This window comes from Rhizorhabdus dicambivorans (genome assembly GCF_002355275.1).
In the GTDB taxonomy this organism is placed as follows: Bacteria; Pseudomonadota; Alphaproteobacteria; order Sphingomonadales; family Sphingomonadaceae; genus Rhizorhabdus; species Rhizorhabdus dicambivorans.
In genome coordinates, this window is record NZ_CP023449.1 from 3,062,640 (window position 1) to 3,289,411 (window position 226,772).

Below are 226,772 nucleotides of genomic sequence, written 5' to 3' on the forward strand. Positions count from 1 at the left end.
CCGCTCTAGCAGAGTAGCTATATGAGCGCGATATTCAATATTCAGACTATCGATAACTGCAGAGAATAGATCTCCTTTTGAAGAAAAATAAGTCCAAAGAGTTGCTTTCGATCCACCGATTTCGGTAGCAATACTGGACATGGTTGTGGCAAAATATCCCTTCGCCAAAAACGACGAGGTAGCGATCGCCAATATCATATCGCGGCGGCCTTGCCGCCGGCTCTCCCGACGGCTTAGTGATTTGGATTCTAATATAATCACGGATTTTCTAACCAAGCGGGATAAATAAACTCCGTAGCTCGTAAACTTGCAATGGGTGGCTCCGAAGGGGATCGGATATGCATGTCGCGCCTATGCGCTTGCTGAGGGAACAATGCTGTCGGCAATCGCATTCGCGAGATCCTCCGCCACGGGCTTGAGCATCGGCGCGATCAGCAGGTTGAGCACGCCGCCCGCCATGCCGGTCGCTTGGACGGTCAGCCGAAAGGCCAGTTGTGTCTCACCCGCTGCGCCGCTCTGCGGCGCAGCGGGTGACGAGGACCGCGTGCCCGTCAGCAGGCCAAGGATATACCGCGGCATCCATGCGAGCAGCCGCGACAGCCCGAGAGCTTCCGGCTGAGGGGGAAGAGCGGGGTGCTCTGACGTCAATTCCCGCGCGATGAAATTGCCGTTGCCGACGACCGGCTCGTTGACGCCCTCGAGCGTGAAACTCACCCGCCCGCTTTCGTCCCATTCGGTGACCAGCGCCTTGAACTCGGCCACGCGGGTCAGGCCGCCCAGTTCGCCCTTCAAATGCCAGATCGATTCCGTATCGCTCAGCTTCTCGTGCCGCTGATAACCGGTCACCAGCGGCGCCCAATTGTCCATGTCGCGCACGAACGGCCAGACTTCGGAAAACGGCGCCGCGACGATCCGCTCATGTTCTACCGACGGCATCGATCAGAACCTGTTGCCGACGGCCGCCGCATTGCGGCCTGCGATATGTCCGAATACCAGCCCTGGCCCCAGATTTCCGCCGGCGCCCGGATAGGCCATGCCGGTGAAACCGCCGCTGACATTGCCGGCGGCGTAGAGACCGTCGATCGCGCCTCCCCGCACGTTCATCACCTCGGACTTCGCGTTGATCTTGGGCCCGCCCTTCGTGCTGAGCACACCCGAATAGACCCGGCAGGCATGGAACGGGCCTCGCTCGATCGGCCCCAGCGTCTGCAGCGCGCCCTCGCGCGACTGGTCGCCATAGGCCAGATCATAGCGACTGCTGCCGCGTCCGAAATCAGGATCACAGCGCTGCTCGACATGCGCATTATACCGCTCCACCGCGGCCTCCAGGCCGTCAGGATCGACGCCGATCTTGCCTGCAAGCTCGCGCAAGCTGTCTGCCGTTTCAATCCAGCTAGGGATCGGATCGCCGGGAAAGCGCGTGGCAAAAGGATAGCTATCCATGTAGCTCTGATCAACGATGATCCACGCTGGCAGATTCGGATAATCGAATGTCATCGCATCGAAATTGTGCATGACCCGGCCGACATCATTGTAATTATGCGCCTCGTTGACGAAGCGTTGGCCCGCGCGGTTCACCATAATCGACCGCGGATTGGAACGTTCGCTCCCTGTCAGCCGATAAAGCTGTCGACCTTCATATTCCTCGCCTGGAATACAGATTGACGGCATCCAAACGGCCTCGTTCGTGTTCGCAATCGCCGCATGCACCTCCATTGCCATGATCAGGCCGTCCCCCTCGTTGAACGGCGGGCTCAGCGGAGCCTCTATCGGGCCTGCAACATGGTCCTTCACCAGCCCCTCGCTCCACTCGAACCCACCGCTCGCCAGGATTACGCCGCGCCGCGCGCCGATTCTGTGCGTCTGCCCTTCGCTTTCATATTCGAGGCCTACCACCGCATCGTTCTCGATCATCAACCGGCGCGCACGCGCGTTCCGCCGAAACACCACCCCTTTGTCCAGCGCGCCCTTGATCAGACCCGCCATCAGCGCCATCCCGAGACCGACAAGACCCTTCGCCATCCGATCCCCGATCACCACAGGGTCCAGCATATCCAGACCACGCTCGATGTCCTCCCAGCACACCGGAATCGGAATGCAAGGGGCTTGTCGAAGATGGGGGCGCAGATCGCCCAGCCCCGCCGTCGGAAACAATTCCGCCGTGACCGACCGGCCGAAGGTGCCGCCGGGCTTTTCCGGCTGATAATCCGGCCTGCGGATGGCGGAGAAGGAAAGCGAAGTCTCATCTTCGACGAAGCGAAGCACGCCAGGGGCTTCGTCGACGAATACCTCGGCCAGCTCCATGTCCATTCCGCCCAGCGAAAGGCTGTGCAGATAGGTCAGCGCCTGCTCACGGGAATCGCTCGAGCCGATCTCGCCCATATGATGATTGTTGGGAATCCAGACGCCGCCGCCCGAAACGGCACTTGTCCCTCCCAGTTTGGCGCTGCGCTCCAGCACGAGCACCTTTGCGCCATGATGTTGCGCGCTGAGCGCAGCGCAAACGCCTGCGGCGCCCGCGCCCACCACAACCACGTCCACGATCTCGTCCCAACTCTGCATCTGCCCTCGCCGTTATGTTTATCCAAGCAGTTTGATCTGTGGTCACGCTTTTGGTGAGAATGAGACGCGACAGGATTTGGGAGTGATGAGTGTTCCGAGCTGGACGATGTAGTCCGGCCTGGGCTCGACGAGTTGGATGTCGGGGAGGCGGTCGAGGAGCCGCCTGAAGGCAGTCTTGATCTCGAGGCGGGCGAGCGGCGCGCCGAGGCAGACATGGCGTCCGAAGCCGAAGCCGAGATGGGTGTTGAAGGGGCGATCGGGATTGAACGCCTCCGGCTTGTCGAATATCTCGGGATCGCGGTTGGCGGAGCCGTAGCAGAGCCGGACGGTCTGGTCGGCGGCGATGGTGACGTCGCCGAAGTCGACCGGCTCGACGGTGGTGCGATGGAAGGCCTGGAAGGGCGAGGAGAGGCGCACGGCCTCCTCGATCGCCGCGGTCATGACCTTGTCGTCAGCCAGCATGCGCGCCCTGAGATCGGCCGAGGGCAGCGCATGGAGCAGCAGGGTCCCCAGGGCCGAGGTGGTCGTCTCGTGACCGGCGACGAAGAAGCCGGTCATGAAGGTCGCGATGTCGCCGTCGCTCATCGGCCGCCCCTCGATCTCGACATGCGCGATCCGGGTCAGATAGTCGTCAAGCGGCTGCGCCCGCCGCGCATTGATCTCGTCGATGACGGTCGCGCCGATCTGCTGCATGACCGCGCCCTGATCGGCGCCCGAGGTTGTGGTGAAGCGATCGGCCAGCTCGTGGATGCGCTCGACCGACACGCCGGTCATGCCGATCGTCTCGCACAGGCCCAGCACGGGCAGCGGCCTGGCGAACTCCTTGACCAGATCGCATTCGCCCTTGGCAGCGAAACGATCGATCACGCTGTCGGCAATCGCCTCCAGCCGGGGCGCCACCGCCTTGAGCCGGGCCGGGGTTATCGCCTCCATGTACAGGCTGCGCCAGAAGCCATGCTCGGGCGGGTCCATCTCGATGGCCGGAAGCCGGCCCGTGTCGAGATGCGCCGGCAACCGCACACCCTTGAGCGCCGAAGAGAAATGCCGGAAGTCCAGCGCCGCGTCGCGGACATCCTTGTAGCGCGTCAGCCAGTGGAAACCGCCCTGCGCGTTGCTATGCCGAATCGGGCAGCCCCGAAGCTGGCCGTACAGATCGTAGATGCCCTGCAGGTCCTGCATGGCCAGCGGATCCTCGCCTCGGCTTTCCGGCGTCGCCATCGCGTCGTCATCTGGTCGCTGCGCCATCTGATCCTCATCCTCTGCTGATCCGGCGCAGCGCCTCGCGGCCCGCTGCCGTCCTTGTCCTTCGAAACAACCAGCGATCTGCCATCCCCACATATCGTTGTCAAGACAACGATATGTGGGGATGGCAGTGCAGATATCTGAAAAGATTACCGCTTATCCGACGAAGACTGTCGGCGTATTCAATCCTCGGGCGCTATCACGACACGCAGCATGTCCATCTCCGCCGTGAGGTTCAATTGGCATGAAAGGCGCGATCGGGCGGTCCTGTGATCCGAACTGTCCAGAAGATCGCTCTCGTCTTCGCTGACGGGCGGAAGCAGAGACGCGGATTCCTCGTCCACATAGACATGACACGTCGCGCATGAGCAGCAGCCGCCGCAGAGTGCGAGAAGTTCGTCGATGCCGGCGTCCCGGATGATCTCCATTACGGACAGGCCGGGATCGGCGGAAATCTCGTGCTCGGTTCCATCGCGTGTCACGATTTGGATTTTGGGCATGATTCTGGCCTTTGTTGTGGGTAACGACCTGCCGACAAGGGCAGCTGTCAAATAGGATGATCGGTGGGTGCGCCTTCGATCGGCGCTAGAATTGGACCTGATCGCCGCCCTTCAGGCCTAGCATCGCGCGCGTTTCCTGGGGCGTTGCAGGCTCCAATCCCATTTCACCGAGAATGCGCCTGACCTTCTGAACCTGCTCCGCATTCGATGCAGCCAGGCGTCCGCGCTCGATGAACAGACTGTCCTCCAGCCCGACGCGGACATTGCCGCCCAGCTGTGCGGCCATCGTGCAGACCGGCATCTGGAACTTGCCGGCCCCCAGCACCGACCAGATATAATCGTTTCCGAACAGTCGATCGGCTGTCCGCTTCATGAACATCACATTGTCCAGATCGCCGCCGATTCCGCCAAGGATACCAAAGATCGTCTGGACGAAGAACGGCGGCTTGGCGATGCCTTTGTCGACGAAATAGGCCAAATTATAGAGATGACCGACGTCATAGCACTCATGCTCGAAGCGTGTGCCGTGATCGGCCAGAAGTTCATAATTATTTCGGATATCGGCGAAGGTATTCCGGAAGATGAACTTCTCGCTGTCCAGAATATACTGATCTTCCCAGGGAAATTTCCACTGCGTGACCTTCCGTCCCATATCGTGGAACGAGAAGTTCATCGAACCCATGTTCAGCGAGCACATTTCAGGCGAGAATGTCAGAGCCGCGGCCAATCGATCCTGGGGCGACATATCGGGACTGCCGCCGGTGGTGAGATTGATGACGGCGTCGGTCCCCTGTTTGATGATCGGCAGGAACTCCCGGTAGACATCGGGGCTTCCCGTCGGCGCGCCAGTCTCCGGATCCCGGGCGTGGATATGGAGTATGGCGGCCCCGGCTTCAGCGGCCTCGATCGCCTGAGCGGCCAGATCGGCGGGCTTGTAGGGAAGCGCGTCCGACAATGTCGGCGTATGGATACCGCCGGTTATGGCGCAGGTTATGATGACCTTTCTGGTCATGCCATTTCCTTCTTTCGGGGATGGGTTTCGATCAGGAACAGCGAGAGCACGAAGCCCAGCGCGATGGCGCCCAGCGGCAGCCACAGGATATGAGCGATGCCGAAGCGATCCGCGAACTGGCCGGCCGCCATCGGAGCAAGCCCCCCGCCGAGCAGCTCGCCGACGGCGATGACCATGCCCGACGCGGTGGCCATTAACGAAACCGGCACCGTCTCGGCGCAGATCGGTCCGACGGTCAGGGTGATCGCCGCATTGTTGAAAAAGTGGACCGCGAAGAGGGTGAGAAACAGTCCGGTCACGCCGGCGGACAACAAGGACAGGTTCCACAGCGCGGCAAAAGCCCCCAACGTGCAAAGCACCATGACGGGCTTTCTGCCGACCTTGTCCGACAACCACGACAAAATCAGGGCGCCCGCCGCAGACCCGAAACCGATCGCGGACATCACCCCACCCATCTGCGGCTCGGAAAGACCCAGATGGTCGATCAGATAGCTCGGCATGAAGGCGCTGGTCGTGATCAGGCAGGTCAGCCAGCATAGCATCAGCACCATCAGCAATTTGATGTTGCGATAGCCCAACAACTGACGCCAATTGGCGAACGTGCCGTGACCATAAACATGGTGATGAAGATGGCTTCCATCATCGGCCGTGGAATCCGGGATCCACCGCCAGGTTGCCCAGGCGACCACCAGGCCGGGAAGCGTGAAAACCAGGAAAATCCAGCGCCAGTTTATGAACTCGATCAGATAGGCGACCAGCAGGGGCGCTAGACCCAGCCCGAACAGCGCCAGGCTCATCTGCTGGATGCCGATGTTGCGGCCGTGCCGATCGGGCGCCGAACAGGCGATTGTCGCTGATATGCTGGCCGGCGTGAACGCGCCGTCCGCAAATCCCATCACGACGCGGACGGCGATAAGGCCGAGCAACCCGGCGGCCAGACCGCTGGCGCCGATCAGCAGCGAGAAGACGATGAGCGAGCCGACCAGCACCTTGCGTCGTCCGATCCGATCCGCGGCATTGCCCATGACCAGCGCGGCAACGCCCCAGGCGAATGCCAGAACGCCGGCGATCGTCCCGATGTCGCCATAGTCGAGGCTCAGATCGCGGGCGATCGCGGGAAACATGGTCGAGATCAGGAATCGATCGATTCCGACCAACCCGAAGCCGAGGGAAAGAATGACGACGGCGCGCAGCTCGTTCGAAGCGGGCTGATTATCGGCCACCCCCTGCCCTCCTCTCCTTGTCCGCCTTGACGAGATACGCGACGAGATCGTCGCGGAGACGCGTCTTCTGCTCGTCGGTCCACGGACGAAATCCTTCGCCCGATTTGAAGCCCAGATCGCCGGCCTCGACCTTCGCCTTCAGAAGGGCGTGGGGTTCGGCATGCCGGTCCAGTTCCGGCATCATCGTGCGGTGGATGTCGAGCGTCAGATCGAGACCAACGAGATCCGCATTCTCCAGGGGGCCGAGCACCGGAAGACGCAGGCCGAAGCTGTTCTTCACGCACGCGTCGAGCGTGGCGGCGTCGCACACGCCCTCCGCCACCATGGCGATCGCCTCGCGCCATAGCGCATGCTGGAGGCGATTGGCGACGAACCCGGCGATGTCTTTTTTCACATGCGCGGGCTTCTTGCCGACGCTGGTGAGAAGATTCATCGTCGCCCTGATCGTGGCGTCGGATGTCTCGACGCCTTGGATCACCTCGACGAGGGGAATTAGCGTCGCCGGGTTCCACCAGTGCGTGCCGACCATCCGCTCGGCCGTCGGCAGTCCCTCGGTTATGCTCCCGATCGGCATGACCGAGCTGTTGCTGGCAAGAATCGCATCGCGCGGGGCCAGCTCGATGAGCTGGGTAAAGATCGACCGCTTGAGAAGCAGCTTTTCCGGAGCGGCCTCGGTCACGAAAGCGGCATGCCGCACGGCCTCTGCCATGTCGGATGTGACGACGACATTGGTAGCGAGGTTCGGATCGTCTCCAACCTGCGCCAGCCCCGCACCTATCCGCTCGATCAGGGTCGTTCGAACCGCCTCGAACGGCTCGTGAACGAACACCTCATGCCCGGCGGCGGCAAAGACTTGCGCGATCCCCGCGCCCATCATTCCGCCGCCAATGATCGCGATACGCGCCTTGGTCATCGCTCAGCCCGCCGTATAGCCGCCGTCGGCATAGATGATATGCCCGGTATGGAAGTCGGAAGCGCGACTGCAGAGAAACAGCAGAGGGCCGGCTAGGTCCTCCGGCTCGCCAAGGCGGCCGACGGGCACCCGGGCCAGAAAACCGTTACGCACATTCGTCGCATGCTCGTTGTCCTCGAACATCCAGGCGGTGAGCGGTGAGCGGAAAACGGTTGGCGCGATCGCGTTGACCGTGATCCCGTGCTTGCCCCATTCGCAGCCCAAAGCCTTGGTCAAACCATCCACCGCGGACTTCGAGGTGCAATAAGCGGAGTAGCCCGCCGGATGGCCGAGCTTGCCACGCGCCGATGAGGTGAAGACCACCTTGCCGCCGCGTCCCTGCGCGATCATGCGCTGGCCTGCCGCGCGGGCCATCGACCAGGCGCCCTCGACATTCGCCTGCATCACCTTCTGGAATCGTCCGGACGTAAGATCGCCGATCATGCCGACGTCGTTCACGCCGGAGGCGATCACCAGGATGTCGACCCCGCCATAAGCTTCAATGGCGGCATCGACGATCGCGTCGCAATCGGCTTCGCCGTTCGGACGACGATTGACCGCAACCGCCGCCACGCCCGCTTCAGCCAGTTCGGCGCCCAGCGCGGCGAGCTCATCCTTGTTGCCCGCCGTTATCACCAGACGCGCACCGGCCCTCCCAAGCGTCGCGCATACGACCTTGCCGAAGGACCCGGTGGCCCCGACGACGATCGCAGATTTTCCGGCGACGTCGAACAGGCCGGCGGTGTCGATCGCGGGCAGGCTCATGCCGTCTTCTCCGGATAGGGCATCACGACAAGCATGGCCGCGACGCTATTTGCGTCGTTGCGCACGGCGCGCGCTTCGCCGGCGGGAATGAAGCAGCTGTCGAGCTTGCCGAGAATATGGGTTTCGCCCGAACCCAGCTCGATCGTTACTTCACCTTCGATCACGACATAGATTTTGCCGAGCGCTCCGGCGTCCATCTCGGCCCCGCCGCCCGGTAGGAAGTAAGACAGCCCGGTCCAGCCGAAATCAGCGCTGCTGGCCTCCAGTCCCTGCAGGCGCAGCGACCGCATGTCGTAATGTTTTGGGGCGATATAGGCCTTGGCATCGGCCAGCCGGGTAATGTCCATTTCGAAGCACTCTCCAGTCGCAAGGCCCAGCCTGGCGGGAAAAAAGGCGTGACGGAGCCGAGCCCCGTCACGCCGCCGACCATCAGTCGTTGTCCTTGCCGGTCTCGATCCGGAAGTTTCCGGTCGGGTCTACGATGGCGACGAGGCGCACGATGCAGCCGTCGCCTTTTTTCCAGCGCCACGGGAACGCCGCAAAGGTCACGCGCTTTCCGGTCACCTTGTCGATATCGCCGCCGACATTCTCGAAGCCGCAGATCCCGGCCGACAAGATCGCCTTGTGACAGGGCTCCCATTCGGGGAAATCCTCGATCACCTTGCGGCCGGTGAGATCCTCATATTCGCGGTTGATGTGCGGGATGAGGCCATTGGGCGCGCCCGGGCCGTGCGGTCCGATCGCGGTGCCCAGTGGATGGTCCAGCGCCTGGGTGTCGGACCCGCACATCTTCACCTTGCGCTTGACGAACCACTCGCCAGCATCCTTGTAGAAGCCGGGCGAATAGCCGTAATAATGCATGTTATCGCCATAATATTTATGCCAGCCGGTGTTGACGATGACGATGTCACCTTCCCGGATTTGCGGCCGCGCGTTTTCCAGATCTTCGGCGGTGATTACCTCCCACTTCTTCTTAGGAATGGACACGATCACGCCCGATCCGAAGAAATAGGGCAGCGGCACTTCATCCATGAACGGCGTGCCCTCGACCACATGGGCCGGCGCGTCGATATGCGTGCCCGAATGCATGACCGTGGTGATCCGCTGGGTCAGGACGCCCGACTTGGACATGCCGTGCAGCCGCTCGATCTTCACATCCTCGAAATAGGGCCAGCACGGCTGGCCGAGGCCCCATGGATGGCTCAGATCGTAGAATTCCAGGCCCATCGCGTTCGACAGATTGCTCTGCTTGAACACCGACAGACTATCGTCGCGCCAATCGCCTTCTTCCCAACCGGGCATGACTTTCTCCTTTGAAAATTGCTTCTTGAGGTCTCCGGCAAATGCCGAAGATCAGTGAACGGTGACGTCGAGCCGGCGGAAGCCGCGCAGCACATTGTTGATATGTCGTTCGCTGTCGTGCAGTTCGATCCGCTTCACCCTCCGGGCGAGCGCCGTAAGAAGAGCCGTGATCTCCATCCGGGCAAGATTGTTGCCGATGCACTGGTGCACGCCATGGCCGAAGCCGAGATGGTCCATCGCCCGGCGCCGGACGTCGAAGCGGTTGGGATCGTCCCATTTTCGCGGATCACGGTTCGCCGCCCCATAGGACATGATGATCCGCGACCCTGCCGGGATGGTGACTCCGTCGATCACGACGTCGCGGGTCGCGACGCGCGAGAAATTCTGGATGGGTGACTCGATGCGAACCACCTCGTTCACCGCATTGGGAATGATCGAGGGATTTTCCCGCAATATGTCCCACTGGTCCGGGTTCGTGGCCAGGAGCATGATCGCCGCGCTGGTGGCGAAGATGGTCGTGTCGAGGCTCGGCCCCATATAGTCGTTCATCATCACCGGCGCCTGCTCGCGCCTGATCTCGCCGCGATCCGCCGCCTCCCATATCTTGGCGGCCCATCCCCCGGGCTTGAGCTTTCCGGGAACACATTCCGTGAAGGCATATTTCACCATCTCTTCCACGGTCGGGAAAGCGTCGAGCGTCCGCTGGTTCATCGGGCCGAAGCAGTCGAAATTCGCAGCAGCCCAATCGAGCATCCGCTCGCGACCTTCCTCGGGGAGCCCGACGAGCTCGGACACCAGCGTTACCGGCAGATATTGGGCGAACTCCGTCGCGGCGTTGAAGCTGCCCTTCGCGACGAGACGATCGACCAGCGACTCCGCCTCGTTCGTGATCTTGTCGGTAAGCGCCTTGAGTTCACGGGGCAGCAGAGGTGCGATAAGCACCTTTCGCATCGCGGCGTGCTCCGGATCGTCGCTGCACAACACGATGCCCTGCAGCGTGTCGTTCATGCGGTCGTTCATCATCACGCCTTTGGCGGACGTGAAGGCCTGCCAGTCGGCCAAGGCACCCTGCACATCGGTGAAGCGCGTCAATATGAACATATCGATCTGGCTCAGCCAGACGGCACCACCCTGTTCGCGCAGACCTTCATAGACGGGATAAGGGTTCAGCAGATTCTGCGCGCTGAAAATATCTACGTCCGAGACGGGTGTGACGCGGCTGCTCACCACCACTTCATCCGGCCCAGCCATCTTGCCCCTCTCCTATCCGATTGTCTTGATGCCGGCTCAAAGGCCTGCCGACTGATTGCCACCGGTCTTTATTGTTGTCAAGACAACGATATTCTCTTACGACCATTTGAGTGGATCCCGCCGACCAGGCGGATCGAGACAGTGAAGATCGGCAAGGCCGGTCGGAACAGGCAAGGACGAGGATGATGGGAATGATCGTTTACGAGCACGCTGAATCGGTGTGCTGCCACAAGGTAAGGATCGTACTGGCGGAAAAGGCGATCCCTCATCAGGTCCGGAACATAGCCCTCGAGGCCGGCGAACAGCTCACCCCCGCCTTCCTTGCCGTCAATCCGAAGGGCGTTGTTCCGGTCATCGTGGATGAAGGCCGCACGATCACCGAGTCCTCGATCATCACCGAATATCTCGATGATGCCTATCCCCAGCCGCCGTTGATGCCGAAGGATGCCTATTGGCGTTCACGGCGCAGGAACTGGGCTCGCTGGATCGATGACGAAATGCATATCCCGCATATCGCGACGATCAGCTTCATCATCGCTTTCAACCAGGCCTTTCGAAAGCAACTGGACACAAAGGAAAAGCTTGAAGCCTATCTCGAATCCATCCCGGGAGCGGCCCATAAGGATACGATGCGGGCAAGCTTCGAATCCGGACCGGATTCCGAGCGCATGAGGACATCGATCGGCGCCTATCAGAAATTCATCGCGGCCATGGACGAGGCGCTTTCGGAAAATGACTGGCTCGCCGGACCCGAATACTCGCTCGCCGATATCGACGTCGTTCCCTACATCTGGCGCCTGCGTAACCTGCAGCTCTCGGGGATGTGGGCGGATCGCCCGCGTATCCAGGATTGGCTCGATCGCGTGACAAGCCGGCCCGCCTTCAAGACCGCGGTCATCGACACCGCGCTGCCCTCCTGGATCGAGCTCATGGAATCCACCGGGCGCGAGGCGTGGCCCACGATCAAGTCACTGCTCCGCTAGCTCGGAACGACAGATCGGAAATCGCAGATCGATCGAATGGGGAATGGCTGCCAACATGCGACGCATTGCTATCGAAGAAGCCTTCGTGACGTCCGAGATCGTCGCCGAATGGAAGAAAATACTGAAAAGTGGGAAATGCGAACCGGGTTTCCGCAAGATGGGAGAGACCATCTTCGCCGAAAATCCCGGTAACAGCGTACTTCACGCACGCCTGCTCGACATTGGGCCTTCCCGAATAGCGCATATGGATAGTGTCGGCATCGCCATGCAGGTGCTGTCGATGACATCCCCCGGCGTCCAGGTTTTCGACCCCGCCCTTGCCAGCCGGCTGGCTTCCGATGCCAATGATGCACTGGCGCAGGCCATATGCAGCCATCCGGACCGCTTCGCGGGGCTGGGTGCGGTAGCTCCTCAGGATCCTGCCGCCGCAGCTCGTGAGATAGAGCGGGTACGATCGCTGGGGCTCCACGGCCTCATCATAAATTCGCACACATTTGGCGAATATCTCGATCTGCCCAAATATCGGCCCATCTTCGAAGCCGCCCAGGCGGCGGATCTGCCCATCTACCTGCACCCACGTGAGCCGGGACCAAGCCTCGTCGCTCCGTTTCTCGATTATGGCCTCTATTTCGCAGGCTGGGGCTTTGCGGTCGAAACCGGGCTGCATGCGATGCGGCTGATCATGTCGGGAACGTTCGAACGCTTCCCGAAGCTGAAGATCATTCTCGGCCATATGGGGGAAGGCATCCCTTTCTGGCTTCAGCGCATCGACAATCGCTACCTGTTGCAGGTGAAGATCGGCGCCGTCGAAAAGCTGCCCCGGCTTCCCAGCGAATATTTCCTCGATAACTTCGTCATCACCACGGCCGGGGTCACATCGATGCCGGCGTTGAGGCTGAGCCTCGACGTTCTCGGCGTCGACCGGATATTGTTCGCCGCCGACTATCCCTATGAAGACGATGCGGAGGCGGTCGGCTTCCTCGATAAAGCAGACATATCTACCGAGGAGCGGGAACGGATCGCCTGGCGGAACGCCGCCGGGCTGTTCAAGCTCGATATAGGCCCATGCTGATGTTCCGCCCGAGCGCGGCGTCGCAGATGCGCTTCCAAAACAGCCCTGGCGGAAAGGCGTAGCGCGCAATGATCGAACAATCTCCTGCGGCCGGGCTTGCCCCTGAGGGGGCGGGCCGATCTTCGGATCGCGATCGTCCGTCTGGCCTCATTGACTTCCATCATCATTTCCGGCCGCCCGGCGCGCCGGAGGCGATCATGCAGCTCATGTCCCGATGGAGCCCCGAAGGCGCCGTCGCGGAGATGGACGGAGCCGGAGTGCGCTCAGGCATGGCCTTCGCGGTGCCGGTCCTCGGCGCCGATGCCGCCGTCAGACAAACCGCAGCGCGCCGCTGGAATGATTTCGGGGCTGATCTCGGCGCGCGCTTCCCCGGCCGGTTCGGGCATTTCGCCTCGCTCCCCCTTCCCGACACCGATGCTTGCCTCGCAGAGATAGACTATGCGGTCGGCAGCCTTCACGCGGACGGCTTCGGCATCGCCACCAATTACGATGACATATGGCTCGGAGACGAGCGTCTATGGCCTGTCTATCAAGTTCTCGACGCTCTGGATGCCATCGTCTTCGTGCATCCGCGAGACGCACCTTGCTGCGCACCGGACAAATTGAGCTACCACCGTGACGTCATGGACGGGTCCTGGCTGGAATGGCCGATGAACACGGCGCGTACGATTTTCAGCCTCCTCGTGTCGGGCACGCTTCGCCGCTTCCCGCGCATCCGGTTCATCTTCTCCCATGCCGGAGGGGTTATGCCCCTGCTGGTAAGCCGCATCGAAGGATTCAGCGGCTGGCCTCATGTGGGCGAGGCCGGGTTGGCCAGGCTGTTTCCCAACGGCCTGCGATCGGAATTGGGCCGCCTTCATTTCGAATGCGCTCAGGCCTATTCCCTCACGAACATCGCAGCGCTTCGATCGATCGTCCCAGATACGCAGCTCCTGTTCGGCAGCGACTATCCGATCTTTCCGCTCGCGCACGCCGCGACGCAATTCGGAAATCTGGCACTGCCCGTGGAGTTGGAGACGCGGATCGCGCACGGCAACGCGGCAAGCGTGCTAACGGCCCGGCATCACGCCCGATAGCTCTCCCGAAAGGGGCGCCTCGGGAATGCGTCAAACCCTGTCCACGTCGCGTGCCGACCATGCCAGGATCAACCAGCCGATGGCGAACACCCCCATCCCCGTCCTTGCGATCACGGCATTGACGGAAAGCCATCCGATCGCCTGCGCGTAGTTTGGCAGGCAATAGAGGGCGATGCCTCCCAAGAAGAAGGCGGGAGCTAGCCTCGCGGATTTGGCGCCTATGTTCATGAATGTGGCGCAAGCCAACGTGGCCATTCCGTGCATGAACTGGATCTGCGCCGTTGCTCGAACCAGGGCTTCCTGCGCGGGCTGGAATAATGGACCGGCAGACGACAGGAGCACAGCCAGCGCGAAAAGCCCGTTGAGCGCGCCCAACCTCATCCAAACCGCCCGCCGCCAAACAGAATATCCCGAGGAATAAGCAGCAAGAGGCCGTCGAAGCGCGCCGATCGGATCGATCATCCCGCCGCCGTCATTCCGCAGACCTGGGTAATGCTGTGGCCTTCCTTGGTCAGGCGTTGCTGATGACGCTCGATTACCGCCGCGAGCGGCGGGGGCATCGTGATCTCCGTCGCCCAGCCGGGGCGGTTGCTGAGCCGCTTGTACCAGGCGCCCATGGCCGGGTGCTGCGCCGCCAATGGATAGCCAGCGAGCACCATCCGGTGGGCATAGATGAACCACGCAATGTCGATGATCGTGAGTTCAGCACCGAAGAGATAGTCCGAATCCGCGAGCCGCGCCTCTACGCCGGCAAATGCGCGGCCCAGCGCCGCAACGGACTTGCGCGCATCGGCTTGCGATACCCGCTGTTCACCATAGGTCCGCCAATAGCGGATTTCCTTCTCCTTCTGCGCATCCGGCTCGCCGGCCACGGTAGAAGCGCCGAAGCGGCGATAATTCTCAAGGTCCTTTGCCGATTTCGGCGGCGCGGGTGTCTCGAACAAGAAGTGGAAGGTGACGTTGCGAATATCGAGATGGAGGTCGTCCTCCGCGCGCAATATCGCTTCCGCCTCGCCGCGATTGGCTGCCGGGATGAGCACCGGCTGGGGGAATTTGTCTTCCAGATGGAAGATGATGTCGTTGCTCTCGATATGCACGTCGCCGTCATCCACCAGCGCGGGAACCAGACCGCGCGGATTGATGCCGAGATAACGTTCCGAAATATTTTCGTTGGCCCCTAGATCGATCGGATGCGACTGCCATGCGATCCCCTTCTCGGCAAGAACCAGCCTGACCTTCTGGGAACAGGATGAAAAATGCGCATGGAAGAGGTGCAGGCCCTTCCACTCCGTGACTTCGCGGGTGAGGATTTCCCTATCCAGCAACTTGACCATTTCACTCTCCTTTCGCGACATATTCGCATCCATCAGGCATGGCGCATTTTTCCAGCACCCGGCCCTGGCTGGCCTTGCGCCGCGAATGGGTTGAAAGGGGCCTTGCCGCACAGAAGCCGCCCATATTCCTCCGCGCAGCTTTCATAGTTGAACTGCGCGTGGATGGTCGCGACACGGACGTCACGCGCGTAGCGCTGCATGGGATTGGCGGCCTGGATCGTCGAAGCGCCACTAGCACGATGCAAAATCTCGACCGCTTCGGCACAACCGCGGACCGACGCGGCGACATCGAACTTTATCTTAGCAAGGAACATCGGATCGAACGCTTCGCGAGCCTCGGCCCGGCGGTCCATCTCCTTTGCGTCCTCGGTCAAGACACGCTCAGCCGCATCGATACGCAACCTGACTTCGGCGAGTTGCAGATGCGTCACGGCCGCATCCGCCTGAACGGCGTACATCGTGGCCGTAATGGCCCGCTTCCCCACCCGCGCCATGAAATAATCGAGCGCGCCCTTTGCCATGCCCAGCGGCGCCGCGCCGGACAGCAGGGAGGTGAAGGCGACGAAATTATTATGATAGACGGCGTCAGGCGGCGGCGCGGCATCGGCACGCGCGCCGAGAGTCGGCAGAGCGCGATGCTCCGGCACGAAAACCGGCGTGCGGATGCGCACGGTGTTGCTGCCGGTCGCCTTGAGGCCGCTGACGTTCCAGTCGTTGAGTATCTCGAGATCCCCTGCCGGGATCAGCATCATCCGGTGATCGGGCGCGGCGCTGCCATCTTGCACGATCGCGCCGAGAAACGACCACGCCGTATTGGGTGAGCCGCTGCAGAACGGCCAGACCCCTTCGACCATATAGCCGCCTTCGGTGGGGGTTGCCTTTCCGGGGCCCGACGCGGTGAGCACGCCGGATACGCGCGGCCCTACCCATTCCATGCCGAAGACATCCTCCTGCGCCTTTTCAGGCAGCATCGCGACCCACCGGTCATGCGTCGTCGTGACCCAGCTCACCCATCCGGTGGACCCGGCGATCTTCCCGATCGCCGTGTAGACGCGCAGCTGTTCCGCGACCGGAAGCGCAAGGCCGCCATAGGCGCGCGGAATGCTCATCTGAAACGCGCGGGTTGCATCGAGCGCTGCGATGGTCCGGCCGCTGAGCTGACGAGCCTCTTCTTCGGCAAGCGCCAGTTCCTGTAGCTCCGGAGTGATCCTGGTTATCGCCGCGACGATCTGATCGGCACTCTCGATGGTCGCGACATTTTCATTCTCATCGGCGAGCGTCGCCATATTTCACTCTCCTTTCGGGATGGTTCGGAAAAGATTGGAGTTCCGCCGATCGAACGACGGCCAATTGCACGATGATCAGCGCGGCCCCGGCGATGACGCCCAGAAAGGATGCGCCGATGAAAAGCAGGGAAGGATGCCATTTCAGGGCGATTAGAAAGCCTATGAGGAGAGGCGCTCCCGCCGCGCCGAAGCGCCCAACCCCGATCGCCCACCCCAATGCCGTGGCTTTGACGGCCTCGGGAAATGTTTCCAGGACGAGATTGGTCAACCCGGTGTGAAAGGCGCACATCGTCGCCGCGATGATGAACGTCATCGCATCGACCATGTCCGGTTCGTGAACCACCATCGACAATGCCAGCATCGCCGCGATCGACACCAGTATCTCGACATACATGACCCGATAGATATCGAAACGCGAAGCCAGCCAGGCTTGGCCTACGGTTCCGATCGCCCCACCCAGGCCGAACATCGCCGCGGCGTTCACCGCCTCCACCGAAGATAGCCCGGATTTGATCAGCAAGGTCGGAGTCCAGCTGAGGAAGAGATGGAGAACCGCCGAATCGATCAGGAACGCTATCCAGAATAATGCCGTCAGCTTGCGAAACCGCGCGGAAAGCAACTGCGCGAGCGGCTGCTTGTCAGGGCGATCGCCGCCGGCCCGGTCCTCATCGACCAGGACCGCATCGATCCTGGATGGCCCGAACAGCCTGTGAACCGACGATATCGCTCGGGCGTGATCGCGGCGGCGCACCAGGAAGGTGACGGATTCGGGGATCAACAGCGCCGCCCCCGCCGTGAGCACCAATGTGCTGATCCCGGCGATGACGAGCAGCAGGCTCCACGGCCCATGGCCCGCGACGAGCTTTGCCAGGATGCTTGCCAGGGCGGAACCGAGCGGCACGAAGGCCAGCATCAGCGATACGATCAGCCGCGAATGTCGTAGCGGCGAAAATTCCGACGCGAGCGATATGAGGATAGGCAAGGCCGCGCCAAGCCCGAAGCCTGTCAGAAATCTGATCGACAGCAGCTGGACCAGCGTTTCCGCATAGGCAGTGGCGATCGTGCATGCGCCGGCGAGCACCATCCCCAGCATCGCGACACGTTTCCGCCCAAGATGATGGTCGGCCAGCGGGCTCAGCAGCAAGGCGCCCGTGATCGCGCCGAAGAACGCCGATGAGAATATCATGCCGAACGAAGAAATGGGGATGTCGAGATCCCTGCCCATATCGTGTGCGATCAATCCGAGAAGCTGGTTGTCCATGCCGTCGAAGATCACCAATAGGCCAAGCATCACCAGAACGAGGGCCTGCCGGGCGACCAGCCCGCCCTCACGGATGCGCCCTGAATAATCGAACGCAGTGCTTGCCGAAGTCATCGCTGGTTCCATTCGACACCATCTCGCCGCCCGATCGACCCCACCGGTCGCATATGGCCGACGCCTCTCCTGTTTCCTGTGCTGAGGTGTTTCCGCTGGTCAGTCGGTCCGCAGCCAAAGCGCTTCCTGCTCGCGCAACGCGGCCACCGTCTCGGGCCTGTCAGCGCCCGGAAGATCGTCCCTCGGCGACAGCCCGTCACGCTTCAACAGGTAAGAAAGATACCGATAGGACTGGCGATGGGAATCGAGCTGGGCCTGATCGAGAACAAGCCGGCTGGACGGATTGCACGCCATGATCAAATCACGAATATAGACGACGCGCAGTCCGGCTATCAGCCAGTCTTCGCCGGATCGAACACTGCGCCAGAACAGGCGGGTATGCCCTTCGAAACTTGCCTCGACGCCATCAACTCTTAGAAAATTTCTGAGCGTACACGGCATCTCGGCTATAGCCCGGTCGCCCCTCACCTTCACGTTGACCGGCTGAAGGATATGGAAATTCAGGTCATCCTTGTCGCCGGATGCCTTCATCCTTTCGAAGAATTCCTTCGTCCTGGCGACGAACGCATGCCCGCCTCCCTGAAACCAGGATATGTCGATCGAGGAGTCCCGGTGATAGCAGGCCGCCATCGCCTCCCAATCGCCGTCATCGCGAGCCATGCGTTCGCGGGTGACGACATCGGCGATGGCCAGCCTGTCGAGCAGCGTGCCGTTCTGTACCATATCCTCTCCCAGCTCGAACGTCGCCTGGCGGCGCATGTTGAAAACAGTCGGATCCACCGGTCAGAGCCGTGTCACCGTCATCGGCAATCGCTGAAACCCGAACTCGTTGAAGGTCCCGCCTACGAAGGGTGTCGGAGGATCCTCGGAGGAGAGCCTGAGTGCTGCGGTCCGGGCCGCGACCACTTCCAGCGCGATGCGGCTCTCGAGCCGGGCGAGCCAGCTGCCCAGGCATGTATGTATGCCCTGACCGAAGGCCAGATGCGCGCGACCTTTGGCGTCGGGCTCGAACGCATCGCCGCTTTCCGAAGTGGCGCTATCCAGATTGGCCGCCGCGAGCATGAGCATGATCAGCGATCCGGCGGGAATGGAGACGCCGTGCAATTCGATGTCGCGAGTGGTGATGCGCAGAACGCGGTGGAATGACGGACGTGTGCGAAGCACTTCCTCGATATAGGATTCTATCCAGCCCGCCTCGGCGCGCATCCGCTCCAGATCGGTCGGGCGTTGGGCGATGGAATAGAGCGTGTTGCCGATCAGGTTGGTGGTCGTCGAATGGCCTGCCACGAACAACAATGTGGCGAATTCGATCAGCTGGCCCGAGGTCAATTCGCCTGCTCGGTATCGATCCGCCAGCGGAGCGATCACGCCGTCGGGCGCATAGCTTCTGTTCGACACGATCCCAAGGATCAGGTCCGCTATCGTCGCGCTGGCGTTCGCCACTTCGGGCGACGGCGACACGCCGATGCGCCTCGCCTGGGCCGCCTCGGCAAGAAGCACCGAAAGCTCTCGCACATCGCCGGCCTGCCCCTCGGTGATGCCGAGCAACAGGCTCATCATGCGGATCGTCAGAGGGCTCGCGAAGTCGTCGATCCCGTCGCAGTCGCCCTTTTCCAGGCAGCGCTCGTAAAGCTCGGTCGCCGCGCGGCCGATCTGCTCCGATCGAACGGCGACAGCGCTGCGCGTAAAATGGTCCGCGACCATCTTGCGCAGCCGGCCGTGCTCGGGCGGGTCGGAGAACAGCAGGATGTCGATCGGCGTCGTCCGGCTGGAGAAGCCCCTCGTGTCCATCAACACCGCGCTGACATCCTTGCGGCGGCTCAGAACCCAGCAAGGCCGGCCGAAAAATGCCGTTTTCAGGACGGGGTGGTTTTCCCGGAGAAGCGGATAGAAGGGAAAAGGGTTCGCCTGCAGATCGGGATCCGCCAGATCGAAGCGCTCGATGAGGAGGGACGCGGACATCTCAATCTTCCCTGTCGGCGAATATGTCTTCGAGAAGATCGGTCGTCGAGCGCCAGGCACGCGCCGCCGCCACCCGGTCATATCGATTGAGATCAGGCCTCCCGAAGGCGGCTGCGTCGGGAATGCTGAAGCTGTGCGTGACGCCGCCATAGACGTGCATCTGCCAATCGGCCTTGGCGTCGCCCATTTCCTTCTCGAAACCCGCCCGCTGCGCCTCGGAGACAAGGTGATCCTCCGCCCCGTTGATCACCAGTATCTTGGCTTTGATATTGGCCGCGTCGGCCGGACTTGCGGTGATGACCGGTGTGTGGATACCGATGGCCGCCCGAATGTCGCCCCCGCTACGGGCCAGTTCGAGCGCGAACACCCCGCCGAGGCAGTAACCGACAGCCGCCACACGCTCAGCATTGACCTGCGGAACCGCGCGGACGGCGTCGAGAGAGGCGCGAGCGCGTATGCGGATGAGCGCGGGATCGGACGTAAGGCGATTTATGATCGGCATGACCTTCGAAAGGTCTTTGTCCATCGTCTGGCCATTGCCGTAGAGATCGCATGCCAGGGCCGCGTAACCGAGGCTGGTCAGTTTTCTCGCCAGATCGAAATAATGCTCTCCGAGCCCCGATCCACCCGGGAATATGAGAACCGCCGGATACAGCGATGGGCCATCGGGCATGAACAGCTGGCTCGCTAACTCGATATTGCCCGCTTTATATTTCAGGATTTGGGAAGCCATGGATGTCACCTCTATTCCGATCGACCGTGGGCGCGGGACATTCGCCTGCCATCCGCGCATCTCCGGGATTTCGCGCCACTCTCGCGGAAATGCGGATCGGCGCTCATGCGCCGGTCGCGGGAACGATGCTGTCGGCGATACCGTTGGCGAGATCCTCCGCCACGGGCTGGAGCATGGGCGTGATCAGCAGGTTGAGCACGCCGCCCGCCATGCCGGTCGCCTGGATGGTCAGCCGAAACGTCAGTTGCGTTTCGCCAACCGCGCCGCTCTGCGGCGAAACGGAGGACGAAGATCGCTTGCCCGTCAGCAGACCGAGTGCGTGCCGCGCCATCCATGCAAGCAGCCGCGAGAGCCCTCGCGTTTGCGGCTGGCGTGAAAGTGCGGGCTGCCCTGCCGTCAGTTCCCGCGCGATGAAATTGCCGTTGCCGACGACCGGCTCGTTGACGCCCTCTAGCGTGAAACTCACCCGCCCGCTTTCGTCCCATTCGGTGACCAGCGCCTTGAACTCGGCCACGCGGGTCAGCCCGCCCAGCTCGCCCTTCAGATACCAGATCGATTCCGTATCGCTCAGCTTCTCGTGCCGCTGATAGCCGGTCACCCGCGGCGCCCAATTGTCCATGTCGCGCACGAACGGCCAGACTTCGGAAAACGGCGCCGCGACGATCCGCTCATGTTCTACAGAAGGCATGGCTAGAACCTGTTCCCGTTGGCCGCCGCGTTACGACCGGCGATATGGCCGAATACGAGCCCCGGGCCGATGTTGCCGCCCCCGCCAGGATAGGCCATGCCAGTGAAGCCTCCGCTGACATTGCCGGCGGCGTAGAGACCGTCGATCGCGCCGCCGCGCACGTTCATCACTTCGGACTTCGCGTTGATCTTGGGCCCGCCCTTCGTGCTGAGCACGCCCGAATAGACCCGGCAGGCATGGAACGGCCCGCGCTCGATCGGGCCCAGCGTCTGCAACGTGCCTTCGCGCGACTGATCGCCATAGGCCAGGTCATAGCTGCTGCTGCCCCGCCCAAAATCGGGGTCGTGGCCCTGCGCGACATGCGCGTTATACCGCTCCACCGTCGCTTCCAGCCCGTCCGGATCCACCCCAATCTTCCCGGCAAGCTCGCGCAGGCTGTCCGCCGTCTCCATCCATCTGGGAACCGGATCGCCGGGAAAGCGGGTGGCGAAGGGATAGCGCTCCATATAGCCGCTATCGACGATGATCCAAGCCGGCAGGTTCGGATAGTCGAACGTCATCGCATCGAAATTGTGCATGGCGCGCCCGACATCGCTGTAATTATGCGCCTCGTTGACGAAGCGCCGGCCTTCCCGGTTCACCATGATCGACCGCGGATTGGCGCGCTCGCTTCCGGTCAGCCGGTAAAGCTGTCGTCCTTCATATTCCTCGCCCGGAATGCACAGCGATGGCATCCATGCCGCTTCCTTCGTGTTCGCGACCGCCGCCTGTGCCTCCATCGCCATGATCAGCCCATCGCCCTCGTTGAAGGGCGGGCTCAGCGGCGCCTCGATCGGGCCTGCGACATGGTCCTTGACCAGCCCCTCGCTCCACTCGAACCCGCCGCTCGCCAGTATCACCCCGCGCCGCGCGCCGATCCGGTGCGTCTGGCCTTCGCTTTCATATTCGAGGCCGACGACCGCGCCGTCGTCGATCACCAGCCGGCGCGCCCGCGCGTTCCGCCGGAACGCCACCCCCTTGTCCAGCGCGCCCTTGATCAGACCCGCCATCAGCGCCATCCCGAGACCCACCAGTCCCTTCGCTATCCGATTCCCGATTACCGCGGGGTCCAGCAGATCGAGGCCATCGGTCACATCCTGCGCCGATACCGGGATCAGGAACATTGGCGACTGGCGCAGATGCGGGCGCATCTCGCCCAGTGTTCCAGCAGGAAACAGTTGCGGCGAAAGCGTCCGGCCGAATGTGCCTCCGGGCTTTTCGGGTTGATAATCCGGCCTGCGGATGGCGATGAACGAAAGCGGCGTTTCGCCTTCGATGAAGCGGATGACGTCAGGCGCCGCATCGACAAAAATCTCGGCCAGCTTCATGTCCATGCCGCCCAGCGAAAGGCTGCGCAGATAGGTCAGCGCCTGCTCGCGGGAATCGCTCGACCCTACCTCGCCCATATGATCGTTGTTCGGGATCCACGAGCCGCCGCCGGAGATGGCGCTGGTCCCGCCGAACTTGTCGCTGCGCTCCAGCACGAGCACATTTGCGCCATGGTGCTGCGCGCTGAGCGCCGCCGATACTCCGGCCGCGCCGGAACCGACCACCACAACGTCGAGGATCTCGTCCCAGCCTCGCATCTGCCGTCATCTCCTATGCAATGGCCCGGTCCGATGCCGGGCTCGATCTTCAAAAACATCATAACGTCATTTATGTCAAGATGACAAAATTGATAATAATTTTGCAGTGCCGATTTTCGTCCACTATACGATTCAAATTATTGATATTATTCGATTTTATTATTTCAGAATTTCACGCGCTTTGGATGTAGCCTAATCGCAATCAGCGAGACCCTTATGGGTCGCCGATCCTCGGAACGCGCGCGGCAGCGCAGCCGCATCGCCATGCGGCATCACGCCTTTCATCGAAGGCGAAGCAGACCGGCTTCAGCCTTTGGCCGGCGCGTCCCCGCCTGGGCCGTCGATCGGCTGCCACCAGCCAAGCTTTGCCGGCGCTTCTCTGCAGAGCAGCGCATAGGCTTCCGCAACGATCTTGTCCGCTTTCCACGATGAAAGCCCGAAGGCGCGCAGCACCATCGATGTCATGCTGTGAATAAATGCCGGGTCGTGCTGGCCGGCGATAATTCGCCGGATAGCCTCATGCTTGGCGCCCATCAGAAGATCAGCGGCGGTATCCACCGATTCCACATTGAACTCGCCGGCTTCGATGCCCCGTCTTATGTTTCCCCTCACCCCGGTTGCGACCAGGGCATTTTCATCGAGCAGATCCAGGTGGATGATGAACGCGCCCCAATTTGCATCCATCAACGCGCGCATCAGGAAGGTCTGAAATCCAACCGCGGTACGCAGCACGGGATCGTTGATCACATCGTCCAGCGCGCCGATGCCCGCCGTCATTTCCTCCGCCAGCTCGAAGGCCAGTTGAATCACGGCTTCGTCGAGCGAGTCGAAATAGGTGTAGAAGGTGCCGCGCGAGACGCCCGCATGCCGGACAACCTCCTCGATCACGGTCGAGCCGGTGAGCTTCCTGCCGGAGCATACGCTGAGGATGGATTGCATCAGGTGCGCCCGCATACGCTGGCGCCTCTCCCGCGCTACGCGCGTCCGGTGATTTTCGCGCGGCAGTGGGGGCGTATCGCTGTCGGGCTGCGCCGCGACAGCCTTGTCTGCTCCATTCCCCACTCGCTTCCCTCTCGAAAGAAATCGCATGTCACTTTTGTCATGATGACATGCGCTCAATTCGAAGAAAAGCGACGATCGCCGGAACACGCGCGTCATGCCATGCCGCGATGGCCGAAAGAGCACATCGCTCCGGCGCGCGCGGCGCGCCTGAGCAGCACGCGATAGGATCGGAAGGGATTTTATGGCTCGTCCCTCCGCCGAAGCAGGTCCCTGGCGGCTTTCTCGCCCTCTGCCTGCATCAGGGCCAGCGCGTCGGGATTCAGAAATTCGACGATCCCTTGCTGATATCCCGCCGTGTCCTTCATATGGGCAAGCCAGGGACGTCCAAGGGAAAGATCATCCCAGAGCTGGAGCATTTGCAGATCCTCCAGCCGGCGGACGTAAGGCAGGATGGCGAAGTCCGCCAGAGTAGGGCTGTCCCCAACGAGAAATGCTGAACCGGACAGAGCCGCCTCCACCGCTTCCATCGCTTTGCGCCAGGCATCGAGCGACGCGCGGAAGGCTGGGGCCCTGACGCCCAGCGGCACCACCTCCTGATAGATGGCACGCAGTTTCGGATCCGGGATGGCCGCGTAATAAGCGTCAAGCGCTTCCGGCGTGCCGTGCACCGCCATGAGTTGCGAGCGGATGACGACAGCGATGCTGAGTACCGCGATGTCGAAATGCAGACCGGCATCCAGCCGCTGCATCCACGCGCGCACCCTGGCCCGGGATAGCGGATTCGCTGGCATCAGCGACACGCCCTGCGGGAACGCATCCTCGATATACTCCATGATGATATTGGATTCGGTTACGACGACGCCATCATGCACCAGAACAGGAATTACCGCTTTGGGATTGAGCGCAAGGAACTCCGGCGTGTGCTGATCCCCTGCCCTCAGATTCAGCATACGCCCTTCCCAAGCCAGTCCCTTTTCGGCGAGCAGGCAGCGGACCTTGGCCGCGCAGGTTGACATGTCGGCATGGTATAATTCGAGCATGCAGACTCCTATTGGTCGGCTAACGCCGAAGCGGGCGCTGATCTGGATCGTCGTTCAATCATATTTGGGAAGTGCGGACAGGCTGGCGCCCATATCCCGCAACTCTTCCTGCTCGAAGGAGAGCACCCGCGCCAGCGCCGCTTGCGCCTGGGTGTCGTCACAGTGCCGCCGCAGCGCAGAATATGGGCTCAGATCGAGGCCGCCCAGCTCGGCGGTCGTATAATTCCAGTTGAGATAGGCATCGATGATCGACCATTGGTCGCCATACCACCATCGCCCCGCTTCGAACCGTTCGGAGAGCCGCTTCAATACCGGTTGATAATATTCGATTCCCAACGCCCGGATACCGTCGACATCGCCTGTCCTGGTGAAGCGTGCCGGATTACGGACCATCCTCGTCATGGGGTGCAGTGTGGCCGAACACCAGATCAGGTCCTCCACCGCCTCGTTTTCCCCGAGTCGCCCCGGATCAAAAGGAAGCAGCCCGGCATCCGGAAAATACCGGTGCAGGTGAAGCAGGATCGCCGAATTTTCCGAAAGCAGCTTGTCGCCGATGCGTAGCGCGGGAACTTTGCCCTTAGGATTGATCGCCAGATAGTCGGCCCTGCTATCCGGCTCCATGAGCCTCACGATATATGTCTCATAATTGAGGCCGGCCTGCTCCAGCGCCGCCCTGGTCACGCGCGAGCAAGCGCCAGGGAAATGGTAGAGCGTGAACCGGGCTGTCATGATCATGACCCCGCGTCTTCCGCCGTGCCGCTATCCTTGATCTCCACGCTGGGCTCCCAGCTGTCCATGTGGTCCTTCAGCAGCGCGAGCGAAAATGGTCGCACTTCATCGAAGCGACCCTGCTGAAGCTTGGTCACGAAGTCTGGGTCGGCGATGCTGCTTCGCCCGATCGCCAGCAGATCGAACTCCCCGGCCAGGAAGCGCCGCTGCGCCTCCTTGAGACTGGCCATAAGCTGCGGAGCGGATTCGCGATGCATCAGCATGTCGGTGATATCGCCTTTGATCCCCACGCTGCCGACGGCCAGGATCGTGGCGTCCGTCAATTTCTTGGCCCATCCGGCGAGGCTCAGTTCGCTGCCCGGCCATTCCGGGCGATCGAAACGCCGCGTTGAGATATTGAACATGTCGGCGCCGGCCTGCCTGAGCGTCCCGAGCAGAATCTCGAATTCCTGCGGATCGTTGACCACGGTCGCGTCGAAGCTGGTGGTTTTCCACTGCGAAAGCCTGACGCTTATGATGAAATCCTGTCCCACCGCCGCCCTGACCGCCGCAACCACTTCGGCCGGAAACCGGACCCTGTTGCGAAGATCCCCGCCGCCATATTCATCGTCACGGAGATTGGTCTCCGCCCACAGAAACTGGTCGAGCAGATATCCGTGCGCAGCATGTATCTCGACGCCGCTGAAGCCAATCTCCTGCGCCAGCAACGCTGACCGGACATAGGCTTCGCGAAGCGAGGCAAGATCCTCGATCGTGGCGGCCCGTCCGCTGGCTTCCCCCTTCCGGACCAGCCCGGAGGGGCTGATGGTCGGATAATCGGACCAGGCATCATTGCCCTCTGCCGCACGCATGGCTCCTTCGTGCCAGAGCTGGAGCAGCATATGGCCGCCGGCGCTTTTGACCTCCTCGACGCACTGTCGCCAACGCTCGGCGGTGTCGGGGCGGATCCACATCGCCGTTGGCTGCCGCGTGGCCGATCCATGGTCGATCGCGGTCGACTCGCTTATCACCAGGCCGAAGCCGCCCTCCGCCCGTTTCCTGTAATATTGGGCAAGCGATGGAAGAGGCGCACCGTCCTTACTCATGGCGCGCTGCATGGCCGGAACCGCGAAACGATTGCCGAGAAGCAGCGATTTGACGCTGTGTGGTGTGAAAAGCGGAGAAAGATCGACCTTGGACATTGCGATTCTTGCCATCTCGATAGGGCCGGCAGCTAGAGAGATCACTCGGCCCGCGAAGTGGCCGGGCGCTTTTGGAGGCGTCCCGGCCTATCGCTGCCGTATTCGGCTTGATCAGAACGAGTATCTTGCGGCCACGCCGAAGGTCCTCGGCGGCGAACCATAGTTGGCGAGCGCCGCGTCCGCCCTGGCATAAGCACGATTGAGGATGGCCTCATCCAGCAAATTCTTGACGAACACCGTAAGGCTGATCTTATCGCCGGGCAGTAACACGCGTACCGAACCGTTGACCATGAAATAGGGCTTCTGGCGCACCACATTGTCCGGCTCGAAGAAGAACTCGCTGCTGTAGTTCACGGTCCCGCTGTAGCTGACCTTCGCGCCCATCATTTCATGTTCATATGTCAACGTGCCGTTGGCAACGAACTCCTGTGAAAGCGGCAGGCGCTTCCCCTTGGCGTTGAAGGTCGTGTCGATCGTCGCACCGCCCGGCGGGAACGGATTGAAGGTCGCACGTCCCGCATTGGGATAGTTGCTGTATTTCGCGCTGAGCCACTCCAGGCCGCCCGAGAAGGTCAGCCCTTCGGCGAGTTTGGCATCAAGGTCGATATCGACACCGTAAAGCTCAGCGCCGCCCCCATTCTGCAGGATCGGGAAACCAGAAACATAGCGGTTCACCTGCACATTGGCGAAATCATAGTAGAAGCCGGCAATGTTGAAACGCGCGCTGCGGTCTAATAGTTCGGTCTTCAACCCGGCCTCATAGGCATGCAGGCTTTCGGGCGCGAAGGCCGGATTGGTCTGGACGATGGCATTGAAGCCGCCGCTCTTGAAACCCCTGCTGTGCGATGCATAGGCCAGGACATTGTCGTTGATCTGATGATCCAGCGCAATTCTGTAGGTGATTTCCTTGAAGGTCTTGGAACCGAAGTCGGTTTCGACACCCGCAAGGTCCTTGGAGGTCAGGTCGCGCTTCTCATAGGTGTAGCGGATACCGCCGGTAAGCTTGGTGCCGGGAAGCACTTCCAGGGTAGCCTGCGCAAAGGGAGCGATCGATTCCGCGACTTCCTTGTTGCGGGCGTAGAGCGCGAAAGGACCGACGACGATGGTCCGTTCGACGACATTGGTATTGTTGATGTAGAAAGCGCCAGCCATCCAGTTGAACGACGAGCTGTCGTTTGAAACAAGCTGGATTTCCTGGGTGTAGACATCCGACGGGGTATCCGGGAAACGGAGTTCCGAAAGCGTTCCGGGTAGGCCGTCCGTGTCGCCGATCAACTTGGTGTTGCCGGCGCGATAGGCGGAGATCGAAACCAGCCGGGCAAAGCCGAGATCATGATCGATGTTGAGGCTGGCGCCGCCCGTCTTGATCTTGATGAAGCTATCGCGGCCCGCCCGCGTGTCATACCGGCTGTCGACGGGGACATAGCCGCCGGGGCCGGTCCATGCGATGGTCGGGACCGTTCCAGGATAAGGCTGATAGGCCTCGGCCAGATCGTGGCTGTCGCGATAGTCGCCGATTAGGGTGATCGTCGTGTTGTCGCCGGGCTCGAACATCAATTTGCCGCGGATCGAGAAATTATGCTTCGTCTTGAAGGTGTCGTTCCCGGTCGTGAGGTTGTCGCCCCATCCCTTGCCCTGGGTCCGATATTGGGTCGATATGCTGGCCGCCACCTTATCGGACAGACCGCCGGTCAGATACAGGTCGCTGGTGAGGGTCTGGTATTCGTCATATGACAGCCCGGCTTCACCCCCGGCATCATAGCTGGGCCCGCGCGTCGTGATCTGGATTACGCCGCCGGTGGTGTTGCGACCGAACAGGGTGCCCTGGGGACCCTTGAGAACCGCGACCTGGGCAATATCGTTCATATTCTGGATGCCGTCACGCTGCTGCGCGATATAGACGCCATCGATATAGATGCCCACCGGGTTCTCGGTGAAGCCGCTTTCCGTGCCCACGCCACGGATATACGGATTGAAGTTGTTGAAGGATGTCCGCATGTTGAGGCCCGGCGCCACTGCACGCAGTTCGGTCAGATTTTCGATGCGCGCGTTGGCGAGCCGCTCTGCGTTCACGGCGGTCACCGCGATCGGAACGTCCTGAAGATTCTCGGATCGCTTCTGCGCCGTGACCACGATCTCGGCCAAAGCGCCATCATCGTTCGATGCTCCAGGCGCCGAAGTGTCACCTGCGGTCTGCGCGATCACCGGATGAGAAAGGGCGATCAGTAAAGCGGCGGAGCCAAGCAACGTCGCGCGTCGAGCGAAAGAAAAATCATTCTTGTTCATGTTATCCTCCCTATTTCATATTTACATGGCTATATGGATGACTTGCTGACCGAATAGCCGGCCAAGTCATGATCTTATTATTATAGCGCACCGGATATTCCGGATCTGGATGATCCGGCGCGTGTTGGTTTCGGTTCTAACCGGACTAAAGCCTGCCCTCGCTCGCAGCAGCGTTCCGACCGGCTATATGTCCGAAAACAAGGCCCGGCCCCACAGATCCACCGCCGCCGGGATAGGCCATTCCCGTAAAACCCGCGCTGACATTGCCCGCGGCATAGAGCCCGGCGATCGGTTCACCGCGCACGTTGAGCACCTCGGACTTCGCGTTGATCTTGGGCCCACCCTTCGTACCGAGCACGCCGGAATAGATGCGGCAGGCGTAGAAGGGGGCCTGATCGATGGCACCGAGGGTCTGGAGCGTGCCTTCGCGCGACGCATCTCCGAACGCCAAGTCGTAACTGCTGCTGCCGCGCCCGAAGTCGGGATCCGCGCCCTCCGCCACATGAGCATTGTAGCGCTTCACCGTGGATTCCAGACCTTGGGGATCGACCCCAATCTTCTCGGCAAGCTCGCTCAGGCTCGCCGCCGATTCCATCCACTCAGGGATCGCAGTCCCGGGAAGGCGGCCGGCGAAAGGATAGCGTTCCATATATTCCCGATCGACGATGATCCACGCGGGCAGGTTTGGATAATCGAATGCCATCTCGTCGAAATTGTGCATCACCCGGCCGATGTCGTTGTAATTGTGCGCCTCGTTCACGAAGCGCCGGCCGGCCCGGTTCACCATGATCGACCGGGGATTGGCGCGCTCGCCGCCGGTCAGCCGTGTATATTGCCGTCCGTCATATTGCTCGCCGGGGATGCTGATCGCGGGCATCCAGGCTGCTTCCTTCATATTGGCGATGGCCGCTTGCGCTTCCATCGCCATGATCAGGCCATCGCCGTCACAGGATGGCGGGCTCAGCGGCGCTTCGATCGGGCCCGCGAGATGATCCTTTACCAGGACTTCGTTCCATTCGAACCCGCCGCTTGCAAGGATCACGCCCCGTGCCGCACCGATCCTGCGGGTTTGCCCGTCGCTTTCATATTCGAGCCCGATGACCGCGCCGTCCTCGATCACAAGCCGACGCGCCCGCGCATTCAGCCGGAACTCGACACCCTTGTCGACCGCCCCCTTGATCAGCGCCGCCATTAGCGCTTCTCCACCGCCGACCATGCCCTTGGCGATACGATCGCGGATAACCTCGGGATCTAGGAGATTGATGCCGTTCTGGATGTCTTCCCAGCACAAGGGCACGGGATGGCCCGGCACCGAACGGAGATGGGGACGAAGGTCGCCAAGATCACCTCCGCGGAACAATTGCGGCGTCAGCGTCCGTCCAAATGTGCCCCCCGGCTTCTCCGGCTGATAATCCGGCAATCTGGTCGCGTTGAGCTCAAGCGGGCTTTCGGCCTCGATGAAGCGGATCACGTCGGGGGCCTCGTCGACGAAGACCTCCGCCAAATCCATGTCCATCCCACCGAGGGACAGATGGCGCAGATAGGTGAGCGCCTGCTCACGGGAATCGGTCGATCCGACTTCATGCATGTGGTGATTGTTCGGAATCCAAGCGCCCCCGGCCGAAACGGCGCTGGTTCCCCCGAACTTGTCGCTGCGCTCAAGCACCACCGCCGTCGCACCATGGTGCTGGGCGCTCAGCGCGGCAGCCACACCCGCGGCGCCAGAGCCGACCACCACGACGTCAACGGTTTCGTCCCAACTTGGCATTCTTCAAAGTCCTCGTGCTGAGCTGATGCGCGAGCGTGCGGCGGATTCGCGGCGCGCCTCGTGAAACTGGCATGATTTGAGCGTTCGGCGCGGGTACATCGAATGCGACATCGGACCCTATTTCCCCTCCGTTGGCCTTGCAAATCCCTGCCGCGCGAAAATATTCTTTTTTGGCACGGCCGGCGGGTATCTGACCTCTGACATAGTGATACAGAAGTTTGTTGTCAAGACAACGGTTATTTCGATCGATCCTCGTTGAGGTGATATTTTTATGATGAGCCGTCAGGCCGGATGCTCGTCATGGATATGGTAGCTGGTCGCGTTTTCCGTGTTCTATGTCTCTTGGAATAGAGATCAGAAGGAGAGCGACGACCGCTGACAATGGAATGAGCATATGGAACAGAATATCGTAAGACCCTGTATTATCGAAGATAAGACCCGCAACTAGCGGCCCTGTCCCCGATCCGAGTCCGACTATTCCTGCGATCGTTCCCCACAGGAGACCATAATTGCGTAGCCCGAAATATCGCGCCGACAGAATGGCGAGGGCATCGATTTCCGCCCCCACGCCGACACCGATGATCGCAGCCGCAATCACCGCCCACAGGAACGAGCCATCGTAGTTCAGGAATATGATCGGCGCCAACACCGGGATGCCAAGCGCGAACGCACCGATCCACCGGCCATCCATTCGATCGAGCAGGAACCCACTGCCTATCCGGGAAGCTATGGCCGCCATGCCGAAAACTCCAGCGGCATAAGCAGCCGAAGACCGATCCAGGCCGCCGCCTGAGACGATCGGCACGAAATGCACCAACAGCGATGTCACGGCGGCCGTGCCCAGATAGCCCGCGAGCGCCAGTTGGACGAAAGCACGCGAACGGAAACCCTCGGCGGCCGACAGGCCATCGGATGTCCGGCTCGATGTTGCGGGCCGGCCGCTCAGCCGCTCCAGATCGCGCGCATCGAAGAACACCCGCCAGATCAGGGGAAGCACGAACAACAGGCCGACCAGGCCCAGCGTGAGATAGCCGATTCGCCACCCATATTGTCGAGCCAACGCGTCGACGAGGGCCGGACCAAAGAAGGACGCGATCCCGCTTCCGGACAATGTGAATGCCAGAGCGATGCCGCGATGCCTGTCGAACCGGCTGACCACGGCGGCCGACCAGATGGTGGGCTGAATCAGCATGGCGCCGGCCGCGACGAAAGCCCATCCCAGCCACCAGCTCTCGATGGAAGGCCCGGCAAGCGGCAAAGCCAGCAACGCCGCGGAATATAGCGAGACGCCTGCGAGGGCGATGCGTCGCGCGCCGATGCGGTCGATCAATCGACCCACGAAAGGCGAGCATAGCACGGTGGCGACGCTGACGATGGTCAGGCCCGCCGAGATTCCTGCGCGGGACCACGCGAATTCGCGCTGAAGCGGCTCGATGAGAACACCCAGCGTGTACAGGTACAGGGTATAGAACGCGATTCCCGCGCAGGCAGCGGCAACGAGAGAAATGCCGGACCTCTGCAAATTCAGCCTCCCCGGATATCGGCGGAGCGGTCGAAATCCAGACCACCCATCGCTGTTGCCCAACGTTTCGTTCACGAAAATTCTGTTCGCATTGCGCAGCGGCTATGAAGGTCACGATAGTGCGGTATCTTTTCGTTGTCAAAACAACGATATTTTCCGGTGAGATTCCCTGCGCTTTCGTATCGGCTCCCGCCTACGGTGGGAAATGCCTTCCCGGGCCGGAGGATGCCTTCCGGGTGCCTACCCTTCGTTAGCAGGTTAGGCGGGCGAGAGATTCTGGCTGGATCGCAGCTGGGAGAGGATGTCGTGGAGATTTGTCTCCAATCTCGTGATGAGCGCGTCGGCGACTGCCAGGTCGACGCCGTCCACGATGATGCCATAGGTTTGCCGCACCACGTCCATCGAGCGTTCCGCCTCCGTCCTGCCCTTCCCCGTCAGCGATACGAGGATCACCCTCGAATCCGAGCCATCTCGGCTCTTCGTGAGGAGCTTCCTCGTGGCCAGCGCCTGCAATCTCCGGCTGATCCACGCCTTGTCCACGCCCAGGTCACGGCTGATGTCTATCACCGACGCCGATTTGTGCTCCGAGAGATAGGCCAGGATTCGGGCCTCGGTGAAGCCCAGTCCATAGGCATCGCCTAGCATCAGGCGAGCGACGTCTTCCAATGTGTCCGAAACTTTGTGAATACGCGCTGGGATCAGTCGTTCGAACGGTAACAAGCCCTGCCCCTGCTCTTTGCCGCCGGCTGCACCGCTCTTCTTCGCTGACACTTTTGATCTTTCTGCAGAAAAAACCCGCCGCCGTCTTCGCATGGTTCCGCGACCGCCGCCAGTTTGTTCTCCGTTTCACGATATCGTTGTCTTGACAACGATATGTGGGGATGGCAGATCGCTGGTTGTTTCGAAGGACAAGGACGGCAGCGGGCCGCGAGGCGCTGCGCCGGATCAGCAGAGGATGAGGATCAGATGGCGCAGCGACCAGATGACGACGCGATGGCGACGCCGGAAAGCCGAGGCGAGGATCCGCTGGCCATGCAGGACCTGCAGGGCATCTACGATCTGTACGGCCAGCTTCGGGGCTGCCCGATTCGGCATAGCAACGCGCAGGGCGGTTTCCACTGGCTGACGCGCTACAAGGATGTCCGCGACGCGGCGCTGGACTTCCGGCATTTCTCTTCGGCGCTCAAGGGTGTGCGGTTGCCGGCGCATCTCGACACGGGCCGGCTTCCGGCCATCGAGATGGACCCGCCCGAGCATGGCTTCTGGCGCAGCCTGTACATGGAGGCGATAACCCCGGCCCGGCTCAAGGCGGTGGCGCCCCGGCTGGAGGCGATTGCCGACAGCGTGATCGATCGTTTCGCTGCCAAGGGCGAATGCGATCTGGTCAAGGAGTTCGCCAGGCCGCTGCCCGTGCTGGGCCTGTGCGAGACGATCGGCATGACCGGCGTGTCGGTCGAGCGCATCCACGAGCTGGCCGATCGCTTCACCACAACCTCGGGCGCCGATCAGGGCGCGGTCATGCAGCAGATCGGCGCGACCGTCATCGACGAGATCAATGCGCGGCGGGCGCAGCCGCTTGACGACTATCTGACCCGGATCGCGCATGTCGAGATCGAGGGGCGGCCGATGAGCGACGGCGACATCGCGACCTTCATGACCGGCTTCTTCGTCGCCGGTCACGAGACGACCACCTCGGCCCTGGGGACCCTGCTGCTCCATGCGCTGCCCTCGGCCGATCTCAGGGCGCGCATGCTGGCTGACGACAAGGTCATGACCGCGGCGATCGAGGAGGCCGTGCGCCTCTCCTCGCCCTTCCAGGCCTTCCATCGCACCACCGTCGAGCCGGTCGACTTCGGCGACGTCACCATCGCCGCCGACCAGACCGTCCGGCTCTGCTACGGCTCCGCCAACCGCGATCCCGAGATATTCGACAAGCCGGAGGCGTTCAATCCCGATCGCCCCTTCAACACCCATCTCGGCTTCGGCTTCGGACGCCATGTCTGCCTCGGCGCGCCGCTCGCCCGCCTCGAGATCAAGACTGCCTTCAGGCGGCTCCTCGACCGCCTCCCCGACATCCAACTCGTCGAGCCCAGGCCGGACTACATCGTCCAGCTCGGAACACTCATCACTCCCAAATCCTGTCGCGTCTCATTCTCACCAAAAGCGTGACCACAGATCCAAACACATAAACTGTCCGCGCCATCCAATGCATATCGCGGACTGAGGAGAATAATATGGTAAAGTCCTGGGCCTTCGAGTTCATCCCCGCACGTGAGGGATTCACGAAAAGCTATGACGTCGATGATACCGCACTTCGCAATGAAAAAGGAATGGCGCCCGACGAAGGCGCGGCCTATTTCGAATTTTATCTGAACCTCTGGTCGCGCGCCGAAGAACTCGGTTTCTACGGTATCTTCCAGAGCGAGCATCATTTTGGCCGTGGCTACAGCCCGTCGCCCAATCTCCTGATCGCCGCAATGTCGCAGCGCACAAAGAATCTCCGGATCGGTGCCATGGGCATGGTCGTTCCCTTCAACAACCCATGGCGCATCGTCGAAGAGATCGGCATGCTCGACAACCTCACCGGTGGCCGTCTTGAGATCGGCACGTCGGCGGGCATTCCCCACGAACTGGAAAGTGCGGGAATGTCTCCGGCCGAGGGACGCGAGCGGTATGAGGAAGCCCTACAGATCATCGATGCAGGCATCCGCCAGCCGATCATCTCGCACAGCGGTAAATATTGGAACTTCCATGATCTGCGGCTGGTGCCGCGCCCTGTGCAGCAGCCGCATCCGCCGATGTGGACGACCGTCATCAGCATCGAGTCTGCCAGAAAGGCCGCGCGTCGCGGATCGAAGATCACCACGGCGTTCGCGCAGAACGAGCAGATTCGCGAACTTTTCGACGCCTATAACGAGGAAGCGGCCAAGCACGGTCATCCCACGGGGCCCGAGCAGGTTGGGCTGCGGCGACAGATCATCATCGACGAAAGCGAACTGGTGTCGACGTCCCGGTCGGAGAAGCTACAGGACGAACTGCACAAGATGGTCGCGAAAACCGACAAGCGATATGTCGCCCCCGGCCAGAAGGCTTTCGACGCGCCGTCCGGCGGCCATGGTTTCACCATAGGCGAGGATGAATATATCAGCGGCACGCCGGCACAGGTTCGGGAGCAGGTTCTCGAACAGTGCGAACGCACCGGCGCTGGACATTTTCTCTCCATTTTTGGCGGCTGCGACGATCTCGATCAGTTGACCCGCAGCTGGGAGCTGTACGCAGTGGAAGTGAACCCCGCTCTCGCCCGCGCGTGACGAGCGGCCACGTGACGAACCCGAAATCCTGAACAAACAAAAGATAGCGGAGGGTATGACGATGCAGACAGGCACAGTGATCAGCGATAATGCCGAACTGGTTTTCGATTATGAAGGCTCGGGCCCCCTGCTGTTGACAATCTCTGGCGGAGGGGGGACCGCACCCCGCTTCGCGCCGATCTCGTCACTGCTGAAGGACGACTATACCGTCGTCCGCTATGATCGGCGGGGCAATTCCCGGAGCACCGGCGACAAGACAAAACCCCTCGACATGGCCCAGCAGGCCCGCGACGCGGCCGCCATCATCAACGCGCTTGGCAAGGATGGTGCCTATGTCCTGGGCGAAAGCGCCGGGGCGAACATCGCCCTCGCGCTCGTGGCCGATCACCCCAATGTGGTCCGTGGCGCGGTTTTCCACGAGCCGCCGATCATTTCCCTGCTTCCGGATGCGGCTGAGCAGTTCGCTTTTCTGGACGAGGTGGCGGACCTGTACGAGCGCGAGGGAGCCCCTGCCGCCATGCATCTTTTTGCCAAGAGCATCATCGGGTTCGCACCAACCGTGGAAGCCGATGAACGTCGAATGGGCGATGCGGACGCCACCTCCAATCTCGATTTCTTCTTCGCTAAGGAGTTTCATAATATCAGCCACTTCAAGCCTAACCTTGAACGGCTCAAGCACAGCAAGGTCCCGATGGTCGCCGTCGCGGGTAAGAAGAGCGGGACGGCCTATTATGCCCGGTCCACAAAACTGCTGAGCGAGGCCATCGGCTGTCGCTTCAGCCTGATGTCGGAGCATCATCTCGGTTTCATCGCCGAGCCCGCGACCTTTGCAGCGGAGATCCGTCCCCTCCTCAACGACTTGCGCCAGAGTTAGAAACCACAACGACACAGCTTGATGATGCAGGCTTCGGCTTCCGAACCACGGTGGACAGAAGGATCGGCCTGCAAAAGGGAAGGCTTAACTGATGAAGCTGGTACGGTACACGCAAGGCGGCAGCATCCATCTCGGTGCGGTGAAAGGCGACGGCATCGTCGCGCTCGACGGGCTCGGCTATCCGACCATCCAGAGCATCGTCGAGGCCGGCCAGGCCGCGCTCGACAGGATTGCCGCGCATCTCGCCTCGGCCGAACCCGCCCTATCCTTGGCCGATGCGAAACTGATCGCCCCCATCGAAAAGCCGGGCAAATATCTCGCCATCGGCATGAACTACGGCAAGCATCTGGAAGAGGCCGACCGTCTCGGCGTCGCGCGCTCCAAGCATCAGGTGTGGTTCAACAAGCAGACCACCTGCCTGTCAGGTCCTTATGACGATATCGATCCCGGCGTCACCGAGAAGCTCGACTATGAGGTCGAACTCGGCCTGGTGATCGGCAAGCCCGCCAAGAAGGTGAGCGAGGCCGACGCGAAGAACCACATCTTCGGCTATTTTGTCGCCAACGACGTCTCGGCGCGCGACTGGCAGTTCCATTCGTCGACCTTCACCATGGGCAAGTCGTTCGACACCCATGGGCCCATCGGCCCCTGGATCGTCACCGCCGACGAGGTCGCCGATCCTCACGCGCTCGATCTGCGCTGCTACGTCAATGGCGAGCTGCGCCAGTCGAACAACACCGGCGGCATGATCGCGAACATCTGGAAGCAGATCAGCTATCTCTCGACCGCCTTCACTCTGGAGACCGGCGATCTGATCGCCACCGGCACCCCCGAGGGCGTCGGCGTCGGCATGGAGCCGCCGGTGTTCCTGCAGCCGGGCGATGTCGTCCGCTGCGAGATCGACGGCATCGGCACGATCGAGAACAAGGTCGTCATCCCCGCTTGACACCACTCTTCCTCACCAGAAGAAGGATATACTGATGCCCGTGCTCGGCGCGCTTTCCGTCACGCTCGAAGTCCCCGATGTGGGGCCGGGCATCACCTTCTACACCGATGCCGGCCTGGAAGCGGCGGTCGACGGGCAGATCGCCCGCTTCCGCTGCGCCGGGCAGGATCGGGATTCGGTCATCCTGATCGGCGGCGCCGGGAAGAAGCGCCTCCACCACATCGCCCTGCGCGCAGACGGCCTCGACAAGATCGCCGCCGACGCGCCAGCGGCGGGCGGCACGGTGGTCGATGCGCCCGAAGGCTTCACCGACGGGGGCCTGTGGGTCCGCGATCCGCACGGCATGCTGATCCATCTGGTGGAGCGCCCGGCCGATCCCGAGCTGGCCGAAGGGCCGGGCTTCGAGATCAACCGGCCCGGCCGGGTGATCCGCAAGCGCCGCTCGGCGGTGCTTCCGCGCACCGCCTATCCGGCCGCGAAGCCGCTGCGCCTCGGCCATATCCTCGTCTTCTCGCCCGATGTCCCGGCCAGCGTGAAGTTCGTCACCGAGGGGCTGGGCATGGGCCTCGCCGATCGTGCGCAGGACATCATCGCCTTCACCTGTGCCAGGAAGGACAGCGACCATCATGTCGTCGCCTTCGCCAAGTCGCCCGATATCGGCTTCCACCATGCCAGCTTCCAAGTGAACGATCCCGACGAGGTCGGTCGCGGCGGCCGCGCGCTGCTGGCGAAGGCTGGAAAAGGCGATTGGGGCTTCGGCCGCCACACGATCGGCTCGAACTTCTTCCACTATATCCAGGATCCCTGGGGTTCATGGTTCGAATATTATTCGGACATGGATCACATCGACGATTACGCGCTGTGGACGCCCACCAACTATGCGATGGAAGACAGCCTCGCGAGCTGGGGCCCACCCGTCCCCAACGACTTCGTGCACAATTACGAGCTCAAATATATGTAATGAAATTATATTTTCTGTTTTAATTTAAATAGCGTCAATGCTTTATATTAAAAATTCTTTATTATCTATGATATGAAACATTATAACTTAACTCTTATTTATGATTAATTCACTATGGATTCGCTCCATAAGTACGACACTAACACGCTGGGGTGCCTGGTTTTATTTTGGGAAATGCCCTCACTGTTATGGGAGTGATGCCTGGTGGACCGAGAAGCAATATTCTGAATCGAAGTCATCATCCGAATCTAAAATTGCCATAAAGCTTATAAAATGCTCCTCATGCCGACGAGCTTGGAAAAAAACTGATCTGGAAATATCGATATCAACGACTGACTGAAGACATTTGATCCGATTATGCCACAGTCGGACATAACTGCTCTTATCGCCAACGTCATGCAGCGTTGACCGAATGGGCGTTATGTTAATTGACTTTCCTAAACCTCTGCAATAATTGGCTTATCTCGATTGAACCTTAGCTCCGAGCCTATGATAAATTTTGATTGAGACTATATGGGCAAAAGCTGGCAACTTCGCGTCCCGTGCTGGAAGTTCAGCTGAAATCTGGCCGATTAAAAATCGGGCGCCAGGTTAATCCGCTGACCGGCACTCAAGCGATGCACTTCGAACGGCAAATCCCGGGAGCGCATTGTGAAAAGCATCAATATTGCCGCACCCAAAACTCCCATCGCTGAAAGCGAAATTACTACAGGGTCGACCGATGACAGGAGGGCGGCACCGATCGCCGCCGGACCGATCGCGGCCCCCACGCTGACCGCGGCCGTCACCAGGCCGTAGACCGCTCCAAACGCACGGATGCCGAACGCCCTGGAGACGATATAGGCTGTCACCGCATATTCGGACCCCAGCCCGAAGCCGAGCAGGGCCGCGGCCACTAGAAGTGCCGCCTTGCTCGTCCCGATAAGCATCACCATGAAGGCGAGAAACGCGATTGCCGTGATCGCAACCGTCACATACGGCGCGAAATACCGGTCGAGGACCAGGCTCAGCGAGAGGCGGCCGGTGAACATCGCCAAGCCGATGACGGTCATGGCTAATGCCCCAAGCTGGGGATCGGCACCATGCGTCCGGAGGATCACCGGGAAAGTCACTGCCGTCCCGCCCAGTACTGCCGTCACTGCAAGGAAGATCACCGATATCTTCCAGAAGCGCCCCGTTCGCACCGCTTCGCGGACGGAGAGGCCCGGTAGGGTTCGGGCATCGGTGCCGCCGGCCATCGCCGCCTTGGGCTTGCGAAGCAGCAATATGCCCGACAAAAGGATCAACGTCGCGGCACATAGGCCGATGGTGGCGTAGGCATGCCGCCATCCCATCCGCGTGATGAGAAACGCCGCAAAGGGCGGCCAAACAGCGATACCGATTGAACCGGCCGAAAACATGACGCTGAGCGCCATGCCGCGCCGCCGATCGAACCATCCCGACAGCATCTGCGCGTAAGGCACGGGCGAGCCGGCTGCGATCAGGCCCCACATCACGATCATCGCCACCGCAAAACCAGCGGGACTACGCGGCAACAAACCCAACACGGCGAAGCCGAGCGCGAAGGCCGGGGCGCCGGCCAGCGCCACCATTCGGGCACCATATCTGTCGCCCAATAGGCCGACCAGCGGCGCCATAATGGCCGCGACCAGCGCCCCCGGTCCGATCGCCGCCGCGACCGTTGCGGCCGGCCAGCCGGTATCCGCGATGATGTCCGGCAGGAAGACGCCGAACGTGTAGTAGGCGACCGAGGCCTGACCGCAGAAGATGCACAGGCTCGCGCCGAGCAGCACGCCCCAGGCACGTTCGTGCTGCTGCGCCTGCCCATTGCCCCCAGCCCCCTGCCCTGCTTCGCCGGCCCGCATCCTCTGAATCTCCTCAAATGCCCGCCGGAGCGCTGAGCAGGGCCCACGCAGGGTGTCGGCGGCCAACCGTCGGCGCCACCCGCCCAACCCGGCTTCGGCGCCGGATCGGCTCGGGCGGCGGGCTTTCGTCTAGAACTTGTAGGACAAGGTCGCACCGAGCGTCCGTCCGGGCGCGGGAACGATGATGTCGGTGGTATTCTGAGTCTGCAGCGTAGCCGCATAAACCTCGTTGGTTAGGTTCTTGGCCCAGGCGGTGACAGCGATGCCTTTAGCATGGTCTAAGCTCCAGCTCAGCGACGCATTCAACAGATCGTAGGGCTTCTGCTTCAACCGGTTGTCAGGCTCGGCCATCCAGCCGTCGCTATGGAAATATTGGCTGGAAAAAGTCAGATTTCCTTGGCCCAGCGGAACGACATAATCGATCCCCAAGCTGAAAGTCCAATCAGGCGCGAAGGGCAGCTCATTTCCCTTGGCGTCGCCGGCCACGATCGCATTGCCACCGGCTGGAAGCGGCGTGCTGATCTGGGCGTTGGGATAGCTGGCGAACTGGCTGTTGATATAGGACAGGCCGATACTGAGGGTCAGCTGATCAACTGGCTTGGCAGTGATGTCCGCATCGAAGCCATACACCTTGGAACGCGCGGCATTGGTGATGCGGAGCAAGCCGTTCACGATGCTCGCCAGCTGGATGTTGCTGTAGTTATAGTAATAGCCCGAAGCATTGAAGCGCAGCCGGCGGTCGAGCAGGTCCGATTTGATACCCACTTCATAAGCATCTAGCTTTTCCGGCGCGAAGAACTCTGAAGCCGGGGTGAAGGTGGTGGTGTTGAAACCGCCGCTCTTGAAGCCCCGATTATAGGAGGCATAGACCAGCACGTCGGGGCTGAGGCGGTGATCGAGCGCCACGCGCCAAGTCGGCCGCTTCGCGGTCAGCTTGTCGGTCAAGGGCGGCGTGGTGACAGTGGTGCCAGTCGCTCGGGTGAAGATCATACCGCTGGCGTCGAGATGCCGGGTCTCGGCGGAATAGCGCAGCCCCAACGTCAGCGACGTGGCGTCGGTGAATTTGTAGCTGGCCTGACCATAGGCCGCGGGCGACGTCGTCCGCTGATAGCCCTGGAAGGTCCGAACGGCGGGCGGCAGGCTCAGAACGGCGCGATCATAACCGCCCTTGGCCGAGAAATAATAGAGGCCCAAGGTCCAGCTGAATGGTCCGCCACCCGTGGAAACCGCCTGGAATTCCTGGCTGAACTGGCGATCCTTGAACCGAATATTCGCCTGGACGAGCGCAACGGGCAGGCCGTCCGCGTCGAAGGTGACGTCGGTGGTGGATCGCCGATAGGCGGTCAGGCTGACGAGATCGAACATGTCGAAATGATGGGTGAGATCGACGCTGCCGCCGCCCTGCTCGTTCCTATAGGCGGGCTGGAAGTTCGAATTGACGTCGAAGGCGCCGCCGTTGAACGGTACGCCGGTAACCGACTTGGATCCGATCACCGGGCGGCGTGCCGGCCCCGCATCCTTGAGCGTGCCATAATCGCCGCTCAATTTCACCGTTGTCGCATCGCCGATATCCAGCTTCCATTTGGACCTGACGCTCAGATTCTCGGTCTTGTTGACCTCTTGGCCGTTGAACAGATTATGTCCGAAGCCGTCGCGCTGATCATCGTAGGAGATGGCGAGGTCAGCCGCGAGTTGGTCGGACAATCCGCCCGTCACGTAAAGCGACGCGCCGATCCTGTCCTTTGACCCGTAAGTCGCCGTCGCCCGACCGCTGAAATCCTGCTTCGGATCGAGCGTGGTGACCTGGATCAGGCCGCCGGTCGCGTTGCGGCCGAACAGCGTTCCCTGCGGCCCCTTGAGCACCGCGACCTGCTCGATATTGTTGAGCGACAGGATCGAGGAATTGGAGGAAGCGTAATAGACGCCGTCGACATAGATCGCGACCGAGTTCTCATTGCCGCCCCGCGCCTCGCTGGTGCCGATGCCGCGGATGCGGGGCGAGATCGCGCCGGTCACCTGGGTGTAGGTGAGACCGGGGGTCGCGACCGCGATATCGAGCGTGCTCGCCATGCCTTTCGAGGCCAGCGCCTCGCCGCTCAGCGCGGTGACCGCGATCGGAACATCCTGAAGCCGCTCCGAGCGCTTCTGCGCGGTCACGACGATGTCCACGATACCCTGGTCCGCATCATCTCCCGCGCCATCGGCAGCCGCTACCCCCGCCTGGGCGAACGCGACGCCCGGCACGGCAAGGGCCGAAGCCAGCATGGTTGCTGCCAGCCAGACATGGCGATTTCCTGGACGCATCTCTTGTCCTCCCCCTGATGATGATCGATGCGGGGCTCGTCTGGCCCCCCTGTCTGAAGGCTATCCTAGACGGACAACGCCGTCTGAATAGAGGTGTATAGTTCGTATTTAGGCACATATCGTTCGAGATGCCGACACTATGCGGCGCCAATTCGTTTCAATGGAATAGGGCGCCGCCATCGGCCGCCAGGATCTGCCCGGTGACGAACCCGCCATCGTCGCTCGCGAAGAAATAAATGGCGTTCGCGACATCGTCCGCCGCCGCCGGCCGCTTGAGAATCCGGCTACCGACGGCGAATTGCTCGAGCGCGCCGGAAAAATGTCCGGCCGCAACCACGCTCTCGGTCATGGTCATGCCGGGAGAAACGGCGTTCACGGTCACATTGTCGGGGCCGAATTCGGTAGCGAGCGAGCGGGTCATGGAGATGATCGCGCCCTTGCTCGCGATATAGTGCAGCATGCCCGGCGCGCCCTTGAACGCCGTGCCCGATGTGAGGTTGATGATGCGGCCCGATCGCGCGGCCCGCATATGCGGAGAGACCGCCCGACACATCCTGAACATGCCGAGGACATTGACCTCGTAGACGCGCCGCCAATCGTCGATCGACTGCTGTTCGAACGGTTCGGGTGTGAGTTCGGCCGATATCGCCGCATTGTTGACGAGGATGTCGATCCGGCCGAACCGCGTGACGATCTCGTCGACAGTCTCGGTCACGCTCCGATCATCGGTCACGTCGAGGGTCATCGCATGAACGTACAATCCCCGTTCGGCCAGCGTCCGGGCCGAGATGTCATGGCCCTTGATATCGGCGAGTACGACGGTGGCCCCCTCAAGCGCGAACCGCTCCGCCGCCGCGAAGCCGATGCCGTAGGTCGCTCCGGTCACCAAAGCAATCCGGCCATCCAGCCGGCGCGATCCCATTCCACCCATCTTCCAACCTTCCATCCGGACCGGCCAACGGCGGGCCGATCACGCTAGCGCAGAACGTCCGCCCCCGGGAGCGCCAGCGCCTGGCCCCCATCGGCGTTCAGCAAGACGCCGGTGACATAGCCGGCAAGGTCCGAAACGAGGAACAGGATCGCCCTGGCGATATCGTCGGGCACGGCGACCCGGCGCAGCGGATTTCCCCCGGCGATCCGGGCCCAGGCTTCGGCGGGCAGCAGATCCAGCAAGCGGGGGGTCGCGACGAAGCCCGGCACGACCGCATTGACCCGCACGCCGGAGGGCCCCAGTTCCTGCGCCGCGCAGCGGACGTATTGATGGAGCGCCGCCTTGGCTATCCCATAGACCGTCTGGTTGGGACTGGCCGTCATGCCGGCGAGCGAGCCGATGAAGGTCAGGCTGCCGCCGCCCCGCTCGGCCAGCATCGGTCCCGCGATCTCGGTGGCGAGCATCGCGTGGCGCAAGACGATATCGATCTGCCGGCCGACGGCCATATCGTCGAGTGCGCCGATCCGCGCTTTCATGGCCATGCCGACGATGTCGACCACACCGGCGAAGCGGTTCCCGAAACGGTCGGCGGCCTCGGCGAACAACGCGACCATATCGTCGCGATCGATCGCATCGGCGACATGCGGCACGCCGCCCACCGCGGCGGCGATCGCCTGCGCCCGTTCGGCGGATCGATCGACACACATCAGGTCGGCCCCCGCGCCCGCGAGCGCTCGACAGGCTGCGTCGCCGAGACCGCCGCCGCCCGCTCCCAGCACCACATAGGCGCGCCCGTCGAGCCGCGCGGCGCGGAAAGGATCCTCAAGCGCCATGAAGAAACTCGACGGCCAGCCGCTGAAGCCTAGGCGACGCCAGCACATCGGTATGCTCGGTATCGGGGATGACCACCGCCCGGCCATTGGGAAGGGCAGCGGCGACGACATGGGGATCGCCCACGATCGGATCGAGCGCGCCGGTGGCCAGCAGCACCGGCCCGTCGATAGCGGCAAGATCGGACGGCACCGGCACCGCGCGCGGCGACGACAGGCATGCGACCAGCGGCGCCAGTTCGTTGCCGAGCGCGAGCAACATGGCGGCGAAACCGGCCAGACCCGGCGGCACATTCTCCGGGTCGCTCCCGTCCAGCGCCTTGATGAACAGGCTGGACTGGACATGCGCGAACAGGTTCGCACCGACGCTGACCGTCACGAGCGAGGCCATCCGGCCGGGGTGCTTCCGCGCGATGTCGAAGGCGGTGCGCGCGCCCATCGAATGGCCGATGAAATGGGCGCGCCCGATATCGAGATGGTCGAGCAGGTTGAGCACGTCCGCGGTCATCTGCTCGGCGGCATAGGCCGAAGGCTCCAGAGGCTTGTCGCTCAGGCCATGGCCACGGCTGTCGAGCGCCACCGCCCGCAAGCCCCGCGCCTCGAACAGATCGAACCAGCCCTTTTCGATCCAGCAGGTCCGGGCGCTCATTCCGAAGCCGTGCAGCATGACGACCGGCGTGCCCTTGCCGCCGGCTTCATAGTTCAGCTTCAACGCACCACTGTCGAATGTCGGCATGATATCGTCACCTCTCTCGGATCTGGGAGCATGTCGCGCTTGCCGAAGCGTCGCGCATTATCGGTGCGAGACGCTCCCGCAGCTCGGTTTTCGAGATCTTCTCCAGGAGGCCGCGCGGCAGACGGTCGACCATATAAACCGCGCTCACGACCTTGAAATCCGCGAGATTTGCGCCGCAATAATCGATGATCCGCCGGGCAAGATGGTCGGTGGGGCCTTCTTTGGGGACCACGAAGGCGACCGGCACCTCATCGAGCATATAATGCGGCTGCCCCACGACCGCGCAGTCCTCGACCAGCCCCGATTGGAGGATAACGGCTTCGATTTCCGAGGCGGCGACATTCTCGCCGCCGACCTTGAGCATATCCTTGTCGCGGTCGCCGAACAGCAGATAGCCGTCGTCCGTGACCAGGATGACATCGCCGGTGTCGAACCAGCCATCGGCGTCGAAGGCCTTTTCGGTGGCCTCCGGCGCGCCATAATATTCCTTGAACAGCGAGACGCCGCGCACCCCGCGGACGTACAGCCGGCCGCGCTCGCCCGGCCCGGCGATCGCGCCATCGGGCTTGCGGATCGCGATGGCATATTCGGGCGCCGCCCGCCCTATCGAAAGCGCAGGGCCCAGATGATGGGCATCGCAGGTAATGCCCTGGCTGAGGGTCTCGGTCATGCCCCACCAACCCAGCGTCGGGATACCGAATTGCCGCGACGCATCGGGCATGTGCACCGAGGTTCCCCAGAACCTGTAATGATGGCGCGGTACCGCGATCCCCTCCAGCGCCTTGACCGTGAAGGGAATGGTCGAGAGCCAGGTCGTCTTGTGCTTGAGCGAAACCTCCCAGAAGCGCGACGCCGAAAAACGGGGCTGGAGCACCAGCGTGGCGCCGCACCACAAGGTCGAGAGCATCGAATAGGATTGGGCGTTGGTATGGAACATGGGCAGGAAGACGAGGGCGACATCGTCATGCTGCAGATGCATGTGGCCGGACGATATCATCCCGCCCCACAGGCCGTTGGCATGCGTCCATAGCACCGCCTTGGGCCGCGACGTCGTACCCGAGGTGAATTGCACGCCGAGATCGGCGAAAGGATCCACTATCCTTTCAGGACAACCTGCGATATCGCTAAACAGATCGGCGAACCGAACCATGGGGGCCTCAGGCACGGGATCAGCAGGCTTTCCGGCGTCATTGTCGGTCACCGCGACGAAGCCGAGCGCGGGGCAGGCATCACGGACCATGCAGGCGAAAGCGGGCTGGGTTATCGCGCACACCGCGCCGGTATGTTGGGCGAAATAGCTGAGATCCCGCGCGACCGATCGAGTGTTGGTCGAGACGACGATCGCGCCCAGGATCGCACAGGCGAACCAGCTGATCAGGAATTCCGGCGAATTGTCGAGGTGGAGCAGGACGAAATCGCCCTGCCGAATGCCGCGCCCAGCAAGACCGGCGGCGAGTGATCGCGCGCGGCTGCGGAACCGGTCATAGCTCCAAGTCTTGGTCTCGCCGTCAAAGGGCTCCCAGATCAGAAAGGGCTTGTCCGGCACCCGATCGGCCCAGCTGTCGAGCAGCCAGGGGATATCCATCCCGCGCATCGCATCGCGCAGCGACTGATCGCGCTTGTCATCAAGGATGTTGCTCATGCCCTCTGCCGCCATCGGCTCGCCGGACAGCTGCTCAGACCGGCTCGGCGCAGCGGAGCGCCTCGACGACATGAGCGATTATGGCATCGATCTCGGAAGCGCTGTCCGCCACGCCCACCAGATAGCGGTCCGGCCGGACCAGCATCGCAGCCCCGCCCAGCGGCGTCAGTGCATCACGCACCGTGTCGGTCGCATCGGCAAGGATGACCGCATCCAACGCCTCAAGCGAAGCCCTGGTAAGGGGCGACAGCTCCTCGATCAGCGCGGGATCGCCCACGAGCGCGAACCGATAGCCAACATGATCGTCGAGCAGCCTGCCGTCGGCGAGGCGCGGCTGCGGCGAAAGCCTTCCCCCCGCCCTGGCGAAAGGGGGATGCAGTCCAGGCCCCATCAGCGGCCGTGCCTGGGCATGCTCGTAATCCTGCCGCTTCATCGCGGCCAGCTCCTCCTCGGTCGCGGTCGCCATCCACTGCAATTTCTCGCCGACATCCCCGGCGATCCTGACCAGCATATGGGCGTGCGGCCAGCGCTCGGACTGATAGCTGTCGAGGATCGCGTCCGGGGAGGTACCCTTGACGACGCGCGCCAGCTTCCATGCGAGGTTCGTGGCATCGCGAATAGCCGAACAGACACCCTGGCCAAGGAAGGGCGGCGCAAGATGGACGGCGTCACCGGCAAGAAGAATCCGTCCTTTGCGCCAGTTCTCCGCCACCCGGGAATGGAAATGATAAACATGCGCGCGCAATACTTCATAGTCGCCCGGCTTGAACCACTTGCCTACAAAGTCGGCGATCGCCGTGTCGCTCTTCACCTCGGTATCGCTGCGATCCTCGCTCATCGAAAATTCGAAGCGCTGCATATTCTTGGGCATCGGAACATAGGTGATCGTTTCCTCGGCGGTCACCTTGGTCCAGGCTTCGCGTGACAGATCGAGTTCGACCCCGTCATGGACGTGGATGTCGACGATCATCCAACGCTGGCTGGGGGCCAGCTGCTCCCACGCGCTGCCGATGTGCTGGCGTGCGAAGGAGTTCGCTCCATCCGCGCCGACGACATAGCCGACGGTGACCTGCTCGACGGGGGCATCCCCGCCCGACTCGGCATCGCGGAAGTCGATCACGACGCCATCCCGGCCTTCCTCTAGGCCGACCACCTCACAGCCGAGTTTCAAGGTCGCGCCGTTGCGACGTGCCTTAGCCCGAAGATAATGCTCGATCTCCGGCTGAACGAAGAAATAGTCGCTCAGCCAGCCCTGGTCGGTCGGCTCGGGATCGATCGCGGCGAAGCCCGTGACGCGCTGGTCGAGCGCGTTATAGATCGAATAGTCGCTGGACGGTATGACCGTCCCCGGCAGATCGTCGACGATGCCGAGATCCCGGAACGTCCGCATGATCTCATCATCGATGTGCGCGGCCCGCGGAATCTCCAGCACATCAGGCCATTTGTCGAACACGATCACGCTCAACCCGCTGCGCAGCAGCAAGTCGACCAGCACACCTCCGCACGCGCCATAACCGATAACGCCGACATCGAACTTCTGAGACATTCAGGCTGCCCTTGATTGGAGATTTGGGAGGAAAGCCCCGGTGGCCACGGCTTATTCGGGCTCGACGGGCTGCTGTAAGGCGGTGATCTCGCCGAATGTCGGCGAGATGGGCGGCGACCAGATCGACAGGATATCGTCTTCGATCGAGACATTGCTCGCGACATGGTCGTCATTGACCATGTCGCCATCGACGCAGTGCTCCAGCTTGTGGCCGAACGGGTCGCGCCAATAGTCGAACACCTCACTGCCCAGGATATGCCGGCCGACCCCCCATTCGTGGAAATGGCCGGCGGCCTTCAAATGCTGGTGGCCGAGCATGAGATCGTCCCAATCGAGCGCGACGAAGGCGCAATGGTCGATCGCTGCACGGTCGGATTGCATCAGCGCCACCGTGTGATGATCCGTATAGCGCTCGCCCAGGCCGCAATGGAGGAAGGCCACCACGGTCGCGTCCGGGGCGCCCGCGTAGAGCCGGTCCGAAATCTTCATTCCCAGCAGGCCCTCATAGAAGGCCCGGGCCGCGCCGAAATCGGGACAGGCCAGCACGGCATGCTCCAGCCGGCTTACATGGGTGGGACCACGGAGCGGCCGCTGAAAGGTGCCGAGCCGCGGGTTCACGCCCGCATGGTTGAGCACCAGCGGCGCTCGGACAGCGACCGGCGGCGCCACCTCAAGGCCATGCAGGATATCGACCCGGAAACCGTTGGGATCGGACAGCACCGCCCGCACGCCACCGCCGGGTTCGTTCGATTCTTCCACATCACGGCCGGCCTGGGCGGCGATGGTCTCCAGCTCCGCCCGGCTATCGACCGTGAGGCCGATCCCCACCCCGCGCGCCTGCGGGCCACGCTCGGTGATGTGGATATGATGGCTGTCGCCCGTGCCGCGCATGTAAAGCGCCGAGGTGCTGCGGCTGGCACGCCGCAGCCCGAAATCGAGCAGGAAGCGCTCCATCAGATCCAGGTCGGGCGCCTGATAGCGCACATAGGCGATGCCGGTGACGCGGGCCATGGCGTCAGGCGTCCGTCGCGGTCGGCGCCGATCGGGCCCCCGGCTTCCGTCCATAGGACGCGACGATCGCCGCCTCGACGTCGGTCCGGCTTTCGGGCGCGCGATGGTGCCCCTCGGCATCGGCGACGGGGTTGCTGAGCGTGCCGACGCCGGTCACCGAAATTTCACAGACATCGCCATGCTGCAGCAACAGCGGCGGCTGGCGCAATATGCCGACGCCTTCGCCCGATCCCGTCACGATGACGTCGCCGGGCAGCAATTCGGTGAACTGCGAGATATAGCTGATCAACTGCGGGAAGGTGAACAACAGGTCGCCATAGGGCATGTCCTGGACGATCCTGCCATTGACGCGGGTGGTCAGATGCAGCGCTTCGGGGGGGCCGGCTTCGTCCGGCGTCACCAGCCATGGCCCGAAGGCGCCCGACCGGGGGAAATTCTTGCCAGCGGTGAACAGAGGCGAATGCATCTGGAAATCGCGCAGCGACCCGTCGTTGAAGCAGGCATAGCCTGCGACATGGCCAAGCGCCTGGTCTTCGGGCACGAACCGGCCATAGCTGCCGATGACGATGGCGATTTCGCCCTCATAGTCGAAGAGCGGCGTGCCGTTGGGCTTTTCAAGAGGCACGCCATGGCCGACCTGGGCGCGCGCCGTCCGCATGAACAACCATGGCCGCTGCGGCTTGACGGGGAAAAGCCCCAGCGTCTCGCCGACCTCGTCGAAATGCGACTGGGTGTTGAGCCCCACACAATAGATGGCGCCGGGATTGGGGATGACGGGCAGGAAAATGACGTCGTCGGGACGATGATCGGCGGGCGCCTCCAGCAGGCCACGATCGAGCGTGTCGAGGCCCCGTTCGAGTAGCGCTTTCAGATCGGCGATCCCGTCCAGGCGCGAACCGAGATCGACGATGCCGTCGTCGCGGACCAGCCCGAAGCTGTCGCGGCCGCCGGCCCGGTAACTGGCGAGTTTCATGATGTGCTTCCCTATAAGGGCCTGGATGTCAGGCGAGGCGATAGAGGGTGACGACGGCCGCGCCCGGCACGCCGATATTGTGCTGGAGCGCGATGCGGGCATCTTCCACCTGCCTCGGCCCGGCCCTGTGCCGCAGCTGGTTGCAGAGCTCGTAGCATTGGGCGAGGCCGGTCGCGCCGATCGGGTGTCCCTTCGACATGAGCCCGCCCGACGGATTGACGACGAACTTGCCACCATAGCTATTGTCCCCGTCCTCGACGAGGCGAAGCGCACCGCCGGCTTCGCACAGACCGAGCGCCTCGTAGGTCAGCACCTCATTGGGCGTGAAACAGTCGTGCAGCTCGACGAGCTGGACGTCGTCCGGCCCGACCCCGGCCTGCTCATAGGCTTGCGCGGCAGCACGGCGGCTCGCATCCGCGCCGACCAGCGCGATCGGGTCTTCCCAGGCGATCGGCCGATCCGTCGCCATCGCCTGGCCGATGATCTCGACCGACCCGCTGATGCCATGGCGGCTGGCGAAATCCTTGCTGCAGATGACGGCCGCCGCCGCGCCGCAGGAGGGCGGACAGCACATCAGCCGGGTAAGATAGTCGAGATAGAAGATCTTGGATTCCAGAACCTCATCGACCGTCAGCGGCGCGTTGAGCAGGGCAAGCGGATTGCGCTCGGCGTGGCGCCTGGTCTTCACCGCGACCTTGGCGAAGATGTCGGAAGAAACGCCGTAGCGGCGCATATAATGATCGCCAGCGGCGCCGAACATCCGCAGGCCCACCGGCGCTTCGGGATAGCCCATGGCGCCGAGCGCATCGGCATAGACGCCGGATGGATATTCGCGCTCCGGCCAGCGCGTTCCCAGCGCCCCGGGCTCCATCTCCTCGAAACCGAAGGCCAGCGCGCAATCGACCGCACCGGATTCGACCGCCTGCCGCGCGAGGAACAACGCGGTCGAACCCGACGAGCAATTGTTGCTGACGTTGACGATCGGGATGCCGGTCATGAAATTGTCGTAAAGCGCGATCTGCGCGCCGCCCGAATCCCCGTAGATGTAACTGCCATAGGCCTGCTGGATCAGGGTGGGATCGATCCCGGCTTCCTCGATCGCGCCCTTGATCGCGCGGGACGCCATCACCCGATAGGGCTCCTGCATCCCGGGCTTGACGAACTTGGTCATATCGACGCCGGCGACGACTGCGTTGGGCATGGGGAATGATCCTGGCAAAGGGTTGGGAAGAAGGGATCGCGAACGGGTCAGCAGGCGATGCGCTCGGCATCGGCCTCTTCCAGCTCCGGGCGCTGATCGGACCGTCTCACGGCGCGTGCGCGAACGAAGCCAACGCTCATGTCTCTCTCCTCGCTCGGTCTTTCGCCCGGTCCGCCAGGGTCTGGCGGTGGCCGCATTTCATCGGCCCGTTGTGGAAGAGAGTTTGCATTGAGGCGGTTAGGACGTATAGCTTATTATCGTTCGTTTTTAGACACTGTAAGTCCGAGGCCTCGATATGGATGTGTTGAGTGAGATCTTCTCGTCGATCCGGATCGATGGTTCCGCGCTGGCGGAGATGCGCTGCGGCGGAGACTGGGGCGTGGATATGGGTGCCGGCGACGGCATCATTTTCCACTATATCACCGAGGGCGAGTGCTGGCTGCTCGGCGGGACAACGCCGACCCGGTTGTCGGCCGGTGACCTCGTGGTCGCGATGCATTGGCCGGCCCATGCCCTGGCCTCGTCACCCGAGAGTCCTCTCCAGACCGCGCTGGATCTCGTCACCGAGAATCACTCGGAGTTCTGGACGGGGGGCACGCTCGATCGCCCCAACATCCTGACCGCCGGGACGGACACGCCCGATGTGCGGCTCCTATGCAGCCTGTTCACCCTCAAAGGGCGTGGTGCTTCCATCCTCATCGACAGGTTGCCCGCCCTGATGCATCTGAGCGCCAAGGATCAAAGCCTCGCACCGCCGCTCCGGATGGCGCTGGATTTCATCCATTATGAAAGCCAGACGACGCGGCCCGGCTATGTCGCGGTGGCAAGCCGGCTCGTCGATCTGTTGTTCATCCAGGTGCTGCGCGCGGTCATCGAGCAGCCGACCATCCAGATCGGCCTGCTTGCGGGCCTCGCCGATCCGAACGTCAGCCGCGCGCTCGCCGCCATCCACTCGTCTCCGTCCAGCAACTGGACCGTCGCGACGCTGGCGCGCGAGGCGTGCCTGTCGCGCACGACGTTCGCCGAACGGTTCCGACAGATGGTGGGATTGACCCCGATTCAATATGTCGGGCGATGGCGCATGACGATCGCCGAAGACCTGCTGAGCCAGTCGAACCAGACGATCGAACAGATCCGGACGCAACTGGGCTATGGCAGCAGCTTCGTGTTCGCCCGCGCCTTCCGCGCACACAGCGGCCAGTCGCCACGCGAATATCGCCGCAAGGCGCAGACCGAAACACCCGAGACCTGACGGCAGGGCGGCGCCCGGCCGCGCGCCGCCCTATCAGGCCGGCTCGAGCAGCCCGAGCGCGGTGGCACCCGCGATCTTCGCCTTATCCTCGTCGCTCGCACGGATCTCGTCGACGAAATCGATCGGATCGAACATGGCGGCCGGATAGTCTCCCCCCATGACCACCCGATCGAGGCCGACGCGCTCGATGAGCAATTCGAGGGTGCGGGCATCATATGTGCAGCTATCATAGTAGAAATCGCGCAGATATTCGCTCGGCATCTTGGTCAGGTTCTTCGCGGTGAACGGCTTGTCCGTCACGTTGCGGTCGAGCCGGCCCATATAATGGGGCATATAGCCCCCTCCATGCGCCATGACGATGCGGAGCCCCGGAAAGCGGTCCAGCACGCCTTCGTACATGAGCGAGGTCATGACCCGGACTTCCTCGATTGACTGGCCGATCGAATTCCACATCGCATAGTCCTGGAACCACATGTCCCGCACACCATCGGGGTGGATGAAGACGACCAGCCGGTTCTCGGCGATATAGCTCCACAGATCGCCGTAGCGCTCATGGCCGAGATAGAAGCCGCGATAGTTGGCGGGCAACTGGATCACGCGGAAGCCCATCGGCCGGCAGCGTTCCAGTTCCGCCAAGCACATGGCCATATCCCCGAGCGGCGGCGATATGGTGCCGGCGAAACGGTCGGGATGGCGCTCCACCCAGCGCAGGCACTCGTCGTTCACCAAGGCACTCAGGCGCGCCTCCTCATCCGGCGATGCCCAGCTCCGGCTCTGAACGGCATCCGCGGAGGTGAGCACGTTCATGTCGATGCCGCGCGCATCCATATCCTCGAGCTGAAGCGCCGGATCGAACATCTTGTGGACCCATCCCAGATCGCCCGGAACCGGATTCTTGCCGAAGCAGGTCGCGACGCTGTGCGACTGCGACGCATCGAACGCATCTCGCTGCAGGAAATGGGTGTGCATATCGACGCATTTGTCGCAGTGGCAGCGAAAGCGGTTGGCAACCGAAACAGACATTCCCCATCCTTGCTATTTATTTCTCGTCGGCGCGCAAATCCGAATTGCGGTTCTGAGGCCGAGCGCGACCGGTGTATCAGCTGTCCGTCAAAGATGTAGCCGCAAGCCGTTCGGCATTGCGCACAATTCGTCCGTGACCAGCACCGCTCGAGATATATTCAATGGTCGGATTGAGGTGGTGCCGGAATATTGGACAGGGTGTTAAGCTAATCCCGACCTGAGGAATGGACGGGAATGAAGACGACGAGAAAGCGGTATTCACCGGAGTTCAAGGTGAAGGTGGCGCTGGAAGCGATCCGTGGAGATCTGACGCTGGCGGAGCTGGCGGCCAAGCATGGCATCCACCACACGATGATCGCGACGTGGAAGCGCCAGGCGATCGGGGGATGTCGGCGACATTCTCCGGGGCGGGTGAGGCAGCCAAAGCTTCCAGTGAGGCCGATCTGGACCGGCTGCACGCGAAGATCGGGCAGTTGGTGGTGGAACGGGATTTTTTAGCGAAGGCCTTCGGTCGATGAGCGTGGACCGGAGACGGTCGATGGTCGAACCTGCTCACCAGCGTCTGTCGATCTCGACGCAATGCCGGCTTCTGTCGATCAGCCGGTCGTCCTATTACTATGCGCCGGTCCCCGAGACGGAAGAGACGCTGGCGCTGATGCGGGTGATCGACGCGGCGTTTCTCGACATGCCCTGGTATGGCAGCCGCCAGATGGTCCGCCATTTGCGGCGCGACGGTCATGATGTCGGTCGTCGGCGTGTACGGCGGCTGATGGCGAAGATGGGCCTGGCGCCGATTTACCAGCGCCCTCGGACCAGCGATCCGCATCCTTCGCACAGGATTTACCCCTATCTGCTGCGCAAGCTGGCGATCGAGCGGCCCAACCATGTCTGGTGCGCCGACATCACCTATCTCCCGATGCGGCGAGGCTTCCTGTACCTGGTGGCGATCATGGACTGGGCGACCCGCAAGGTGCTGGCGTGGAAGCTGTCCAATACGATGGATGCCGGCTTCTGCGTCGATGCCTTGAAGGAAGCGCTGGCGCGCTTCGGGAAGCCTGGGATCTTCAACACGGATCAAGGCAGCCAATTCACGAGCTTCGACTTCACCGCCGTCCTGCGGGATGCCGAAATCCGCATCAGCATGGATGGCCGGGGCCGCTGGATGGACGATGTCTTCATCGAGCGGCTGTGGCGGTCGTTGAAATATGAATGCGTCTATCTCAACGCCTTTGAAACCCGCTCGGAGCTGAGGACTGGTCTCGGCAGGTGGATCACCTATTACAACACCCAGCGACCGCACTCGGGCCTGGCCGGGAGAACCCCGGCTGAGGCCTATGGGCGGATCGACGCTTCGTCACATGGGGGGCATGCCCCCCATGTGACGATGACCAAAATGGCGGCATAATGAACCGCGCCGGGTTTGTCGGAGGCTCCAACTCTTGAGTAGATGGAGCCGATATGAGCAAGACAACGAACAGATTTGCGCCGGAAGTACGCGAGCGAGCGATCCGGATGGTGCTGGATCACGAGCGGGATTACCCATCGCGCTGGGCCGCGGTGGTATCGATTGCCGAGAAGATCGGCTGCTCACCGCCGACGCTGCATGAGTGGGTAAAGAAGGCTGAGGTCGACAGCGGTAAGCGGGCGGGTGTCCCAACCGAAGTTGCCGACAGGGTGAAGGCACTGGAACGCGAGGTTCGCGAACTGCGGCAGGCCAATGAGATTCTCCGCAAGGCATCGGCATATTTTGCTCAGGCGGAGCTCGACCGCCCGTTCCGGCGATGATCGCGTTCATTGACGATCACCGCGATGCCTATGGGGTCGAGCCGATCTGCCGCGTCCTGCCGATCGCCCCATCCACCTATCATGAGCGCGTCGCGCAGCGACAGGATCCGACACGCCTGTCGGCGCGGGCGCAGCGGGATGTGGCTCTCAAGCCGGAGATCGCGCGCGTGTTCGCCGAGAACTTCGCGGTCTACGGCGTGCGCAAGGTCTGGCGGCAGATGATGCGGGAGGGCTTTCCAGTCGCCCGCTGTACGGTCGCTCGGCTTATGCGCGAGATGGGCCTGGCAGGGGTGATCCGGGGCAAGCCCGTGCGCACCACGATCAGCGACAAGGCTGCACCGTGCCCGCTCGATCACGTCAACCGCCGCTTCTACGCGCCAGCGCCGAACATGCTGTGGGTGTTGGACTTTACCTACGTCGCGACGTGGGCGGGATTCGTCTACGTCGCCTTCGTCATTGATACCTATGCTCGGCGGATTGTCGGCTGGCGGGCCAGCAGGACGGCGCATGCCAGCTTCGTCCTCGATGCCCTGGAACAGGCGCTTCACGATCGACGGCCGATTCATCGGGGCGGCCTCATCCATCATAGCGATCGAGGCTCGCAATACGTCTCCATTAAATACACCGAGCGCCTCGCCGAAGCCGGGATTGAGCCATCGGTCGGCAGCGTCGGCGACAGCTATGACAACGCTTTGGCCGAGACGATCAACGGCCTCTACAAAGCCGAGGTGATCCACAGGCGCGGACCATGGCGCAGCTTCGAAGCAGTGGAGTACGCTACCCTCGAATGGGTCGACTGGTTCAACCATCGCCGGCTGCTGGAGCCCATCGGCAACATCCCGCCTGCCGAAGCCGAAGATCAATATTATGCTGCCGCAGACAACATCGATATGGCAGCGTGACTCACAACCCAACGCCTCCGGCAGACCCGGCGCGGTTCAATCAGCATATCCCGAGCATCAGTAGATTGACGTCCCAACAGAACTGACCTGCTCGCTTCGCCCGAACGCACGGGCAAGACTGGTCGTCGCCTTTGCGAGAAGACCCACGTCCGAACCTACACTGACAAAACGACAGCCGGCATTCAGCGCGCGCCTCGCGATCACCTCATTCGCCGCCAAAGTTCCTACCGGCTTTCCGACTTCGTTCGCCGCAGCGACTACCGTTTCAAACGCCGATTGAACGGTTGGGTGATCGGGCTTTCCGAGATGACCTAGACTGGCAGCGAGATCGGAGAGACCTACAAAAAGCGCATCGATCCCATCCGTTGCTGCGATTTCCTGCACGTTCTGCACGGCCGCAGCTGTCTCGATCTGAGCAATGATACAGAGCCCGTGCATAGCCGTTTCCAGATACGCGGGCTGTCGATTCCAGCCGGACGCTCTGGCTAGAGCGCTGCCGACGCCGCGGATGCCAGCGGGCGGATAGCGGGTAGCAGCGACGACTTGCCTTGCATGGTCTTCCGTTTCTACCATCGGAATGAGCAATGTCTGCGTACCGATATCAAGCAGTTGCTTGATCAAATTGGCGTCGCCGGACAGCGGACGGACCACAGGCTCAGCGGATGTCCCTGCTATTGCTTGCAATTGCGCCAAGATACTTCGTAGGTCGTTGGGCGCGTGCTCGCCGTCAACCACTACCCAATCGAAGCCGGCGCTCGCGCACAGCTCGGCCGTATAGGGATTGGCCAACCCCAACCATAATCCGATCTGCGCGTCGGCAGAACCCAATCGGTCCTTGAAGCGGTTGGTCACGATGCGTTTCCCGCGAAGCGGCAACTCATCGCGCCGAGTGGGCCATAATCGACATGGAAACTATCGCCGGGGCGGGCTTGGACAGGGCGTGTGAACGATCCGCCGAGGATGACCTGACCAGGCTCCAATGCGACGCCGAACGGCGCGAGCTTATTGGCGAGCCACGCCACACCGTTCGCCGGATGGTTGAGCACCGCCGCGGCGACGCCCGATTCCTCAATGACCCCGTTCCGATAGCAGATCGCCGAAACCCAACGCAGGTCAAGCGCATCCGGTCTGATCGGGCGCCCACCCATCACCACGCCGGCATTAGCGGCATTGTCGGAAATCGTGTCGACGACTTTCCGGGTCGTCCCTTTTTCCCGGTCGATCTGCTCGATGCGAGCATCGATGATCTCCAGCGCGGGAATGACATAGGCCGTGGCGTCGAGCACATCAAAAATCGTGCAGGACGGTCCCGCCAGCCGCTTTTCTAGGATGAAGGCCAGCTCAACTTCGAGCCTCGGCACGATAAAGCGGGCAAAGGGAATCTCGGCCCCATCATCGAAGAACATGTCGTCGAGAAGGACACCATAATCGGGCTCGCTGATGTTCGACGAATATTGCATCGCCTTGGACGTCAGGCCGATCTTGTGGCCGCGAATGGAACGGCCCGCGGCAAGCTTCAGATCCACCCAGGCCTGCTGGATCGCATAGGCATCGGTGATCTCGATGCCGGGATATAGGCGAGAGAATTGTTCAATCTGCCGGCCGCTGCGTTCCGCCTCGTCGAGCCTGAAGGCCGCCGCCCGAATGAGATCCGAGTTCAGCACGATGCCATCTCCCTGATATGTGCGACGGTGGTTGGCCCAAGCGAGATGAGCTTGAGGTTCTGATAATCGTCGAGCCCGTAGCGCGACCCTTCCCGGCCATAGCCAGACTGCTTGATCCCGCCGAAAGGCGCCTCCTCGGTCGATATCGCGACCTGATTGATCCCGACCATTCCGGCTTCGAGCGTCTCTCCCAACCGCCATATCCGATCGGCATCGCGGGTGAAGGCATAGGCGGCGAGCCCGAAGCAACTATCGTTCGCGATGCGGATCGCCTCGACCTCGTCGGCGAAGCGCTGCAATGCGACCACCGGCCCGAACGTCTCTTCCCGTGCGATCATCATTTCGGGGGTGACATCCGCCACCAGGGTCGGCTGGTAGAAGCAACCCCGCGCCTGTCCGCCACACAGCAACCGCGCTCCCCGCGCCAAGGCATCCGAGAGCTGACGATCGATCTTCTCCACGGCGGCGGCGCTGATGAGCGGCCCTATGTCGCTCATCGGATCGTTGGCCGGCCCCGCCACCAGCCGCCGGATCCGCTCAGCCAGGCGCGCCACGAATCCGTCGTAGATCGAGGCCTGGACCAGAACCCGGTTTGGCGACACGCAGGTCTGCCCAGCATTGCGGAATTTGGCGGCGATCAGTCCGTCCAGAGCATGGTCCAAGTCCGCATCCTCGAAGATCAGGAAAGGCGCATTGCCGCCAAGCTCCAGCGAGAGTCGCTTGAGGTCCGCGCTCGCGAGTTCCGCCAGATGCCGTCCGGTAGCCGAGGAGCCGGTGAAGCTCAATTTGCGTACGCGCGTATCGACGATCCAGGCGCCCACGATCGCCGCAGATGCTTCCCGGTCGCCGGTCACCACAGTCAGAAGTCCGCTACCGAGCCCGGTCCTTTCAGCGATCACCGCAATGGCCAAGGCCGATAGCGGCGTTTCCGGAGCTGGCTTCAGCAACACCGGGCAGCCTGCGGCCAGCGCGGGTGCGATTTTTCGCAGCGGCATGGAAAATGGGAAGTTCCAGGGGGTGACGGCGGCGACGATGCCCACCGGCTCGCGGCAGATATGCATCCGGCCGCCTGCGAACCGATCGGGAATAAGATCGCCATAGGCCCGGCGCGCCTCCTCGGCGAACCAATGCAGATAGGCGATACCTTGATCGACCTCCGCGCGGCTCTCTCGCCAGGGCTTGCCCTGTTCGAGCGAGATTAGGCGGGAAAGGTGCTCCGCCTCATTCTGCAGCCCGGCCGCGAAGCTCCGCAGGGCGCTGGCGCGCGCCGCCGGCCCGATTTCGCGCCACGCGTCGAAAGCCTGTGCCGCCGCGTCGATGGCACGCCGCGCTTCCAGTTCGCCTTGTGCGGGAGCGTGGCCAACGCAATTCCCGGAGGCGGGATCGTAGACCGGAAAGGAGGAAACAGGATCTGCCAATGTCACTTCCATTTGATTCGTTATACATATTATTAGAGTATCTAATTATCTGAACCAGATCATATATTCCGATTGACTTATTATCTGATAAGCGAAGATATCTGGCTCATGGCAAAGAAGACCCTTCCCGGCGCCAGGCGCCATCGCGACCTTGAAATCCACTCCCCACAGCGCAGCGCCGACCAGGCAATGAGCCCGGTCCTGCGGCTGCTGGGGGAACGTGCCGAAGACGGCGCTGATCTGGAGGCTAGCCGGCTCGGGCTGTTGATGCTCTGGCTTGCCGACGACATCATCCGCGCGGTGAACAAGCAGCTCGAAGCGTTCGACATCTCGGAAAAGAAGCTCGACGTGCTGATGATCTTCGCCGCACAGGTAGGGCTTGATGCAGACAGCATGGAACGGCGTCCGGAAGCCATGCTGCAAACTCCAACCGGGATCGCCGAATATTTCGGTATTACCCGGGCGACCGCGACGGGCCTGCTAGATTGGTTGGAAAAACGCAATCTGGTCGAACGGACCCGGCACCCCACCGACCGACGCAGCACCCCCATCGAAATAACGCCGGCAGGACGGCATCTCGTCGACGAGGCGGTGCCGACCTTTCTCCAGGCCTGCACCGGCTTGGCGGCTAACCTGACGGAGCGCGATCGCAAGGATTTGAGCCGCGTGCTGGACAAGGTCTGGTCCCAATTGAAAGCGCAAGCCGAAGATTGAGGCGCCGGCCCGGCCGGCGCCTCGCCCTCATCCGATCAGAAGTTGAGCCGGACCGTCGCGCCATAGGTGCGCGGCGGCGCGTAGCGCGGCATGTTGGCGGTGGCCGCCGCCACATTATAGCGCGGGCTGTCAGGATTATAGGCTTCATCGAAGCTGTAGGCCAGGAAACGGAAATCCTGTCCGTAGGTAACGATGTTCTCGTCGGTCAGGTTTTTCCCCCAGATCGTGAACTGCCATTTTTCATTGGCGGTCCGATAAGAGATCGAGCCGTTGACGAGGCCCTTGACCCGCGATGTGAAGGCGGGGTCGGGGTTGATCTCGAGCTGATATTTGCTCTTGTACTGGAAATCCCCGGCCAGACTGAGTTCGCCGCCGCCCGGCAATTCATGGGCATAGCTGGCGCTCAGGTTGAGGCTATGCCGTGGGGTCTGTCCGGGGGCCTGGCCGTCGGGGATCTCGGCCTGCACCGGGAACCCGCGCACATGGCCGACCTGATAGCTGTAGTTGGCCGAAAGCGTCAGACCATCCGCCACGATCAGCACCGCTTCGGCCTCGACGCCGCGGACACGGGCCTTGCCCGCGTTGCTGACGACCAGATCACCTGTGGTCCCATCGGTGAAGCTGAACTGGAGGTTCCGGTAATTGGCCTGGAAGAAAGCCAGATTCAGCTGGGCGCGATTGTCGAGGAAGCGGCTTTTGAGGCCGGCTTCATAGTTCCAGACATATTCGGGCTCGATCGGAACAGCGGCGGTCGTCGCATCAGCCTCAAGCTGAAAGGCGCCGCTGCGATACCCCTTCGAAACCGTCGCATAGACCAGCCACTCCTCTCGCGGCTTCCAGTCGATCGTTATTTTCGGGGTGAAAGCCGTCCAGCTCTTGCTCAGTCGGCCAACTCGGTAGCCGCCCGCGGTACCTTCGAACCCACCGGGCACGGCGACGGGGTTGAAGATGAAATCCAGATCCCCGCGCGTGAAGCCGCGTGCGGTCTTTCGATCGCGCGTCACGCGCGCGCCGGCCGTCAGCCGCACCGTATCGATCAGTTCGTAGGTTCCCTGCAGATAAGCCGCATAGCTGTAGACCTTCGAGCTCTGGAAAGTGTTGACGGAATTGGGGTCGAACAGGTCCGGCCGCGATGCCACGCAACCCGGTACGGCGAAGTTGAGCTCATCGCCTTGCAGAGGGCAGAATGTCGCGGCCTGCAGGGCACCGGCGAAGGTCGTCGGATCGTATCGCGTCCGAAATTGCTCGTCCCGCCGATCCTTCTGATACAGGAAGTAGAGCCCCCCGACATAGGTCAGCCGTTCCCCGCTGGGTGAAATCCAGCGCAGCTCCTGGGTGAACTGGTCCAGCTTGCGGGGTTCACCCACGCTCACCGTCAAGACCGGCAGGCCCAGCAAGTCCGTCGGCGTCTGATTGATCCTGGCACGGCGATAACCGCTGATGGAGCTCAGCGTCCCCGCGCCCACTTCAGCCTCGACCTTGACGCTGCCCCCCCAACTGGTGCTGTCGAAGGAGCCGTTGTCGAACTGGTCGACCAAGCGACGCTGACGATCCGGCACATATCCGACTGCCCGTAAGCCTGCGGCGCTCGGCGGGGCACCAAGGAAGTCGCGCGCTTCGTTCGTCTCGCTTTTACGGCTGTAGTCGCCGGAGATGAGGACTGTGAGATCGTCCCGTCCCACCCACTTGATCTTGCCGCGCAGCGACATGCGGTTGGTGGTGTCGACAGCCCGGCCTACCGTACGGTTGAATGAGGTGCCGGCCTGGTTTGTCCCCGTAAAGGCGAGCGACCCCAGCCAATGCTCGCTATCGTCGAGCGCGCTGGTGACGAAACCCCGCGCCTGGATCAGATCATAATTGCCGGCGCTGACTTCCACCGACCCCTCGGGCGCGGCCTTCGGATCACGGGTCACAACGGCTATGCTCCCGCCGGTCGAGTTGCGACCGAACAACGTCCCCTGTGGCCCACGGAGAACCTCGACCCGCTCGATGTCGAACAGGTCGACCTCGAAATCTCCGGCCGAACCATAATAAATGTCGTCAACAAACAAGGCCACGGCATTGTCCGCGCCCGGCGCCGACAGCGAACTAGAACCGCCGCGCAAGGCCGGATTGGTGCGCGAGCGCGACAAGCTGTTAATACTGAAACCCGGAATCTTGGTGACCAGATCGCCGAAGTTCTGAACCCGGGCCCGCTCCATCGTCGCTCCCGTAAGAGCGGTGACCGCAATAGGCGTATCCTGCAATTTGCCTGCACGGCGTTGCGCCGTGACGACGATTTCTTCCAGCCCCACCGCGCGGTCGGCTCCCGCGGAGCCCTCCTGCGGATTGGCGGTTTCCTGAGCCTGGGCTGCAGCCAGCGGCAGCGCAAGGCTCCATGCCAGGGCGCCCATGCCGGCCAGCGCGGCGACAGATCGATAGCTTCTCATGACCCTCTCCTGAAAGGACGGAGCCGCACAGCCCTTATCGGCTTTAACGGCTTCTTTTGATACGTTAAACATATACTACGCTACTCGTATTATCAGTCAAACAAAGACCTTCGTCGACATCGTCAAGGTCGATAATCAGATTCTGATGGGACTTACGCCACGTTCCCACTCGGCAAGCGTCACCTGCGGCACGCGAAAGCCGTCGGAGGTCCTGGAATACCATCCGCCACCCTGCATCCGCCCGATAAGCCCAAGCCGCCCGGTATCGAGGTGGCCCCGGTCGACATCGAGCACGACATCATCGGCGATATGCACAACCAGCAGTTCGGCAATCAGGATCGACCGGGCATGGCCGATCGCGATCGTCTGGATCAGCCGGCATTCGAAAGCGACCGGGCTCATCGCGATTCTCGGTACCTCGATCGATCGTGATGGCAGCGTCTCCAGGCCGAAGACGGCCAGTTCGTCGACATCTTCCGGAAAATCTATCGCGGTCCCGGTCATCGCCACCGCGCAGTCTTCGTTGACCAGATTGACCACGAACTCACCCGTCGCGGCGATATTGCGCGCAGTGTCTTTCGGCGCCCCTCCTCGCTCGCCGATGCCGAGGCAAAGGATCGGGGGCGTGCCGCTCATCAGATTGAAGAAGGAAAACGGCGCCGCATTGAGCCGCCCATCTTCGTTCCGCGACGTCACCCATGCGATCGGCCGCGGGACGACGAGACCGGTAAGGAGATTGTAGCGCGCCTTGGGTGCCATTGCGGACAGATCGATTTCCATCGTCACCCTCCTGCCATTGCCGACAGGCCCGTGCCCCGGTCATCAGCGCGGTGCGACGAGGCCTTTACGGGCGGGCGCCGCAATTCCGGTTCGATACGTGACAGGAAGGCAAGATCGAGCGTCATGCCCGGATATCCATCGACGTGCCCCCGCGCCTCGCACCGCCGCGCTCCATCGCCCGTTTCCAGCCGACAGGAGGCATTGCGCCAGCCAAGGCCATCTGGACTGATCGCGACCAAATAGTCGCCCGGTGGCGGCAACAGCCGCTCGTCGCCGAGAAGCTCCAGCGACAGATCGGCTGCGCCGATCCGGTCGATGCGGGCGGGAAGCTGCCAGGGGCGTCCCAGCGCCGCAGAGACCCGGCCAACCCGCCCATCGGCGAGATAGCGGCGGGCCCGGCTCGATGAATATTGCTCACCGCCATCGCACAATTTCGGCACGATTTCGGCGCTGAAACCGAACCGCGGCCCCAACCGGCGCAGGATAGGCGCCGTGCCCCTCCGTTCCTTTCCGAAAGAGAAATCCTTTCCGACGACGACGTGGCGAGCGCGCAGTTCCCGGCCGAGCGTGTCGCGCAGAAATGAAACAGCCGACTGACCCGCCCGCGCCTCGTCGAAGCGCAGGACGACTACGAAATCGCATCCGGCCGCGACGAGCCGTGCCAGCTTCTCTTCCGGGGAGCATAGATGGAACGCCGGCTGGTCGGGCTCGAAGAACTGGCGAGGGTGCGGTTCGAACGTCACCGCGCCGACAGGGCCGCCATGGCACTTCGCTGCTTCGATCAATGCGCGATGCCCCAGATGCACACCGTCAAAATTGCCCAGGACCAGTGTTGCCCCGCCGATATCCGATGAGCCTATCTTGCTATGGTGGACGATCTTCATGGTCATCCCCTTCAGCTCAACGCTCGATAGCCGCCGGTGAAATGCAGCAGCGGCGCGCTATCTTCCCAGGCCAGCCGACGCACGCGCCCGAGAAACAGGCTGTGATCGCCGCAAGGATATTGGGCCGACACGTCGGCCACGATCCAGGCGACCGCATCCGGAAGTACCGGGACAGCGTCATGGATGGCGAATTCCGGTTCGTAGCCAGCCTGTGGCTGGCCGCCGAAATGTCGGCTCCGCTTTTCATGCTCAAGGCCTAGGATACTGACACCGAACCGGCCACCCGCCTCGATGAGATCGTGGATCCGGGCCGATCGCGCGATCGAGATGACAATAAGCGGCGGTTCAAGCGAACCCGACATGAAGGCGCTGGCAGTCATCCCATGGATGCGATCGCCGTCCAGCGTCGAAATCACCGTCACCCCGCTTGCAAAGCGCGAAAGCACCTGCCGGAACCGTGCTGGGCCCGCCTCCCCACCGGCGGGTGGGGAGGCGGTAAGCGCTGTCCGGGAGGACTGCTCAGCGCTTCGGGAAGACATGGAAGTCGTCATTATTGACCAGGTCGGGGGCGACCCAGCCCCGCTCGTCATATTCCGCCATGCAACGGTCAGCGAAGGCCTTGAGTTCAGCGGCACGACCGGTGGCATTGGCAACCAGTAATGGGTCCACTTTTTGCTGCTCGTAGCTCCCCGAATAGTTGAGCTCGTACAACTCGTGACGCGTTCCGAATTCGCTGCCGATCGCATCCCACAGGAGCTTCAGCGTCTTGACCCGCTCCAGCGAACCGATGCCGTTGGAGCCACGAACATATTTATCGAGATAAGGCCGCAGTTCGGGGTTCAGGAAATCCTGCGATGTGGATGGGAGATAGACCAGGCCGCTGGCGACGATCTTCCCGATCAGGCTCTTTATCCGCGAATAGGAGTCGGCGGCGACCGTTCGATAGGCAAGCGCCGATTCCACGTTGGGCAACACGTATCCGCCCACCCAGGGCTCGGCCGATCGCGCCATGGCGTCGGACAGGCCCCACATCACGTGACGCAGGCCCAGCGCTTCGCCGACCGCGGCCTGGACGCCGCGAAAATCCTTCGTGCCGGTGATCTCCACCGCCTTAAGGAAGAGACCGCATATGAAGTCCAGCTTCACCGCCAACCGTGTGCAGCCATGCAGCAGCGTACGGCCCAGAAAGCCGGACTGCGAGATGAACTTGTTCGACATCTCGGCACCGTACATGAGCACATCCTCCCAAGGGATGAGCACCTTGTCGAAGATGAGGATGGAGTCGTTTTCATCCATCCGACTGGACAGAGGGTGGTCGAATGGGCTCCCGGTCGCACCGGAGACATATTCATAAGAGCCCCGGCAGATGATCTTCACCCCGGGCGCATTGGTGCGCACCATGAAGATCGGCGAGAACTTCTTGAGGTTGTGGACGACATTATAGTGGGCGACGAAGGTATAGTGGGTGAGCGCAGCCCCCGTCGCCACAACCTTGGCGCCGCTGACGATCAGGCCGGCGTCGGTTTCCCGCTCCACGCGGACGAAGACGTCGGAATCCTCATTGGCGATATTGCGATCGACCGGAGGATGAACGATCGCGTGATTGATATAGGGCACCCGCTGGCGCGCATAATCATACCAGCGGTCGGCGTTGGCCTGATATTCGCCATATAGACCACTGTTGCAGGCGAGGGTCCCGACCCACGCAGCCTTATAGTCGGGCGTACGGCCCATCCAGCCATAGGTCATCCGCGCCCATTCCGCGATCGCATCGCGCGAAGCGACCTGCTCCTCGACCGAGCGCGGCGCCTGAAAAAAACGATGCGTTCGGATTTCGGGATTGTTGTCGATCGGGATCGTCATCAAATCCCGCTTCGAGGGATCGTGCAGTGCGTCGTAGATCCGCGCGGTCATCCGGGCCGCGTTGCGGAAGGCGGGGTGCTCCGCGACATTCCCGACCCGCTCGCCATAGATCCACACCTCGCGTCCATCGTCGAGGCTCTCGAGATATTCCTTGCCGGTATAAGGGCCGACGCCAGACGGGGCGGACATGGCCGGCCGTGGCGCATCGATGCGCATATCAGACATGCTATTCTCCTGGTCGAAAGATTGCCGGTCACTCGACCGGCGAACGTCCTAGTTGCCGGCAGGTGCGGCGCGCTGCGACTTCCTGCAGCGGCAAAGCCCGACCTGATGAAGCTCGATCAGGTTGCCCGCGGGATCACGAATGAAGAGCTGCTTGAGATTGGGCGATGCGACATTGTCCAATGTGAAATAGTCCACGCGCAGCCGCTGGAGCTCCTCCTCCGCGGCAAGAATATCGGAAACCGCCAGAGCGATATGATTTTCGACCGGATCCTTGCCGGGTCCCTTGCTGTAAGGCGAAGGGCCGTCACTACCCAGCAGATGGATCTGATTGTCGCTAGGAACATCCAGGAAATAGCCATGGATGCCGGGGATATGCCAGCGACCGGCATCCTGTGTCAGGGCCAGAACGTCGCGGTAAAAGTCTCGCGCCTCATCCGCCTTATCATTCCCCATGCCCAAGCCGATGTGGTGAAGCTCGACAACGTCAACTGCCATGACTTACTCTCCTATTCGATACACAGATATTACGATATACGTATTATATGTCAATCGGATCTTTTGTGCCCATATTCTGGGGCGTTATCGTGCCGTCCTGGCGTTAAAATGCTGCGGACCTGCGTCGAGGCGGGAACTTTGATAGCGCTCCCACATCTGCGGTCATCATTGCGCGATTCTCTCAGCGAGAGCGGCAATCCCATTCACCATAACTGACCAATTTTATTGGGCCCATCCTTGATCACCATCTCGGCCGACGGAGGAAACCGGTTAACCGGCAGGAGCAGATGGGTCTGTACGGCCTTGCCATCGGCGCGCATGAGCCCCGCGAAAACATAGTCTAGCGAATAGGAGCGGTTGATCCGCACCGCCCAGAACTGCCCCCGCTTTTCGGATTGATGCCGAACGAGCGTCGTGGCAAATGCAATCGAGTGGTTCACCCTAAACAGCCCCGGTACGGTGTCGGTGCTCACTGAGAGGCCCTGACGCCTGAGACCGTTGGCGACCTTGCGGGCGAAAGCTCGCGCCTCTTCAAAGAGAGAAGGGCTTTCCGGCGCCGGCCCGAGATGCCGCTGAAAATATCCTACCTTGTGATAGGCGGCATCGAGGCTGCCGAACCTCTTCTGATAGGTCTGGGTATCCGGCCCGGTCGTCGCCATGATCAAGCGTGAGCATAGCCGCCCATGCTCTGATAGGATTCGGCGTAGCTGATCCAGCAGCTCCGCATCGGACAGGCGGTTGACGCGCCTATTGTGGCGCACCGACTGCGCCTTGTTGAAGGTGGCCCTATCGATCAGCGGCGTAAACGCCTTCGCTTTCCGCACCCACTGATCCTCGGGAACGGCATAGGATCGTTGGTCTAGACGCGATTACCGGCGATTATATACCGCCGTCCCGATGTAGATTTCCGACATCAACAACCTACGCACGATCTCACGCGTCCACACCCCACCCGTGACGGAGGCAACGCCCTGGTCATTCAGGCGGGTGGCAATTTGCTTGTCTGAAAGCCCTCCGTAGGCGGACCAGCGAAATATCCGTTTGACGGTTGCCACCTCGTCAGGAGGGCCTGGGATGAGAATCACGCGATCGGTGCCCGAGATTTTGTACTCGCGGTGCTTCAATATCATCCGAGGAGCACCGTGCTGATCGATCAGCAGGCGCCGCAACCCGTAGGTCGCAGCACCGCCCATCTTGAATCCCATGGCGGCGAGGCGGCATTGCGCGGAGAAGACGCGATCGGACAGATCACGGCTGAACTCGCCGGCCATCACCCGTTTCAGGCTCTTCATGACCGCCGCCGTCAGGCTACCGTCATTCTCGAAGGTCTCTGCGCAAGTGGACGGCGACCCCCGCGCGCCGGCACAGGAACTCGTAATGCGCTCCCTCGTCCGTATCCTGGAAGCGGCCCCACCGGCTGACGTCGTAGACGAGGATCGCCTGGAAATCCCGATCGTCGGATAGCACGTCGGCGAGCAGCCGCTGCAATCCCTCCCGCCCCTTGAGATGCAACCCACTCTTGCCCTCGTCGGCATAGGTTCGAACGATCTCGAAGCCGTGCATGAGCGCGTAAGCACCAATCCGGTCGGCCTGGCGGGCGGTCGAATAGACCTGCCGCTCCGTCGACATCCTCACATATTGCACCGCCTGGATAGCCTTTTTGTCGGGCATGGAATCCTCCTCGCCCGAACGGCCGGACGAACCTCAGGCAGCAAGGCCAAGCGCCTCCACCTTGGCGACGACCATAGCCTTTGCAATCGCGGCGAGGGTCTCGATCGACCAGCTGCCAGCCTTGGACGCTACACGCTTTACCGATCTCCAGACGACGGGATCGCGGATGGCGTCGAGGAAATCATAGCCTTCCCAGGTTAGCCGGATACACACCCACGGCTGCCGGCCAGTTCGATCGGGGAAGTAGGTTTTCAGGAAGCCCTTCTCGACGAGAAGGCGGGCATGGAAATGCACGGCCTCATCCGGATAGCCCCCGATGTCCGGGATCCGCAGCACCTCGCAGCGATCATCCTTCTCGATGGCCAGCAGGATCGCGCGGATCAAATCGGAATTGCGTCGCATCTATTCCTTCTTCCCCATAGAAAGCGATCGGTGATCGAGGAGCGGGAAATCTGGGCCTGTGCCCATCAGGTTATGCGCCAATATAGCGACGTGGCATGGTTTCACGCGGCGCAGCGCGCCGATGAATTGCTGGCCGGCGGCGACCAGGAGGGATGCAGGACCTGGACCCGCATCCTGAAGCGGATCGAAGAGTTGGAAAATCTCGAACCCGAGGGCGGCTTGCAGTAAGCAGATGGCGGTCAGGCTTGATGCTGACCGCCTTACCCTGTCAGATCAGCGGCAGCTGCTCACCCTTGTCAGCTTTCATGAAGAAACAGGCACGGGCAGCCTCGATACAGCGCCGATAATGGATCGTCCCATATTGCTCGGCTTGGTCAAAACCAACCGGCGCCAGCTCATCCGTCGGATAGACGGCATCATAAACAGCGCGGGCGGCCGCCCGCAAACGCAGGTCGTGCTGCATTCACGCTTTCCCAAAGAACGACTCAGTGAAATCTGCATAGAACAAAATGGGAACAAAATCAAGCATTATCACATCACGCTATTCGCCCGCGGGAGTGTAAGGTGACCTCGTATGCCGGCATCGCCTCCGGATGCTCCGCCTCGATGCTTCCACGAATTCTGCAGAGGCATCGCTCGTCAAAGTGGCTCAGGTGGCTTCAGGCGGGCTTCCTCGCCCGGGAAAAACGGCCGCGACATCCTTCACTCAGTAGGGATGAGATTGCTTGGCGCCGAGACGGGATCATTTCGGCCTGACACCGCTTTAGAAGAAGGATTGCCCATGGGCCGCATTCAGACCGCCGCGCTGGACTTCTCCTTGGCGCATACGTTGCTTGTCGAGACCATCCCTAATCCGACGTTGTATCTGCCTTTCAGGGAGGGAGCCGCATGCGGCCCGAATGTGTTCAGCAGCAGATATCAATTCGGTCGATACACCTTCAAACATCGTCGCTTGGAAGATTCTCATGTATCCATCCGCTGCCGAGACTTGGTCTCGACGAGGACCGAAATGAAGCGACCGAAGCAAAAAATCAATTGAGATAACCGGGCTATGGCCTATCTTTTTCTTGGCCTCGTTCGACAATTGGTCGAATAGATTCCAAGCTGCGCTATCCAGACTTACAATCCAGCTGCGGTAGCCTAGGGCGCTCTGCGCTCTTGTATTTTTTCTCTGGACAAGCACCGAGAGGTAGTTCTCAATATCGTGTTCGGCCAACCGGAAACTATTAATCGGTGAAGCGGAGTCAGCCCGACGTCGCTCCTGCGCGTTATGCCAATATTCTTTCACCTCCTGTACGACATTCGCGTCGAGATCTTCAGTAGAAAGAGGCTCGGCCTCCCCGATCTTAGCAAGATCAGCGAAGAAATCTGCGAGGTCATCTACCGGGCGATGATCACCCATGAAATTCTCTAGCCAGCTGGAAAACTTATCCGGCCGCTTCCCAGCGAGAATATACCGCTGATAGACGTAAGGAACTCTTCCTTCCCATTCTTGGCGCTTAGAGACATACATTCGGCAACGTGACAAATGCCTTTCCACTTCCTCCAATATTCCGCGGGTTATAACAGCTGTTTGACCAGACCGACCGAGCTGGATCATCATATTGGTGAAGGGTCGTTCGTCGGCCGGGCATGCGTATTCGGCAATCAGCGGCAGCAGAACGGATGTATCTAACCAAAAGGTGGCATTTGAAAACAATTTTTTCGTGACCTTTTGGACATCTGGCACCTCTTCCAAAAAGGCAAAGAGCGTGTAGCCAGTGGAAAGAGCCCGGAAGAGTTCGGTCGTGTTCGCCGAGGGAGTAGCAAGTACGCTTAGCGTTACCCTGTACAGATAGTCGACCCAACTCTCCTTGGGCAGAGACACACCCTTCGGAGCAACCTCTAAGATTGCGTTCTTCAACTGATCATGGTGGAGTGGTATTTCCGCGTCGCTGGCAACGGATTGAGCAAACTCCTCGCCTAAGCGATACAAATAAACTTCGATGCCTCGCCGAACCAAGGCAGCGATCTGCTCGCATTTGGTGGAATCGCCCTTGTGATATTCCTCACTAATGTCACTGATGTCACTGACAAAGGCGTCGCCGAGGAGTGCTAATCCAGCGAGGCGATCTTTGGTCCGTTCGGCCTCTTCGAAACTAAGGTGATACTGATCATTCGGATGCCTCTTCAGGATCCTCTTACTCATCCGCTCAAGAGCGCCATCGATAAAGTGAGCTAGTTGCTGCGGGCTATGGCGCGGCAGAAATGCCTGGATCCGCCGATGAATCTCTCCTCGGGGTACCTTTTGCTTGTCGTCTGAACCTTGCAAGGCGGCGCGGACAAGCGACTCAAAGCATGCCTTTGTAAGACCCTTTGCGGTGTCTTCATCGCGCGCCTGTAACTCGAGAAAGACCAGTGCTGTCTTTGCCTCTTGCCCAACTAGCGGTGAGCTGGCGTTGATCACACCGCGTTCAGCCAGAATCGGATCCACAACGGCGCGTGCAATCGCGGTTGCGGCATCCCGCCGCTGATCATCTAATTGCATTCGATCGAGGAACCAGCCCCGATCTCTGATGTCCAGACTGATGCCTTTTTCGCGGAGCCGCTTGGTTAATTCATCGCCCTGTGCTCCAATCTCCTGACTGCTAAGAAATACGAGTGCCGTGACATCGGGGAATGTTTCGCCCAACCGATCCAATGTATCGCGAATCTTTGCCCGCCAATCCTTTTGAACGGAATATTGGACCATCACGCGAGGCGCCTCATCAAAGCTATATAGCTCTGCGTCTCGGCCCCCATCGCCACCGGCAGAAGCCATGGTTCGCAGCCCCGTGAATTCGGTTGCGAGAAAGGCGGAGCAGAGTTGCTCGAAGCGGTACCAGTCACCGCTGCGTAGCAGACTCAGCGCATAATCGAACCGTTCTCGAGAAATGCTCATTCGCTCACACCCTCCGTCCTTGGTAGTTTAGCGACACGAGACGGGAGCCGCTAGCTGCGACTGCAATCGCCAAGGCGCACCTTAACCACGTCCGGAATGGGGAAGCTAATCGTGAGAGGGGGCAGAGATTGAGGCGCGAAACTGACGTATCAGTTGCACACGCTCGCCCGACACCACACATGCAGCGCGATGACAAGAGACGACACTGGCACCAAAATCGCCCACGTAGTGCAGCATGTGCCCGAATGGCTGCGACAAGATCTCATTTCGAAGGATCCGGCCGTCCGCAGCCGAGCCGAGGAAACCTTGGTCGCGATGATCACCGCTGCTCTGAAAGAATGAGAAGTCGAGCTTTCCCAATGCACTATCCGCTCGACTGTTGGTCGAAACGGAGCATTGGTCGTCTTGTGAGTCGCGGACGCCGATAGCCCGCGACGCTAACCCGGCAGGCTAGTCCGCCGGGCTTCAGGTGGTGGAAGCGGCGCTGGTGCCGCTCCTTGAAAAAGGAACCACCCCATGGCCCTCAAGCCCGATCTCGAAGACCTGCAGCTCATCCTGCTGACCTCCGCCGCAAAGACCGAAGGCGGGTCCATCCTGCCGGCACCGGCGCATATTGCCCAGTACGACATCCATGTCCGGGAGGCGGTTAGCCTCCTCGTTGATCGCGGACTCGCCGACGAGGTCAATGTCGACGAGCCGGAGATGAGCTATCGCGCCGACGATGAGAATATGTTCGGCGCCACCATCAACGACGCTGGTCGCGATACCGCCGAGATCAGCGGCCCCGCACCCGATCATCCCGAGATGAAGCCATCCCGCCCCGGCCGCAAGCCGGTGAAGAAGGCCGCCGCCAAGGCACTTCCTCCCTCTCCTGCCGCCACCTCGGTCCCAAAAGAGCCCGGCGGCAAGCAGGCCAAGGTCATCCAAATGCTCAACCGCAAGTCGGGCGCATCGCTCGATCAGATCGTGGAAGCAACCGGCTGGCTCGCGCACTCGGCGCGCGCGGTGCTGAGCGGCCTGCGCAAGAAGGGCTATAAGGTCGACCGCGCGACGACGCCGAAGGGCAGCGTCTACCGCATCACGAAAGCCGACTGATGAGCAATAAGCTCGACCAGCGTCTGGCTGCGCTGGCGACGATGTCGCCGGCGCAGCTCCGTGAGGAATGGCTATCCACCTTCGACGAAGAGGCACCCGATGTACCGCCCTCGCTGCTCTGCAGGGTCTTGGCCTATCGGCTGCAGGAAGAATCTCTCGGCGGCCTTTCCGTGCAGGCCCAGCGCATGCTCGTCATTGTCGCCGACGGGGTGACGCCGCTTCCCGAACCCGAGATCCGGCTGAAACCGGGGTCCCGCCTGCTGCGCGAGTGGAACGGCAAACTTCATACAGTCATGGTCGATGAGGATGGCTTCGACTTCAACGGCCAGCGTTTTGCGTCGCTGTCCCATGTCGCGCGCGAAATCACGGGCGCTCATTGGTCGGGTCCGCGGTTCTTCGGCCTGAAACGAAGACAGCCGCCTCCGTCGAGAGGAGCAGCGGCTCGTGGCTAAGCGCGGACCAAAGACGTTGAAGACGGCAGGCCCGACGGGAACCCGACAGGTCCGATGCGCGGTCTATACGCGCAAGTCCACCGACGAGGGCCTCGATCAGGCCTTCAACAGCCTCGATGCCCAGCGCGAGGCCTGCGCCGCCTATATCGCCAGTCAGGTCCATGAGGGATGGCAGCTTGATCCCACTCTCTATGATGATGGCGGCTATTCCGGCGGAACTATGGAACGCCCTGCCCTGAAGCGCCTGTTGGCCGACGTCGAGAGCGGTCGGATTCAGGTCATCGTCATCTACAAGGTCGACCGCCTGACCCGCGCCCTGTCGGACTTCGCTCGCATCGTCGAGGTTCTCGATCGCCAAGGCGCCAGCTTCGTCTCGGTGACCCAGGCCTTCAACACCACGACCAGCATGGGAAGGCTGACCCTTAACGTCCTTCTCTCCTTCGCCCAGTTCGAGCGCGAGGTCACCGGCGAGCGCATCCGCGACAAGATCGCGGCCTCGAAGAGGAAGGGCATGTGGATGGGTGGCCCCATCCCGATGGGCTATGATCTGGCTGACCGGAAGCTCCTCATCAACGAACAAGAGGCCGAGACCATCCGATACATGTTCACCCGGCATATCGAGTTGGGCTCGGTCCGCGATCTGGCGGAAGATCTCGAGGCGGAGGGCATCCGATCAAAGCTACGGACGATGAAAGACGGCCGGGTCACGGGCGGCAACTTCTACTCCGATGGTGCCCTTGCCTATCTCCTTCGCAACGTTCTCTACATCGGCAAAATTCGCCATGGCGACCAAGTCTTCGATGGCGAGCATGAACCGATCATCTCACAGGAGCTCTGGGACGCTAATCAGCTACTTTTCAACAAAGCCGCCAACCAGCCTCGCACCCGTAAGAGCCTCCCGAGCCCGCTCAAGGGCTTTCTTGGAGATGGCGTCGGTCGACCGATGCGGCCCGCCCATGGAAACAAGGGCAACCGCCGCTATCGCTATTATGTGTCGCAGGCCTCGACAGATAATGCCGAAGCCGCGTGGCGCATACCCGCGCCTGACCTTGAAGAGATGGTTCGGCGCGCTCTGTCCAGCTTCCTGCAGGACCCGCTAAGGCTATCAGCCACTCTGGGATCTGGTTTCAAATCTTACGAAGGGCTCGAGCAAACTTGCGCGAAGCTGGTAGATATGCTCGCCAGCGCGGGATCGTTCAGCCGACTGCTCTATGGGCTGGGCATACGCATCAATCTGCGGCTTGAGGCCATCTCCATCCTGATCGATGCTGGGAAGCTGATCGAGATGCTCGGTTGCGCCGGGCTGCCGTCTTCGGATGATCCCATCGAGATCGAGATCGACGTTCAGATGCGGCGGCGCGGGCATGAGCTGAAGCTGATATATGCCGCGCCCGAAGCAAGGCCGGCGATGCGCGATGATCGACTCATCCAGTTGCTCGGTCAGGGACGGATCGCCTATCGGCAGCTTCAGTCAGAAACGATGGCCGGCACGGCGAGATCGCATGCCGTAAGACTAGCTCGGCTCAACTTCCTGGCACCCGACATCGTCACCGCCATCCTGGAGGGGCGGCAGCCCGTCGAACTCACCACGCGCGCACTGCTGCGCGGTGAGCTTCCTATCGAATGGAGCGAACAACGAAGGTCTCTCGGCTTCGACTGAGGGCATCGATTTTCGATGTCGGGGCGCGCTTCGGGCGCGCCTTTTTTTGGCCAACACCAATCTCAGGACACGCTTTCGGCCTTTGGAGACCGAGGCGGAATTTCCGGAGAAAAGCCGGAAAGCGGGCCAGTCTCTGTCCTGACTTTTCAAGTCGAACTGGAAAAATACCACGGAAGTGCGGGCTTTTTGCGGAGGCCCACGCCGGGGTCTCTCAAAACCCCACTACCAGAATGTGAATGGTGCTGCCGGTGAGGATTGAACTCACGACCTCAGCCTTACCAAGGATGCGCTCTACCACTGAGCTACGGCAGCACTGCCAGCGGTTCCGCGGGCATGCCGGAGGGGTGTCCCCCGGCGGTGTGGCGGGCCTATGGACAATCGATCGCCTCGCGTCAAGGCGGCTTGCCCATTGTTATTCGATAAGATTATCGATTGCGCGATGAAGAAGCCCGATCCCACGCCGAAAGACGAGCGCGCCGAGCGGCTGGCGCAGGCGCTGCGTGCCAATCTCCTCCGCAGGAAGGCGCAGGCGCGGGCGCTGGACGACGGTTCCGCCCAGCCGCCCAGGGACGATCAATAGGGTTTTTCCCCGATCACATTGCCGCCTTCCAGATAGCGGCAGACCAGCACCTCATCCGCCTCGCTGCTGGCGATCGCGCAGCCGACCTCGGTGGTCGATCGCCAGACGAGCTGGGTATAATGGCCCACGTCGCGCCACTGGCCGGTGGTGCTGTTGCGCGGAAACGGAGCGTTGACGAAGATCTTCCGCTCGTCGACCCACAGGTTCACCATCTGCTCGGGCGTGTAATAGCCCTTGGTGCCGCGCCAGAGATTCTCGCCTTCCTCGCCATCGGTCGGGTCCGCATAATCGGCGGTGTCGCTATGTTCGAGCCCGTCGATCAGGGCGAGCTGGCGCGCCCATTCGAGCGACTGGCGGGCCAGCTTGTCGCTCCATCTGAGCGGCGGGATGCCGAGCCGGATCCGTTCGGCGTTGTGGGCCGCCAGCAGACGCTGATCGACGTCGGCCGCAGTCCATAGCGGAGCAGCTCCGCCCAGCACCAGCCAAGCCGCCGGGGCCAGCAGAAGGCGCCCCGCAATTCCGCGCCACGGCTTCATCGCGCGTCAGCCACTCCCATGCTCCGCAACCCACGCACACCCATTGGGCCAGGCATCGACTCACCCCGATCCGGCGGCTGATGATTATGCCTGTGCCGGAGCGCTTTCAAGCAGCGGCGCCGTCGCCGTGGCGAGCCAGGCGGCCGCCTGGCCATCCAGTTGCGGCCCGACGATGGCGCGCACCCGGACATGATAGGCGTCGATCCAGGCAAGCTCGCCCGCATCGAGCAGCGAGACGTCGATCAGGGAGCGGTCATAGGGCGCAAAGGTCAACGTTTCGAAGCCCAGCATCTCCTTCTCCGCGCCCTCGATCGGATGGTCGACGGTCAGGATCAGATTCTCGATCCGGATCCCATATTCGCCGGTCTTGTAATAGCCGGGCTCGTTCGAGAGGATCATGCCCGGCTGGAGCGGCTCGTCCCCTCCACCGAAGGTGGCGATGCGCTGCGGCCCCTCGTGCACCGACAAATAGGCGCCGACGCCATGGCCGGTGCCATGGGCATAATCGAGCCCTACCGCCCAGAGATATTGGCGCGCCAGTATGTCGAGCTGGCCCCCGCGCGTCCCCTTGGGGAACACCGCCCGGGCAATCGCGACATGGCCCTTGAGGACGCGGGTATAGCGGTCGCGCATCTCGGCGGTGGGTGTGCCGATCGCGACGGTGCGGGTCACGTCGGTGGTGCCGTCCTGATATTGCCCGCCCGAATCGACGAGATAGAGCGAATTGGGCTCCAGCCGGCGGTTGGTCTCCTCGCTGGCCCGATAGTGGACCACGGCGCCGTTCGGCCCCGCGCCGGAGATTGTGTCGAACGAAAGATCCTTGAGCAGGCCGGTTTCGGCGCGGAAGGCCTGGAGCCTGTCCGATGCGGTCAGTTCGTCGATCCGCCCGTCCCGTGCCTCGACCGACAGCCAGTGGAGGAAACGGCTGAGCGCGGCGCCATCACGTGCCTGGGCGGCGCGGTGCCCGGCCATCTCGACATCGTTCTTGATCGCCTTGGGCAGCACGACGGGATCGCGCTCCTCGATCAGGGTCGCGCCGCCGGCCTGGAGCGCCTCGAAGATCGCGGCCACAGCGCGCTCGGGATCGACGGCGACGGTCTTGCCTTCCATCCGCTTCAGAGCCGGCTCGAAATCCCTGCGATCATGGACGCGGACCCCGTTGCCGAGATGCTGGGCGACATGCTCGTCGATCTTGTCGGGCGCGACATAGAGATCGGCGGTCGCATCGGCGTGGACGATGGCATAGGCAAGCGCGACCGGCGTGCGATCGACATCCTTGCCCCGCACGTTGAACGCCCAGGCGATGGAGTCGAGCGCGGAGAGCACGGCGGCATCGGCCTTCTTGGCCGTCAGCCAGTCGGCCACGTCGGCCCGCTTGGCGGCCGAGCTCTTGCCAGTCAGTTCGTCGGGCTGCACCACCAGCCGCGCCGCCGAGGGCGCCGGCCGGTCGGGCCAGACGGTGTCGACGGGATTGGTGTCCACCGCGACGAGTTCGGCGCCCTTCGAGGCGAGCGCCTTCTGGGCGGCCGTCACCCAGCCCTTGGTGTGGAGCCAGGGATCATAGCCGATCCGGCCGCCATCGGGCGCATGCTGCTCCAGCCATTGCGCGGTGCTCGTCTGCGGCACCGACTGATAGCTCCAATGCTTGGCCGAGACCTGTTCGCGCACCTGCAGCGTATAGCGGCCGTCGACGAAGATCGCCGCTTCGGCCGGCAGCACCACCGCCGAGCCGGCCGAGCCCTGGAAACCGGTCAGCCAGGCGAGCCTCTGCGCGTAGGCGCCGACATATTCGCTCATATGCTCGTCGGTCAGCGGCACAACGAAACCGTCGAGCTTGCGGCGGGCCAGTTCCTCGCGGAGCGCCTTCAGCCGGTCGTCATAGGTGGACATGGGAACGGAACCTCGATCAGGGATATGGACCGAAGATAGGCGCGCGGAGAGAGCCGGGCAACGGGCCGTCTTTCGTCGCCCCGTGCTTCACCGGGGCCTATCGGCTCTCCGCCACCGCCCGCTTGTGCCGGCGCCCCTCCTCGACATAGCCGGCGACACCCTTCTGGTTGCCGGCCATCTCCTCGGACGAAAGGTCGCGCATATATTTGGCGGGGCGGCCACTCCACAGCTGGCCGCTCGGGATGCGCTTGCCGGGGGTCAGCATCGCGCCCGCCGCCAGCATGCCGTCGGATTCGATCACGCAGCCGTCCATCACGATCGCGCCGAAGCCGACAAAGGCACGGTCGTGCAAGGTGCAGCCATGGACCATGGCGAGATGGCCGATCAGCACATCCTCGCCGATCACCGTATCATATCGGCCGCCGGTGATATGGATGACACTGCCGTCCTGGACATTGGTGCGCGCGCCGATCCGGATCGAGCCGATATCGCCACGGATCACGGCATTGTACCAGATGCTCGCTCCCGCGCCGATCTGCACATTGCCGATCACCCGCGCGCCGGGGGCGACGAAGGCTTCCGGGTCGATGGCCGGGGTGATGCCTTCATAGGTCAGGATGGTGGTGCCGTCGCTCATAGGGTCTTCCCGATGCTGTAGGTGATGTGAGGCCGCAGCCGCTCTTCGAGGCCCGGCAGCGGGTGGCGGAAATCCAGTTCGGGGTGACGGGTCATGCCCAGCCGCTCCATCAGCCCCCAGGACCGGCTGTTGCCGATGGTCGTGATCGCCCAGACCCTGTCGAAGCCGAGCGCCGTCCAGCCATGGTCGAGGCAGGCTTCCGCCGCCTCGCGGGCATAGCCCTTGCCCCAATGCTCCGCCCCCAGCCGCCAGCCGATCTCGGCCTTGCCTTCCACCGGCGTATCGGCCGCACCAGGCTTGATCCCGCAGAATCCCAGGAAGGCGCCGTCGTCGCGGCGCTCCAGTGCCCAGAAGCAATGGCCGTGCGTATCGAGAAAGCCGTTCTGGCGCGCGATCGCGGCATCGACATCGGCGCGGCTCATTGGCGGGCCGAGATACTCCATCACCCGCGGATCATTGCCCATCGCCAGGAAGGGTCCGGCGTCCCGCTCATGCCAGCGCCGCAGGATCAGCCGATCGCTCTCGATCATGCCCCGAGCAGGCGCGCCGCATGGAGCGCATGATAGGTCAGCACGCCCGAGGCGCCGGCCCGCTTGAACGCCATCAGCGTCTCCAGCACCATCGCGTCGCGATCGGCCGCCCCCGCCGCGACGGCGTGCTCGATCATCGCATATTCGCCCGACACCTGATAGGCGAACACCGGCACCTCGAACCGCTGCTTCACCAGGCGGACGATGTCCAGATAGGGCAGCCCCGGCTTCACCATCACGCTGTCGGCGCCCTCGGCCAGGTCCATCGCCACCTCGCGCAGCGCCTCCTCGGCGTTGGCGGGGTTCATCTGATAGCCCTTCTTGTCGCCTTTCAGCAGCCCGCGCGTGTCGACCGCGTCGCGGAAGGGGCCGTAGAAGGCCGAGGCATATTTGGCGGCATAGGCCATGATCTGCACGTCGACATGGCCCCCGCCCTCCAGCGCGCCGCGGATCGCGCCGATCCGGCCGTCCATCATGTCCGACGGCGCGATGATGTCGCTGCCCGCCTCGGCCTGGACCAGCGCCTGGCCGACCAGCACATCCTTGGTCGGATCGTTGAGGACATGGCCCTCGGCATCGACCAGCCCGTCATGGCCGTGGCTGGTATAGGGATCGAGCGCGACATCGGTGAGCAGGCCGATATCGGGCACCGCATCCTTGATCGTGCGGATCGCGCGGCACATCAGATTGTCCGGGTTCAGCGCTTCGCGACCATCGTCGCTGCGCTTGTCGCGCGGCGTGTTCGGGAACAGCGCCAGGCAGGGGATGCCGGCGTCGCGCGCCTCCTTCGCCCGCTCGGCGATCCTCGCCAGCGGCCAGCGCGAGACCCCGGGTAGCGAAGCGATAGGCTCCACCTCGTCGCCATGGGCGATGAACAGCGGCCAGATCAGATCGGCGGGGGTGAGGACGTTCTCGGCGAACATCGCGCGGCTCCAGCCGTGGCGGCGGGGGCGGCGCAGGCGAAGCGCGGGAAAGGCGGCCTGAGTCATGCGCGCTGCTTTAGCGAGGGCGAAGCCGCAAGGCAAAGCCATCGCAACCAAGTGATTCGGTTGCCGCTACGGCACCTGAGAAGCAGCAGCTTGACGTAAGGGAAAAGGACTATGGTCTAACTTCCGGTGCCATGCACACGTTTGCACGACCGACCTTGGTCTAATCGCCTCATCCAGAAGCATGAGTAGCTCTACCTAATCCCATTATCCAACTCGGAAACCCGCGGTTTTCATGGTCTTCTTAGCTCAGGAACAAACGAACGGACGTTCCTGACAAGTATCGTTGCGTGGAGTTCGAACCTGCCGACCGGATGATTGCGGAAGGCACAAGTACGAGGAACAGGATGATGAGCGACACTGAACTGACAGCGCGTCTCAACCATCTGCTGCTCGAAACCGCGAATGCTTTTCTTCGGATAGCCCAGGAGCATCATCGCGGCCCGGCCCGGGCCGCGGAGTTCGAGATTTCGGTGGCGGTACGCCGCCGCACGATCCCGGCAGGCTTCGAAGACTGAGACTGCGCCCCGGGCGGCGACGCCCGGATGCAACAGAACGGATAGCGACATGACTGGTTCGACCCCAACGGGGGGTGCGCGACGCATCCTCGCCCGGCTCTCGCTGCTCGCCCTTCTGGCGGGCACCACGCTCGCCGCCACCGCCCACGCCGCCGTGCTGGGCCCTGACGATCGCGACGAGGCCGATGCCTTCCTGTCGACCACCCAGGAAACGCAGTTCGAGGGCCTCGGCCGGATCGAATGCCTCCAGGCCGGATCGAAGGGCGTCTCCTTCAACGCCACCGGCTGGGTCGTCGGCGCCGCCGATACCGTCATCACCGCCGCGCACACCTTCTTCCGCCGCGACCGGCGCGGCCAGACCGCCGACGTCCGCGATCCCGATCACTGCATCTTCGTGCTCTACAACGCGGATCAGAGCATCCGCGAGATCGCCAATATCCGCTATGCGGTTTCACCCTGGGCGGATCGCTCAGTGCGCGGCGACGGATCGTTCGACTTCGCGGTGCTCAAGCTCGCACGGCCGCTCCACATCTCGCGCATCCCCGCCGTTGGCACCGGCGGCAGCATCCGGCCCCGGGTCGAGCTGCTCGCCTTCCAGTCCGGCGTCCGCCAGGACCAGCGCGCCCGCGTCACCCGCGGCCACACCCAGGCCTTCCCCTATTCGCTGGTCGCTCCCAGCGAAGGATCCCGCGTAACCGACGGCTCGCGCCTCTTCGCTTCCTCCGCCAATTCGAGCGCGGGCTCGTCGGGCGGGCTCTATTATGACAGCCGCGCCAACGTCGCCTTCGGCGTGCACATCGGCACGCTCTGCGACACCGACGCGGCCGCCCCCGCCTATGATCCGATGCACTGCTTCAACTACGGCCTCCGCTTCGACCGCCGGATATTGGCGACGATCGACATGGTCGTCCGCGACAATCCGGCGGCCGAGCAGGTCGTCCGTTCCGACATCCCCTACCCCACCGCCGCCGCGACGCTCCTGGCGCTCGCGGAAGACCAGAGCATTTCCTGATCCATCCCTTTTGTCCCGAGAGGAAGAAACCATGTACCAGTCGTTCCACAGCGAAGCGTTCCAGGCTCCCGTACGGACCGCCCATCTGCCCCTGGCCCGGCGCGAGGAGCGCCACGCCGTCGCCATGCCGGCACGCCTCCGTCCCGACCTGAAGCTGACGCTTGACGCCGCCGCCGGCGGCGCCGACCAGATCTCGGACGTCATCGTCACCGATATCTCGCATCGCGGGCTTTCGGCGGTGTCCGATCAGGTCCTGATCGCCGGGACCCGCGTGATGGTGGACATGCCGGTGATCGGCCGCCGCGAAGCGGAGATACGCTGGATTTCAGACAACCGCGCCGGCTGCCGCTTCGTCGAGCCGCTCGACGAGGAGGAACTGCACGCCGCGCTGTGCGGGGACAGCCGGATGGCGCGCTGCTTTCCGGGCCTGATGTCGCCGGTCACTCCGGACCAGTGGGGCCGCGCATAAGCATAGGGCACCGATATGGACCCGAAACGGTCCTGACGCGTTTCCCTCTCGCATGCCTGACCAAAGCCCCCCAAGCTCCGCTGTCCTGATCGTCAACGCGCTGTCCCGCCAGGGACGCAAGCAGTTCGAGGCGGCCTGTGCGAAACTCCGCGACGCCGGGATCGAATTGACCGAGGCTATCGCGGTTGAACAGCCCGGCACCCTGCCCGATCGGGTCGCTCGGGTCATGCGGGAAAAGCCGCCCATGCTGATCGTGGGCGGCGGCGACGGCTCCCTGTCCTGCGCGGTCGATGAACTGGTCGGCACCGATACCGTCTTTTCCGTGCTGCCGCTCGGCACCGCGAACAGCTTTGCCCGTTCGCTGGGCATCCCGCTCGATCTCGATGGCGCGATCGATGTCATCACGGGCGGCGAGCGGCGCCGCATCGACCTGGGCATGATCGACGGCGATTATTACTGCAATTGCGCCGCGATCGGCCTGTCGACCAAGATCGGCGGCCAGATTCCACCCAAGCTCAAGAAAAGCCTCGGCCGGCTCGGCTATCTGATCTGGGCGGCGTGGCAGTCGATGAAGTTCCGCTCGTTCAAGCTGATCGTCATCCATGACGGCGTGCGCGAGGAGATGGACGCACTGGAAGTGCGCATCGCCAACGGCCCTTATCATGGCGGCGTAGAGCTGGTCGACGAGGCCGATCCGGAAAGCGGCGAGATCGTCGTCCAGGCGGTGGTCGGCCGCTCCCCCTCCCAGCTCGGCTGGAGCTGGCTGGCCAGCTGGCTGCGGTTGCGCGCGCGCAAGGACACCACCGTCGAATATCGCGGGCGCGCGATCGAGGTCGAGACGATCCCCCCGCTGAAGGTATCGATCGACGGAGAGGTGCTGGCGAAGACGCCGTTCACCGCAAAGATTGCGCCCAAGGCCGTGTGGGTCATGGTGCCGTGCCCGTCCCCGAAGAAGGCCGAAGCCGATCCGGAATGACGAAGAAGCGCTTAACCGCTTTTCGGAACAGTGCGTTAGGCCGCTGATGGCACCTCTGGCCGCGACTGTTCGCGACAGGGGAAAAACGTGCGGATTCTGGCTCTCGCATCGCAGAAGGGGGGATCGGGCAAGACGACGCTGTCGGGCCATCTCGCCGTGCAGATGGAACGCGCCGGCGCCGGCCCGGTGGTGCTGATCGACATCGATCCGCAGGGTTCGCTCGCCGACTGGTGGAACGAGCGCGAGGCCGACGCCCCCGCCTTCGCGTCGACGACGGTCGCGCGCCTAGCCACCGATCTGGAGGCGCTTCGGCAGCAGGGCTTCAAGATGGCGGTGATCGACACGCCGCCGGCCATCACCGTCGCGATCCAGAGCGTCGTCTCGGTCGCCGACCTCGTCATCGTCCCGACCCGGCCGAGTCCGCACGACCTGCGCGCGGTGGGCGCGACGGTGGAGCTGTGCGATCGCGCCGGCAAGCCGCTGATCTTTGTCGTCAATGCCGGCACGCCCAAGGCGCGCATCACATCCGAGGCCGCCATCGCCCTGTCACAGCACGGCACGGTCGCTCCGGTAACGATCCACCAGCGCACCGAGTTCGCCGCATCGATGATCGACGGGCGCACCGTGATGGAAGTCAATCCGGGCGGGCGCTCCGCCGCCGAGATCGAGCAGCTCTGGGCCTATGTATCGGACCGGATCGAGAAGAATTTCCGCAGGACCGTGATCGGCGGGGTCGCCAACAGCGCGGTCGGCCCGCTGTCCCAGCGCGCGGCCGGCGGCTTCGGCCGCAGGGTCGCGGAACGATAAGGAAGGGATGCCGATGTCCGAACCCAAGCCGGTCGCGTCGCTGACCTCATCGCTGCTCGCCCGCAAGGGCGATGCCCGCCCCGCGATCCGCCGCGCCTATGTGCCCATGGCGTCGCTCGGCGCCGCCCGCGATGCGCTGCACGAGGATCTGGGCTGGGGCGAGGGCCAGCGGACGGCGCCCCGCGCGCCGGAGCCCGCCCTGCCCGTCCGCGAGCAGCAGGAACGGCTCAGCCGCTCCTTCACCGTTACGCCCGAAAAGGCCGAACATCCGCCTGCCCCCTCCCGAGCCGCCTTCACCCTGCGGCTCGATGCCGACCGGCATCTGCGCCTGCGCCTCGCGAGCGCCGCCGCGCATCGCTCAGCGCAGCAACTCGTCACCGAGGCGCTCGATCGCTTTCTCCGGGATCAGCCCTGCCTCGACGCCTTGGCCGATCAGGTTCGGGCCAGCCGGCGACCCGGATGATATTTCAGTCCGCCGGCTGCTCCGCGCGCTCGGCCGCATCGACGAGCACATTCTTCCTCCAGCCGCCCCGGGCATAATAGAGGCTGGACAGGGCCAGGGTGAACAGTGAACCGAAGGGGAAGGCCCACCACAGGGCATCGAAATGCAGCGCGGGCTGCATGCCGACCGCGAAGCCCAGCCGGCACACCACCAGCCCGACGAACATGATCGCGACCGGAGCGATGACCGCACCATTGGCACGCGTCGTGCCGAAGAAGACCAGCGTCGCGCCCGAGAAGATGAAGCTCCAGCCCGCGATCAGCTGGATGCGCTGGGCGATCGGGATGGCCGGGCTGTCGGCGCCCAGGAACAGGCCCAGCACCGGCCTGTCGAAATAGGTCAGCAGCGTGATCAGCGCTCCCGTCAGCACCAGGTTGAACAGCAGACCACTGCGCGTGATCGCCCCCACCCTGTCCCAGCGGCCCGCGCCGATATTCTGCGCGGCCATCGCGCTGACCGCGGCGCCGATCGCCATCGCCGGCATCTGGATATAGTTCCACAGCTGGAAAGCGACGCCATAGGCCGCCGTCGCGGCCACGCCGGCATGATTGACCAGCCCCACCATCACCAGCGCGCTGATCGTCGCGACCACCATCTGCATCCCCATCATCACGCCCCGGGACACGACGAGGCGCAACAGCGCCGGCCGGGGCAGAAGATAGCGAAACTCGGCGCCGCGCAGCCGGATCGGCAGATCCCGCCCGTAGACGACCAGCAGCAGGCCCGCCATCCCCACGATGTTCGCGATCAGCGTCGCGACCCCCGAACCGACGATACCCAGTTCCGGGAAGGGGCCGATGCCCGCGATGAAGAGCGGGTTGAGCCCCGCATCAAGGACGATGCCGAGGATCATGAACCACAGCGGCGTCATCGCGTCGCCGATCCCGCGCAGCGACATCATCAGCAGCACCAGCACCGCGCTGAACGGCAAGTTCAGCAGCATGACCTTGAGATAGGCCGAAGCGAGCGGCCGGGCATCGGCGGGCGTGCCAAGCAGATGGAGCAGCTTGTCGGTCAGGCCGATGCCGGCGGCCATCATCAGGAAGGCCATGCACAGGATCAGTCCCAGGCCGGCGCCGATCGCGCGGCGCGCGCCGTCCAGGTCCTTGCGGCCGATATGCTGGCCCACCAGGATCATCGCGGCCATCCCGAAGCCGAACATCAGCGCGAAGGCCAGGAAGATGACGTTGGTGGCGTTGGCGGTCGCCGCCAGCGCCTTCTCGCCCAGGAAGCGGCCGATCCAGATCGTGTTGATCGAGGCGTTGAGCGACTGCAGGATATTGGCGAGCAGCGTCGGGACGGCGAAGCGCAGCAGCGTGCCGGCGATCGGCCCCTCGGTCAGATCCCGCTGCGCCCTCGCCACGCGCCTAGCCGAGCCGCGCCAGGGCCGCGCTCAACTGTTCCGCTTCCAGGCTTTTCTCGGCATGGTCGGCCCGGGCCTTCTCGACCGCCTCGGGCTTCGCCCTCTCGACGAAGGCCGGATTGCCGAGCCGGCCGGCCAGGCTGTCGCGCTCCTTCTCGGCCGCCGCGATGCCCTTTGCCAGCCGCGCGCGCTCGGCATCGAGATCGATCACCCCTTCGAGCGGCAGGACATAGGTCGCCTCGTCGACGACGACCTGCGCGGCCCCGCCCGCCGGGGCGTCGCCCTCGGCAAGGTCGATCCGCGCCAGCCGGGCGATGGCCACGCCGTTCGCCGCAAGCCTTGTGCGTGTCAGCTCCGATGCCCCCCGGACGTGCGCGGGCAGTCGGGCGCCGGGGGGCACGTTGAGCCCGGTCCGCGCGGCGCGCACCTCGCTGATCATCCGGATCAGCCAGTCAATCTCCTGCTGCGCCGCCGGGTCGATCGCACGCGCATCGGCCATCGGCCATTTCGCGACGATGATGTCGTAGGGCCGCGGGTGGGTGGGGCCCGCAAGCGCGTGCCACAGCTCCTCGGTGATGAACGGCATGAACGGGTGGAGCATCACCAATATCTGGTCGAGCGCCCAGCCCGCCACCGCGCGGGTCTCGGCGGCCTGGGCCTCATCCGCGCCCTCGGCCAGCAGCGGCTTGGTCAGCTCGATATACCAGTCGCAGAAGCTGGCCCAGGTGAAGTGGTAGATGGTGTTCGCCGCCTCGTCATAGCGCAGGTCGGCGATGGCGAGGTCGAGCGCCTGCACCGTCTTCACTGTCTCCGCGATGATCCAGCGATTGACGGCCAGTTCGGCCTTGGGTGCCTCGATCGTGGTCGACGCGGCGATGCCGTTGCTCTGCGCGAAACGCGCGGCATTCCAAAGCTTGGTCGCGAAATTGCGATAGCCTTCGACCCGCTTCTCATCGAGCTTGATGTCGCGGCCCTGGCTTTCCATCGCGGTGAGCGTGAAGCGCAGCGCATCGGCGCCATATTTGTCGATCAGGCCGAGCGGATCGACCGTGTTGCCCTTCGACTTCGACATCTTCGAGCCGTCCGCCGCACGGACAAGACCATGGAGATACAAGGTCTTGAAAGGCACTTCTCCCATGAAGTGGAGACCCTGCATGATCATCCGCGCATCCCAGAAGAACAGGATGTCGAAGCCCGAGATCAGCACGTCATTGGGATAATGGCGGGTCAGCAGCGATTTGCCCGCGCCCGTCGGATCGCCCTGCAAAGGCGCATCGGGCCACCCCAGCGTGCCGAACGGCCACAGCGCCGAGGAGAACCAGGTATCCAGCACATCGGGATCGCGGGTCAGCTTCGCGTTCCCCGCGAGCGCCTGCGCCGCCGCCTCGTCCTCGGCGACGAAGACGTTGCCCTGCTCGTCATACCAGGCCGGAATCTGGTGGCCCCACCAGAGCTGGCGCGAGACGCACCAGGGCTGGATGTTCTCCAGCCAGTTATAATAGGTCTTGGTCCAGCTTTCGGGGACCACCTTGATCGCGCCCGAGCGCACCGCCTCGATCGCCGGCTTGGCCAGCGTCTCGGCGTCGACATACCATTGGTCGGTCAGCCAGGGCTCGATCACCACGCCCGAACGATCGCCATAAGGCGTCTGGATGACGCGGTCCTCGATCTTCTCGAGCAGGCCCGCGGCCTCGATCGCCTCGACGACCTTGTTGCGCGCCGCGAACCGGTCGAGGCCCAGATAATCCTCGGGGATCAGGCCATCGCTCGTCTGGACGACCTTCGCCTCGGCATCGAGCATGTTAAGCATCTCGGCCGGCTTGAAGCCCGCGCGCTTGCCCACCTCGAAATCGTTGAAGTCGTGCCCCGGCGTGATCTTCACAGCACCTGAACCCAGTTCGGGATCGGCATGCTCGTCGGCGATGATCGGGATCAGCCGGCCGGTGATCGGCAGCTTCACCTGCCTGCCGATCAGCGCCCTGTAGCGGTCATCCTCGGGGTTCACCGCGACGGCCATGTCGGCCAGCATCGTCTCCGGCCGGGTGGTCGCCACCGAGATCGCGCCCGAACCATCGGCGAGCGGATAGGAGAAGTGCCAGAATTTGCCCTGGATCTCCTTCGTCTCGACCTCGAGATCGGAGATCGCGGTCTTGAGGCCCGGATCCCAGTTGACCAGGCGCTTGTCGCGATAGAGCAGCTTCTGGTTGTAGAGATCGACGAACACCTTGAGGACGGCCTTCGAAAAGCCCTCGTCCATGGTGAAGCGCTCATTCGCCCAGTCGCACGAGGCGCCGAGCCGGCGAAGCTGGCGGGTGATCGTACCGCCGCTCTCTTCCTTCCACGCCCAGACCTTCTCGACGAACTCGTCGCGGCTGAAATCGGTGCGCTTCTGGCCCTTGGCGTTCAGCTGGCGCTCCACCACCATCTGGGTCGCGATGCCGGCATGGTCGGTGCCGACCACCCACAGCGCATCCTTGCCCTTCAGCCGGGCATGGCGGACGAGCACGTCCTGCAAGGTGTCGTCGAGCGCATGGCCGATATGCAGGCTGCCCGTCACATTGGGTGGCGGGATCACGATGGTATAGGGCTCGGCATCGGGCCGCTCCGGCCGGAACAGGCCCTGCTCTTCCCAATAGGCGTACCAGCGCGCTTCGATCGCGGCGGGGTCGAATGTCTTGTCGATCGTCATGATGGCGCCGGCTTTAGCGGGATCATGCTGCGCCGCGCCACCTCTTTGTAAGCCTCCGGCTCACAAAGAGGTGGCCGCCGGTACGATCATTTCCCCTTGGTGTGCTTGTCCATCCAGCCCAGCACCTCGTCATACCATTGGATGCTGTTCTTCGGCTTCAGGATCCAGTGGTTCTCATCGGGGAACATCACCAGCCGCGATTCCACGCCCCGGCGCTGGGCAGCGGTGAAGGCGCCGATGCCCTGGGTATAGGGGATGCGGAAATCCTTCTCGCCGTGCAGGATCAGCATCGGCGTCTTCCAGGCGGTGACGTGGTGAACGGGGTTCCACTTCTCGTAATTCGCGGCGACCTCATAATAGGGGCCGCCATGCTCCCATTCGTCGAACCACAGCTCCTCGGTCTCATAGGCCATGGCGCGGGCATCGAAGACGCCGGCATGAGTGACGAGGCACTTAAACCCGTCGGGCCACCTGCCCGCAATCCAGTTGGTCATATAGCCGCCATAGGAGCCGCCCGCCGCGCAGGCGTTCGATCCGTCCAGCCAGCCATATTTAGCGGTCGCGGCGGCGAGACCCAGCTTTAGGTCCTCGAGCGGCTTGCCGCCCCAATCCTGGTTGATAGCATCGGTGAAGGCCTGGCCGTAGCCGGTGCTGCCGTGGAAATCGACCATCACCGCGGCATAGCCGGCGCCCGCGAACACCGCCGGGTTCCAGCGGTAGGACCAGCCATTGCCGAACGAGCCCTGCGGCCCGCCATGGATCAGGAAGGCGATCGGCGCCTTGGCGCCCTCCGCCAGGCCGGCGGGCTTGACCGCATAGGCCCAGACGGTGTCGCCATTGGCACCCCTGAAGCTGAAATGCGCGATGCCCGGCATGTCGATGCCGGCGAGCTTGTCCCTGTTCACCCAGGTCAGCCGCACCGGCTTGCCCTTGCCCGATCCGGCGTAGAAGTCCGACGGGGCGGTGATCCCGTTCAACGTATAGACATAGCCCTTGGGCGTCGCGAGCACGGTGCCGGCGGTGCCCTCCCCGGTCAGCCGGGTCGGCTTGCCGCTCTTCACATCGACGGCGAAGACGGGCTCATTGCCCGTATCCCCGGCGGTGACGTAGAGCCGCGTGCCGTCCCTGCTCCATGTCAGGCTGCCGACCGAACGATCCCAGCCCTCGGTGAGCGCGCGGGTTTCGCCCGTCGCGAGGTTGCGGAGCTGGATCACCTGCCGGTCGGCTTCGTAGGTGGGCCGCTTCATCGCGACATAGGCAAGCCATTTGCCGTCCGGCGAAACGGTGGGCAGCGTGTCGGTGGCGTCGTTGGCGTCGGTCAGGTTGACCGGCGCGGCCGATCCGTCAGCGGGCGCCGCGAAGATGTCGAGGTTGGTCGACAGCGGTTCGGTCGTCCCCGCCTCGCGCAGGGTGAAATAGACGGTCCGCCCGTCCTTGCCCCAGGCCAGTTCGCTGCCGTCGCCGAACGGCTTGGAGGGGCTGTCGCCGACCAGCGCGCCTCCGATCGCGACGCCATCGCCTTCGGCCTTGCCATCCTTCAGCGGCAGCACGAACAGTTGCGAGCGCTGACCGTCGCTCCATGCGTCCCAATGGCGGACGAAATAGCCGTCATAGGTACGGCCGCTGCCGCCCTTCGCCCCCGGCTTGACGTCGGCCAGCGAACGGGCGCCGACCGGGCGATCGGCCCAGACGAGCAGCCTGTCCCCCGTGGGCGAGATCCTGAAGCCGCCGACATCCTGATCGGCGACCAGTTCGGGCGCGCCGCCATCGATCGAGATCCGCCAGACCGCGCTCTTGCCATCCTTGTCGGCGGTGAAGAACACCCAGCGCCCATCGGGGGTGAAGGCGGGCGCCGACTCGTTCCTGGCCGGATCGGCGGCGAGCTTTTCGGGCGCCGCGCCCTTTCTCGTCAGGTCGAGCCGCCACAGGTCGGTGCGGCCCTTGTTCGCGGCCATGTCGGTCTCGCGCTGGTCCCAGACGAGCCAGCGGCCGTCGGGCGAGACATCGGCGGCACCGATGCGCGAGAAGCTGGCGACATCCTGGATGGTGAGCGGGCGGGCATGCGCGGCAGCGCCAATGCCCGCGGCGAGGCCAATGGCCACAAGCGGGAGTTTCTGCATCGGCATGCGATAGACCAAAGCCGGCCCGCCGCCAACAACTGTGTCAGTAGCGTGGTACAGTCAGGACGGCGTCGCCCTGCCTACGCTTCCTTGTCGATCATCCGGCGAATCTCGGTCTGCACCATCCGCTCGACCATGTCGGGCAGGTTCTTCTCGATCCACTCCGCCAGCATCGGCTGGAGCATCTCGCGGACCAGCGCATCGAGCGTGATGTCGCCGCCCGTGGGGCGCGGGGTCGGCGTGCGCGGCAGCAGGTCGCGCGGCACGGGGCGCGGCGTGGCGGGGGGCAGTTCGGCCTCGGCCTGGCGCAGCCGTTCGACGGCGCGCTGGACCTGCGGCGGCTCGGATGCCGCCGCCGGTTCGGGCGTCGCGCGCGGCCGATAGGCTTCGGGCGCGCGATCGGTCAGGTCGAGCACCGATTCGGGTGGCGCCGGCGGTTCAGCCCGTCGTGGCCAGGACGGCGGCGGTTCGGACGCGTTCGCGCGCGGCGGGGGGGCCATCGACGGCACGCGCGGCACAGCGGTGGGAGCGGCCTGCGGGGGTTTCGGCACAGCGCCCGGTTCGTCTGCGATGATGCGCTTGATGGAAGCGAGGATATCTTCCATCGACGGTTCGGAACGCGGATCGGCCATCCGCCGAATATAAGCTATTTTGCCGGGCTTTCCACCGCACTGTGCGACGGCACCGCCGAGACGCTGGGCTGGCCCCGCGTCGAGGTGGCCACCGGCTTGGGCTTGGGGTCGCTGTCCCAGTCCCAGATGCGGCCGTGGACCCGCTTGTAATTGGCAACCGGATCGTAAAGCGAGCCGCCGTCGAGGCCTAGGTCTTTAGCTTGGGCGCGTCCCATCGCCGCGAGCAATTCGAAGCCACGGACGTAGGCGTCGCGCTTGGCGGAGACCAGCGTCTGGCGCGCGTTCAGGAGTTCCTGCTCGGCGTTGAGCACGTCGAGGACGTTGCGGGTACCGACGCCCTGTTCGGCGCGCGTGCCTTCGAGCGCGAGCTCATTGGCCGACACCGCCGCCTGCGAGGAGTCGATCACTCCCAGCGCCGCCTGATAGCGCGAGAAGGCGACACGGGCATCCGCGATCACCGCGCGCTCGGCGGCGGTCTGCGCCTCGATCGCCTGGCTCTTGCGCGCCTGCGCCTGGCGGACGCGGGCGCCGGGCTCTCCGCCCTGATAGAGCGGAATCTGCGCCTGCAGGCCTACCGTCGCGGTCTTGTCGATCTGCTTGATACCGGCCGCGCCGCCAGCGAGCGTGCCCTGATAGTCGACATAGTTGCCGGTACCGAAGGCCGAGATGCGCGGCATCCACTGCGCCTCGGCGACGCCGATGTCATATTCGGCGGCCCTGGTGGCCTCCTTCGCGGCGACGAGATCGGGATTGTTCTCGACCGCCATGTCGACCGCGTCATCGGACGTGGCGGGCAGGCCCGGCAGCGGCGGCGGTGGCGCGAGATTGTCCGGGAATTTGCCCACCACTTCCAGATAATTCTGGCGGCTGGCATCGAGATTGGCCTGGGCCGACTGAAGGTTTGCCCGCGCGCCGGCGAGCCGCGCCTCGGACTGGGCGACGTCGGTGCGGGTGAGGTCGCCGACCTGGAAGCGATCGTTGCTCGCCTGCAGGTTGGTCTCCAGCACCTTGACGTTGTTGGCGTTGAAATCGACGATCTCGGTGTCGCGGATCACGTCCATATAGGCGGACACGACCATGGCGAACACGTCGCCCTCGGTGGCCTGCAGATTGGCGCGGCCCTGGCCAACCCGCGCCTTGGCGGCACGGATCGAATTGCGCACGAACCCGCCCTGGTACAGCGGGATGGTCGCATCCACCGTACCTCCGATCGACTTCTTGGGCTGGGTGAAGCTGTTCGCCGAGCGCTTGACGAAACGGTTATACTGCGCCGTGGCGCTGAGATCCGGCAGGCCCTGGGCGCGGGCGATGCCGACATCCTCATCGGTTGCGCGCAGACCGGCCCGCGCGCCGGTCAGCGTCGGATTCGATGCATAGGCCTGGGACAGCGCATCGCGCAGCGTATCGGCCTGCGCCGGGGCGATGCCCGCCACCGCCGCCATCGCCGCGAGAGAAACGCCCCAGCGGCCCAGCGCCGCGCCCCCAAACATGGCTTTCACTCTATGCTTTCCCTGTCAGAAGCTGAAGGCCGGCGGCTTGGCGAAGCCGGGCAGCACGGCGACATCCGCATCGGCGAAGGATTGCGTACCGAACCCCTTGCCGGCGCGGACGCCCGATATGAGGCGGGTGACGCCCTGGTCGACGATGGCACCCACCAGCCGGCCGCCATCGGCCAGCTGGTCGATCAGCGCCTGCGGAATCTCCTCGACCGCGCCATCGATATAGATCAGCGAATAGGGTGCGCCCTTCCGGCTTCCCGCCGCGGGGGTCGCCTTGATCCAGGTCGCTCCGGGCGCGGCCTTCTTGCCGGCCGCGACAAGATCCGCATCCTCCTCGACCGCGACGACCGATGCGCCCAGCCGCTCCAGCAGGGCGGCGACATAGCCCGTCGCGGCCCCCACCAGCAGGGCGTTGTCACCGGGCCGCACCTGCGCCTGGGTCAGCAACCGCCCCGTCACCATCGGCGAGTTGAGCGCACGGCCGCCGCCGATCGGCAGGGTCAGGTCGGCATAAGCGAGACGGGCATTGTCGCCCGGCACGAAGCGCTCGCGCGCCACATCGCCCATCGCCGCGACGACGCGGGCATCGCTGACGCCGGTGGTGCGCAGCTGGCTCACTACCATGGCACGGCGCATCTGCTCGAAATTCTGCTCGGTCACTGGCTTTCCCGCCTCTTGGTGTATTGGGGATACAATACAGTTGGAAATGCTTCAAGGCTTTATCGCGTTGCCGCATCTCCGCCAAGCGCCATCTCCTCCGCCATGGAGATGCCTGGTTCGGCGACAGGAAGATGCGACCTTGACGGAGGGAATTGCGGACCCTAGAGCCCCCCGCACCACGAAATGCCCTGATTTCCCGGTATGGCCCGATGGCGGAGTGGTTACGCAGAGGACTGCAAATCCTTGCACGCCGGTTCGATTCCGGCTCGGGCCTCCAGGAGACTGTCGCACACCGGCGTCGACCGGCGCACAATCAGCGAAATCGCCCTGTTTTCCGGGAAAAGAGGTGGCGCGTACTGGCGCTCAAGCGCGACTCACGTGGGGGTATCGTAGGGGTAGTCGAACAGAACGGGGCTCGCGGGCACCTTTATATAGATTTGAACGCCTTGTTCTACACGGCGCGGGTGGGCCGAGGATTTTGCCTACCGCCGCCGCCGATGACACCTACCAAGCGGGACGGTACACGCCGCTACACCTTAGCATCGGCGGGTTCTCCAAGGATCGCCTCAATCCTGTCGCGCCGCAACGCGACTAAGGACTTTGTCGGATTTTATTACAGTTTGCGTGGTACCTATCCTTCGTGACGGCCCTGCAACGGTGGAGAATCGAGGAATCCAGTCGGATGGCATGGTTCGTGCTTGGTTTTTGGTAAGCACATGGGGATTGTCTTGAGATGAACGGCCTGAGACTGACCGTTGCAGCGATCTGGGCAAGCGCCGCCATGACGGCGCTACCGGTCCATGCGGCTTATTTCCCGGCGGGATGGGACTCAACCGACCATGTCACCATCGGCAAGGATCAGACCGGTTTCAATTTCGTGGTCGACTATCTTGGCAAAGCGGATGACAGCTACACGTCCAAGCTGAGCGCGCTGGGCAGCTTCACCTTCTCCGGCCTCTCGAACTCGAACAAGACTTGGAACTTCAACTATTCGATCACCAATGATTCTGCATATGATTCGCGGATCAGGTCGTTCGGCTTCGATGTCGATCCGAATGTCCGGAACAATACATCAGGCGCCGTGGGGACAAGCGGCTTCACCTATGATTGGTTGAATGCCAGCTACATCGAGGGCGTCGGCACCATGGACGTCTGCTTCGCGGCGGGCAGCGACGGATGCACCGCGCACGGCTCGGGCGGCATCAACGATGGCAGCACGCTGAACGGAAGCTTCGCGCTCACCTTCGCTACTGTCATGGAAGAGATCGATTTCGATCATTTCGCGATGAAGTTCGTGAGTGTTAATCCTTCGGTGAACGGACAGAATTGGGGTGCCGGTCTCGGCACGATCGCCTCTATCACGCCACCCAACAGCCAACCGATCACCGCGCCCGAACCCGGCACTTGGCTAATGATGCTGGGCGGATTTGGCTTGGTCGGGCATGCCCTGCGAAAGCGGCCAGGAAAATCGTGGCGGCCCCGTATAGCGTAGATAGTTGATGTCCGCCCGGCTTCGGCTCGAGCAGCGCGCGGCGGCGCCTCGAGAGGCGTTCCGTCCTTGCAGGGCAGCATATCGGGGAGCCGCCGCGCTGCCATGCAAAAGGCCGACCGCTCGCCGGTGGGGGCCGGACGAACGATCGGCCGATCTCGCAACGGATCGATGAACCTCCGTCCCGTTGGGGGTAGGAAAGAGGGTATCGAGCGCCCGAAGCTTGCGGCAGGCCCGTATGCGGGCCACCACCAGGCCCATGGACCGCAAAAGTCGGGCCCCGGGCAGTGTCTCTCCGTCTCTGTAACCGTTACACATTGTTGCTGGCGTCGGGGCGAATGAGCGGTGACTCCCGCCTCGGTTCGCGCTATTCGAAACGGTGATGAGCGACACCACCGAGGCGGCGATCGATCGCGGCAAAGCGGAATTGCGGCAATGCGCCGGGCCTGCCGCTGGCCTCAACACCGACCTGATGCGCGAGGAACTGCAGGCCGTCATCGCCTCGCCCGATTTCTCACGCGCGCCGATCATGAAGCGGCTGCTCTCCTTCCTCGTCGGCGAGACCGCAGCCGGTCGCGGCGATCAGCTCAAGGCCTATTCGGTCGCGGTGGACGGGCTCGGCCGGGCGCCCGACTATGACGCGCGGGCCGACAGCTATCCGCGCGTCCAGGTCGGCCGGTTGCGCCGGATGCTCGACAATTACTACGCGTCGAATCAGCCCGCAGCTGGATTGCGCCTGGCGATCCCCAGCGGCCGTTACCGCGTCGCGCTCCAACCCGCGACCGCCGACGCCGAAGCCGCGGCGGCCACAGCCGGCGATGGGGAGATGCTGCCCGAACGGCCATGGCAGTTCGGCTGGCAGATATTCCTTCTCCTCCTGTTGGTCCTGCTGGTTGCGATGGCACTGGTCCGGGTGTTGCCGATGCGCGCCGCCGTCCCCAATGCCGGCCGGGAGCGACCCGTGCTTCAGGTCGGCGGCACCGCGATGGCGCGCGAGGGCCAGTTCGGCAACCTCGTCCGCGTCACCCTGATCAACGGCCTCGCCCGCAGCAACGTCTTCGACCTGCGCGCCCTGCCCCGTTCCGGGCAACGCGATTCCAGGACGCCCGTAGCGCGCTACCGGCTGGGCACCGACCTGATCGAAGGGGATCATCCGCGCCTGTTCCTGCGGCTGTCGAGCGTCGCGCCCGACCGGCTGATCTGGTCCGGCGACATCAGCCTCGCCGGCGTCGGACAGCTCGACGGCGAGGCGCTCGACCGGACGCTGGCGCCGATGATCGCGTCGATCGGCAAGGTCAACGGCCTGATCGCGACACATGAGCTGCAGGCGTATCGGGGGCTGGAGGCCGCCGGCTACAGCTGCCTCCTCCTCTATCACCGCTACCGCAAGGAACGCACGCTCACAGAACTGGACCACGTCCAGGCCTGTCTCGACCGCAGCCTGAAGCTGAACCCGAACAATGCCGAGATGCAGGCCGCGGCGGCGCAATTGACCATCGAGCAGATGGTCAGTTCCGAAACCCCGCCGCGCGATCGCCCCGCCCTGCTTCTGACGGCGCGGCGCCATGCCCAGATCGGCACCTCGATCGATCCGTTCGATGCGTGGGCGAACGCCGCCAGCGCGCGCGTTGCGGTTGCGCGCGGCGCCTGCGCCCAGGCCATCGGTTTCGCCACGCGGGCCGCGCGGATCCAGCCCTACGATCCGGCCCTGCTATCCGACATCAGTGTCTATCTGCTCGATTGCAACGATCCGCGCGCCGAGAGCTATGCGCGCCGTGCCATCGCCCTGGCCGACGATCCCGACGGACGGTTCTACACGCCGCTGCTGCTGCTTGCGATCGCGCGCGACGACCGGGCCCTGGCCCACGAGGCACTGGCCCATATGGCGCCGCCCGCCCTGGGGGAAGCCGCCCGCTTCCACCTGATCAGCGCCGCCGGATATGCGATGATAGGCGATCTGCCCCGTGCCCGCGCGGCATGGTCGCAGCTTCAGACCGGCAAATCGCCCGTTGCCCAGGATCCGAAGGGCTTCTTCGAACGGCTGGGCTATGCGGCCGATCTGCAGGCCAAGGCGATCGGTCATCTGCGCCGGGCCCGGCTCATCGCCGGCTGATCGCGGGCTTTCCCGTAGCGGGATTGGCTTTCGCCCCGGGGGATTGCACGATAAGGTCGTTGTTGCCGCCTGGGCAGCGGCACGGCCGGTTCGCTACCGGATAGAGAGGGGAGCAAGATTATTTCGGCGATATTGGATCTGCCGCATCGGCTGGCAGGGCGCAAACCCGACCTGTGGGCCGATGTGATCGTGGCCGCGGCGGCGGTGGGCCTTGCCGCGGCCTGCCGGATGCTGGTCGACCTCTTCGCGCCGGGCGTGATGGCCTATGCCTTCGTCTTTCCGGCCGTCATCTTCGCCAGCCTCATCGCCGGTGCCCGCGCAGGCCTGATCGCCACCGTCTGCTGCCAGTTGCTGATCTGGTATTATGTCATCCCGCCGCGCCGTTCATGGGACATAGGCATTGCCGATGTCATCGGCCTGGTCGTCGCCTCGATATCGCTGATCCTCACCATCTGGCCGGTTTCCTCATTCCGCTCCACCGCGCTGCGCCTGCGCGAAGAGCAGCAGCGCCATCTCGATCTGCTGTCGCTGGCGCTGCGCGAGGTGGATCACCGCACCCGCAACAATTTCCAGATCGCCGCCTCGCTGCTGCTGTCGCGCGCCGCAGCCCAGACGGACCGTGGCGTCAGCGACGAATTGCAGGCGGCCGCCGGGCGGCTGCAATCGCTGGCCTCGGTCTATTCGAATCTTGCGCTCAGCAGCGCCGACCTGTCGACGGTGCTGCTCCACGACCATCTTCGCGAGGTATGCGACCGCATCCGCGAGGGAATGTTGCCGGCCGGCGTTACGCTCAGCTTCGATGCCGAGCCGATCCAGGTTCCGGCCCAGAAAGCGGTGGCCATCGCGCTGATCGTCAACGAATGCCTGACCAATGCCGCCAAGCACGCCTTCCCCGAGGGGCTTGGCGCGGTGGCGGTGTGGGTACGCCCCGAGGAGGGCCAGATACGCATCACCATCGAGGATGACGGTCGCGGCCGCGAGGATAGCGGTGAAAGCGGCACCGGATCGAAGCTGATGCACGTGCTCGCCCGCTCGCTGCACGCCGATCTGGAGATCACCAGCGCGACCACCACCGATCGCGGAACCCGCTGCGAACTGAAGGTGCCGCTCTAATTCGATCGGCCTTCAGCCGCGCGGCTCGAGCCGCCCCGGCCCCCGAGTGTCGAATTAACCGAATCTGCCCGTCACATAGTCGCGGGTCCGCTGCCCGCGCGGGTTCGCGAAGAGTTCCTCGGTCGGCTGGAACTCCATCATCCGGCCGAGATACATGAACCCGGTGTGGTTGGAGATGCGCGCCGCCTGCTGGAGGTTGTGGGTCACGATCACGATCGTGAAATCCTCGCGCAGCTCGATCAGCGTCTCTTCCAGCTTGGCGGTCGAGACCGGATCAAGCGCTGAAGCCGGCTCGTCGAGCAGCAGCACGTCGGGCTCCACGGCGATGCCGCGCGCGACGCACAGCCGCTGCTGCTGGCCGCCCGACAGGCCGAGGCCCGACGAATGGAGCTTGTCCTTCACCTCGTCCCACAGTGCGGCGCGGCGGAGCGCCTTCTCGACGATCTGGTCCATCTCGGCGCGGCTCTTGCGCTGGTAGAGGCGGACGCCGAAGGCGACATTGTCGTAGATCGACATCGGAAAGGGTGTCGGCTTCTGGAACACCATGCCGACCCGCGCACGCAGGCCGGCGACATCGACCGGCGAACGCACCATTCCGGCATCGTCCCCGCCATCGCGCTCCCGCAACAGCGCCAGGCTCTTGCGGTCGGCGAGCACGTCATGCCCGTCGAGCAGGATGCGGCCCACCGCATGCTGCCTGGGATAGAGATCGTAGATGCGGTTGAGCGCGCGCAGCAGCGTCGACTTGCCGCAGCCCGACGGGCCGATCAGCGCGGTGATCTTGTGGCGCTCGACCGGCAGGTCGACGCCATAGAGCGCCTGGGTCTTGCCGTAGAAGAAATCGAGCTTGCGGGCCTCGATCGCGAGATGATCGCGCGACGGGAAGGCGAGATGCACTTCCTCGGTCAGGTGCGCGGGAATGTCGTTCATGAGCGGCGGGCCTCCCGGGCGATGACCCGCCCGATGATATTGATGGAGAGAACGGCAACGGCGATCAGCAGCGCGCCCACCCAGGCCAGCCGCTGCCAATCGTCATAGGCGGACAGCGCGAACTGGAAGATGGTGGTCGGCAGGCTGGCCATCGGCTGGCTCATATCCGCCGAGAAGAACTGGTTGCCGAGCGCGGTGAACAGCAGCGGCGCGGTTTCGCCGCTGATCCGGGCAAAGCCCAGCAGCGCGCCGGTGACGAGGCCGGCACGGGCCGCCTTCCAGACGATCTTGCGGATCACGAAGGCACGGCTTGCCCCCAGCGCCATCCCCGCCTCGCGCAGCGCGCTGGGCTGGAGGCTCAATATATCCTCGGTCGTCCGGGTCACGATCGGCATGGCGAGGATGGCGAGCGCCACCGCGCCGGCCCAGCCCGAAAAGCCGTGGAACGGCCGCACCAGTATCTCATAGACGAACAGGCCGACCAGGATCGACGGCGCGGAGAGCAGCACATCGTTCAGGAAGCGCACGGCATGGCCATAGGGCGTGTTGCCGCCATATTCGGACAGCCAGGTCCCGGCCAATATACCGACGACCACCGCGATCAGCAGGCCGATGCCGCACATCATGATCGAACCCATGATCGCGTTGGACAGGCCACCTTCGGATCCCGGCGCCGGCTGGGTCATGGTGAAGATCTTGCTGTCGATCCCGCCCAGCCCCTTGCTGAGCAGCGACCAGAGGATCAGCACCAGCGCGGTCAGCGCGATGAGCGTCGCCGCCGCCGTCAGCACGATGAAGATGATGTTGTAGATGCGGCGGATCGAAGCGCGGTCCATGGCGATCCTCCTCAATATTTCTGGCCGCCGAGGAGCGCGCGGGCGATCGCGAGCACCCCGAAGGTGATCAGGAAGAGGACGAGGCCGAGCGCCACCAGCGCGGCGCTGTGCATGTCGCTGGTCGCCTCGGCGAACTCGTTGGCGATGGTCGAGGCGATCGTCGATCCGCTGGCGAACATCGAATCGGGGAAGCCATGGGCGTTGCCGATGATGAAAGTCACCGCCATCGTCTCGCCCAGCGCGCGGCCGAGGCCGAGCATGATCACGCCGACCATGCCACGCCGGACATAGGGTATGACGACCGAACGTATTACCTCGAACGGGGTGCAGCCCAGGCCGTAGGCGGCCTCGCGCAGCTGCGGCGGCACGGTCATGAACAGCTCGCGGAACACTGCCGCCATATAGGGCAGGATCATAACCGCCAGGATCATCGAGGCGGTGAAGATGTTGGCGCCATTGGGAATGCCGGCGAACAAGGTCTCCTGCCAGGAGCCGGGCTCGGCCTCCATGATCAGCGGCAGCTGGACATGCTCGGCAAACCAGGGCGCCAGCACGAACAGGCCCCACATGCCGTAGACGATCGACGGGATGCCGGCGAGCAGCTCGACCGCGATCGCGATAGGCCGCGATACGGCGCGCGGGCAGAATTCGACCAGGAACACCGCGACGCCCAGCGCCAGCGGCAGCGCCATGACCAGTGACAGGAAGGCGGTGATCAGTGTGCCGACGATCGGCCCGGCCGCGCCATAGACTTCGGTGACCGGGTTCCATTCGCTGCTGGTGAGGAAGCCGAAGCCGAACTGCTGGAAGGCCGGCCAGCCGCCGATCGCGAGGCTGATGACAACCCCGCCGAGCGTGGCGAGCAGCAGGGTCGCGGCGCCAAAGCAGGCGGCGTGGAAAATCGCCTCGCCCGCCGATCGCGACGGGCCGAACCTCGATGTGTCTGTGGGAGCGGCGCTTGCCATGTCTTCCTTCCCGTGAAGCGGCGAGAGCGCAACCGCGCCCCCTGCCCCTTTACGCTATCGCTGGATCGAAGCGATCATTTGGAAACATATACCGGCCGGCCGCCGGCTTTCACCGTCGCGGCCCACTGCTTGCGGACCAGCGCCTTCACCGGCGCGGGAAGCGGCACATAATCGAGCTGCGCGGCGGCGGCGTCACCGCCTTTATAGGCCCAGTCGAAGAACTTCAGAACGCCGGCGCCGGTCGCGGCATCGGCCTGGGCCTTGTAGACCAGGACGAACGTGGCGCCGGTGATCGGCCAGCTCTTCGGCCCCGCCTGATCGAGCAGCAGCACATAGTTGCCGGGCGCCTTGCTCCATTGCGCACCCGCGGCGGCGGCGGCGAAGTTGGCGGCGCCGGGGGCGACGAACTGGCCGGCCATGTTCTGCAGCAGCACGAAGGTGGCCTTGTTCTGCTTGGCATAGGCATATTCGACATAGCCGATCGAACCCATGGTCTGCTTGACGAAGGCCGAAACGCCATCATTGCCCTTGCCGCCGATGCCGGTCGGCCAGGAGACCGCGTCGCTGGCGCCGACGCCCTTCGCCCAGCCCGGATTCTTCATCGACAGATAGGTGGTGAAAAGGAAGGAGGTGCCCGAGCCGTCCGAACGGTGGACGACGGTGATCGGCAGCGGCGGCAGCTTCACGCCCCGGTTCAGGCCGGCGATGCGCGGATCGTTCCACTTGCGGATCTTGCCCAGGAAGATGTCGCCCAGCAGTGCGCCGGTCAGCTTGATCTGGCCGGGCTTCACACCTGGCAGGTTCACGATCGGCACCACGCCGCCCATCACCGTGGGAAACTGGTACAGGCCCGCGGCATTGAGCTCGGCAAGCTTGAGCGGCTTGTCCGACGCGCCGAAGTCGACCGTCTTCGCCTTGATCTGCTTGATGCCGCCACCCGATCCGATCGCCTGGTAGTTGAGGCCGACTCCGGTCGTCTTCTTATAGATCTCCGCCCATTTGGCGTAGAGCGGCGCAGGGAAGGTGGCACCCGCCCCCGAGATATCGGCCGCGTTCGCCGCCGAGGCCGCACCGGTGGCAAGGATCAGGCCCGCACTCAGCGTGGCGACGAAATTCTTGAACATGAACTGGGTCTCCGATGCCGGAGTCCTCCGGCGCGAGGCCCGCTTAGTCCACCCCTGTTACAGCAATGTTACAGCCAGGCCGGGGGCCGGACCCCGGAACGCCCCGATTTTGCATGGAAGCGGCCGAAATCAGGGTGTCATGAAGATGTCATCAAAACGACCTAGATCGGTAATAAACTATGATCATGTAACAAAAACGTCTTCATATTGTCTTTGGCGCATCCCGCCTTCCCTGTGATGAAATCCGCCGCAGCCGGCTTGATCCGGTGGGCCGATTCGCGTTCGGAAGAGGATGACCAACCTACGAGTCCTTGAAGGGGAGCAAGGTGAAATACCGTCTGCCATCGGCGCTGCTCGCGGCGACCACCCTGGCCTGCGCCGGAATGGCAAGGGCGCAGGATACCCCCCCTTCCGGTGCCTCACCGGAGGTCGCGGCGCAGATCGAGGCGCTCAAGGCCCAGGTCGAGGCGTTGCAGAATCAGGTCCGGCAGCTGTCCGCCAAGGTCGGAAAGGTCGAGAAGGCGGAGCCGGGCTGGAAGGGTGCCCCGAGCTGGACGGGCCCCGACGGCTGGACCTTCAAGCCCAAGGGCGTGATCCAGTTCGACGCCGGCTATGTCTCGCTCCCTCGCAGGATCGCGGGGCTTGTCCCGGTCTCGGGCACCAGCGCGGGCAGCGGCGTCAACACCAACAATCTCGGCTGGAACAGCCGCGCACGGCGGCTGATCTTCGGCGTCGAGGGAAGCATGCCCGCCGGCTTCGGCTACAAGCTCGAACTGGAGCTGTCGCAGGGCGGCGTCCAATATGAGGACATGATCCTCAGCTGGCAGAAGCCCGGCAGCCCATGGAGCGTCACCCTCGGCTACCAATATCCGCTGTCCTCGCTCGAACTGCTGACCAGCAACCGCTTCACCAGCTTCATGGAGCGCGGCGGCGCCACCGACGCGTTCAACTATTCGCGCCGGCTCGGTGGCACGCTCGCCTATGCCGACCCCAAGGGCCTGTGGAGCCTGGCGGCGGGGCTCTATTCGGAAGATGTCGGCAACGGCAATGTCGCGCGAACCGGCTGGCAGGCCAGCGTGCGCGGCTATGCATCGCCGAAGCTGGGCGACGTCCAGACCCATATCGGCTTCAACTATCAGCATCGGGTATCGCCGCGCGACGCGCAGAACATCCGCTATCGCCAGCGCCCCTATACCCAGGTCTCGGGCGAACGCTTCATCGACACCGGGCCGCTCGCCGCCGATGGCGACGACATATTGGGCGGCGAACTGGCCCTGATCTACGGCCCCTTCCACTTCGCCAGCGAATATCAGCACGTCTGGGTACGCAGCTTCGGGGCCAACCACCGCTATGGCCTCAATAATATGGCCGGCACCACCAATTCGCTGGCGGGCGATCCGCAGTTCCGTTCGGGCTATGTCGAGATCGGCTATTATCTGACCGGCGAGACACGCGGCTACAAGAGCGGCCGCTGGGATCGCACCAAGGTGCGGCACCCCGTCACCGATGGCGGGATCGGCGCCTTCCAGATCAACACGCGCTTCGACGTCACCGACCTGAACGATCGGATCGGCGGGCCTGGGACGACCCTTGCCGGCAACGACATCACCTATGTCAACGGCGGCGCGTCTAAGGGCTATGAGGCCAGCCTGATCTGGCTGCCGATCGATTATGTGAAGCTGATGCTGCAATATGCCCATGCCGACATCTCGGGCGGCCCCTCTGCGCGGGCCTTCTCGGGCTTCACGACGCCGCTGCCGTCGGGCTTCCGCCACGGCTATGGCGTCGACAGCGTGACGCTGCGGACCCAGCTGGACTTCTGACACGTCCAGCCCAGCCAAAGATATCAGGCCCGACAGAAAAGCTTTGGGCTGTAACCGGAAGCCGCTTCTTGACGAATATGTAACCGAACGGTACCTGAGCTCTCAGCCGCGTACCGATCTGTAACATCTTGTCATGGGAACGCCATCATGGCCTATCTCGGCTTCTCGCCCCTCGACGGGGAAAGCAGGACGGCAACCGCCTCCGACGCGGGGCAATTCTCGCCGACCGAACTCAGGGGCATCGGCCTTGCCGAGCGCAGCGACGCGACCCGCGAGATCGCACCGCACAGCCGGCTCGGCCGCTTCGCCGAATGGGCGTTCGGGATTCGCCTCGCCCGGCCCCTCGCCGATCCACGGCTCGAAAGCCTGCGCCATTTCGCCTCGCTCGCCCGACACCATGCCGGGGCGGTCGATGAGGCGGATGTACGGCATTTCGTCGACGCCGGCTATTCGCAGGGCCAGGCGTTCGGCCTGCTCGCCTATCTGGGCGGCGCAGGACGGCAGACCCACGGATGATCTCGCAACCCCGCCGTTCCCTGCGGCGGGGCCGGGGGTGGGCACATTGCCCCGTGACGCGATCCGGCATCCCCCCAATGGCCGTCGATCGCAGCCCACCCCCACCCCTTTTCAGATCCGCTTGACCAGCGCCTCCAGCTGGTCGGTGGCGATGCCCCAGCCCTGTTCGAACCCCATCGCCTCATGCTGGGCCAGGTCCTCGGCGGTCCAGTGGCGGACGATCGCGGTATAGCGGGTCTTGCCCTCCTCCTCCTCGAAGGTGAGGATGCCGGTCATGAACGGCTTTTCCGATGGCACCCAGGCCTCGGTATAGGCGTCGGTGAAGACGATCTTCTCATTGGGGATCACCTCCAGATAGACGCCGCGATTGGGGAATTCCTGCCCCTCGGGCCCGCGCATCACGATCAGCGTCGATCCGCCGGTGCGGACGTCCGTGTGCGCCTCCGACACGCCCCATGGCGGCGGACAGAACCATTGCGGGATCAGCGCCGGATCGGTCCAGGCGCGGAACAGCTTCTCGCGCGGTGCGTCGATCAGGCGAGTCAGGCTCAGTTCGTGCATCTCGTCATCTCCTTGTTGCCGCCACAGGACGGAGCCGGGCACCGTGATCCTACACGCGCCGGCGATTATTTGGGGGCGGACAGCCGATCCAGCTGCTGGCGGATATAGCCGGCCTCCGCCGCCGATCCCGCCAGGCCGATCGCCCGCCCGAAGGCCGCCCGCGCCTCCTCGGCGCGGCCGAGCTGATCGAGGAAGGCGCCGCGCGCGCCATGATAATAGAAATAGCCGTCGAGCCGCTCATCGAGCGGCGCCAGCAGCGCCAGCGCCGCTTCCGGGCCGGACAGCCTGGCCACGGCCACGGCGCGGTTGAGGGTCACTACCGGCGACGGCTGCATCGCCTCCAGTGTCGCATAGAGCCGCTCGATCTGCGCCCAGTCGGTTTCGGGCGCGGTCTTCGCGCGGGCGTGGAGTGCGGCGATCGCCGCCTGCACCTGATAGGGGCCGGGCCGGCGATGGCGCATCGCCTTGTCGAGCAGCGCCAGCCCCTCGGCGATCATCCTGCCATCCCAGCGGCCTCGGTCCTGATCCTCCAGCAATATGACCTGGCCCTGCGCATCGAGCCGCGCCGCGCTGCGCGCATGCTGGAGCAGCATCAGCGCGATCAGGCCCATGATCTCGGGCTCGGCGGGAAACAGGCGCAGCAGCAGCCGGCCCAGCCGGATCGCCTCCCGGCACAGGGGTTCGCGCGCACCGGCCTCGGCCCCGCTCGCCGAATAGCCCTCGTTGAAGATCAGATAGACCATCGCCGCCACCGCCCCCAGCCGCTCGGCCCGCTCGACGGCGCCCGGCGTCTCGAACGGCACCCCGCTGTCGGCGATGCGCGCCTTGGCGCGTGTGATGCGCTGCTCCATCGCCTTCTCGCCGACCAGAAAGGCGCGCGCGATCTGGGGTACGGTCAACCCCGAGACGATGCGCAGCGCCAGGGCGATCGCGCCCGTGGCCGGCAGATCGGGATGGCAGCAGACGAACAGCAGCCGCAACATGTCGTCGCGATACTGCCCCTCGTCCAGCCGGTCGGCGATCGCGCCTTCGGCATCGCCGAGGTCGGAAAGCCGGTCGTCATCGGGCAGTTCGGTCTCGCGCGCTGCCTTGCGGATCGCATCGATGCCACTGTTGCGGCCCACCAGGATCAGCCAGGCTGCGGGATCGCGCGGCGGCCCCTGATCGGGCCAGCGCGACAGCGCGCGCAGGCACGCCTCCTGAAACGCTTCCTCCGCCAGATCGAGGTCACGGAAATAGCGGAGCAGCGCGGCCACCGCGCGCGGCCGGGCGGAGGCCAGCGCGGCGTCGACCCAGTCGAGATCGACCATGTTCAGGCCCCGGCGTCGCCGGGCCGGTAGACCATCAGCGGCCGCACTTCATGCGCCCCGGCCGATCCGCTCGCCTTGCCCAGCTCGACGGCGACCTCGATAGCCGCGTCCAGCGACTCGCAGTCGACGACATAGAAGCCCAGCAACTGCTCCTTGGTCTCGGCGAATGGGCCATCGAGCACGAGCGGCTCGGCCCCCTTGCGGACGGTGGTCGCTGCGGTGGTCGGCATCAGCCGTGCGACCGGGCCGAGCCGGCCATCGGCGCGCAGCTTCTGCTGGACGGCATCGAGCCGGCCCATCACCGCGCCCTCGGTCTCCGCGCTCCAGGCGCCGACCACCTCTTCATTGTCGTAACAGAGGATCGCGTAGAGCATCGCTGTCTCCCAGGGGTTGCAGGGCCAGGACGGATGAACGCGGCCGCATCCTACAGCGCCCCGCAAAAAAGCTCAGCCTTCCCCGCGCGGATAGATGATGATCGAGAGATAGCGGCTGGTCGGGCTCACCAGCGCTTCCGGCCCGTGCAGCGCGTTCGAATCGAACAGCAGCGAATCGCCGTTGCGAAGCGTGTACTGCTCGCCGCCGTGGCGATAGACGATCTCGCCGTCGATCATGTGGATGAACTCGACCCCGCCATGACGGAAGCTGGTGTGCGGGATCGCGTTCTCGCGCAGCGTGATCATATAGGGCTCGACCACGGTATCGCCGCGCAGGACATGGCCGAGCAGCTCATAGACATGGCCCGCCTTGGTGCCGCGCCGCTCCATCGTCAGCCCCTGCCCGGCGGCCACATAGGAACAGTCCTGCCGTTCCTCGAACGAGGCGAACAACGACGAGATCGGCACGTTGAGCGCGCCCGCTATCCCCTGCAGGGTGGAAAGCGACGCCGATATCCCGCCATTCTCGATCTTGGACAGCATGCCGTTCGAGATGCCCGCCGCCGAGGCGAGATCGGAGACCGACAGGTCGTTCTGGCGCCTGAGCTGCCGGATCTGGATACCGAGCGCGCGTTCAAGGCTGCGCTCGGCGACTTGCGGCGCGTTCGATCCGGTAGCGACATCGCCGTCGTCGGCGGGGGGAGAAATCTTGGCCATGGGCGACGAGCTTAGCGCGCTTTATCGCCCAGCCAAAGCGGCCAGTGGGGGCCAGAACAGCGCCACCCACCCCACCCAGGCCGCCAGCGCCAGGAACACGCCGAAGGGCAGCCGCGATGTGCCGTTGAGGGAACGACCGGCAGCGTAGAGGATCAGGGCCCAGAACAGGCCCGCCGCCGCGGCGCCGAACAGGATCAGCGGCAGCATCTGCCAGCCGAGCCACAACCCGATCGCGCCGAACAGCTTGACGTCGCCGCCGCCCATCCCCTCGCGCCCGCGCAGGCGGCGGTAGCCGTGCCGGACCGCGGCGAAGAGCAGGAAACCCGCCACGCCGCCGATCAGCCGGTCGGACAGGCCGGGCCCTATCCCCAGCAGGCCGACGCCGACCCCGGCCAGCGCCAGCGCGGCGTTGAGCGGATCGGGCAGCCAGTAATGCCGGGCATCGAGCAGGGCGAGCAGCAGCAGCAGCGATGCGAACAGCCCGCCGGCCATCACCGTCCCGATATCCGGGCCGATCGCGACGGCCATCGCGCCGAGCAGCGCCCCCGCAATCTCCCCCGCCGGGTGGAGCCTGTCGATCCGCGCCCCGCAACACACGGCCCGGCCGCGCTGCAGGAAAAAGCTCAGCACCGGGATCAGCTGTGATGCCGTCAGCGGCGCGCCGCAGCCGTCGCAGGCGGATCGCCCCCGCAGTGCCGATGCCTCGCGCGGCCAGCGGATCGCGGCGGTCGCCAGGAAGCTGCCGAAGACGGCGCCGAGCACCGCGCCCAGCAGGATCACCCTATCGCTCCGAACCGCATCGCCGCCCTGTCATCTCCGCGTCATCCGATCGTGGCATAGCGGAGTGGCGCCAGAATATCAGGACTATGTGATGCGTAACGTCGGAAGCTTTCAATGCACCCTTCTCGGCCGTTTCCTGATGTTCGCGACGCGCAACGCCACCGCGCCCGGCTCGCCCGATCAGAGGTTGAGCAAGGCCGGGTCGCCGCCCTGCGCGGTGATGTTGACCGACAGCGCCCGCTCGGTGGCGTAGCGCAGCAGCGCGTGCGGGCCGCCGGCCTTGGGGCCGGTGCCCGACAGGCCCTCGCCGCCAAAGGGCTGCACGCCGACCACCGCGCCGATGATTGATCGGTTCACATAGACATTGCCAGCCGGGACGAGTTCGCGGACCTCCTCGGCGAAACGCTCGATCCGGCTGTGGATGCCCAGCGTCAGCCCATAGCCGCGCGCCGCCAGCCTGCCCGCCACCTTGGACAGGTCGGCGGGATCATAGCGGACGACATGGAGGATCGGGCCGAACACCTCGCGCTCCAGGAAATCGGCGGCGGGTATCTCGGCCATCAGCGGCGCGAAGAAATCGCCACCCTCGGGTGTGACGCATTCATGCAGGATGGTCGCCTCGCGTGACAGCCGCTCGCGATGCGCGACAAGCGCGGCCTTGGCCTCCGCGTCGATCACCGGCCCGACGTCGGTCGACGGATCGGCGGGATCGCCGATTACCAGCGCGTCCATCGCGCCCTTCAGCGTGGCAACCAGTTCGTCGGCGCTGTCATGCGGCACGAACAGCAGCCGCAGCGCCGAACAGCGCTGCCCGGCCGAGCCGAAGGCCGACAGGATGACGTCGTCCACCACCTGCTCCTTGAGCGCGGTGGTATCGACGAACATGCCGTTGAGGCCGCCGGTCTCGGCGATGAACGGGATGATCGGGCCGTTGCGCGCGGCAAGCCGGCGGTTGATCGCCCAGGCGGTCTCGGTGCCGCCGGTGAAGGCGACGCCGTCGATGCCCGGATGATTGACGATCACCCCGCCCACGGTGGCGCCCTCGCCGGACAGCAAAGCGAGCAGCGCCGGCTCCAGCCCTGCCTTGTGGAACAGGCGGACGGCACGCGCCGCGATCAGCGGGGTCTGCTCGGCCGGCTTGGCGAGAACGGCATTGCCCGCCGCCAGCGCCGCCGCGATCTGGCCGGTGAAGATGGCGAGCGGGAAATTCCAGGGGCTGATGCAGGCGAACACGCCCCGGCCTGCCAGCTGCAGCTGGTTGGTCTCCCCCACCGGCCCGGGCAGCGGTGTCGGCGCGCCGAACTGCCGCTCCGCCAGATCGGCATAATAGCGGCAGAAATCGATCGCCTCGCGGACCTCCGCCACGCCGTCGTTCAGCGTCTTGCCGGCCTCCAGCGACAGCAGCGCGATCAGCGCGTCCATCTCGGCTTCGAGCGCATCGCCCATCGCCCGCAACACCATCGCCCGGCCGCCGCCGCCCAGCCGATCCCAGGCGGGCTGCGCCTTGCGCGCGACGGCCACCGCGCGATCGATATCGGCGGCATCCGCCGTCGCGGCATAGCCGATCACCCGGCTGCGGTCGGCGGGGCTGGTGACGGGTTCGGCCTGCGCGGGAACCAGCCTCCCCTCGACGATCGCGCCGGCCGTCTCGCGCTCGCCCGCGGCCAGCGCCACCGCCTTTGCCGCGCGACCGCGCACCTCCACCAGTGAATAATCCCGGCCCAGCGGATTCTTGCGGGACGGGCCATAGATATCGGCGGGCAGCGCTATCCGGGCATGGCGCTCGGGATGCGCCTCCACCGCCGCGATCGGATCGGCGACGACCAGATCGGCCGGCACCCGCTCGTCGAGCAGCGCGTGGACGAAGCTTGTGTTGGCGCCGTTCTCCAGCAGGCGACGGACCAGATAGGGCAGCAGCTCCTCATGCCCGCCGACCGGGGCATAGGCGCGCAGCCGCAATTCCCCATAGCGTTTCTCGGCGGCGGCGTAGAGCGCCTCGCCCATGCCGTGCAGCCGCTGATGCTCGATCGTGACGCCGGCGCCATCGGCCATGCCGCGCACCGCCGCCAGCGTATGGGCATTGTGGCTGGCGAACTGCGGATAGAGGGCGGGGCTCGCGTCGATCAGCGCCTTGGCGCAGACGAGGTAGCTCAGGTCGGTCGCCGCCTTGGTGGTGAACACCGGATAGTCGGGGCGGCCGGCGATCTGCGCCTTCTTGATCTCGCTGTCCCAATAGGCGCCCTTGACGAGGCGGACCATGATCCGGCGTCCGCTGTCCTCGGCCAGCTTGCGCAGCGCCCAGATCGTGGCGAGGCCGCGCTTCTGGTAGGCTTGGACGACGACGCCCAGCCCCTTCCAGCCACCCAGCTTGGGCTCCCTCACCAGCCGCTCGATCATCTTGAGCGAGATGACGAGCCGATCGGCCTCCTCGGCGTCGATGGCGAAGTTGAGGTCATGGCGCGCTGCGATCAGCGCCAGCCGCCTCACACGCGGGTAGAGCTCGTCCCAGACCCGCGCCTCCTGCACCGCTTCATAGCGCGGGCAGAGCGCCGAGAGCTTGACCGAGACGCCGTGGCCCAGCTCCGGCCCCGCCCCGTTGGAAGCCTTGCCGACCGCCTCGATCGCCTCGGCATAGATGCGCTCATAGCGTTCCGCGTCGGCGGCGGTGCGCGCGCCCTCGCCCAACATGTCGAACGAGCAGAGATAGCCTTCGCGCTTCGAGCGGGCGAGCGCGTCGCCGATGCTGCGGCCGAGCACGAACTGCTCGCCCATCATCTTGACCGCAGCGCCCACCGCCTGGCGGATCACCGGCTCGCCGATGCGCGCGGTGATGCGCCTGAGGAAGCCGCCCAGATCGCGCTTCGCCTCGTCGTCGACATCGACGAGCCGGCCCGTAAGCATCAACCCCCAGGTCGATGCGTTGACAAACAGGCTGTCGGACTGGCCGAGATGGCTGGCCCAGTCGGCCGATCCGATCTTCTCGGCGATCAGCCGGTCGCGGGTTTCTGCGTCGGGGGTACGCAATAGCGCCTCGGCCAGACACATCAGCGCCAGCCCCTCGCGGGTGCCGAGCGAGAATTGCTGGAGGAAGCTCTCGACCACGCCCTGCTTCTTCGTGGCGCCCCGCGCGCCTTCGACCAGCGCGGTCGCTTCGGCGACGACGTCGCGGCGATCCTGGTCGCTCAGGGGCTGCCGTTCGAGCAGGCTGCGGACGACCTCACCCTCCTCGGCATATTTGCCGGCGTCGATCATGTCCCAGTTCGAAAGGGTGCTCGCCATATATCCTCCGCGCGTCGGGCAGAATTTCCGACATATCCTCATGATATTGGCAATTATCCCGAATGTGCTTCATATTATTGCCGTCACTCCCGAACGGATTGCCCGATAATGCAGACCGAACCGAAGCATGTTCCGATCGACGAGACCGACCGCCGGCTGCTCCGCGCGCTGCAGGAGGATGGGCGAATCACCAACCAGGCACTCAGCGCCCGCTGCGGGCTTTCCCCCGCCGCCTGTTTCGACCGGGTGAAGCGGCTGCGCGAGCGCGGGGTGATTCTGGGGTACACCGCGCTGCTCGATCCGGAGAAGCTGGACCAGGCGCTGATGATTTTCATCGAAGTGTTGCTCGATCGCACCACTGACGACGTCTTCACCGCCTTCTCCGATCATGTTCGGCGGATTCCGCAGGTGATGGAGTGTCATATGGTGGCGGGGGGCTTCGATTATCTTCTCAAGGTCAGGGTGTCGGACATGGCCGCTTATCGCAGCTTTCTCGGCGATATCCTTACGGCAATGCCGGGCGTGCGGGAGACACGGACCTATGCCGTGCTGGAGGAAGTGAAGCTGACGACGCGGCTGGCGGTGTAGCCGCCACGCAGCGACGGCCGGCGGGCCGACGGGAGACCGAAACGGGCCGGGGCCACCCGGTTTTCCGAGCCAGCAGCGAAATAAGCCGCGCCTCCACTGCATGGTTTCGCATGTGGAACCATCTATGCAGTGCAGCGAGGGTTTTTGCGGCAGGCTGACATAAGTGAAAGCACGGGGGATTGATTTACCGCGCCACAGAACGGTAATGATCCCGGCATAACACCACGGGCGAGGGGCACGAAACGGGGGGCGGTCGATCACATCTTCCGTCACAACCCTTTGTGCGCCGCAAAACCAGATGTCCGTCGCCTGTGGTGCGAAAAAGGGGACCAATTCTATGCGTAATTTCAATCTCGGCTGCGCCGTGGGCGCTATTGCTGTTGCCATCGTCGCCAGCGCCCCGCTCCAGGCGCAGGAAACGACCTCCTCGATCCAGGGCAGCGTCACCGCGAGCGGCCAGCCGGTTTCGGGCGCCACCGTCACCATCACCCACGTTCCCTCGGGCACCCGCTCGACCGTCTCGACCAACAGCAGCGGTTCATTCAACGCGGGCGGCCTGCGCACCGGCGGCCCCTTCACCGTCGTCGTCGCGGCTCCGGGCTACAGCGAGTCGACCGTCACCGACGTCAACACGGTCGCCGGCCAGGCCTTCACCCTGCCCATCGAACTGGCCGAACAGGGCGGCCAGGAGATCGTCGTCAGCGCGACCAGCATCAAGTCGGCTCGCACCGTCTCGCAGGGCCCGGTCACGCTGCTGACCACCGCCGACATCGCCAAGGTCGCGACCGTCAACCGCGACATCCGCGATCTCAGCCGCCGCGATCCCTTCGCCCGCCTCGACGACACTCCCGGCGGCGGCCGCGCGATCAGCTTCGCCGGCCAGAACGCCCGCTACAACCGCTTCACCGTCGACGGCGTGCCGATCACCGACAATTTCGGCCTCAACACCGATGGCCTCCCCAGCCGCCGCTCGCCGATCCCGCTGGACGCGGTCGGCCAGTTCCAGGCAAAGGTCGCGCCCTATGACGTGCGCGACGGCAATTTCCAGGGCGGCGCGATCAACATCGTGCTGCGTTCGGGCAGCAATGATTTCCAGGGCACCGGCTTCTTCGCCTATTCGGACCAGAGCCTGACCGGCAAGAAGACCAAGGCCGGCCCAGGCATTCCCACCGGCCGCGTCACCCTGCCGAGCTTTAAGTACAAGAATTACGGCGCCGAGATTTCGGGGCCCATCATCAAGGACAAACTGTTCTTCATGATCGCGGGCGAGCGCATCCGCGCACCTCTGCCGATCGCCGAGGGTCCGTCCGACAACAATGCCGGTATCGGTATCTCGACCCTGACCCAGGCGCAGGTCGACGCGGTTTCGGCGATCGCGCAAAGCCGGTACAACTATGATACCGGCGGCGTGCTTAAGACCAATGGCGACAAGGACGATCGTCTGGTCGCCAAGCTCGACGCCAACCTGTCGGACACGCAGCGCCTGTCGCTGACCTATGCCTATGCCAAGGACGCGATCACGCTTGTCCAGAACGCGTTTCCGACCGCGCCGCAGGGCCTGGGCCTGGCATCGAACGCCTATATCCAGGGCAACCGCCTGCACATCGGCGTCGCCCAGCTGAACTCGCAATGGACCGACGATTTCTCGACCGAAGTCCGCGGCTTCTACAAGGATTACGTCCGTATCCAGGACCCGCTGCTGGGTCGCGGCTTCGCGCAGTTCCAGGTCTGCACGGCACCGACCTCGGACCGCACCACGGCCGGCGCCGCCGCCAGCGCGAACATCAACTGCCCCACCAACTTCGCGACCGTCTCCTTCGGCCCGGATATCTCGCGGCAGACCAACGCGCTGACCAGCAACACCTGGGGCGGTTTCGTGCAGGCCCGTCTGACCAAGGGCGACCATAACATCCGCGCCTTCGTCGACATCCAGTCGACCGAGGTTTTCAACTCCTTCCTGCAGCGCTCGGCAGGCGACTATTATTTCGACTCCATCGCCGACTTCCAGGCCGGCAACGCCCAGCGCTTCCGCTACGGCAACGGCATTCCCACACTGATCCCCGAGGATGCTGCGGCGGGCTTCAAATACCAGGCCTACACCTTTGGCATCATGGACACGTGGAAGATCACGCCCGAGTTCAACATCTCCTACGGCCTGCGTTACGATCTGTACGGCGGGCATAGCCGCGCGGTCATCAACCCCAATTTCGTCAGCCGTTACGGTTTTGCCAATAACGCCTATCTGTCGGGCCGCGGCATCCTGCAGCCGCGCTTCGGCTTCGACTACAAGCCGACCAGCCGCCTGAACATTCGCGGAGGCGTCGGCGTCTTCTCGGGCGGCACGCCGGACGTCTATTTCTCCAACAGCTTCTCGAACACCGGCGTTCTGACCAACTCGGTCGAGGTGCAGCAGGCCAACAGCGGCGCCTATACCGGCACTGGCGTCAATGCGACCAATGGTGCCGCGATCCTCAGCAACGTCAACGGCGCGACCATTCCGGCTGCGGCCAATGCGCTGCTGCTCAACGCAACCACGTCGGCCAACGCGACCACCAATGCGGTCGATCCGAACTTCAAGATCCCGTCGCAATGGCGCGGCACGCTGTCGGCCACCTACAATGCCGATCTGGGCCCGCTGGGCGACGATTGGGAGTTCGGTGCGGACTTCTTCTATTCGAAGGTCCGCAACCAGGTGTTCTTCAGCGATCTGCGCGTCCGCCCCAACGGCCTGACCACGCCGGACGGCCGCGCGCGCTACACCCCGATCACCTCCTTCGCCGACACCAATTCGGATATCTTCCTGACCAACTCGAAGAAGGGCCGCAGCTATGTCTATGTAGCCCGCCTGCAGAAGGCGTTCGACATCGGCGTCGATGCCGGGGTGAGCTTCACCTATCAGGACATCAAGGACCAGAACCCGGCGACCTCGTCGACCGCCGGCTCCAACTATGCCGCAGGCGTGTCGTTCGATCCGAACGGCCCGGCCTATGGCATCTCCAACGATCAGGTGAAGTACGCCTTCAAGTACAACCTGTCGTTCGAGAAGGAGTTCTTCGGCGACAACAAGACCACCATCTCGCTGTTCGGCGAGACCCGCATCGGCCACCCGTACAGCTTCACGCTGCGCGACGCGGCCTCGCGCAGCCAGATTTTCGGCACGATCGGAACCGGCACCCGCTATCTGCTCTATGTGCCGACCGGGGTGAACGACCCGCTGGTCTCGTTCGACACCGCCGCCAACGCCGCCGCGTTCGACGCCTATGTCAATGCGACCGGGCTCGACAAATATCGCGGCAAGGTCGCGCCGCGTAACGGCTTCAATTCCCGGTGGTTCACCAAGATCGACCTTCACCTGTCGCAGGAAATCCCGACCGGCCTGGGCGACTCGAAGGTGACGCTGTTCGCGGACATCGAGAACTTCACCAACCTGCTCAACAAGAAGTGGGGCCAGATCCGCGAATATGCCTTCCCCTACACCGTCTCGCCGGTCACCGTGACCTGCCTCACCGCGCCGGTCGCCACCGGCACGGCACCGGGCGCCGCCACGGGTGCGAATGCGGGCGCGCCCTGCGTCCAGTATCGCTATACCCCGACGCAGACCTCGGGCGGCGTCTTCGCCGCGCCGACCGAGACGATCTACTCGCGCCAGTCGCTCTATCAGATCCGCGTCGGCGTCCGCTTCTCCTTCTGATCGAAGCCAATCCATCGAACTCGGGGGCCTCGCGAAAGCGGGGCCCCTTTGTTTTGGGGCTCTGGCCAGCGGCGTCATTTTCGGTAAGAAGGCCGGCGATGCGCTCGCCTGCCCTCATCCTTGCGCTGCTCGCCTTGCTTACCCCCGCAGCGGCGGTCTGGTCGGCGCCCCCCGCTCCCCTGACGCGCTCCGCGATCCCCGCCCCGGCCACCGCACGCCCGGCCCCCACCACCGCCCCGCCAGCCGTCAGTCCGGCCGTCCCGTCGGCGGCCGCGCCGATCGTGGCGACACCGCCCCGCCCCGCCCCGACGACGCCCCGCGCCGCCGGGCCGATCAGCCTGTGCGAGGGCGTCTGGCTGGACGGGATGCGCAACCGCGCGGTGCCGGTGCGGATCCGCATGCCTTCGGGCAGCGGCAAACTGGCGGTCGTCCTGTTCAGCCACGGCCTGGGCGGTTCGCTCGACGCCGGGGCGATCTGGGCCCATGCCTGGGCGGGCGCGGGCTTTGCGGTGGTCAATCTCCAGCATCCGGGCACCGACAGCGCGATCTTCGGCAAACCCGGCTTCAAGTCGGCCCTCAACCTGGAGCAGCTGGCGGAGCGCGCGCGCGATATCCAGTTCGTTATCGGCGAACTGGGCCGCCGCGTCCTCGAAGGCCCCTGCGATTTGCGCCGGATCGATTCCAGCCGCATCGGCGTCGCCGGCCACAGCTTCGGCGCGCAGACCGTGCAGGCGATCGCCGGACAGAGTTTCCCCACCGCGATGGAGCCGCCGCTCTCCGATCTGCGCGTCCGCGCCGCGATAGGCCTCAGCCCTTCCCCGCCGATCGGCTGGTCGCCCGAGGCCGCCTTCTCGACGATCCGCGTCCCGTTCCTGTCGATCACCGGCACCGCGGATGCCGTGCCCTTCGTCACGCCGATCACGGCGCTCCAGCGCCAGGAGCCGTTCCGGCTGATGCCGCCGGGCGAGAAATATCTGCTGGTGCTGAACGGCGGCACCCATGAGATGTTCGCGGGCCAGTCGTTCCGGACCATGCTCAACGGCGAACCCACCCCGCACATCCGCGACGCGGTGATAGAGGCGACCCTGGCCTTCTGGCGCGCCACGCTCGATGGCAATGCGGCGGCCCTGCTCTGGCTGCAGAGCCCGACCGGCCTGCGCGCGGTGCTCAACGAAGGCGACGCCTTCGAGAGCCGCTGAACCGACAAGCTTGTCAGGAGCATGAGAGCCCGATAGCCTCGGCCCCGTAACGGCTTTCTTGGGGGGAGAGGCCTGATGAGCGACGAGGGTTCGACGAGTACACCGCTGGCTCCGGTGATCCGGGCCGATCGCGTCGAGGCGCTGGACATATTACGCGGCGTGGCGGTGCTCGGCATCCTGATGATGAACATCACCGCCTTCGGCCTGCTGTTCCACGCCTATGGCAATCCTCTTGCCGGCGGCGGCGCGGACGGGCCGAACCTGATCGCCTACAAGATCATCCAGGTCGGCTTCGAAGGGACGATGCGCGGGATCTTCTCGCTGCTGTTCGGGGCCAGCATCGTGCTGCTGACCGAGCGGATGGAGGCATCCGGCGCGGGCCTGATGACGGCCGAGATCCATTTCCGCCGGATGCTGTGGATGATGCTGTTCGGCGTCATCCACTGGGCGCTGCTGCTGTGGACGGGCGAAATCCTGTTCGCCTATTCGCTGTGCGGGCTGGTGCTGTTCGCGCTTCGCAAGCTGCGCCCCGGCATCCAGATCGCTGCCGCGCTGCTGCTGCTGATCGGAGCAGCGGCGATCCAGACCCACCAATATCATGATGCGGTGAAGGAAAAGGCCGCGGCGACCGTGGCGGAAGCCGCCAAGACATCGGGCGCCAAGCTCACCACGGAGCAGGAAGCGGCGATCGAGAGCTGGCAGGAACAGCTGGGCCATGTCACGCCTGCTCCCGAGGAGGCCAAGGCGATCCGCGACATCCACAAGGGTTCCTGGTGGAATGCGGTCGTCAAGCAATGGCCGGGCAGTGTCGCCTTCCAATGGAAGGGGGCGCCCTTCTGGCTGCTCTTCGACATGATCCCGTTCATGCTGCTCGGCATGGGGCTGCTGAAACTTGGCATCCTTGGCGGCGCCGCGCCACCGCGCCTCTATCTGGCGATGGCGCTGGCCGGCTATGGCGTCGGCATCCCGCTCGGCATCTATGAACTGAACCTCGTGCTCGACGCGAGGTTCGACGCGCTCGCCTTCGCGGAGGCCGACCGCACCTATGAGCTGAGCCGGCTGGCGATGGTGATCGGTCATCTCGGCTTGCTGCTGCTGTTCATCCGCTCCGGGATCATCAGGCCGCTGCAGTGCGCGCTCGCCGCGACCGGGCAGATGGCGCTCAGCAACTATCTGATGCAGACGATCATCTGCACGGCGCTGTTCTACGGCTTCGGCTTCGGCCTGTTCGAAGCATTCCAGCGCTACCAGCTCTACGGCGTGGTCGCGGCGATCTGGATCGCCGAACTGATCTGGAGCCCGCTCTGGCTGCGCCATTATCGCTTCGGCCCGTTCGAATGGCTGTGGCGGTCGCTGACCTACTGGAAGCTCCAGCCGATGCGGCTAGCCTAGCTTCGGCCGGAGCTGCTTCTCGAAGAAATCGATGAAGCCCGCTTGATCGGGGCCGGGGCAGGTCAGCACGACATGATCGTAGCCGGCCTCGATGTAGCGGCGGATGAAAGCCGCCGCGCGGTCGGGATCGGGGCCGGCGGCGGCGGAGTCGGCCAGATCCTCGGGCTTCACATGCTTGGTCGCTGCCTCGAAGCCCTGCACCGCCGGCAGCTCGCTGTTCACCGCCCAGCCCAGCGCCGAGAAGCGGAACTGGCGATGCGCCAGTTCGAGCCCTTCCTTTTCGGAAGGGGCATAGGCGATCAGCGCCTCGGCATAGCGTGGGCCATCCTTGCCGCTCTTGCGGAAGCCTTCGACCAGCTCGGCCTTGGGCTCGGTGGTCATGATCCCGTCGCCCTTCTCGGCGGCCAGCGCCACCGAATGGGGTCCGCTCACCCCTACCACCACCGGAATCGGCGCGTCGGGGCAGTCGTAGAGCTGGGCATGGTCGATCACATAATAGTCGCCCTTCCAGTTCTGGACGCCGCCCTGCCAGAGCGCCCGGAAGATGTCGATCGCCTCGGCCAGCATGGCGTGCCGCTCGGGCAGCGACGGCCAGCGCGCGCCGGTGACATGCTCGTTGAGCCGTTCGCCCGCGCCCACCGCCAGGGTGAAGCGGCCGTCGCTCATCAACGCGATGGTGGCGGCCGCCTGCGCGACGATCGCGGGATGGTAGCGGATGATCGGGCAGGTCAGCCCGGTGGCGATGCCGATCCGGCTCGTCGCCTGGGCGATGCCGCCCAGCACGCTCCAGGCGAAGGGGGCATGGCCCTGCGATTCGAGCCAGGGGTGGAAATGGTCGGAGATCGAGACGAAGTCGAAGCCCGCCGCCTCGGCGCGCACCGCATTGTCGACCAGCGCCTTCGGCCCATGTTCCTCGGTCATCAGCTTGTAGCCGAACTTCACCATTGCGCCTCTCCTTGGGGTGGAGCGGCATCAATGCGGCAGGCGGCCGGATGATCCACCGCATCTAATGGAAATCCCGCGATTTCGGCAGGATGCGCACATTGCGGGGATGACTGCCCCGGGGGACGTGATCGCGCGGCGGCTGGGGATGCTCGAACACATCGGCACGCGACAGCTCGATCTGGGCGCGGTGATCCTCGGACAGGCGATCGAGCTCGGCGGTGCGATCGGTGACGATCGCGCCCATCAGGTGGACGACGCCCTCCGGGCTCTTCTGTATCTCCCCCTCCACCACCATCAGGCGGGAGGCCATCACCTGCCGCCGCTGCACCTCAAAGGTCCGCGCCCAGAGCAGGACGTTGCAGATGCCGGTCTCGTCCTCCAGCGTGATGAAGATCGCCTTGCCCTCCCCGGGCCGCTGGCGGACGAGGACGACCCCGGCGACCCTGGCGCGGCGGCCGTTCCGGGCTTCCGATGCCTCGCGGCAGCTCAGCACCCCTTCCCGCTCGAAGGTCCCGCGCAGGAACTGCATCGGATGGCCTTTGAGCGACAGGCGGGTGAGCTGGTAATCGGCGGCGACATGCTCCGATAGCGGCATCGCGGGCAGCATCGCATCGGGCTCCTCGCCCAGCTCGCGCGCCCGGGCGGCGGCGAACAGGGGCAGTTCGCCATCGGGGGTGCGGCGCGCTTCCCACAGCGCCGCCCGCCGGTCGAGCCCGATCGAGCGGAAGGCATCGGCATCGGCCAGCAGCCGCAGCGCCCGGCGCGGCAGCCTGGCCCGGCGCGCCAGCTCCTCGATGCCGGTGAAGCGTCCCGCACCACGCGCCGCGACCAGCGCCTCGGCCCAGGCTTCGCGGAAGCCGTCGATCTGGCGCAGGCCGATGCGTAGGGCGAGGCTGAACCCGGCCCCTTCGTCAGAATGATCGTCATCGGTTGAGCTAGTCCGCTCCAGCCCATTGTCCCAGCCACTGTTGTTGATGTCGACGGCCCGAACCTCGACGCCATGCTCGCGCGCGTCGCGGACGATCTGGGCGGGGGCGTAGAAGCCCATTGGCTGCGAATTGAGCAGCGCGCAGGCGAACACCGCCGGATAGCGGCACTTGATGTAGGAAGAGGCATAGACCAGCAGCGCGAAGGACTGGGCGTGGCTTTCGGGAAAGCCATAGCTGCCGAAGCCCTTGATCTGTTCGAAGCAGCGCGCCGCGAAATCGGCCGGGTAGCCGCGCTTCACCATGCCGTCGATCATCTTGCGCTCGAACTTCGGCATGGTGCCGACATTGCGGAAGGTGGCCATGGCCCGGCGCAGCTGGTTCGCCTCGGCATCGGTGAAACCCGCTGCGACGATCGCCAGCTTCATCGCCTGCTCCTGGAACAGCGGCACGCCCAGCGTCTTGCCCAGCACCTCACGCAGCTCATCGGGATCATGGGCAGGCCCCGGTGAAGGATAGACCACCAGCTCCTTGCCCGCGCGGCGGCGTAGATAGGGATGCACCATGCCCCCCTGGATCGGCCCCGGCCGCACGATCGCCACCTGGATGACGAGATCATAGAGTTCGCGCGGGCGAAGCCGGGGCAGCATGTTGATCTGGGCCCGGCTCTCGACCTGGAAGACGCCGATGCTGTCACCCCTGCACAGCATGTCATAGACGTCGGGCTGATCGGGCGGGATGCTGGCGATCGTATATTGCCGGCCGATATGGGTCTCGATCAGCGCGAAGGCCTTGCGGATACAGGTCAGCATGCCGAGCGCCAATATGTCGACCTTCATCAGGCAGAGCGCGTCGATATCGTCCTTGTCCCATTCGATGAAGGTGCGATCGTCCATCGCGGCATTGTGGATCGGCACCGTCTCGTCGAGCCGGTCCTCGGTCAGCACATAGCCGCCGACATGCTGGGACAGATGGCGCGGGAATGTCAGCAGTTGCTCGACCAGCATGTTGAGCCGGGCGATCCCGACATTGCCGGTGTCGAAGCCGGTCTCGTGGAAGCGCTTCTCCTCCATCTTCGCCGCGAAGCTGCCCCAGATGGTCGAGGTCAGCCTGGCCGCGACATCCTCGCTATAGCCCAGCACCTTGGCGATCTCGCGCACCGCGCTGCGCGGCCGGTAATGGATGACGGTGCCGGCGATGCCGGCGCGGTGGCGGCCATAGCGGCGGTAGACATATTGCATCACCTCCTCGCGCCGCTCATGCTCGAAATCGACGTCGATATCGGGCGGCTCCTTGCGGTCCTCGGAGATGAAGCGCGAGAAGAGCAGTTGGTTGGCGACCGGATCTACCTCGGTGACGCCAAGCACGTAGCAGATCACCGAATTGGCCGCCGAACCGCGCCCTTGGCACAATATTCCCTGGCTGCGCGCAAATCTGACCACGTCGTGGACGGTCAGGAAATAATAGGCATATTGTTCCTTACGGACGAGCTTGAGCTCGGTCACGACAAGCCGGAGGACCTTCCGCGACGGCGCCGTGCCATAACGCCAGCGGATGCCCTTCCTGACGAGATGCTCGAGCCAGCCTTGCGGGGTCCAGCCTTCGGGGACGGGTTCGTGCGGATATTCGTAGCGGAGCTGGCCGAGATCGAAATCGATCCGGTCGAGCAGCCCCAGACTCTCCTCGACCGCCTCGGGGTAATCCCGGAACAGCCGCGCCATCTCCCGGCCGGGCTTGAGATGCCGTTCGGCATTGGCGGCGATCCTGGTGCCGGCCTCTTCCAGCTTGAGGCCGAGGCGGATGCAGGTGACGACATCGTGGAGGGGACGCTGCTGCGGGGTGGCATAGAGCACGTCGTTGGTGGCGATCAGCGGGACCGGATTTCCGGGTGCATGGGGTTGATCGTCGCCTTTTTGATTTTTCACCCCGGCGGCGATCCGGGCGAGCTTCGCGAGGCGGCGCTTGTCACGTCCCGAATAGGGCATGGCGAGGCCGAGCCAGACGCGATCCGGAGCGGCGGCGGTGAGGATTTCGAGCGTCCTCTCGATTCCGTCACCCCAGCGCAGGCTGGGGTCCATGTCTGCTTCCACGGGCGATGATCCATCCACTCTGACGCCATCGATAGCCGCCAGAGACATGGACCCCAGCCTGCGCTGGGGTGACGGCTTTGGGTGGAGAGACGAGCGCGCCAAGGGGCCCTGCCAGTTGGGGTGCAGCCGCGCGCCTTCCTCCCCCAACACCATCCCGCCGCCGGGCATCACGATCAGCAACAGATCCTCAACATGATCGAGCAAGTCATTGATCTGCAGGATGCAATCGCCCTTGACCGCCCGGCGATTGCCCACCGTCAGCAGCCGGGTCAGCCGCCCCCAGCCATGGCGGGTCGCGGGATAGGCGACGATGTCGGGCGTCCCATCGCAGAAGACCAGCCGGGCGCCCGTCACCAGCCTGAAGTCGATATCGGGAAGCCCCTGCTCCTTCAGTTCCTCGCGAGCTTCGCGCAGTGCCTTCCACGCCCGCACCACGCCGGCCACCGTATTGCGATCGGCGATGCCGAGCCCGGCATGGCCCGCCGCGAGCGCCGCCGCGACCATCTCCCCGGCGTCCGAGGCGCCGCGCAGGAAGCTGTAATTGCTCGCCGCGACCAGCTCGACGAAGGGAACCGGCCCGTTCATGCAAACAGCCCGTGGATGTACCAGTCGGGACTCTTCGCCTCGCGCCCGTAGAGGCCGAGGCGGAACAGCCAGAAGCGGCGGCCCTTGCGATCCTCGACCCGGTAATAGTCGCGGCTGAGCCCGGCATTGTCGGCACGGCGCCACCACAGCGCGCCGATCCGCTCGGGCCCCTCGGCCAGCGTCACCTCATGCATCTCGCGCCGCCAGCGGAAGCGCGCGGGTGGGCCATCGGGGACATCCGCCATCATCACCTCGATCGGCTGGGGCGGATCGAAGATATGGGTGGGCCGCAAGGGCGGTTCGCCGGGCTCGGCCTCAGGCCAGGGTTCCGGCGAAGGGCCCGCCTCGATCGCGGGGAAGGCGAAGGCCGCCTGTTCGGGGATATGGCTGTCGCGCGGGGCGAGGCGGCGAACGCGGTTGCGGCCCAGCCGGGTTGAGAGCCGATCGAGCAACTGCGCCAGTTCGCCCTCGGTCAGCGCGCCGCCCTCCAGCGGAAGCTGGAGCGGCACGAGCGGCTCGAGCGCCGGCACCGACAGGCGGACCAGATCGAAGCCGAAGCCGGGATCGACCGGATCCGCCAGCGCGGCCAGCCGCTCGTCGAACAGCCGCATCACCACCGCGACGTCGCGCACCGGCAGGCCGGTCTCGATCCGGAGCGCGCGGACGAGGCCATCGGTGCGGAACAGCTGCGCCTCGAAGCGGCGGCCGCCGCGATGCGCCGCCTCCATGCGCCGCGCCGCCTGCCCCGCCAGCTCGCCGATCGCGGCGAGCGCGGCCTCGGTGCGACCGATCGGCTCGGCGAAGCGGCGTTCGAGCATCAAAGCCGGTTCGGGCCGCCGCGCGGTGATGCGGATGTCACGCCCGCCGGCGATGCGGCGGAGCTTGTCGCCGGCCGCCTCGCCGAAGCGCGCGGCGAGGAGCTGCGAGGGACGGGCTTCGAGATCGCCGAGTTTCTTGAGACCGGCGCGGCGGAGGGCGGTAGTGTCCTCCCCGTCCAGTTCGAGAGCCTCGACGGGGAGACTGCCTAGATCCTCCCTAAGCGCAGCTTGGGGAGGGGGACCATCCGCACAGCGGATGGTGGAGGGGTCTTCGACATTTGAGCGAGTGATGATGTGGGCCTTCTGCCCACGGCTGCTTTGCAGCCGGCTTCGCGCTTTCACCATGCCCCCGGCATGGTGACGCGCTACGCCCCCTCCACCACGCCTGACGGCGCGGTCCCCCTCCCCATCCTTTGGATAGGGAGGAACTTTGGCATATCGCGCCAGAGCATGCGCCGCATCGGGGGTATCGCCCAGCGCCCTCAGCACCGTCAGACCCAGCCGCTCCAGTCGCGCGACCAGATCATCGCGCAGCGTCTCCTCGCCCCCGAACAGATGCGCGCAGCCGCTGATGTCGAGGATCAGCCCGTCGGGCGGATCGAGCGCGACCATCGGGGTATAGCGGTCGCAGCCGTCGGCGATGCGTTCGAGGAAACGGGCATCAGCCTTGAGATCGAGATCGGCCACGCCCAGTTGCGGTTCGCGCGCCCGCGCATCGGCGAGGCTGAGCCCCGGCGACAGGCCGAGCGCCAGCGCCGCACGGTTGACCGCGGCGAGGCGCATCGCGCCCCTTTGCTTCTCGACCAGCGCGAAGGGCGCGTCAGGCGGAAAGCCGGCCAGAGACGGCGGTATTGGCCTGCCCGTCCGGATCGCCCGCGCCAGCCGGTCGGCCGGCAGGAAGGGGAAGGCCAGCGCCAGATAGCGCCGTTTCCCGGAAAGCTTGCTCGTCACGATTCCACTCCAGCCGGGCGGTCAGACCCTCCAGTCCGCCGCGATGGCGCAGCAATTCCAATCCGATCGCCGGATGCCCCGGCGCCCCCGCCTCCAATGGCGCCGAGGCAAGCGACCGCACCCGCCAGCGGCTGTACGCGGCGCTTGGCGCGGGATCGGCGGCGGCCCGGAGCAGCAGCACCGTCACCCCCGATTTTTCCGCCGCGACGGCAAGGCGCCGACTCGCGGTCAGGTCCAGCCCCCGCGCCGCTTTCCACGGCTCAACCAGCAATGCGCCCAGCTGGGGGCAGCGTACCGCGTCCCCCGCCGCGCGCAGCAGCGCCGCCTCGTCGGGTGCCACCACCTCGATCAGCCGCGCGGGATCGAGGCCAAGCTCGGCCAGCCCCGGCCCGTAGAGCCGGCCCGCCGCCTTCACGCCATTGTCCTGCCGCAGCCAGAGCAGCGGCCCCTTCCCCATCCGCCCCCCACTTGCCTGGATAGCCAGCATCAAGGCCGCCCCCGCCATGGCGGCGCGATCGTCGTCCTCGGCCGCGAACAGCTCGTGCAGCCGGCCCTTGGGCAGGCCACCGCCCAGCGGCGCATCGAGCATGGCGCTGCCCAACCGGAACAGCGCCACCCCCGCCGGCTTCGGCCCTTCGATCGCGCCGACGCGCGCGCGAAGGGCGGCCATGATGGTCCGCGACTCATGCATGAAAATGTTCTCTATTTGTTCTTATGTTCCTTTGGCTGCGACAGAGTCAAGGGAGGCATTCAGCGCGGCCACATCTGCGCGGCGTGCAGCACCCGCAAAATCGTCACGGCCCGTGCGTCTTCGGCATAGACGACAATGTAGCTTTTCCGGACCAGCATCTCGCGGGTGCCTGCGACCCGGCCAGCCTGATACATTTTTGGATTATCGACGAGTTGGGTAGCCTTGGCCTCGACGTCATCGAGCAGGGCGAGCGCAGCGTCCGGATTGTCATCCGAGATATAGTCGACGATCGCCAGCAGGTCGGCGCGCGCCGCCTCCCGCCATTCAAGCCTTGATTTGGCCACGCCGCTTCCGCTCGATCAAGGCGCGGGTATCCGCCATGACCCGGTCATGCTCGACAGGCGGGTTGGTGTCGTCGAGCGCCTCCCGCACCTTCGCGCGGAACCAGGCATCATGCGCAACGGGATCGGCGACCAAGCCAGCGGGAAGCCCGCCCTCCTTCACAATGCGCGTCAACAATATCCGGACCGCATCGGACACGGTAAGCCCGACATTGGCGAGCGTTTCCGAAGCCTGTGCCTTGAGGGTTTCATCCACCCGGACGTGGAGCATCGAGGTCTGGGCGCCCATGCGGAATCTCCTTCCCTCCCCATATGTCTCTCATTTGAGTGACAATCAAGTGTCAGGAACCTCCCCCAGCAGCCAGGCCCGGAAATCGCGCATCGCCGGGCTGTCAGCGCGCGACATCAGGCGAGTCAGCCAGTAGCGACCGGTCATGATCTCGGCCGCGAACGGCCGCGCCAGTTGGCCCGATCCCAGCAGCTTCCCGAACATCGCCGCCGGGGCCAGCGCGACGCCATGGCCGGCGAGCGCGGCGTCCACCATCAGGATCGAACTGTCGAACACCGGCCCGCGCAGGGGCGGACAGCCGGCACCCGCCGCCGCGAACCAGCGCGGCCATTCATCGGCGCGGTAGGAGCGCAGCAGCGCCTCGCCGGCGAGCATCGCCGGGTCGCCGCCGATCCGCCCCGCCACCTCGGGCGTGCAAAGCGGCGTGAGAGGCGCCGCCATCACCGGCTCGGCATGGATGCCATGCCACGCGCCGTCCCCGAAGCGAATGGCGAGATCGAGCCCCTCCCCGGCCAGATCGACGCGATTGTTGTTGGTCATCAGCCTGAGGTCGACATGCGGGTGCGTGGCGGTGAAGCCGGCGAGCCGATCGAGCAGCCAGCCAGTGGCGAAGGTGCCGACCACGCCGATCCGCAGCACCTCGCGCATATGCCCGCCCGCGAAGCGATCGAGCACCTCGCCCATCCGATCGAAGGCGTCGGCGACGACCGGGATCAGCGCCTGCCCCTCGTCGGTCAGCGCCAGCCCGCGCGGCAGGCGGCGGAACAAGGGCGCACCCAACCGCCGTTCGAGCTGCGCGACCTGATGGCTGACCGCCCCCTGGCTGACGCACAGTTCGATCGCGGCGCGGGTGAAGTTGAGGTGGCGCGCCGCCGCCTCGAAGGCGCGCAGGGCGTTCAGCGGCAATTGGGCGCGATCCATCGACAAGACATGAATCAGATTAGGGTCTCTGTCGAGAAATCATGCTTTGTGCGCCGGCGCCTTCTTCCGCACCCTGCTTGCTGTAAGGTCAGGAAAGCGAGGTTTCCCGATGGGCAGGATGGCATTGCTTGGCATGAGCCTGGTTCTGGGTTCGACCGCGCTGCTGGCACAGGCGGCCTCCGATGATCCGCTGCTCAAACCGATCGAACCCGAGTTCGCCCAGCGCTGGCTGACGCCCCAGCCCGCCACCCGCATCCATGGCCGGACATGGCTGGTCGGCTTCGGCGGGCTCAACGTCGCCTTGATCAAGACCAGTGCCGGGCTGATCCTGATCGACGGGGCGGTGCCCCAGAGCGTGGCCGACCTGAAGGCCAATATCCGTTCGGCCGGCTTCGACATCCGCGACGTCAGGCTGATCCTGAGCACCGAGCCGCATTACGACCATGCCGGCGGGCTGGCGGCGCTGGCCCGCGACAGCGGGGCGACCGTGCTGGCGAGCGCCCCGGCCGTCGCCGTGCTGCGCGCCGGCCGCAGCGGCGCCGACGACCCGCAGATGGCGTGGCTGCCGCCGCTGCCCTCCCCCGCCCGGCTGCGCGCGGTGAAGGATGGGGAGACGATCCGGCTCGGCGATACGGGGGTGACCGCGATCGCGACGCCGGGCCACACCGCCGGATCGATGAGCTGGCGCTGGAAGAGCTGCGAGGAAGGCCGCTGCCTCCCGATCGTCTTCGCGTCGAGCCTCAACCCGGTCGCGGCGCCCGGCTATCGCTTCTCCGATCCGGCGCATGCCGCGACGGTGAGGTCCTTTCGGCGCAGCATCGCCCGGATGAAAAGGCTGGACTGCGGGATATTGCTGAGCGCGCATCCCGATCAGTCGGGCGGCGATGCCAAGCTGGCCCGCTTCCTGCAGCAGCCTCGCCCCAATCCGTTCGTGGATGCCAGGGCGTGCCGCGTCTATGGGGAGAGGTTCGAGGGGCTGCTCGACCGGAAGCTGGCGGAGGAGACGAAGGCCTCGGCCGCTGATCACGACTTCCAATAGCCCACGCGTCACCCTGAACTTGTTTCAGGGTCCACTCCGCCGCCCGCTCCGGCGCTCCCGTGGACGGGTGGATGCTGAAACAAGTTCAGCATGACGGCCAAATGGCCCGTGCTCCACCTTCAGGCGTCAACGGATGACGCTGCCCTGCTTCAGCCCGCCGTCCTGATTCAATCCACCCCGACCAGCAGGCCGTCGCCGATCCAGCGGCCGAGCATCGCGCCCGCCGCCGCGACGCCCTGTTCCTCCCCGAGCAGGTCGATCAGCGCCGCGCAGATCGCGCCGAAGCTGGCGCCATCACGGGCCAGTTCGATCGCCCGCACCTCGCCCGGCTCGGCGGTGCGGAAGCAGGAGGTGAAGGCGTTGCGCCAGACCAGGACGGTGGCGGGTTCGGCCAGCCGCTCGGCGGGCGGCGGCATCTCCCCGGCCGACAGCGCCGACCAGATTGCCGCCGCGTTGCTGCGGAACGGCGCGGTCGTCAGCGTCGGGCCGAGCCGCAGCACCGCATGATCCCAGTCGACCGCAGCGAGCGCCGCCGGATCGAGCGGATCGGCATCGGGGCCGACAAACGCCTCCGACAGCGCCAGGTCGAGCCAGCCCAGCTCGGCGATCTCGGGATCGCCGGGGAACAGCAGTTCGAGCGTCTCGGGGAAATCCTTCGCATAGGCATCGAGCGTCCATGCGTGCGGCGGGGTGACGTCGATATGCGCCGCCGCCGTCGACAGGAAACGCTCCTCGCCGATCCACAGCCGCACCCGTTCGAATGCTTCCGACAGGCAGGCGACCAGCGAGGCGCGGTAATTGTTCTGGTAAACGTCGAGCCCGGCCCGCGCGCCCGGCCCCAGCCGTTCGGCGGCCTCGCCCGACGCATCGGCGATCCAGGCGCGGAAGTCGCGCTGCAGTTCCAGCAGGCTCATGCCGCCACCTTCGGCCTATGGGGCTTGGCGATGTCGCGGGCGATCTGCAACTCGTCGAGCAGTTCGGCGAGCGGCGGGATATCGTCGTCGCGTTCGATCATGGTGGGCACCGGGCCGACCCGCCCGATCGCCTCCTCATAGAGCGCCCAGACCGGGGGCGGCACCGGCTTGTCATGGGTATCGATCAGCAGCTTGCGGCCCTGACTGTGGCCGGCGAGGTGTATCTGGCCGACCCGATCGGCGGGCACCCCCGCCAGATAGTCGCGCGGATCGAAGCCGTGGTTCGAACCGCTGACATAGATGTTGTTGACGTCGAGCAGCAGCCCACAGCCGGTGCGGGCGCACATCGCATCAAGGAATTCCCATTCGGTCATCGGGCAATCGTCGAACGCGACATAGCTCGACGGATTCTCGATCAGCATCGCCCGGCCCAGCACGTCCTGGGCGATGGCGATGTTGGCGCAGACCATGTCCAGCGCTTCCTCGGTATAGGGCAGCGGCAGCAGGTCGTGCGAATTGAAGCCCTCGATCCGCGTCCAGCAGAGATGATCGGAGACGACCATCGGCTCGATCTCGTCGACCAGCGCGCGCAGCCGCGCCAGATAGTCGCGGTCGACGCCATCGGCCGATCCCACCGACATCGATACGCCGTGCAGCGCCACCGGATGCCGCTCGCGCACCTGGCGCAGTGTGTGACGCGGGCGGCCGCCCGGCACCATGAAATTCTCGGAGATGACCTCGACGAAATCGACCGCGACGGGCGCGTCGCCATCGAGGAAGTCGGCATAATGCGGCTTGCGCAGGCCGAGGCCGAAAGTTGGGCCGATGCTGGGAACGGGCATGGCTGCCTCGCGAACAAGAGCCCCGGCCGGGCGCAAAAGGGCGCGCGCGGCCGGGGATAGGGATTACTTCTTGGCTTCGGTCGTGGTGCCGCCGGCGGCGGTGCAGGCCTCGGCGGTCATTTCCTTGAAGCCATGGCCCTTGCAGGCGTTCTGGCCCTTGCAGGCATGCTCGGCAGTCTTGCAGTCCGAGCTGCCCTTGCAGCTGTTCACGCCATAGCAGTGGACCTTGGCGTCCTTGCCCGAATCGGCGATCGCGGGCGCGGCGCCGATCGCGGCGATCGCGATGAGGGCGGCCGAGGCGGCGGCGCTGACGCCGGTCTTTACGGTGATCATGGTGACAATCTCCCCTAGGGTTCTGCCGGAGGTGGCTCCCACAACTACGGTGGGAAGCCCGGCCGGGTTACAGTGCCACCGAAATATTTCACCCCCGCTAAATTACCAACGCAGCAGGCGCGGCCCGACCAGGGCACCGATCGCCGCCATCGCGGCGATGCCCAGCGAATACCAGGTCAGCACGAACATCGCCGAGGTTTCGGGGCAGTGCAGGCAATAGAGCGTCGCCGCGCAGGCCCCCGCCGCGAGCCCAGCCGCCGCGCCTGCGGCGCGCAGCCGGGTCGGTGCCAGCCGGCGATAGGCCCAGAGCAGGCCGATGAAGATCGGGATCGACAGGCGCAGCACGATCCACGGGCACTGCTTCCAGCTCCGCCCCAGCCACATGGCGAACCACTGGTCGGAAGGCGTCCGCGCCATTTCGACCAGCCCGATCGCGGCGAGCAGCAGCACCGGCAGGCCGAGCAGCCACAGGCCGCGCAGCGGCACCGGCTCGGGCCGGGCGAGCTGGATCGCCGCGGACACCGCGACGGTGCCGAGCGAAGCGGTGTAGATCCACTTCATCCAGAAGGTGTAGCCGCGCATCGCCACGTCGAAATCGGGCCGGAAGCCCAGCCACCAGCCGATCAGCGCGACGGTCGCCGCGCCGCCCACGCCCAGGCCGGCGGCGATGCGCAGGCCGACGGCGTTGCGCGGCACCGGCCGGAGATCGGCGGCGAGCGAGCGGATCAGGGCATCGCTGTCCATCATGCCTGCCCCCGCACCCGCGCGTTGAGCGCCTTAAGCCCGCGATGGACCGATACCTTGACGTCGGACTCGCCGATCCCTGCGCTCGACGCCGCCTCGGCGATGCTGAGCCCGTCGAGCCGCGTGTCGCGTATCGCATCGGCCTGCTTGCGCGGCAGGGTGTCGAGCAGGCGGGCGACGTCCATCCGGGCGATGCTGGCGTCCTCAAACCCTTCGCAGGCGAGGATATCGGCAAGGTCCTCGATCGGGCAGGCCTGCCGCCGCCGCCGGAAATGATCGATCATCTTGTAGCGGGCAATCGCGAACAGCCACACCGCGAAGGGGCGTTCGGGATCATAGGTGGCACGCCGCGTGTGGACGGCGATCAATGTTTCCTGCACGAGGTCCTCGACATCCTCGGCGGCGTCGCGCACGCGCCGCCGATAAAAAGCCTGGAGCAGCGGTACGAGCGCCGAGAGCAGCGTGGCATGGGCACCGGCGTCGCCCTTCAGGCCGCCGATCATCCAGGCTCGCAACTGATCCTCGCTTGCTCGCATATGCGCTCCCCTGGACACGCATTCGGCAGAACCGTGCACGAGGTTACACAAGGATCGATGACGGCGGAAAAATAAATTTCGCCGCCCCGCCTGTAACGATCTCCGCCGCCGGCCCGAACTTCCCGCCGTGACCCTGGCGCATCCCCTTCTGCCAGGTCGCGACACGCTTTCGAACAGGAGACCGAGATGACCACCACCACCCATGCCGCCATCGCCGCCAGCCTGGCGCTGGCCTTCGCCACCGGCGCCGCCCATGCCGCCGACGACGCGGCCAAGAAGACCGAGAAATGCTATGGCGTCGCGCTCGCCGGCAAGAATGACTGCGCCGCGGGCGCGGGCACCAGCTGCGCCGGCACCTCCAAGGTCGATTATCAGGGCAACAGCTGGAAGCTGGTCCCCGCCGGCACCTGCACCAAGACCAAGACTCCCAAGGGTTTCGGATCGCTCACCCCCAAGAAGGCCTGACGCCCGTCCCCGCGCGGCCCGGCAGGACCGGTCCGCGCGGGCGACGCACCGGAGAGATGCCATGTCCGCCCTGCTTCCACTCTACCGCCGCGCGACGCGGCTGGCCGAAAGGCTGCTGCCCGACGCGCTGCTGCTGCTCGTCGCCCGCGTCGGCGTCGCTTCGATCTTCTTCCTGTCGGGCCGTACCAAGGTCGACGGCCTGCTGACGATCACCGACACCACCTATGAACTGTTCCGCACCGAATATGCCCTCCCCTTCGCGCCGCCCGAGATCGCGGCGCATGCGGCGACCTATTCGGAGCATTTCTTCCCGATCCTGCTGGTGCTGGGCCTGGCGACGCGTCCGGCGGCGCTGGCGCTGCTCGGCATGACGACGGTGATCGAAATCTGCGTCTATCCCGACGCCTGGCCCACCCATCTGAGCTGGGCAGGGCTGCTGCTGCCGCTGATCGCCAAGGGCGGCGGCGCCTGGTCGCTCGACCGGCTGATCAGGCGCGCCGCGAAGGCGGAGGACTGACGCCATGGCCGCGCCCGTCCCCGCCCGCCCGCGCCCCCGGGTCGTCATCGTCGGGGCGGGCTTCGCCGGCCTGTCAGCGGCGCGCGAGCTCGCCCGCCACGATGTCGACATCGTGCTGATCGACAAGCAGAACCACCATCTGTTCCAGCCGCTGCTCTATCAGGTGGCGACCGCCGGCCTGTCCCCCGCCGACATCGCCCAGCCGATCCGCTCGATCGTGCGCCGGCAGCCGCGCACCCAGGTGCTGCTCGACAGCGTCGACGGTGTCGACAAGGCGGCACGGCAGGTCCGCCTCGCCAGCGGGGCGGCGCTGGATTATGACGCGCTGATCGTCGCGACCGGCGCGCGGCACAGCTATTTCGGCGCGAGCTGGGCCGATCGCGCGCCCGGCATCAAGACCATCGACGATGCGATCAGCGTGCGCCGCACGATCCTACTGGCGCTCGAGAAGGCCGAGACGAGCCGCCAGGAGCATCTGGCCGAGCGCGCCGAATATCTGACCTTCGTGGTCGTCGGCGGCGGCCCGACCGGCGTGGAGATGGCGGGCGCCATCGCCGAACTGACCCGCGCGGCGGCGGAGGCCGAGTTCCCGCACATCACCCGCCATTGCGTGCGGATCATCCTGGTCCAGTCCGAGCAACGGCTGCTGCCGAGCTTCCCGCCATCGCTGGGCGCCGCGGCGCAACGCGCGCTCGAAGGCCTCGGCGTCCAGGTCCGGCTGGGCAGCCGGGTGACGGCGATCGACGACGACGGCGTCATCATCGCCGACCAGCGGATCGCCGCGAGCACGGTGGTCTGGGCGGCCGGGGTGCGCGCCTCGCCGGCGGCGGGCTGGCTCGACGCCGCAGCCGACCGCGCCGGCCGGGTGATCGTCGGCGGCGACCTGGCGGTGCCCGGCGATCCGCATATCTTCGTGATCGGCGACACCGCCGCCGTGGTCGATGCCAGCGGCAAGCCGGTGCCGGGCATCGCGCCGGCCGCCAAGCAGATGGGCCGCCACGCCGCGCGCACCGCGCTGGCCAGGCTGCGCGGCGCCGCCGGCCCCGGGGCATTCCGCTATCGCAGCTTCGGCAATCTGGCGACGATCGGGCGCAAATGCGCGGTGGTCGATTTCGGCTGGCTGAGGCTGTCAGGCCTGCTTGCCTGGCTGCTCTGGTCGGCGGCGCACATCTATTTCCTGATCGGCTTCCGCAATCGCCTGATCGTCTGCGCCAACTGGGCGTGGAACTATATCACTTTCGATCGCGGCGCGCGGCTGATTACCGGCATCGACCGGACCATGTAGCGCAGGGGCGGCGCCCGGGCACCGCCCCTGATTTGTTCATATCCTGCCGAGCAGGACCAGGATCAGCAGGATGACGACGATGAGGCCGAGGCCCCCCGACGGGCCGTAGCCCCAGCTGCGGCTGTAGCCCCAAGTCGGCAGCGCGCCGACCAGCAGCAGGATCAGGACGATCAAAAGAATGGTTCCGAGCATGTGCAACTCCCTGTTTGGGTCGTTACGTAACAAATGATGGCTGCCCCCGTTCCGCGTGGAACCGCGATCAGGGCCGGCCCGTAATGGATATATTAGGAAGTTTGCTGCACCACATTCGGCTGGACACCAGTGGGAAGCTTGAAATTGCGCGGATTGCAGAGCGAAATCCATGGCGATCGCCGCCCGCTCGTCCTCATCGTCGAGGATGAGCATTTCGTGCGGATGATGGCGGTGGATGCGCTGCAGGACGCCGGCTATGCGACGATCGAGGCCGAGGACGGGGATCGCGCGCTGACCCTGCTGGACGAGCGGGACGACATCGAACTGGTCTTCACCGACATCCGCATGCCGGGCCAGATCGACGGCCTCGATCTCGCCCGCCGCATCCAGAGCTTCCGCCCCCGCACCCCGGTCGTGCTGACATCGGGCCATATGTTCGAGGGCGATCGGGATATTCCGGCCTCCACGCCCTTCCTGCAGAAGCCTTATCGGGCTGCGGCGCTGATCGGCCAGCTCGACAGGATTTTCGGCCGCGCCTGAACCGCGCGGGCGTTTGCGGCGTTGAACCGGCATGACAACGACGATCGAGGAGGGCCGCAGGCTGGTGGATGCGATGCGCGACGCGGCCCGCCGGCATGCGTCGCACTGGGAGGCTCTGGTCCCCGACGCGAGCACGGTGAACGCCGCCGCCGAGGAGGCTGAGGAAACCGCCTATGCGGAGATGGCGCTGGCGAAGCGGGCGCTGCGCGATCATATCTGCGCCACCTATGGGATCACCCCGCGCGAGTTGAGCAGCCTGGCGATACCCTGAGCTGAAAAGGGAGCGCGATCCGATGGAAGATGGCTGCTGGCTCTGCGGCCGCCCGCTCGGCCGGCGGATCGAATGGCACCATCCGGTTCCGAAAAGCCGGGGCGGCCGCGAGACGGTGGCGGTCCATCCGATCTGCCACCGCACCATCCACGCCCATCTGGACAATGCCCAGCTGGCGCGCCTTCCCACCGGGCCGCACGCCCTGCGCGACCGGCCCGACATCGCCCGTTTCCTCGCCTGGGTCGCGGACAAGCCGCCCGATTTCCACGCCCCCACCCATGGCGCGCGCCGACGCTAGACCGGCTCGATCCCACGCCCCGAAACCCCGCCTTATGTGCATGTGCGCACAGAGGAACCACCGCCCCTCAGGATGGTTCTGCACCCGAGCCGGAAAGCCCCCCTCTACCCTCGGCTCTGGAGAGTGGCGACCCGCCGGAACCACGGCCCGGCGGGTCCCCTTTCGGGCTCGCGATCCCGCCGCAAATCAACTATACATGCCCCAGGGCACAATTCCGCGCATATCGGGGGCGGTTTGTGCTTGATCCGTGCCCCGCCCCGCCGTCCTCCAGGGCGGGGCGTCACGGCGACAGATACATCCAGGGGGTCCCGTTCATGTCATCCTCGCCGCCGAGCGCGCGGACGCGCGTCAAGCGCGTCCACGAGCGCGCCGCCTATGATCGCGCAACGCTCCACGCCGTGCTCGACGCAGGCATGATCTGCCATGTCGGCTACGCCTTCGACGGCTATCCGGTGGTGACGCCGACGCTGTACTGGCGCGAGGGCGACGCGATCTACTGGCACGGTTCCAGCGCCAGCCGCGCGCTGAAGGCTAGCCAGGACCTGGAGGTCTGCCTGACCGTCACCCATATCGACGGGCTGGTGCTGGCCCGATCGGCCTTCCACCATTCGGCCAACTACCGTTCGGCAATGATCTTCGGCACCGCGAGACTCGTGACCGGCGACAGCGAGAAGCTGGCGCGGCTCAGGGCGATGATGGACACGCTCTATCCCGGACGCTGGGACGCGCTTCGCCCGGTCTCCGAACAGGAGCTGAAGGCGACCCGCATCCTGTGGATGCCGCTCGACGAGGCCTCGGTGAAGATCCGCACGGGCGCGCCGATCGACGACGAGGAGGACATGGCCGATAATGTCTGGGCCGGCGTGGTGCCGTTTCGGATCGGCTTCGACACGCCGGTGCCAGATCCGACGACCGAGGCGGCCGGGCGACAGGCACCGGATGTCACCGATCGGCTGACCACGTCATAACGGCCGGGCCGCGGCGGCCAGCGGGCCCTGCGCGAAGGTCTCCGTGAGATGATCGATGAACGCCCGCACCCGATGCGGCACCGGCCCGCCCGCCGTGTAGACGGCGTGGATCGGCTCCAGGTCGCCGGGATTATAGTCTTCGAGCAGCGGAACCAGCCGGCCTGCGGCGATATGCTCGACGACGTGGAACTGGCCGGTCCGCGCGATGCCCACCCCTTCTATCGCCATCTGGCGCAGCGTGTCTCCGTTGTTGACGAGCAGACGCCCCGACACGGGCTGCTGCACGTCGCGGCCATCGACCCGGAAGGGCCAGCTCGGGCGATCCCGACGGAAGGTGAAGCTCAGGCATTCATGGCTTTCCAGATCACGGGGCGTGCGCGGCACGCCGCACCGCTCCAGATAGGCCGGCGCGGCGCAGACGATCCGGCGACTCTCGCCCAGCTTGCGGGCGATGAGGTTGCTGTCGGGCAGGGTCCCCATCCGGATCGCGATATCGGTGCGCTGGGCGAGAAGATCGATGACATCGTCGGTCAGGCTGAAATCCACCCTCAAGCCCGGATGGCGCTCGAGAAAGGCGGGAATGGCCGGCGCGACATACATGCGGCCGAACGGAATGGAGGCGCTCACCCGCAACCGGCCCCGCACCGTTCCCCCGCCGATCTGCTGGTCGGCATCGTCGATGTCGCGCAGGATACGCAACGCCGCGTGATGATAGGCCTCCCCTTCCTCGGTGAGGGTCAGCGCGCGGGTGGTGCGCAGCAGCAGGCGCGCGCCGAGCCTATCCTCCAGCCGGGCGATGAGCTTGCTGACGGCAGAGGGGGTGAGGTCCAGCGTGCGCGCGGCGGCCGAGAAGCCGCCTTCCTGCACGACCCGCGCAAACACTTCCATCTCGCCCGACCGTTCCATCTGGATGCGCGACATTGATGAACCCTATTCACAGCTGATTTCATTTTTCAGGAAATAGTCTGGCTGTCCGCCAATAGCTAGATAGCGGTCAACCAAGGATCGGAGGACGACATGGACCTGCAGCTTACCGACAAGACCGCCCTCGTCACCGGCGGCACCGCCGGCATCGGCCTGGAGATTGCCCGCGCCCTGGCCCGGGAGGGCGCCCATGTGACGATCACCGGGCGTGACCAGGCCAGGCTCGACGCGGCGATCGCCGATATCCGGGCCTCGGGCGGCAATGCCGTCCGCGGCATTGCTGCCGACGCCGCCACCGCCGAAGGGGCGAACGCGATCGCCGCCGCCGCGCCGACGGTCGACATACTCGTCAACAATCTCGGCATCTATGAGAGCAAATCCTTCGCCGATATCGCCGATGAGGACTGGACCCGTCTGTTCGACGTCAATGTGATGAGCGGGGTACGCCTGTCGCGCGCCTATCTCCAGGGCATGCTCGACCGCGACTGGGGCCGGATCATCTTCATCGCCAGCGAGTCCGGCCTGATGATCCCCCCCGACATGATCCATTACGGTATGACCAAGACGGCGCAGCTCGCCGTCGCGCGCGGCCTTGCCCAACTCACCCGCGGGACCCGCGTCACCGTCAATTCGGTGTTGCCCGGGCCCACCAGAGCCGCCGGCATCGTCGACTTCCTGCGGAGCCAGGCCAGCGACCCCGATGCCCCGGTGGAACAGTTGGAAACCGAGTTCTTCGCCACGGCGCGCGCATCGTCGCTGATCCAGCGCATGCTCGACCCCGCCGAGGTCGCCGATCTCGTCGCCTATGTCGCCAGCCCGCGCTCGTCGGCAACCAACGGCGCCGCGCTGCGGGCCGAAGGCGGGCTCGTCAACCACATCGCCTGAACGGCTGGCGACTTCCGGCGGGCCGCTCGATCATGCTATCGGATCGCCGTGCCCGCCCCGCCTCCCCACCCGCTCGATCGCCCGATCTGGAATGCGCTGTGCGGCCGGCAGGCGGGGCTGGCATCGGGCGACCGGCTGGCGCGGCGCTACCGTGCGGATATCAGCCCGTTCGCGGCGTCACGCGACGATAGCCCTGAAGCTCTTGCCGCGCTTGCCGCGCTGCTCTCCGCCGATCGCGACGCGGTGGCGCTGGAGGCCGGGACAATCGCCGTACCGCCCGGCGCCGTGGTGGAGAAGCAGGCGCTCGGCGTCCAGATGGTCGCCGGGACCCTGCCGGCCCCGGTCGCCGACGACCGGGTGATCGCCTTGGGGGATGCCGACGCCGCCGAGATGCTGGCACTGGCGACGCTGACCGAGCCTGGCCCCTTCCTGGCCAACACCCATTTGTTCGGCGGCTTCATCGGGGTCAGGATCGACGGGCGGCTGGCGGCGATGACCGGCGAACGGCTCAAGCCCGACGGTTTCACCGAGGTCAGCGGGGTCTGCACCCATCCCGATTTCCGGGGCCGTGGTCTGGCCGGCCTGCTTTCCACCATCGTCGCCCACCGCATCGCGGCGCGCGGCGAGACGCCCTTCCTCCATGCCTATGCCAGCAATGGGGGCGCGATCCGGCTCTATGAATCGCTTGGCTTCCGCATTCGGACCGAAGTGTCGGTGATGGTGCTGCGGCGGGCCGATCAGGACGCGGGCGACAGCTTCAGCAACCGACCACCCTTGCCGTCCTCCAACACGTAAACGGCACCGTCCGGGCCCTGATCGACGGCGCGGATGCGCTGCCCCATATCGTAGCGGGCTTCCTCCCGCGCGCCGTCATCGCCGAGCGCCACCAGGATCAGCGCCTTGCCCGACAGTGCACCGACCAGCGCCTTGCCGCGCCATTTCGGGAAGAGGCCACCCGAATAGACGAGCAGGCTCGATGGCGAGATCGACGGATTCCAGCTGACCCTGGGCGCTTCGAGATCGGGGCGGGTCGGATGGTCGGGGATCGGCTTGCCGTCATAATGATCGCCGTTCGAGACCAGCGGCCAGCCATAGTTGCGGCCCGGCAGGATGAGATTCACCTCGTCGCCGCCCTTGGGCCCCATCTCGGCATCCCACAGCCGCCCCTTGCCGTCGAAGGCGAGGCCGAGCGGGTTGCGGTGCCCATAGCTCCATATCGCCGGGTCGAAGCTCTTGGCAGCCAGTGGATTTCCCGGCGCGGGCCTGCCGTCCATCGTCAGCCGGACGATCTTGCCCAGCACGCCGTCCGGCTCCTGCGCGGGCGTGAATTTCTGGCGCTCTCCCATCGAGAAGAAGAGGTGGCCGTCGGGCGAAAAGGCGATGCGCCCGGCATAATGGCCGCCGCTCCTGTCCGGATGGGCGCGATAGAGGGTCGTGACATCGTCGAGCCGCGCCCCATCGGCACCGCCCACCAGCCTGCCCCGTGCCAGCACGATCGCATTGGGCGAGCCCGGCGCCGAATAGCTGAAATAGACCTGCCCGTTGGCGGCAAAATCGGGGTGCGCCACCACCTCGCCGAGCGCGCCCTGCCCGCTCGCATTGACCTCCGGAACGCCCGTGACGGCGGTGCGCTGACGGCCATCGGCCGACAGCAGCAGCATCCGCCCGGTCTTTTCGGTGACAAGCATCCGCCCATCGGGCAGAAAGGCCAGCGCCCAGGGGCTGTCGAAGCTCGCCACCTCGGCCGCCTTGAAGGGCTTGGCGGCGGAAGGCCGCTCGCCGGTGATCGGCGCCTGTGCGGCAGGCGCGACGGCCGGCAACGCGACCAGCAGCGCGAAGGCGCTTGCGAGAGGATGCATGATCGAATCTCCTGTTTCGCTTGCTTCAACGCCGCATGGCGCTGGCGGGTTTCCCGCTCAGCCGATCGGCTTGAGCCCGCTCAGCTTCATCGTCGCGGGCGCCTCGCCGGGCAGCAGCACGATCGCGTCGAAGCCATGGACGATCTCGCGGAACGCCACCGCCTCCAGATCCTTGAGCCCGACGCGAAGCTGGCGCTGCAGCGGGCGAAGCGGGCGCAGGTCGATCACCGTCGGCACCGTCGGCGGTTCGGCCGGGAGCATCACCCGCAGCTCGGGCGGCGTATCGCCATAGCCCTTGCCGGCGGCCAGCGGCACGATCATCACCCCATAGCCCTCGCGCCCGTTGGCGATGGCGAATTCATGGGCGAGGTTGCCGATCGGGAAGGCCTGGGTCGGGTTCTTGCCATGGAACATGTGATTGGCGCCGAATTTGAACATCGCTCTGGGGAGCTTCCCGCCCGCCGCCATGCGGTGGTAGCAGCGCAGGAACAGCCGCTTGAGCCACGTCTCCCGCACCGTATTGTTGTAGAGGCCGACCGGCTCACCCGCCTCGGCGCGGCGATAATAGCCGAATATCTCGGACGATCGGACCAGCCCCAGCAGCATCTCGTCGGCGCGTGATCCCGGCCTGGCGCCATAGGCGGCGCGCAGCCGCTCCAGCCGCTCGGTCATGCCCGGTGCGATCAGGAAATTGACGCTGTAGGTCGGCTCGCCGTCCAGCTTGCGCGCGAGCGCGAGCAATGCCTCGAGCTCGGCGCGCACCGCCGGCTTCGGCGCGATGCGGATCAACTCCTCCAGATAGCGCGGCACGCCGACCGCCTGCTCGACGCCGCAGATCGCCATCGGCCCCTTGTCGAGCCGGCCCGCGAGCGCCAGCAGCTCGATATCCTGATCCGATCCGAACTCGAAGGACCCCGGATAGCGGCCGACATAGCGGCCGATCTCCACCGCGTCGCCGCGACGCTCCGGCGCCAGCACATCCTCCATCGCATAGCGATCCTGCTCGACGACGAGGTGGCGAAAGCCGTGGCGGCCATGCAGCATGCGATAGAGCGCCGCCGCGAACAGCGGCGTCTCCCGCCAATAATGATCCTCGCCCAGCAGCACGAACTGGGCCTCGGCCGTCGCCCCCTCCAGGAAGACCGCGCCCGGCCCGGTCAGCGCCGATCCGCCATCATAGGCGAAGGGCCGGCTGTTCGCGGCGATCACCGCCGGCAGGTCGATCCTCGCCGGATCGGCGGCGATGGCCGGCGCCGCCAGCATCAGCGCCGCCAGCAGCACGCTTCCCCGCTTCATCGACCGCATCATCGCCTCCGCATCCGTATTACACAACTAATACAGGCAAAGCGATGGGCGTCAAACCGGCGCGGGGATCAGCGCCGCGCCTCTCCCTGGCGCAGGGCGCGGGATTTCTCCCTGTTCTCGGCCGGCGGGATATTGGTGATCGTCGCGGCATATTCGGCGAACAGCACGAACAGCCAGATTTCGACCCCCTTCCAGTCATTGCCGATCAATCCCGCCGCCACGTCCAGCACGAGGAAGGCGAGCGCGAACATCCGGAACCAGCGCATGCTGAAGGCCGGCATGTCGGCGCGGAAGGAGGCGGTGAACATCATGAACAGGCTGAACAGCCCGGCGATGATCTGCGAGGTCAGCGACGTCGCGATTCGCAGCTGATCGAGCGCGGTGACGAACCACAGCAGCCGCGATACGGCATATTGGCTCTGCCGCGTGATCTGACAGAGCTTGATGATCGGCGGCACGAACAGCGTCTTGCCCACCCAGACATCGAAATCGACCAGGTTCATGCGCGCGCTATAGCAGGACTTTAGTCGTAAGCCACCGCCTCCTGCCCTAGGACGAGCGCCACCGATCTGATATTCCCCCTTTGGCGCGGCGCGCGCGCCGGTACAGGATGTGGCGTATGATTGGGAAAGCGGTGATCGCCCTGGCGGCAATCGCGGGCCTGGCGGCGATGCCTGCGCGGGCGGCGGTGCTGGTGTCGGTGAACGCGGGGGGCTCTGCCACTGCGAACCTGCCCGGCTATAATTTCTCGGTCGCCAATCTCGACAATGCCGCCAATGGCCTGTCCACGGTCAGCTTCGCGGGTTCGTCTATCACAGGGACCACCACCAGCGGCTTCGTCAATATCGGCAATGCCAATGTCTATGGCGGCGCGGGCGGCACCGGCATGTTCGGCACCGTCAATGGCGATCCGGCGACGATCCAGCTGTCACAGAGCGTCAATTATTTCGGACTGTGGGGATCCGCGCTCGACGGCAACAACACCGTCGCGCTCTACGATGGCGATAACCTGCTGGGCAGCTTCGCCCTGCAGTCGACTCTGCAGAACGCCCCCGGCTTCGGCAGCGCCTATGCCGGCAATCCGTTCGGGGGCGGAAATGGCGGTGAGCTATATGCCTTCTTCAATTTCCAGAGCGACAGCGCCTTCAACAGGGTCCAGCTGATCCAGAATGGAGGCGGGGGCTTCGAGTTCGACAATCTGACGGTTGGCACCAGCTCCGTGCCGATCACGGCGCCGGAACCCGCGACCTGGGCGATGATGCTGGTCGGCTTCGGCCTGATCGGTGCGCTGCTGCGAAACCGGGCCAGGGGGTCGACGTATCAGGCAGCCCGTGCCCTCACGAACGGCCCGACCACGCCCCGGGCGTGATCGACCCAGGCCTGCTTCTCGCCGACCGGCGCGACATAATGGAGCGCCGCCGCCGCGTCCTCGATCCCGCTGCCGCACGCGATCAGCCAGGCGGCGAGATAGGCGGACGCCAGGCACCCGCCCGCCGTCGCGACATTGCCGTGCGCGACAAAGGGCGCGTCGATCACCTCGACACCCGCCTCCACCACCCAGGGCTTCGTCGTCAGATCGGTGCAGGCCGGCAGGCTGCCGATCAGCCCCAGCTTCGCCAGCAGCAGGGTTCCCGAACATTGCGCGGCGATCAGCTGGCGGCCGGGATCAAGCCCGATCCGCTCCAGCATCGCCGGGTCGGCGGCGATCTCGCGGCTGCGGATGCCGCTGCCGATCACCACCGCATCCGCCTGCGCGGCGAACTCCAGCGGCTTCTGCCGCTGGACGGTGACGCCGTTCATCGACGTCGCCATGTCGCTGGGCGAGGCGATATGCGCCATCCAGCCTTTGGGACGCATCCGGTTGAGGATCGACGAGGCGATGAAGCTGTCGATTTCGTTGAAGCCGTCGAAGGTGAGTATCGCGATCTGCATGGCCGGAACACAGCACGCACGGCACGGCGCGGCAATCCGGACAATCGCGCTATATTGTCACCCTGCCCCCTGCCGCCGGAAGCAATCGGCGGCATGATCGTCGACGATGCCCACCGCCTGCATCCAGGCATAGACGATCGTCGGCCCGACGAATTTGAAGCCGCGCTTCTTCATGTCCTTCGATATGCGCTCCGATAAGGGGGTGCTGGCCGGGACATGGCAGCCATCGCCGACGATCGGCGCACCGCCGGTGAAGCTCCACGCATAATCGGCGAAATCCTCGCCGCGATCGCGCATCGCCAGATAGAGGCGCGCACCCGCGATCGTCGCCTCGATCTTGGCGCGGGCGCGGACGATGCCGGGATCGCCCATCAGCCGCTCGACGTCGGTTTCGCCGAAGCGCGCCACCTGTTCCGGATCGAAGCCTGCGAACGCCTTGCGAAACCCTTCGCGCTTGCGCAGCACGACGATCCAGCTCAGTCCCGCCTGGAACCCCTCCAGCATCAGCGTTTCCCACAGCATCCGGGGATCGCGTTCGGGCACGCCCCATTCGGCATCATGATAGGCCGCCATCAGCGGATCATGGTCGGCCCAGCCGCAGCGCCTGATCCCGTTCATGCCGCCTCCTTCCCCAGCAGCCGCAGCGTCGCCGCGTCGCGACACCCGTCGAACCAGCGTTCGAGCGCGGCGGCGAACAGCCGCTCCCCGCTCGCCGCCTCGAACAGGGTGAGCGAGGAGCGCAGCTTCATCGCATCGACCTCCCCGAACACGCCATCCGCAGTGCCCTGCTCCAGGTCCTGCAACGCTTCGACGCAGCTACGCAGCCGGGCACCGAGCACGGGATGGGCAAGATAGCCCCGCGCCTCCTCCAGCGAGCGGATCGCATAATGCTGCGCCGTCGGACTGCGCCCCAGCCCGGCAAGCTGGGGGAAGATGAACCACATCCAGTGGCTGCGTTTCCGCCCCCGGCGAATCTCGGCCAGCGCGCCTTCATGGCTGGCCTCCTGCGCCACGACGAAACGATCGAGGTCGAAAGGGTCGATCATCACTGCTCCTGCCTCGTCCCCTAGCCACATGCGCCTGAATATCCCCCGAACATGACAGAAAGCGTCATAGAACAAATAGGGAACTTATCAAGTGGGCTGGAGAGGAGAAGCGGCGGCGTCCATGTTGAACTTGGGCGTGTCGTCAGCTGGTCCATTCTCGTCATTCCCGCGCAGGCGGGAATCCATATTCCCTGAAGCTCGAGCCTCTTGGCGGAAGGGCTATGGATCCCCGCATCCGCGAGGATGACAATGGTGGGGCGGGCCCGGGCCATGGATTGCCGCCTTCACGGGAATGGCGTCAATCGACCACCGGATGAACCGCCCAAGTTCGGCGTGACGAGGGGCTTGAGTTCAGCCCTCAGCCGCTACGATCGCCATTGTCGCCATCGCCGGGCGCGCCCGGCCGCCGGACGCTGCCGGTCTTGGTAGCGGTGACGAAGCGACTCAACTCATGCCACGCTTCGGAAGTCGGTAGCGCCTGCCGGGACCTTTCCGGCGCACGGGTACGCTCGTGCATATGCCCTTCCCTCCCTGTTGAACCCCATTGGAGGCTTGGCCAATATATGCCCGAAACGATCGTCGTGCATCAAAAAAAGTTCCGCGATTCCGGCAGGTTCCCTAAGGGAATATCAGCGGCGCCGCGCGGCGCGCATCTTGCTGTATTTGGTGGTGCGGGTGCCGGGCTTGCCGCTGCTGCTGTGGTTCTTCACCGGCGCGGCATGCTGCTCGACCGGCAGGCCCAGTTCCTCCTGCTCCAGCTTGCGTATCTCGTCGCGCAGCCGGCCCGCCTCCTCGAATTCCAGATCGGCGGCGGCGGCGCGCATTTTGCGCTCGAGATCCTCGATATAGGCGCGCAGATTATGGCCGACCATATGCGGCCGTTCCTCGATGCCGGTATCGACCGTCACCTGATCACGCGAGGCGAGATGGCCGACGATATCGGTGATGTTGCGCCGGATCGTCTCGGGCGTGATGCCATGTTCCTCATTATAGGCCTGCTGCTTCTCGCGCCGCCGCGACGTCTCCGCCATCGCCCGCTCCATCGAGCCGGTGATGCGGTCCGCATAAAGGATCACGCGCCCGTCGACATTGCGCGCGGCGCGGCCGATCGTCTGGATCAGCGAGGTTTCGGAGCGCAGGAACCCTTCCTTGTCGGCATCGAGGATCGCGACCAGCCCGCATTCGGGGATGTCGAGCCCCTCGCGCAGCAGGTTGATGCCCACCAGTACGTCATAGACGCCCAGCCTCAGATCGCGGATCAGCTCGATACGCTCCAGCGTCTCCACGTCCGAATGCATGTAGCGAACCTTGATCCCCGCCTCGTGGAGATATTCGGTCAGGTCCTCGGCCATACGCTTGGTGAGTGTGGTGACGAGGCTGCGATAGCCCTTCTTCGCGGTCTCGCGCACCTCGAAGACGAGATCGTCGACTTGGCTCTCGATCGGGCGCACCTCGACCGGGGGATCGATCAGCCCTGTCGGGCGGATCACCTGTTCGACGAAGACGCCGCCGGTCTGCTCCATCTCCCAGCCGCCCGGCGTCGCCGAGACATAGACGGTCTGGGGCCGCATCACCTCCCACTCGTTGAAACGCAGCGGACGGTTGTCGATGCAGGACGGCAGGCGGAAGCCATATTCGGCCAGGGTGATCTTGCGGCGATGGTCGCCCCGCGCCATGCCGTTGACCTGCCCGATCGTCTGATGGCTCTCGTCGACGAATAGCAGCGCGTTCTCGGGCAGATATTCGAACAGCGTCGGCGGCGGCTCGCCGGGCAGGCGCCCGGTCAGGAAGCGCGAATAATTCTCGATGCCGGCGCAGCTGCCGGTCGCGGCGATCATCTCCAGGTCGAAATTGGTGCGCTGCTCCAGCCGCTGCGCCTCCAGCAACCGGCCCTCGGCCTGCAATTCCTTGAGCCGTTCGGACAGCTCGAATTTGATCGCCTCCATCGCCTGCTTCATCGTCGGGCCCGGCGTCACATAGTGCGAATTGGCGAAGACGCGGACATGGTCGAGGCTGGCCGAGGTCTTGCCGGTCAGCGGATCGAATTCGGTGATCTGCTCGATCTCGTCGCCGAAGAAGGCGATGCGCCAGGCGCTGTCCTCATAATGCGACGGGAATATCTCCAGATTGTCGCCGCGCACCCGGAAATTGCCGCGCGCGAAGGCGGCGTCGTTGCGTTTGTACTGGAGCGCCACCAGCTTGCGGATGATCTCGCGCTGGTCGACGGTGTCGCCCTTCTTCAGATCGAAGATCATCGCCGAATAGGTTTCGACCGAGCCGATGCCGTAAAGGCAGGACACCGAGGCGACGATCAGCACGTCGTCGCGCTCCAGCAGCGATCGGGTCGCCGAGTGGCGCATCCGGTCGATCGCCTCGTTCACCGAGCTTTCCTTCTCGATGTAGGTATCCGACCGAGGCACATAGGCCTCGGGCTGGTAATAGTCGTAATAGCTGACGAAGAATTCCACCGCATTGTCGGGGAAGAACTGCTTGAACTCGCCATAGAGCTGGGCGGCCAGTATCTTGTTGGGCGCCAGCACCAGCGCGGGGCGCTGGAGCTTCTCGACCACCTTGGCCATGGTGAAGGTCTTGCCCGATCCGGTGACCCCCAGCAGCACCTGATCGCGCTCGCCCGCCTCGGCCTGCGCCACCAGTTCGGCGATCGCGGTCGGCTGGTCGCCCGAAGGTTCGTAATCGGATACCAGCCTGAACGCCTTGCCGCCTTCGGTCTTCTCCGGCCGCTGGGGGCGATGGGGAACGAAGCTCTGGCCGGTATCGGGTTCGTCGAGCGTGGTGCGGATCTGGATGGTCATGGCAAAGCATATGTAGGATAGAGGATGCGGATGTTCACCTTTTATCTTCTCCGTCCATGAGCCTGCTCGCGCTGCACGATCGCGGCGGCCTGCCCGCCTTCGATACCGGGCAATGCCGCGCGGCGGGCGCGAGCCTCGCGGGCCGCTATGCGGCGGCCGATCCCTTTCCCCATGCGGTGATCGACGAACTGATCGATCCCGCCCTCCTCGCTTCACTGTTGCCGGGCTTTCCCGACCGGACGGGCAAGCGCTTCTTCGACCGCGACCAGGAACGGTTCAAATATCAGTTCGCTCCCGATGATATCGCCGATGCGGGGCTGCGGCACCTGCTGGCCGAACTGAACGGCGGCGCCTTCCTGTCCTTCCTGGAGGCGCTGACCGGCATCGAGGGGTTGATCCCCGATCCCTGGTATCTGGGCGGCGGCCTGCATGAGACCTGCGCGGGCGGGCATCTCTCTGTCCATGCCGATTTCAACCTCCACCCCCGGATGAAGGTCGAGCGGCGGCTGAATCTGCTGATCTACCTCAACGCCGACTGGCCGGCGGCGTGGGGTGGCGATCTGGAACTATGGGACCGCGACATGATCGCCGCCCGCGTGAAGGTGGCCCCGCTGCTCGGCCGAGCGGTGATCTTCAACACCGATGCCGACAGCTATCACGGCCATCCCGAGCCACTGGCCTGCCCGCCCGATCGCAGCCGCCGCTCGATCGCGACCTATTATTACACCGCGCTGCCCGAGGGGGCCGATGCCGCCCTCCCACGCACCACCCGCTTCCGCCCCCGCCCCGGCAGCGCCGACCGGCCCGACCGCGAGGTCGCCTTCGACCATTTCGTACAGGACTGGGTACCGCGCCGGCTCCAGCATTTCGCCCGGCGGCTCAACCCGTTCCGGGCTTGAACCGTACCTATCCCACGCTAAGGGTTTGCCACGATATCGGAGACGAGGCCTGATGATCCGCACAACAATTGCCGCCATCCTGCTGACGACCGCCGCTCCCGCGCTCGCCGATGGCTTCGCCCCCGGCCGCTGGCAGCATGAGACCAACACGATCAGTGCCGACGTGCCGGGCATCCCGCAATGGGTGGTCAAGCTGTTCACCGGCAAGCAGACCCGCAAAAGCTGCCACGCCGCTGCCCAGCTCACCACCCATCCCGAGGCGCTGCTGACCCAGGACGATGCCGCGGTTTGCAAGCTGCGCCGCTTCTCTATGGCCGAGGGCAAGCTCGTCTACGACACCTTCTGCGTGAACAAGCGCTTCCCCGAAGGGCTGCTGGTCGCATCGAAGGGCAGCTATACCGCCGACAGCTATTCGATCTCGACGCTGTCGACCGGCACCAAGGAGGGCAAGCCGGTCAGGATCGTCACCGCCGGCACGGGCAAGCGCGTCGCGCCGACATGCCGGTAACGCCGTCCCTCGACCTCGACGCCTATCTCACGCGGATCGGACTGAAGCTCGCGCCGGACGCCGACGCAGCCGGCCTCCACACCATCCAGCGCGCCCATCGGCTGAGCATTCCGTTCGAGAATCTCGACATCAGGCTGGGGCGCGGGATCAGCCTCGATCCCGATCATGTCTTCGACAAGCTCGTCGTGCGGCGGCGCGGCGGCTATTGCTTCGAACAGAACCAGCTGTTCCTGCGCGCCCTGGCGGCGATGGGCTTCGATGCCCGCCCCCTGCTCGCCCGGGTGTGGCTGTTCACCGCCGACGTCCCGCCGCGCACCCACACGCTCAACCTCGTCACCATCGAGGGCCGGCCGTGGATCGCCGATGCCGGCTTCGGCGGCAGCTACACGCCGCCAATGCCGCTGGCGGACGGCGCGGAAGGGACATCGCCGGACGGCGCCCATTTCCGGCTGCTCCAGTCGGACGACCTCGGCTGGCTGCTCGAGCGGCGCGCCGCGCCCGACGCCGATTGGGAAGCGCAGTACAGCTTCACCCTCGATCAGGTGGTGCCCGCCGACCTCGAACTGTCGAACCATTGGACCGCGACGCGGCCCGATACCCGCTTCACCAGCCTCTCGGTGGTCAGCCTGTGCCTGCCCTCGGGCCTCGCCGCGCTGACCGACCGCCACTATAGCCGCCGCAATGGCGACCAGCATGTCGAGGCGGATATCGAGAGCGCCAAGGCCTACCGGCTGCGACTCAACTTCGTGTTCGGGATCATCCTCGACGAAGTCGAGGTGATGGGACTGGGGCTGTATTGAAACCGAACTCGTCCCCTCCACGTCGCCCCGGCGGAGGCCGGGGGCGCCACGGGTTCCTGCTACAGGTTCACCGCACCCCCTCTTACGGCCCCGGCCTCCGCCGGGGCGACGCGAAATGAGTTCCACCACCCAACCCCGCAACCCCGTCCGCTCGGTGGTCGGCGGATCGCTCGGCAATCTGGTCGAGTGGTATGACTGGTATATCTACTCGGCCTTCTCGCTCTATTTCGCCAAGAGCTTCTTTCCAGAGGGCGACGCGACTGCGCAGCTCCTCGCCACCAGCGTGGTCTTCGCGATCGGCTTCCTGATGCGGCCGCTGGGCGGCTGGCTGCTCGGCATCCTGGCCGACCGCTATGGCCGCAAGACCGCGCTGACCTGGTCGATCACCCTGATGTGCGCGGGATCGCTGATCATCACCTGCGTGCCCACCTATGCCGCGATCGGCATCTGGGCGCCGCTGCTGCTCACCTTCGCGCGCATGGCGCAAGGCCTGAGCTTGGGCGGCGAGTTCGGCACCGCCGCGACCTACCTCACCGAGATCGCCCCGCCGGACAGGCGCGGCTTCTGGTCCAGCTTTCAATATGTGACGCTGATCGCCGGCCAGCTGCTCGCGCTGGCGTTGCTCGTCACCCTACAATTCTTCTTCCTCACCGAGGCGCAGCTGGAAGCCTGGGGCTGGCGCTTCGCCTTCGCCACCGGCGCGGTGCTGGCGATCAGCGTATTCTGGCTGCGGCGCGGGATCGACGAGACCCCCGACTTCATCGAGGAATCCTCAGGCGAGCGCCGCAAGGGCGGCCTCCTCACCCTGCTGCGCGAACGGCCCAAGCAGTTCGCGCTGGTGTTCGGCCTGTCGATCGGCAGCAATGTCAGCTTCTACGCCTTCACCACCTATATGCAGAAATATCTGGTCGCGAGCGCGGGCTTCGCCAAGGACCAGGCATCGCTGATCTGCTCGGGCGCGTTGATCTTCTACATCATCATCCAGCCGATGCTGGGTGCGCTGTCAGACAAGATCGGCCGCAAGCCGCTGCTCTACTGGTGCTGGATCGGCGGGGTGATCGCCACCGTGCCGCTGTTCACCGCGCTGGGCGCGGCGACCGGCATGTTCGAGGCTTTCCTGCTGCTCTGCGTCGCCTATCTGATCATCTCGGGATCCAGCGCCACCAGTGCGGTGGTGAAGGCCGAACTGTTCCCTCCGCACGTACGCGCGCTGGGCGTGGGCCTGCCCTATGCGCTCAGCCAGGCGATCTTCGGCGGCACCGCGGAGTCGGTGGCCTTGTGGTTCAAGAGCGAGGGCGTGGAAGCCGCCTTCTTCTGGTATGTCACCGGCTGTATGGCCGTGGCGCTGGTCACCACCCTGTTCGTGCCCGAGACCCGCTGGCCGGGCGGAAGGCCGAAGCGCGGCGCCTGATCCGATGTGCGTGCTCGCCCTCGCCTGGAACGCGCATCCGCGCTGGGGGCTGGTCGTCGCCGGCAATCGCGACGAATATCATGCCCGCCCCGCAGCACCGCTCGCGCGGTGGGATGATGATCCCTCGCTGATCGCCGGACGCGACCTCCAGTCGGGCGGAACCTGGATGGGCGTGTCGGAAGCCGGCCGCTTCGCCGTCGTCACCAACCTGCGCGGCCATGGCGGGCCGGAGCCCCACCGGCCCTCGCGCGGCGCGCTGGTTACCGACCTGCTGGCGGGGGCGGACCCGGACGGGATCGCGATAGAGGCCTATAATCCGGTGAACCTGATCGCCCTCGACAGCTGGCGCGCGCGCTTCCTGTCGAACCGGCCGGCGGCGCTGCGCACCGATCTGGCCCCCGGCCTCTACGGCCTGTCGAACGGCACGCTGGACGAACCCTGGCCGAAGACCTTGCGGCTCAAGTCGATCCTGCTCGAATGGCTGACGGGCGCCGCCGAGAATCCCGCCCTGCTGCTCGACGGCCTGCGCGAGGAGGTGCTGCCCGACATCGGGGTCGATCCCGACACGCCCTCCGACATGCCCGAGCCGAACCACAGCCCGATCTTCATCCGCGATCGCCGATACGGAACGCGGTGCAGTTCGGTGGTTGCGATCGAACGTAACGGCCGGGGTCGGTTCATCGAACGCCGCTTCGATTCCGAGGCCCGGCACAGCGGCGACTCGGAGCTGGAGTTCCGCTGGAAAGATTGACCGGAGCTGGTCATCTGCGCCCCCCGCCACCGATCGCATGCGTGATGCGCGACGGATTTCAAGCGAACTGGTGAAGAAATCGTCTCGCGGACGCGCATCCGGGGGCTTTACGGACTTGCGCATGTAACACTGCACGGCTTAATGTATGTATCCTCACTATTGGAGACTCCATTGATGCGTTCTACAATGATTCGCGCCGCCATCTTGTCGGCGCTTGCGATCCCGGCGGCCGTCTTCGCGCAGGCTGAAGCCCCCGCGATCAAGACCGGCATGCTGGTCACCAGCGCCGACGGCAAGCGCGTGGGCCGCATCTATGATCTCGACAAGAAGGACGGCGCGGTCACTGCGGTCCAGATCATCCGCGATTCGCGCATCATCCGCATTTCCGCATCGACGCTGACCCCGGCCGAAAAGGGCCTGACGACCAGCCTGTCGAGCGCGGACGTCGCCAAGCTCAAGTAAGAGCCACCCTCCCCCCCCCATGCGCCGCGCGCCGTTTCGACGGCAGCGCGGCGTCTTTTTATCAGGGGATGGTCAGCGCCTGCCCCGGCGCGGTGCTGATGAAGCGGTCGGGGGCGATGCCGGCCTCCCTCCGCCGGGCGGCCAGTTCCGCCGGCGGCCGATCCGCCGCCTCCTCCGTAAGCCGGAAGGTGCCCCAGTGAATGCCGAGCGCATGACCGGCGCCTAGCACCTTGAAAACCGTGACGGCCTGGGCCGGATCGATATGGTTGCTGCCGAATATCTCGCGCGGATGATAGGCGCCGATCGGCAGGATCGCGAGACGGAAGGGCCCGTGTCGCGCGGCAAGCCTTGGCCAACTTCCGTCACCCCAGCCGGCATCGCCCGCGAAGAAGATGTTGCCACCCGGCAGGGTGACGGTAAAGCCGCTCCATAGCGCGCGGTTGCGATCCTCGATCCAGCGCGATCCCCAATGATGGACGCGCTCGACGATCACCGAGACGCCGGGCCGGACGGATACCACCCCGTCCCAGTCGCGAGCCTCGGCGGAAATCCCACGGCTTTCCAGAATCGTGTCATTGCCGAGGCTGGTGACGATCAGCGGCCGGTCCCGCGCCCACAGCCTTGCCAGCGTAGGCAGGTCCATATGGTCGTAATGATTGTGGCTGACCAGGACGAGGTCGATCTTCGGCAGATCCTCGAAGCGCACCCCCGGTGCCCGCACCCGACGCGGGCCCACCCGGTTCCACGGACCCGCGACGTCCGACCAGATCGGATCGGTCAGGATGTTGAGCCCCTGGGTCTGGACCAGCACGGTCGCGTGGCCGATCCAGGTCACCCGCATCGCGCCGCCATCCACCCGTGCGGGCGGACGCGTCTGGCGGACCGGGATCACCTCCGGCCAGCCCGCGTCACGCTGCCCGGTCGCCGCCTGCCACAGGCGCTTGAGGCCGATCTTTCGTGGGACGCCGCTTTCCTGGACCCGGTCGGGGTTGAAGAAACGCTGCCCGTCGAAATGCGTGCTCACCGGCCCGCGATAATAGATGCGGTCGAGATAGAGCGGCCGGGCCCACCAGAGGGCAGCCAAAGCCAGCACCAGAAAGGCGACGGCGATGGCTGCCCTCTTCATGGAATGCGGATCAGGCGTTCTCGAGCAGCTTCTCGCGCGCGATCTTCTCGCGCCACACCAGCGGGGCGGTGTGGTGGACGCTCTCGCCGGTCGCATCGACCGCTACGGTGACGGGCATGTCCTTCACATCGAACTCGTAGATCGCCTCCATGCCCAGATCGGCGAAGCCGACGACCTTCGCGCCCTTGATCGCGCGGGCGACCAGATAGGCGGCGCCGCCGACCGCCATGAGATAGGCCGCCTTGTGCTGCTTGATCGCCTCGATCGCCACCGGGCCGCGCTCGGCCTTGCCGACCATCGCGATAAGGCCGGTCTTCTCCAGCATCATGCCGGTGAACTTGTCCATGCGGGTCGCGGTGGTCGGGCCGGCCGGTCCGACAACCTCGTCGCGCACCGGATCGACCGGGCCGACATAATAGATCACCCGGCCCTTGAAATCGACGGGCAGCTCCTCGCCCTTGGCCAGCATGTCCTGGATGCGCTTGTGCGCGGCGTCGCGGCCGGTGAGCATCTTGCCGTTGAGCAGCAGCCGGTCGCCCGGCTTCCAGCTCGCCACCTGTTCGGGGGTCAGGCTGTCGAGATCGACCTTGATCGCCTCCTTGGACGGGGTCCATTCGACCTTCGGCCATTCGTCGAGGCTCGGCGGCTCCAGGAAGGCCGGGCCCGATCCGTCGAGGTGAAAATGCGCGTGGCGGGTCGCGGCGCAGTTCGGGATCATCGCGATCGGCTTCGACGCGGCATGGGTCGGATAATCCATGATCTTGACGTCGAGGATGGTGGCGAGGCCGCCCAGCCCCTGCGCGCCGATGCCGAGCGCGTTGACCTTGTCAAATATCTCGATGCGCAGGCGCTCGATATCGTTCTGCGGTCCGCGCTGCTTGAGCTGGGCCATGTCGATGTCGCCCATCAGCGACTCCTTGGCCATCGTCATCGCCTTTTCGGCGGTGCCGCCGATACCGATGCCGAGCATGCCCGGCGGGCACCAGCCGGCGCCCATTTTCGGGATCTGCTCGATCACCCAGTCGACGATCGACTCGCTCGGGTTGAGCATGGCGAATTTCGACTTGTTCTCCGAACCGCCGCCCTTGGCCGCGACCGCGACCTCGACATGATGGCCCGGCACCATCTCGACATTCATCACCGAGGGGGTGTTGTCCTTGGTGTTGACCCGGCTGAAGGCGGGATCCCTGAGGATAGAGGCGCGCAGCTTGTTCTCGGGGTGGAGATAGGCGCGGCGCACGCCCTCGTCGACGACCTCCTGCAGGCTGCGCTCCGAATCGAGCATGCACTGCTGGCCCCATTTGATGAACACCGTGACGATGCCGGTGTCCTGGCAGATCGGGCGGTGTCCCTCGGCGCACATCCGGCTGTTGGTCAGGATCTGCGCGATCGCGTCCTTGGCCGCCGGGCCCTGCTCGGCCTCATAGGCGGCGCCCAGCGCGCGGATATAATCCATCGGGTGATAATAGCTGATATATTGGAGGGCGTCGGCGACGCTCTCGATCAGATCGGCTTCCTTGATGATGACGGTCATGGCCCCGGCTCCGAAAATCTCTGCCCAACTGCCGGTGGCATAGACGCGAAGCACCGAGCGGTCAGCCAGAAAATGAAGGCTTGTGGCCATCATGGCCTGCACGCTGCGCGGTGGAAATAGTTTCATTTGTTGCTATATCGGCGTCATGCTCAAGACCGATCAGACCATTGCGGCCAGCCCGCCGCCCGGCGCCGCCGCCGACTGGACCATTCCGCAGAAGTGGGAGGCGTATGGCGCGTCGGAGCACGCGACCTGGGACAAGCTGTTCGCGCGCCAGACGGCGATGCTGCCGGGGCGAGTCGTACCCGCCTTCCTCGAAGGCGTCGCGCTGGCGGGACTCGACCGGCCCGGCATCCCGAATTTCGAGGAGCTTTCCGAGCGGCTGATGAAAGCCACCGGATGGCAGGTGTTGGCGGTTCCCGGCCTGGTGCCGGAGGATGTGTTCTTCGACCATCTCGCCCATCGTCGCTTCGTCGCGGGCAGCTTTATCCGCCGCCCCGATCAGCTGGACTACCTCCAGGAACCCGATGTCTTCCACGACGTGTTCGGCCATGTACCGCTGCTCGCCCACCCGATCTTCGCCGATTATATGCAGGCCTATGGCCAGGGCGGGCTGCGGGCGCTGGAGAAGGGTGCGATCGACCGGCTGGCGCGGCTCTACTGGTACACGGTCGAGTTCGGGCTGATCCGAGACGGGGACGGCTGCAAGCTCTACGGCGCGGGGATCGTCTCCTCCTATGGCGAATCGATCTTCGCGCTCGACGATCCATCGCCCAACCGGATCGGCTTCGACCTGAAGCGGGTGATGCGTACCCGCTACCGGATCGACGATTATCAGCAGAATTATTTCGTGATCGACAGCTTCGACGATCTGCTGCGCCAGACCATCGAGACCGATTTCGCACCGCTCTATCGCGAGATCGCCGAACAGCCCGATTATGAACCGGGCGAGATTGCCCCCGGCGACGTGGTGCTCACCCCGGGCACGCAGGCCTATGCCCGGCAGAAGGCCGGGCAGCTTTCCCCGGCCCAATGAAAAAGGGGCCGGTCGCTGCCGACCGGCCCCCTTCAAACCCGCAGTACGGTCAGGCGGCGAGCGGAAGCTCGGCCATCTCCGCATCATTGTCGGCGCCGCGCGCTTCGATGGCGGCGGGCCGGGCCTCACGCTTCGGAAAGATCAGGCGCGAGGCCAGCACCACGGCGCCGAGGCCGAAATAGGCGATCAGCACGATCTTCGGGCTGAAGAGCAGCGCGGTCGCGAACAGGATGCGCAGCCAGTTGGCATTGAAGCCGAAATCCTGCCCGATCGCCTCGCAGACGCCGAAGAAGGTGTCGTGGCGCCAGAAGGTGTTGTTGCTCGTCATCGTCCCGTTCCCAATTCCTGGCGGACCCGATCGTCCGCGCTCATGTCTTCTCTTCAGCACAAGCCGTGCCAAATACCTCTACCGTTTATTTTCAATGGTTTAGACGAAGGCCGTTCTTATCGCCGCCATCCGCTGGCCGAAAATCCCACCGATAGTTAGGAAATCCCGCCAGCCGTTCAACCGCCTCTCCGGCGCCCTCTATAGGGTCTGGAAATTAATCATGACTGTACGGACGGAACCGCCGGCGCCGAACCTTGGCGACCAGGCACCGAGGCCGATGCCCCGACCGGCGGCGCGTCGAGCACGAGGGGCGGTGCCACGCATGGCTTCTGCCCGCAGTCCCACGTCAAAAGGAAGACGGAGAAGCGGGATCCCGGGTCAGGCCCGGGATGACGATGGAGTCGAAGGGCTTTGCGCCTAGCCCGCCGCCGATCGCCGCCGCAGGTCCTCCACGCAGCGCAGCGCCGTCTTGCCGTCCCACATGTCGGGGCGCCTGCGGTCCTGTCGGGGCTGCGCCAGCGCCGCCAGCAGCCGCTCCAGCAGGTTGCCCGCGTTGACGAGCTGGGCCGTCCCCTCGCTGATCGTGATCGGGCGCTCGGTATTCTCGCGCAGGGTCAGGCAGGGGATGCCGAGATAGGTGGTCTCCTCCTGGATGCCGCCCGAGTCCGTGATGACCGCCGCCGCGCCGGCGACGAGGCTCATGAAGCGGACATAGGCGGCCGGGCCGACCAGCCGGACCCCGGCGCCCTCCAGCCGTGCCGCGCCGGCCTCGCCCAGCCTCTGGCGGGTGCGCGGGTGGACCGGGAAGACCAGCGGCAGATGCGCCTGCACCGCGACCAGCGCCTCGACCAGCCGGTCCAGCTGCTCGGGCACGTCGACGTTCGACGGGCGGTGGAGCGTCACCACGCCATAGCCGCCCGGCGCATGGCCCAGCTCGCCCGGATAGTCGGCGGCCTCGATCGCGGGGCGGACCAGCTCATAGCTGTCCATCATGATGTTGCCGACACGGGTGATGCGGTCTTCCGGGATGCCTTCGTTGCGCAGATTCTCGTCGGCGTCGGGCGACGGGGTCCACAGCACGTCGGCGAGCACGTCGGTGACGAGCCGGTTGAGCTCCTCGGGCATGTCGCGGTCGCGGCTGCGCAGGCCGGCTTCCAGATGCACGATCGGGATGCGCAGCTTGCCCGCCGCCATGGAGCAGGCCGCGGTCGAATTGACGTCGCCGACGACGATCAGCCAGTCGGGCCGCTCCTCCATCGCCAGCTTCTCATAGGCGATCATCACCCTGCCGGTCTGTTCGGCATGGGTGCCCGAGCCGATGCCGAGATGATGGTCCGGCGCCGGCAGTCCGAGGTCGGCGAAGATATCGTCGGACATCGCCGCGTCATAATGCTGGCCGGTGTGGACGATGACGGGCCGGAAGTCCCCGGTCGCCTTCAGAGCGTGCCAGAGCGGCGCCACCTTCATGAAATTGGGCCGCGCGGCGGCGATCAGGTGGACGAGGATCGGCTTGGTCATGAGGGGCCTTTTATCGTCTGTTCGGTTCGTGTCGAGCGCGGCCGCTGAGCCGCATCGCCCTTCCCTACCGACTCAGAAAATCAATGGGGGTGGTGGCCATGATCATCATGACCATGGTCGTGGTCATGATGCCCCTCGGCGCATTCGGCCTTCGCATCGGCGCATCGGCCGCGCTCGACCTGGAAGGTCGCGTGGCCGATGCCGAACTCGTCGCGTACCAGCCGCGCGGTCGAGGCCAGGAAATTGTCGTCGCCGGGGGCATCGGGCATCACGAGGTGCGCGGTCAGCGCCGTCTCGGTCGTGCTCGTCGGCCAGATATGGACATGGTGGACGGCGGTGACGCCGGGCAGCGCGCCGAGCCGGGTGGTGACGCTGGCGGGGTCGATCCGGCTGGGCACCCCGGCCAGCGACATGGTGAGCGAATCGCGGAACAGGCCCCAGGTGCCCGCCACGATCACCGCGACGATCACCAGGCTGATCGCGGGGTCGATCCACAGCAGCCCGGTCTGCCCAACCAGAAAGCCGGCGATCACCACCCCCGCCGAGACCGCCGCGTCGGCGGCCATGTGGAGGAAGGCGCCACGGATGTTGATGTCATGCTTGCCGCCGCGCAGGAACAGCAGGGCCGTGCCCAGATTGATGACGATGCCCACGCCCGCGACCGCCATCATCGTGCCGCTTTCGAGCGGCGCGGGATGGGCGAAACGCTGGACCGCGCCGAGCGCGATCGCTCCGCAGGCGATCAGCAGCAGGATCGCGTTGAACAGGGCCGCGAGGATCGACGAGCCGCGCAGCCCATAGGTGTAGCGCGCGCTCGCCGGCCGTTTCGACAGGGCATAGGCCGCCCATGCCATCAGCAGCCCCAGCACGTCGGACAGATTGTGCCCCGCGTCGGCGATCAGCGCGATCGAGCCCGAGAGCAGCCCCGCCGCCCCCTCGACGATCACGAAACCGAGATTGAGCGAAACCCCCAGCGCAAAGGCACGGCCATAGCTCGGCGGCGCATGGCCGTGCCCGTGCCCATGATCATGTCCGCTATGGTCGTGGTGGTGCAGGCCCATCCCACCCGTCCTACCGCGACTTTTCGCAGCGGGGCAAGCCCGCGCACCTTTTGCCGATTCGCAACGCCGCGTCTGGGAACGGCCCGCGTTTTCCCATCGCCTCGCCCCGGAAAATGCCCGTTTTCCGGATCATCCGACCATCGTGGCGGATGGGGTGAAGATCGAAACTTTACATGGGGGTCAGCGCACCATATATCCGCGCCTCCGCTGCCCCATGGGACTTCCACCGCAAGGCAGCTTTCTTGCCAACGTACCACCCGGAGGTCCCTTGAGTTGCACAAGCATCATAGCGCGCTGGGGCTAGCTGAGTCCCTTCGGCCGGTTCAGCCGGTCACGCTCCTTCGTCCCCACGCCGCTGCGCGGGCTGCCCGGTTCTTCGTCGAGAAGTTCCAGGGGCGCTCGATGTATGCCGTCAAGGCGAATCCGTCGCCCGAACTGATCCAGATCCTCTGGGACAACGGGATCACCCATTTCGACGTCGCGTCGATCGCCGAAGTGCGCCTCGTCCATGGCGTCGCGCCACAGGCGACGCTGTGCTTCATGCACCCGGTCAAGGCCGAGGAAGCGATCGCCGAGGCCTATTCGGTCTATGGCGTGCGCACCTTCTCGCTCGATTCGATCGAGGAACTGGAGAAGATCGAGCGCGCCACCCAGGGCGCGACCGACCTGACGCTGTGCGTCCGGATGCGCGTCTCGTCGGAGATGTCGAAGCTCAGCCTGGCATCCAAGTTCGGGGTCGAGCTGACCGACGCCAAGGAACTGCTCCAGCGCACCCGCCAGGTCGCCGATGCGCTCGGCATCTGCTTCCATGTCGGCAGCCAGGCGATGAGCCCGTCGGCCTATGTCCAGGCGATGGAGAAGGTCCGCGCCGCAATCGTCTCTGCGGCGGTCACCGTCGACGTGATCGACGTCGGCGGCGGCTTCCCCTCGGTCTATCCGGGCATGGAGCCGCCCGCGCTCGAAGCCTATTTCGGCGCGATCCACCAGGCGTTCGAAAGCCTGCCGGTTTCCTATTCGTCCGAGCTGTGGTGCGAGCCCGGCCGCGCGCTGTGCGCCGAATATGCCAGCCTGCTGGTCCGCGTCGAGCGACGCCGCGGCGACGAGCTGTACATCAACGATGGCGCCTATGGGGCGCTGTTCGATGCCGCTCACATCGGCTGGCGCTTCCCGGTGAAGCTGCTGCGCGAACCGGAATCGAAGGCGCGCGAGATCGGCTTCAGCTTCTACGGCCCGACCTGCGACGACATGGACCATATGGCGGGCCCCTTCCACCTGCCCGCCGACGTCCAGCCCGGCGACTATATCGAGATCGGCATGCTCGGCGCCTATGGCTGCGCGATGCGCACCGGCTTCAACGGCTTCACCGCCGGGGACCGGGTGATCATGGACGACGAGCCGATGGCGACGCTGTATGTCCGCGACGAAGAGGCCCGCGAGGCGGTTTCGTCGAACGTCATCAAGCTGTAAGGGCCTGACCACACAACAAGCGTCACCCCAGCGCAGGCTGGGGTCCATGTCTGTTGTCGCATGCGGTGCCACCGCCCGCTGAGAGAGACATGGCTGCCAGCCTCCGCTGGCATGACGGAAGATTTATACGAGGAACATCATGACCGACGCCCCCATCAACGACACGCGCAAGGCCGAGCTGCTCTCGACCGTGGTCGAGCATATCGACATCACCAGCTTCGACGCGCGCCCGATCATCGACGCGATGGGCAAGATGAGCTTCACCAGCCGCGACCTGGCCCGCGCCACCCGCATCTACAACGACATGCTGGCGGACCCCGACTGCACGGTCTTCCTGGTGATCGCGGGTTCGACCTCGGCCGGCGGCTGCATGGACGCCTATGCCGAGCTGCTGCGCAACAACATGGTCGACGCGGTCGTCGCGACCGGCGCCACCATCGTCGACATGGATTTCTTCGAGGGCCTCGGCCACAAGCATTATCAGGCGCTCGAAGTGCCCGACGACGACACGCTGCGCTCGCTCTACATCGACCGCATCTACGACACCTATATCGACGAGGAGCAGCTCCAGGACTGCGACTTCACGATCAACAAGATCGCGAACGCGCTGCCGCCGGGCCCCTATTCGAGCCGCGCCTTCATCCGTGAGATGGGCAAATATCTCGCCGAGCACGGCAAGAAGGAGAACAGCCTCGTCAAGCTCGCCTATGAGCATGACGTGCCGATCTTCTGCCCGGCCTTCGTCGACTCGTCGGCGGGCTTCGGCCTCGTCAAGCACCAGGTCGACTGCATGAAGGCTGGCCGGCCCTATATGATGATCGACGCGGTCGCCGATTTCCGCGAACTGACCGACATCAAGATCAAGGCAGGCACCAGCGGCCTGCTGATGATCGGCGGCGGCGTGCCGAAGAACTTCATCCAGGACACCGTCGTCTGCGCCGAGATCCTCGGCCATGAGGATGTCGAGGTGCACAAATATGCCGTACAGATCACCGTCGCCGACGTGCGCGACGGCGCCTGCTCCTCCTCGACCCTCCAGGAGGCGGCGAGCTGGGGCAAGGTCAACACCGGCATCGAGCAGATGGTGTTCGCGGAAGCAGGCTCGGTCCTGCCGCTGCTGGCGTCCGACGCCTATCATCGCGGCCATTGGAAGACCCGCGCCAAGCGCGCCTGGGGCAAGCTGTTCGCATAGGTTCTTGTCCGTCATCCTGACGAAAGTCAGGATCCATTGACGCAACGCCTGAATTCCATCTCCGGCGTCGCGGCAATGGATGCTGGATCAAGTCCAGCATGACGGGAAACGACTACCGCTTCGACGGCCGGCCGATCGGCCGATGCTCGCGATGGCTTTCGCGCGATAGCGTCTGGAGCAGGGTGAAGAGGTCGGCGGTCTGTTCCGACCGGGTCAGCGCATCGGCCTTGGCCAGCACCCGCGCGACCTGGTTGTCCATATAGCCGGCGTCCCCCCAATAGGCGAGGCTCCAGTCCTGGAAACGATAGCCGTCGATGGCGCGGCGATCGATCACCGTCACCTGTTCGTGGCGCGGATCATGGCCGATGCTTTCCATCAGTTCGTCGAGCGCGGCTCCGGGGCCTTCGAGTATCTGGGCGAAATGGCGTTCGGTGAAGATGAGCACCCCGCGGACCCGGAGTGCCGCGTTGCGCCCGGTGGATGCCGCGACGATGCGATCGACCTCGCCTGCCTGATCGGGCAGGATGAGCCGGCTGCGGCTGACATAGATAAGCGATTGGTACATGCTGCAACTATCGCATGATGCCGCCGGCTCCAGCAGCCAGCAAAGTTACGGGTTTCGCCCGGTAATTTCGTTAAAGTTACGACTTTCGGCGGAGGTTCGGGGCCTCCTCGCGCCGGCACGTCCCGGTTTGACAGAGCCGCCGCGACTCGCCAGCCTGCCCCCCGGAAACGGGAGGGATGCCATGCACACGCCGATACTGGGCGCGGTCGTCGCGCTGATACTCTGGACCTTCGCGATGTGGCTGTGGCTCTACGCCACCCGCCTGCCCGCGATCATCAAGGGCGGGATCGTCTATGATCCCAACCGCCCCGCGAGCGAGTTCATGGACCGGATTCCGCCACGGGTCCGCTGGAAGGCCGACAATTACAACCATCTCCACGAGCAGCCGACGATCTTCTACGCTCTCGCGATCACGCTGGCGCTGCTCGGCGCGGGCGGCGGGCTCAACGCGACGCTCGCCTGGGCCTATGTCGGCCTGCGGGTGGTCCACAGCCTGATCCAGGCGACGGTCAACAAGGTGGAGGCGCGATTCGCGGTCTTCGTGCTGGCATCGCTCGTGCTGTTCGCGCTGGCGGTCCGGGCGGCGCTCATCCTGTTCGGCGGACCCAGCGCCTGACCCGATATCGTCGCTCCGGCGAGCGATGGCTTGTGGTCAGAATCTGTATCCGGCCGAGACCTGCACCACCGGCCGATAGCCCTTCGCCTCGCCGCGCCCGCCGCTCATCAGGTCGAGCGGGGTGACGACCAAGCTGGCGCTCCGCCGTGTCATGCCGCGACCGACCACGCCGATATCGGCTCCGATCACCAGCCCCTCACCGACGGTGCCGGAAAGGCCCGCCGTCAGCATCGGCGCGTAGCGCGCTGTGCCGATGTCGGACCGGTCGTTGCTGCCGCGCAGCAGGCGGCGGTTGTCGTCCTCGCGCAGGCCCAGCGAGATGCGAAAGGCATCGCCGAACGGGTGGACGTCGCCGGTCAGCGCATAGGCGCGCGGGCGACGGCCGGAAAGCGGATCGGCCCGGACGATATCATCGACGGGTTCGGCCCGGAGCGGCGCGATGCTGCGCCGGATCGTCAGCCAGCGATAGGGATGGAAGACGACTTCGGAGCCACTCTCCAGCCCCCGCAGGTTGAGCGCAAGGCGCGGGGCCGCCTGCGCGGAGCCCGTCGCCAGCAGGCCGATGATCGCAAGGGAAACCCGTCCGAACGCCATATGCACCACCACGCTGAGGATGGGCGATCATAGGCGGCCAGCCGATAATTTATGGTTAAGCGATCGTTACGGGGGACGAGTTTACGCAAAGGTCCCGTGGCGACGCAGACGGATATTACCGCACGAAGCTGGCGACCAGTTCGACATGGGTCGACCAGCGGAACTGGCCGACCGGTGTGATCCGCTGCAGCGTCCAGCCCCCCTCGATCAGGGTCCGTGCGTCGCGCGCGAAGGTCGAGGGGTTGCACGAGACATAGGCGATGCGCCGCAGCTTCGTCGAAGCCGCCAGCGCCGCCATCTGTTCCTTGGCACCGGGGCGCGGCGGATCGAGCACCAGCGCGTCGAAGCGGTCGACCTCGGCGACGTCGAGCGGACGGCGGAACAGATCGCGATGCTCGACAGCGACGATGCGCTGCGCCCCGTCGGCGGCGGCCTTCAGCCCCAGCACCGCGTCGCGCGCGCCTTCCGCGGCATAGACGCGGCGATCTTTCGATAGCGGCAATGCGAAGGTGCCGAGCCCCGCGAACAGATCGGCGACCAGCGCGGCATCGCCGACGATCGCCTCGACCGCCGCGACCAGCGCCCCCTCCCCGTCCGCCGTCGCCTGCAGGAAGCCGCCCGCCGGAAAGGGCACCACCACCCCGCCGAGAGTGACCGTCGCCGGCTCGGGCTCCCAGCGCGGCTGCGCGCCGTAACCGTCGTCGATCGACAGCCGGGCGAGCTTGTGCCGCAGGGCGAAATCGTTGAGCGCCTCGACCGCCGCCAGCCCCTCGACCTCGACCTTCTCGATCAGCAGGTCGACGCCCTGATCGACCAGCGTCATCTGCACCCCCGCCGCGCGCCGGTCGCGCAGCATGGGGTGCAGCAATTTGCGTAGCGGATCGACCAGCGCGAACAGCGCCGGGTGCATGATCGCGCACATCTTCAGGTCGACGATATGGTGGCTCTGCTCCTCGTTGAAGCCGAGCAGCATCCGCTTGCCCTGCCGCTCGGCGCGCAGCGAGACGCGGCGGCGGGTCTGCGGCGCGGAGAGGATGGCGGGCGCCATATCCGGGGCCGTGATCTTCTGCTGCATCAGCGCGCCGGCGATCCGCTGGCCAAGGAAGTCGGCATAGCTGGCATCGTCGACATGTTGCAGCTGGCAGCCGCCGCATTTCGGGAAATGGCGACATGCCGGATCGACATGGTGCGGCCCGTGGGTCAGCGATCCGTCGACGTGGAGCAGGTCGCCCGGCGCCGACAATGGCGAATGGCGGCCATCCTCGGTAATGCCTTCGCCCCGCGCGGCGATGCGGATGATGGGAACGGCGTCGGTCATGCGCTGCGCCTTCCCCCGTCCGTCATCCCGGCGGAGGCCGGGATCGCAGGAGATGGCGAGACGAGGTTGCAGCAGGAGCCGATTGCGATCCCGGCCTCCGCCGGGATGACGATGTGGGTCAAGACCACGAGCATTCACTCAACGCTTTCGGAAGATGGGCAATAAGGTCGTCGGCAATGAGCCCCGGCCCTGCCAGCTCGGCCGCTCTGCGGTGCAGCCAGACGCCGGCACAGGCGGCCTCGAACGCCGCCAGCCCGCGAGCCCGGTTCGCGGCGATCAGGCCGGCCAGCACATCTCCGGTCCCCGCGCTCGCCAGCCAGCCCGGCGCGGGCCAGCCGATCGCGGCGCGGCCGTCCGGAGCGGCCACCACCGTATCCGGGCCCTTCAACACCACCACCGCCTGCGCCTGCGCCGCGGCGGCGCGGGCGCGCTCGATCCGGCTGCCTTCCAGCGTGCCGAACAACGTGGCGAATTCGCCCTCATGCGGGGTCAGCACCGGCAGGCCGGGCAGCGCGCCCGTGCCTTCGAGCAGCATCAGCGCATCGGCATCGAGCACCAGCGGCTTGTCCGAAGCCAGCGCCGCATCGAGCAGGGCTCGCCCTGCGGCATCACGCCCCAGCCCCGGCCCGACCAGCGCGCAGCCTACCCGCCTATCGGCGAGCAAGTCCGCCAGCGGCGCATCGCGCCGGACGATCGCGGCCGGGCCGCCCTGCCCTTTGCCGGCCAAGGTGACATAGCCAGCCCCGCCCCGCTGCGCCGCCATCGCGGAAAGCAGCGCCGCGCCCGGCATCGCTCCCTCGGCGACGACGACATGGCCGCGCGTATATTTATGATCGGCCGGTCCCGGCGCCGGAAGATGCGGGCGAGCGATCTCCGACAGGCTGGAGGTCCCGGGAATGCCGATATCCCCCAGCACCAGCCGCCCCATCAGCGCTGCCGCCGGCTGCAGCAGATGCGCGGGCTTCAGCACCGCGAGCGCGACCGTCATGTCATAGCGTATCGCTGGCCCCAGCAGCGCACCGTCATCGGTGCCGATCCCGCTCGGCAGGTCCACCGCGATCCTGAGCCGCGCCGCCGCCGCCAGCCGTTCAAGCGGCGCGGCGATGGCGGGATCGAGCGGGCGCGCCAGCCCGGTGCCGAACAGCGCGTCGATGATCACGGCGGCCGGCTTCGCCTCGGCCAGCGGCTCGACCGGCCCGCCCCACAGGCCGCGCATCACCCGCGCCACATCGGTACGCGGCTCACCGCTCGCCGCGATGCGGACCGGCACCCCGCGTGCGTGCAGCAGCCGCGCGATCACATAGCCGTCGCCGCCATTGTTGCCCGGGCCGCACAGCACCAGCGTCGGCGCGCGCCCCGCATAGCGCCAAGCCGCCTCGGCAACGGCGGCGCCCGCGCGCTGCATCGCCGCGTCGACGGTGAGGCCGGTCGCGAACACGGCCTCCTCGGCGGCGCGCGTCTCGGCGGCGGTCAGGATCGGGCGGCCTTCGGTGCGCGCGCTCACGGCGCGACCTTCGCCGGCAGCCGATAGACCATTTCGCCCGCCGCCACCTCGATATGGCCGGGCTCATCCGAGGGCCGCACCGTCACCGGCACCGCGCCGTCGGCCGCGATCACCCCACGCCCGTCCTTGACGATCAACAGGCGCCGGAAGCCGCCATCGGGCCCGCGCGCGACGATCACCCGGCCATCCGGGCTGTCGACACGATCGATCGTGCAGATGCGCTCGAACCGGGGTGCGTCCGCAAGCCGGCAGTCGATCGGATCGCCGGTCGCATCGTCCTTCGCCGAGCCGCAGGCGGCGAGCAGCAGCAGGGCCGCGAGGCCCAGGCTCTTTCCAACACCGATCGCCGAGATTCCGTTCACCCCGGGCCTAGAGCATAAAGCGATGGGGCAAGGCAACTCAGGAGACCGCGCCAATGTCGATCCCGCGCGCGACGTCCAGGAAGGCGGCAAGGGTGGCGCTGTCGTCCGCCCCTCGCCAGGCAAGCCCCGTCTCCAGCATCGGCGCCTCCTCCAGATCGACGTAGAGCACGCCGGTCCGCGCCAGATTGCGCATCGACGCCGGCACCAGCGCGAATCCCATGCCCGCCGAGACGAGACTGATAATCGTCTGCATCTGGATCGCCTCCTGACGGACATGCGGCGGCCTTCCCTGCCGCTCCAGATAGGCGGTGATGCGATCGTGGAAGACCGGCGCGACCCGGCGCGGGAACAGGATCAGCGGCCGATCGAGCCAGTCGCCGCCCAGCCAGCCGCCGTGCCGCTGCCGCGCCTCATCCACCCAGGCTTCGGGTATCGCGGCGACCAGCGGCTCCCGCAGCAGCGGCATGTAGCTCAGAGCATCGGGCAGCGCTCCATCGGGTGGTACGATGATGCCGGCATGGCCCCGCCCGTCGAGCAGCGCCGCGATCTGCACGTCGCTGGTCGCCTCGGCCAGCGTCACCTCGACCTGCGGAAAGCGCGCCGCATAATGGCGGACCAGCGCCGGCAGCAGGCTGTAGTCGGCGATGCTGACGAAACTGAGGGCCAGTTCGCCCGCGCTGCCCTCGCGCAGGCGGCGGGCGATATAGGGCAGCGCGGCGATCCCGGCCACGGCCGGCCGGACATGCTCCAGCCACTGGTGGCCGAAGGCGGTGAGCGCGACATTGCGCTTCGACCGGGTGAAAAGCGCCGCGCCCAGTTCCCGCTCCAGCGCCAGGATCGACTGGCTGAGCGGCGGCTGCGTCATCCCCAGCCGCTCGGCCGCGCGCCCGAAGTGAAGCGTATCGGCCACCGCAAGGAAATGATGAAGCTGGCGCAGGTCCTTCACGATTAAGTCTCCTGGCGACCTTATATCGCTTCAATAATATATTTCACAACCTTAGGGGAAAAGCATAGACGCGGGCACGACAAGATCGATCCCGAGGATTGCCGACATGCCAGCCTATCGTTCACGCACCAGCACCCACGGCCGCAACATGGCGGGCGCGCGCGGCCTGTGGCGCGCCACCGGCATGACCGACGAGGATTTCGGCAAGCCGATCATCGCCATCGCCAACAGCTTCACCCAGTTCGTGCCCGGCCATGTCCATCTGAAGGACCTGGGCCAGCTCGTCGCGCGTGAGATCGAGGCGGCGGGCGGCGTCGCCAAGGAGTTCAACACGATCGCGGTCGATGACGGGATTGCGATGGGCCATGGCGGCATGCTCTATTCGCTGCCCAGCCGCGACCTGATCGCCGACAGCGTCGAATATATGGTCAACGCGCATTGCGCGGACGCGCTGCTGTGCATCTCCAACTGCGACAAGATCACGCCCGGCATGCTGATGGCGGCGATGCGGCTCAACATCCCGGTCATCTTCGTCTCGGGCGGGCCGATGGAAGCCGGCAAGGCCGATATACGGGGCAAGACGATCGCGCTCGACCTGGTCGACGCGATGGTGGTCGCCGCCGACGAGAGCTATACCGATGAGGAGGTGAAAGTCATCGAGCGCTCGGCCTGCCCCACCTGCGGCAGCTGTTCGGGCATGTTCACCGCCAACAGCATGAACTGCCTCACCGAGGCGCTGGGCCTGTCGCTGCCGGGCAACGGATCGATCCTGGCCACCCACGCCGATCGCGAAAAGCTGTTCCGCGAGGCGGGCCACACCATCGTCGACCTGGCGAAGCGCTGGTACGAGCAGGACGACGCATCCGCCCTGCCGCGCAACATCGCCAATTTCACGGCGTTCGAAAATGCGATGAGCCTGGATATCGCGATGGGCGGATCGACCAACACCGTGCTCCACCTGCTCGCCGCCGCGCATGAGGGCGAGGTGGATTTCACCATGGCCGACATCGACCGGCTGTCGCGGCGCGTCCCCTGCCTGTGCAAGGTCGCGCCCGCCAAGCAGGACGTGCATATGGAGGACGTTCACCGCGCCGGCGGCATCATGGCGATCCTTGGCCAGCTCGACCGCGCCGGCCTGATCGACGCCAGCCTGCCCACCGTCCATTCGGCAACGCTCGGCGACGCGCTCGACCGCTGGGACATCAGCCGCACCGAGAGCGAGGCGGTGCGGGAGTTCTATAAGGCGGCGCCGGGCGGCGTTCGCACCACGGTCGCGTTCAGCACCAGCAACCGCTGGAAGGAACTCGATACCGACCGCGCCAATGGCGTGATCCGCGATGCCGAGCACCCCTTTTCCAGGGATGGCGGCCTGGCCGTGCTGTTCGGCAATCTCGCGCCCGAGGGCTGCATCGTGAAGACGGCGGGCGTCGACGATTCCATCCTGACCTTCCACGGCACCGCGCGGGTCTATGAGAGCCAGGACGCATCGGTGGCCGGCATCCTCGGCAATGAGGTGAAGGAAGGCGAGGTCGTCGTCATCCGCTATGAGGGGCCGAAGGGCGGACCGGGCATGCAGGAGATGCTCTACCCGACGAGCTATCTGAAATCGAAGGGCCTGGGGAAGGCTTGCGCGCTGATCACCGACGGGCGCTTCTCGGGCGGCACATCGGGCCTGTCGATCGGCCATGTCTCGCCGGAAGCGGCGGAAGGCGGCCTGATCGCGCTGGTCGCTACCGGCGACCCGATCGTCATCGACATCCCCAACCGGGTGATCAGGCTGGACATCTCCGACGCGGAGATCGCCGCCCGCACCGAGGAGATGCTGGCGCGCGGCAAGAAGGCGTGGAAGCCGTTCGGCCGCAAGCGCGACGTCTCGCCCGCGCTGCGCGCCTATGCCGCGCTCACCACCAACGCCGCGCGCGGCGCGGTGCGCGACGTCAGCCAGGTCGAGCAGGACTGAACCGCCGCCTCCGCCGACGATTGCGGACTCCGCTGCCGTAGCGTCATCCTTTGGTCTAAATCCGGGGCCCGGCCTCTTGCCCGGCGCCCCGGTTCAGGTCATTCGGGTCTCACCAGATCACGGGAAACGGGCAGCGCAGGCGAGATCGCCACCGCCCTTCCGGACGGGAGTTACAGTATGCGTAGCGCACAGCAGTTCGAAGTCCGCAGCCGTACCGACGCCCAGCATCGCGTCGTCACCGTCGCCATGGCGCGGCCGGCCGAACCGAAATGGCCGCTGGGCGCGCAGGTCGCGTTCATCACCGGCAGCGCTGCCGCGCTCTGGATCGCGATCGGCGTAGCGGTGAGTATCCTCCTCTAAACAGTTTGTCGCGCGGGGTGGCATGGGACCCGTCGGCTGGCCTGTGGGCCGAGGCCGGCGGGTCCCTTTTCCTTTTGGACGCTCATCGGTCCTCCTGGCGAAGCCGGAATGCGGGACTGCGGCAATCCGGCTCCAGCATTGCCGTAATTGCGTCTGGCTGAACGTGGGGGTGTTCATCAACCGGTCCATTGTCGTCATTCCCGCGAAAGCGGGAATCCATGGACGGCGATCCGCAAAGGCTCCTGTTCATCGTGACCGTGGATTCCCGCTCTCGCGGGAATGACGCCTCTGGTGGTGACGCCCCCCCAGGTTCCGCAGGACGACGTCGGAAGAAGGGAACCCCTCCCCTCCACAACCGTAATGCCACCATGCCCGCCGCCTTCCTGCTCGCGCTTGGCGACCTCGCCGACCGGCACATCCTGGGCATATTGGTCCGATCGCTGCTGATAACGCTGGCCCTGTTCGCCCTGCTCGGGCTGGCGCTCGGCTGGCTGCTGGCCGGTGCCGATCCCTGCGCGGCGTTCGGCGACATGGAATGCACGCTGAGCGCCACGACCGGCGGCATCGGCGCGCTGGCGCTGACGCTGGCGGCGATCTGGTTCCTGTTTCCCGCGGTCGCGATCGGCGTGATCTGCGCCTATGTCGAGCGGATCGCCCAGATCATCGAGCGGCGCCATTATCCCGCCGCCGCCGAACGCGCTCGATCGATCGGCGTGGGGGCGGTCGCCTGGCTGGGGCTGCGCTCGGCGCTCCGGGTGATCCTCTACAACCTCGCCGCCCTGCCCTTCTACATCCTGCTGCTCATCACCGGCATCGGCCCGCTGATCCTGTTCGTGATCGTCAATGGCATCGCCTTCGGCCGCGACCTGGGCGAGATGGTCGCCGCCCGCCACGGCGATCGCGCCACCCGCTATGCGTGGCTGGGCGAGACGCGGCTCAGCCGGATGCTGATCGGATCGGCGGTGACGGGGCTGTTCCTGGTGCCCTTCCTGAACCTGCTCGCCCCGGTGCTGGGCGCGGCGGCGACCGTCCATCTCTTCCATCGCCGCGCCGCCTGATCTTTTGTCGGCGGGGCATGACGAAAATTGCCCTGCCGCCTCCTGCCACGCTTCCTAGGATGCCGCCACGGGAGAGACAGCATGATCCAGACAGCCGAAATTCTGACGCGGACGGATTTCGACGGCGCCAGGCTGGTCGACGTCGACATATTCGCGCAGGACTTCAAGCGCCGGCCCTATGCCCATTTCAGCCGCTGGACGACCGAGGCGCCCTTCTATGTCGAAGCCGGCGGCGCGCCGCAGGCGGTGGTCGCGCGCCATTCGGCGGTGATGCGGGCCTTCAGCGACCATGAATATTTCAGCAGCCGCAAGCGGCCATGGCCCGGCATGGAGAAATATGCCTATTTCCAGGGCCTGCCGGTGGTGGCCGACAGCGACCCGCCCGATCACACCCGGCTGCGCCGGCTGATGACCCCGGCCTTCACCCCCAGGCGGATCAGCGCGATCGAGGACGGGCTGGCGCTGCATGTCGATGCCATGCTCGACCGGTTCGAGACCGCTGGCCGCTTCGATGCCGCGATCGATTATGGCCGCGAGCTTGCCGCCCATATCCTTTTCGCGCTGCTGCTGGACCTTCCGCAGGAGGCCTGGCCGATCTTCCTGCGCATCGCCCACGCCATGTCGACCTATAACGATCTTTCCGCCGGCGACTCCCCCGCCGCCGCCTTCATCGACGCCTGGGCCGAAGGCCGCGCCTATTGCGAGGCGATGATCGACGAGCAGCGCCGCCGCCCCTCCGACAGCGTCGTCGCCGGGATCATCGACGCCCATAACGAGGAAGGCCGGATCACCACCGACGAGCTGCTGGCCACACTCTTCACCCTCTACATCGCCGGCCATGGCGGCATCGCCAACACCGTCGCCTGGACGCTGCTGCGGCTCTGCCAGAATCCCGACCAGCTCGACTTGCTTCGGCGCGAGCCCGAACGGATCATGGCCGCCGTCGACGAGGGCATTCGCCACGATCCCAGCGGCTATCATGTGCTGCGCTTCGCCACCCATGATTTCGAGTTCGAAGGGCTGCGGCTGTGGCGGGACATGCCGGTGCTGATCATCAGCGGCGCCCCCAATTATGATCCGGCGCGCTATCCCGATCCGCTGCGGTTCGACATCGCGCGTGAGGGGCGGCGCGACATCACCGCCTTCGGCTATGGCGTCCACCACTGCATCGGCATGCTGCTGTCGCGCCGGATCGGCCGGATCGCGATCGAGGCCCCGGTGCGGCGCTTCGCGCGGCTGCGGCTCGCCGATCCCGGTTTCGAGCCCGGCATCGTCGGCGGACCGAAGGAGCGCGGGCCGGATTCGGTGCCCCTGCTGATCGGCTGACCCATTTCTGAACCACCGCGCCAATGGTGCGTTACGTGCAGAAGTAGTGATGTTGCTTTAGGAGGTAGACGTGGCTTCGGTCAGCGACAGCCCATCCCTGCGGCGGCGGGAGCTGCTCCGCAGCCTGCGCCGGACCCGGACGATGTTCGCACGGATTGGCGATCATGCGCGCTCGGTGAAGGTCGAACTGGGCATCCAGATGCTGCTCGACCAGCGGGTCAGCGACCGGATGATCGAACTGCTTGAACAGGGCGCCGCCGTGGCGGCGCGCGACGCGGTGGCGGCAAGCGGGGCCTAGAGGCTTTTAGGCGGCCTTTGCTCCGGCCGACCACTCTCCGTCCTTTTCGAACTTCTTCAGATAGTTGAACAGGCCACGGGGGACGGGCTTCTTGCCCGGGTCATACCAGGGCAGCAGGTTGGCGAGCAGCGGCTTCAGGAAGACGCGGCGGTTGAACCTTTCGAAGGTCTTGATATCCGCGCGCAGCTGCCTTTTCTCGTCGTCCGACATCCGCTCCATCTCGACCTGCCGCATATAGGCGACCGCCCGGCTGGAGAAGCCGCGCAGATGCCGGATCGCGAAGATCAGGCCATAGAGCCGATAGAAATAGCCATTGATGATCCGCCCGATCAGTCCGCGGCAATATATCGCCTTGAAGTACTGGAAGCAGACTTCGCGGTGCTCGAATTCCTCGGCCATGTGCCATTTCCAGAGGCGGATGGCGGCATTGTCGAGACCGCCGATCATCTCATCGCTTTTCTCGAACCAGAGCATGCCGGACACCGCGCCGAGCGTCTCGAACCCGTCGGCATAGGCGAGACGCCACTTCAGCGACTTCGTCCTCGAGAATTCCTCCAGATCGGCCGCCAGTTCCGCCTCCATCTCGGCGAGGCGCGGAAAGCCGGATTCGGCGATCAGCTTGTTGAAGATGCGGTGTTGGCGGAAATGCTGCGACTCCTGGGCAATGAACTTCTGGGTGTCGTCCCGAAGCCATGTATGGGACGGCGGCAATAGCGGCGCGGCTTCCTGCAATAATTTGATGAGCCACGGCTCGACCGGCGAAGGTATGATGGCGGTCGCGTTGCGATCCTGGCTGAACGCCATGTTGTGCGACCAGTAGAATTTGAAATCCGAATAATCGAACTTCGGAAATCGTACGATCATGCCCATCGCGCAGCCATCCCTTGTTGGCCGCCGTCCTAGTCCCGTGGCACCGGATGGACAATTCAAAGTCCCTTAAGCGCTAAACCACCTGCAGCTATTCCGTCACCACATGGCGGGCCATCTCCGTCGCGACGTCGGACAACAGGCTTTCCAGTTGCACCCGCTTCTCGGTCGACAGCCTGGCGATCGAGCGTGCGAAACCGCTGTTCACCGATATATCGGCGAGGACGCCCCGGACGAGAGCGGCCGCTTCGGCCGTGAGGGAAAGCTTCGCCGTGCGTCGATCGCCCCCGGCGGCCTCGCGAACAATGAAGCCCTTGTCGGCGAGCTTGGCGATCCGAAGCGAAATGGCGGCCGGCGTCACCGAGAGGACCCGGGCAACATCCGAAGGACGCGCCCGCCCGTCCCCTTCGATGAATATGACGCTCATGACGAAGATGTCCGCCGCGCTGAGCTTCCTTTCGCGCAACATCACGTCCAGATTGACAATGATCTGATGCGCCAGGGCCATGATGTGCCACATCGACCCCGCATAGGCGCCATCGCCATGCGGCTGCAGTTCGGGAAACTCGCTCTTGTAGCGCTCGATGACGGTCCGGGCGTCGATCTGGTCGCGCGGCCCGGTCATGGCAGGCGGCTCGCGACCTCCACGATCACCGGCGCCAGCCGCTGCGCCCAATGCGCGACCCCGGCCTCGTCACCGATCAGGTCCTGCCGCACCTCCAGCCCCAGATAGGGAATGCCGTTCGCCTCGGCATGGGCGTTCATCGTCGCGTTGAGCACCTTGCCCGAATAGGGCTCGTTATCGCCGGTGACGATCCCGGCCGCCCGCAGCGCGGCGATGCCGGGTCGTGCGGCGCGATCATCCTGATTGTAGAGGACGCCGACCTGCCAGGGGCGCTGCTCCTCCGGACGGGTGGCGAGGCGAGGCGTGAAACTGTGGAGCGAGACGATCAGCCGCGGCCGGGCCGCCGCTACGCTCGCGGCGATACCGTCATGATAAGGCCGCCAGAAGCGCTCGATCCGCGCCCTCCGGCCCTTGGCATCGAGCAACCTGTTGCCGGGGATGGCGAAGCCGTCGCTTTCGGTGGGGATCAGGCCGGGCGCGTCCTCCTCACGATTGAGGTCGATCACCAGGCGCGAAACCCCGCCATATATCCCCTCCATTCCCAGGGCTTCGCAGAGCAGCGCGCCGAGCGGGGCCACGCCGATATCGATCGCCATGTGCTGATCGAGCAGCGCCGGATCGATGTCGAGATCGATATCGCCCGGCACATGGTTCGAGGCATGGTCGGCGATCAGCAGCAGCCCGTTCATGGGAACACCGGCCTGCGTCGCGCGCGGAAGGCCGCGAGCCCCTCGCGGAAGTCGCTGCTGCCGAAGGCATCCTCGAACAGTGTATCGCTGTCGCCGTCCCCGGCGATGATGCGCTTGAGACCGGCGACACTGCTGCGCGAATTGGCGGCGATCGTGCCGGCGAGCGCGAGGGCGGCATCGTCGGCCTTCTTCGCGCGCTCCTCGACCAGCCCGATCGACAGCGCCTCGTCGGCCTCGATCGTCATGCCCGACAGCAGCAGCCGCGCCGCCTGCCCCGGGCCGACCAGGGCCCTGAGCCGCGCCACGTCGCACGCCGGATAGACGATGCCGACCTTGGCCGGGGTGATGCCGAACTGCGCCCTGTCCCCGGCGATGCGGATGTCGCAGGCGAGCGCCAGCGCGACACCAGCGCCGTAGCAGCCACCGTCGATCGCGGCGATCGTGGCAATGGGCGCCCCGGCCAGCGCATCGAAGGCGCGCGCCATGCCGGTGCGAAAACGGCCCCGCAACGCGGGATCGGCACTCAGCCCGTCAAGATCGCCGAGATCGGCCCCGGCGCTGAAGATGTTGGGCGCGCCCGACCGGACGATCAGCGCGCGGGCGCCGCCGTCGATCGCCTGGCCGACCAGATCGGCCAGCACCACCCACTGGTCGAGCGCGACCGCGTTGCGGAAGGCGGGCCGGTCGAGGCTGATGCGGGCGACCGGCCCGCTCGAATCGAGGGTGAACATGTGGGGACTGTTGCCGCGCCGTCCCGAAAATGTCACGACATCGCTAGGATTATGGAATCGCAGAGCGGATCAGCCCTGTCGCGACGCCGGTTCGGGCTGATGCTCGGCGCCGCGACGATCGCGCCCGCGCTGCCGCTGCTCGCCGGCCCGCCCCCCAATCCCCGGCGCCCGGGCCCCTGCCCCATCACCACGCCGGTCGATGCCGCGACGATGAAGCTGATGGAGCATACGCCAGAGATCGCGACCTATGGCGGCGTCGCGGGATCGGCCGGGGGTGGCCCCCTCGCGCGGCGGATGGACGATTATTCGCCCGAGGGCGAGGAGGCGTGGCGCGCCGCCCTGGGCGAGGCCGGCATCGCGATTGAGCGGATCGATTGCAGTGGCGATCCGCTCGGCCGGCTCCGCCTGAAGATCGCCGCCGCGGTGATCGAGAACGGGACGCGCAGCGCCGCGATCGGCTATGGCCGGCCCAACCCCTTCTGGTTTTCCGGGCATGAGCCCTATGTGGTCAACCAGATATCCGGCCCGGTGGTCAACACTCCCAATGTGATGATCGCGCAGCAGCCGCTCTCCTCGCCGGTCGAGGTCGATGCGTGGATCGAGAAGCTGGACGGCTTTGCCGGGGGATTTGACGGGGTCATCGCCAAGCTGAAGGCCGACAGGGGGCTGGGCTGCATCCCGCCGCGCGCGCTGCTCGAAAAGACGCTGCCGGTGATCGAGAATTTCCTGGCCGGGCCGCCCGATCGCCATCCGATGATCGTCGCGCTGCGCGACCGGATGTCGATCGCCGGGCTGGACAGCCGCACCCGCGCGGCGGCCGAGCAGCGCGCCATCGCCGCGCTGGAGAAGCGGGCCCGCCCCGCCTTCGGCCGGCTGCGCGGGGTGGTGCGCGACATGCTGCCCGAAGGCCGCGCCGAAGCGGGCGTCTGGGCCCAGCCCGACGGCGAGGCGCTCTACGCCGCCAATGTCCGCTCGGTTGGCGACAGCCCGCTGCCGCCCGAGCATATCCACCGGATCGGCCTGGAGCAGGTGCGCGCCGTCACGTCGCGGCTCCATGCGCGGCTGCGGCAACTGGGCTTCAGCCGGGGCAGCCTGCGGCAGAAGCTCGACGCGCTCGCCGCCGATCCCCGGCAGCGCTTCCCCGACAGCGCCGAGGGGCGTGAGGCGGTGCTCGCCTATCTGCGCAAGCTGGTCGCGGGGATGGAGGCGCGCCAGCCGCAGTTCCTGCCCGCCGCGATGATCCCCAACCAGCGGATGGAAATACGCGCGGTCCCGGCCGCCACCCAGGATTCGGCGCCGGGCGGCTATTATGACGGGCCCTCGCTCGACGGCTCCCGGCCCGGCATCTACTGGATCAACCTGCGCGACATGGCCTCGGTCCACCGCTACACCCTGCCGACGCTGAGCTACCATGAGGGCGTGCCCGGCCATCACACCCAAGGTGCCACCCTGCTCTCGCTGCCGCAGGCGCCGCTGCTGCTGCGCATTGCCAGCTTCAACGCCTATCAGGAGGGCTGGGCGCTCTATGCCGAACGCTTCGCCGCCGAGCTGGGGGTCTATGCGCAGGACCCTGCCGGGGACGTCGGCCGGCTGGCGGACGAGCTGTTCCGCTGCATCCGCCTGGTCGTCGACACCGGCATCCACCAGCTCCGATGGAGCCGCGAGCAGGCCATCGCCTATATGGCCGACAATAGCGGCGCGCCGATGAGCGAGACCATCGCCGAGATCGAGCGCTACATGGCCTGGCCCGGCCAGGCGCTCGGCTACAAGCTCGGCCAGCTCCGCCTGCTGGCGATGCGCGACCGGCTGAAGATGCGGATGGGCAAGGCCTTCGACCTCAAGGCGTTCCACGGCAAGGTGCTGGGCAATGGCGCGATGCCGATGGACCTGCTGGAAAGCATCGTGATTCCGGCGAAGAAGCGCTGACAATCGACGTCGCCCCGGCGGAGGCCGGGGCCGCAAGCGCCTCCTGCGGCTCCGGCCTCCGCCGGAGCGACGATCATAGCCTCAATCGAACCGTGGCCTCAATCGAACTCGTAGGCCCGCTCGCCATGGCTCGACAGGTCGAGGCCGTCATGCTCGGCCTCGGCATCGACGCGCATCGGAACGAACAGCCCGGCGAGCTTCGCCAGCCCATAGCTGGCCACCGCCGACCAGATCGCCACCACCACCACACCCAGCAGCTGCGCGCCGAACTGATCGAGGATCGTCCGCCCCTCGGCCAGGCCGATGCCGCCGAAAGCCGCGGCCGCCAGCGGGGCGAGCAGCAGCGATCCGGTCATGCCGCCGATGCCGTGGACCGCGAACACGTCGAGCGAGTCGTCGACCCGCCAGCGCTGCTTGATCGCCAGCACCGAGGCGAAGCAGACGCCCGCCCCGACCACGCCGCAGAGGATTCCACCGAGCGGCGAGATATAGCCCGCCGCCGGGGTGACGGTGGCGAGACCCGCGATCGCGCCGGTGACGAGGCCGACCGAGGTCGCCTTGCCGATCTTGATCCGCTCCAGCAACGCCCAGGCGAGGGCGGCGGCGGACGCGGCGAGATGGGTGGCGGTGAGCGCGCTGCCGGCGGCGGCGTTGGCGGCGAGCGCGGATCCGCCGTTGAAGCCGAACCAGCCGACCCACAGCATGCCCGCGCCGATCATCGTCATCGCCGGGCTGTGCGGCGGGATCATCGATTGCGGGAAGCCGCGCCGTCGGCCGATCATGATCGCGATCACCAGCGCCGAGATGCCGGCGGTGGTGTGGACGACGATGCCGCCCGCGAAATCCAGCACGCCGCGCGTCGCCATCCAGCCGCCGCCCCAGATCCAGTGCGCCGCCGGGATATAGACCACCAGCAGCCACAGCGCGGAGAACAGCATCACCCAGCCGAAGCGCACCCTTTCCGGAAAGGCGCCGATGACCAGCGCCGGCGTGATGATCGCGAACATCATCTGGTAGAGGGCGAAAACATTTTCGGGGATGGTGAGGCCCTGGCGGACGCCCTCCAGCCCATGCAGGCCGAGCATCGACAGATCGCCGATCCAGGGAGTGCCGGCGGCGAAGGCGAGGCTGTAGCCGCCCGCGAACCACAGCACCGAAACCAGCGCCGCGATCGCGAAGCATTGCATCAGCACCGACAGGAAATTCTTCGAACGGACGAGCCCGCCGTAGAAGAGCGCCAGCCCCGGCAGGGTCATGAACAGAACCAGCGCGGACGCGACGAGGATGAAGGCGGTATCGCCGCTGTTGATGCCCATCATATCCCCCCACCCGTGATTGCAATCTTTGCATGCGCGTTTGGCGATTGCCGCCGGGCGGTGCAAGCCCTTTCAGCCAGCATCTGGCAACACATGGTTTCGATTCCTGCGATGGTCGGCCTCGCCCGGGCGGGATAGACATTTCCCATCGTCCCCCGAGGAGAACGCCGATGACAGACCGCACCGCCCACCCCAAGGTCGACCGCCAGTTCGTCGATCGCTGGTCGCCCCGCGCCTTCGACGGCTCGGCGCTGGGCGAGGCCGACCGGGATTCGCTGTTCGAGGCCGCGCGCTGGGCGCCTTCGGCGTTCAACGCCCAGCCGTGGCGCCTGCTCTACGCCCAGCCGGGCGACGCGAACTGGGAGCGCTTCCTCGCCCTGCTCGTCCCCGCCAACCAGGCCTGGGCGAAGAATGCATCGCTGCTGATCTTCTTCGTCTCCGCCGCCACATCGCGCGGCAAGCCGTCGCACACCCACAGCTACGATACCGGTGCCGCCTGGATGTCGCTGGCGCTGCAGGCCGAGAAGCTGGGGCTGCGCGCGCACGGCATGTCAGGGGTCGATTTCGACGCGGCGAAGGCGGAGCTGGGCGTACCCGACGACTTCCGCATCGAGGCCGCCGCCGCGGTCGGCCGCCAGACCGACGCATCGGTGCTGCCCGAAGCCTATCGCGACAAGGAAGCGCCGAGCGACCGCAAGCCGCTGGCGGAAGTGGCGTTTGCGGGGAATTTTGTAGGCTGATCTCTCGCGTCGTCTCGGCGGAAGCCGGGCGACGGCCTGTTTCAAGACTCGGCTCAGCCCTCCGCCAGCAGCCTCGGCACCTCGCCGGGCAGGTCGCGCGCGAGGAAGCCGATCGGGCCGATCCGCCCGGCGGCACGGCGGCCCGCTTCGCCATGGAGCCAAACGCCCCAGGCGGCGGCGGTCAGCGGATCGGCGCCCTGCGCGGCGAGCCCGGCCATGATCCCGGCGAGCACGTCGCCCGAACCCCCGGTGGCAAGGCCCACGCAGTCGCTGGAGTAGAGCAGGGTCTCCCCGCCCGGCGCGGCGATCACCGTCTCGCCCGCCTTCAGCACGACGACGGCGTTGAAGGTGCCGGCGACCGACTGGGCGCAGGCGACCGGATCGGCGCCGATCTCCTCGGCCGAAACGCCGGTCAGGCAGGCCATCTCGCCATGATGCGGGGTCAGGATCACCCGCCCGCCACGCCCCGCGATCAGCGGGGCATGGGCGCGCGCAGCGCAGATCGCGGCGGCATCGAGCACCGCGACCTGATCGTCGGCCAGCAGCGGCAGCAGCCCGTCGATCAGCGCGCAGGCGCTGGGCTGGCTGACCATGCCCGGGCCGATCAGCAGCGTGTGGCAATAGCGGGCCGGATCGGCGAGCGCGGCGGCCGCATCCGTCGCGATCTCGCCGTCCTCCGCAGTGGGAAGGCCGATCATCGCCGCCTCCGGCACCAGCACGCCAAGATGCATCGCCGCCGCGTCGACGGTGGCGATCTGGAGCTTGCCCGCGCCGCTGCGCAGCACCGCTTCGCCGGTCAGCCCCAGTGCGCCCGGCACGAACATGCTGCCGCCGACGAGCAGCACCCGCCCCCGCATATTCTTGTCGGCATGGGATTCATGATCGGGCAGCGGATGCGCGGCGCGCCAGGCCGCGTCCAGGGGCATCGTGCCGCTCATCCGCGCGCCGCCACGATCGGATCGGGCGCCCGCGTCACCGGGGCATGCTCGGCCTCCATCGGCGCGGTGGCGTTGTAACGCGCGAGGACGAGATTGCCGCCGCGCCCCGCCGAGGGATCGAAATGATATTCGGTGACCGAGCAATTGGCGACATCGGCCTCGCGATCGATGCCCAGGATGCGCGCCTCGTCCATATTCTCGACGATGTAGCGCAGGCACAGCACCACCACCTGATGCGCGAAGATCATCACTCGCCGCCCGGAATAGTGGAGCGAGATGGTGTCGAGCAGCGAGCGCAGCCGCAGGATCACGTCGCACCAGCTCTCGCCACCGGGCGGGCGGTGATAGAATTTGCCGAGCGTCGAGCGGAACCCCGCCTGATCGGGAAAGATGTTGCGGATGCCGTGGCTGGTCAGCCCGTCGAGGACACCGAACTCCTTCTCGCGCAGCCGCTCATCCATGCAGATGGCTTCATTCGCCTCGGCCCCGCCCGCGTCGCGGAACAGCCGTGCCGTCTCCAGCGCACGGAGATAGGGCGAGGAGAGGATGATCTCGGGCCGCTGCGCCGCCGTCCCCTGCGAGAACCAGTGTCCCAGCGCCCGGGCCTGGCGCCGGCCAAGCTCGCTGAGCGGCACATCGACGTCCCGCCCGCTGATCGCGATGCGATCGAGCGCCGCCTGGTCGGCTTCATCGCGTGCGACATTGCCCGCGCTCTGGCCGTGCCTGATGATCCACAATCGGCTAGGCCAGCTCTGCCTCACGGAGCAGCGCTTCCGAAGGTGTCGCAGCGCGCGGGATCGCCGGTCGAAAGCCCGATCTGCAGCCATTTCTGCCGCTCGGCGGCGCTGCCATGGGTGAATCCCTCCGGCACGACATAGCCCTGGCTGGCCTTCTGGAGCGTGTCGTCGCCCACCGCCGCGGCGGCGCGCAGGCCCGCTTCGGCATCGCCGGGTTCGAGCAGGTTCCGGTCCTGCGCGGCCCAGACGCCGGCATAGCAATCGGCCTGCAATTCCACCTTCACCTGCAGCGCATTGGCCTCGTCCTCGCTCAGGCGGCGCTGCGCGGCGTGGACCTTGCCGAGCGTGCCTTCGAGGTCCTGGATATGGTGGCCCACCTCATGCGCGATCACATAGGCCTGGGCGAAGTCGCCGGGCGCGCCGAAGCGGCCGGAAAGCTCGTCGAAGAAGCTGGTATCGAGATAGATGCGCTTGTCGGCCGGGCAGTAGAAGGGGCCGGCGGACGAACTGGCTGCGCCGCAGCCCGACTGGGTGCCGCCCGGATAGAAGACCAGCGTGGTGGGCTCGTAGCGGCCGCCCTGCTCCTCGAACAGGCGCCCCCAGACCCGCTCGGTCGAGCCGAGCACCTTGAGCGATCGGCTCATCACCGGCGTCTTCTCGCCCGGCGCCGAGCCGGGTTCGCTGCGCTGGACCTGCTGCCCGCCATCGGTCGCCACGCCGACCAGCGACAGCGGGTTCACCCCGAACACCAGCGAGACGATGATGATCAGGATGATCGAGCCGCAGCCGAGCCCGCCGCGCCCGAGCGGGAGGCCCATCGGCAGCCCGAAGCCGCCGCCTCCGCCCGACCGAATCTCATAATTGCTGCTTTCGGATTCGTCGTCGAGCCGCATGCCTGCCTCCTGGGGTGGAAATGCTCCGAAGCCGTAATGGTTGCGCGCAACCCGCTGCATGGCGCCCCGACAGCTCGGCTTACCGAACGTTAACCATGTTCGGCCTACAGCGCATCGTTCGAAGGGAGAGGCGTGATGGACATGGCGGGGGCCCCCAGCTTGGCGGGAGAGACGGCGCTGACCGAACAGGATTTCGCCGATCGCATCGCCGTGTACAACGCCGATGGCGGGCTGCGCGAACGCCTCGCCGCCTTATGGGAGCGCGCTTCCGACCTCATCCTGGCCGCGGCGCGCGATCAGTGGGAGCCGGTGACGCGGGGCCTGCGCGAGGCGCATGTCGAAACCGGGGCGGCAAGCCGCGTCTCGTTCGACATCGAGGTGCTGATCGAGCGCCGGCGCCACCTCTATACCCAGCCCATCGATCAACAGTGGATGCGCGTGCTGAACCAGGGCGGCGTGTTCATGTTCCGGCTCAAGGTGCCGGCGCCGGCCGTGGTGCAGGGGCTGACCAGCGAGACCCGGCTGCTCGTCGACCGCATCGCCGAGCGCTTTTCCGACGAGCCCGAATTCGTCATCCAGGCCCAGCGCACCGTCGACATGCTGGCGATGATCGAGCTGGAGCTGATCCTTTCCTATGAGAATGCGGTCCGCCGCGAGGCGATCAAGGCGCGCCGCGAAGGCGCCGCTTCGATGTTCCGCACCGACATCAGCGATATCCTGGCCGCGACGCTCGAACGCTCCGGCACGCTGCGCGAGCAGACCGGCCTCACCTCGCGCGCGGCACGGGGCATGCTGGGCAAGACATCCGAAGTCGCGGCCGCCGCCCAGCAATCGGCGACGGCGATGCGCGATGCGGCGATGACCGCCGCCGGCCTGATCCGTGCGATCGAGGAGGCCCGCCGCGAGGTCGACATCGCCTCCGACGTCGCCACCCGCGCCGCCGACCAGTCGGCCAGGGCACTGTCGGTCTCCGAGGCGCTGTCGGACCACGCCCGCGCGATCGAATCGATCCTGGGCCTGATCCGCGACATCGCCGGGCAGACCAACCTGCTCGCGCTCAACGCGACGATCGAGGCCGCCCGCGCCGGCGAAGCGGGCCGCGGCTTCGCGGTGGTCGCGCAGGAGGTGAAGAACCTCGCCAGCCAGACCGCCCGCGCGACCGACGACATCGCCCAGAAGATCAGCTCGATCCAGAGCGCCACCCATCAGGCGGTCGAGGCCAACGGCTCGATCCGGGCGACGGTGGGCGAGGTCGAGAGCCTGGCCGGCCGCATCCGCGAGGCGATGGACAACCAGGCGCGCACCGTGACGATGATCACCGCCGCCGTCGACGAGACCGCGATGGCCGCCGACTCGATGTCGACCACCATCGCCTCGATCCGCGAGGATACCGAGAATGTCACGGGCGGCATCGACCGGCTGGAGGAAGGCTTCGGCCTGGTCGACGGCCAGCTCGGCCGGCTGGAGAACACCGCCCACGAGTTCGCCGCGCGGCTGGCCGGCTGAGGATTGGGCTGAGGCGCCGACGCGCGCGCACAAGGCGCCGCATCCCACGATCCTTGCGGATTCCCGCCCGCGCTAACCCAAATGGGGCAGGCAGGACATCCATCCCCGGTGAGATAGTCCCGCCATCGTCAATGGGGGGTTGGCATGTCGTCGCGGGAAAAGGATATCGTCTTCTTCATATTGGTCGCGCTGCTGCTGTTCGTGCTGCTCTACATCGGCGTGGGCTATTATTCGCCCGGGGCCTGACCGGCGAAGCCATGCGAAAGCAGACCGCGAGCATCAAGCGAGGAAACCGATAACCGAGACCGGCAAAATCAATTTGCCTTATTGCGAATGAATTGCAATATCAAATCCATGCCCACGGACCTGATCAAGACCTTCACCTATCTGACCATCCACCTGACGGTGGGGTTCAGCGTCGCCTATCTGCTGACCGGATCGGTGCAGGTGGCGGGCGGCATCGCCCTCATCGAACCCTGCATCAACGCCGTCGCCTTCTTCTTCCACGAGAAGGCGTGGAAGCTGAAGCTGAATGGTGCGGCCCCGCAACACGCCGCGACGCGCGGGCCGCTGACCGGTGCTCGCCCCGCGGTCTGACGACGGTCGCCTGCGGACAACACGCGACAGCACTTCCCGCAGGAAGCCCGCCATTACAGAGTGCGGCGGGGACCAAGCCGCTAACGTCCGTGACTTCGAATCCTCATCGAAGGTTCCGCCAAGCTCGACGGGCTGGCATCGATGCTCTGGCGGCGGGACAACACGCTGACGTAAGCGATGCAACTGGTAGGCGTGTCCTATATCAAAACCTACTCTGCCATTCTGAATAGGTGCACAAGCTATAATAGTATCTTTTGATACTGAAATCCAGCCCCTGCGCGAATAAGCGGAGCTACGCCACTCTTTAATGGCCCCCATAAGCTACACAGAGTCCGGAAGTGCACTTATTGCATCCAGCGATGCTATCTGACAGTGAGCGGACATGGATAAGATTAAGGCTGCGCTTTGGGAAAGCAATCTCAAGGGGACGACCGTCGCGGGTTGCGCGGTCGAGAAGATGATCGATTTTGGAAAATCGGCGGTTGTCTTCCGTGCTCGCCGTGGCGATGAGCTTGTAGCACTGAAGATTTTCGATGATGAACTTATTGAACGATATGGGGACAAAACCCAGCTCGCTCGCATAGACCGCGAACTTACGCTGGTCGGCAAAAGCCATCCCAATATGGTAGAAATCCTAGATGGCGGCTTTGATTCCGGAACCGGAAACCACTTTATTGTAATGCAGTACCTTCCTGGTCGAAGTTTGGAAAAATGTCTCCAAGAAATTCCAGAAGAAAATGTAGCATTACTGATTGAACAATTGGCGTCTGTATGCCAATATCTTGAGACCTTATCATTAGCCCACCGTGACATCAAGCCCGCCAATATAGTCATTCTTGAAAATTTCACGCGGTTGGTTTTGCTCGATTTTGGTGTACTTAAGCCAGTAGGCGAAGTGGGTTTAACCGATAGCGATGGCATCCAGTCTTTCGTGGGAACGCTGCAATACAGTTCGCCGGAGTTTTTGCTTCGCGACGAGGAAGACTCTCTGGAAGGCTGGCGTGCGCTCTCACTCTATCAAATAGGCGGCGTTCTCCATGATCTCATCATGCGCAAACCACTGTTCCATGACTACGTGCATCCATACGGAAGATTGGTCATGGCGGTGCAAAACGACCTACCCTCCGTCACGAGCGCGACGCTACCTTCGTATCTCGTCGATGCGTGCAAGGCTGCCCTCATCAAGAATTGCCACACGAGGTTAGAATTGGTTAGCTGGGCGTCATTTAGCCCGCCGCCCAAAATGACGGCGGGGTTGGCCGCCAGAGAGCGAGTGACGCGCCGGTCGGTGGTCGGCCAGGCTCTAGATGTGAGCTTTCAGGAGGTTGTTCATCCGGCGTGACCGGATCAGACTGATGTTGCGACACGTCAGGTCTGGAGGAACGACCGGATGAACATCCACAAGAATGCCCGAACCACGCCCTTCAGTCGAGCCGAGATCGTCCGGCGCGTGATGGTTCTGCGCGAGACGCCCAGGGCGGTCGCGACCGCCCTGGGCGTCTCGGAGCGAACCGTAGCCAAGTGGCTGGCACGTTATCGGATCGAAGGCGAAGCCGGTCTCGTCGACCGCAGCTCGCGCCCACACGCCATGCCCCGCGCCACGCCCGCCGACCGCATCGAGCAGGTCATCGCCCTGCGCCGTCAGCGCCTCTGCGGCAAGCAGATCGCCGCCACGCTGAAGCTCTCGCCAGCCACTGTCAGCCGGATACTGCGCAACGCACGCTTGAGCCGAATGCGCGATCTCGATCCTCCCGAGCCCATCCGTCGCTATGAGCGCGCGCACCCCGGCGAGCTGATCCACATCGACATCAAGAAGCTCGGCCGCTTCGAACGCGTCGGCCATCGCATCACCGGCAATCGGACAAAGCAGAGCAGCACTCGCGGCAGCCGTGCTGGCGAGCGCTACGGCGCGGGCTGGGAGTTCGTCCACGTCTGCATCGACGATGCCTCGCGCATCGCCTTCAGCCAGATCCTCCCCGACGAAAAGAAGGAAAGCGCAACCGCCTTCCTCTTCGCCGCCATCGCCTATTATCAAAGCCTCGGCATCACTGTCTCGCGCGTCATGACCGACAACGGCGCCTGCTACAAAAGCTTCGCCTTCCGCGACGCCTGCAAAGCACTCGGCCTCAAGCACATCCGCACCAAACCCTACACGCCCAAGACTAACGGCAAGGCCGAACGCTTCATCCAGACCAGCTTACGCGAATGGGCATATGCTCGCGCCTATCCAACCTCCGAGCACCGCAAACGCGCCCTCAGTCCATGGCTCCATAATTATAACTGGCACCGCCCCCACGGCAGCTTACAATCACAACCGCCCATCAGCCGACTACGTCAGCCAATGAATAACCTGTTGAGGCTCCACATCTAGACGTAGTTCCGCCATCTGTAGCAAGCGGCGTGCCCGACTTGGTCGATGCCGTGATTGACCTCGTTAAGGTCGAGGCCCGACGGGTAAGAAACGGCAATACGACGGCGTTTCCTCCACTGACTGTCGCGCGCACCCCTCCTGATTGCAATACGGTAACGATCGCCCTGCGTCGTGCACCAGGGCAAGGCCTACCTACGGGCCTGACAATTGAACTTGGCATAGAAGTCATGGACGATGCAGCTCAGGCGATAGCTGTCCACGTTTGCGCGTGGCGCGGTGCAATTAGCGAGCGCCCGCTCGATTGCGAAAAAATCGGTGCGTTCAAGGGAGTTTTTATCCCTGCAGCGATATCGGGACTTCTTGAAAACGCGATGTATATTGCACTTGATCAAGCTCAGAGTATGGCCGAGACAGATAGCAATGGCCTAAACCTGAGCGAACTGGAAGCGGCGTAACATGGAAGCCTCGTGGTGGACCGATCCTAGCGACCTCGACCCTGACCAGCGAAAGGTTGTGACACTGTCGAAGACAGAGGATCATTTAGTAATTGGCCCTCCTGGTTGCGGTAAAACCAATCTCCTACTTCTTCGCGCTGCCTATCTGCACCGGCAGGGCGTCACCAATATTGTAGTCTTGAGCTTCGGCAGGGTCTTGCGAGAGTTTTTAGCGACAGGGTCGCAACATTACCCATTTGCCAGTGACAAGGTGCAGACCTATGTGCGCTGGGGCGCGGACATGCTGCGGTCAAATGGGATTGCTTTTGACGAGAGCGACGATTTCGAAACTACCAGAGCAAGATTATATGATGCGCTCGTGACGTTGGCGAAGCAGGGGTACCGTGAGAACGTCCATGACGTGATCCTTGTGGACGAGGTGCAAGATTATTCTGCCGACGAGATTGCCCTCATCCGACTTTTCGCTGATCGCATTTTTGCCGTAGGCGACAAAGATCAGCGCATTTCCGATAAAACTGGCGCGCTAGACCGACTAGAATCGCTTGGCACGAAACGCGCCGTCCTCACTTCGCATTATCGAAACGGTTTAAAAATTTGTCGGGTCGCCGATGGGATTAAGAATCTGATCGATAGCCCCAGCGGGCTCGAAGCTACCTCCAATTATGACGAATCCACCTACCCATCCACGGTAGATATCTTCGCTGGCATTCCGCTCGGAGACCAGGTCGTCCAGGCCATTCCTCGTATCCAAACGCAGCTGCTGGCATACCCCGGCGAAATGATCGGCGTTTTCTGCCCACGCGTTGGGGATCTTGATGAAGTTAGAGCCCTTTTGGATGCATCGTCGCTCGGTGCCGAACTCCATGTGCAGCGAGCAGGCGCTTACTCTGCTTTCTCACCTGACCGGCTTGTAGTGCTAACGACGACCATGGGAGCAAAAGGCCTAGAGTTTCGGGCAGTCCATATACTCGCCGCTGACAAGCTCAAGCGCTTTCCTACGCAGAAGAATCTGACATATACTGCGGTTACGCGCACCAAAACCTCTCTGTCGATTTATCATCAGGACAGTCTTTCCGGCTATTTCGAAAAGGGACTTGTCGCGTGCCAATCGACCAAGCCCCCACCCCCACCGATCGAAGAGTTATTCCTGTGACGCGTATGTCCTCAGCCGTGCTCTCACGAGATGAGTTTCTCGATTGGGCAGGCGGTGGTTCCGTCGCACAGCCAGGTTCATCGCGCCGGTACAGCCGTGCCCTTCCTGAAAAGCGGCAGGTCACGCTCTTGTTAGACGCGAGTAAAGATAGAGCCGGTTCACAAGCGATCGTCGCAATACCGCTTGACGAGATGGACGAATTCTTCGCCTTCACTTCTACATATATCGCGACCTACAAGCCTTATTCCGCCTTCTATCATGTCATTCCACTCGAGTTGACTGATGCAATTGACGGACGATCCCCGCTGGAGCGAACTAAGGTTACTACTTTTGCCCGGCTTGTGGCGGGTGCAGCGCGTGCGGAGGCTTATGCTGCTTCACGGTCTCGACCTGACTTTGCCTTCAATTCAAGCCTGACCGCAGCGAACGCGACGTTGTCTGCCGCACTGGGCGCCGCCAGCGTTGCTGGCTACCCTTCCGCACTCCTGCCTTGGATCACAGCACAATGGGCATCACTACGGTCTAGGTTGGACAGGTATGCTGGCGCGCCCGACCCTGCGATCGAAATCGCATCAATTTTGCAGCTACTGGCAAGGACAGTTCGAAACGAAAGCAGCGAACTCGGTCTATCGGATAACCGGTCGGCAGCGGCGATATCGGGCTTCATCCAAGCCGCGTTGACCCGAGGGGTAAACAGCGAGCTACTGCGAAAGCTCGACTACGAACTGCCAAATCATATTGATCTTGTAGCGATGCTTGCTGCATCACGTGAAGAGCGGATTCAATTATTCAACCGTTTCGTGTCAAGCGTGAGCGCTGGTGCTCCAGACAGATTCGAGAGCACGTTCATTGCAGGCTTACTGCTCGCAATAGCCGGTAATGGATCGTTTGAGATGCTACGATCGGCACGCGACCTATCAGACAGGATTCCGACCGCAATCATTTGGTTCGGAATCTGCGCGGCGTTGTTCGAAGAAAGTAATGTGCTCACGGGAGCAAACTGTCTGGGTCGGAGGATTGCTCGTGACTTAGATCGTCCTTACGACCCGTTTAACCTACCGAAAGCTGACCTCGGTCTATTTGAATATCGAGCCATGTCACGCGATGCCGGTAGCCTCGAACAGATTAATGTAGGTAGTGTCGACGCTTTTTGTATCGAAATTCTGCCTGATATCGTGACCTACGTCCCACGGGAATTCGCGAACGCTGACACCCGTTCGATCGAAGAATATCAGATGATAGCGGAGAGCTTCCGGGAAATAAGGCATGTCATTGACAGAACTGCGCGTCGTTTAGAACGATCAGCTGAGCCGAGGCAACGTGAGTTATACGGCGACGACTCGAAATCACGAAGGCGTTCACGCTGACCTCTGCCGGGTCGAACTGCATCTGCTTAATCGCAATCCGGCCCAGCAGTTGAAAGTTAACCGCCAATGTTCATCGGATTACGGTGATGGTGTGGACGGCGCTCTGAGGGAGGTTTGAGTCGCGAGGTGATCTTCTCCACGGTGTGACTGTCGTAGGTCCACCAAGGAGCCCCATCCACGTGAGCAAGCTATCATCGAGCTGTCGCGTGTCACCGTCGTCGGCCTCGATCTGGCCAAGCATATCTTCCAGGTTCACTGCATCGACGCAGATGGCCGGGTGATCATGAATCGCTCACTTAAGCGCAGGGAATTGCTTGATTGCTTTCTCCGCTTGCAGGATTGGCATGGAGGCATGCGGCTCAGCGCATCACTGGGGCCGTGCGCTGATGGCGTTAGGCCATGACGTGAAGCTCATGCCGTCCTCCTATGTAAAGCCTTATATCCGCCGCCACGGTTACGGCGACAATTTACCAAATTCCAGTCCCTCCCCCTTCCGCGACGCAGGAAATACGTTCCCCTTTTGTCCTTGACATGTAGGAGCAGGGCTGCCGAAGTGGGCAACGCCCGAGTGGCTGATTGCGCGGCAGGGCTCATTCTCATGACCGACACATAAAACATCCAACGCGGCTGGCAGCCGCAGGAGCATTTGGCGGACGCGCGGCAAGGCTCGTTTGAAAAAATAAAAAAACGAACACACAACCCCATGCACCCGGGATAAATGCGAACCGTTCGCATCTGTGCGCAGAGAAATGGGGCCCCGGTTCGCCGGACAGCGCCCCTCTTCCCTCGCGGGAAGCGCGCTCTTAATACCGCTGCCGGAAATGGTGCCGCTTACAGGACTCGAACCTGTGACCCCCGCATTACGAATGCGATGCTCTACCAACTGAGCTAAAGCGGCCCGAAGGTCGGCGGGCCTTAACAGTGGTGTCCGGCAGTTTCAAGCGCCCTTCGCGCCGCCGCCGCCTTCGCCCATTCTTTCCGCGATCTTTACCGATCCTCAACCGGCTCTGGGGCATGGTCCAGCGATGCATAGGCCGCCGGTCCGGACCGGACGGCCGGGTAAGAGTATCGGGGATCGCTGATGGAAGACTATCGCTCGTTCACGGCAGAGGACTTCGCGGACTGGGATTTCCCGGTCGACGACGAGCCGTGCATGGATCTGCCGCCGATGATCGGCACGGACGAGCGGCGCATGCATGTGCGCGCCTATGAGCTGTGGCTGTCGCTGCTCGAAGGCCGCGATTATCCGTCGATCGACGATCTCGATTCGGAGCGGCTGGGCGAGTTCGGCCCCTATTCGGTGCTGCTGGACTTCACCGCCGACCGCGCCAATCCGCGCATCGCCTATCTCGGCCGCGCGCTCCGCGAGGAAGGCGAGCTGGGCACCGAGATCGCCACCGTCGCCGACGTGCCCGAACGCGCGCTGCTGTCGCGCCTGACCGAACATTATGCCGAGATTCTCGACAATCGCGCGCCGGTCGGCTTCGAGGCAGAGTTCATCAGCCATCGCGGCCAGCCCATGCTCTATCGCGGCATATTGATGCCCTATTCGTCGGACGGCCGCGCGATCGATCTGGTCCATGGCGTTATCAACTGGAAGGAATCGGCCGGGCAGGCGCTGGCCCCCGATATCGTCCAGGCCGTGACCACCGCCTTTTCCGGCCCGGCCCAGCCCGTCGTCGAACCGGCGCCGGCCCCCGAGGCGCCCGTCGAGCCGCACGCCCATGTCGCGGACCTCGAGGAGCTGCTGGAGGATGCGCGCGAGGTGGCGCAGGAAGCCCGCGCCTGCGAAGGCCGCAGCCGGCAGGCGCTCTATCGCGCGCTCTCCTTCGCCTATGACGTCGCCCTGGCCGCCGAGCGCGACAAGGACGGCTTCGCCGCGCTGATCGCCGGGGCCGGCATCGTTCCCCAGGCACGCGCGCCGATGACGCCGGTGGCCAAGCTGGTCTTCGGCCCCGACTATGATCGCAAACGGCTGACCGAGTTCGCGGCGGTGCTGACCCATGCGCGGCGCCTGTGCCTCGCCGCCGGCATGGTCGAGCCCTGGCTCGCCACGCTGTCGGGCGGGATCAAGGCCGTCGTCGCCGCCGAGCGCGGCGAGCGGCGCCCAGCGCTGAAGGTCGATCGCGTCCAGTCCGCCAGGATGATGCTGGGCAGCGCCCCGGCCCGCGCTCTGGTCGACATGGGTGAGGTCGATGGCGACATCGTCCTGCTCGTCGCCCGGCGCGAGGAGGACGGCCGGCTGGCGATCGTCTCCCGCCCGATCGGCGAGCGCGACCTGGTCGAGAAGGCGCTGCGCCGGTTCACGGTCTGACGCCTTTTCCACTGCAGTTCAGCGACATAATACGCAAAAATTTCCCGTCGCCGGCGGGACGGCGCCATGAAACTATCGTGGCGCCCATGCTTTCCGCACATGTGTTGCGAAGATCGTTTCAGATGCGACCATGGCTTGTGGCCGTCGTTGCGCGGGTCCATATCGTCGCTGCACATCCCCTTCGCGAACCGGACAAAGACGGCGCGGGGGCCAGGAGCGGAGCATCATGGATACCGAGACGGCGAAGCGCACGGCATCGGACAGGAACAATCTCACCGACATCTTCGCGAAGACGCTGACGACCGGCGCCCTGCCGCGCGAACTGGCCGGGCTCGATGCCGAGCAGCTTGGCCGCGCGGCGGCCTTCGTGGCGGAGACGGCGCGCCGGCGGCGGCCGGGCCATGCCTCCATCGCGGTGCAGACGATCGCCGGCAATATCGGCGGGCGCCGGCTGATGCGGGTCGCGGTCGTCAACGACGACATGCCCTTCCTGGTCGATTCGGTTTCGGCCGCCATCGCCGCCCACGGCATCGAGGTACGCCGCCTGCTCCATCCGGTCGTCGCGGTCCGCCGCGACGAAGATGGCGTCCTCAACGGCTTGCTGCCGCAGGGCAATGCCGGCGAACGGCGCGAATCGCTGATCTATCTGGAAGCCGACCGGATCGATTCGCGCAACCGCCGGGAACTGGCGCAGGAGATCGATCGCGTCCTGGAGGATGTCCGCGCCGCGGTGCGCGACTGGCAGGCGATGCAGGTGGCGTTGCGCGACGATGCCGAACTGCTGCCCGATGGCGAGGGCGCGGCGCTGCTGCGCTGGCTGCTCGACAATAATATAACCCTGCTCGGCCGCCGGATCGAACCGGTCAAGGGCGAGGCGCGCGATCGCCTCGGCATCTGCCGGGTGGGCGAGCCGGAGCTGTGGCGCCCACAGACGGCGAAGGCCGCAGTCGCCTGGTTCGAAGGCGGGGGAAGCGCCCCGCTGCTGCTCAAGGCCGATTGCCGATCGACCGTCCACCGCCGCGCCCCGCTCGACCTGATCGTCAATCCGGTCCGCCAGGGCAAGGCGATCGCCGGCCTTTCGATCCACGCCGGCCTGTGGACCAGCGCGGCGCTGCGCACCCAGGCCGAGGACATACCCGTGCTGCGCGCCCGGCTGACCACATTGGAGGAGCGGCTGGGCTTCGATCCGAAGGGCCATGCCGGCAAGGCGCTGCACCATGCCCTGTCGGAACTGCCGCCCGATCTCGTGCTGGCGCTGCCGGGCGAGGCGATCGAGCAGGTCGCCCTCACCGCCATGTCGCTGGTCGATCGCCCGCGCCCGCGCCTGGAGCTGGTCCGCGCGACACTGGGCGAGCATCTCGTCGCGATCGTGTGGCTGCCGCGCGAACTGCTGACCACCCAGCGCCGCGTCGCGATCGGCGAGATGCTGGCCGAGGCATCGGGCGCCACGCTGTCCAACTGGTCGCTCCAGCTTGGCGAGGGCGATCTCGCCCAGATACGCTACATGCTCGACGTCGCCCCCGGCACCGAAGTTCCCGACAGCGAACCGCTCGACCAGCGGTTGACCGAGATGCTGCGCGGCTGGGAGCCCGCGGTCGAGGCGCAGCTGGCCGAAATGGAGCCGGCGAACCGCGCCGCGCGGCTGGCGATCGACTATGCGGCCGCCTTCCCGGCCGCCTATCGCACCCATTCGACCCCGGCCGACGCGGCGATCGACATCATCCGGCTCAACGCGCTGGCCGACGGCCATGCGCGCGGCTGCCGCCTCTATCGCAGCGAGCGCGATCCCGAGCATCGCCTGCGGCTGAAGATCTACCGGCGCGGCGCGCTGATCTCCTTGTCCGAAGCCGTGCCGGTGCTGGAGAATTTCGGCTTCCGCGTTATCGAGGAGATACCGACCCCGCTGGATCATGGCGCGATCGGCTTCATCCACGAGTTCCAGCTCGATCTGCCGAGCGGCGCGACCGCCGCCGCGCTGCTCGGCCGCGCGGGCATCGCCGAGGAGGCGATCGCCGCGACCCTGGAAGGGCGCGCGGAGAACGACCTGTTCAACGAACTGATCGTCGCGGTGGCGCTGTCGCCGGAAGAGACGGTGCTGTTCCGCGCCTGGTTCCGCTATCTGCGCCAGACCGGCTTCGCCTATGGCCTGGGCACCGCGGTCGAGGCGCTCAAGAAGGCGCCCGGCGTCGCCCGCGACATCATCGCCTATTTCCGCGCGCTCCATCATCCAAGCCGGCACGACACAGCCGAGGCCGAGCAGATCAACGGCCGGATCGAGGCGGGGCTGAAGAAGGTCGCCGCGATCGACGACGATCGCATGCTGCGCCGCTTCCGCGCCGTCGTCCGCGCGACTCTGCGCACCAATGCCTTCTCGCCCGCCGCGAAGGAAGCGCTCGCCTTCAAGATCGATTCCAGCGGCGTGCCGGGCCTGCCGGCGCCGGTGCCGTGGCGCGAGATATGGGTGTACAGCCCACGCATCGAGGGCATCCACCTGCGCGGCGGCCCCATCGCGCGCGGCGGCCTGCGCTGGTCCGACCGGCGCGACGATTTCCGCACCGAGAAACTGGGCCTGATGAAGGCGCAGGTGGTGAAGAATGCCGTGATCGTGCCGACCGGTGCCAAGGGCGGCTTCTATCCCAAGCAACTCCCCTCCCCCGCCGACCGAGACGCCTGGCTGGCCGAAGGAACCGAGAGCTACCGCATCTTCATCCGCGCGCTGCTGTCGGTCACCGACAATATCGTTGAGGGCAAGGTGGTGCATCCGCCGAAGGTGGCGATCCGCGACGCCGACGATCCCTATTTCGTGGTCGCCGCCGATAAGGGCACCGCGACCTTCTCCGACGTCGCCAATGCGATCGCGGTGGAACGCGGCTTCTGGCTGGCCGACGCCTTCGCCTCGGGCGGCAGCCATGGCTATGACCATAAGGCGATGGGCATCACGGCGCGCGGCGCCTGGGTCTCCGTCCAGCGCCATTTCGCCGAGATGGGCGTCGACGTGCAGAAGGACCCGGTCCGCGTCGTCGGCTGCGGCGACATGTCGGGCGACGTGTTCGGCAACGGCATGCTGTTGTCGGAAGCGATCCGGCTGGTGGCCGCGTTCGACCATCGCCACATCTTCCTCGATCCCGATCCCGATGCCGCGAAAAGCCATGCCGAGCGGGCGCGGATGTTCGCGCTGCCGCGATCGAGCTGGGCCGATTATGACGCGAAGCTGATCTCCAAGGGCGGCGGCGTCTTCCCGCGCGACCAGAAGGAGATACCGATCTCGCCGCAGGTGAAGGCGGTGCTGGGCATCGAGGAGGACGTGCTCGACCCGTCCGGACTGATCGCGGCGATCCTGAAGAGCCCGGTCGACCTGCTGTGGTTCGGCGGCATCGGCACCTATGTGAAGGCAAGATCGGAGACCAACGCCGAGGTGGGCGACCGCGCCAATGAGGCGCACCGTGTCGATGGCGAGGATGTCCGCGCCAGGGTGATCGGCGAAGGCGCCAATCTGGGCGTGACCCAGGCCGGGCGCATCGCCTTCGCCGAGAAGGGCGGCCGCATCAACGCCGACTTCATCGATAACAGCGCAGGCGTCGACTGCTCGGACAACGAGGTCAACATCAAGATCGCGCTCAACCGCGAGATGCTGGAAGGGCGCCTCGAATTCGAGAAACGCAACGCGCTGCTGGTGCGGATGACCGGCGATGTCGCGCACATCGTGCTGGAGGACAATCGCCTGCAGACGCTGGCGCTGTCGCTCGCCGAGCGCGGCGGGGCCGATGCGTTGCCGTCGCAGCTGCGTGTCATCGAGATCCTGGAGCAGGCCGGACGGATCAACCGCGCGGTGGACGGCTTCCAGCCGAACGAGATGCTGCTGCGCCGGGCACAGGAGCAGCGCGGCCTGACCCGGCCGGAGCTGGCGGTGGCGCTGTCGCACGGCAAGCTGGCACTGCAGGACGCGATCGAGGAGAGCGGCCGCGCCGACGATCCGATGCTGACGCCGCTCCTGCACGCCGCCTTCCCGCCCGCCATGCGCAAGGACTTCACCGATGCGATCGACAGCCATCGGCTGCGTCCGCAGATATTGGCCACCAAGATGTCGAACCGGGTGATCAACCGGCTGGGGCTGGTGGCGCCGTTCGAGATGGCCGAGGAGGAAGGCTGCGCGCTCGCGCAGGTGGCGACCGCCTATTTCACCATCGATGCCCTGTTCGGCCTGGAACCCCTGTTCGCGCGGATCGAGACGGCGGCAATGCCCGAGCAGGCCCGGCTCACGCTGCTCGCCGCGCTCGCCGAGATCGCGCGCCCGCATGTCGCCGATCTGCTGCGCAGCAGTGCCCCCGACACCGACATCGGCACGATGGTGGAGATGCTGCGCCCGGGCCTCACGCGGCTGGACAAGGCCCGCGACGAGTTGATGAAGGCTGAGGCGCGCCAGCTGTCCGAACAGCTTCGCCACCGGATCGGCGGCGAGGGCGTCGATCCCGCGCTGGTCGACGGCGTGATCCGGATCGCCGAGCTAGACGGTGCGATCGGCACCGCGGCGCTGGCCAGCGAGCTATCAGCCGACGAGGTGGACGTCACCCGCGCCTATGTGGTGCTGGGTGAGGCGCTGGGGCTCGACTGGGCCAAGGCGGCCGCGGGGCGCTTCCGCTCCGCCGACGCCTGGGAAAGGCTGCTGATCGCCGGCCTCACGCGCGAGTTCGGCCAGATCCGGCTGGATTTTCTCGCGCGGCATGGCGGCAAGGGGCCGGCCAAGGCGGTGTCCGACTGGCTCGGCGCGCACCAGGCGAGGGTCGAGCAGTTCCGCCAGACCGTCGCCCGCGCGCGATCCGCCTCCGCCCCGACCGCCGCGATGCTCGCCCAGGTCGCGGCCCAGGCGCGGACGCTGCTGATGCGCTGACGAGATGCGCTGACGAGAGACCCTCGAAGCGCCGTCGAACGCCAACCTCCACGAAATTGGACAAAACTTCTCGGGTCTTGTGCTCAAGATCATTGTCAGCCGCCGCCTTGCCCGCCTATCATCCGGGCGTGGGGGCGATGGCAGTTGATGTCGGCTTTCCGGGTATCACCGACCCGGGCGCGGCCAGCCTCCTGCCAGCTGACGGGAGGCAGCGGCTGATGCGATCAACTTTTCGGCGAGCCAGTCCCCCAGCACTCGTCCGCCGTTCCGGGGTTCCTGCCCCGGCACCGATGACCAGCCGGGTTACGCGGTGAGCGATTTCAATTATCTGCTGCTGCTGCCGGCGGGCATCGCCGTTCTGCTGTTCATCCTGCTCGCCTTCATCCTGGCGCGCCGCGTGCGCGGCGAGGGGCTCGAAGCCCCCGATCCCCGGCCCCGACGCCATGTCCCCCCGCCGGTCGCACCAGTCGCGATCGCCCCCGTTCCGCCGCCCCAGGCGGAACGACCGCCTTATGGCGCCTGGCGGCTGATCGAGCGGATATTGGCGAATCCGGATTCGGCCGGCGGCCCGCTATATCGGCTCTGCTTCACGCCCGAAGGCGAAATCCCGGTGTGGCGGCCAGGCGCGGTTGCCCATGTCTATTGCGGGCCGGCAGCCGACGTGCTGGCCCCCGGCGGCACCGCCCATGCACCCGCCGGCGAATATATGATCGGATCGCTGCCGACCGAAGGGCTGCTCGACCTCGTCGTCCGGCTCGCGGTGGGACATGGCGTGGGCGAACAGCATCGCTCGCGCTGGCTCTGCCAGGGCATCGAGGTCGGCCAGCAGGTGGCCATCGCCCTGCGCGACGACCCCGCCTTCCTGCCGCCGCCCGATGAGGTTCCGCTGATCCTCATCGGCAATGCGATCGGCATCGCCGGGCTCGTCGCGCATATCAAGGCGCGGCCCCAGGGCACCCGCAACTGGCTGATCTTCGGCGATCGGAACAGCGCTGACGATCGCATGTTCGCCGCCGAAGTGACCGACTGGGTGTCTAGTGGCCATCTCGAACGCTGCGATCTCGTCTTCCCGCGCGAGGGCGAGGCACAGCGGCTGGTGGTCGACCAGATCAACGACTCCCAGGCCCCCCTGCTCGATTGGGCGCTGGCGGGCGCGGCGATCTATGTCTGCGGAAGCGAGCGGATGGGCAATGACGTCCACGCGGCGTTCAGCCGATTGCTAGGCCCGGAAGCGTTGACGGCGATGGCCGAGGCGGGCCTGTACCGGCGTTCGATATATTAAATTGAGGCTTCGCCCAGGATTTCCGCAAATTGGCTGGGCCGCAATTCGCGAACAAGCTGGCTGCGGTCGCACTGGCCGGGCGCCTTGTCGGGCCGCCAGCGGTGGAAGCGGGTGCCGTGGCGGAAGCGACCATCGGTGATCTGGTCGTAGATCACCTCGACAACCAGTTCGGGTCTCAGCGCTATCCAGGGCTTCTCCTCACCCCCGTTCCAGCGGCTCGGTCCACCGGGCTTGTCGCCGGTGAACCCGGGCCCGCCGCAATGCGGCCGCAGCATCGGGCCGAGCGCGCGCCGCTCGGCCGCCTTGAACGCCGAGGTGAAGCCGACATGGTCGAGCCGGCCTTCATGGTTATAGAGGCCGAGCAGCAGCGAGCCCACCTCGCCCTTCGCCGTTTCGCGATAGCCGCCCACGACACAATCGGCGGTGCGCAACTGCTTGACCTTGACCATCGCCCGCTCGCCGGCCCGATAGGGTTCGTCGAGGCGCTTGGCGACAACCCCGTCGAGCGCGCCACCGCTGCGGCGCAGCCAGGCGTGAGCCTGCTCGACGTCATCGGTGGCAGGGGACAGGATCAACATGTCCGATCCGGTGCGGCGATGGAAATCCTCCAGCAGCTTTCGCCGCCGGGACAGCGGCTGGTCCGTCCCGAACGGCCAGTCGAACAGCACATATTGGGCGGGGGCTTCCCGCACCAGCCTCGCGACACGGCTGGCCGCCGGGTGAAGCCGGGCCTGCAGCGCGCCGAAGGACAAATGATCGCCGATCGGGATGACCAACTCGCCGTCCAGCGCGAAGTCAGGTTCGTCCAGCGCTTCGAGCGTGGCAATGACATCGGGAAAATAGCGGGCAAGCGGCTTGCCCGATTTGGAGGTCAGCGAAACCGGCCCGCCATCCGCGCGTCGGGCGATGGCGCGGAAGCCGTCCCATTTGGGTTCATATTGCCAGCCGGGCCCGACCGGCAGATCCCCGGCTAGCCGCGCCTCCATCGGCGCGAGCACCGGGCCCGCGCCGCCGGGCGCACTCACTTCTTGCGGTCGCCGCGATCGCCCTGCCCCGGCTTGGCGCCGGTCTTGGCCTGGGTGCGGCGATCGGCGGCCAGCGACCGGCCGACATCATCCGATTCCTTGAAGCGGCCCCTCTCGTCGCGGCGCATATAGCGCTTGTCGGTACCGGTATCGATCAGTTCGCGCTTGGACATCGTCACTCTCCTTGGGAGAGCTTTAACGATCGAGAGATTCGCTGGTTTCCCGTCCCGTCGCGCGCCGGAATAGCCACACCCGGATCGCGCTGGCGAGATTGGGCAGGTCATCCGCCTCCACCCGCTCGGCATCGATCCGCGCGACCAGGGCGTTGAGGGGGACGCCCTCCTCCCCCGCCGCACGGACGAGCGCCTCCCAGAAGATCGGCTCGAGGGTGATCGAGGTGGCGTGCCCGGCGATGTTCACCGAACGCTTGACCGGGCCCGCCATGGCGACGCCTTCCCGCGTCAGTACATGTGCTGGCCGCCGTTGATCGACATGGTCGATCCGGTGATGAACCCGGCTTCGTCGGCGCAGAGATAGGCGACGCCGCGGGCGATCTCCTCGGCATGGCCGAGGCGCCCGACGGGGATCTTGGCGACGATCTTGGCCAGCACGTCCTGCGGCACCGCCGCGACCATGTCGGTATCGATATAGCCCGGCGCGATGGCGTTCACGGTGACGCCGGCCTTGGCGCCTTCCTGCGCCAGCGCCTTGGTGAAGCCGTGGATGCCCGACTTGGCGGCGGCATAGTTGACCTGGCCGTACTGGCCGGCCTGGCCGTTGATCGAGCCGATGTTGACGATCCGGCCCCAGCCACGGGCCCGCATGCCCGGGAAGGTCGCCTTGGCCATGTTGAAGCAGCCGCCCAGATTGGTGTCCATGACGTCCTTCCAATCCTGGTAGGTCATCTTGAGCAGGGTGCCGTCGCGGGTGATGCCGGCATTGTTGACGACGATGTCGACCGGGCCCAGTTCGGCCTCGACCTGCTCGACGCCCTGGTGGCAGGCGTCATAATCCGCCACATCCCATTTGTAGCTGCGGATGCCGGTCCGTTCGGTGAACTCGCGCGCGCGCTCGTCATTGCCGGCATAGTTGGCGGCGACGATCGCCCCGCCGTCCCTCAGCGCCAGGCTGATCGCCTCGCCAATGCCCCTGGTTCCGCCGGTAACGATCGCAACACGAGCCATATTTGCGTCTCCCCAAAGATTCGGCCTGATGCTAATGCTAGAGCCTGTTCGGGCCGAGCGGAAGCGCCCGTCATCAGGAAAATACGCCGAATCAGGCGCTATTCGCGGCAGAGCCAGCGCCTATCCAGCCCTGAAGTTGCTCAGCGATGACCGTGGCCAGCATTTCCACTCCCGCAGGGCTGTCGTTCAGGCAGGAAAGATAGGCGAACGCCTCTCCCCCGGCGCCAAGGAACTGGTCCCGTCCCTGCATCGCCAGTTCCTCCAGCGTCTCCAGGCAATCGACCGAGAAACCCGGCGCGATCACCGCGATCCGGCGCACGCCCTCGCGCGCCAGCCGCTCCAGCGTGGCATCGGTAGCGGGTTCGAGCCATTTGGCGCGGCCGAAGCGCGACTGGAAGCTGACCACCAGATCGCGGCCAAGCGCCTCGCCGAGCAGGCGCGCGGTCGTCTGGCACTGGTCGTGATAGGGATCGCCGAGGTCGCGGGTCCGTTGCGGCATGCCGTGGAAGCTGGCGACGATCGCATCGGGCGCGAAGTCGAGCGCATGAAGCTGATCGCGCACCGAGGCCGCGAGCGCGGCGATATAGGCGGGGTGATCATAATAGGGCGGCAGGGTCCGGATCGCGGGCTGCGCGCGCATCGCGCCGACCGCCGCGAACACCGCGTCATGCGCTGTCGCGGTGGTCGCGCCGCAATATTGGGGATAGAGCGCGGCGATCAGGATGCGGTCACAGCCCTGGGCCTGCAGCGCCGCCAGCCGCTCGGCGATGGCGGGGCGGCCGTAGCGCATCGCATGGTCGACGACGACATCCGCGCCGAAACGGCCGGTGAGCGCCGTCGCCTGGCGCCGGGTGATCGCGGCGAGCGGCGACCCTTCCGGGGTCCAGACCTCGGCATAGGCCCGCGCCGACTTGCGCGGCCGGATGTTGAGGATGATCCCGCGCAGGATCGGCTGCCAGAGCAGCGCCGGAATCTCGACCACGCGCCGATCCGACAGGAACTCGGCCAGATAGCGGCGTACCGCGCCGGGCGTCGGGGCGTCGGGCGTGCCGAGGTTGACCAGCAACAGGCCGATCCGGTTTCCGGAAGCGGGCGCGGTGGCCCGAGTGACATCGTTCATGCGTCGGAGAGCCTGAGAGGAAGGTGGCGCAACCGCTTGCCGGTAGCGGCGAAGACGGCGTTGGCGATGGCGGGGGCGACCGGCGGCACCGCGATCTCGCCCGCGCCGCCCGGTTCTTCTTTCGAGGGGATGATCTCGACCCTGATCTCGGGTGCGTCGGCCAGCATTGGCAGGCCGAGCCCGTCGAAATTCTGCGCGGCGACCCTACCCCGCGCGATCGAGACCGGCAGGCCGAAGGCGTTGGCGAGCCCCCAGCTTATCCCGCCCTCGATCTGCTGGCGGACGATATCGGGATGGATGACCCGGCCGATATCGACGACGGCGGTGACGCTGGGCACGGCGATGCGGTCGCCCTCGATCCGCGTCTCGGCCAGCACGGCGACATGGCTGCCGAAGCAGCTGTGCGCGGCGAGGCCCTGGCCGGTGCCGGGTTCCCCACCCTGCCAGGCGCCGATCGATGCCGCCATCTGCAGGCAACGCGCGAGCCGGGGCTGGCCGGCCAGCGCCTGCATCCGGAAGGAAAGCGGATCGAGCCCGGCAGCCTGGGCCAGTTCGTCGATGAAGCTTTCGGTGAAGAAGGCGGTGTAGCTGTTGCCGACCGAACGCCAGGGACCGGTCGGCACCCCGATCGCGGCGGCGGCATGCTCGACCGCGAGCGCGTCGATCGCATAGGGCGGCGTCGCCCCCTCCACCGCACCGCGCTCGGGCCCGTAGCCGTCCCGGGGCGGCTTGCCCATCATCCGGTCGAACGTCTCGGCGCCCATCGCCGGGGCGGCGATCCGGGTGGACCAGGCGGCGATCGATCCGCCGGGCCCGAGCTTCGCCTTCAGCCGCGCCACGGCCGGCGGGCGGAAGCGGCTGTGCTGGATATCCTCACGGCGCGGCCAGACAAGCTGGACCGGCTTCTTCGCCTTTTGCGCGATGAGCGCCGCCTCGACCGCGGCCTGTACCTCGCTCTTGCGGCCGAAACCGCCGCCGATCAGCGTCGGATAGATCGTCACCCGCGACGCATCGAGGCCGACCGCCGCGGCGACCGCATCGCGCGCGAAAGGCGCCGCCTGGGTCGGCACCCAGATCTCCACGCCGCCATCGCCGAAGCGCGCGGTGGCGGTCAGCGTCTCCAGCGGGGCATGCGGGATCATCGGCACCGAATAGCCGGCACTGATCACGCCCTGCCCGCCCAGCGCCGCATCGGCGTCGCCACGCTCGGCGAACCGTTCGACGCTATCGCCGTCCAGCGCGGCGACGAGCGCCTTGCGCACAGTGCCGTCATCGGGGCGCGGACCCGCCGCCTCCCATTCGATCGCCAGCGCCTGGAGCCCGCGATCGGCCGCCCACCAGTTGGTGCCGATCACCGCCACCCAGCCGTCATGGGTCACCACCGCCGCGACACCGGGGGTCGCCTCCGCGTCGCCAAGGGTCATCTTGGCCGGATGGCCGCCGCCATAGGGCGCATGCTCGATCGACGCATAGACCATGCCGGGCAGGCGTACGTCGGCCCCCATCAGGGCGCTGCCGTCGACCTTCGACGGCAGATCGAGGCGCGGAACCGGCCGGCCGATCAGGGTCCGCTCGGCGGGGCCCCGCAGCGGAATCGGATCGGGCGGTTCCAGCCCGGCCGCCGCCTCCGCCAGCTCGGCGAAGCGGATCCGGTCCCGGCCGCGCACGACGAAGCCCGCTTCGGTATCGCAGGCGTTCCAGTCAATCCCCCAGCGCTCGGCGGCGGCCATGCAGAGCAGCGCGCGCGCCGCCGCACCCGCCTCGATCATGCGTTGCTCGAACACCCGGATCGACGAGGAGCCGCCGGTGATGGTGAAGTCGAGGCGCATCGCCACCTCGCGCGCCGCCCATCGGCCGACACCGTGGAGCCATGCGGGAAGCCGCCGTTCGGCCTCCTCCTCGAACACCAGCGGATTGGCGTAGACCGGGTTGATCGGTGCCGGCTCGACCGCGACGGTGCGCCAGTCGGCGCCCAGCTCGTCGGCCAGTATCTGCGGCAGCGACGTGTAGACGCCCTGCCCCATTTCCGCCTGCGGTACCGCGACGACGATCCGCCCGTCGGTGCCGATCTTGAGATAGGCATTGAAGACATGCTCGCCTGGCTCCGCGACCAGGTTGGGCGCGTAGCGGCGCGGCCACACCGCCCAGCCGACCAGCAGCCCGGCCGCGGCCCCACCGCCGATCAGCAGCCGCCGCCGGGTGATGCCGCGCCCGGCCTTTTCCGGCCCCTTCTTTCGCTCGATCCGTCCGTGCATCGGCGCATGATAGGCGGCGGCGCGGGGCGATGCCAGCGGGTTGAAGGAAGACCCGAAGGCTATTCCCCGTCGCGCTCCAGCGTCTTGCCCATCGCGCGCTGCTGATCGCGCGCGCGGGAAGCCAGACGGGTGTCGTAGAGCGCGGTGAGGTAGCCGAGATCCCATTGCGTGACGCTGAGCGGCACGGGTTCGCCGGGGCTGGTGAACAGCGACAATATGGTCGGAAGCCGCTGCTTGTCGCCCGCCTGCGGGTCGGTGCTCGCAAGCGTGCGCATCGCCGCATAGTCGGCAAGCTGGACCAGCGAAGAATTGCCGATCAGCTTCTGCTCGATCAGCACGAAGGACGCCGAGAAATCGATCTCGATCGCGCTGGCGATGCGCGACGGCACCGCCTGCTGATTGACCATGTAATCGTAGATGTCCGAATCGACCCGGCCCATCGGCCGCCCGTCCCTGCCCTTCACCCGGATGATCTGCCACGCGGCGACCGGATCGGTCCCGGCCGCGAGCCTGTCGATCTGCGCCGGCTTCAGGCCGGCGAAGAAATCGGGACGGTCGACCCGCCAGCGCTGGATGGCGCTGCGCCGATCCTGCACGAACAGCACCACCACATTGGGCCGGCAATCCTCCTCCGCCACCGGGATGTGCGCCGCCGCCGCGACCCGGCGCATCCGCCGCGCCAGATCCTGGTTGTTCTTGTCGCTCAGGCCCAGGCTGCGCGGGCAGACCTTATCGGTGAAGCGGGCAAGCTGGCCGTTGCGCGAAGGCTCCGCCAGCGCCTCGACGAAGCGCTGCTCCTTTGTCTGCCTGTCCCGCTCACCCAGGACGACGATGGTGTCGTCGGGCGCCGCCTGGGCGAGAACGCCGCCATGCGCGCCCAGCAGGGCAACCGCTATCCAGGACCATGGCCGCATCCGATTCCCCTGCATGTCGATCCCCCACGCTATTATGCGCGGCGGAGGGTGTCACGCCGGTCCTGCACATCCTCCGGCTTGATCCCCGCGACCCGCTGGCGCATGAGCGCGGCCATGTCCCTGTTCTCCCGCCCCGAACAGCCAGCACCCCGCGCGCTGGCGCTTTCCAACTGGCTTTTCCTGATCGCCCTCCTGGTCTTCGCCATCGTCGTCGTCGGCGGGATCACGCGGCTGACCGAATCGGGCCTGTCGATCACCGAATGGAAGCCGGTGCGCGGGATCATCCCGCCTCTGAACGCGGCCGAGTGGCAGGCCGAGTTCGAGAATTACAAGCGCATCCCGCAATATGCGGCGTTCAACCTCCATATGGACCTGGAAGGGTTCAAGGCGATCTATTTCTGGGAATATCTCCATCGCCTGCTGGCGCGCGCCATCGGCGCGGTGCTGGCGGCGGTGATGCTGGTCGCCTGGTGGAAGCGGGCGATCCCCTGGGGCTATGGCCGCCGCATGATCGGCATCTTCCTGCTCGGCGGGCTGCAGGGCGCGATCGGCTGGTGGATGGTCTATTCGGGGCTCTCGGTTCGTACCGAGGTCAGCCATATCCGCCTCGCCGTCCACCTGATCGCCGCGCTGCTGATCTTCGCGGCCCTGGTGTGGACCGCGCTCGACCTGCGCCGCCTGGACCGGGACCCGACAGCGCGGCCCGCGTCGCTCACCCGCCTGGGGCTCGCGGCGCTGCTGATCCTGGCCATCCAGATCATGCTGGGCGCCTTCGTGGCCGGATTGCGCGCGGGCTATGCCTTTGCGAGCTGGCCCAGGATGGGCGACCAATGGTTCCCGTCGGGCGGCTGGAATCCGGCGCTCGGCATCGCCAACCTCTGGGACAACCCGATCGTCGTGCAGTTCATCCACCGCTGGTGGGCCTGGGTCGCGGCCTTCGCCGCCCTGGCGCTGGCCCGCGCGGCCCGGAACCATGGCGCCAAGGGGCCGGTGCAGGCGGTGGCGGCGCTGGTCGCCCTTCAGATCGGCCTTGGCATCGCCACGCTGATGACCGGCGTCCAGATCGATATCGCCGTCGCGCACCAGGCCGCCGCGGTGCTGCTGCTCGCCGCCGTGCTGTGGGCCGGGCATGCCGTTGGCCAGAAGAAGGTATTATAATACCGCACAAGAATAAGCCCATTTTGCTTGACTTATTCGGGGCTCCCGCGCATTAGCCCGCCCGTCAACGCCGCTCTTCACGGGGCGGCGTCGTTCATTTTGGAACGATACGAAACAAGAAGGTCCTGGCCCATGAAGGCGCTCATGAAGACCACCAAGGTGGCTACGCCGCACACGGTGGAAAAGAAATGGCATATCGTCGATGCGGAGGGCCTGATCGTCGGCCGCGCCGCCTCGATCATCGCCAATGTCCTGCGCGGCAAGCACAAGCCGAGCTACACGCCGTTCATCGATTGCGGTGACAATGTCATCGTCATCAACGCGGACAAGGTGCGCTTCACCGGCAAGAAGCTGAAGGACAAGGTCTATTACCGCCACACCGGCTATGCCGGCGGTATCAAGGGCATCACCGCGGGCAAGGTTCTCGAGAGCCGCTTCCCCGAGCGCGTGCTCGAGAAGGCGATCGAGCGCATGATCCCGCGCGGTCCGCTTGGCCGCCAGCAGATGCGCAACCTGCGCATCTTCAAGGGCTCGGAGCATCCGCACGCTGCCCAGAACCCCGAAGTGCTCGACATCGCGTCGATGAACCGCAAGAACAAGGTGGGCGCATAATGTCCGACAATCGTCAGTCGCTTTCCGACCTGGCCTCGCTGACCGGCGCGGCCCCCGCCCCGGCCCCCACCGTCGCCGCCGCTTCGGCCGACGTTTCGACGGACGAGGCGCCCGCCGCCGCTCCCGTCGTCCCGGCCCAGCCGACCACCCCGCTCCGCGCGCAGGAGATCGACGCGCAGGGCCGTGCCTATGCCACCGGCCGCCGCAAGGACGCGGTCGCCCGCGTCTGGCTGAAGCCCGGCACCGGCAAGATCACCGTCAACGGCCGTGACCAGGAAGTCTATTTCGCGCGTCCGACGCTGCGCCTCGTCATCAACCAGGCGTTCGGCGTTTCCGAGCGCGAGGGCCAGTATGACGTCATCTGCACCGTCAAGGGCGGTGGCCTTTCGGGTCAGGCCGGCGCGGTCAAGCATGGCATCAGCCAGGCGCTGACCAAGTACGAGCCGATCCTGCGCGCGCCGATCAAGGCCGCTGGCTTCCTGACCCGCGACAGCCGCGCGGTCGAGCGCAAGAAGTACGGCAAGGCCAAGGCCCGCCGCAGCTTCCAGTTCTCGAAGCGCTAAGCGATCGGGCTTTTCGGCACTGCCGGAGATTGGATACGGGCCGCCAGAAATGGCGGCCCGTTTTCTTTTGAGCCGCCTTCCTGCGACTTTGGTCGAAGAAACCGGCAAAGTTACAATTGGTGATTAGGCCCGGAGGCGAAACAGGGTTAGCGCTCTCTTCACCAAGTGGAGTTTGCGTCATGTTCAAGCTTGTTCTCGCCATCGCACTCGCAGCCGGCAGCGCCGCCGCGGCGCAGGCGATCCCGGTCGCCAAGGATCGCCCCTCGCAGCCCGAGCAGGTCCTTACGGCGAAGGCCCCCCGCCAGATCGCGGGACCGGTGAAGATCCGCGTCCGCCAGCATGGCACCGCCACGCTCGGCCTGACGAACGCGCCGGCCCAGAACGCCCAGCTCGCCTATCGCCAGCCCGCGACCCTGTCGCCGCTCGATTGATCGTACCGGCCCGCGCGCCCTATCGATCATGATCGATAGGGGCGATCAGAGTGACGACATATAGTCATTTCTTCACTGACCCTCGGTCGTCTATCGATCTGCCCATGGAACAGCCAATGATCCGCAGCCTTGTCGCCGCCGTGGCGATCATAACGAGCACCACCGCCCTGGCCCAGGCTATGCAGGGTGCTCGCGGTGGCGACGTCCGGCCGGGTCTTCCAATGCAGAACGCCGCGCCACAGCAGGTGGCCGGCCCGGTCCACGTCCGTTTCCGCAAGCCCAGCGACGTGTCGCTGGCTGGACGGACGATGCCGGAAGGCGTGCAGCGCGAACTGGCCCTGCACCGCTACGCCGATCGCAGATAACCCCGCCAATCCTCTCCCCCGGGGGTGTTACCCCATGCCCCCCGCCAAGGCCCGGCATGCCCCTCGTGCCGGGCCTTCTTGCGTGGATCGGCGGGTAACGGCTGGAAAAGCCAGGCCCCTGCGTCGGAAATCGCGGGAGCCGGTCAGCCCTTCGGCTTGGTGTAGGGCACGAACTTGCCGAGCCCCAGCGAACCGCTCTGGATGTGCGAGCCCGAGTCCAGCAGCCGGACGATATCGATGCTGCACAGGTTGGGGCTGTGCGTATCGGTGACCAGGATGTCGTCGCGGTCGAGGAAATTGGCGCCCGACGCCGGGCGGTTGAGATACCAGGTGCTGCCCAGCTTGTAGAGGATCGCGGTCCGCTCGAAGATCTGGGTGGACTGGATCTGGCGGAGCGGGATGCAATCGACCGGCTTGCCGGCGACCCGGCCGTTCAGTTCCTTGGCGATCCGGGCTTCGGGGGCAAGACGCGCGGCCTGGACCGGCAGGGCCGCGGTCATCAACATAGCGCCAATAAGGCACAGCGTAGCGCGCATGGGATGTCCTCCATTACTGCGGTCAATATGCGGTTCAGCAACTGAACCTTCAATGAGCAAGACGGAGCAACGGGACTATTTCCTTGCTGCCGGATGAACGCCGGAACCGGGTCGTTTCTCGCCCGTTGCCGATGCGATATTTGAAGGAGTACTGCCATGAATAAACTGTTCGTGCTTGGCAGCGCCGCCCTGCTTTCCATGGGCGTCGCGGCGCCTGCCTCCGCCCAGAGCGCCTCGCACATCCTGCGCGGCGCCGGCATCGGTGCCGCCGGCGGCGTGGTCGCCGGCGCGGTGATCCCCGGCCTGTCGGTCGGCGAAGGCGCGTTGATCGGCGGTGCCGGCGGCGCGCTCTACAACACGCTGATCAACAAGGGACACCGGACCTATCGCAGCCGCAGCTATTATGCGCCGCGCTACAGCAGCAGCCGCCGTGCCACCACCAGCAGCGCGCCGGCCTATCGCAGCTATTCGCGCCAGCGCTGAGCGGAGGCCGTGGAATGAGGAGCCGACCAGCGCGGGCGATGCTGTTGCTCGCGCTGGTTGCGCTCCCCACCGCTGCCGGCGCGAAGCGGCCGCTGCCACCCACCGGCGAACTGCTGCTCGACATGGCGGAGCCGGTGATCGAGACGAAGATCGGCGACGTGAAGCTGCGCCTCCGCGTCGCGCTCGACCAGAAACGCCTGATCGAACTCAATCCCGATGCCGTCGAACGGCTGAAGGCCGACCCACCCAGTCGCCGCTTCCGCTTTGAGAACGGCCTGGATGCCTATGTCGGCCGCGAGCCGCTGCCCAGCATCGAGGCGACTGCCCCGATCAAGCTGAATGGCCGCAAGATGCTGGTGACGCTTTCATCGCATGGCCGGCCCTGTTGCGCGGGCGTCGACGGGGAAATCGGGATCGGACTGCTCCCCTACGCAACGATACGCTTCGTCCGCGCCGGCCAGGCCCCGGCCGACCGGAGCGCGGATTTCCTGATCGACGACAATGATGTCCATGGTCCGCAGGCCAGTGTTCCCGTCGGGCGCCGGTCCATCAATATCCTCTTCTCCCTGGAACGGCCGGAGAGCTTTGCCTCAAGCTCGGCCGGCGCGATCCTGGCGCGCGAATATGGCGGCAAGCTTACCGATGGCGGGCGGATGGTCGCGGCCTTCGGGATCGAGCGGCCCATCTCCATGCTCCGCTTCCGCCAGCCCGCGCCCGTCGCCGGCTTCGTGTACAAGAACCTGCCCGTCCGCACCGCCGATTTCGCGGGGCGCGAGGAATTCCCGAGCGATCCGGACGATCCCGATGACATCGTCGTCAAGCGCAGGGTGAAGCAGCAGGACGCCTGGCCGGTGGTGATGATCGGCCGCGACCGCACCGACCGGTGCAGCGAGGCGCTCTACGACACGATCGCGAAACGGCTGACGCTGCGCTGTTCGGGGATACTCGACTGATGCGCGCGCCGATCCGCGCCGCATTGCTGCTCTGCCTGTTCGCCGGTTCGGCGATGCCGGGGCAGGCGCAGCGCGACGGGCTGAACCAGCGCGTGTTCGACAAGGCGTGGAGCCTTGTCGCGCGGCGCTATTGGGATCCGGCGATGGGCGGCAACGACTGGAATGCCATCCGCGACCGATATTATCCGCAGGCAATCGCGGCCCGGGACGAAAAGCATCTCTACGCGGTGATCAACCGCATGCTCGACCAGCTCGACGACAGCCATGTCTACGCCACCAGCCCCAGCGAGCTGCGCTGGTCGAAGGAGCCGCCCGAGGAACGCGACATGCCGCCGGCGCGCAGCGCGGCGCGGCTCGACGGCGGGCTGCTGCTGCTCCGCTTCAATCAGTTCGATCCGGGCGATGACCGCTGGATCAGGGACGAGATACGTTCGATGCCCGGCCTGCGCGGCGTGATCCTGGACCTGCGCGACAATGGCGGCGGACGCGACGACGTGCTGGACCGGATCGCCGGTCTGTTCAGCCCCCGCAAGGCGCTGCTGATCCGCCTGAACGGCCGCCGCGACATCGAGGAGACCACGCGCGGCGCGGGACCGGATGCCTATCAGGGCCCGCTGGCGGTGATCGTCGGCCCCGACACGGCCAGCGCCGCCGAGATACTGGCCTTCTATCTCGCCGAAAGCCGTCGTGCCTATACGGTGGGCGAGCGCAGCGCGGGATCGGTGACGGGTGGGGTGGATCATGACCTGCCCGGCGGCGGGCGGCTGACCGTCGCCGAATATGACATCCGCACCGCCAGCGGGACGAGGCTGGAAGGCAATGGCTTCACCCCGAGATATCGCGTGCCGACGGCGCGCAAGCCGACCGACCAGGCCCTCGCCAAGGCGGCGAGCCTGCTGCGCGGAGCGGGCTGAGGCACCCCCGCCCGGCGTCATGCGACGGCGGGAATTGGCAAAAGCGCTGCGACAGCGATAGTCTGCCCCAAAGGGGAGAGACGCATGCCGGACATGGGCGACACCGCGAAGCACCACAAGGCGACCCGCAACGAGAAGCTGGTGATCGGCGCCTCGTCGCTCGGCACCATCTTCGAATGGTATGATTTCTACCTCTACGGCCTGCTCGCGACCACCATCTCGGCGCAGTTCTTCTCGGGCGTCAACGAGACCACCGGCTTCATCCTGGCGCTCGCCGCCTTCGCCGCGGGCTTCGCGGTGCGGCCGTTCGGCGCGGTGGTGTTCGGCCGGATCGGCGATCTGGTCGGGCGCAAATACACCTTCCTCGTCACCATGGGGATCATGGGTCTCTCGACCTTCGCGGTCGGCCTGCTGCCCTCCTATGCCAGCATCGGCGTCGCCGCGCCGATCCTGCTCGTCTGCCTGCGGCTGCTTCAGGGCCTTGCCCTCGGCGGCCAATATGGCGGCGCCGCCACCTATATCTCCGAACATGCGCCCGACGGGAAACGCGGCCTTTATACCAGCTGGCTCCAGACGACCGCGACGCTGGGCCTGTTCGCTTCGCTGATCATCGTCATCGGCATCCGCACCGCGCTGGGCGAGGATGCCTTCGCCGCCTGGGGCTGGCGCCTGCCCTTCCTGGCCTCCGCGCTGCTGCTGGTCGTGTCGCTCTGGATCCGGATGCAGCTGAACGAAAGCCCGGTGTTCCAGAAGATGAAGGCCGAGGGCAAGACATCGAAGGCGCCGCTGACCGAGGCCTTCGGCCGCTGGGACAACCTCAAATGGGTGCTGGTCGCGCTGTTCGGCGCGGTCGCCGGCCAGGCGGTGGTCTGGTATGCGGGGCAGTTCTACGCGCTGTTCTTCCTGGAAAAGACGCTCAAGGTCGATGGCGCCACCACCAACATCCTGATCGCGATCGCGCTGGGCATCGCCACGCCGGGCTTCATCTTCTTCGGCTGGCTGTCCGACCGGATCGGGCGCAAGCCGATCATCCTGGCCGGCTGCGCGATCGCCGCGCTCGCCTATTTCCCGCTGTTCCAGGCGCTGACCGCCGCCGCGAACCCGGCGCTGGCGCGCGCGCAGGCGACCGCACCGGTGACGGTGATCGCCGACCAGGACCATTGCTCGGTCCAGTTCGATCCGGTCGGCAGGAACGGCTTCGACCGGCGCAGCTGCGACATCGCCAAGGCCTATCTGGCCAAGGCCGGGGTAAGCTATGCCAATCAGCCGGCGCCGCCGGGGGCCGCCGCGCAGGTGCGGGTGGGCGACGAGATCGTCACCGCGCCCCAGCCGGGCGGCATGGGCGATGCGCAACGCAAGGCCGCGATCGCGATCTTCCAGGACGAGCTGGGCGCCGTGCTGGCCGATGCCGGCTATCCCGCAAGGGCCGATCCGGAAGCGATCGACAAGCCGCTGGTGGTCGCGATCCTGACCGCGCTCGCGCTGCTGGTGACGATGGTCTACGGGCCGATCGCGGCGCTGCTGGTCGAACTGTTCCCCAGCCGGATCCGCTATACCTCGATGTCGGTGCCCTATCATGTCGGCAATGGCTGGTTCGGCGGCTTCCTGCCGACCACCGCCTTCGCGATCGTCGCCGCGACCGGCAACATCTACAATGGGCTGTGGTATCCGATCGTCATTGCCGGCGCGACCGCGATCTTCGGCTTATTTTTCCTGCCCGAAACCTATCGGCGTAATATTGATCGGTGAAGGATGGCAAAGGGGGTGGCGGCGGTGCGGGCTCCCGTTCGGCCCTCTCGCGCACGAGCTGGGCGGGCGACTTCATACTGCGGAAACCGCGCCGGCGGCGGCGCCGGCGTTTCTGCACCAGCGGCTCCCTGCGCATCCACATCTCGACCGCCGCGACGACGATGATCGTCAGGATCGTCAGCGCGATCCACCCCCACGGAATGTCCCGTTCCATTCAAACCCCCAGGCGCGGGGGTATCGCAGCTTGCCGCCGCTTGCCACTGGATTTGGATCAGGCCGCCCCGGAACCGGCCGGGACAGCGGCGGCTCAGCGCGACACGATCGGATGCGAGACCCGCACCTCGTCCAGCAGCCGCTCGACCAGCCCGGTTTCACGCGCCGATCCCGATGGCGCGACCGACCAGTTGCAGTGCGGGTGGGTCTCGACGCTGTGGATCCGGACCGGCCCGATCACCAGCCGCCAGCGCCGCCGCTCGCCGCCATGGGCGCGGACCAGCCGGGAAAGCAGCAGATCGATCAGCTGATGCGCGTTCATCGGCGCCTGTCATTATCGGAAACAGGCTGCGGTGGTGACCCCAACGGGACTCGAACCCGTGTTTTCGCCGTGAAAGGGCGACGTCCTAGACCGCTAGACGATGGGGCCGTGCAGCGCTGTGGCGGGCCGATTAGGGCAGGTGGCGGGCACGGTCAAGGCAATGTCGCGGATATTTTGGCATTGCCCCGCCCCACCACCCTGTTCATCCGGAAACCGAGCCCACCGGCTCGCGCGCATCCGTCCAGTCCTGCCGGGCCAGCCAGTCGCGCATCGGCGTCATGCGGATGCCCAGGCGGGCCTGCATCGCCTCCATCGGCACCAGGAAGGGATTGGTCGCGTTCTTGAACAGATAATGCTGCTCCATGTCCGCGACATAGGTTTCCGCGCCGGGGCCCAGCACATCCCTGAACAGGCCGTAGAGCCGTTCGCCGAACTGGCGCGCGGTGATGCGTTCATAGCGAATCGGGCGCCCGAGCCGTTCCGACAGCAGCGCGCAGACCTGGGGCGGCGTTAGCGTCTCGGGGCCGCCGACGTCGATCGTCTGGCCCGCGAAGCTCTCGTCGGCGATCGTCGCGATCATCACCCGGGCGACATCGTCGAGGCAGATCCAGCTCACCTCGAGGTCCTCGCGGTGCGGATAGCGCAGCACGCCGTCCGCCAGCAGATCGGGCTTCACCCATTTGGTCAGCAGATTGTCCATGAACAGCGACGGGCGGACCACGGTGAGCGGCACCCCGCTTTCCCGCAAAGCGCTGACGCGGCGAAACAGCTCGTCCATGGTCGGGACGCCGGTGATCTCCTCCGGGTGCCAGGAGGTGGTGTTGTAGATCAGCCGACGGACGCCCGCCTCCTTCGCCGCCCGCCCCAGCGCGCCGGCCTGCTCCGGGCTCTTGGCACGATCGGTGAAGCTCGGCGAGGTGAACAGCACATAGTCGGAGCCCGCACAGGCCGAAACCAGCGAGGCGGGATCGTCCAGATCGGCCCAGACCCGCTCGCAGCCCTCGAAGCCCGGATGGTCGCGGCGGCTGACCGCCCGCACCCGATAGCCCGCCTGCCGGAGCGCGCCGAGCTGCGCCATGCCGGGCCGCGCGCTCGCGCTGAAAACCGTTACCAGTTCCGCCATATCCACTCTCCTTTTGCGGAGAGGCTGGCGGCCCGGCGGCGGCGCGTCACCTGCGCTTAGGGATAGAGCGGACAACCAGACCTTGATCGGTTTAGGCTGATCAGCCTAAATCGTGAATCAAGGTCTAAACCATTGATAGAGCCTGATTCACGCTTTCGGCGGAAGCGCGAAGCGCTTCCACCTCAACCGATCAGGCTCTGGGCCTCAATCGGCCCAGGCGGCATCCTCGACATGCAGTTCGGCGGCCGGGCGGCTGCCCCAGTCGTCGACCTTCGGGCGTCCGGCGATCCACAGCGTGCGATCGGGCCCCGCCCCCAGCAGCGCCTGGCCCAGCGCATTGTCGGCGGCGCGGAAGGCGATCGTCTTGATCGAGCGGCCATCGCGGCCCGATACGATGGTGCGGACATGCCCCTGCCCCACCACATCGGCCTTGATCACCCGCACCGCGCCCGCCGCGATGCGCGGCGCCGGCCAGCCCGCGCCATAGGGGCCGCCCGCTTCGAGCGCCTCGACCAGGCTGGGCGTCACCCCGCCGGGCGCCACCACCGCATCGAGCAGCAGCGCGCGATCATCACGCGCCTTCGCCACATCGGCGGCGAGCCGCTCGTCCAGGAAGTCGGCAAGCGCATCGACGCCGCCCGGCCCCACCGTCACCCCCGCCGCCATCGCATGCCCGCCGCCCGCGACCAGCAGGCCCATATCCTTGGCGGCAAGCACCGCCGCGCCGAGGTCGACCCCGCCGATCGAGCGGCCCGATCCCTTGCCGATCCCGTCGCCGTCCAGCGCGATCACGATCGCGGGCCGGCCGAGCTTCTCCTTCAGCCGCCCGGCGACGATGCCGATCACGCCGGGATGCCAGCCCGCCGCCGCGACCAGCGCGACGGCGCGGTTCGACTGGCGCTCGGCAAGCTGCTCGGCCTCCTCCTGCACCGCCTTCTCGATGGACCGGCGCTCCTCGTTGAGGCGATCCAGTTCGGCGGCGATCTCGCGCGCCTCCTCGCGATCCTCGGTGGTCAGCAGGCGCACGCCGAGATCGGACTTGCCGACCCGCCCCCCGGCATTGATGCGCGGCCCCAGCGCGAAGCCCAGATCAGTGCAGGTCGGCGCCCGCTCCAGCCGGGACGCCTCGATCAGCGCGGCGAGGCCGATATTGCGGCGGCCGGCCATCACCTTGATCCCCTGCGCGACGAAGGCACGGTTGAGCCCGCGCAGCGAGGCGACGTCGGCGACAGTGCCGAGCGCGACGATGTCGAGCAGGTCGATCAGCTTCGGTTCCGGCCGGCCCGCGAACCAGCCCCGCGCCCGCAGCACGCGCAGCAGCGCCGCGCCCAGCAGGAAGGCCACCCCCACCGCCGCCAGATGGCCGTGCGCGGCCCCCTCCTCCTCGTCGAGCCGGTTGGGATTGACCAGCGCGAAGGCGCGCGGCAGCTCGACCGTGCATTTGTGGTGATCGACCACCACCACGTCGATTCCCGCCTCGCTGGCGAGCGCGAGCGCCTCGAACGCCTGGGCCCCGCAATCGACGGTGACGATCAGCCTTGTGCCGCCCTCGCCGATCCGCAGCAGCGCCTCGCCCGAGGGGCCATAGCCCTCCATCAGCCGGTCGGGGATATAGGCGCCCGGGTCCAGCCCGAGCTGGCGCAGCAGCCGCACCAGCAGCGCGGCCGAGGTGGCGCCGTCGACGTCATAATCGCCGAATATCGTCACCGGCTCGCCATTCTCGACCGCATCGGCCAGCCGCTCGGCGGCACGGTCCATGTCGCGGAAGATCGACGGGTCGGGCATGAAGCCCCGGATCGTCGGCGTGCGGTGCGCCTCGATCCCGTCGCGCGGACAGCCGCGCGCGAGCAGCAGCTGGGCGATCAGATCATCCGGCTCGAACCCCGCGTCGATCCCGTCCACCGACCCGCCCCGCCAGTGCCAGGGCTGGCCGAGGATCGAACGGGCGACGTTGAGGACGGGGGAGCGCATGGAAGGTGCTTAGGACGCCGAGCGCCAGCCTGCAACGTCGCCCCGGCGGAGGCCGGGGCCGTAAGAGGCAAGGTGGCGAATAGCCTCTCGCGGCTCCGGCCTCCGCCGGAGCGACGATCGATCCTCAGTTCTCGTGGTGCTCGCCCCGCACCCAACGCACGGTGCCATTGGCTCGGCGCCACCTGATCGGACCTTCTCCCGCTTGTCGGCTCCTGCCGCACGCCATATCACAGCGGCGATGAACGATACGGGGGCAGTAGCGGCATTCGTCGCGCATTGGCGCGATACCGGCGGATCGGAGCTTGCGAACACGCAAAGCTTCATCAACGGCCTGTGCGATCTGCTGGGCGTCGAAAAGCCGCATGGGCTTGTTTTCGACGATCTTCCTCATCCGCTCATCAAGGGCGCCTCTCGTCGTCTGGCTCGCGTGCGGCTTCCTTGACCTGCCGAGTTGACTCGGTTCGGAATCTTTTGTTGCTTCGCTCATTATGGCCTCGAAACCACCTGACTATAATTATGTAGCGTACATCGATGAGTCCGGCGACCCCGGGCTTACCAAAGTGAAGCCTCGCACTCCCGGCGGATCAAGTGAATGGCTGGTGATATCGGCGGCAGTGATCCCTGCAGAGTGCGAGCCCGAAGTCCAAACATGGGTGGCCGAAATGATGAAGGCCATGAACAGCCATCAACTACGCGACCTTCATTTTCAGAAACTCCGTCCCGACAAGAAATCACTCCTCTGTTCCTATTTGGCGCAAAGAAGGGTGAAGTTGTTTACCCTCATCTCGAACAAGCAGAACATGGAAGGTTATCACAATCCACGAGCCGCAAAGGTGCCATCCAACAACTGGTTCTACTGCTGGTTGACGCGAGTGCTGCTTGAGCGAGTGACGGGTTTTGTGCTCGCGGCTTCCATCAAGCGCTACAACGAGCCGAGGCTGCTGAAGCTCGAATATAGCGAGCGCGGCGGCCTATCGTACAGTCAGATGCATGCCTATTACGAATGGCTCAAAATCAAAGGCGCTGGCGGTGCGGTGCCCCAATTCCTGCCTTGGGGCGATTTGGCGTGGCCAGTGCTGCATCAAGACCTCATGTATGTGTACAACCACAAGGAACGCGACGGTTTAAAGCTGCCCGACATTGCGGCGAGCGCCTTCTTCAAGGCCGTTGACGTCCACGACACCGGGGCTTGTGACGCATCATTTGCCAAACTTCTCGCCCCCGCAATCGCGCGCTCGCCCGACAGCAATATGGCCTGCGGTTATGGCGTGAAGCTCATGCCGAACTGGAAAACGCTGGATCGATTTGCCGTCCCCGAGGAACAGCGAGCGATCCTGCGCTTCTATGGATATCCTGGCAAACAATGGTGGCAAAAGGTGGTGGACCCCGGCCCCGTCTAATCTGCCGCCTTTTAGCCCGGCCTCAATGCCGAGCGTGCTGCACAGACGCCAGAGGGCTATGACTACCTCCGCCCGAGCAATCCGGCGGCCCACCATCCATAATGTCTCATAGAGCTTTCTTTAAGTCAAGAATCGTCCCGTGATTCCATAAACTTAAGGCTAAGCTGTTGATCGAATCCGCTTTTCCAGCGTGCCGCTTGGGAGTCGGGAATACCATAGTGATCCACGGCGCGCTGGCCCCGGCCACTATTGCCGCGCTGGGTGACATGATGCCCGACATGCGGGAGAACAATGCAAGCGAGGCGGGCTGTGAAGCTATCCTCGCGAGCGGCCGATTTGCATCGATTGGAAGTTGGGTTCCCAAAGCTCGGTTATGAGGCGCGGGTGGTCACGAAAGGGCACTACGCCGCCTGACACCAGTCCCCAGCGCCATTTTGTTCTGTTTTTGTTCTTGTCTTTTCCTAACTCATCTGCTAGGCATGACCTCTTTCCGCGCGGTACCCGATACCCGGCAGCGCTGGCTCGCCCGGCGAGGGGTCCGCGCGTCAGGAGGTGCCGATGGACGACAGTAGCGGGGCCGCCCCCGTCGCCAATGACGACGGCGACGACTGGCCCGATGACCACCTCGCGATGATGCAGAAGATGCTGGCCGAACAGTCGGCCTCGCTCCACCTGATGTTCTACGATCTGCGCGACTTCTCTGCCGAGACCTTCCGGGAATCGCCGCGGGCGGCCGAGGGCTTCATCCGTCTCGCGCTGCGGGCGCAGGCCAATTGCCGCTCCTCGCTCGATGCGATGGCGCGCGCCGATCGGGCGGCGCGGGACCGCGAGGCGGCGGCAAAATGAAAAATCCGACGAACAACCCCATGCACCCGGCCGGGCGCCCCTCCGGATGCCCCGCCGACGCTGCGTGCGGACAGCCCGCCATTCTGGCCGGGGCGCCGCGCTGCGGGGCGCGCACCCGATCGGGTTCGCCCTGCCGCTCGCCCGCGATCCACGGCCGCGCGCGCTGCCGGATGCATGGCGGCAAGGGCAGCGGTGCGCCGCGCGGCAATCGCAATGCCTGGCGCTACGGCACGCGCTCGGCGCAGATGCGCGATATGGCGCGCTATATCCGGGATGCCGGCCGCTTCGCCAGGCGCTGCCGCCTCGCGCTGCGCCTCGAACGCCTGTCGCGCCGCGCCGCCCTGCCGTGGGGCGGGCATGTGCCCGGCCCCGTCTGCGCGGCGGGTACGGCGTCAGTTCTTGTGGTGCTCGCCCCGCACCCAGCGGACGGTGCCGCTGGAGGCCCGCATCACCACGCTCTCGGTGGTCATGCAGCCATTGGCGCGGCGCTTGACGCCCTGGAGCAGCGAGCCGTCGGTGACGCCGGTCGCCGCGAAGATCGCGTCGCCCTTCACCAGGTCATCGAGCTTGTAGATCCGGTCGAGCTCGGTGACGCCCCATTTGCGGGCGCGGGCCTTCTCGTCGTCGTTGCGGAACAGCAGCCGGCCCTGGAACTGGCCGCCGACGCACTTGAGCGCGGCCGCCGCCAGCACGCCCTCGGGCGCGCCGCCCGAACCCATATAGACGTCGATCGTCGTCTCCGGGTTGGTCACCGCGATCACGCCGGCGACGTCGCCGTCCGGGATCAGCATGATGCCGCAGCCCAGCGAGCGCAGCTCGGCGATCAGCTTCTCATGGCGGGGGCGATCGAGCACGCAGGCGATGATCTCGTTGGGCTTGACGCCCTTCGCCTTGGCGAGCGCCTGGATATTCTCGGTCGGGGTGCGATCGAGGCCGACCAGCCCGTCCGCATAGCCCGGGCCGATCGCCAGCTTGTCCATATAGACGTCGGGCGCGTTGAGCAGGCCGCCCTCTTCCGCGATCGCCAGCACGGCCAGCGCGTTCGGGCCCGCCTTGGCGGTGATGGTGGTGCCTTCGAGCGGATCGAGCGCGATGTCGATCTTCGGGCCGGTGCCGATGCCGCAGCCGACCTTCTCGCCGATGTAGAGCATCGGCGCCTCGTCGCGCTCGCCCTCGCCGATCACCACGGTGCCGTCGAAATCGAGCGTGTTGAACGCGGCGCGCATCGCTTCGACCGCCGCATGATCGGCGGCCTTCTCGTTGCCGCGGCCGACCATCGTCGAGGCGGCGATCGCGGCGGCCTCGGTGACGCGGACCATTTCGAGGACGAGGACGCGATCAAGCGCCTTGCTGGGCTTCACCATCAATCTTTGCCTTTTCGGTTCTTGGTTCGGTCGCAGCGCTTAAGCGACGCGCATGACATTGTCGAGAAGCGGGAAGCCCTATTCGTCGAGGATATGCATCAGCATGGGGCGTCCGGCGATGCTCTGCGACCCGTCGAGCCGCTCCAGCGCATCGGCCACCGCCCGCTCGGGCCCGACATGGGTGACCATCACGATCAGCACATTGCCGTCCTCGGTCGCGCCGCGCTGGATCAGGCTCTCGATCGAGACGCCCGCATCGCGCATCGCGGCGGTGATCTCGGCCAGCACGCCGGGGCGGTCGGGCACGGTGAAGCGCAGATAGGCGCGGCCGCGACGGTCTCCGGCGGGCGCCGTCGCCGGCTTGGCGAGCGCCGCCACCGGCATGGCGAAAGCCGGGCCGGTCTCCCCACGCGCGATGTCGATCAGGTCGGCGACCACCGCCGATGCGGTCGGCCCCTCGCCCGCGCCGCGCCCCTGGAAGAACAGGCGGCCGACGAAATTGCCATGCGCCACCACCGCGTTGAGCGAACCCGAGACATGGGCGAGCGGGTGGCTGAGCGGGACGAGGCAGGGATGGACCCGCTGGAACAGCCCCTTGCTGCTCTCCTCGCCATGGCCGACGAGGCGGACGCGGAAGCCCAGCGCCGCCGCCTCGGCGATGTCGGCGGCGATGACATGACGGATGCCGGTGATCGCGATCGAATCGAAGTCGACCGCGGTGCCGAAGCACAGGCTCGACAGGATCGACAGCTTGTGCGCCGCATCCACCCCGTCGATGTCGAAGCTGGGATCGGCCTCGGCATAGCCCAGCCGCTGCGCCTCGGCGAGGACGTCGTCGAAGCTGGCGCCCTTCTCCTCCATTTCGGTGAGGATATAGTTGCAGGTGCCGTTGAGGATGCCGAAGACATGGCTGACGACGTTCGCCGCAGCACCCTCGCGCAGTCCCTTGATCACCGGAATGCCGCCCGCGACCGCCGCCTCATATTTCAGCGCGACGCCCTGCTGTTCGGCGATCGCCGCCAGTTCCAGGCCATGATGCGCGATCATCGCCTTGTTGGCGGTGACGAAGGGCTTGCCGGCCGCCAGCGTCTCGCGGGCCAGGGTCAGCGCCGGGCCGTCGGATCCACCCACCAGCTCGACCACCACATCCACGTCATGTGCTACGGCCAGCGTGGCGGCATCGTCGGCCCAGGCGAAGCGCGACAGATCGATGCCGCGATCGCGCGACCGATCCCGCGCGGAAACCGCCACCACCTCGATCGGCCGGCCGGCGCGGCGTTCGATCAGCGCCCGATTCGCGTCGAGCAGCTTGACCACCCCGGCGCCGACCGTTCCCAGGCCTGCGAGCGCCACCCTCAACGGTTGCGGCATGTTTACCCCTTTTTCGAACTCTCGCGCCGCTCCGTAGGGGGCGGCGCGGCCATCCGCAACGCTCCTGATGCCGTCGATCGGGTTTCCACGGCAGATTATCGTCTTTTCAATCACTTGCCCGAAACGACGGGAACGGCTTGGCCGGGCAGGCCGTTCTGTTCGCGTCCCATCTTTCGGACATATGAGAGGAGAAGATGCCATGGACGAGAATCGCCAGAGCGACAACCAGCGCAACGAGATGAGCCAGGACAAGCAGCCCGGCCAGCAGGACCAGCTCCGCCAGGAGCAGCTCGAACGGCAGCGCCAGAACCAGCAGCGCGAGCAGGGCGGCAATGCCGACCAGCAAGGCGGCAGCTCCGGCCAGCAGGATCAGCAGGGCCAGGGCTCGATGGATCGCCAGCAGAACCAGCAGCGCGGCCAGCAGTCCGGCCAGGCTGGCCAGTCCGATCAATATGATCGCAGCCGTCAGTCCGGCACGGATCGCGACGAACAGCGCTGATCCTGCTTCATCTGTAAAACCGACTGGGCGAAGGGGGCCATCCCGGCCCCCTTCGTTTTGCCGTCAGGCCAGCCGGCGATCCAGCGTCACCTCCGCATTCAGCAGTTTGGAGATCGGGCAGTTCGCCTTGGCGTCGTCGGCGATTCGGGCAAACTCGTCCTCGGCGATGCCCGGCACCCGCGCCGTCAGGCTGAGCGCCGACTTCGTCACCTTGAACCCCTCCCCCTCCTTGTCGAGCGACACCTTCGCCGTCGTCTCCAGCTCTCCGTCGCCATAGCCGGCCTTCGCCAGCGCGAAGCTGAGGGCCATGGTGAAGCAGGAGGCGTGGGCCGCGGCGACCAGTTCCTCCGGATTGGTGCCCTTGCCGTCCTCGAACCGGGTGTTGAAGCCATAGGGCTGGTCGTCGAGCACGCCCGACTGGGTGGAGACGTGCCCCTTCCCGTCCTTGCCGAGCCCCACATAACGGGCCGATGCGCTGCGTATGATCATATTCGCCTCCTCGATTGCTTCAGTGACGCCCGCCACAACGCATGACGCAACCGAACGCTACCGAGTGGCGTAATCGGGATTATCCGATATGGACGGAGCGATGATGACCAAGCTGACCCTTGCCGGCCTGACCCTGCTGATCTGTGGCGCGCTGGTCGCCGCCGCCTGCGCGCCCGTCCGCGCCTTCGACACGGTGATGCCGAAGGACAGCGAGAGCAGCAAGATCGCCTCGGACATCGCCTATGGCGAGGGCCCCCGCCGCAAGCTGGACGTCTATGCCCCGACCGGGGCCGGCAAGCGCCCGCTGCCGGTGATCATGTTCATCTATGGCGGATCATGGTCGGGCGGCACGCGCGAAGGCTATCATTTCGCCGCGCGGGCGCTGTCCGCGGCAGGGTTCGTGACCTTCGTGCCCGATTATCGGCTGGTGCCGGAGGTACATTTTCCGGGCTTCCTCGAGGATTGCGCCGACGCCGTCCGCTGGGTCCGCGCCCATGCCGCCGAATATGGCGGCGATCCCGATCGGATCGTCCTCGTCGGCCATTCGGCCGGCGCCTACAACGCCGCGATGCTGGCGCTGGATGGCCGGTTCCTGGGCGCCGACCGCGCCGCGATCAGGGGGTTCGCGGGGATGGCTGGGCCCTATGACTTCCTGCCCTTCAACGGCGATATCGTGAAGACCACCTTCGGCCGCTGGCCGCGCCCGGAAGAAACCCAGCCGATCCATTATGCCGACGCATCGGCGCCGCCGATGCTGCTGCTGCATGGCGGAGAGGACGGCACGGTGTGGCCGAAGAACGCGATCAACCTCGACGCGCGGCTGCGCTCGATGGGCGTGGATTCCACTCTCAAAGTCTATCCCGACCTGGGCCATGTCGGCATCGTCACCGCGCTGGCCAAGCCGTTTCGCGGTAAGACGCCCGTGCTGGAGGACATCACCGCCTTCGCCAGACGGGTGACAGCGAAGGAAGCGGCGACGCCGGCGAAGGTGGCGACGCCGGCGAAGGTGGCGGCGCGCTGATTTGCGTCGCCCCGGCGGAGGCCGGGGCCGTAGGAGGTTCTTGCTGCTGCGTTATCTCGCCCATCATGACGGCCCCGGCCTCCGCCGGGGCGACGCCCGGTTTCAGCGTTTCCCCGCCGCCCCGATCACCTCGAGCACCGCCTTGCGCTTGGGCGCCTCGGCGAGTGGCTGGCCGCTATATTCCTGAAGCCCGAAATGCATCGACGTGCCGATCGGGCTGGTCGAGTGGTAGATCATCAGCAGGTCGCCGAACTCCCGGTCCCAGCCGGTCATGAAGCGGCGATAGGCCTCGCCCATGCGCGGATCGCGGTTGAGGCGGGTCACAAGCGTCCGGTCCGGCCCGCTATAATTGGCGTGCTGCCCGCCTTCATAGGCGATGTAGCGCAGGCCCCGCGCATCGGCCGCTGCCTTGTAGCGGCGCGCCACCTCGAAGGTCGAGGCGATCGAGGCGTCGAGCTGCGCGAAGAGCGGGGTCAGGTCGCGGGTGTCGGCGGGCGGCTCGGCGAGCAGGGTCTGGCCGAAATAGACCGCGCTCGAAAGCGCATCGATGTGCCGGGCGGTGTCCTGGTAGGTCAGCGCGAACATGAAAGGATCGATCCAGGCATTCTGCCCCGACAGGATGCGGACGATCCGCCGGGGCGCATCGGCGAACACCCGTTCCCAGACCATGAAGCCCTCCACCGAGCGCTGGGCGTAGCGCCGCATCCGCGCCTCGTCGTCGGTGGCGCCCAGCTTCAGCCGCTTGCCTTCGGCCAGCGCCTGCTTGCCGGCGGGGAAATCGAGGTTCCACACCTCATTGCCGATCTCGACATAGGCGGTGCGCGCCGGATCGAGATGATCGTGCACATAGCGCGCGAACTTCTCCATATAGGTGGCATCGGCGTTCCACGGCATCACGAACCAGGGGTCGACCTTCGCCTGGTTGGCGAGGGCGACGAGATGCTCGACCGCGACGCCCTGCGGCCCCGCCTGGATCGTCGATGTCGGCAGGGTGCGGCGGGTCCAGTCGCCGGCGCGGTTCATGTTTGCCTGCATCCAGTCCATGAAGCGGACCGCGCGATAGGGCCGGACGCTGTCGACGAAGGCGGGATCGAACAGCAATTTCGGATCGGCATCGGCCTCGCGGCAATCGATGTGGCGGATCGGATCGACCGGATCGGTAGCGTCGATGCGGAAGAAGGCGGTCTCGACATCCTGCCGCCAGGTGAAGTCGATCCGGCCCGGACCGACCTGCGGCGCCACCATCGCGACGCCGTTGACCGTTCCCTGCCCGTCGAATCGGCAGCGTATCGCCAGATCGCCGCGCCGGCTGCGCGGCGGGCGGGTCAGCGACAGCGCGATCGATTCGCCCGGCAGCAGCCCATGGACGGTCCCGTCGGGATCGACACGGTTCGACGGCATTTCCGACCACACGCCGTTGCGGATGGAATTCCAGCCGCCGCCCGCCGCGAGGTTCATGAAGGCGCGCTCACGACTCCAGAAGGCGGCGAAGGAGAGGTTGATGCCATAGGTGGCGGGCTGGCGCGACAGCGGCGGTGCGGCGGTGGCCGGCGCCTCGACCGCATTGCCGGCGACGGGCTGATCCTTGCTGTAGCTGGTGATCCGCACCAGCCCCACGCACAGCAGCGCAACCACGACCAGCACCAGGATGCGCTTCATCAGCTTCCCCAAAATCCCTGGTCCTTCTCTATGGCCGGCCAAGGCGCTTTCCTAGCGCGATCAGCGGCCGCTCGAAATGGAAGGTGGAGATGTGCGCGGCGGCGAAGGTGGCGGCCAGCAGCAGCGGCCGCTTGGCATATTTGACGAGCCGATCGCCCGATCCCAGCCAGGTCGCATCGAACATCAGGTGAAAGATGTAGAGCGCGTAGGAGATGGTCGCGACATAGACGGCGGGGCGCGAGGAGAAGAGGCGCCGCATCGCATCGGGCGCGCTGAAGATCGAGACGCCGATCGCGGCGGCGGCGACATAGGACCGCAGATAATTGAGCCAGCCCGCCCGCTGCCCGGCCACTACCAGCACCAGCACCAGCAGGAACAGCGGCAGCCATTGGGGAAGACGCCGCAGCGCAGCGGCTGCACCGGGGCGGCCGCACAGCAACGCCATCGTCCCGCCCGCCAATATGTCGTCGATCCGCAGCCAGGTGACGATGCTCTCCTCGGCACCGGCCGCGATCCGGCCGATCGTCACCGCGATGCAGAGCGGCGGCAGCAGCCACAGCGCGCGCCGGCCGCCGAGCGCGACGAGCAGCGCGACGCAAATATAGAATTGCGCCTCGACGCACAGGCTCCAGAGATGCGCACCGCCCGGCATCAGACGCGGCGGCGGCAGGTTTGCCACGAACAGCAGATTGGCCGCGATCGTCCCCGCTCCCGCCCCGTTGGCCAGGGCGAGAAGCAGCATCGCGGCCCAGGCGAGCGGCACGATCCGGAACAGGCGGCGGCGCAGGAACTCCGCCACATCGGCGCGATCGAGCAGGAAACGGGTGATCAGGAAGCCCGACAGCGCGAAGAACAGCGCCATCCCGCCCACCGTCAGCGAACTGTTGATCCCCCAGCCATGCGGCCCCATCGGCAGCAGATGCCCGGCCAGCACGAACAGGATACTCGCCGCCCGCCAGCCGTCGAGGATATCGATCCGTCCCGATGCCATCCCATCCCCGCCATTCCCGCCCCCCTTTTGGCACGAGCATGGCAAAAGCCAAGCCTTGGGGCCTTGGCGCGCCCCGCCCGCCTGTTCTACAGATGTCCCCATGCTGACCACCCTGGCGATCCGCGACGTCGTGCTGATCGAGGCGCTCGATCTCGAATTCGGGCCGGGCCTCGGCACGCTGACCGGCGAGACCGGCGCGGGCAAGTCGATCCTGCTCGACGCGCTGGGGCTGGCGCTGGGTGTCCGCGCCGACAGTGGTCTGGTGCGCAACGGCGCCGCGCAGGCGATGGTTTCCGCCGGCTTCGATCTGGGCGCCGATCACCCGGCCTTCGCGCTGCTGTCCGAAAACGGGCTGGAGTTCGAGCCGGGCGAGGCGCTGGTGATCCGCCGAATCGTCAAGGCCGACGGCGGCAGCCGCGCCTTCATCAACGACCAGCCCGCGTCAGCCGCGACATTGCGCGAACTGGGCGGGATGCTGGTCGAGATTCACGGCCAGCATGACGACCGCGGCCTGATCAACCCGCGCGGGCATCGCGCCCTGCTCGATGCCTTCGGGCGGCTCGACGTCGCCGCGGTGGCCGCTGCCCATGCCGATTGGCGCGCCGCCCAGGAGGCGCTGGAGACCGCCCGCACCGATCTGGAGAACGCCGCGCGCGACCGCGAATGGCTCGACCATGCGGTCGAGGAACTGACCCGCTTCGCGCCCGAGCCCGGTGAGGAGGCGATGCTGGCCGCCGAACGATCGGACATGCAGAAGGGCGCGCGGCTGGCCGATGATATCGAGGCGGTGAACGCGCATCTCGAAGGATCGGAGGGCGGCCTCGCCGCACTGCGACAGGCGGCCCGCCGGCTCGACCGGATTGCGCCCGAGCATCCGTTGCTGGGGCAGGCACTGGAAGCGCTCGACCGCGCGGTGATCGAGGCGAGCGAGGCCGAGGACAGGCTGGCCGCCGCGGCCGAAGCGATGCGCTTCGATCCAGCCCGGCTGGAGACGGCCGAGACACGGCTGTTCGAGCTGCGCGCGCTGGCCCGCAAGCACCGGGTCGATCCCGACAACCTCGCTGCGCTGCGAGACGAGCTGAGCAGCCGGCTCGACCGGATCGAGGCGGGAGACGCGGGCATCGCAAAGCTCGAACAAGATGCTAGGTTTGCACGGCAAGCCTATGAAAAATCAGCAGAGATGCTGAGCAATGCCCGCCGCGCGGCGGCACAGCGGCTCGACCTGGCAGTGGCGGCCGAGCTGGCGCCGCTCAAGCTTGACGCGGCCCGATTCCGGACCCTGGTCGAGACGCTGCCCGAAAGCGGCTGGTCGCCCGCCGGCCGCGACCGGATCGAGTTCGAGATATCAACCAACCCCGGCGCGCCATTCGCTCCGCTGATCAAGATCGCCAGCGGCGGGGAGCTGTCGCGCTTCATCCTGGCGCTCAAGGTGGCGCTGGCGGAACAGGGATCGGCCACCACGATGATCTTCGACGAGATCGATCGGGGCGTCGGCGGCGCGGTGGCCGACGCCATCGGCGAACGGCTCAAGCGCCTGTCCAAGGACGCCCAGCTCCTCGTCGTCACCCACAGCCCGCAGGTCGCCGCGCGCGGCGCCAGCCACTGGCTGATCGCCAAGAGCCATGACGGGCTCGTTACCCGCACCGGGGTCCGCCCGCTCGACAGCGCGGAGCGGCAGGAGGAGATCGCCCGGATGCTCTCCGGAGCCGAAATCACCGCCGAGGCCCGCGCGCAGGCGATGCGGCTGCTGGAAGCTGCCTAACGAACCCGCCGGTTCTTCCGCCCGATCGCCAGGATGATCAGCGCGAAGGCGACGAGGCGCGGCAGATAGGCCCAGGCCCGCTCCTCGAGATAGGAATTGGCGAGCATGATAGCGCCTTGGGCAAGGCCCAGCAGCGCGAAGGCGATCGCGAAGGAGAAGAACAACTCGTCGCCGGTGCGGCGCCAGAAGCGGAGGAAGAACAGCCCGGCGAGCAGGAAGCCCAGCGTCACCGCCCCGGCAAGGAAATGCGCGAGCAGCATCAGTCCTCTCCATTCCAGATGAAGCCGAACAACAGGGTCACGACCGCAGCCAGGCTGATCAGCAGGCGGGGCACCTGCAGATCGACCGTCGGCGGAGTCACCACCAGATCGATCACC

General features: G+C 65.3%; 220 protein-coding genes, 4 tRNA genes, 3 pseudogenes and 1 other annotated feature (2 of these 228 cut by a window edge). Of the genes and pseudogenes, 89 read left to right on the top strand and 138 right to left on the bottom strand.

Annotated elements, in window-relative coordinates:
* The 12 genes from CMV14_RS27590 to CMV14_RS14515 form a co-directional block, all read right to left on the bottom strand.
* Positions 1-198 carry the 5' portion of a TetR/AcrR family transcriptional regulator gene (locus CMV14_RS27590; RefSeq protein WP_139114842.1) on the bottom strand. The gene continues 60 nt to the left of window position 1, outside the view, so 198 of the gene's 258 nt are visible here — the first part of the coding sequence; the start codon lies at positions 196-198; its stop codon lies beyond the left edge, outside the window.
* Between the two features lie 153 nt (positions 199-351).
* Complete coding sequence (locus tag CMV14_RS14465) at positions 352-936, bottom strand: SRPBCC family protein (RefSeq protein ID WP_066970367.1); 585 nt, start codon at positions 934-936, stop codon at positions 352-354.
* 3 nt (positions 937-939) lie between these two features.
* Positions 940-2,562 (bottom strand): FAD-dependent oxidoreductase, encoded by a 1,623-nt coding sequence (locus CMV14_RS14470; protein ID WP_066970364.1) that lies wholly within the window; start codon positions 2,560-2,562, stop codon positions 940-942.
* A 42-nt stretch (positions 2,563-2,604) separates the two neighbouring features.
* Entirely contained in the window at positions 2,605-3,807 is a 1,203-nt protein-coding gene (locus CMV14_RS14475) for a cytochrome P450 (protein ID WP_066970395.1), read from the bottom strand.
* Positions 3,808-3,986: 179 nt separating this feature from the next.
* Positions 3,987-4,304 (bottom strand): 2Fe-2S iron-sulfur cluster-binding protein, encoded by a 318-nt coding sequence (locus tag CMV14_RS14480; protein ID WP_066969602.1) that lies wholly within the window; start codon positions 4,302-4,304, stop codon positions 3,987-3,989.
* Between the two features lie 85 nt (positions 4,305-4,389).
* Complete coding sequence (kce, locus tag CMV14_RS14485; protein ID WP_066969604.1) at positions 4,390-5,316, bottom strand: 3,5-dioxohexanoate:acetyl-CoA acetone transferase; 927 nt, start codon at positions 5,314-5,316, stop codon at positions 4,390-4,392.
* The gene (locus tag CMV14_RS14490) at positions 5,313-6,539 is read right to left on the bottom strand and encodes an MFS transporter (protein ID WP_066969606.1); all 1,227 of its coding nucleotides are present in this window, start codon (positions 6,537-6,539) and stop codon (positions 5,313-5,315) included. Before CMV14_RS14490 ends, kce begins: the two co-directional genes overlap by 4 nt.
* Positions 6,529-7,452: a 3-hydroxyacyl-CoA dehydrogenase family protein gene (locus tag CMV14_RS14495; RefSeq protein ID WP_066969608.1), complete on the bottom strand. Its 924-nt coding sequence runs from the start codon at positions 7,450-7,452 to the stop codon at positions 6,529-6,531. Before CMV14_RS14495 ends, CMV14_RS14490 begins: the two co-directional genes overlap by 11 nt.
* Before the next feature lie 3 nt (positions 7,453-7,455).
* A complete protein-coding gene (locus CMV14_RS14500; RefSeq protein WP_066969610.1) occupies positions 7,456-8,256 on the bottom strand; it encodes an SDR family NAD(P)-dependent oxidoreductase in 801 nt (266 codons plus the stop codon).
* Entirely contained in the window at positions 8,253-8,603 is a 351-nt protein-coding gene (locus tag CMV14_RS14505) for a cupin domain-containing protein (protein ID WP_066969612.1), read from the bottom strand. The genes CMV14_RS14500 and CMV14_RS14505 overlap by 4 nt, the downstream gene beginning before the upstream one ends.
* An 82-nt stretch (positions 8,604-8,685) precedes the next feature.
* Positions 8,686-9,558 carry a cyclase family protein gene (locus tag CMV14_RS14510; RefSeq protein ID WP_066969614.1) on the bottom strand — a complete coding sequence of 291 codons (873 nt, stop codon included), beginning with the start codon at positions 9,556-9,558 and terminating at the stop codon, positions 8,686-8,688.
* 51 nt (positions 9,559-9,609) lie between these two features.
* Positions 9,610-10,809, bottom strand: coding sequence for a cytochrome P450 (locus CMV14_RS14515; protein WP_066969616.1), 1,200 nt, complete (start codon positions 10,807-10,809; stop codon positions 9,610-9,612).
* A 110-nt stretch (positions 10,810-10,919) separates the two neighbouring features.
* Here CMV14_RS14515 and CMV14_RS14520 point away from each other — a divergent pair, with 110 nt between their 5' ends.
* The 3 genes from CMV14_RS14520 (at position 10,920) to CMV14_RS14530 (ending at position 13,940) form a co-directional block, all read left to right on the top strand.
* The gene (locus CMV14_RS14520) at positions 10,920-11,792 is read left to right on the top strand and encodes a glutathione S-transferase family protein (protein ID WP_139114804.1); all 873 of its coding nucleotides are present in this window, start codon (positions 10,920-10,922) and stop codon (positions 11,790-11,792) included.
* A gap of 55 nt (positions 11,793-11,847) precedes the next feature.
* On the top strand, positions 11,848-12,864 hold the full coding sequence (locus tag CMV14_RS14525) for an amidohydrolase family protein (RefSeq protein ID WP_066969655.1): 1,017 nt from the start codon (positions 11,848-11,850) through the stop codon (positions 12,862-12,864).
* A 206-nt stretch (positions 12,865-13,070) separates the two neighbouring features.
* Entirely contained in the window at positions 13,071-13,940 is an 870-nt protein-coding gene (locus CMV14_RS14530; RefSeq protein ID WP_238147303.1) for an amidohydrolase family protein, read from the top strand.
* A 30-nt stretch (positions 13,941-13,970) separates the two neighbouring features.
* On the opposite strand, the gene CMV14_RS14535 is transcribed toward CMV14_RS14530, so the two are convergent.
* From CMV14_RS14535 to CMV14_RS14615, 17 genes are all read right to left on the bottom strand, one after another.
* Entirely contained in the window at positions 13,971-14,402 is a 432-nt protein-coding gene (locus CMV14_RS14535) for a DUF423 domain-containing protein (protein WP_139114805.1), read from the bottom strand.
* Positions 14,399-15,385: a glutathione S-transferase family protein gene (locus CMV14_RS14540; protein WP_153046163.1), complete on the bottom strand. Its 987-nt coding sequence runs from the start codon at positions 15,383-15,385 to the stop codon at positions 14,399-14,401. Before CMV14_RS14540 ends, CMV14_RS14535 begins: the two co-directional genes overlap by 4 nt.
* Entirely contained in the window at positions 15,307-16,560 is a 1,254-nt protein-coding gene (locus CMV14_RS14545; RefSeq protein ID WP_066969626.1) for an acyl-CoA dehydrogenase family protein, read from the bottom strand. Before CMV14_RS14545 ends, CMV14_RS14540 begins: the two co-directional genes overlap by 79 nt.
* Positions 16,541-17,935: an MFS transporter gene (locus tag CMV14_RS14550; protein ID WP_176489152.1), complete on the bottom strand. Its 1,395-nt coding sequence runs from the start codon at positions 17,933-17,935 to the stop codon at positions 16,541-16,543. Before CMV14_RS14550 ends, CMV14_RS14545 begins: the two co-directional genes overlap by 20 nt.
* A gap of 99 nt (positions 17,936-18,034) precedes the next feature.
* Positions 18,035-18,694 (bottom strand): nuclear transport factor 2 family protein, encoded by a 660-nt coding sequence (locus tag CMV14_RS14555; protein WP_139114806.1) that lies wholly within the window; start codon positions 18,692-18,694, stop codon positions 18,035-18,037.
* A gap of 24 nt (positions 18,695-18,718) precedes the next feature.
* A complete protein-coding gene (locus CMV14_RS14560; protein ID WP_066969632.1) occupies positions 18,719-19,897 on the bottom strand; it encodes a cytochrome P450 in 1,179 nt (392 codons plus the stop codon).
* Between the two features lies 1 nt (position 19,898).
* Positions 19,899-20,630 carry a dienelactone hydrolase family protein gene (locus CMV14_RS14565; RefSeq protein WP_066969634.1) on the bottom strand — a complete coding sequence of 244 codons (732 nt, stop codon included), beginning with the start codon at positions 20,628-20,630 and terminating at the stop codon, positions 19,899-19,901.
* A 103-nt stretch (positions 20,631-20,733) separates the two neighbouring features.
* The gene (locus tag CMV14_RS14570; RefSeq protein ID WP_066969636.1) at positions 20,734-21,318 is read right to left on the bottom strand and encodes an SRPBCC family protein; all 585 of its coding nucleotides are present in this window, start codon (positions 21,316-21,318) and stop codon (positions 20,734-20,736) included.
* A 2-nt stretch (positions 21,319-21,320) separates the two neighbouring features.
* On the bottom strand, positions 21,321-22,943 hold the full coding sequence (locus CMV14_RS14575; RefSeq protein WP_066969638.1) for an FAD-dependent oxidoreductase: 1,623 nt from the start codon (positions 22,941-22,943) through the stop codon (positions 21,321-21,323).
* Between the two features lie 306 nt (positions 22,944-23,249).
* Positions 23,250-23,882 carry a TetR/AcrR family transcriptional regulator gene (locus CMV14_RS14580; RefSeq protein WP_176489151.1) on the bottom strand — a complete coding sequence of 211 codons (633 nt, stop codon included), beginning with the start codon at positions 23,880-23,882 and terminating at the stop codon, positions 23,250-23,252.
* A 302-nt stretch (positions 23,883-24,184) separates the two neighbouring features.
* A complete protein-coding gene (locus tag CMV14_RS14585) occupies positions 24,185-24,985 on the bottom strand; it encodes a glutathione S-transferase family protein (RefSeq protein WP_066969642.1) in 801 nt (266 codons plus the stop codon).
* A gap of 54 nt (positions 24,986-25,039) precedes the next feature.
* Positions 25,040-25,720, bottom strand: coding sequence for a glutathione S-transferase family protein (locus CMV14_RS14590; protein ID WP_066969644.1), 681 nt, complete (start codon positions 25,718-25,720; stop codon positions 25,040-25,042).
* Positions 25,717-26,910: an oxidoreductase gene (locus CMV14_RS14595; RefSeq protein ID WP_083216152.1), complete on the bottom strand. Its 1,194-nt coding sequence runs from the start codon at positions 26,908-26,910 to the stop codon at positions 25,717-25,719. The genes CMV14_RS14590 and CMV14_RS14595 overlap by 4 nt, the downstream gene beginning before the upstream one ends.
* Positions 26,911-27,006: 96 nt before the next feature.
* A complete protein-coding gene (locus CMV14_RS14600; RefSeq protein ID WP_066969648.1) occupies positions 27,007-29,181 on the bottom strand; it encodes a TonB-dependent receptor in 2,175 nt (724 codons plus the stop codon).
* A gap of 145 nt (positions 29,182-29,326) precedes the next feature.
* On the bottom strand, positions 29,327-30,949 hold the full coding sequence (locus CMV14_RS14605; protein ID WP_066969650.1) for an FAD-dependent oxidoreductase: 1,623 nt from the start codon (positions 30,947-30,949) through the stop codon (positions 29,327-29,329).
* Positions 30,950-31,247: 298 nt separating this feature from the next.
* Complete coding sequence (locus CMV14_RS14610; RefSeq protein WP_066969652.1) at positions 31,248-32,471, bottom strand: MFS transporter; 1,224 nt, start codon at positions 32,469-32,471, stop codon at positions 31,248-31,250.
* A 258-nt stretch (positions 32,472-32,729) separates the two neighbouring features.
* Complete coding sequence (locus CMV14_RS14615) at positions 32,730-33,242, bottom strand: MarR family winged helix-turn-helix transcriptional regulator (protein WP_066969654.1); 513 nt, start codon at positions 33,240-33,242, stop codon at positions 32,730-32,732.
* Between the two features lie 195 nt (positions 33,243-33,437).
* Here CMV14_RS14615 and CMV14_RS14620 point away from each other — a divergent pair, with 195 nt between their 5' ends.
* The 5 genes from CMV14_RS14620 to CMV14_RS14640 all read left to right on the top strand — a co-directional run bounded on the left by CMV14_RS14620 (position 33,438) and on the right by CMV14_RS14640 (position 38,563).
* Positions 33,438-34,640 (top strand): cytochrome P450, encoded by a 1,203-nt coding sequence (locus CMV14_RS14620; RefSeq protein ID WP_066970395.1) that lies wholly within the window; start codon positions 33,438-33,440, stop codon positions 34,638-34,640.
* Between the two features lie 65 nt (positions 34,641-34,705).
* Positions 34,706-35,782, top strand: coding sequence for an LLM class flavin-dependent oxidoreductase (locus CMV14_RS14625; RefSeq protein ID WP_066962731.1), 1,077 nt, complete (start codon positions 34,706-34,708; stop codon positions 35,780-35,782).
* A gap of 61 nt (positions 35,783-35,843) precedes the next feature.
* Positions 35,844-36,656, top strand: coding sequence for an alpha/beta fold hydrolase (locus tag CMV14_RS14630; protein WP_176489037.1), 813 nt, complete (start codon positions 35,844-35,846; stop codon positions 36,654-36,656).
* A gap of 91 nt (positions 36,657-36,747) precedes the next feature.
* On the top strand, positions 36,748-37,602 hold the full coding sequence (locus CMV14_RS14635; RefSeq protein WP_066962738.1) for a fumarylacetoacetate hydrolase family protein: 855 nt from the start codon (positions 36,748-36,750) through the stop codon (positions 37,600-37,602).
* A 34-nt stretch (positions 37,603-37,636) separates the two neighbouring features.
* The gene (locus CMV14_RS14640) at positions 37,637-38,563 is read left to right on the top strand and encodes a VOC family protein (RefSeq protein ID WP_066962741.1); all 927 of its coding nucleotides are present in this window, start codon (positions 37,637-37,639) and stop codon (positions 38,561-38,563) included.
* Between the two features lie 572 nt (positions 38,564-39,135).
* Here the strand turns inward: CMV14_RS14640 and CMV14_RS14645 are convergent.
* The 10 genes from CMV14_RS14645 to CMV14_RS14690 form a co-directional block, all read right to left on the bottom strand.
* Positions 39,136-40,428, bottom strand: coding sequence for an MFS transporter (locus CMV14_RS14645; RefSeq protein ID WP_096367751.1), 1,293 nt, complete (start codon positions 40,426-40,428; stop codon positions 39,136-39,138).
* 129 nt (positions 40,429-40,557) lie between these two features.
* Positions 40,558-42,732 carry a TonB-dependent receptor gene (locus CMV14_RS14650; RefSeq protein WP_083215828.1) on the bottom strand — a complete coding sequence of 725 codons (2,175 nt, stop codon included), beginning with the start codon at positions 42,730-42,732 and terminating at the stop codon, positions 40,558-40,560.
* A gap of 157 nt (positions 42,733-42,889) precedes the next feature.
* Positions 42,890-43,618 (bottom strand): SDR family NAD(P)-dependent oxidoreductase, encoded by a 729-nt coding sequence (locus CMV14_RS14655; RefSeq protein ID WP_176489038.1) that lies wholly within the window; start codon positions 43,616-43,618, stop codon positions 42,890-42,892.
* Between the two features lie 89 nt (positions 43,619-43,707).
* Positions 43,708-44,496, bottom strand: coding sequence for an SDR family NAD(P)-dependent oxidoreductase (locus tag CMV14_RS14660; protein ID WP_066962754.1), 789 nt, complete (start codon positions 44,494-44,496; stop codon positions 43,708-43,710).
* Positions 44,486-45,229 carry an alpha/beta fold hydrolase gene (locus CMV14_RS14665; RefSeq protein ID WP_066962757.1) on the bottom strand — a complete coding sequence of 248 codons (744 nt, stop codon included), beginning with the start codon at positions 45,227-45,229 and terminating at the stop codon, positions 44,486-44,488. The genes CMV14_RS14660 and CMV14_RS14665 overlap by 11 nt, the downstream gene beginning before the upstream one ends.
* Positions 45,230-45,236: 7 nt before the next feature.
* On the bottom strand, positions 45,237-46,871 hold the full coding sequence (locus tag CMV14_RS14670) for an AMP-binding protein (protein ID WP_066963127.1): 1,635 nt from the start codon (positions 46,869-46,871) through the stop codon (positions 45,237-45,239).
* Positions 46,872-46,905: 34 nt separating this feature from the next.
* Entirely contained in the window at positions 46,906-48,417 is a 1,512-nt protein-coding gene (locus tag CMV14_RS14675) for a bifunctional 3-(3-hydroxy-phenyl)propionate/3-hydroxycinnamic acid hydroxylase (RefSeq protein ID WP_066962760.1), read from the bottom strand.
* A gap of 51 nt (positions 48,418-48,468) precedes the next feature.
* Positions 48,469-49,428: a VOC family protein gene (locus tag CMV14_RS14680; RefSeq protein WP_066962763.1), complete on the bottom strand. Its 960-nt coding sequence runs from the start codon at positions 49,426-49,428 to the stop codon at positions 48,469-48,471.
* Positions 49,429-49,432: 4 nt separating this feature from the next.
* Positions 49,433-50,401, bottom strand: a complete 969-nt coding sequence (locus tag CMV14_RS14685) for a fumarylacetoacetate hydrolase family protein (protein WP_066962766.1) — start codon at positions 50,399-50,401, stop codon at positions 49,433-49,435.
* A 28-nt stretch (positions 50,402-50,429) separates the two neighbouring features.
* Positions 50,430-51,602, bottom strand: a complete 1,173-nt coding sequence (locus tag CMV14_RS14690; RefSeq protein WP_066962769.1) for a thiolase C-terminal domain-containing protein — start codon at positions 51,600-51,602, stop codon at positions 50,430-50,432.
* 304 nt (positions 51,603-51,906) lie between these two features.
* On the opposite strand from CMV14_RS14690, the gene CMV14_RS14700 reads away from it, so the two are divergent.
* On the top strand, positions 51,907-52,854 hold the full coding sequence (locus tag CMV14_RS14700) for an AraC family transcriptional regulator (RefSeq protein ID WP_176489039.1): 948 nt from the start codon (positions 51,907-51,909) through the stop codon (positions 52,852-52,854).
* Between the two features lie 33 nt (positions 52,855-52,887).
* On the opposite strand, the gene CMV14_RS14705 is transcribed toward CMV14_RS14700, so the two are convergent.
* Positions 52,888-53,877: an amidohydrolase family protein gene (locus CMV14_RS14705; RefSeq protein ID WP_066962778.1), complete on the bottom strand. Its 990-nt coding sequence runs from the start codon at positions 53,875-53,877 to the stop codon at positions 52,888-52,890.
* Positions 53,878-54,111: 234 nt separating this feature from the next.
* Here CMV14_RS14705 and CMV14_RS14710 point away from each other — a divergent pair.
* Positions 54,112-55,282 (top strand): annotated as a pseudogene (locus CMV14_RS14710) (IS3 family transposase).
* A 53-nt stretch (positions 55,283-55,335) separates the two neighbouring features.
* Positions 55,336-56,564, top strand: a protein-coding gene (locus CMV14_RS14715; RefSeq protein WP_096367752.1) for an IS3 family transposase whose coding sequence is annotated in 2 segments (ribosomal slippage) — positions 55,336-55,624 and positions 55,624-56,564 — 1,230 coding nt in all. Because the reading frame shifts where the segments join, the coding sequence is not laid out codon by codon here.
* Positions 55,617-55,733 (top strand) — a sequence feature (AL1L pseudoknot). It overlaps the preceding gene by 117 nt.
* A gap of 57 nt (positions 56,565-56,621) precedes the next feature.
* On the opposite strand, the gene CMV14_RS14720 is transcribed toward CMV14_RS14715, so the two are convergent.
* Genes CMV14_RS14720 through CMV14_RS14730 form a run of 3 tightly spaced genes read right to left on the bottom strand, consistent with a single transcriptional unit; the run spans position 56,622 to position 59,646 of the window.
* Positions 56,622-57,416: an HpcH/HpaI aldolase family protein gene (locus CMV14_RS14720; protein WP_238147047.1), complete on the bottom strand. Its 795-nt coding sequence runs from the start codon at positions 57,414-57,416 to the stop codon at positions 56,622-56,624.
* Positions 57,413-58,231 carry a 2-oxo-hept-4-ene-1,7-dioate hydratase gene (hpaH, locus tag CMV14_RS14725; protein ID WP_202820918.1) on the bottom strand — a complete coding sequence of 273 codons (819 nt, stop codon included), beginning with the start codon at positions 58,229-58,231 and terminating at the stop codon, positions 57,413-57,415. Before hpaH ends, CMV14_RS14720 begins: the two co-directional genes overlap by 4 nt.
* Entirely contained in the window at positions 58,222-59,646 is a 1,425-nt protein-coding gene (locus tag CMV14_RS14730) for an NAD-dependent succinate-semialdehyde dehydrogenase (protein ID WP_176489040.1), read from the bottom strand. Before CMV14_RS14730 ends, hpaH begins: the two co-directional genes overlap by 10 nt.
* 108 nt (positions 59,647-59,754) lie before the next feature.
* Here CMV14_RS14730 and CMV14_RS14735 point away from each other — a divergent pair, with 108 nt between their 5' ends.
* The gene (locus CMV14_RS14735; RefSeq protein ID WP_066963133.1) at positions 59,755-60,360 is read left to right on the top strand and encodes a MarR family winged helix-turn-helix transcriptional regulator; all 606 of its coding nucleotides are present in this window, start codon (positions 59,755-59,757) and stop codon (positions 60,358-60,360) included.
* Positions 60,361-60,395: 35 nt separating this feature from the next.
* Here CMV14_RS14735 and CMV14_RS14740 read toward each other — a convergent pair whose 3' ends face one another.
* From CMV14_RS14740 to CMV14_RS14785, 10 genes are all read right to left on the bottom strand, one after another.
* Positions 60,396-62,789, bottom strand: a complete 2,394-nt coding sequence (locus CMV14_RS14740; protein WP_066962796.1) for a TonB-dependent receptor — start codon at positions 62,787-62,789, stop codon at positions 60,396-60,398.
* Positions 62,790-62,924: 135 nt separating this feature from the next.
* On the bottom strand, positions 62,925-63,569 hold the full coding sequence (locus CMV14_RS14745) for a flavin reductase family protein (RefSeq protein WP_066962799.1): 645 nt from the start codon (positions 63,567-63,569) through the stop codon (positions 62,925-62,927).
* A 2-nt stretch (positions 63,570-63,571) separates the two neighbouring features.
* Positions 63,572-64,453, bottom strand: a complete 882-nt coding sequence (locus CMV14_RS14750) for an FAD synthetase family protein (RefSeq protein WP_176489041.1) — start codon at positions 64,451-64,453, stop codon at positions 63,572-63,574.
* An 11-nt stretch (positions 64,454-64,464) separates the two neighbouring features.
* Positions 64,465-64,869 carry a flavin reductase family protein gene (locus tag CMV14_RS14755; protein WP_202820853.1) on the bottom strand — a complete coding sequence of 135 codons (405 nt, stop codon included), beginning with the start codon at positions 64,867-64,869 and terminating at the stop codon, positions 64,465-64,467.
* Positions 64,870-64,972: 103 nt separating this feature from the next.
* Positions 64,973-66,541: a 4-hydroxyphenylacetate 3-hydroxylase family protein gene (locus tag CMV14_RS14760; protein ID WP_083215832.1), complete on the bottom strand. Its 1,569-nt coding sequence runs from the start codon at positions 66,539-66,541 to the stop codon at positions 64,973-64,975.
* A gap of 48 nt (positions 66,542-66,589) precedes the next feature.
* Complete coding sequence (locus CMV14_RS14765; RefSeq protein WP_066962811.1) at positions 66,590-67,036, bottom strand: VOC family protein; 447 nt, start codon at positions 67,034-67,036, stop codon at positions 66,590-66,592.
* A 203-nt stretch (positions 67,037-67,239) separates the two neighbouring features.
* Complete coding sequence (locus CMV14_RS14770; protein WP_066962814.1) at positions 67,240-67,860, bottom strand: homing endonuclease associated repeat-containing protein; 621 nt, start codon at positions 67,858-67,860, stop codon at positions 67,240-67,242.
* 45 nt (positions 67,861-67,905) lie between these two features.
* Positions 67,906-68,328, bottom strand: coding sequence for a recombinase family protein (locus CMV14_RS14775; RefSeq protein ID WP_066962817.1), 423 nt, complete (start codon positions 68,326-68,328; stop codon positions 67,906-67,908).
* Between the two features lie 22 nt (positions 68,329-68,350).
* Complete coding sequence (locus tag CMV14_RS14780; protein WP_066962819.1) at positions 68,351-68,707, bottom strand: recombinase family protein; 357 nt, start codon at positions 68,705-68,707, stop codon at positions 68,351-68,353.
* Between the two features lie 33 nt (positions 68,708-68,740).
* Positions 68,741-69,109 carry a DUF2513 domain-containing protein gene (locus tag CMV14_RS14785; protein WP_066962821.1) on the bottom strand — a complete coding sequence of 123 codons (369 nt, stop codon included), beginning with the start codon at positions 69,107-69,109 and terminating at the stop codon, positions 68,741-68,743.
* 30 nt (positions 69,110-69,139) lie between these two features.
* Here CMV14_RS14785 and CMV14_RS14790 point away from each other — a divergent pair, with 30 nt between their 5' ends.
* Positions 69,140-69,337: a DUF6961 family protein gene (locus tag CMV14_RS14790; RefSeq protein ID WP_066962824.1), complete on the top strand. Its 198-nt coding sequence runs from the start codon at positions 69,140-69,142 to the stop codon at positions 69,335-69,337.
* A 40-nt stretch (positions 69,338-69,377) separates the two neighbouring features.
* Here the strand turns inward: CMV14_RS14790 and CMV14_RS14795 are convergent, their stop codons facing one another.
* Positions 69,378-69,572: a hypothetical protein gene (locus CMV14_RS14795; protein WP_066962827.1), complete on the bottom strand. Its 195-nt coding sequence runs from the start codon at positions 69,570-69,572 to the stop codon at positions 69,378-69,380.
* 300 nt (positions 69,573-69,872) lie between these two features.
* Positions 69,873-72,029, bottom strand: a complete 2,157-nt coding sequence (locus tag CMV14_RS14800; RefSeq protein WP_066962830.1) for a hypothetical protein — start codon at positions 72,027-72,029, stop codon at positions 69,873-69,875.
* A 189-nt stretch (positions 72,030-72,218) separates the two neighbouring features.
* Between CMV14_RS14800 and CMV14_RS26795 the strand changes: the two genes are divergently transcribed.
* The 4 genes from CMV14_RS26795 to CMV14_RS14815 all read left to right on the top strand — a co-directional run bounded on the left by CMV14_RS26795 (position 72,219) and on the right by CMV14_RS14815 (position 75,236).
* Positions 72,219-72,371 carry a hypothetical protein gene (locus CMV14_RS26795; RefSeq protein ID WP_176489042.1) on the top strand — a complete coding sequence of 51 codons (153 nt, stop codon included), beginning with the start codon at positions 72,219-72,221 and terminating at the stop codon, positions 72,369-72,371.
* Between the two features lie 174 nt (positions 72,372-72,545).
* Positions 72,546-73,124, top strand: coding sequence for a DUF3489 domain-containing protein (locus CMV14_RS27165; RefSeq protein ID WP_066962833.1), 579 nt, complete (start codon positions 72,546-72,548; stop codon positions 73,122-73,124).
* Positions 73,124-73,576 (top strand): DUF2924 domain-containing protein, encoded by a 453-nt coding sequence (locus tag CMV14_RS14810; protein WP_066962836.1) that lies wholly within the window; start codon positions 73,124-73,126, stop codon positions 73,574-73,576. Before CMV14_RS27165 ends, CMV14_RS14810 begins: the two co-directional genes overlap by 1 nt.
* 16 nt (positions 73,577-73,592) lie before the next feature.
* Entirely contained in the window at positions 73,593-75,236 is a 1,644-nt protein-coding gene (locus CMV14_RS14815; RefSeq protein WP_066962839.1) for a recombinase family protein, read from the top strand.
* Between the two features lie 237 nt (positions 75,237-75,473).
* Here CMV14_RS14815 and CMV14_RS14820 read toward each other — a convergent pair.
* A tRNA-Thr gene (locus CMV14_RS14820) sits at positions 75,474-75,548 on the bottom strand.
* Between the two features lie 127 nt (positions 75,549-75,675).
* Here CMV14_RS14820 and CMV14_RS26800 point away from each other — a divergent pair.
* On the top strand, positions 75,676-75,816 hold the full coding sequence (locus CMV14_RS26800; RefSeq protein WP_176489043.1) for a hypothetical protein: 141 nt from the start codon (positions 75,676-75,678) through the stop codon (positions 75,814-75,816).
* On the opposite strand, the gene CMV14_RS14830 is transcribed toward CMV14_RS26800, so the two are convergent.
* The 5 genes from CMV14_RS14830 to hemB form a co-directional block, all read right to left on the bottom strand.
* On the bottom strand, positions 75,810-76,352 hold the full coding sequence (locus CMV14_RS14830; RefSeq protein ID WP_066962842.1) for a CAP domain-containing protein: 543 nt from the start codon (positions 76,350-76,352) through the stop codon (positions 75,810-75,812). The genes CMV14_RS26800 and CMV14_RS14830 overlap by 7 nt on opposite strands.
* Before the next feature lie 84 nt (positions 76,353-76,436).
* The gene (locus CMV14_RS14835) at positions 76,437-78,242 is read right to left on the bottom strand and encodes an aminopeptidase P family protein (RefSeq protein WP_066962845.1); all 1,806 of its coding nucleotides are present in this window, start codon (positions 78,240-78,242) and stop codon (positions 76,437-76,439) included.
* A 97-nt stretch (positions 78,243-78,339) separates the two neighbouring features.
* Positions 78,340-78,879 (bottom strand): gamma carbonic anhydrase family protein, encoded by a 540-nt coding sequence (locus tag CMV14_RS14840; protein WP_066962848.1) that lies wholly within the window; start codon positions 78,877-78,879, stop codon positions 78,340-78,342.
* Positions 78,876-79,409 carry a GNAT family N-acetyltransferase gene (locus CMV14_RS14845; protein ID WP_066962851.1) on the bottom strand — a complete coding sequence of 178 codons (534 nt, stop codon included), beginning with the start codon at positions 79,407-79,409 and terminating at the stop codon, positions 78,876-78,878. The genes CMV14_RS14840 and CMV14_RS14845 overlap by 4 nt, the downstream gene beginning before the upstream one ends.
* Positions 79,406-80,398: a porphobilinogen synthase gene (gene hemB, locus CMV14_RS14850; RefSeq protein WP_066962854.1), complete on the bottom strand. Its 993-nt coding sequence runs from the start codon at positions 80,396-80,398 to the stop codon at positions 79,406-79,408. The genes CMV14_RS14845 and hemB overlap by 4 nt, the downstream gene beginning before the upstream one ends.
* Before the next feature lie 347 nt (positions 80,399-80,745).
* On the opposite strand from hemB, the gene CMV14_RS26805 reads away from it, so the two are divergent.
* The 6 genes from CMV14_RS26805 (at position 80,746) to CMV14_RS14870 (ending at position 84,640) form a co-directional block, all read left to right on the top strand.
* On the top strand, positions 80,746-80,913 hold the full coding sequence (locus CMV14_RS26805; protein WP_176489044.1) for a hypothetical protein: 168 nt from the start codon (positions 80,746-80,748) through the stop codon (positions 80,911-80,913).
* 49 nt (positions 80,914-80,962) lie between these two features.
* Positions 80,963-81,925 (top strand): trypsin-like peptidase domain-containing protein, encoded by a 963-nt coding sequence (locus CMV14_RS26485; RefSeq protein WP_066962857.1) that lies wholly within the window; start codon positions 80,963-80,965, stop codon positions 81,923-81,925.
* A 31-nt stretch (positions 81,926-81,956) separates the two neighbouring features.
* Complete coding sequence (locus CMV14_RS26810) at positions 81,957-82,394, top strand: PilZ domain-containing protein (RefSeq protein ID WP_066962862.1); 438 nt, start codon at positions 81,957-81,959, stop codon at positions 82,392-82,394.
* Between the two features lie 52 nt (positions 82,395-82,446).
* Complete coding sequence (locus tag CMV14_RS14860; protein WP_066962866.1) at positions 82,447-83,370, top strand: diacylglycerol/lipid kinase family protein; 924 nt, start codon at positions 82,447-82,449, stop codon at positions 83,368-83,370.
* A gap of 87 nt (positions 83,371-83,457) precedes the next feature.
* Positions 83,458-84,177, top strand: coding sequence for an AAA family ATPase (locus tag CMV14_RS14865; RefSeq protein ID WP_066962868.1), 720 nt, complete (start codon positions 83,458-83,460; stop codon positions 84,175-84,177).
* 13 nt (positions 84,178-84,190) lie between these two features.
* The gene (locus CMV14_RS14870; protein WP_066963135.1) at positions 84,191-84,640 is read left to right on the top strand and encodes a hypothetical protein; all 450 of its coding nucleotides are present in this window, start codon (positions 84,191-84,193) and stop codon (positions 84,638-84,640) included.
* A 4-nt stretch (positions 84,641-84,644) separates the two neighbouring features.
* Here CMV14_RS14870 and CMV14_RS14875 read toward each other — a convergent pair whose 3' ends face one another.
* The 6 genes from CMV14_RS14875 to CMV14_RS14900 form a co-directional block, all read right to left on the bottom strand.
* Positions 84,645-86,042 (bottom strand): MATE family efflux transporter, encoded by a 1,398-nt coding sequence (locus CMV14_RS14875; protein ID WP_066962871.1) that lies wholly within the window; start codon positions 86,040-86,042, stop codon positions 84,645-84,647.
* Between the two features lie 4 nt (positions 86,043-86,046).
* The gene (locus CMV14_RS14880) at positions 86,047-88,731 is read right to left on the bottom strand and encodes a valine--tRNA ligase (protein ID WP_066962874.1); all 2,685 of its coding nucleotides are present in this window, start codon (positions 88,729-88,731) and stop codon (positions 86,047-86,049) included.
* A gap of 86 nt (positions 88,732-88,817) precedes the next feature.
* Positions 88,818-90,851 (bottom strand): S9 family peptidase, encoded by a 2,034-nt coding sequence (locus CMV14_RS14885; RefSeq protein WP_066963138.1) that lies wholly within the window; start codon positions 90,849-90,851, stop codon positions 88,818-88,820.
* Between the two features lie 80 nt (positions 90,852-90,931).
* Positions 90,932-91,483, bottom strand: coding sequence for a DUF2497 domain-containing protein (locus CMV14_RS14890; RefSeq protein ID WP_066962877.1), 552 nt, complete (start codon positions 91,481-91,483; stop codon positions 90,932-90,934).
* A gap of 14 nt (positions 91,484-91,497) precedes the next feature.
* The gene (locus CMV14_RS14895; protein ID WP_066962880.1) at positions 91,498-92,973 is read right to left on the bottom strand and encodes a TolC family outer membrane protein; all 1,476 of its coding nucleotides are present in this window, start codon (positions 92,971-92,973) and stop codon (positions 91,498-91,500) included.
* A gap of 24 nt (positions 92,974-92,997) precedes the next feature.
* Positions 92,998-93,642 (bottom strand): protein-L-isoaspartate O-methyltransferase family protein, encoded by a 645-nt coding sequence (locus tag CMV14_RS14900; RefSeq protein ID WP_176489045.1) that lies wholly within the window; start codon positions 93,640-93,642, stop codon positions 92,998-93,000.
* 203 nt (positions 93,643-93,845) lie between these two features.
* Between CMV14_RS14900 and CMV14_RS14905 the strand changes: the two genes are divergently transcribed.
* The 4 genes from CMV14_RS14905 to CMV14_RS14920 all read left to right on the top strand — a co-directional run bounded on the left by CMV14_RS14905 (position 93,846) and on the right by CMV14_RS14920 (position 98,357).
* Positions 93,846-93,919: transfer RNA gene (locus CMV14_RS14905), tRNA-Cys, on the top strand.
* Between the two features lie 456 nt (positions 93,920-94,375).
* On the top strand, positions 94,376-95,134 hold the full coding sequence (locus CMV14_RS14910) for a cistern family PEP-CTERM protein (RefSeq protein WP_083215834.1): 759 nt from the start codon (positions 94,376-94,378) through the stop codon (positions 95,132-95,134).
* A gap of 379 nt (positions 95,135-95,513) precedes the next feature.
* Positions 95,514-97,244, top strand: a complete 1,731-nt coding sequence (locus CMV14_RS14915; protein ID WP_066962883.1) for a hypothetical protein — start codon at positions 95,514-95,516, stop codon at positions 97,242-97,244.
* 132 nt (positions 97,245-97,376) lie between these two features.
* Entirely contained in the window at positions 97,377-98,357 is a 981-nt protein-coding gene (locus CMV14_RS14920; RefSeq protein WP_238147048.1) for a sensor histidine kinase, read from the top strand.
* A gap of 54 nt (positions 98,358-98,411) precedes the next feature.
* Here the strand turns inward: CMV14_RS14920 and CMV14_RS14925 are convergent, their stop codons facing one another.
* From CMV14_RS14925 to pstS, 4 genes are all read right to left on the bottom strand, one after another.
* Positions 98,412-99,287 (bottom strand): phosphate ABC transporter ATP-binding protein, encoded by an 876-nt coding sequence (locus CMV14_RS14925; protein WP_066962886.1) that lies wholly within the window; start codon positions 99,285-99,287, stop codon positions 98,412-98,414.
* A complete protein-coding gene (gene pstA / locus CMV14_RS14930; protein WP_066962889.1) occupies positions 99,284-100,123 on the bottom strand; it encodes a phosphate ABC transporter permease PstA in 840 nt (279 codons plus the stop codon). The genes CMV14_RS14925 and pstA overlap by 4 nt, the downstream gene beginning before the upstream one ends.
* An 11-nt stretch (positions 100,124-100,134) precedes the next feature.
* Positions 100,135-101,088 (bottom strand): phosphate ABC transporter permease subunit PstC, encoded by a 954-nt coding sequence (gene pstC, locus CMV14_RS14935; RefSeq protein WP_066962892.1) that lies wholly within the window; start codon positions 101,086-101,088, stop codon positions 100,135-100,137.
* Between the two features lie 74 nt (positions 101,089-101,162).
* Positions 101,163-102,212 (bottom strand): phosphate ABC transporter substrate-binding protein PstS, encoded by a 1,050-nt coding sequence (pstS, locus tag CMV14_RS14940; protein WP_066962895.1) that lies wholly within the window; start codon positions 102,210-102,212, stop codon positions 101,163-101,165.
* A 326-nt stretch (positions 102,213-102,538) separates the two neighbouring features.
* Between pstS and CMV14_RS14945 the strand changes: the two genes are divergently transcribed.
* Both CMV14_RS14945 and CMV14_RS14950 read left to right on the top strand, forming a co-directional pair.
* A complete protein-coding gene (locus CMV14_RS14945; RefSeq protein WP_139114705.1) occupies positions 102,539-104,035 on the top strand; it encodes a porin in 1,497 nt (498 codons plus the stop codon).
* 147 nt (positions 104,036-104,182) lie between these two features.
* Positions 104,183-104,551 carry a hypothetical protein gene (locus CMV14_RS14950; RefSeq protein ID WP_066962901.1) on the top strand — a complete coding sequence of 123 codons (369 nt, stop codon included), beginning with the start codon at positions 104,183-104,185 and terminating at the stop codon, positions 104,549-104,551.
* A gap of 111 nt (positions 104,552-104,662) precedes the next feature.
* Here the strand turns inward: CMV14_RS14950 and CMV14_RS14955 are convergent, their stop codons facing one another.
* From CMV14_RS14955 to putA, 6 genes are all read right to left on the bottom strand, one after another.
* Positions 104,663-105,112, bottom strand: a complete 450-nt coding sequence (locus tag CMV14_RS14955; protein WP_066962905.1) for an SRPBCC family protein — start codon at positions 105,110-105,112, stop codon at positions 104,663-104,665.
* A gap of 65 nt (positions 105,113-105,177) precedes the next feature.
* The gene (locus tag CMV14_RS14960) at positions 105,178-106,422 is read right to left on the bottom strand and encodes an RNA polymerase sigma factor (protein WP_066962908.1); all 1,245 of its coding nucleotides are present in this window, start codon (positions 106,420-106,422) and stop codon (positions 105,178-105,180) included.
* Positions 106,423-106,424: 2 nt separating this feature from the next.
* The gene (locus CMV14_RS14965; RefSeq protein ID WP_066962911.1) at positions 106,425-106,796 is read right to left on the bottom strand and encodes a YciI family protein; all 372 of its coding nucleotides are present in this window, start codon (positions 106,794-106,796) and stop codon (positions 106,425-106,427) included.
* Between the two features lie 72 nt (positions 106,797-106,868).
* Positions 106,869-107,513, bottom strand: coding sequence for a helix-turn-helix domain-containing protein (locus CMV14_RS14970; protein ID WP_066962913.1), 645 nt, complete (start codon positions 107,511-107,513; stop codon positions 106,869-106,871).
* Positions 107,514-107,534: 21 nt separating this feature from the next.
* Positions 107,535-108,293: a prepilin peptidase gene (locus tag CMV14_RS14975; RefSeq protein ID WP_066962916.1), complete on the bottom strand. Its 759-nt coding sequence runs from the start codon at positions 108,291-108,293 to the stop codon at positions 107,535-107,537.
* A 180-nt stretch (positions 108,294-108,473) separates the two neighbouring features.
* Entirely contained in the window at positions 108,474-111,572 is a 3,099-nt protein-coding gene (gene putA, locus CMV14_RS14980; protein ID WP_066962920.1) for a bifunctional proline dehydrogenase/L-glutamate gamma-semialdehyde dehydrogenase PutA, read from the bottom strand.
* Positions 111,573-111,680: 108 nt separating this feature from the next.
* On the opposite strand from putA, the gene CMV14_RS14985 reads away from it, so the two are divergent.
* The 4 genes from CMV14_RS14985 to CMV14_RS15000 all read left to right on the top strand — a co-directional run bounded on the left by CMV14_RS14985 (position 111,681) and on the right by CMV14_RS15000 (position 118,442).
* The gene (locus CMV14_RS14985) at positions 111,681-112,160 is read left to right on the top strand and encodes an Lrp/AsnC ligand binding domain-containing protein (protein ID WP_066962923.1); all 480 of its coding nucleotides are present in this window, start codon (positions 111,681-111,683) and stop codon (positions 112,158-112,160) included.
* A 337-nt stretch (positions 112,161-112,497) separates the two neighbouring features.
* Positions 112,498-115,851, top strand: coding sequence for a TonB-dependent receptor (locus CMV14_RS14990; protein ID WP_066962926.1), 3,354 nt, complete (start codon positions 112,498-112,500; stop codon positions 115,849-115,851).
* 98 nt (positions 115,852-115,949) lie between these two features.
* Positions 115,950-117,050: an alpha/beta hydrolase family protein gene (locus CMV14_RS14995; protein ID WP_238147049.1), complete on the top strand. Its 1,101-nt coding sequence runs from the start codon at positions 115,950-115,952 to the stop codon at positions 117,048-117,050.
* A gap of 75 nt (positions 117,051-117,125) precedes the next feature.
* Positions 117,126-118,442 carry a DUF418 domain-containing protein gene (locus tag CMV14_RS15000; RefSeq protein ID WP_066962929.1) on the top strand — a complete coding sequence of 439 codons (1,317 nt, stop codon included), beginning with the start codon at positions 117,126-117,128 and terminating at the stop codon, positions 118,440-118,442.
* Here CMV14_RS15000 and CMV14_RS15005 read toward each other — a convergent pair.
* The 7 genes from CMV14_RS15005 to CMV14_RS15040 form a co-directional block, all read right to left on the bottom strand.
* A complete protein-coding gene (locus CMV14_RS15005; RefSeq protein WP_066962932.1) occupies positions 118,434-119,387 on the bottom strand; it encodes a TIGR03557 family F420-dependent LLM class oxidoreductase in 954 nt (317 codons plus the stop codon). The genes CMV14_RS15000 and CMV14_RS15005 overlap by 9 nt on opposite strands.
* A gap of 61 nt (positions 119,388-119,448) precedes the next feature.
* Entirely contained in the window at positions 119,449-122,988 is a 3,540-nt protein-coding gene (locus CMV14_RS15010; RefSeq protein WP_066962935.1) for an error-prone DNA polymerase, read from the bottom strand.
* The gene (locus CMV14_RS27170; protein ID WP_255250172.1) at positions 122,985-124,724 is read right to left on the bottom strand and encodes a Y-family DNA polymerase; all 1,740 of its coding nucleotides are present in this window, start codon (positions 124,722-124,724) and stop codon (positions 122,985-122,987) included. The genes CMV14_RS15010 and CMV14_RS27170 overlap by 4 nt, the downstream gene beginning before the upstream one ends.
* Positions 124,627-125,448 carry an ImuA family protein gene (locus tag CMV14_RS15025; protein WP_066962937.1) on the bottom strand — a complete coding sequence of 274 codons (822 nt, stop codon included), beginning with the start codon at positions 125,446-125,448 and terminating at the stop codon, positions 124,627-124,629. Before CMV14_RS15025 ends, CMV14_RS27170 begins: the two co-directional genes overlap by 98 nt.
* 59 nt (positions 125,449-125,507) lie before the next feature.
* Positions 125,508-125,792, bottom strand: a complete 285-nt coding sequence (locus CMV14_RS15030; RefSeq protein WP_066962939.1) for a type II toxin-antitoxin system RelE/ParE family toxin — start codon at positions 125,790-125,792, stop codon at positions 125,508-125,510.
* Entirely contained in the window at positions 125,773-126,078 is a 306-nt protein-coding gene (locus CMV14_RS15035) for a type II toxin-antitoxin system RelB/DinJ family antitoxin (RefSeq protein WP_066962942.1), read from the bottom strand. Before CMV14_RS15035 ends, CMV14_RS15030 begins: the two co-directional genes overlap by 20 nt.
* Before the next feature lie 45 nt (positions 126,079-126,123).
* Positions 126,124-126,999, bottom strand: coding sequence for a LysR family transcriptional regulator (locus tag CMV14_RS15040; protein WP_066962945.1), 876 nt, complete (start codon positions 126,997-126,999; stop codon positions 126,124-126,126).
* 133 nt (positions 127,000-127,132) lie between these two features.
* Here CMV14_RS15040 and bla point away from each other — a divergent pair, with 133 nt between their 5' ends.
* On the top strand, positions 127,133-128,038 hold the full coding sequence (gene bla / locus CMV14_RS15045) for a subclass B3 metallo-beta-lactamase (protein WP_238147050.1): 906 nt from the start codon (positions 127,133-127,135) through the stop codon (positions 128,036-128,038).
* Positions 128,039-128,205: 167 nt separating this feature from the next.
* Here bla and CMV14_RS15050 read toward each other — a convergent pair whose 3' ends face one another.
* From CMV14_RS15050 to CMV14_RS15070, 5 genes are all read right to left on the bottom strand, one after another.
* Positions 128,206-128,952, bottom strand: coding sequence for an HvfC/BufC family peptide modification chaperone (locus CMV14_RS15050; protein ID WP_066962956.1), 747 nt, complete (start codon positions 128,950-128,952; stop codon positions 128,206-128,208).
* Positions 128,949-129,794, bottom strand: coding sequence for an MNIO family bufferin maturase (bufB, locus tag CMV14_RS15055; protein ID WP_066962958.1), 846 nt, complete (start codon positions 129,792-129,794; stop codon positions 128,949-128,951). Before bufB ends, CMV14_RS15050 begins: the two co-directional genes overlap by 4 nt.
* Positions 129,795-129,857: 63 nt before the next feature.
* Positions 129,858-130,127, bottom strand: coding sequence for a BufA2 family periplasmic bufferin-type metallophore (gene bufA2, locus CMV14_RS15060; RefSeq protein ID WP_066962962.1), 270 nt, complete (start codon positions 130,125-130,127; stop codon positions 129,858-129,860).
* 102 nt (positions 130,128-130,229) lie between these two features.
* The gene (locus CMV14_RS15065) at positions 130,230-130,871 is read right to left on the bottom strand and encodes an NrsF family protein (protein WP_066962967.1); all 642 of its coding nucleotides are present in this window, start codon (positions 130,869-130,871) and stop codon (positions 130,230-130,232) included.
* The gene (locus CMV14_RS15070; RefSeq protein ID WP_066962970.1) at positions 130,871-131,407 is read right to left on the bottom strand and encodes a sigma-70 family RNA polymerase sigma factor; all 537 of its coding nucleotides are present in this window, start codon (positions 131,405-131,407) and stop codon (positions 130,871-130,873) included. Before CMV14_RS15070 ends, CMV14_RS15065 begins: the two co-directional genes overlap by 1 nt.
* Before the next feature lie 186 nt (positions 131,408-131,593).
* On the opposite strand from CMV14_RS15070, the gene bufA1 reads away from it, so the two are divergent.
* The 3 genes from bufA1 to CMV14_RS15085 all read left to right on the top strand — a co-directional run bounded on the left by bufA1 (position 131,594) and on the right by CMV14_RS15085 (position 133,674).
* A complete protein-coding gene (gene bufA1, locus CMV14_RS15075) occupies positions 131,594-131,872 on the top strand; it encodes a BufA1 family periplasmic bufferin-type metallophore (RefSeq protein WP_066962973.1) in 279 nt (92 codons plus the stop codon).
* A gap of 61 nt (positions 131,873-131,933) precedes the next feature.
* Complete coding sequence (locus CMV14_RS15080) at positions 131,934-132,389, top strand: DoxX family protein (protein ID WP_066962975.1); 456 nt, start codon at positions 131,934-131,936, stop codon at positions 132,387-132,389.
* 4 nt (positions 132,390-132,393) lie between these two features.
* Complete coding sequence (locus CMV14_RS15085; RefSeq protein ID WP_066962978.1) at positions 132,394-133,674, top strand: NAD(P)/FAD-dependent oxidoreductase; 1,281 nt, start codon at positions 132,394-132,396, stop codon at positions 133,672-133,674.
* Between the two features lie 36 nt (positions 133,675-133,710).
* On the opposite strand, the gene CMV14_RS15090 is transcribed toward CMV14_RS15085, so the two are convergent.
* Entirely contained in the window at positions 133,711-133,866 is a 156-nt protein-coding gene (locus CMV14_RS15090) for a DUF3309 family protein (protein ID WP_066962981.1), read from the bottom strand.
* A 144-nt stretch (positions 133,867-134,010) separates the two neighbouring features.
* Between CMV14_RS15090 and CMV14_RS15095 the strand changes: the two genes are divergently transcribed.
* The 4 genes from CMV14_RS15095 (at position 134,011) to CMV14_RS15110 (ending at position 135,943) form a co-directional block, all read left to right on the top strand.
* Positions 134,011-134,406: a response regulator gene (locus tag CMV14_RS15095; RefSeq protein WP_066962983.1), complete on the top strand. Its 396-nt coding sequence runs from the start codon at positions 134,011-134,013 to the stop codon at positions 134,404-134,406.
* A gap of 31 nt (positions 134,407-134,437) precedes the next feature.
* Positions 134,438-134,677, top strand: a complete 240-nt coding sequence (locus CMV14_RS15100; RefSeq protein WP_066962985.1) for a hypothetical protein — start codon at positions 134,438-134,440, stop codon at positions 134,675-134,677.
* Between the two features lie 22 nt (positions 134,678-134,699).
* Positions 134,700-134,975, top strand: a complete 276-nt coding sequence (locus tag CMV14_RS15105; RefSeq protein ID WP_066962988.1) for an HNH endonuclease — start codon at positions 134,700-134,702, stop codon at positions 134,973-134,975.
* Between the two features lie 314 nt (positions 134,976-135,289).
* Positions 135,290-135,943, top strand: a complete 654-nt coding sequence (locus tag CMV14_RS15110; RefSeq protein WP_066962991.1) for a pyridoxamine 5'-phosphate oxidase family protein — start codon at positions 135,290-135,292, stop codon at positions 135,941-135,943.
* Here CMV14_RS15110 and CMV14_RS15115 read toward each other — a convergent pair.
* The gene (locus CMV14_RS15115) at positions 135,938-136,864 is read right to left on the bottom strand and encodes a LysR family transcriptional regulator (RefSeq protein WP_066962995.1); all 927 of its coding nucleotides are present in this window, start codon (positions 136,862-136,864) and stop codon (positions 135,938-135,940) included. The genes CMV14_RS15110 and CMV14_RS15115 overlap by 6 nt on opposite strands.
* Before the next feature lie 96 nt (positions 136,865-136,960).
* Between CMV14_RS15115 and CMV14_RS15120 the strand changes: the two genes are divergently transcribed.
* Both CMV14_RS15120 and CMV14_RS15125 read left to right on the top strand, forming a co-directional pair.
* On the top strand, positions 136,961-137,752 hold the full coding sequence (locus tag CMV14_RS15120; RefSeq protein ID WP_066962998.1) for an SDR family NAD(P)-dependent oxidoreductase: 792 nt from the start codon (positions 136,961-136,963) through the stop codon (positions 137,750-137,752).
* A gap of 48 nt (positions 137,753-137,800) precedes the next feature.
* Positions 137,801-138,547, top strand: coding sequence for a GNAT family N-acetyltransferase (locus CMV14_RS15125; RefSeq protein WP_066963001.1), 747 nt, complete (start codon positions 137,801-137,803; stop codon positions 138,545-138,547).
* Here the strand turns inward: CMV14_RS15125 and CMV14_RS15130 are convergent.
* The 3 genes from CMV14_RS15130 to CMV14_RS15140 all read right to left on the bottom strand — a co-directional run bounded on the left by CMV14_RS15130 (position 138,490) and on the right by CMV14_RS15140 (position 141,419).
* Positions 138,490-139,611, bottom strand: coding sequence for a PQQ-dependent sugar dehydrogenase (locus CMV14_RS15130; protein WP_066963004.1), 1,122 nt, complete (start codon positions 139,609-139,611; stop codon positions 138,490-138,492). The genes CMV14_RS15125 and CMV14_RS15130 overlap by 58 nt on opposite strands.
* A gap of 57 nt (positions 139,612-139,668) precedes the next feature.
* Positions 139,669-140,907 carry a hypothetical protein gene (locus CMV14_RS15135; protein ID WP_139114706.1) on the bottom strand — a complete coding sequence of 413 codons (1,239 nt, stop codon included), beginning with the start codon at positions 140,905-140,907 and terminating at the stop codon, positions 139,669-139,671.
* Positions 140,908-140,984: 77 nt separating this feature from the next.
* Positions 140,985-141,419 (bottom strand): hypothetical protein, encoded by a 435-nt coding sequence (locus CMV14_RS15140; protein WP_066963010.1) that lies wholly within the window; start codon positions 141,417-141,419, stop codon positions 140,985-140,987.
* Between the two features lie 116 nt (positions 141,420-141,535).
* Between CMV14_RS15140 and CMV14_RS15145 the strand changes: the two genes are divergently transcribed.
* A complete protein-coding gene (locus CMV14_RS15145; RefSeq protein WP_066963013.1) occupies positions 141,536-142,285 on the top strand; it encodes an Npun_F0296 family exosortase-dependent surface protein in 750 nt (249 codons plus the stop codon).
* Here CMV14_RS15145 and CMV14_RS15150 read toward each other — a convergent pair.
* The 5 genes from CMV14_RS15150 to uvrB all read right to left on the bottom strand — a co-directional run bounded on the left by CMV14_RS15150 (position 142,237) and on the right by uvrB (position 146,707).
* The gene (locus CMV14_RS15150) at positions 142,237-142,848 is read right to left on the bottom strand and encodes a DJ-1/PfpI family protein (RefSeq protein WP_066963016.1); all 612 of its coding nucleotides are present in this window, start codon (positions 142,846-142,848) and stop codon (positions 142,237-142,239) included. The genes CMV14_RS15145 and CMV14_RS15150 overlap by 49 nt on opposite strands.
* Positions 142,849-142,905: 57 nt before the next feature.
* Positions 142,906-143,466: a DNA-3-methyladenine glycosylase I gene (locus CMV14_RS15155; protein ID WP_066963018.1), complete on the bottom strand. Its 561-nt coding sequence runs from the start codon at positions 143,464-143,466 to the stop codon at positions 142,906-142,908.
* Positions 143,463-143,894 carry a DUF1810 domain-containing protein gene (locus tag CMV14_RS15160; protein ID WP_066963021.1) on the bottom strand — a complete coding sequence of 144 codons (432 nt, stop codon included), beginning with the start codon at positions 143,892-143,894 and terminating at the stop codon, positions 143,463-143,465. The genes CMV14_RS15155 and CMV14_RS15160 overlap by 4 nt, the downstream gene beginning before the upstream one ends.
* Before the next feature lie 358 nt (positions 143,895-144,252).
* Positions 144,253-144,411 carry a hypothetical protein gene (locus CMV14_RS26815; protein WP_176489046.1) on the bottom strand — a complete coding sequence of 53 codons (159 nt, stop codon included), beginning with the start codon at positions 144,409-144,411 and terminating at the stop codon, positions 144,253-144,255.
* A gap of 112 nt (positions 144,412-144,523) precedes the next feature.
* The gene (gene uvrB, locus CMV14_RS15165) at positions 144,524-146,707 is read right to left on the bottom strand and encodes an excinuclease ABC subunit UvrB (RefSeq protein ID WP_066963024.1); all 2,184 of its coding nucleotides are present in this window, start codon (positions 146,705-146,707) and stop codon (positions 144,524-144,526) included.
* Positions 146,708-146,763: 56 nt separating this feature from the next.
* On the opposite strand from uvrB, the gene CMV14_RS15170 reads away from it, so the two are divergent.
* The 6 genes from CMV14_RS15170 to CMV14_RS15195 all read left to right on the top strand — a co-directional run bounded on the left by CMV14_RS15170 (position 146,764) and on the right by CMV14_RS15195 (position 151,538).
* Complete coding sequence (locus tag CMV14_RS15170) at positions 146,764-147,606, top strand: 2OG-Fe(II) oxygenase (RefSeq protein WP_066963027.1); 843 nt, start codon at positions 146,764-146,766, stop codon at positions 147,604-147,606.
* A 52-nt stretch (positions 147,607-147,658) separates the two neighbouring features.
* A complete protein-coding gene (locus CMV14_RS15175) occupies positions 147,659-148,114 on the top strand; it encodes a DUF3617 domain-containing protein (protein ID WP_066963030.1) in 456 nt (151 codons plus the stop codon).
* Positions 148,105-148,914, top strand: a complete 810-nt coding sequence (locus tag CMV14_RS15180; RefSeq protein ID WP_066963033.1) for an arylamine N-acetyltransferase family protein — start codon at positions 148,105-148,107, stop codon at positions 148,912-148,914. The genes CMV14_RS15175 and CMV14_RS15180 overlap by 10 nt, the downstream gene beginning before the upstream one ends.
* Before the next feature lie 115 nt (positions 148,915-149,029).
* A complete protein-coding gene (locus tag CMV14_RS15185; RefSeq protein ID WP_066963037.1) occupies positions 149,030-150,325 on the top strand; it encodes an MFS transporter in 1,296 nt (431 codons plus the stop codon).
* Positions 150,326-150,329: 4 nt separating this feature from the next.
* The gene (locus CMV14_RS15190) at positions 150,330-151,076 is read left to right on the top strand and encodes an NRDE family protein (protein ID WP_066963040.1); all 747 of its coding nucleotides are present in this window, start codon (positions 150,330-150,332) and stop codon (positions 151,074-151,076) included.
* Positions 151,077-151,250: 174 nt separating this feature from the next.
* The gene (locus CMV14_RS15195) at positions 151,251-151,538 is read left to right on the top strand and encodes a PRC-barrel domain-containing protein (protein ID WP_066963042.1); all 288 of its coding nucleotides are present in this window, start codon (positions 151,251-151,253) and stop codon (positions 151,536-151,538) included.
* 61 nt (positions 151,539-151,599) lie between these two features.
* On the opposite strand, the gene CMV14_RS15200 is transcribed toward CMV14_RS15195, so the two are convergent.
* Together CMV14_RS15200 and CMV14_RS15205 are read right to left on the bottom strand one after the other, a co-directional pair.
* Positions 151,600-152,664, bottom strand: coding sequence for an MBL fold metallo-hydrolase (locus tag CMV14_RS15200; protein ID WP_066963046.1), 1,065 nt, complete (start codon positions 152,662-152,664; stop codon positions 151,600-151,602).
* Positions 152,665-152,674: 10 nt separating this feature from the next.
* A complete protein-coding gene (locus CMV14_RS15205; protein WP_066963153.1) occupies positions 152,675-154,198 on the bottom strand; it encodes a fumarate hydratase in 1,524 nt (507 codons plus the stop codon).
* Positions 154,199-154,343: 145 nt separating this feature from the next.
* Between CMV14_RS15205 and phhA the strand changes: the two genes are divergently transcribed.
* A complete protein-coding gene (gene phhA / locus CMV14_RS15210) occupies positions 154,344-155,234 on the top strand; it encodes a phenylalanine 4-monooxygenase (RefSeq protein WP_066963157.1) in 891 nt (296 codons plus the stop codon).
* A 49-nt stretch (positions 155,235-155,283) separates the two neighbouring features.
* Here the strand turns inward: phhA and CMV14_RS15215 are convergent, their stop codons facing one another.
* The 3 genes from CMV14_RS15215 to CMV14_RS15225 form a co-directional block, all read right to left on the bottom strand.
* Entirely contained in the window at positions 155,284-155,562 is a 279-nt protein-coding gene (locus tag CMV14_RS15215) for a PspC domain-containing protein (RefSeq protein ID WP_066963049.1), read from the bottom strand.
* 417 nt (positions 155,563-155,979) lie between these two features.
* On the bottom strand, positions 155,980-157,080 hold the full coding sequence (gene wecB, locus CMV14_RS15220) for a non-hydrolyzing UDP-N-acetylglucosamine 2-epimerase (protein WP_066963052.1): 1,101 nt from the start codon (positions 157,078-157,080) through the stop codon (positions 155,980-155,982).
* Positions 157,081-157,160: 80 nt separating this feature from the next.
* Positions 157,161-158,141 carry a cation diffusion facilitator family transporter gene (locus CMV14_RS15225; protein WP_066963056.1) on the bottom strand — a complete coding sequence of 327 codons (981 nt, stop codon included), beginning with the start codon at positions 158,139-158,141 and terminating at the stop codon, positions 157,161-157,163.
* 273 nt (positions 158,142-158,414) lie between these two features.
* On the opposite strand from CMV14_RS15225, the gene CMV14_RS15230 reads away from it, so the two are divergent.
* Together CMV14_RS15230 and CMV14_RS15235 are read left to right on the top strand one after the other, a co-directional pair.
* Entirely contained in the window at positions 158,415-159,608 is a 1,194-nt protein-coding gene (locus tag CMV14_RS15230) for a type III PLP-dependent enzyme (RefSeq protein ID WP_066963059.1), read from the top strand.
* Between the two features lie 139 nt (positions 159,609-159,747).
* Complete coding sequence (locus tag CMV14_RS15235) at positions 159,748-160,800, top strand: 1,9-bis(guanidino)-5-aza-nonane synthase (protein ID WP_066963062.1); 1,053 nt, start codon at positions 159,748-159,750, stop codon at positions 160,798-160,800.
* A gap of 112 nt (positions 160,801-160,912) precedes the next feature.
* Here CMV14_RS15235 and CMV14_RS15240 read toward each other — a convergent pair whose 3' ends face one another.
* On the bottom strand, positions 160,913-161,365 hold the full coding sequence (locus CMV14_RS15240; protein ID WP_066963065.1) for a BLUF domain-containing protein: 453 nt from the start codon (positions 161,363-161,365) through the stop codon (positions 160,913-160,915).
* Between the two features lie 181 nt (positions 161,366-161,546).
* On the opposite strand from CMV14_RS15240, the gene CMV14_RS15245 reads away from it, so the two are divergent.
* The gene (locus CMV14_RS15245; RefSeq protein ID WP_066963068.1) at positions 161,547-161,981 is read left to right on the top strand and encodes an MAPEG family protein; all 435 of its coding nucleotides are present in this window, start codon (positions 161,547-161,549) and stop codon (positions 161,979-161,981) included.
* 36 nt (positions 161,982-162,017) lie between these two features.
* Here CMV14_RS15245 and CMV14_RS15250 read toward each other — a convergent pair whose 3' ends face one another.
* The 5 genes from CMV14_RS15250 to CMV14_RS15270 form a co-directional block, all read right to left on the bottom strand.
* Positions 162,018-162,575: a hypothetical protein gene (locus tag CMV14_RS15250; protein ID WP_066963071.1), complete on the bottom strand. Its 558-nt coding sequence runs from the start codon at positions 162,573-162,575 to the stop codon at positions 162,018-162,020.
* Positions 162,576-162,690: 115 nt separating this feature from the next.
* Positions 162,691-163,893 (bottom strand): class I SAM-dependent RNA methyltransferase, encoded by a 1,203-nt coding sequence (locus CMV14_RS15255; RefSeq protein WP_066963074.1) that lies wholly within the window; start codon positions 163,891-163,893, stop codon positions 162,691-162,693.
* A 118-nt stretch (positions 163,894-164,011) separates the two neighbouring features.
* A complete protein-coding gene (locus CMV14_RS15260; protein WP_066963077.1) occupies positions 164,012-165,397 on the bottom strand; it encodes a bifunctional ADP-dependent NAD(P)H-hydrate dehydratase/NAD(P)H-hydrate epimerase in 1,386 nt (461 codons plus the stop codon).
* Positions 165,394-165,759 (bottom strand): hypothetical protein, encoded by a 366-nt coding sequence (locus CMV14_RS15265; RefSeq protein ID WP_238147051.1) that lies wholly within the window; start codon positions 165,757-165,759, stop codon positions 165,394-165,396. The genes CMV14_RS15260 and CMV14_RS15265 overlap by 4 nt, the downstream gene beginning before the upstream one ends.
* Before the next feature lie 37 nt (positions 165,760-165,796).
* Positions 165,797-166,705 carry a LysR family transcriptional regulator gene (locus CMV14_RS15270; protein WP_066963080.1) on the bottom strand — a complete coding sequence of 303 codons (909 nt, stop codon included), beginning with the start codon at positions 166,703-166,705 and terminating at the stop codon, positions 165,797-165,799.
* A 106-nt stretch (positions 166,706-166,811) separates the two neighbouring features.
* On the opposite strand from CMV14_RS15270, the gene ilvD reads away from it, so the two are divergent.
* The 5 genes from ilvD to CMV14_RS15295 all read left to right on the top strand — a co-directional run bounded on the left by ilvD (position 166,812) and on the right by CMV14_RS15295 (position 171,707).
* Positions 166,812-168,665, top strand: coding sequence for a dihydroxy-acid dehydratase (ilvD, locus tag CMV14_RS15275; protein ID WP_066963083.1), 1,854 nt, complete (start codon positions 166,812-166,814; stop codon positions 168,663-168,665).
* A gap of 177 nt (positions 168,666-168,842) precedes the next feature.
* Positions 168,843-169,025 (top strand): hypothetical protein, encoded by a 183-nt coding sequence (locus CMV14_RS15280; RefSeq protein WP_066963085.1) that lies wholly within the window; start codon positions 168,843-168,845, stop codon positions 169,023-169,025.
* A gap of 368 nt (positions 169,026-169,393) precedes the next feature.
* Positions 169,394-170,083: an EI24 domain-containing protein gene (locus CMV14_RS15285; protein WP_066963088.1), complete on the top strand. Its 690-nt coding sequence runs from the start codon at positions 169,394-169,396 to the stop codon at positions 170,081-170,083.
* A gap of 81 nt (positions 170,084-170,164) precedes the next feature.
* Positions 170,165-171,409: a cytochrome P450 gene (locus tag CMV14_RS15290; protein ID WP_066963091.1), complete on the top strand. Its 1,245-nt coding sequence runs from the start codon at positions 170,165-170,167 to the stop codon at positions 171,407-171,409.
* Between the two features lie 70 nt (positions 171,410-171,479).
* Positions 171,480-171,707 carry a hypothetical protein gene (locus tag CMV14_RS15295; RefSeq protein WP_066963094.1) on the top strand — a complete coding sequence of 76 codons (228 nt, stop codon included), beginning with the start codon at positions 171,480-171,482 and terminating at the stop codon, positions 171,705-171,707.
* A gap of 6 nt (positions 171,708-171,713) precedes the next feature.
* Here the strand turns inward: CMV14_RS15295 and CMV14_RS15300 are convergent, their stop codons facing one another.
* The 4 genes from CMV14_RS15300 to CMV14_RS15315 form a co-directional block, all read right to left on the bottom strand.
* Positions 171,714-172,577, bottom strand: coding sequence for a metal-dependent hydrolase (locus tag CMV14_RS15300; RefSeq protein WP_083215837.1), 864 nt, complete (start codon positions 172,575-172,577; stop codon positions 171,714-171,716).
* A gap of 88 nt (positions 172,578-172,665) precedes the next feature.
* Positions 172,666-173,199, bottom strand: coding sequence for a MarR family winged helix-turn-helix transcriptional regulator (locus CMV14_RS15305; protein WP_066963098.1), 534 nt, complete (start codon positions 173,197-173,199; stop codon positions 172,666-172,668).
* Complete coding sequence (locus CMV14_RS15310; protein WP_066963101.1) at positions 173,196-173,888, bottom strand: N-formylglutamate amidohydrolase; 693 nt, start codon at positions 173,886-173,888, stop codon at positions 173,196-173,198. The genes CMV14_RS15305 and CMV14_RS15310 overlap by 4 nt, the downstream gene beginning before the upstream one ends.
* Complete coding sequence (locus CMV14_RS15315) at positions 173,885-174,619, bottom strand: enoyl-CoA hydratase/isomerase family protein (protein ID WP_066963104.1); 735 nt, start codon at positions 174,617-174,619, stop codon at positions 173,885-173,887. Before CMV14_RS15315 ends, CMV14_RS15310 begins: the two co-directional genes overlap by 4 nt.
* A 51-nt stretch (positions 174,620-174,670) precedes the next feature.
* Here CMV14_RS15315 and CMV14_RS15320 point away from each other — a divergent pair, with 51 nt between their 5' ends.
* Positions 174,671-176,545, top strand: a complete 1,875-nt coding sequence (locus tag CMV14_RS15320) for a DUF885 domain-containing protein (protein WP_066963107.1) — start codon at positions 174,671-174,673, stop codon at positions 176,543-176,545.
* 98 nt (positions 176,546-176,643) lie between these two features.
* On the opposite strand, the gene CMV14_RS15325 is transcribed toward CMV14_RS15320, so the two are convergent.
* Positions 176,644-177,864: an ammonium transporter gene (locus tag CMV14_RS15325; RefSeq protein WP_066963110.1), complete on the bottom strand. Its 1,221-nt coding sequence runs from the start codon at positions 177,862-177,864 to the stop codon at positions 176,644-176,646.
* 167 nt (positions 177,865-178,031) lie between these two features.
* Between CMV14_RS15325 and CMV14_RS15330 the strand changes: the two genes are divergently transcribed.
* Positions 178,032-178,601, top strand: a complete 570-nt coding sequence (locus CMV14_RS15330; RefSeq protein ID WP_066963113.1) for a nitroreductase family protein — start codon at positions 178,032-178,034, stop codon at positions 178,599-178,601.
* 53 nt (positions 178,602-178,654) lie between these two features.
* Here the strand turns inward: CMV14_RS15330 and CMV14_RS15335 are convergent, their stop codons facing one another.
* From CMV14_RS15335 to ypfJ, 3 genes are read right to left on the bottom strand one after another with little or no spacing between them, the layout of a single operon-like run.
* Positions 178,655-179,527 (bottom strand): NAD(P)H-hydrate dehydratase, encoded by an 873-nt coding sequence (locus CMV14_RS15335; RefSeq protein ID WP_238147052.1) that lies wholly within the window; start codon positions 179,525-179,527, stop codon positions 178,655-178,657.
* Between the two features lie 8 nt (positions 179,528-179,535).
* On the bottom strand, positions 179,536-180,276 hold the full coding sequence (locus CMV14_RS15340; RefSeq protein WP_238147053.1) for a histidine phosphatase family protein: 741 nt from the start codon (positions 180,274-180,276) through the stop codon (positions 179,536-179,538).
* Positions 180,277-180,296: 20 nt separating this feature from the next.
* On the bottom strand, positions 180,297-181,169 hold the full coding sequence (gene ypfJ, locus CMV14_RS15345) for a KPN_02809 family neutral zinc metallopeptidase (RefSeq protein WP_066963121.1): 873 nt from the start codon (positions 181,167-181,169) through the stop codon (positions 180,297-180,299).
* 135 nt (positions 181,170-181,304) lie between these two features.
* On the opposite strand from ypfJ, the gene CMV14_RS15350 reads away from it, so the two are divergent.
* The 8 genes and pseudogenes from CMV14_RS15350 to CMV14_RS27175 form a co-directional block, all read left to right on the top strand.
* Positions 181,305-182,675: a methyl-accepting chemotaxis protein gene (locus CMV14_RS15350; RefSeq protein WP_066963124.1), complete on the top strand. Its 1,371-nt coding sequence runs from the start codon at positions 181,305-181,307 to the stop codon at positions 182,673-182,675.
* Between the two features lie 354 nt (positions 182,676-183,029).
* Entirely contained in the window at positions 183,030-183,272 is a 243-nt protein-coding gene (locus tag CMV14_RS15355) for a DUF2061 domain-containing protein (protein WP_066963166.1), read from the top strand.
* Between the two features lie 382 nt (positions 183,273-183,654).
* Entirely contained in the window at positions 183,655-184,614 is a 960-nt protein-coding gene (locus tag CMV14_RS15360; protein ID WP_096367756.1) for a protein kinase domain-containing protein, read from the top strand.
* Between the two features lie 48 nt (positions 184,615-184,662).
* Positions 184,663-185,643 (top strand): IS481 family transposase, encoded by a 981-nt coding sequence (locus CMV14_RS15365; protein WP_066970399.1) that lies wholly within the window; start codon positions 184,663-184,665, stop codon positions 185,641-185,643.
* A 29-nt stretch (positions 185,644-185,672) separates the two neighbouring features.
* Positions 185,673-186,098, top strand: a complete 426-nt coding sequence (locus tag CMV14_RS26490; RefSeq protein ID WP_139114794.1) for a hypothetical protein — start codon at positions 185,673-185,675, stop codon at positions 186,096-186,098.
* 1 nt (position 186,099) lies between these two features.
* A complete protein-coding gene (locus CMV14_RS15375; RefSeq protein ID WP_066969407.1) occupies positions 186,100-187,251 on the top strand; it encodes a UvrD-helicase domain-containing protein in 1,152 nt (383 codons plus the stop codon).
* 191 nt (positions 187,252-187,442) lie between these two features.
* Complete coding sequence (locus CMV14_RS26495; RefSeq protein WP_139114795.1) at positions 187,443-188,618, top strand: hypothetical protein; 1,176 nt, start codon at positions 187,443-187,445, stop codon at positions 188,616-188,618.
* A gap of 329 nt (positions 188,619-188,947) precedes the next feature.
* A pseudogene (locus CMV14_RS27175) lies at positions 188,948-189,067 on the top strand (IS110 family transposase); the annotation flags it as partial.
* Between the two features lie 373 nt (positions 189,068-189,440).
* Here CMV14_RS27175 and CMV14_RS15380 read toward each other — a convergent pair.
* A tRNA-Thr gene (locus CMV14_RS15380) sits at positions 189,441-189,516 on the bottom strand.
* Between the two features lie 183 nt (positions 189,517-189,699).
* On the opposite strand from CMV14_RS15380, the gene CMV14_RS15385 reads away from it, so the two are divergent.
* From CMV14_RS15385 to CMV14_RS15395, 3 genes are all read left to right on the top strand, one after another.
* A complete protein-coding gene (locus CMV14_RS15385) occupies positions 189,700-190,932 on the top strand; it encodes a PAS domain-containing protein (RefSeq protein ID WP_066969409.1) in 1,233 nt (410 codons plus the stop codon).
* Between the two features lie 226 nt (positions 190,933-191,158).
* The gene (locus CMV14_RS15390; RefSeq protein ID WP_066969411.1) at positions 191,159-195,820 is read left to right on the top strand and encodes an NAD-glutamate dehydrogenase; all 4,662 of its coding nucleotides are present in this window, start codon (positions 191,159-191,161) and stop codon (positions 195,818-195,820) included.
* A 310-nt stretch (positions 195,821-196,130) separates the two neighbouring features.
* Positions 196,131-197,102 (top strand): ferredoxin reductase domain-containing protein, encoded by a 972-nt coding sequence (locus CMV14_RS15395; protein WP_066969413.1) that lies wholly within the window; start codon positions 196,131-196,133, stop codon positions 197,100-197,102.
* On the opposite strand, the gene CMV14_RS15400 is transcribed toward CMV14_RS15395, so the two are convergent.
* The 7 genes from CMV14_RS15400 to CMV14_RS15430 form a co-directional block, all read right to left on the bottom strand.
* Complete coding sequence (locus CMV14_RS15400) at positions 197,099-198,127, bottom strand: ATP-dependent DNA ligase (protein ID WP_238147054.1); 1,029 nt, start codon at positions 198,125-198,127, stop codon at positions 197,099-197,101. The two genes, CMV14_RS15395 and CMV14_RS15400, sit on opposite strands and share 4 nt — an antisense overlap.
* Positions 198,124-198,300 (bottom strand): hypothetical protein, encoded by a 177-nt coding sequence (locus tag CMV14_RS26820; RefSeq protein ID WP_096367757.1) that lies wholly within the window; start codon positions 198,298-198,300, stop codon positions 198,124-198,126. The genes CMV14_RS15400 and CMV14_RS26820 overlap by 4 nt, the downstream gene beginning before the upstream one ends.
* Before the next feature lie 22 nt (positions 198,301-198,322).
* Entirely contained in the window at positions 198,323-198,571 is a 249-nt protein-coding gene (locus tag CMV14_RS15410; protein ID WP_066969415.1) for a ribbon-helix-helix domain-containing protein, read from the bottom strand.
* A 17-nt stretch (positions 198,572-198,588) separates the two neighbouring features.
* Positions 198,589-199,311: an acetoacetyl-CoA reductase gene (gene phbB / locus CMV14_RS15415; protein ID WP_066969417.1), complete on the bottom strand. Its 723-nt coding sequence runs from the start codon at positions 199,309-199,311 to the stop codon at positions 198,589-198,591.
* 91 nt (positions 199,312-199,402) lie between these two features.
* Complete coding sequence (gene hemH / locus CMV14_RS15420; protein WP_066969419.1) at positions 199,403-200,431, bottom strand: ferrochelatase; 1,029 nt, start codon at positions 200,429-200,431, stop codon at positions 199,403-199,405.
* A complete protein-coding gene (locus CMV14_RS15425; protein WP_083216130.1) occupies positions 200,428-202,686 on the bottom strand; it encodes a xanthine dehydrogenase family protein molybdopterin-binding subunit in 2,259 nt (752 codons plus the stop codon). Before CMV14_RS15425 ends, hemH begins: the two co-directional genes overlap by 4 nt.
* Positions 202,687-202,745: 59 nt before the next feature.
* On the bottom strand, positions 202,746-203,615 hold the full coding sequence (locus CMV14_RS15430; protein ID WP_238147055.1) for a hypothetical protein: 870 nt from the start codon (positions 203,613-203,615) through the stop codon (positions 202,746-202,748).
* Between the two features lie 87 nt (positions 203,616-203,702).
* On the opposite strand from CMV14_RS15430, the gene CMV14_RS15435 reads away from it, so the two are divergent.
* The 5 genes from CMV14_RS15435 to CMV14_RS15455 all read left to right on the top strand — a co-directional run bounded on the left by CMV14_RS15435 (position 203,703) and on the right by CMV14_RS15455 (position 206,729).
* Positions 203,703-204,758, top strand: a complete 1,056-nt coding sequence (locus tag CMV14_RS15435; RefSeq protein WP_408014332.1) for a COX15/CtaA family protein — start codon at positions 203,703-203,705, stop codon at positions 204,756-204,758.
* A 132-nt stretch (positions 204,759-204,890) separates the two neighbouring features.
* Entirely contained in the window at positions 204,891-205,370 is a 480-nt protein-coding gene (rplM, locus tag CMV14_RS15440) for a 50S ribosomal protein L13 (protein ID WP_083216132.1), read from the top strand.
* The gene (gene rpsI, locus CMV14_RS15445; protein WP_083216133.1) at positions 205,370-205,933 is read left to right on the top strand and encodes a 30S ribosomal protein S9; all 564 of its coding nucleotides are present in this window, start codon (positions 205,370-205,372) and stop codon (positions 205,931-205,933) included. Before rplM ends, rpsI begins: the two co-directional genes overlap by 1 nt.
* Before the next feature lie 179 nt (positions 205,934-206,112).
* Positions 206,113-206,364, top strand: coding sequence for a hypothetical protein (locus CMV14_RS15450; RefSeq protein WP_066969425.1), 252 nt, complete (start codon positions 206,113-206,115; stop codon positions 206,362-206,364).
* A 116-nt stretch (positions 206,365-206,480) separates the two neighbouring features.
* On the top strand, positions 206,481-206,729 hold the full coding sequence (locus tag CMV14_RS15455) for a hypothetical protein (protein WP_139114796.1): 249 nt from the start codon (positions 206,481-206,483) through the stop codon (positions 206,727-206,729).
* A 143-nt stretch (positions 206,730-206,872) separates the two neighbouring features.
* Here the strand turns inward: CMV14_RS15455 and CMV14_RS15460 are convergent, their stop codons facing one another.
* Positions 206,873-207,229 carry a hypothetical protein gene (locus CMV14_RS15460; RefSeq protein ID WP_238147056.1) on the bottom strand — a complete coding sequence of 119 codons (357 nt, stop codon included), beginning with the start codon at positions 207,227-207,229 and terminating at the stop codon, positions 206,873-206,875.
* Positions 207,230-207,421: 192 nt separating this feature from the next.
* Between CMV14_RS15460 and CMV14_RS15465 the strand changes: the two genes are divergently transcribed.
* The 4 genes from CMV14_RS15465 to CMV14_RS15480 all read left to right on the top strand — a co-directional run bounded on the left by CMV14_RS15465 (position 207,422) and on the right by CMV14_RS15480 (position 211,364).
* Positions 207,422-207,748, top strand: coding sequence for a hypothetical protein (locus tag CMV14_RS15465; RefSeq protein WP_066969430.1), 327 nt, complete (start codon positions 207,422-207,424; stop codon positions 207,746-207,748).
* A gap of 14 nt (positions 207,749-207,762) precedes the next feature.
* The gene (locus tag CMV14_RS15470) at positions 207,763-208,701 is read left to right on the top strand and encodes a hypothetical protein (protein ID WP_139114797.1); all 939 of its coding nucleotides are present in this window, start codon (positions 207,763-207,765) and stop codon (positions 208,699-208,701) included.
* Positions 208,701-209,615: a S41 family peptidase gene (locus tag CMV14_RS15475; protein ID WP_066969434.1), complete on the top strand. Its 915-nt coding sequence runs from the start codon at positions 208,701-208,703 to the stop codon at positions 209,613-209,615. The genes CMV14_RS15470 and CMV14_RS15475 overlap by 1 nt, the downstream gene beginning before the upstream one ends.
* A gap of 84 nt (positions 209,616-209,699) precedes the next feature.
* Entirely contained in the window at positions 209,700-211,364 is a 1,665-nt protein-coding gene (locus CMV14_RS15480) for an MFS transporter (RefSeq protein ID WP_096367758.1), read from the top strand.
* A gap of 307 nt (positions 211,365-211,671) precedes the next feature.
* On the opposite strand, the gene CMV14_RS15485 is transcribed toward CMV14_RS15480, so the two are convergent.
* The 4 genes from CMV14_RS15485 to recJ form a co-directional block, all read right to left on the bottom strand.
* Positions 211,672-211,899: a hypothetical protein gene (locus CMV14_RS15485; protein ID WP_066969438.1), complete on the bottom strand. Its 228-nt coding sequence runs from the start codon at positions 211,897-211,899 to the stop codon at positions 211,672-211,674.
* A 32-nt stretch (positions 211,900-211,931) separates the two neighbouring features.
* Positions 211,932-212,007, bottom strand: a tRNA-Glu gene (locus tag CMV14_RS15490).
* Between the two features lie 94 nt (positions 212,008-212,101).
* Entirely contained in the window at positions 212,102-213,022 is a 921-nt protein-coding gene (locus tag CMV14_RS15495; RefSeq protein WP_066969440.1) for an SDR family oxidoreductase, read from the bottom strand.
* Between the two features lie 204 nt (positions 213,023-213,226).
* Positions 213,227-214,993, bottom strand: coding sequence for a single-stranded-DNA-specific exonuclease RecJ (gene recJ, locus CMV14_RS15500; protein ID WP_066969442.1), 1,767 nt, complete (start codon positions 214,991-214,993; stop codon positions 213,227-213,229).
* 238 nt (positions 214,994-215,231) lie between these two features.
* Here recJ and CMV14_RS15505 point away from each other — a divergent pair, with 238 nt between their 5' ends.
* From CMV14_RS15505 to CMV14_RS27595, 4 genes and pseudogenes are all read left to right on the top strand, one after another.
* A complete protein-coding gene (locus tag CMV14_RS15505) occupies positions 215,232-215,435 on the top strand; it encodes a hypothetical protein (protein ID WP_066969444.1) in 204 nt (67 codons plus the stop codon).
* A gap of 46 nt (positions 215,436-215,481) precedes the next feature.
* Complete coding sequence (locus tag CMV14_RS15510; protein ID WP_066969446.1) at positions 215,482-216,393, top strand: DUF3800 domain-containing protein; 912 nt, start codon at positions 215,482-215,484, stop codon at positions 216,391-216,393.
* Between the two features lie 558 nt (positions 216,394-216,951).
* Positions 216,952-217,239 (top strand): hypothetical protein, encoded by a 288-nt coding sequence (locus CMV14_RS15515; RefSeq protein ID WP_096367759.1) that lies wholly within the window; start codon positions 216,952-216,954, stop codon positions 217,237-217,239.
* Between the two features lie 20 nt (positions 217,240-217,259).
* Positions 217,260-217,391, top strand: a pseudogene (locus CMV14_RS27595) (hypothetical protein); the annotation flags it as partial.
* A gap of 240 nt (positions 217,392-217,631) precedes the next feature.
* Here the strand turns inward: CMV14_RS27595 and glpX are convergent.
* Together glpX and CMV14_RS15525 are read right to left on the bottom strand one after the other, a co-directional pair.
* Entirely contained in the window at positions 217,632-218,603 is a 972-nt protein-coding gene (gene glpX / locus CMV14_RS15520) for a class II fructose-bisphosphatase (RefSeq protein WP_066969448.1), read from the bottom strand.
* A gap of 78 nt (positions 218,604-218,681) precedes the next feature.
* Entirely contained in the window at positions 218,682-219,974 is a 1,293-nt protein-coding gene (locus tag CMV14_RS15525) for a homoserine dehydrogenase (protein WP_066969450.1), read from the bottom strand.
* A gap of 199 nt (positions 219,975-220,173) precedes the next feature.
* On the opposite strand from CMV14_RS15525, the gene CMV14_RS15530 reads away from it, so the two are divergent.
* Entirely contained in the window at positions 220,174-220,473 is a 300-nt protein-coding gene (locus CMV14_RS15530; protein WP_066969452.1) for a hypothetical protein, read from the top strand.
* Between the two features lie 63 nt (positions 220,474-220,536).
* Here the strand turns inward: CMV14_RS15530 and CMV14_RS15535 are convergent, their stop codons facing one another.
* Positions 220,537-220,962, bottom strand: coding sequence for an OsmC family protein (locus CMV14_RS15535; RefSeq protein ID WP_066969464.1), 426 nt, complete (start codon positions 220,960-220,962; stop codon positions 220,537-220,539).
* Between the two features lie 103 nt (positions 220,963-221,065).
* Between CMV14_RS15535 and CMV14_RS15540 the strand changes: the two genes are divergently transcribed.
* On the top strand, positions 221,066-221,983 hold the full coding sequence (locus tag CMV14_RS15540) for an alpha/beta hydrolase (RefSeq protein ID WP_096367860.1): 918 nt from the start codon (positions 221,066-221,068) through the stop codon (positions 221,981-221,983).
* Positions 221,984-222,085: 102 nt separating this feature from the next.
* Here CMV14_RS15540 and CMV14_RS15545 read toward each other — a convergent pair whose 3' ends face one another.
* Complete coding sequence (locus CMV14_RS15545) at positions 222,086-223,642, bottom strand: hypothetical protein (protein WP_238147057.1); 1,557 nt, start codon at positions 223,640-223,642, stop codon at positions 222,086-222,088.
* A gap of 28 nt (positions 223,643-223,670) precedes the next feature.
* Positions 223,671-224,633, bottom strand: a complete 963-nt coding sequence (locus tag CMV14_RS15550; RefSeq protein WP_066968359.1) for an acyltransferase family protein — start codon at positions 224,631-224,633, stop codon at positions 223,671-223,673.
* A gap of 100 nt (positions 224,634-224,733) precedes the next feature.
* Between CMV14_RS15550 and recN the strand changes: the two genes are divergently transcribed.
* Positions 224,734-226,395 (top strand): DNA repair protein RecN, encoded by a 1,662-nt coding sequence (recN, locus tag CMV14_RS15555; protein WP_066968360.1) that lies wholly within the window; start codon positions 224,734-224,736, stop codon positions 226,393-226,395.
* Here the strand turns inward: recN and CMV14_RS15560 are convergent.
* A complete protein-coding gene (locus tag CMV14_RS15560) occupies positions 226,392-226,655 on the bottom strand; it encodes a DUF5985 family protein (RefSeq protein WP_066968362.1) in 264 nt (87 codons plus the stop codon). The genes recN and CMV14_RS15560 overlap by 4 nt on opposite strands.
* Positions 226,655-226,772 carry the 3' end of a DUF5985 family protein gene (locus tag CMV14_RS15565; RefSeq protein ID WP_066968364.1) on the bottom strand. 158 nt of this gene lie beyond the right edge of the window, so 118 of the gene's 276 nt are visible here — the last part of the coding sequence; its start codon lies off the right edge, out of view; it ends in the stop codon at positions 226,655-226,657. The genes CMV14_RS15560 and CMV14_RS15565 overlap by 1 nt, the downstream gene beginning before the upstream one ends.

Excerpts from the sequence above, each read along its gene's own strand:
- CMV14_RS14465 (WP_066970367.1), bottom strand. The coding sequence starts at position 936 with ATGCCGTCGGTAGAACATGAGCGGATCGTCGCGGCGCCGTTTTCCGAA.
- CMV14_RS14470 (WP_066970364.1), bottom strand. The coding sequence starts at position 2,562 with ATGCAGAGTTGGGACGAGATCGTGGACGTGGTTGTGGTGGGCGCGGGC.
- CMV14_RS14475 (WP_066970395.1), bottom strand. The coding sequence starts at position 3,807 with ATGGCGCAGCGACCAGATGACGACGCGATGGCGACGCCGGAAAGCCGA.
- CMV14_RS14480 (WP_066969602.1), bottom strand. The coding sequence starts at position 4,304 with ATGCCCAAAATCCAAATCGTGACACGCGATGGAACCGAGCACGAGATT.
- kce (WP_066969604.1), bottom strand. The coding sequence starts at position 5,316 with ATGACCAGAAAGGTCATCATAACCTGCGCCATAACCGGCGGTATCCAT.
- CMV14_RS14495 (WP_066969608.1), bottom strand. The coding sequence starts at position 7,452 with ATGACCAAGGCGCGTATCGCGATCATTGGCGGCGGAATGATGGGCGCG.
- CMV14_RS14500 (WP_066969610.1), bottom strand. The coding sequence starts at position 8,256 with ATGAGCCTGCCCGCGATCGACACCGCCGGCCTGTTCGACGTCGCCGGA.
- CMV14_RS14505 (WP_066969612.1), bottom strand. The coding sequence starts at position 8,603 with ATGGACATTACCCGGCTGGCCGATGCCAAGGCCTATATCGCCCCAAAA.
- CMV14_RS14510 (WP_066969614.1), bottom strand. The coding sequence starts at position 9,558 with ATGCCCGGTTGGGAAGAAGGCGATTGGCGCGACGATAGTCTGTCGGTG.
- CMV14_RS14515 (WP_066969616.1), bottom strand. The coding sequence starts at position 10,809 with ATGGCTGGGCCGGATGAAGTGGTGGTGAGCAGCCGCGTCACACCCGTC.
- CMV14_RS14525 (WP_066969655.1), top strand. The coding sequence starts at position 11,848 with ATGCGACGCATTGCTATCGAAGAAGCCTTCGTGACGTCCGAGATCGTC.
- CMV14_RS14530 (WP_238147303.1), top strand. The coding sequence starts at position 13,071 with ATGTCCCGATGGAGCCCCGAAGGCGCCGTCGCGGAGATGGACGGAGCC.
- CMV14_RS14535 (WP_139114805.1), bottom strand. The coding sequence starts at position 14,402 with ATGATCGATCCGATCGGCGCGCTTCGACGGCCTCTTGCTGCTTATTCC.
- CMV14_RS14545 (WP_066969626.1), bottom strand. The coding sequence starts at position 16,560 with ATGGCGACGCTCGCCGATGAGAATGAAAATGTCGCGACCATCGAGAGT.
- CMV14_RS14550 (WP_176489152.1), bottom strand. The coding sequence starts at position 17,935 with ATGACTTCGGCAAGCACTGCGTTCGATTATTCAGGGCGCATCCGTGAG.
- CMV14_RS14555 (WP_139114806.1), bottom strand. The coding sequence starts at position 18,694 with ATGCGCCGCCAGGCGACGTTCGAGCTGGGAGAGGATATGGTACAGAAC.
- CMV14_RS14560 (WP_066969632.1), bottom strand. The coding sequence starts at position 19,897 with ATGTCCGCGTCCCTCCTCATCGAGCGCTTCGATCTGGCGGATCCCGAT.
- CMV14_RS14565 (WP_066969634.1), bottom strand. The coding sequence starts at position 20,630 with ATGGCTTCCCAAATCCTGAAATATAAAGCGGGCAATATCGAGTTAGCG.
- CMV14_RS14570 (WP_066969636.1), bottom strand. The coding sequence starts at position 21,318 with ATGCCTTCTGTAGAACATGAGCGGATCGTCGCGGCGCCGTTTTCCGAA.
- CMV14_RS14575 (WP_066969638.1), bottom strand. The coding sequence starts at position 22,943 with ATGCGAGGCTGGGACGAGATCCTCGACGTTGTGGTGGTCGGTTCCGGC.
- CMV14_RS14580 (WP_176489151.1), bottom strand. The coding sequence starts at position 23,882 with ATGCAATCCATCCTCAGCGTATGCTCCGGCAGGAAGCTCACCGGCTCG.
- CMV14_RS14585 (WP_066969642.1), bottom strand. The coding sequence starts at position 24,985 with ATGCTCGAATTATACCATGCCGACATGTCAACCTGCGCGGCCAAGGTC.
- CMV14_RS14590 (WP_066969644.1), bottom strand. The coding sequence starts at position 25,720 with ATGATCATGACAGCCCGGTTCACGCTCTACCATTTCCCTGGCGCTTGC.
- CMV14_RS14595 (WP_083216152.1), bottom strand. The coding sequence starts at position 26,910 with ATGGCAAGAATCGCAATGTCCAAGGTCGATCTTTCTCCGCTTTTCACA.
- CMV14_RS14600 (WP_066969648.1), bottom strand. The coding sequence starts at position 29,181 with ATGAACAAGAATGATTTTTCTTTCGCTCGACGCGCGACGTTGCTTGGC.
- CMV14_RS14605 (WP_066969650.1), bottom strand. The coding sequence starts at position 30,949 with ATGCCAAGTTGGGACGAAACCGTTGACGTCGTGGTGGTCGGCTCTGGC.
- CMV14_RS14620 (WP_066970395.1), top strand. The coding sequence starts at position 33,438 with ATGGCGCAGCGACCAGATGACGACGCGATGGCGACGCCGGAAAGCCGA.
- CMV14_RS14625 (WP_066962731.1), top strand. The coding sequence starts at position 34,706 with ATGGTAAAGTCCTGGGCCTTCGAGTTCATCCCCGCACGTGAGGGATTC.
- CMV14_RS14630 (WP_176489037.1), top strand. The coding sequence starts at position 35,844 with ATGCAGACAGGCACAGTGATCAGCGATAATGCCGAACTGGTTTTCGAT.
- CMV14_RS14635 (WP_066962738.1), top strand. The coding sequence starts at position 36,748 with ATGAAGCTGGTACGGTACACGCAAGGCGGCAGCATCCATCTCGGTGCG.
- CMV14_RS14640 (WP_066962741.1), top strand. The coding sequence starts at position 37,637 with ATGCCCGTGCTCGGCGCGCTTTCCGTCACGCTCGAAGTCCCCGATGTG.
- CMV14_RS14645 (WP_096367751.1), bottom strand. The coding sequence starts at position 40,428 with ATGCGGGCCGGCGAAGCAGGGCAGGGGGCTGGGGGCAATGGGCAGGCG.
- CMV14_RS14650 (WP_083215828.1), bottom strand. The coding sequence starts at position 42,732 with ATGCGTCCAGGAAATCGCCATGTCTGGCTGGCAGCAACCATGCTGGCT.
- CMV14_RS14660 (WP_066962754.1), bottom strand. The coding sequence starts at position 44,496 with ATGGCGCTTGAGGATCCTTTCCGCGCCGCGCGGCTCGACGGGCGCGCC.
- CMV14_RS14665 (WP_066962757.1), bottom strand. The coding sequence starts at position 45,229 with ATGCCGACATTCGACAGTGGTGCGTTGAAGCTGAACTATGAAGCCGGC.
- CMV14_RS14670 (WP_066963127.1), bottom strand. The coding sequence starts at position 46,871 with ATGAGCAACATCCTTGATGACAAGCGCGATCAGTCGCTGCGCGATGCG.
- CMV14_RS14675 (WP_066962760.1), bottom strand. The coding sequence starts at position 48,417 with ATGTCTCAGAAGTTCGATGTCGGCGTTATCGGTTATGGCGCGTGCGGA.
- CMV14_RS14680 (WP_066962763.1), bottom strand. The coding sequence starts at position 49,428 with ATGGCCCGCGTCACCGGCATCGCCTATGTGCGCTATCAGGCGCCCGAC.
- CMV14_RS14685 (WP_066962766.1), bottom strand. The coding sequence starts at position 50,401 with ATGAAACTCGCCAGTTACCGGGCCGGCGGCCGCGACAGCTTCGGGCTG.
- CMV14_RS14690 (WP_066962769.1), bottom strand. The coding sequence starts at position 51,602 with ATGCCCAACGCAGTCGTCGCCGGCGTCGATATGACCAAGTTCGTCAAG.
- CMV14_RS14705 (WP_066962778.1), bottom strand. The coding sequence starts at position 53,877 with ATGTCTGTTTCGGTTGCCAACCGCTTTCGCTGCCACTGCGACAAATGC.
- CMV14_RS14735 (WP_066963133.1), top strand. The coding sequence starts at position 59,755 with ATGGCAAAGAAGACCCTTCCCGGCGCCAGGCGCCATCGCGACCTTGAA.
- CMV14_RS14740 (WP_066962796.1), bottom strand. The coding sequence starts at position 62,789 with ATGAGAAGCTATCGATCTGTCGCCGCGCTGGCCGGCATGGGCGCCCTG.
- CMV14_RS14745 (WP_066962799.1), bottom strand. The coding sequence starts at position 63,569 with ATGGAAATCGATCTGTCCGCAATGGCACCCAAGGCGCGCTACAATCTC.
- CMV14_RS14750 (WP_176489041.1), bottom strand. The coding sequence starts at position 64,453 with ATGAAGATCGTCCACCATAGCAAGATAGGCTCATCGGATATCGGCGGG.
- CMV14_RS14760 (WP_083215832.1), bottom strand. The coding sequence starts at position 66,541 with ATGTCTGATATGCGCATCGATGCGCCACGGCCGGCCATGTCCGCCCCG.
- CMV14_RS14765 (WP_066962811.1), bottom strand. The coding sequence starts at position 67,036 with ATGGCAGTTGACGTTGTCGAGCTTCACCACATCGGCTTGGGCATGGGG.
- CMV14_RS14775 (WP_066962817.1), bottom strand. The coding sequence starts at position 68,328 with ATGAAGAGCCTGAAACGGGTGATGGCCGGCGAGTTCAGCCGTGATCTG.
- CMV14_RS14780 (WP_066962819.1), bottom strand. The coding sequence starts at position 68,707 with ATGCCCGACAAAAAGGCTATCCAGGCGGTGCAATATGTGAGGATGTCG.
- CMV14_RS14785 (WP_066962821.1), bottom strand. The coding sequence starts at position 69,109 with ATGCGACGCAATTCCGATTTGATCCGCGCGATCCTGCTGGCCATCGAG.
- CMV14_RS14795 (WP_066962827.1), bottom strand. The coding sequence starts at position 69,572 with ATGCAGCACGACCTGCGTTTGCGGGCGGCCGCCCGCGCTGTTTATGAT.
- CMV14_RS14800 (WP_066962830.1), bottom strand. The coding sequence starts at position 72,029 with ATGAGCATTTCTCGAGAACGGTTCGATTATGCGCTGAGTCTGCTACGC.
- CMV14_RS26795 (WP_176489042.1), top strand. The coding sequence starts at position 72,219 with ATGACAAGAGACGACACTGGCACCAAAATCGCCCACGTAGTGCAGCAT.
- CMV14_RS27165 (WP_066962833.1), top strand. The coding sequence starts at position 72,546 with ATGGCCCTCAAGCCCGATCTCGAAGACCTGCAGCTCATCCTGCTGACC.
- CMV14_RS14810 (WP_066962836.1), top strand. The coding sequence starts at position 73,124 with ATGAGCAATAAGCTCGACCAGCGTCTGGCTGCGCTGGCGACGATGTCG.
- CMV14_RS26800 (WP_176489043.1), top strand. The coding sequence starts at position 75,676 with ATGAAGAAGCCCGATCCCACGCCGAAAGACGAGCGCGCCGAGCGGCTG.
- CMV14_RS14830 (WP_066962842.1), bottom strand. The coding sequence starts at position 76,352 with ATGAAGCCGTGGCGCGGAATTGCGGGGCGCCTTCTGCTGGCCCCGGCG.
- CMV14_RS14835 (WP_066962845.1), bottom strand. The coding sequence starts at position 78,242 with ATGTCCACCTATGACGACCGGCTGAAGGCGCTCCGCGAGGAACTGGCC.
- CMV14_RS14840 (WP_066962848.1), bottom strand. The coding sequence starts at position 78,879 with ATGAGCGACGGCACCACCATCCTGACCTATGAAGGCATCACCCCGGCC.
- CMV14_RS14845 (WP_066962851.1), bottom strand. The coding sequence starts at position 79,409 with ATGATCGAGAGCGATCGGCTGATCCTGCGGCGCTGGCATGAGCGGGAC.
- hemB (WP_066962854.1), bottom strand. The coding sequence starts at position 80,398 with ATGACTCAGGCCGCCTTTCCCGCGCTTCGCCTGCGCCGCCCCCGCCGC.
- CMV14_RS26805 (WP_176489044.1), top strand. The coding sequence starts at position 80,746 with ATGAGCGACACTGAACTGACAGCGCGTCTCAACCATCTGCTGCTCGAA.
- CMV14_RS26485 (WP_066962857.1), top strand. The coding sequence starts at position 80,963 with ATGACTGGTTCGACCCCAACGGGGGGTGCGCGACGCATCCTCGCCCGG.
- CMV14_RS26810 (WP_066962862.1), top strand. The coding sequence starts at position 81,957 with ATGTACCAGTCGTTCCACAGCGAAGCGTTCCAGGCTCCCGTACGGACC.
- CMV14_RS14860 (WP_066962866.1), top strand. The coding sequence starts at position 82,447 with ATGCCTGACCAAAGCCCCCCAAGCTCCGCTGTCCTGATCGTCAACGCG.
- CMV14_RS14870 (WP_066963135.1), top strand. The coding sequence starts at position 84,191 with ATGTCCGAACCCAAGCCGGTCGCGTCGCTGACCTCATCGCTGCTCGCC.
- CMV14_RS14880 (WP_066962874.1), bottom strand. The coding sequence starts at position 88,731 with ATGACGATCGACAAGACATTCGACCCCGCCGCGATCGAAGCGCGCTGG.
- CMV14_RS14885 (WP_066963138.1), bottom strand. The coding sequence starts at position 90,851 with ATGCAGAAACTCCCGCTTGTGGCCATTGGCCTCGCCGCGGGCATTGGC.
- CMV14_RS14890 (WP_066962877.1), bottom strand. The coding sequence starts at position 91,483 with ATGGCCGATCCGCGTTCCGAACCGTCGATGGAAGATATCCTCGCTTCC.
- CMV14_RS14895 (WP_066962880.1), bottom strand. The coding sequence starts at position 92,973 with ATGTTTGGGGGCGCGGCGCTGGGCCGCTGGGGCGTTTCTCTCGCGGCG.
- CMV14_RS14910 (WP_083215834.1), top strand. The coding sequence starts at position 94,376 with ATGAACGGCCTGAGACTGACCGTTGCAGCGATCTGGGCAAGCGCCGCC.
- CMV14_RS14915 (WP_066962883.1), top strand. The coding sequence starts at position 95,514 with ATGAGCGACACCACCGAGGCGGCGATCGATCGCGGCAAAGCGGAATTG.
- CMV14_RS14925 (WP_066962886.1), bottom strand. The coding sequence starts at position 99,287 with ATGAACGACATTCCCGCGCACCTGACCGAGGAAGTGCATCTCGCCTTC.
- pstA (WP_066962889.1), bottom strand. The coding sequence starts at position 100,123 with ATGGACCGCGCTTCGATCCGCCGCATCTACAACATCATCTTCATCGTG.
- pstC (WP_066962892.1), bottom strand. The coding sequence starts at position 101,088 with ATGGCAAGCGCCGCTCCCACAGACACATCGAGGTTCGGCCCGTCGCGA.
- pstS (WP_066962895.1), bottom strand. The coding sequence starts at position 102,212 with ATGTTCAAGAATTTCGTCGCCACGCTGAGTGCGGGCCTGATCCTTGCC.
- CMV14_RS14950 (WP_066962901.1), top strand. The coding sequence starts at position 104,183 with ATGGCCTATCTCGGCTTCTCGCCCCTCGACGGGGAAAGCAGGACGGCA.
- CMV14_RS14955 (WP_066962905.1), bottom strand. The coding sequence starts at position 105,112 with ATGCACGAACTGAGCCTGACTCGCCTGATCGACGCACCGCGCGAGAAG.
- CMV14_RS14960 (WP_066962908.1), bottom strand. The coding sequence starts at position 106,422 with ATGGTCGATCTCGACTGGGTCGACGCCGCGCTGGCCTCCGCCCGGCCG.
- CMV14_RS14965 (WP_066962911.1), bottom strand. The coding sequence starts at position 106,796 with ATGCTCTACGCGATCCTCTGTTACGACAATGAAGAGGTGGTCGGCGCC.
- CMV14_RS14970 (WP_066962913.1), bottom strand. The coding sequence starts at position 107,513 with ATGGCCAAGATTTCTCCCCCCGCCGACGACGGCGATGTCGCTACCGGA.
- putA (WP_066962920.1), bottom strand. The coding sequence starts at position 111,572 with ATGGCGAGCACCCTTTCGAACTGGGACATGATCGACGCCGGCAAATAT.
- CMV14_RS14985 (WP_066962923.1), top strand. The coding sequence starts at position 111,681 with ATGCAGACCGAACCGAAGCATGTTCCGATCGACGAGACCGACCGCCGG.
- CMV14_RS14990 (WP_066962926.1), top strand. The coding sequence starts at position 112,498 with ATGCGTAATTTCAATCTCGGCTGCGCCGTGGGCGCTATTGCTGTTGCC.
- CMV14_RS14995 (WP_238147049.1), top strand. The coding sequence starts at position 115,950 with ATGCGCTCGCCTGCCCTCATCCTTGCGCTGCTCGCCTTGCTTACCCCC.
- CMV14_RS15000 (WP_066962929.1), top strand. The coding sequence starts at position 117,126 with ATGAGCGACGAGGGTTCGACGAGTACACCGCTGGCTCCGGTGATCCGG.
- CMV14_RS15005 (WP_066962932.1), bottom strand. The coding sequence starts at position 119,387 with ATGGTGAAGTTCGGCTACAAGCTGATGACCGAGGAACATGGGCCGAAG.
- CMV14_RS15010 (WP_066962935.1), bottom strand. The coding sequence starts at position 122,988 with ATGAACGGGCCGGTTCCCTTCGTCGAGCTGGTCGCGGCGAGCAATTAC.
- CMV14_RS15025 (WP_066962937.1), bottom strand. The coding sequence starts at position 125,448 with ATGCATGAGTCGCGGACCATCATGGCCGCCCTTCGCGCGCGCGTCGGC.
- CMV14_RS15035 (WP_066962942.1), bottom strand. The coding sequence starts at position 126,078 with ATGGGCGCCCAGACCTCGATGCTCCACGTCCGGGTGGATGAAACCCTC.
- CMV14_RS15040 (WP_066962945.1), bottom strand. The coding sequence starts at position 126,999 with ATGGATCGCGCCCAATTGCCGCTGAACGCCCTGCGCGCCTTCGAGGCG.
- bla (WP_238147050.1), top strand. The coding sequence starts at position 127,133 with ATGAGCCTGGTTCTGGGTTCGACCGCGCTGCTGGCACAGGCGGCCTCC.
- CMV14_RS15050 (WP_066962956.1), bottom strand. The coding sequence starts at position 128,952 with ATGAGCCTGCTGGAACTGCAGCGCGACTTCCGCGCCTGGATCGCCGAT.
- bufB (WP_066962958.1), bottom strand. The coding sequence starts at position 129,794 with ATGCCCGTTCCCAGCATCGGCCCAACTTTCGGCCTCGGCCTGCGCAAG.
- bufA2 (WP_066962962.1), bottom strand. The coding sequence starts at position 130,127 with ATGATCACCGTAAAGACCGGCGTCAGCGCCGCCGCCTCGGCCGCCCTC.
- CMV14_RS15065 (WP_066962967.1), bottom strand. The coding sequence starts at position 130,871 with ATGGACAGCGATGCCCTGATCCGCTCGCTCGCCGCCGATCTCCGGCCG.
- CMV14_RS15070 (WP_066962970.1), bottom strand. The coding sequence starts at position 131,407 with ATGCGAGCAAGCGAGGATCAGTTGCGAGCCTGGATGATCGGCGGCCTG.
- bufA1 (WP_066962973.1), top strand. The coding sequence starts at position 131,594 with ATGACCACCACCACCCATGCCGCCATCGCCGCCAGCCTGGCGCTGGCC.
- CMV14_RS15080 (WP_066962975.1), top strand. The coding sequence starts at position 131,934 with ATGTCCGCCCTGCTTCCACTCTACCGCCGCGCGACGCGGCTGGCCGAA.
- CMV14_RS15085 (WP_066962978.1), top strand. The coding sequence starts at position 132,394 with ATGGCCGCGCCCGTCCCCGCCCGCCCGCGCCCCCGGGTCGTCATCGTC.
- CMV14_RS15090 (WP_066962981.1), bottom strand. The coding sequence starts at position 133,866 with ATGCTCGGAACCATTCTTTTGATCGTCCTGATCCTGCTGCTGGTCGGC.
- CMV14_RS15100 (WP_066962985.1), top strand. The coding sequence starts at position 134,438 with ATGACAACGACGATCGAGGAGGGCCGCAGGCTGGTGGATGCGATGCGC.
- CMV14_RS15105 (WP_066962988.1), top strand. The coding sequence starts at position 134,700 with ATGGAAGATGGCTGCTGGCTCTGCGGCCGCCCGCTCGGCCGGCGGATC.
- CMV14_RS15110 (WP_066962991.1), top strand. The coding sequence starts at position 135,290 with ATGTCATCCTCGCCGCCGAGCGCGCGGACGCGCGTCAAGCGCGTCCAC.
- CMV14_RS15115 (WP_066962995.1), bottom strand. The coding sequence starts at position 136,864 with ATGTCGCGCATCCAGATGGAACGGTCGGGCGAGATGGAAGTGTTTGCG.
- CMV14_RS15120 (WP_066962998.1), top strand. The coding sequence starts at position 136,961 with ATGGACCTGCAGCTTACCGACAAGACCGCCCTCGTCACCGGCGGCACC.
- CMV14_RS15130 (WP_066963004.1), bottom strand. The coding sequence starts at position 139,611 with ATGCATCCTCTCGCAAGCGCCTTCGCGCTGCTGGTCGCGTTGCCGGCC.
- CMV14_RS15135 (WP_139114706.1), bottom strand. The coding sequence starts at position 140,907 with ATGAAGCGGGGAAGCGTGCTGCTGGCGGCGCTGATGCTGGCGGCGCCG.
- CMV14_RS15140 (WP_066963010.1), bottom strand. The coding sequence starts at position 141,419 with ATGAACCTGGTCGATTTCGATGTCTGGGTGGGCAAGACGCTGTTCGTG.
- CMV14_RS15145 (WP_066963013.1), top strand. The coding sequence starts at position 141,536 with ATGATTGGGAAAGCGGTGATCGCCCTGGCGGCAATCGCGGGCCTGGCG.
- CMV14_RS15150 (WP_066963016.1), bottom strand. The coding sequence starts at position 142,848 with ATGCAGATCGCGATACTCACCTTCGACGGCTTCAACGAAATCGACAGC.
- CMV14_RS15155 (WP_066963018.1), bottom strand. The coding sequence starts at position 143,466 with ATGAACGGGATCAGGCGCTGCGGCTGGGCCGACCATGATCCGCTGATG.
- CMV14_RS15160 (WP_066963021.1), bottom strand. The coding sequence starts at position 143,894 with ATGATCGACCCTTTCGACCTCGATCGTTTCGTCGTGGCGCAGGAGGCC.
- CMV14_RS26815 (WP_176489046.1), bottom strand. The coding sequence starts at position 144,411 with ATGCACGAGCGTACCCGTGCGCCGGAAAGGTCCCGGCAGGCGCTACCG.
- uvrB (WP_066963024.1), bottom strand. The coding sequence starts at position 146,707 with ATGACCATCCAGATCCGCACCACGCTCGACGAACCCGATACCGGCCAG.
- CMV14_RS15170 (WP_066963027.1), top strand. The coding sequence starts at position 146,764 with ATGAGCCTGCTCGCGCTGCACGATCGCGGCGGCCTGCCCGCCTTCGAT.
- CMV14_RS15175 (WP_066963030.1), top strand. The coding sequence starts at position 147,659 with ATGATCCGCACAACAATTGCCGCCATCCTGCTGACGACCGCCGCTCCC.
- CMV14_RS15180 (WP_066963033.1), top strand. The coding sequence starts at position 148,105 with ATGCCGGTAACGCCGTCCCTCGACCTCGACGCCTATCTCACGCGGATC.
- CMV14_RS15185 (WP_066963037.1), top strand. The coding sequence starts at position 149,030 with ATGAGTTCCACCACCCAACCCCGCAACCCCGTCCGCTCGGTGGTCGGC.
- CMV14_RS15190 (WP_066963040.1), top strand. The coding sequence starts at position 150,330 with ATGTGCGTGCTCGCCCTCGCCTGGAACGCGCATCCGCGCTGGGGGCTG.
- CMV14_RS15195 (WP_066963042.1), top strand. The coding sequence starts at position 151,251 with ATGCGTTCTACAATGATTCGCGCCGCCATCTTGTCGGCGCTTGCGATC.
- CMV14_RS15200 (WP_066963046.1), bottom strand. The coding sequence starts at position 152,664 with ATGAAGAGGGCAGCCATCGCCGTCGCCTTTCTGGTGCTGGCTTTGGCT.
- CMV14_RS15205 (WP_066963153.1), bottom strand. The coding sequence starts at position 154,198 with ATGACCGTCATCATCAAGGAAGCCGATCTGATCGAGAGCGTCGCCGAC.
- phhA (WP_066963157.1), top strand. The coding sequence starts at position 154,344 with ATGCTCAAGACCGATCAGACCATTGCGGCCAGCCCGCCGCCCGGCGCC.
- CMV14_RS15215 (WP_066963049.1), bottom strand. The coding sequence starts at position 155,562 with ATGACGAGCAACAACACCTTCTGGCGCCACGACACCTTCTTCGGCGTC.
- wecB (WP_066963052.1), bottom strand. The coding sequence starts at position 157,080 with ATGACCAAGCCGATCCTCGTCCACCTGATCGCCGCCGCGCGGCCCAAT.
- CMV14_RS15225 (WP_066963056.1), bottom strand. The coding sequence starts at position 158,141 with ATGGGCCTGCACCACCACGACCATAGCGGACATGATCATGGGCACGGG.
- CMV14_RS15235 (WP_066963062.1), top strand. The coding sequence starts at position 159,748 with ATGACCGACGCCCCCATCAACGACACGCGCAAGGCCGAGCTGCTCTCG.
- CMV14_RS15240 (WP_066963065.1), bottom strand. The coding sequence starts at position 161,365 with ATGTACCAATCGCTTATCTATGTCAGCCGCAGCCGGCTCATCCTGCCC.
- CMV14_RS15245 (WP_066963068.1), top strand. The coding sequence starts at position 161,547 with ATGCACACGCCGATACTGGGCGCGGTCGTCGCGCTGATACTCTGGACC.
- CMV14_RS15250 (WP_066963071.1), bottom strand. The coding sequence starts at position 162,575 with ATGGCGTTCGGACGGGTTTCCCTTGCGATCATCGGCCTGCTGGCGACG.
- CMV14_RS15255 (WP_066963074.1), bottom strand. The coding sequence starts at position 163,893 with ATGACCGACGCCGTTCCCATCATCCGCATCGCCGCGCGGGGCGAAGGC.
- ilvD (WP_066963083.1), top strand. The coding sequence starts at position 166,812 with ATGCCAGCCTATCGTTCACGCACCAGCACCCACGGCCGCAACATGGCG.
- CMV14_RS15280 (WP_066963085.1), top strand. The coding sequence starts at position 168,843 with ATGCGTAGCGCACAGCAGTTCGAAGTCCGCAGCCGTACCGACGCCCAG.
- CMV14_RS15285 (WP_066963088.1), top strand. The coding sequence starts at position 169,394 with ATGCCCGCCGCCTTCCTGCTCGCGCTTGGCGACCTCGCCGACCGGCAC.
- CMV14_RS15290 (WP_066963091.1), top strand. The coding sequence starts at position 170,165 with ATGATCCAGACAGCCGAAATTCTGACGCGGACGGATTTCGACGGCGCC.
- CMV14_RS15300 (WP_083215837.1), bottom strand. The coding sequence starts at position 172,577 with ATGGGCATGATCGTACGATTTCCGAAGTTCGATTATTCGGATTTCAAA.
- CMV14_RS15305 (WP_066963098.1), bottom strand. The coding sequence starts at position 173,199 with ATGACCGGGCCGCGCGACCAGATCGACGCCCGGACCGTCATCGAGCGC.
- CMV14_RS15310 (WP_066963101.1), bottom strand. The coding sequence starts at position 173,888 with ATGAACGGGCTGCTGCTGATCGCCGACCATGCCTCGAACCATGTGCCG.
- CMV14_RS15315 (WP_066963104.1), bottom strand. The coding sequence starts at position 174,619 with ATGTTCACCCTCGATTCGAGCGGGCCGGTCGCCCGCATCAGCCTCGAC.
- CMV14_RS15320 (WP_066963107.1), top strand. The coding sequence starts at position 174,671 with ATGGAATCGCAGAGCGGATCAGCCCTGTCGCGACGCCGGTTCGGGCTG.
- CMV14_RS15325 (WP_066963110.1), bottom strand. The coding sequence starts at position 177,864 with ATGATGGGCATCAACAGCGGCGATACCGCCTTCATCCTCGTCGCGTCC.
- CMV14_RS15330 (WP_066963113.1), top strand. The coding sequence starts at position 178,032 with ATGACAGACCGCACCGCCCACCCCAAGGTCGACCGCCAGTTCGTCGAT.
- CMV14_RS15335 (WP_238147052.1), bottom strand. The coding sequence starts at position 179,527 with ATGCCCCTGGACGCGGCCTGGCGCGCCGCGCATCCGCTGCCCGATCAT.
- ypfJ (WP_066963121.1), bottom strand. The coding sequence starts at position 181,169 with ATGCGGCTCGACGACGAATCCGAAAGCAGCAATTATGAGATTCGGTCG.
- CMV14_RS15350 (WP_066963124.1), top strand. The coding sequence starts at position 181,305 with ATGGACATGGCGGGGGCCCCCAGCTTGGCGGGAGAGACGGCGCTGACC.
- CMV14_RS15355 (WP_066963166.1), top strand. The coding sequence starts at position 183,030 with ATGCCCACGGACCTGATCAAGACCTTCACCTATCTGACCATCCACCTG.
- CMV14_RS15360 (WP_096367756.1), top strand. The coding sequence starts at position 183,655 with ATGGATAAGATTAAGGCTGCGCTTTGGGAAAGCAATCTCAAGGGGACG.
- CMV14_RS15365 (WP_066970399.1), top strand. The coding sequence starts at position 184,663 with ATGAACATCCACAAGAATGCCCGAACCACGCCCTTCAGTCGAGCCGAG.
- CMV14_RS15375 (WP_066969407.1), top strand. The coding sequence starts at position 186,100 with ATGGAAGCCTCGTGGTGGACCGATCCTAGCGACCTCGACCCTGACCAG.
- CMV14_RS26495 (WP_139114795.1), top strand. The coding sequence starts at position 187,443 with ATGGACGAATTCTTCGCCTTCACTTCTACATATATCGCGACCTACAAG.
- CMV14_RS15385 (WP_066969409.1), top strand. The coding sequence starts at position 189,700 with ATGGAAGACTATCGCTCGTTCACGGCAGAGGACTTCGCGGACTGGGAT.
- CMV14_RS15390 (WP_066969411.1), top strand. The coding sequence starts at position 191,159 with ATGGATACCGAGACGGCGAAGCGCACGGCATCGGACAGGAACAATCTC.
- CMV14_RS26820 (WP_096367757.1), bottom strand. The coding sequence starts at position 198,300 with ATGTCCAAGCGCGAACTGATCGATACCGGTACCGACAAGCGCTATATG.
- CMV14_RS15410 (WP_066969415.1), bottom strand. The coding sequence starts at position 198,571 with ATGGCGGGCCCGGTCAAGCGTTCGGTGAACATCGCCGGGCACGCCACC.
- phbB (WP_066969417.1), bottom strand. The coding sequence starts at position 199,311 with ATGGCTCGTGTTGCGATCGTTACCGGCGGAACCAGGGGCATTGGCGAG.
- hemH (WP_066969419.1), bottom strand. The coding sequence starts at position 200,431 with ATGAACGATGTCACTCGGGCCACCGCGCCCGCTTCCGGAAACCGGATC.
- CMV14_RS15425 (WP_083216130.1), bottom strand. The coding sequence starts at position 202,686 with ATGCACGGACGGATCGAGCGAAAGAAGGGGCCGGAAAAGGCCGGGCGC.
- CMV14_RS15430 (WP_238147055.1), bottom strand. The coding sequence starts at position 203,615 with ATGCAGGGGAATCGGATGCGGCCATGGTCCTGGATAGCGGTTGCCCTG.
- CMV14_RS15435 (WP_408014332.1), top strand. The coding sequence starts at position 203,703 with ATGAGCGCGGCCATGTCCCTGTTCTCCCGCCCCGAACAGCCAGCACCC.
- rplM (WP_083216132.1), top strand. The coding sequence starts at position 204,891 with ATGAAGGCGCTCATGAAGACCACCAAGGTGGCTACGCCGCACACGGTG.
- rpsI (WP_083216133.1), top strand. The coding sequence starts at position 205,370 with ATGTCCGACAATCGTCAGTCGCTTTCCGACCTGGCCTCGCTGACCGGC.
- CMV14_RS15450 (WP_066969425.1), top strand. The coding sequence starts at position 206,113 with ATGTTCAAGCTTGTTCTCGCCATCGCACTCGCAGCCGGCAGCGCCGCC.
- CMV14_RS15455 (WP_139114796.1), top strand. The coding sequence starts at position 206,481 with ATGATCCGCAGCCTTGTCGCCGCCGTGGCGATCATAACGAGCACCACC.
- CMV14_RS15460 (WP_238147056.1), bottom strand. The coding sequence starts at position 207,229 with ATGACCGCGGCCCTGCCGGTCCAGGCCGCGCGTCTTGCCCCCGAAGCC.
- CMV14_RS15465 (WP_066969430.1), top strand. The coding sequence starts at position 207,422 with ATGAATAAACTGTTCGTGCTTGGCAGCGCCGCCCTGCTTTCCATGGGC.
- CMV14_RS15470 (WP_139114797.1), top strand. The coding sequence starts at position 207,763 with ATGAGGAGCCGACCAGCGCGGGCGATGCTGTTGCTCGCGCTGGTTGCG.
- CMV14_RS15475 (WP_066969434.1), top strand. The coding sequence starts at position 208,701 with ATGCGCGCGCCGATCCGCGCCGCATTGCTGCTCTGCCTGTTCGCCGGT.
- CMV14_RS15480 (WP_096367758.1), top strand. The coding sequence starts at position 209,700 with ATGCCGGACATGGGCGACACCGCGAAGCACCACAAGGCGACCCGCAAC.
- CMV14_RS15485 (WP_066969438.1), bottom strand. The coding sequence starts at position 211,899 with ATGAACGCGCATCAGCTGATCGATCTGCTGCTTTCCCGGCTGGTCCGC.
- CMV14_RS15495 (WP_066969440.1), bottom strand. The coding sequence starts at position 213,022 with ATGGCGGAACTGGTAACGGTTTTCAGCGCGAGCGCGCGGCCCGGCATG.
- recJ (WP_066969442.1), bottom strand. The coding sequence starts at position 214,993 with ATGCGCTCCCCCGTCCTCAACGTCGCCCGTTCGATCCTCGGCCAGCCC.
- CMV14_RS15505 (WP_066969444.1), top strand. The coding sequence starts at position 215,232 with ATGAACGATACGGGGGCAGTAGCGGCATTCGTCGCGCATTGGCGCGAT.
- CMV14_RS15510 (WP_066969446.1), top strand. The coding sequence starts at position 215,482 with ATGGCCTCGAAACCACCTGACTATAATTATGTAGCGTACATCGATGAG.
- CMV14_RS15515 (WP_096367759.1), top strand. The coding sequence starts at position 216,952 with ATGGACGACAGTAGCGGGGCCGCCCCCGTCGCCAATGACGACGGCGAC.
- glpX (WP_066969448.1), bottom strand. The coding sequence starts at position 218,603 with ATGGTGAAGCCCAGCAAGGCGCTTGATCGCGTCCTCGTCCTCGAAATG.
- CMV14_RS15525 (WP_066969450.1), bottom strand. The coding sequence starts at position 219,974 with ATGCCGCAACCGTTGAGGGTGGCGCTCGCAGGCCTGGGAACGGTCGGC.
- CMV14_RS15530 (WP_066969452.1), top strand. The coding sequence starts at position 220,174 with ATGGACGAGAATCGCCAGAGCGACAACCAGCGCAACGAGATGAGCCAG.
- CMV14_RS15535 (WP_066969464.1), bottom strand. The coding sequence starts at position 220,962 with ATGATCATACGCAGCGCATCGGCCCGTTATGTGGGGCTCGGCAAGGAC.
- CMV14_RS15540 (WP_096367860.1), top strand. The coding sequence starts at position 221,066 with ATGACCAAGCTGACCCTTGCCGGCCTGACCCTGCTGATCTGTGGCGCG.
- CMV14_RS15545 (WP_238147057.1), bottom strand. The coding sequence starts at position 223,642 with ATGAAGCGCATCCTGGTGCTGGTCGTGGTTGCGCTGCTGTGCGTGGGG.
- CMV14_RS15550 (WP_066968359.1), bottom strand. The coding sequence starts at position 224,633 with ATGGCATCGGGACGGATCGATATCCTCGACGGCTGGCGGGCGGCGAGT.
- recN (WP_066968360.1), top strand. The coding sequence starts at position 224,734 with ATGCTGACCACCCTGGCGATCCGCGACGTCGTGCTGATCGAGGCGCTC.
- CMV14_RS15560 (WP_066968362.1), bottom strand. The coding sequence starts at position 226,655 with ATGCTGCTCGCGCATTTCCTTGCCGGGGCGGTGACGCTGGGCTTCCTG.